At 50.5% G+C, this 230686-nt stretch carries 201 protein-coding genes, 4 tRNA genes and 1 pseudogene (2 of these 206 running past the window's edge); 65 read left to right on the top strand and 141 right to left on the bottom strand.

Going from position 1 to position 230686, the window contains the following annotated elements; genetic code table 11:
* Together ACR64Q_RS06860 and ACR64Q_RS06855 are read left to right on the top strand one after the other, a co-directional pair.
* Positions 1-945, top strand: the 3' portion of a protein-coding gene (locus ACR64Q_RS06860; RefSeq protein WP_483823295.1) for a recombinase family protein. Its footprint begins 624 nt before the window's first position; the window shows 945 of its 1569 coding nt (coding positions 625-1569); the start codon falls outside the window, past its left edge; the stop codon is at positions 943-945.
* Positions 942-1355, top strand: a complete 414-nt coding sequence (locus ACR64Q_RS06855) for a ParB N-terminal domain-containing protein (RefSeq protein WP_313734054.1) — start codon at positions 942-944, stop codon at positions 1353-1355. The genes ACR64Q_RS06860 and ACR64Q_RS06855 overlap by 4 nt, the downstream gene beginning before the upstream one ends.
* Here the strand turns inward: ACR64Q_RS06855 and istB are convergent.
* Positions 1325-2062, bottom strand: coding sequence for an IS21-like element helper ATPase IstB (gene istB, locus ACR64Q_RS06850; protein WP_313732341.1), 738 nt, complete (start codon positions 2060-2062; stop codon positions 1325-1327). The genes ACR64Q_RS06855 and istB overlap by 31 nt on opposite strands.
* Complete coding sequence (istA, locus tag ACR64Q_RS06845; RefSeq protein WP_409521147.1) at positions 2055-3530, bottom strand: IS21 family transposase; 1476 nt, start codon at positions 3528-3530, stop codon at positions 2055-2057. Before istA ends, istB begins: the two co-directional genes overlap by 8 nt.
* Before the next feature lie 131 nt (positions 3531-3661).
* Here istA and ACR64Q_RS06840 point away from each other — a divergent pair, with 131 nt between their 5' ends.
* From ACR64Q_RS06840 to ACR64Q_RS06830, 3 genes are read left to right on the top strand one after another with little or no spacing between them, the layout of a single operon-like run.
* Positions 3662-4270: a plasmid partitioning protein RepB C-terminal domain-containing protein gene (locus ACR64Q_RS06840; protein ID WP_313734053.1), complete on the top strand. Its 609-nt coding sequence runs from the start codon at positions 3662-3664 to the stop codon at positions 4268-4270.
* Complete coding sequence (locus ACR64Q_RS06835; protein ID WP_313734051.1) at positions 4267-4851, top strand: ParB/RepB/Spo0J family partition protein; 585 nt, start codon at positions 4267-4269, stop codon at positions 4849-4851. Before ACR64Q_RS06840 ends, ACR64Q_RS06835 begins: the two co-directional genes overlap by 4 nt.
* Positions 4778-4960 (top strand): hypothetical protein, encoded by a 183-nt coding sequence (locus ACR64Q_RS06830; RefSeq protein ID WP_409521162.1) that lies wholly within the window; start codon positions 4778-4780, stop codon positions 4958-4960. Before ACR64Q_RS06835 ends, ACR64Q_RS06830 begins: the two co-directional genes overlap by 74 nt.
* Here ACR64Q_RS06830 and ACR64Q_RS06825 read toward each other — a convergent pair.
* Positions 4957-5130: a hypothetical protein gene (locus ACR64Q_RS06825; RefSeq protein WP_313734049.1), complete on the bottom strand. Its 174-nt coding sequence runs from the start codon at positions 5128-5130 to the stop codon at positions 4957-4959. The two genes, ACR64Q_RS06830 and ACR64Q_RS06825, sit on opposite strands and share 4 nt — an antisense overlap.
* 1672 nt (positions 5131-6802) lie before the next feature.
* Between ACR64Q_RS06825 and ACR64Q_RS06820 the strand changes: the two genes are divergently transcribed.
* Complete coding sequence (locus ACR64Q_RS06820; RefSeq protein WP_313734048.1) at positions 6803-7918, top strand: Fic family protein; 1116 nt, start codon at positions 6803-6805, stop codon at positions 7916-7918.
* 3 nt (positions 7919-7921) lie between these two features.
* On the opposite strand, the gene ACR64Q_RS06815 is transcribed toward ACR64Q_RS06820, so the two are convergent.
* The 6 genes from ACR64Q_RS06815 to ACR64Q_RS06790 form a co-directional block, all read right to left on the bottom strand.
* Positions 7922-9055 carry a tyrosine-type recombinase/integrase gene (locus ACR64Q_RS06815; protein WP_313734047.1) on the bottom strand — a complete coding sequence of 378 codons (1134 nt, stop codon included), beginning with the start codon at positions 9053-9055 and terminating at the stop codon, positions 7922-7924.
* A gap of 463 nt (positions 9056-9518) precedes the next feature.
* On the bottom strand, positions 9519-10022 hold the full coding sequence (locus tag ACR64Q_RS06810; protein ID WP_081733876.1) for a DUF4410 domain-containing protein: 504 nt from the start codon (positions 10020-10022) through the stop codon (positions 9519-9521).
* A gap of 185 nt (positions 10023-10207) precedes the next feature.
* Positions 10208-10951, bottom strand: coding sequence for a hypothetical protein (locus ACR64Q_RS06805; RefSeq protein ID WP_026604303.1), 744 nt, complete (start codon positions 10949-10951; stop codon positions 10208-10210).
* Positions 10952-11136: 185 nt separating this feature from the next.
* Entirely contained in the window at positions 11137-12090 is a 954-nt protein-coding gene (locus ACR64Q_RS06800; RefSeq protein WP_313734045.1) for a 5'-nucleotidase, read from the bottom strand.
* Between the two features lie 58 nt (positions 12091-12148).
* Entirely contained in the window at positions 12149-12838 is a 690-nt protein-coding gene (locus tag ACR64Q_RS06795; protein WP_020481552.1) for a TSCPD domain-containing protein, read from the bottom strand.
* Between the two features lie 146 nt (positions 12839-12984).
* The gene (locus ACR64Q_RS06790; RefSeq protein ID WP_026604301.1) at positions 12985-15135 is read right to left on the bottom strand and encodes an adenosylcobalamin-dependent ribonucleoside-diphosphate reductase; all 2151 of its coding nucleotides are present in this window, start codon (positions 15133-15135) and stop codon (positions 12985-12987) included.
* A 948-nt stretch (positions 15136-16083) separates the two neighbouring features.
* Between ACR64Q_RS06790 and ACR64Q_RS06785 the strand changes: the two genes are divergently transcribed.
* Positions 16084-16887, top strand: coding sequence for an arylamine N-acetyltransferase family protein (locus ACR64Q_RS06785; RefSeq protein ID WP_026604300.1), 804 nt, complete (start codon positions 16084-16086; stop codon positions 16885-16887).
* Between the two features lie 167 nt (positions 16888-17054).
* A complete protein-coding gene (locus ACR64Q_RS06780; protein ID WP_026604299.1) occupies positions 17055-17645 on the top strand; it encodes a Uma2 family endonuclease in 591 nt (196 codons plus the stop codon).
* Between the two features lie 62 nt (positions 17646-17707).
* Here ACR64Q_RS06780 and ACR64Q_RS06775 read toward each other — a convergent pair.
* Positions 17708-17783, bottom strand: a tRNA-Val gene (locus ACR64Q_RS06775).
* Between the two features lie 469 nt (positions 17784-18252).
* On the opposite strand from ACR64Q_RS06775, the gene ACR64Q_RS06770 reads away from it, so the two are divergent.
* Complete coding sequence (locus ACR64Q_RS06770; RefSeq protein WP_020485739.1) at positions 18253-19290, top strand: GGDEF domain-containing protein; 1038 nt, start codon at positions 18253-18255, stop codon at positions 19288-19290.
* Between the two features lie 27 nt (positions 19291-19317).
* Here the strand turns inward: ACR64Q_RS06770 and ACR64Q_RS06765 are convergent, their stop codons facing one another.
* Positions 19318-20547 carry a dicarboxylate/amino acid:cation symporter gene (locus ACR64Q_RS06765; protein WP_026604298.1) on the bottom strand — a complete coding sequence of 410 codons (1230 nt, stop codon included), beginning with the start codon at positions 20545-20547 and terminating at the stop codon, positions 19318-19320.
* A gap of 168 nt (positions 20548-20715) precedes the next feature.
* Here ACR64Q_RS06765 and ACR64Q_RS06760 point away from each other — a divergent pair, with 168 nt between their 5' ends.
* Positions 20716-21210, top strand: coding sequence for a YchJ family protein (locus ACR64Q_RS06760; RefSeq protein ID WP_483823294.1), 495 nt, complete (start codon positions 20716-20718; stop codon positions 21208-21210).
* A 27-nt stretch (positions 21211-21237) separates the two neighbouring features.
* Here the strand turns inward: ACR64Q_RS06760 and trmL are convergent, their stop codons facing one another.
* The 3 genes from trmL to secA form a co-directional block, all read right to left on the bottom strand.
* On the bottom strand, positions 21238-21705 hold the full coding sequence (trmL, locus tag ACR64Q_RS06755) for a tRNA (uridine(34)/cytosine(34)/5-carboxymethylaminomethyluridine(34)-2'-O)-methyltransferase TrmL (protein ID WP_483823293.1): 468 nt from the start codon (positions 21703-21705) through the stop codon (positions 21238-21240).
* Positions 21706-21709: 4 nt separating this feature from the next.
* On the bottom strand, positions 21710-24214 hold the full coding sequence (locus ACR64Q_RS06750; RefSeq protein ID WP_483823292.1) for a glycogen/starch/alpha-glucan phosphorylase: 2505 nt from the start codon (positions 24212-24214) through the stop codon (positions 21710-21712).
* Between the two features lie 139 nt (positions 24215-24353).
* Positions 24354-27101: a preprotein translocase subunit SecA gene (gene secA / locus ACR64Q_RS06745; protein ID WP_026604295.1), complete on the bottom strand. Its 2748-nt coding sequence runs from the start codon at positions 27099-27101 to the stop codon at positions 24354-24356.
* Positions 27102-27419: 318 nt separating this feature from the next.
* On the opposite strand from secA, the gene trkA reads away from it, so the two are divergent.
* Entirely contained in the window at positions 27420-28775 is a 1356-nt protein-coding gene (gene trkA, locus ACR64Q_RS06740) for a Trk system potassium transporter TrkA (RefSeq protein WP_020485733.1), read from the top strand.
* Here trkA and ACR64Q_RS06735 read toward each other — a convergent pair.
* The 13 genes from ACR64Q_RS06735 to ACR64Q_RS06675 form a co-directional block, all read right to left on the bottom strand.
* The gene (locus tag ACR64Q_RS06735; protein ID WP_020485732.1) at positions 28772-29314 is read right to left on the bottom strand and encodes a hypothetical protein; all 543 of its coding nucleotides are present in this window, start codon (positions 29312-29314) and stop codon (positions 28772-28774) included. The genes trkA and ACR64Q_RS06735 overlap by 4 nt on opposite strands.
* Entirely contained in the window at positions 29301-29834 is a 534-nt protein-coding gene (locus ACR64Q_RS06730; protein ID WP_313734041.1) for a hypothetical protein, read from the bottom strand. Before ACR64Q_RS06730 ends, ACR64Q_RS06735 begins: the two co-directional genes overlap by 14 nt.
* Before the next feature lie 5 nt (positions 29835-29839).
* Positions 29840-30214 carry a VOC family protein gene (locus ACR64Q_RS06725; protein ID WP_020485730.1) on the bottom strand — a complete coding sequence of 125 codons (375 nt, stop codon included), beginning with the start codon at positions 30212-30214 and terminating at the stop codon, positions 29840-29842.
* A gap of 43 nt (positions 30215-30257) precedes the next feature.
* On the bottom strand, positions 30258-31040 hold the full coding sequence (locus ACR64Q_RS06720) for a hydroxypyruvate isomerase family protein (RefSeq protein ID WP_313734039.1): 783 nt from the start codon (positions 31038-31040) through the stop codon (positions 30258-30260).
* Entirely contained in the window at positions 31040-31918 is an 879-nt protein-coding gene (locus ACR64Q_RS06715) for an NAD(P)-dependent oxidoreductase (protein ID WP_313734038.1), read from the bottom strand. The genes ACR64Q_RS06720 and ACR64Q_RS06715 overlap by 1 nt, the downstream gene beginning before the upstream one ends.
* A 14-nt stretch (positions 31919-31932) precedes the next feature.
* Positions 31933-32424: a nucleoside triphosphate pyrophosphohydrolase family protein gene (locus tag ACR64Q_RS06710; protein WP_313734037.1), complete on the bottom strand. Its 492-nt coding sequence runs from the start codon at positions 32422-32424 to the stop codon at positions 31933-31935.
* Positions 32425-32577: 153 nt separating this feature from the next.
* Positions 32578-33066, bottom strand: a complete 489-nt coding sequence (locus ACR64Q_RS06705) for a hypothetical protein (protein ID WP_020485726.1) — start codon at positions 33064-33066, stop codon at positions 32578-32580.
* Entirely contained in the window at positions 33066-33617 is a 552-nt protein-coding gene (locus ACR64Q_RS06700) for an FMN-binding protein (RefSeq protein WP_082880017.1), read from the bottom strand. Before ACR64Q_RS06700 ends, ACR64Q_RS06705 begins: the two co-directional genes overlap by 1 nt.
* A gap of 163 nt (positions 33618-33780) precedes the next feature.
* Positions 33781-35214 (bottom strand): porin family protein, encoded by a 1434-nt coding sequence (locus tag ACR64Q_RS06695; RefSeq protein ID WP_313734036.1) that lies wholly within the window; start codon positions 35212-35214, stop codon positions 33781-33783.
* 124 nt (positions 35215-35338) lie between these two features.
* On the bottom strand, positions 35339-35593 hold the full coding sequence (locus tag ACR64Q_RS06690; RefSeq protein WP_313734035.1) for a GIY-YIG nuclease family protein: 255 nt from the start codon (positions 35591-35593) through the stop codon (positions 35339-35341).
* A gap of 7 nt (positions 35594-35600) precedes the next feature.
* Entirely contained in the window at positions 35601-35882 is a 282-nt protein-coding gene (locus ACR64Q_RS06685; protein ID WP_313734034.1) for a hypothetical protein, read from the bottom strand.
* 23 nt (positions 35883-35905) lie between these two features.
* Complete coding sequence (rnhA, locus tag ACR64Q_RS06680) at positions 35906-36346, bottom strand: ribonuclease HI (RefSeq protein WP_036276424.1); 441 nt, start codon at positions 36344-36346, stop codon at positions 35906-35908.
* A gap of 7 nt (positions 36347-36353) precedes the next feature.
* Positions 36354-37061 (bottom strand): class I SAM-dependent methyltransferase, encoded by a 708-nt coding sequence (locus ACR64Q_RS06675; RefSeq protein ID WP_020485720.1) that lies wholly within the window; start codon positions 37059-37061, stop codon positions 36354-36356.
* 85 nt (positions 37062-37146) lie between these two features.
* Between ACR64Q_RS06675 and ACR64Q_RS06670 the strand changes: the two genes are divergently transcribed.
* Positions 37147-38745 carry a lytic transglycosylase gene (locus tag ACR64Q_RS06670; RefSeq protein WP_026604282.1) on the top strand — a complete coding sequence of 533 codons (1599 nt, stop codon included), beginning with the start codon at positions 37147-37149 and terminating at the stop codon, positions 38743-38745.
* A 272-nt stretch (positions 38746-39017) separates the two neighbouring features.
* On the opposite strand, the gene ACR64Q_RS06665 is transcribed toward ACR64Q_RS06670, so the two are convergent.
* The 5 genes from ACR64Q_RS06665 to ACR64Q_RS06645 all read right to left on the bottom strand — a co-directional run bounded on the left by ACR64Q_RS06665 (position 39018) and on the right by ACR64Q_RS06645 (position 41231).
* Positions 39018-39093: transfer RNA gene (locus ACR64Q_RS06665), tRNA-Glu, on the bottom strand.
* 65 nt (positions 39094-39158) lie between these two features.
* Positions 39159-39234, bottom strand: a tRNA-Glu gene (locus ACR64Q_RS06660).
* A gap of 23 nt (positions 39235-39257) precedes the next feature.
* Positions 39258-39333 (bottom strand) — tRNA-Ala (locus ACR64Q_RS06655).
* Between the two features lie 41 nt (positions 39334-39374).
* Positions 39375-40781: a glutamate--tRNA ligase gene (gltX, locus tag ACR64Q_RS06650; protein WP_313734033.1), complete on the bottom strand. Its 1407-nt coding sequence runs from the start codon at positions 40779-40781 to the stop codon at positions 39375-39377.
* A 6-nt stretch (positions 40782-40787) separates the two neighbouring features.
* A complete protein-coding gene (locus tag ACR64Q_RS06645) occupies positions 40788-41231 on the bottom strand; it encodes a tetratricopeptide repeat protein (protein WP_026604280.1) in 444 nt (147 codons plus the stop codon).
* A 168-nt stretch (positions 41232-41399) separates the two neighbouring features.
* On the opposite strand from ACR64Q_RS06645, the gene ACR64Q_RS06640 reads away from it, so the two are divergent.
* Positions 41400-42584 (top strand): OmpA family protein, encoded by a 1185-nt coding sequence (locus tag ACR64Q_RS06640; protein WP_313734032.1) that lies wholly within the window; start codon positions 41400-41402, stop codon positions 42582-42584.
* A gap of 704 nt (positions 42585-43288) precedes the next feature.
* On the opposite strand, the gene ltrA is transcribed toward ACR64Q_RS06640, so the two are convergent.
* The 53 genes from ltrA to ACR64Q_RS06375 form a co-directional block, all read right to left on the bottom strand.
* The gene (gene ltrA / locus ACR64Q_RS06635) at positions 43289-44578 is read right to left on the bottom strand and encodes a group II intron reverse transcriptase/maturase (protein WP_313734031.1); all 1290 of its coding nucleotides are present in this window, start codon (positions 44576-44578) and stop codon (positions 43289-43291) included.
* Positions 44579-45352: 774 nt separating this feature from the next.
* Complete coding sequence (locus ACR64Q_RS06630) at positions 45353-46951, bottom strand: hypothetical protein (protein WP_483823291.1); 1599 nt, start codon at positions 46949-46951, stop codon at positions 45353-45355.
* Between the two features lie 619 nt (positions 46952-47570).
* Entirely contained in the window at positions 47571-51059 is a 3489-nt protein-coding gene (gene dnaE, locus ACR64Q_RS06625; protein ID WP_313734029.1) for a DNA polymerase III subunit alpha, read from the bottom strand.
* 6 nt (positions 51060-51065) lie between these two features.
* Positions 51066-51656 carry a ribonuclease HII gene (gene rnhB / locus ACR64Q_RS06620; protein WP_026604276.1) on the bottom strand — a complete coding sequence of 197 codons (591 nt, stop codon included), beginning with the start codon at positions 51654-51656 and terminating at the stop codon, positions 51066-51068.
* Entirely contained in the window at positions 51631-52401 is a 771-nt protein-coding gene (lpxA, locus tag ACR64Q_RS06615) for an acyl-ACP--UDP-N-acetylglucosamine O-acyltransferase (protein WP_020485709.1), read from the bottom strand. The genes rnhB and lpxA overlap by 26 nt, the downstream gene beginning before the upstream one ends.
* Positions 52402-52851: a 3-hydroxyacyl-ACP dehydratase FabZ gene (gene fabZ / locus ACR64Q_RS06610; protein WP_026604275.1), complete on the bottom strand. Its 450-nt coding sequence runs from the start codon at positions 52849-52851 to the stop codon at positions 52402-52404.
* Between the two features lie 107 nt (positions 52852-52958).
* Positions 52959-53459, bottom strand: coding sequence for an OmpH/Skp family outer membrane protein (locus ACR64Q_RS06605; RefSeq protein WP_020485707.1), 501 nt, complete (start codon positions 53457-53459; stop codon positions 52959-52961).
* A gap of 82 nt (positions 53460-53541) precedes the next feature.
* A complete protein-coding gene (gene bamA / locus ACR64Q_RS06600; RefSeq protein ID WP_409521161.1) occupies positions 53542-55878 on the bottom strand; it encodes an outer membrane protein assembly factor BamA in 2337 nt (778 codons plus the stop codon).
* A gap of 195 nt (positions 55879-56073) precedes the next feature.
* A complete protein-coding gene (locus tag ACR64Q_RS06595) occupies positions 56074-57372 on the bottom strand; it encodes an FCSD flavin-binding domain-containing protein (RefSeq protein ID WP_483823290.1) in 1299 nt (432 codons plus the stop codon).
* Entirely contained in the window at positions 57372-57668 is a 297-nt protein-coding gene (locus tag ACR64Q_RS06590) for a c-type cytochrome (protein WP_026604272.1), read from the bottom strand. The genes ACR64Q_RS06595 and ACR64Q_RS06590 overlap by 1 nt, the downstream gene beginning before the upstream one ends.
* 5 nt (positions 57669-57673) lie before the next feature.
* Positions 57674-58417 carry a 23S rRNA (guanosine(2251)-2'-O)-methyltransferase RlmB gene (gene rlmB, locus ACR64Q_RS06585; protein ID WP_026604271.1) on the bottom strand — a complete coding sequence of 248 codons (744 nt, stop codon included), beginning with the start codon at positions 58415-58417 and terminating at the stop codon, positions 57674-57676.
* Positions 58414-60738, bottom strand: a complete 2325-nt coding sequence (gene rnr / locus ACR64Q_RS06580; RefSeq protein ID WP_026604270.1) for a ribonuclease R — start codon at positions 60736-60738, stop codon at positions 58414-58416. The genes rlmB and rnr overlap by 4 nt, the downstream gene beginning before the upstream one ends.
* Before the next feature lie 62 nt (positions 60739-60800).
* Positions 60801-62393, bottom strand: a complete 1593-nt coding sequence (locus ACR64Q_RS06575; RefSeq protein WP_026604269.1) for a hypothetical protein — start codon at positions 62391-62393, stop codon at positions 60801-60803.
* A gap of 110 nt (positions 62394-62503) precedes the next feature.
* Positions 62504-62827 (bottom strand): hypothetical protein, encoded by a 324-nt coding sequence (locus ACR64Q_RS06570; RefSeq protein ID WP_026147263.1) that lies wholly within the window; start codon positions 62825-62827, stop codon positions 62504-62506.
* A gap of 72 nt (positions 62828-62899) precedes the next feature.
* Positions 62900-63346 (bottom strand): hypothetical protein, encoded by a 447-nt coding sequence (locus ACR64Q_RS06565; RefSeq protein WP_026604268.1) that lies wholly within the window; start codon positions 63344-63346, stop codon positions 62900-62902.
* A gap of 93 nt (positions 63347-63439) precedes the next feature.
* On the bottom strand, positions 63440-66382 hold the full coding sequence (locus ACR64Q_RS06560) for a DUF748 domain-containing protein (RefSeq protein ID WP_313734024.1): 2943 nt from the start codon (positions 66380-66382) through the stop codon (positions 63440-63442).
* 22 nt (positions 66383-66404) lie between these two features.
* On the bottom strand, positions 66405-68195 hold the full coding sequence (locus ACR64Q_RS06555; RefSeq protein ID WP_313734023.1) for a hypothetical protein: 1791 nt from the start codon (positions 68193-68195) through the stop codon (positions 66405-66407).
* 234 nt (positions 68196-68429) lie between these two features.
* Positions 68430-68828: an RNA-binding S4 domain-containing protein gene (locus ACR64Q_RS06550; protein WP_313734022.1), complete on the bottom strand. Its 399-nt coding sequence runs from the start codon at positions 68826-68828 to the stop codon at positions 68430-68432.
* Complete coding sequence (locus tag ACR64Q_RS06545) at positions 68821-69177, bottom strand: rhodanese-like domain-containing protein (protein WP_313734021.1); 357 nt, start codon at positions 69175-69177, stop codon at positions 68821-68823. The genes ACR64Q_RS06550 and ACR64Q_RS06545 overlap by 8 nt, the downstream gene beginning before the upstream one ends.
* A 25-nt stretch (positions 69178-69202) precedes the next feature.
* Positions 69203-70159 carry a 4-hydroxy-3-methylbut-2-enyl diphosphate reductase gene (gene ispH / locus ACR64Q_RS06540; RefSeq protein ID WP_020485695.1) on the bottom strand — a complete coding sequence of 319 codons (957 nt, stop codon included), beginning with the start codon at positions 70157-70159 and terminating at the stop codon, positions 69203-69205.
* 37 nt (positions 70160-70196) lie between these two features.
* Positions 70197-70682 (bottom strand): ribonuclease E activity regulator RraA, encoded by a 486-nt coding sequence (rraA, locus tag ACR64Q_RS06535; RefSeq protein WP_313734020.1) that lies wholly within the window; start codon positions 70680-70682, stop codon positions 70197-70199.
* 14 nt (positions 70683-70696) lie between these two features.
* Positions 70697-72052: a prephenate-dependent tRNA uridine(34) hydroxylase TrhP gene (trhP, locus tag ACR64Q_RS06530; RefSeq protein WP_313734019.1), complete on the bottom strand. Its 1356-nt coding sequence runs from the start codon at positions 72050-72052 to the stop codon at positions 70697-70699.
* A gap of 113 nt (positions 72053-72165) precedes the next feature.
* On the bottom strand, positions 72166-72936 hold the full coding sequence (locus ACR64Q_RS06525; RefSeq protein WP_026604262.1) for a glycosyltransferase family 2 protein: 771 nt from the start codon (positions 72934-72936) through the stop codon (positions 72166-72168).
* Positions 72937-73075: 139 nt separating this feature from the next.
* A complete protein-coding gene (locus tag ACR64Q_RS06520; RefSeq protein WP_197026993.1) occupies positions 73076-74107 on the bottom strand; it encodes a glycosyltransferase family 2 protein in 1032 nt (343 codons plus the stop codon).
* An 8-nt stretch (positions 74108-74115) separates the two neighbouring features.
* Entirely contained in the window at positions 74116-75417 is a 1302-nt protein-coding gene (locus ACR64Q_RS06515) for a lipopolysaccharide biosynthesis protein (RefSeq protein ID WP_026604260.1), read from the bottom strand.
* 71 nt (positions 75418-75488) lie between these two features.
* Entirely contained in the window at positions 75489-76502 is a 1014-nt protein-coding gene (locus ACR64Q_RS06510; protein WP_026604259.1) for a glycosyltransferase family 2 protein, read from the bottom strand.
* A 51-nt stretch (positions 76503-76553) separates the two neighbouring features.
* Positions 76554-77687 (bottom strand): dTDP-4-amino-4,6-dideoxygalactose transaminase, encoded by a 1134-nt coding sequence (rffA, locus tag ACR64Q_RS06505; protein WP_313734018.1) that lies wholly within the window; start codon positions 77685-77687, stop codon positions 76554-76556.
* Positions 77684-78565: a class I SAM-dependent methyltransferase gene (locus tag ACR64Q_RS06500; RefSeq protein WP_313734017.1), complete on the bottom strand. Its 882-nt coding sequence runs from the start codon at positions 78563-78565 to the stop codon at positions 77684-77686. Before ACR64Q_RS06500 ends, rffA begins: the two co-directional genes overlap by 4 nt.
* The gene (locus tag ACR64Q_RS06495) at positions 78562-78930 is read right to left on the bottom strand and encodes a DMT family transporter (protein ID WP_026604256.1); all 369 of its coding nucleotides are present in this window, start codon (positions 78928-78930) and stop codon (positions 78562-78564) included. The genes ACR64Q_RS06500 and ACR64Q_RS06495 overlap by 4 nt, the downstream gene beginning before the upstream one ends.
* Positions 78927-79595, bottom strand: a complete 669-nt coding sequence (locus ACR64Q_RS06490; RefSeq protein WP_026604255.1) for an acetyltransferase — start codon at positions 79593-79595, stop codon at positions 78927-78929. Before ACR64Q_RS06490 ends, ACR64Q_RS06495 begins: the two co-directional genes overlap by 4 nt.
* On the bottom strand, positions 79595-80449 hold the full coding sequence (locus ACR64Q_RS06485) for a class I SAM-dependent methyltransferase (RefSeq protein ID WP_313734016.1): 855 nt from the start codon (positions 80447-80449) through the stop codon (positions 79595-79597). The genes ACR64Q_RS06490 and ACR64Q_RS06485 overlap by 1 nt, the downstream gene beginning before the upstream one ends.
* A 23-nt stretch (positions 80450-80472) precedes the next feature.
* Positions 80473-81426, bottom strand: a complete 954-nt coding sequence (locus tag ACR64Q_RS06480; protein ID WP_026604253.1) for a glycosyltransferase family 2 protein — start codon at positions 81424-81426, stop codon at positions 80473-80475.
* A 3-nt stretch (positions 81427-81429) separates the two neighbouring features.
* Entirely contained in the window at positions 81430-82248 is an 819-nt protein-coding gene (locus ACR64Q_RS06475; RefSeq protein ID WP_026604252.1) for a phytanoyl-CoA dioxygenase family protein, read from the bottom strand.
* Between the two features lie 39 nt (positions 82249-82287).
* Positions 82288-82977, bottom strand: a complete 690-nt coding sequence (locus ACR64Q_RS06470; RefSeq protein ID WP_036278285.1) for a WbqC family protein — start codon at positions 82975-82977, stop codon at positions 82288-82290.
* A gap of 118 nt (positions 82978-83095) precedes the next feature.
* A complete protein-coding gene (locus ACR64Q_RS06465) occupies positions 83096-84703 on the bottom strand; it encodes a hypothetical protein (protein ID WP_197026992.1) in 1608 nt (535 codons plus the stop codon).
* Positions 84704-84745: 42 nt separating this feature from the next.
* Entirely contained in the window at positions 84746-85399 is a 654-nt protein-coding gene (locus ACR64Q_RS06460) for a hypothetical protein (protein WP_026604249.1), read from the bottom strand.
* Entirely contained in the window at positions 85396-86667 is a 1272-nt protein-coding gene (locus ACR64Q_RS06455; RefSeq protein ID WP_313734015.1) for a glycosyltransferase 87 family protein, read from the bottom strand. Before ACR64Q_RS06455 ends, ACR64Q_RS06460 begins: the two co-directional genes overlap by 4 nt.
* 30 nt (positions 86668-86697) lie before the next feature.
* Positions 86698-87123, bottom strand: a complete 426-nt coding sequence (locus ACR64Q_RS06450) for a GtrA family protein (RefSeq protein WP_026604247.1) — start codon at positions 87121-87123, stop codon at positions 86698-86700.
* Positions 87107-88048, bottom strand: a complete 942-nt coding sequence (locus ACR64Q_RS06445) for a glycosyltransferase family 2 protein (RefSeq protein ID WP_313734014.1) — start codon at positions 88046-88048, stop codon at positions 87107-87109. The genes ACR64Q_RS06450 and ACR64Q_RS06445 overlap by 17 nt, the downstream gene beginning before the upstream one ends.
* A gap of 11 nt (positions 88049-88059) precedes the next feature.
* Complete coding sequence (locus tag ACR64Q_RS06440) at positions 88060-89841, bottom strand: thiamine pyrophosphate-binding protein (RefSeq protein ID WP_313734013.1); 1782 nt, start codon at positions 89839-89841, stop codon at positions 88060-88062.
* 15 nt (positions 89842-89856) lie between these two features.
* Positions 89857-91170 (bottom strand): lipopolysaccharide biosynthesis protein RfbH, encoded by a 1314-nt coding sequence (gene rfbH, locus ACR64Q_RS06435; protein WP_313734012.1) that lies wholly within the window; start codon positions 91168-91170, stop codon positions 89857-89859.
* 25 nt (positions 91171-91195) lie between these two features.
* Positions 91196-92308 carry a CDP-glucose 4,6-dehydratase gene (gene rfbG / locus ACR64Q_RS06430; protein WP_313734011.1) on the bottom strand — a complete coding sequence of 371 codons (1113 nt, stop codon included), beginning with the start codon at positions 92306-92308 and terminating at the stop codon, positions 91196-91198.
* Complete coding sequence (gene rfbF, locus ACR64Q_RS06425) at positions 92272-93039, bottom strand: glucose-1-phosphate cytidylyltransferase (RefSeq protein ID WP_313734010.1); 768 nt, start codon at positions 93037-93039, stop codon at positions 92272-92274. Before rfbF ends, rfbG begins: the two co-directional genes overlap by 37 nt.
* Before the next feature lie 32 nt (positions 93040-93071).
* Positions 93072-94073, bottom strand: a complete 1002-nt coding sequence (locus ACR64Q_RS06420) for an NAD-dependent epimerase/dehydratase family protein (protein ID WP_313734009.1) — start codon at positions 94071-94073, stop codon at positions 93072-93074.
* A 4-nt stretch (positions 94074-94077) separates the two neighbouring features.
* The gene (locus ACR64Q_RS06415) at positions 94078-95148 is read right to left on the bottom strand and encodes a 3-dehydroquinate synthase (RefSeq protein ID WP_313734008.1); all 1071 of its coding nucleotides are present in this window, start codon (positions 95146-95148) and stop codon (positions 94078-94080) included.
* Positions 95132-95824 (bottom strand): SDR family oxidoreductase, encoded by a 693-nt coding sequence (locus tag ACR64Q_RS06410; protein ID WP_026604239.1) that lies wholly within the window; start codon positions 95822-95824, stop codon positions 95132-95134. Before ACR64Q_RS06410 ends, ACR64Q_RS06415 begins: the two co-directional genes overlap by 17 nt.
* Before the next feature lie 13 nt (positions 95825-95837).
* Positions 95838-96641, bottom strand: coding sequence for an aldolase/citrate lyase family protein (locus tag ACR64Q_RS06405; protein ID WP_036276410.1), 804 nt, complete (start codon positions 96639-96641; stop codon positions 95838-95840).
* Positions 96642-96736: 95 nt separating this feature from the next.
* On the bottom strand, positions 96737-97276 hold the full coding sequence (gene rfbC / locus ACR64Q_RS06400) for a dTDP-4-dehydrorhamnose 3,5-epimerase (RefSeq protein ID WP_026604237.1): 540 nt from the start codon (positions 97274-97276) through the stop codon (positions 96737-96739).
* Complete coding sequence (rfbA, locus tag ACR64Q_RS06395) at positions 97276-98160, bottom strand: glucose-1-phosphate thymidylyltransferase RfbA (RefSeq protein WP_026604236.1); 885 nt, start codon at positions 98158-98160, stop codon at positions 97276-97278. The genes rfbC and rfbA overlap by 1 nt, the downstream gene beginning before the upstream one ends.
* Positions 98161-98162: 2 nt before the next feature.
* Positions 98163-99059, bottom strand: a complete 897-nt coding sequence (gene rfbD / locus ACR64Q_RS06390) for a dTDP-4-dehydrorhamnose reductase (RefSeq protein ID WP_026604235.1) — start codon at positions 99057-99059, stop codon at positions 98163-98165.
* A 24-nt stretch (positions 99060-99083) separates the two neighbouring features.
* Positions 99084-100154 carry a dTDP-glucose 4,6-dehydratase gene (gene rfbB, locus ACR64Q_RS06385; protein WP_313734007.1) on the bottom strand — a complete coding sequence of 357 codons (1071 nt, stop codon included), beginning with the start codon at positions 100152-100154 and terminating at the stop codon, positions 99084-99086.
* A gap of 111 nt (positions 100155-100265) precedes the next feature.
* Positions 100266-100949 carry a sensor histidine kinase gene (locus tag ACR64Q_RS06380; protein WP_313734005.1) on the bottom strand — a complete coding sequence of 228 codons (684 nt, stop codon included), beginning with the start codon at positions 100947-100949 and terminating at the stop codon, positions 100266-100268.
* Positions 100950-100953: 4 nt separating this feature from the next.
* Entirely contained in the window at positions 100954-102582 is a 1629-nt protein-coding gene (locus ACR64Q_RS06375) for a tetratricopeptide repeat protein (RefSeq protein WP_313734004.1), read from the bottom strand.
* Positions 102583-102708: 126 nt separating this feature from the next.
* On the opposite strand from ACR64Q_RS06375, the gene htpG reads away from it, so the two are divergent.
* Positions 102709-104643, top strand: coding sequence for a molecular chaperone HtpG (gene htpG, locus ACR64Q_RS06370; protein WP_313735066.1), 1935 nt, complete (start codon positions 102709-102711; stop codon positions 104641-104643).
* Positions 104644-104761: 118 nt separating this feature from the next.
* Here htpG and ACR64Q_RS06365 read toward each other — a convergent pair whose 3' ends face one another.
* Both ACR64Q_RS06365 and ACR64Q_RS06360 read right to left on the bottom strand, forming a co-directional pair.
* On the bottom strand, positions 104762-105415 hold the full coding sequence (locus tag ACR64Q_RS06365; protein ID WP_313734003.1) for a hypothetical protein: 654 nt from the start codon (positions 105413-105415) through the stop codon (positions 104762-104764).
* 259 nt (positions 105416-105674) lie between these two features.
* On the bottom strand, positions 105675-106217 hold the full coding sequence (locus ACR64Q_RS06360; protein ID WP_313734002.1) for a DUF924 family protein: 543 nt from the start codon (positions 106215-106217) through the stop codon (positions 105675-105677).
* A 941-nt stretch (positions 106218-107158) separates the two neighbouring features.
* Here ACR64Q_RS06360 and ACR64Q_RS06355 point away from each other — a divergent pair.
* From ACR64Q_RS06355 to recN, 3 genes are all read left to right on the top strand, one after another.
* A complete protein-coding gene (locus ACR64Q_RS06355) occupies positions 107159-107521 on the top strand; it encodes a hypothetical protein (protein ID WP_313733999.1) in 363 nt (120 codons plus the stop codon).
* Between the two features lie 498 nt (positions 107522-108019).
* Positions 108020-108901, top strand: coding sequence for an NAD(+) kinase (locus tag ACR64Q_RS06350; RefSeq protein WP_026604228.1), 882 nt, complete (start codon positions 108020-108022; stop codon positions 108899-108901).
* Between the two features lie 4 nt (positions 108902-108905).
* A complete protein-coding gene (recN, locus tag ACR64Q_RS06345) occupies positions 108906-110588 on the top strand; it encodes a DNA repair protein RecN (RefSeq protein WP_483823289.1) in 1683 nt (560 codons plus the stop codon).
* Between the two features lie 7 nt (positions 110589-110595).
* On the opposite strand, the gene ACR64Q_RS06340 is transcribed toward recN, so the two are convergent.
* The 3 genes from ACR64Q_RS06340 to ACR64Q_RS06330 form a co-directional block, all read right to left on the bottom strand.
* A complete protein-coding gene (locus ACR64Q_RS06340; RefSeq protein WP_313733997.1) occupies positions 110596-111507 on the bottom strand; it encodes a DMT family transporter in 912 nt (303 codons plus the stop codon).
* A 235-nt stretch (positions 111508-111742) separates the two neighbouring features.
* Positions 111743-113140, bottom strand: coding sequence for an esterase-like activity of phytase family protein (locus ACR64Q_RS06335; RefSeq protein ID WP_313733995.1), 1398 nt, complete (start codon positions 113138-113140; stop codon positions 111743-111745).
* A gap of 178 nt (positions 113141-113318) precedes the next feature.
* Entirely contained in the window at positions 113319-114926 is a 1608-nt protein-coding gene (locus ACR64Q_RS06330) for a methyl-accepting chemotaxis protein (RefSeq protein ID WP_020485657.1), read from the bottom strand.
* A gap of 323 nt (positions 114927-115249) precedes the next feature.
* Here ACR64Q_RS06330 and ACR64Q_RS06325 point away from each other — a divergent pair, with 323 nt between their 5' ends.
* The 4 genes from ACR64Q_RS06325 (at position 115250) to ACR64Q_RS06310 (ending at position 121411) form a co-directional block, all read left to right on the top strand.
* A complete protein-coding gene (locus ACR64Q_RS06325; protein ID WP_313733994.1) occupies positions 115250-117763 on the top strand; it encodes a DUF2339 domain-containing protein in 2514 nt (837 codons plus the stop codon).
* On the top strand, positions 117760-119148 hold the full coding sequence (locus tag ACR64Q_RS06320) for a hypothetical protein (RefSeq protein ID WP_483823288.1): 1389 nt from the start codon (positions 117760-117762) through the stop codon (positions 119146-119148). The genes ACR64Q_RS06325 and ACR64Q_RS06320 overlap by 4 nt, the downstream gene beginning before the upstream one ends.
* A gap of 258 nt (positions 119149-119406) precedes the next feature.
* Positions 119407-120561: a hypothetical protein gene (locus tag ACR64Q_RS06315; protein ID WP_483823287.1), complete on the top strand. Its 1155-nt coding sequence runs from the start codon at positions 119407-119409 to the stop codon at positions 120559-120561.
* Between the two features lie 511 nt (positions 120562-121072).
* On the top strand, positions 121073-121411 hold the full coding sequence (locus ACR64Q_RS06310; protein ID WP_313733991.1) for a DUF2956 domain-containing protein: 339 nt from the start codon (positions 121073-121075) through the stop codon (positions 121409-121411).
* A gap of 195 nt (positions 121412-121606) precedes the next feature.
* Here ACR64Q_RS06310 and ACR64Q_RS06305 read toward each other — a convergent pair whose 3' ends face one another.
* Both ACR64Q_RS06305 and ACR64Q_RS06300 read right to left on the bottom strand, forming a co-directional pair.
* Complete coding sequence (locus ACR64Q_RS06305) at positions 121607-121963, bottom strand: hypothetical protein (protein ID WP_313733990.1); 357 nt, start codon at positions 121961-121963, stop codon at positions 121607-121609.
* 37 nt (positions 121964-122000) lie between these two features.
* Positions 122001-122369, bottom strand: coding sequence for a tellurite resistance TerB family protein (locus ACR64Q_RS06300; RefSeq protein ID WP_313733989.1), 369 nt, complete (start codon positions 122367-122369; stop codon positions 122001-122003).
* A 282-nt stretch (positions 122370-122651) separates the two neighbouring features.
* On the opposite strand from ACR64Q_RS06300, the gene ACR64Q_RS06295 reads away from it, so the two are divergent.
* The gene (locus tag ACR64Q_RS06295; RefSeq protein ID WP_313733988.1) at positions 122652-122837 is read left to right on the top strand and encodes a hypothetical protein; all 186 of its coding nucleotides are present in this window, start codon (positions 122652-122654) and stop codon (positions 122835-122837) included.
* Positions 122838-123095: 258 nt separating this feature from the next.
* Here the strand turns inward: ACR64Q_RS06295 and ACR64Q_RS06290 are convergent, their stop codons facing one another.
* Complete coding sequence (locus tag ACR64Q_RS06290; RefSeq protein WP_313733987.1) at positions 123096-123986, bottom strand: LysR family transcriptional regulator; 891 nt, start codon at positions 123984-123986, stop codon at positions 123096-123098.
* Between the two features lie 165 nt (positions 123987-124151).
* Between ACR64Q_RS06290 and ACR64Q_RS06285 the strand changes: the two genes are divergently transcribed.
* The 7 genes from ACR64Q_RS06285 (at position 124152) to ACR64Q_RS06255 (ending at position 132160) form a co-directional block, all read left to right on the top strand.
* Positions 124152-124871 carry a pirin family protein gene (locus tag ACR64Q_RS06285; RefSeq protein ID WP_313733986.1) on the top strand — a complete coding sequence of 240 codons (720 nt, stop codon included), beginning with the start codon at positions 124152-124154 and terminating at the stop codon, positions 124869-124871.
* Between the two features lie 6 nt (positions 124872-124877).
* The gene (locus tag ACR64Q_RS06280; RefSeq protein ID WP_064024616.1) at positions 124878-125456 is read left to right on the top strand and encodes an antibiotic biosynthesis monooxygenase; all 579 of its coding nucleotides are present in this window, start codon (positions 124878-124880) and stop codon (positions 125454-125456) included.
* A 110-nt stretch (positions 125457-125566) separates the two neighbouring features.
* Positions 125567-126391, top strand: a complete 825-nt coding sequence (locus ACR64Q_RS06275) for a helix-turn-helix transcriptional regulator (RefSeq protein ID WP_313733985.1) — start codon at positions 125567-125569, stop codon at positions 126389-126391.
* Positions 126392-126641: 250 nt separating this feature from the next.
* The gene (locus ACR64Q_RS06270; RefSeq protein WP_313733984.1) at positions 126642-127307 is read left to right on the top strand and encodes a hydrolase; all 666 of its coding nucleotides are present in this window, start codon (positions 126642-126644) and stop codon (positions 127305-127307) included.
* A 57-nt stretch (positions 127308-127364) separates the two neighbouring features.
* Positions 127365-129242, top strand: a complete 1878-nt coding sequence (locus tag ACR64Q_RS06265; RefSeq protein WP_313733983.1) for an amidohydrolase — start codon at positions 127365-127367, stop codon at positions 129240-129242.
* Positions 129243-129286: 44 nt separating this feature from the next.
* On the top strand, positions 129287-130645 hold the full coding sequence (locus ACR64Q_RS06260; protein ID WP_313733982.1) for an alginate export family protein: 1359 nt from the start codon (positions 129287-129289) through the stop codon (positions 130643-130645).
* Between the two features lie 93 nt (positions 130646-130738).
* A complete protein-coding gene (locus ACR64Q_RS06255; protein WP_313733981.1) occupies positions 130739-132160 on the top strand; it encodes a mechanosensitive ion channel domain-containing protein in 1422 nt (473 codons plus the stop codon).
* A gap of 305 nt (positions 132161-132465) precedes the next feature.
* Here the strand turns inward: ACR64Q_RS06255 and ACR64Q_RS06250 are convergent.
* The 3 genes and pseudogenes from ACR64Q_RS06250 to ACR64Q_RS06240 all read right to left on the bottom strand — a co-directional run bounded on the left by ACR64Q_RS06250 (position 132466) and on the right by ACR64Q_RS06240 (position 134829).
* A pseudogene (locus ACR64Q_RS06250) lies at positions 132466-132827 on the bottom strand (oxidoreductase).
* A 160-nt stretch (positions 132828-132987) separates the two neighbouring features.
* Positions 132988-134535 (bottom strand): cation:proton antiporter domain-containing protein, encoded by a 1548-nt coding sequence (locus ACR64Q_RS06245; RefSeq protein WP_313733980.1) that lies wholly within the window; start codon positions 134533-134535, stop codon positions 132988-132990.
* Between the two features lie 27 nt (positions 134536-134562).
* Positions 134563-134829 carry a hypothetical protein gene (locus tag ACR64Q_RS06240; RefSeq protein ID WP_313733979.1) on the bottom strand — a complete coding sequence of 89 codons (267 nt, stop codon included), beginning with the start codon at positions 134827-134829 and terminating at the stop codon, positions 134563-134565.
* Between ACR64Q_RS06240 and ACR64Q_RS06235 the strand changes: the two genes are divergently transcribed.
* The 7 genes from ACR64Q_RS06235 (at position 134828) to ACR64Q_RS06205 (ending at position 139663) form a co-directional block, all read left to right on the top strand.
* A complete protein-coding gene (locus tag ACR64Q_RS06235; RefSeq protein WP_313733978.1) occupies positions 134828-135631 on the top strand; it encodes a phytanoyl-CoA dioxygenase family protein in 804 nt (267 codons plus the stop codon). The two genes, ACR64Q_RS06240 and ACR64Q_RS06235, sit on opposite strands and share 2 nt — an antisense overlap.
* A gap of 7 nt (positions 135632-135638) precedes the next feature.
* Complete coding sequence (locus ACR64Q_RS06230) at positions 135639-136193, top strand: M15 family metallopeptidase (protein WP_313733976.1); 555 nt, start codon at positions 135639-135641, stop codon at positions 136191-136193.
* A 72-nt stretch (positions 136194-136265) separates the two neighbouring features.
* Entirely contained in the window at positions 136266-137393 is a 1128-nt protein-coding gene (locus ACR64Q_RS06225; protein WP_313733974.1) for an aminotransferase class V-fold PLP-dependent enzyme, read from the top strand.
* 533 nt (positions 137394-137926) lie between these two features.
* The gene (locus ACR64Q_RS06220; protein WP_313733973.1) at positions 137927-138106 is read left to right on the top strand and encodes a hypothetical protein; all 180 of its coding nucleotides are present in this window, start codon (positions 137927-137929) and stop codon (positions 138104-138106) included.
* 192 nt (positions 138107-138298) lie between these two features.
* Entirely contained in the window at positions 138299-138955 is a 657-nt protein-coding gene (locus tag ACR64Q_RS06215) for a hypothetical protein (RefSeq protein ID WP_313733972.1), read from the top strand.
* Positions 138956-139220: 265 nt separating this feature from the next.
* A complete protein-coding gene (locus ACR64Q_RS06210) occupies positions 139221-139469 on the top strand; it encodes a response regulator (protein ID WP_409521160.1) in 249 nt (82 codons plus the stop codon).
* Between the two features lie 47 nt (positions 139470-139516).
* The gene (locus ACR64Q_RS06205) at positions 139517-139663 is read left to right on the top strand and encodes a winged helix-turn-helix domain-containing protein (RefSeq protein WP_409521159.1); all 147 of its coding nucleotides are present in this window, start codon (positions 139517-139519) and stop codon (positions 139661-139663) included.
* 29 nt (positions 139664-139692) lie between these two features.
* On the opposite strand, the gene ACR64Q_RS06200 is transcribed toward ACR64Q_RS06205, so the two are convergent.
* The 6 genes from ACR64Q_RS06200 to ACR64Q_RS06175 all read right to left on the bottom strand — a co-directional run bounded on the left by ACR64Q_RS06200 (position 139693) and on the right by ACR64Q_RS06175 (position 144873).
* Positions 139693-140580 carry a GGDEF domain-containing protein gene (locus tag ACR64Q_RS06200; protein ID WP_313733971.1) on the bottom strand — a complete coding sequence of 296 codons (888 nt, stop codon included), beginning with the start codon at positions 140578-140580 and terminating at the stop codon, positions 139693-139695.
* Between the two features lie 167 nt (positions 140581-140747).
* Positions 140748-141296 (bottom strand): putative Fe-S cluster assembly protein SufT, encoded by a 549-nt coding sequence (gene sufT / locus ACR64Q_RS06195; RefSeq protein ID WP_026604183.1) that lies wholly within the window; start codon positions 141294-141296, stop codon positions 140748-140750.
* A 7-nt stretch (positions 141297-141303) separates the two neighbouring features.
* Complete coding sequence (locus ACR64Q_RS06190; protein WP_313733970.1) at positions 141304-142032, bottom strand: SDR family NAD(P)-dependent oxidoreductase; 729 nt, start codon at positions 142030-142032, stop codon at positions 141304-141306.
* A complete protein-coding gene (locus ACR64Q_RS06185) occupies positions 142023-142694 on the bottom strand; it encodes an HAD family hydrolase (RefSeq protein WP_313733969.1) in 672 nt (223 codons plus the stop codon). Before ACR64Q_RS06185 ends, ACR64Q_RS06190 begins: the two co-directional genes overlap by 10 nt.
* 6 nt (positions 142695-142700) lie before the next feature.
* The gene (ubiG, locus tag ACR64Q_RS06180) at positions 142701-143408 is read right to left on the bottom strand and encodes a bifunctional 2-polyprenyl-6-hydroxyphenol methylase/3-demethylubiquinol 3-O-methyltransferase UbiG (RefSeq protein ID WP_313733968.1); all 708 of its coding nucleotides are present in this window, start codon (positions 143406-143408) and stop codon (positions 142701-142703) included.
* Positions 143409-143550: 142 nt separating this feature from the next.
* Positions 143551-144873: a TRZ/ATZ family hydrolase gene (locus ACR64Q_RS06175; RefSeq protein WP_313733967.1), complete on the bottom strand. Its 1323-nt coding sequence runs from the start codon at positions 144871-144873 to the stop codon at positions 143551-143553.
* A 117-nt stretch (positions 144874-144990) separates the two neighbouring features.
* Between ACR64Q_RS06175 and ACR64Q_RS06170 the strand changes: the two genes are divergently transcribed.
* The 4 genes from ACR64Q_RS06170 (at position 144991) to cysZ (ending at position 153637) form a co-directional block, all read left to right on the top strand.
* A complete protein-coding gene (locus ACR64Q_RS06170; protein WP_313733965.1) occupies positions 144991-146112 on the top strand; it encodes an HD-GYP domain-containing protein in 1122 nt (373 codons plus the stop codon).
* A gap of 96 nt (positions 146113-146208) precedes the next feature.
* The gene (locus tag ACR64Q_RS06165; protein WP_313733964.1) at positions 146209-151650 is read left to right on the top strand and encodes a PAS domain S-box protein; all 5442 of its coding nucleotides are present in this window, start codon (positions 146209-146211) and stop codon (positions 151648-151650) included.
* Between the two features lie 212 nt (positions 151651-151862).
* Positions 151863-152900: an S-methyl-5-thioribose-1-phosphate isomerase gene (gene mtnA / locus ACR64Q_RS06160; RefSeq protein WP_313733963.1), complete on the top strand. Its 1038-nt coding sequence runs from the start codon at positions 151863-151865 to the stop codon at positions 152898-152900.
* Entirely contained in the window at positions 152894-153637 is a 744-nt protein-coding gene (gene cysZ, locus ACR64Q_RS06155) for a sulfate transporter CysZ (RefSeq protein ID WP_026604175.1), read from the top strand. Before mtnA ends, cysZ begins: the two co-directional genes overlap by 7 nt.
* A gap of 55 nt (positions 153638-153692) precedes the next feature.
* On the opposite strand, the gene ACR64Q_RS06150 is transcribed toward cysZ, so the two are convergent.
* The gene (locus tag ACR64Q_RS06150) at positions 153693-156089 is read right to left on the bottom strand and encodes a TonB-dependent receptor plug domain-containing protein (RefSeq protein WP_313733962.1); all 2397 of its coding nucleotides are present in this window, start codon (positions 156087-156089) and stop codon (positions 153693-153695) included.
* 418 nt (positions 156090-156507) lie between these two features.
* Between ACR64Q_RS06150 and ACR64Q_RS06145 the strand changes: the two genes are divergently transcribed.
* Complete coding sequence (locus ACR64Q_RS06145) at positions 156508-156714, top strand: DUF1289 domain-containing protein (RefSeq protein ID WP_026604173.1); 207 nt, start codon at positions 156508-156510, stop codon at positions 156712-156714.
* Positions 156715-156817: 103 nt separating this feature from the next.
* On the opposite strand, the gene ACR64Q_RS06140 is transcribed toward ACR64Q_RS06145, so the two are convergent.
* Entirely contained in the window at positions 156818-157378 is a 561-nt protein-coding gene (locus ACR64Q_RS06140; protein WP_313733960.1) for a PEP-CTERM sorting domain-containing protein, read from the bottom strand.
* A gap of 12 nt (positions 157379-157390) precedes the next feature.
* Complete coding sequence (locus ACR64Q_RS06135; protein ID WP_026604171.1) at positions 157391-157849, bottom strand: hypothetical protein; 459 nt, start codon at positions 157847-157849, stop codon at positions 157391-157393.
* Positions 157850-158168: 319 nt separating this feature from the next.
* On the opposite strand from ACR64Q_RS06135, the gene ACR64Q_RS06130 reads away from it, so the two are divergent.
* From ACR64Q_RS06130 to ACR64Q_RS06115, 4 genes are all read left to right on the top strand, one after another.
* A complete protein-coding gene (locus ACR64Q_RS06130; RefSeq protein WP_026604170.1) occupies positions 158169-159131 on the top strand; it encodes a helix-turn-helix transcriptional regulator in 963 nt (320 codons plus the stop codon).
* 209 nt (positions 159132-159340) lie between these two features.
* Entirely contained in the window at positions 159341-160762 is a 1422-nt protein-coding gene (locus ACR64Q_RS06125) for an Nramp family divalent metal transporter (protein ID WP_313733959.1), read from the top strand.
* A 246-nt stretch (positions 160763-161008) separates the two neighbouring features.
* On the top strand, positions 161009-161281 hold the full coding sequence (locus ACR64Q_RS06120) for a type II toxin-antitoxin system ParD family antitoxin (protein WP_026604168.1): 273 nt from the start codon (positions 161009-161011) through the stop codon (positions 161279-161281).
* A 15-nt stretch (positions 161282-161296) separates the two neighbouring features.
* Positions 161297-161452 carry a type II toxin-antitoxin system RelE/ParE family toxin gene (locus ACR64Q_RS06115; RefSeq protein ID WP_081733870.1) on the top strand — a complete coding sequence of 52 codons (156 nt, stop codon included), beginning with the start codon at positions 161297-161299 and terminating at the stop codon, positions 161450-161452.
* Positions 161453-161574: 122 nt separating this feature from the next.
* Here the strand turns inward: ACR64Q_RS06115 and ACR64Q_RS06110 are convergent, their stop codons facing one another.
* The 11 genes from ACR64Q_RS06110 to ACR64Q_RS06060 form a co-directional block, all read right to left on the bottom strand.
* The gene (locus ACR64Q_RS06110; RefSeq protein WP_026600850.1) at positions 161575-162804 is read right to left on the bottom strand and encodes an IS256 family transposase; all 1230 of its coding nucleotides are present in this window, start codon (positions 162802-162804) and stop codon (positions 161575-161577) included.
* A 564-nt stretch (positions 162805-163368) separates the two neighbouring features.
* Positions 163369-165816: a TonB-dependent siderophore receptor gene (locus tag ACR64Q_RS06105; protein WP_313733958.1), complete on the bottom strand. Its 2448-nt coding sequence runs from the start codon at positions 165814-165816 to the stop codon at positions 163369-163371.
* Positions 165817-166058: 242 nt separating this feature from the next.
* Positions 166059-167132 (bottom strand): FecR family protein, encoded by a 1074-nt coding sequence (locus ACR64Q_RS06100; protein WP_026604166.1) that lies wholly within the window; start codon positions 167130-167132, stop codon positions 166059-166061.
* A gap of 65 nt (positions 167133-167197) precedes the next feature.
* Positions 167198-167713, bottom strand: a complete 516-nt coding sequence (locus ACR64Q_RS06095; RefSeq protein ID WP_026604165.1) for an RNA polymerase sigma factor — start codon at positions 167711-167713, stop codon at positions 167198-167200.
* Between the two features lie 238 nt (positions 167714-167951).
* Positions 167952-168905, bottom strand: a complete 954-nt coding sequence (locus ACR64Q_RS06090; RefSeq protein ID WP_313733956.1) for an IS110 family RNA-guided transposase — start codon at positions 168903-168905, stop codon at positions 167952-167954.
* A 356-nt stretch (positions 168906-169261) separates the two neighbouring features.
* Positions 169262-170188 (bottom strand): LysR substrate-binding domain-containing protein, encoded by a 927-nt coding sequence (locus ACR64Q_RS06085; RefSeq protein ID WP_313733955.1) that lies wholly within the window; start codon positions 170186-170188, stop codon positions 169262-169264.
* Between the two features lie 432 nt (positions 170189-170620).
* Positions 170621-174547: a PAS domain S-box protein gene (locus ACR64Q_RS06080; protein WP_313733954.1), complete on the bottom strand. Its 3927-nt coding sequence runs from the start codon at positions 174545-174547 to the stop codon at positions 170621-170623.
* A gap of 49 nt (positions 174548-174596) precedes the next feature.
* On the bottom strand, positions 174597-175739 hold the full coding sequence (locus tag ACR64Q_RS06075) for a response regulator (protein WP_313733953.1): 1143 nt from the start codon (positions 175737-175739) through the stop codon (positions 174597-174599).
* A gap of 235 nt (positions 175740-175974) precedes the next feature.
* Positions 175975-177456, bottom strand: coding sequence for an N-acetylmuramoyl-L-alanine amidase (locus ACR64Q_RS06070; protein WP_313733952.1), 1482 nt, complete (start codon positions 177454-177456; stop codon positions 175975-175977).
* Positions 177457-177465: 9 nt separating this feature from the next.
* Entirely contained in the window at positions 177466-178839 is a 1374-nt protein-coding gene (locus ACR64Q_RS06065; RefSeq protein ID WP_313733951.1) for a hypothetical protein, read from the bottom strand.
* Between the two features lie 105 nt (positions 178840-178944).
* On the bottom strand, positions 178945-179985 hold the full coding sequence (locus ACR64Q_RS06060; RefSeq protein ID WP_313733950.1) for a M14 family metallopeptidase: 1041 nt from the start codon (positions 179983-179985) through the stop codon (positions 178945-178947).
* Between the two features lie 469 nt (positions 179986-180454).
* Here ACR64Q_RS06060 and ACR64Q_RS06055 point away from each other — a divergent pair, with 469 nt between their 5' ends.
* Positions 180455-181060 carry a hypothetical protein gene (locus ACR64Q_RS06055; protein WP_313733949.1) on the top strand — a complete coding sequence of 202 codons (606 nt, stop codon included), beginning with the start codon at positions 180455-180457 and terminating at the stop codon, positions 181058-181060.
* A gap of 85 nt (positions 181061-181145) precedes the next feature.
* Here ACR64Q_RS06055 and ACR64Q_RS06050 read toward each other — a convergent pair whose 3' ends face one another.
* The 9 genes from ACR64Q_RS06050 to ACR64Q_RS06010 form a co-directional block, all read right to left on the bottom strand.
* A complete protein-coding gene (locus ACR64Q_RS06050; protein WP_313733948.1) occupies positions 181146-182576 on the bottom strand; it encodes a glutamate-cysteine ligase family protein in 1431 nt (476 codons plus the stop codon).
* Between the two features lie 116 nt (positions 182577-182692).
* Entirely contained in the window at positions 182693-183052 is a 360-nt protein-coding gene (locus ACR64Q_RS06045) for a DUF4186 domain-containing protein (RefSeq protein WP_313733947.1), read from the bottom strand.
* A 10-nt stretch (positions 183053-183062) separates the two neighbouring features.
* Positions 183063-184076, bottom strand: a complete 1014-nt coding sequence (locus ACR64Q_RS06040) for a dihydroorotate dehydrogenase-like protein (RefSeq protein ID WP_313733946.1) — start codon at positions 184074-184076, stop codon at positions 183063-183065.
* A complete protein-coding gene (gene nifJ / locus ACR64Q_RS06035; protein WP_313733945.1) occupies positions 184069-187701 on the bottom strand; it encodes a pyruvate:ferredoxin (flavodoxin) oxidoreductase in 3633 nt (1210 codons plus the stop codon). Before nifJ ends, ACR64Q_RS06040 begins: the two co-directional genes overlap by 8 nt.
* Positions 187702-188011: 310 nt before the next feature.
* A complete protein-coding gene (locus ACR64Q_RS06030) occupies positions 188012-188554 on the bottom strand; it encodes a hypothetical protein (protein WP_026604152.1) in 543 nt (180 codons plus the stop codon).
* A gap of 92 nt (positions 188555-188646) precedes the next feature.
* Positions 188647-189111: an SRPBCC family protein gene (locus ACR64Q_RS06025; protein WP_313733944.1), complete on the bottom strand. Its 465-nt coding sequence runs from the start codon at positions 189109-189111 to the stop codon at positions 188647-188649.
* Positions 189112-189279: 168 nt separating this feature from the next.
* Positions 189280-189651, bottom strand: a complete 372-nt coding sequence (locus tag ACR64Q_RS06020; RefSeq protein WP_313733942.1) for a hypothetical protein — start codon at positions 189649-189651, stop codon at positions 189280-189282.
* 68 nt (positions 189652-189719) lie between these two features.
* Entirely contained in the window at positions 189720-191480 is a 1761-nt protein-coding gene (locus ACR64Q_RS06015; RefSeq protein WP_483823286.1) for a L,D-transpeptidase family protein, read from the bottom strand.
* A gap of 260 nt (positions 191481-191740) precedes the next feature.
* Positions 191741-192970 carry an IS256 family transposase gene (locus ACR64Q_RS06010; RefSeq protein WP_026600850.1) on the bottom strand — a complete coding sequence of 410 codons (1230 nt, stop codon included), beginning with the start codon at positions 192968-192970 and terminating at the stop codon, positions 191741-191743.
* 221 nt (positions 192971-193191) lie between these two features.
* Here ACR64Q_RS06010 and ACR64Q_RS06005 point away from each other — a divergent pair, with 221 nt between their 5' ends.
* From ACR64Q_RS06005 to ACR64Q_RS05990, 4 genes are read left to right on the top strand one after another with little or no spacing between them, the layout of a single operon-like run.
* Positions 193192-194511 carry a hypothetical protein gene (locus tag ACR64Q_RS06005; RefSeq protein ID WP_483823285.1) on the top strand — a complete coding sequence of 440 codons (1320 nt, stop codon included), beginning with the start codon at positions 193192-193194 and terminating at the stop codon, positions 194509-194511.
* 15 nt (positions 194512-194526) lie between these two features.
* A complete protein-coding gene (locus ACR64Q_RS06000; protein ID WP_020485581.1) occupies positions 194527-194742 on the top strand; it encodes a DUF2905 domain-containing protein in 216 nt (71 codons plus the stop codon).
* A 24-nt stretch (positions 194743-194766) separates the two neighbouring features.
* Entirely contained in the window at positions 194767-195270 is a 504-nt protein-coding gene (locus tag ACR64Q_RS05995) for a YqiA/YcfP family alpha/beta fold hydrolase (RefSeq protein ID WP_313733939.1), read from the top strand.
* A 17-nt stretch (positions 195271-195287) separates the two neighbouring features.
* A complete protein-coding gene (locus ACR64Q_RS05990; RefSeq protein ID WP_313733938.1) occupies positions 195288-195461 on the top strand; it encodes a rubredoxin in 174 nt (57 codons plus the stop codon).
* A 19-nt stretch (positions 195462-195480) separates the two neighbouring features.
* Here ACR64Q_RS05990 and ACR64Q_RS05985 read toward each other — a convergent pair whose 3' ends face one another.
* The 4 genes from ACR64Q_RS05985 to ACR64Q_RS05970 all read right to left on the bottom strand — a co-directional run bounded on the left by ACR64Q_RS05985 (position 195481) and on the right by ACR64Q_RS05970 (position 201432).
* Positions 195481-195837, bottom strand: a complete 357-nt coding sequence (locus ACR64Q_RS05985; RefSeq protein ID WP_313733937.1) for a hypothetical protein — start codon at positions 195835-195837, stop codon at positions 195481-195483.
* Positions 195838-195942: 105 nt separating this feature from the next.
* Positions 195943-196908 (bottom strand): protease modulator HflC, encoded by a 966-nt coding sequence (gene hflC / locus ACR64Q_RS05980; RefSeq protein WP_313733936.1) that lies wholly within the window; start codon positions 196906-196908, stop codon positions 195943-195945.
* Positions 196905-197882, bottom strand: a complete 978-nt coding sequence (hflK, locus tag ACR64Q_RS05975; RefSeq protein WP_313733935.1) for an FtsH protease activity modulator HflK — start codon at positions 197880-197882, stop codon at positions 196905-196907. Before hflK ends, hflC begins: the two co-directional genes overlap by 4 nt.
* Positions 197883-198168: 286 nt before the next feature.
* The gene (locus tag ACR64Q_RS05970; RefSeq protein ID WP_313733934.1) at positions 198169-201432 is read right to left on the bottom strand and encodes a bifunctional diguanylate cyclase/phosphodiesterase; all 3264 of its coding nucleotides are present in this window, start codon (positions 201430-201432) and stop codon (positions 198169-198171) included.
* A 315-nt stretch (positions 201433-201747) separates the two neighbouring features.
* On the opposite strand from ACR64Q_RS05970, the gene ACR64Q_RS05965 reads away from it, so the two are divergent.
* Complete coding sequence (locus ACR64Q_RS05965; protein WP_313733933.1) at positions 201748-202293, top strand: peroxiredoxin; 546 nt, start codon at positions 201748-201750, stop codon at positions 202291-202293.
* A 144-nt stretch (positions 202294-202437) separates the two neighbouring features.
* On the opposite strand, the gene corA is transcribed toward ACR64Q_RS05965, so the two are convergent.
* The 3 genes from corA to ACR64Q_RS05950 form a co-directional block, all read right to left on the bottom strand.
* Positions 202438-203403 (bottom strand): magnesium/cobalt transporter CorA, encoded by a 966-nt coding sequence (gene corA / locus ACR64Q_RS05960; protein ID WP_409521210.1) that lies wholly within the window; start codon positions 203401-203403, stop codon positions 202438-202440.
* A gap of 36 nt (positions 203404-203439) precedes the next feature.
* Positions 203440-204591, bottom strand: a complete 1152-nt coding sequence (locus ACR64Q_RS05955; protein ID WP_313733931.1) for a hypothetical protein — start codon at positions 204589-204591, stop codon at positions 203440-203442.
* Between the two features lie 380 nt (positions 204592-204971).
* On the bottom strand, positions 204972-205169 hold the full coding sequence (locus tag ACR64Q_RS05950; protein ID WP_313733930.1) for a hypothetical protein: 198 nt from the start codon (positions 205167-205169) through the stop codon (positions 204972-204974).
* A gap of 141 nt (positions 205170-205310) precedes the next feature.
* On the opposite strand from ACR64Q_RS05950, the gene ACR64Q_RS05945 reads away from it, so the two are divergent.
* Genes ACR64Q_RS05945 through ACR64Q_RS05935 form a run of 3 tightly spaced genes read left to right on the top strand, consistent with a single transcriptional unit; the run spans position 205311 to position 207613 of the window.
* Complete coding sequence (locus ACR64Q_RS05945) at positions 205311-206036, top strand: proteasome-type protease (RefSeq protein WP_313733929.1); 726 nt, start codon at positions 205311-205313, stop codon at positions 206034-206036.
* Between the two features lie 9 nt (positions 206037-206045).
* Positions 206046-206807, top strand: a complete 762-nt coding sequence (locus tag ACR64Q_RS05940) for an N-formylglutamate amidohydrolase (RefSeq protein ID WP_313733927.1) — start codon at positions 206046-206048, stop codon at positions 206805-206807.
* The gene (locus ACR64Q_RS05935; RefSeq protein ID WP_026604136.1) at positions 206804-207613 is read left to right on the top strand and encodes a transglutaminase-like domain-containing protein; all 810 of its coding nucleotides are present in this window, start codon (positions 206804-206806) and stop codon (positions 207611-207613) included. The genes ACR64Q_RS05940 and ACR64Q_RS05935 overlap by 4 nt, the downstream gene beginning before the upstream one ends.
* 194 nt (positions 207614-207807) lie before the next feature.
* Here the strand turns inward: ACR64Q_RS05935 and ACR64Q_RS05930 are convergent, their stop codons facing one another.
* Positions 207808-208608, bottom strand: coding sequence for a flagellin N-terminal helical domain-containing protein (locus tag ACR64Q_RS05930; protein WP_313733926.1), 801 nt, complete (start codon positions 208606-208608; stop codon positions 207808-207810).
* 190 nt (positions 208609-208798) lie between these two features.
* On the bottom strand, positions 208799-209188 hold the full coding sequence (locus ACR64Q_RS05925; RefSeq protein WP_026604133.1) for a hypothetical protein: 390 nt from the start codon (positions 209186-209188) through the stop codon (positions 208799-208801).
* Positions 209189-209507: 319 nt separating this feature from the next.
* Between ACR64Q_RS05925 and ACR64Q_RS05920 the strand changes: the two genes are divergently transcribed.
* Positions 209508-209798 carry a hypothetical protein gene (locus ACR64Q_RS05920; RefSeq protein ID WP_026604132.1) on the top strand — a complete coding sequence of 97 codons (291 nt, stop codon included), beginning with the start codon at positions 209508-209510 and terminating at the stop codon, positions 209796-209798.
* A gap of 171 nt (positions 209799-209969) precedes the next feature.
* Here the strand turns inward: ACR64Q_RS05920 and ACR64Q_RS05915 are convergent, their stop codons facing one another.
* The gene (locus ACR64Q_RS05915; RefSeq protein WP_313733925.1) at positions 209970-210935 is read right to left on the bottom strand and encodes an MlaA family lipoprotein; all 966 of its coding nucleotides are present in this window, start codon (positions 210933-210935) and stop codon (positions 209970-209972) included.
* A gap of 232 nt (positions 210936-211167) precedes the next feature.
* On the opposite strand from ACR64Q_RS05915, the gene tfpB reads away from it, so the two are divergent.
* Positions 211168-212949 (top strand): type IV pilus assembly ATPase TfpB, encoded by a 1782-nt coding sequence (gene tfpB, locus ACR64Q_RS05910; protein WP_026604130.1) that lies wholly within the window; start codon positions 211168-211170, stop codon positions 212947-212949.
* Between the two features lie 134 nt (positions 212950-213083).
* On the opposite strand, the gene ACR64Q_RS05905 is transcribed toward tfpB, so the two are convergent.
* From ACR64Q_RS05905 to ACR64Q_RS05885, 5 genes are all read right to left on the bottom strand, one after another.
* Positions 213084-213239 carry a hypothetical protein gene (locus tag ACR64Q_RS05905; protein ID WP_020485561.1) on the bottom strand — a complete coding sequence of 52 codons (156 nt, stop codon included), beginning with the start codon at positions 213237-213239 and terminating at the stop codon, positions 213084-213086.
* A 204-nt stretch (positions 213240-213443) separates the two neighbouring features.
* Positions 213444-214160 carry a YebC/PmpR family DNA-binding transcriptional regulator gene (locus ACR64Q_RS05900; RefSeq protein ID WP_483823284.1) on the bottom strand — a complete coding sequence of 239 codons (717 nt, stop codon included), beginning with the start codon at positions 214158-214160 and terminating at the stop codon, positions 213444-213446.
* Between the two features lie 246 nt (positions 214161-214406).
* Positions 214407-217667 (bottom strand): bifunctional diguanylate cyclase/phosphodiesterase, encoded by a 3261-nt coding sequence (locus ACR64Q_RS05895; protein ID WP_313733923.1) that lies wholly within the window; start codon positions 217665-217667, stop codon positions 214407-214409.
* Between the two features lie 24 nt (positions 217668-217691).
* Complete coding sequence (locus ACR64Q_RS05890; RefSeq protein ID WP_313733922.1) at positions 217692-218324, bottom strand: biliverdin-producing heme oxygenase; 633 nt, start codon at positions 218322-218324, stop codon at positions 217692-217694.
* A gap of 117 nt (positions 218325-218441) precedes the next feature.
* Positions 218442-221213 (bottom strand): EAL domain-containing protein, encoded by a 2772-nt coding sequence (locus ACR64Q_RS05885; RefSeq protein WP_313733921.1) that lies wholly within the window; start codon positions 221211-221213, stop codon positions 218442-218444.
* A 317-nt stretch (positions 221214-221530) separates the two neighbouring features.
* Here ACR64Q_RS05885 and ACR64Q_RS05880 point away from each other — a divergent pair, with 317 nt between their 5' ends.
* Positions 221531-222052 (top strand): hypothetical protein, encoded by a 522-nt coding sequence (locus ACR64Q_RS05880; protein ID WP_205450706.1) that lies wholly within the window; start codon positions 221531-221533, stop codon positions 222050-222052.
* Positions 222053-222466: 414 nt separating this feature from the next.
* A complete protein-coding gene (locus ACR64Q_RS05875; protein WP_313733920.1) occupies positions 222467-223120 on the top strand; it encodes a DUF2076 domain-containing protein in 654 nt (217 codons plus the stop codon).
* 197 nt (positions 223121-223317) lie between these two features.
* On the opposite strand, the gene katG is transcribed toward ACR64Q_RS05875, so the two are convergent.
* Positions 223318-225540 carry a catalase/peroxidase HPI gene (gene katG / locus ACR64Q_RS05870; RefSeq protein WP_313733919.1) on the bottom strand — a complete coding sequence of 741 codons (2223 nt, stop codon included), beginning with the start codon at positions 225538-225540 and terminating at the stop codon, positions 223318-223320.
* Positions 225541-225822: 282 nt separating this feature from the next.
* Here katG and ACR64Q_RS05865 point away from each other — a divergent pair, with 282 nt between their 5' ends.
* The 7 genes from ACR64Q_RS05865 to ACR64Q_RS05835 all read left to right on the top strand — a co-directional run.
* A complete protein-coding gene (locus tag ACR64Q_RS05865) occupies positions 225823-226698 on the top strand; it encodes a LysR substrate-binding domain-containing protein (protein WP_313733918.1) in 876 nt (291 codons plus the stop codon).
* Positions 226699-227128: 430 nt separating this feature from the next.
* Positions 227129-227410: a hypothetical protein gene (locus tag ACR64Q_RS05860; protein WP_483823283.1), complete on the top strand. Its 282-nt coding sequence runs from the start codon at positions 227129-227131 to the stop codon at positions 227408-227410.
* Between the two features lie 37 nt (positions 227411-227447).
* Positions 227448-227639: a hemin uptake protein HemP gene (hemP, locus tag ACR64Q_RS05855; protein WP_313733916.1), complete on the top strand. Its 192-nt coding sequence runs from the start codon at positions 227448-227450 to the stop codon at positions 227637-227639.
* An 82-nt stretch (positions 227640-227721) separates the two neighbouring features.
* Positions 227722-228507, top strand: coding sequence for an energy transducer TonB (locus tag ACR64Q_RS05850; RefSeq protein ID WP_313733915.1), 786 nt, complete (start codon positions 227722-227724; stop codon positions 228505-228507).
* Positions 228508-228510: 3 nt separating this feature from the next.
* Positions 228511-229251: a MotA/TolQ/ExbB proton channel family protein gene (locus tag ACR64Q_RS05845; protein ID WP_313733914.1), complete on the top strand. Its 741-nt coding sequence runs from the start codon at positions 228511-228513 to the stop codon at positions 229249-229251.
* Positions 229251-229673 (top strand): ExbD/TolR family protein, encoded by a 423-nt coding sequence (locus tag ACR64Q_RS05840; protein WP_313733913.1) that lies wholly within the window; start codon positions 229251-229253, stop codon positions 229671-229673. Before ACR64Q_RS05845 ends, ACR64Q_RS05840 begins: the two co-directional genes overlap by 1 nt.
* Before the next feature lie 440 nt (positions 229674-230113).
* Positions 230114-230686 carry the 5' end (the start) of a TonB-dependent hemoglobin/transferrin/lactoferrin family receptor gene (locus tag ACR64Q_RS05835; RefSeq protein WP_313733912.1) on the top strand. The gene runs 1782 nt beyond the window's last position, so the window shows 573 of its 2355 coding nt (coding positions 1-573); it begins with the start codon at positions 230114-230116; its stop codon lies off the right edge, out of view.

The raw sequence follows: 230686 nt of genomic DNA, 5'->3' as shown, positions 1-230686 counted from the left end.
ATCCTCATGCCTGGTCCCGAGGCGGAAATCCGCACCGTCAATTTGATGTATCACTGGTTCATCGAGGATGGACTGGTCGAGTCCGAAATTGCCGAACGCTTGAACGGCATGGAAATACATACTGACCTGGACCGGCAGTGGACTCGCGCAACGGTGCAAGAGATCCTGACCAACGAAAAATACATTGGTAACAATGTCTATAACCGCATTTCCTTCAAGTTCAAAAAGCTGCGAGTGGTTAATCCGTCTGATATGTGGATCAAAAAAGAAGGCGCATTCGAACCTATCGTACCGCCTGAACTGTTTTACACCGCGCAAGGAATCATTCGAGCCAGAGTTCACCGATATACCGACAAGGAATTAATCGAGCGTCTGCGAGGGCTTTACCAGCGCAGAGGATTTCTGTCGGGATTGATCATCAACGAATCCGAAGGCATGCCATCCACGTCCGTTTACGCGCATCGTTTCGGCAGCCTGGTGCGAGCCTATCAAATGGTCGGTTTCACACCCGATCGGGACTATCGGTATCTGGAGATCAACCAATTCCTCCGTCGTTTTCACCCAGAAACCGTCAATGAAACTGAACGCCAGATCATGGCATTAGGCGGCACCGTCAAACGCGACGCTGGCACGGATCTGCTGCAAGTCAATGATGAATTCTGTGTTTCCATAGTATTGGCGCGTTGCCAGAGTACCGAGAGTGGTCATCATCATTGGAAAGTCCGGTTTGACACAAGCTTGGCCCCAGACATTACCGTGGCGGTTCGCCTTGATGAGACAAATCATGCCGCGCTCGATTACTACCTATTACCGCGACTGGATTTCGATCAACCGCGGATCCGCCTTGCCGAACACAATCCCATAGAATTCGAAAGCTACCGCTTCGACAGTTTGGACTATCTGTACGGTATGGCAGAACACACACGCTTGAGGAGAGCAGCATGACCGAAACAATCAAGACTGGCCAAATGCAAATGATCCCAATTAACTTGATTGATGTCCTTAATCCAAGAGAAAGAAACAAGCGTGTTTTCGAAGAGATCGTCACCAACATCCAAACTATCGGGCTCAAGAAGCCAATCACTGTGACGCCCCGCTCCACCCCGGACGGGACTGACCGTTACCTTTTAGTGTGTGGTGAAGGCCGAATGAAGGCATTTCATGCTTTGGGTGAAACAACAATTCCTGCCCTGGTTATTGAAGTCAGTGACGAAAATGCATTCATCATGAGTTTGACCGAAAATATCGCTCGCCTGTCCGGCGTCAATTATCTTTTCCGGTTTAACGTCAATTACCCTGGCCGGTTTTTGTTAAAAATAATGGGTTATTTTTTTACACGCTGTTTTTTCCGATAGCTTTCTCCTTCGATTTCAATAATGGTGGCGTGGTGGATAATGCGGTCAATCGCTGCAACCGTCATCATGGTGTCTGGAAAGATGTGATCCCATTGACTGAAGGGCTGGTTTGACGTGATGATCAAGCTGCCACTTTCATACCGATGGGCAATGAATTCAAAGAGCACTTGGGTTTCTGCATCGGTCTTTTTGACATAGCCAATATCATCCACAATCAGCACTTGATATTTATCCAGGCGTGTCATCGCGGTCATTAAGTCCAGGTCCCGCTTGGCTTGCTGCAAGCTTTGCACCAGTGCCACCGCTGAGAACCATTTCACACGGACGTTTTGTTCGATGAGTTGATGGGCAATAGCGGCGGCAATGTGCGATTTACCGACACCCGACGGGCCGATCAATAAGACGTTACCGGCACGATGAGCCCAGTCCGTATGATCTTTCAAGGCGGCAATCTGTTGCTGCACGGCGGTGCTGAGTTCTGCCTGATTCAAGTTAGCGAAGCTTTTCCCCGCCGGTAAACCCGCTTCTCGAGTCCATTTTTGCACGCGTTTTTGATAACGATCAGCCGCTTCCTGTTCACACAACCCCGACAAATAGCGGACATGGCCATAGCCTTTGGCAAGCGCCTGTTCTTGATGACTTTGATAATGGCGGATAAAGGTAGGCAGTCTGAGCTGCTTGAGCAATAACTCGATGGTTTCAGGCATAACCGACCTCCGGTTGATGCCAACTACCCTGTAACAGATGATCATAGCTGCCTAAGTCATGTTGCCGCGCGGGTATCGAAGGCACAGGGTGCTGACCTAAATAACGTTCCTGTAAGGCCTTAAGGCTGGGCAGTGGCTGATGTTGTTCGATAGTCGTCAGCAACTCATGGCCCAAACGTTCTTCGCAATCATGATCCATAGCGATTCTCAGTACGCCCACCATCCATTTACAGGCCTCTCGGGCATCTAATTGTCGGTCACTATGCAGCCATAACTGGCGATAAATGTCGGTGGGTAACAAATCATCACGGAATTGTAAAAACCGGAAGGCCTGTGGTTTGGCAGACAAACTATGGATAAGATGCCGGTAATCAATGCGTCGCGCACGTTCTTGACCGGCTTTCGGATAAATACGCGGGAGTGTTGCGGTTAAGGCTTGGCCGACAAACATGACCAAGCGATCATGGTATACATGCACCCGGACGTGCTCGCCAATCAGCCGTGAAGGCACGGTATACAACACGCGTTTAATTTCTACGGTACTGCTTCTCGTCACCTTCAGGCTGAGCTCGCTATAATCCATAAATCGCCCACCCGGCAAGGGCTGTAAGGCTAATTGCTCTTCTCTAAACCGGGCTTGGCACCGTCTATTTAACCGTTCAGACACGTGATCAAGAAAGGCTTGATAGGCTTTGATGTCAGCAAAATCGCTACTCCCTCTGAGCTTTAAGGCTTGATCCAGGCGATGCTTGAAGGACCCATGAGCACATTCAATAGCGCCATTCTCATGGCTGACGCCGCAGTTATTGCGGGTGGCCCGTAATCGATAATGCGTACAGAGCGCCTCATAAGACTGGGTGAGTGTCTGCTCATCTCGATGGTTATTAAACGCCGCACTTAAACTGTCAGTACGATGCTCAAGTGGACTGCCGCCGGCCAGCATTAATGCTGACTGCAGGCCATCGGCCAAGGCCGAATAACTTTCACCGCCCAACACAATCTGCACATACCGCCAGCCACTGTAGGCAAAGCGGAACTGGTACAACAGATGCGTAAAGACTTTGCCCTGGAGGGTGATGGTCGTGTTCGGATGACTGAAGTCCGATAAGCCTTGCTGACCGGCAGGCACTGACTGGCGAAAGATCACCACTTTCTCAGGGCCTTGGGTGGCTTTCCAGTGTTTGACGCGGCGCTGCAGAGTACGCAAGACACTGAAGGGAAATTGCCCAGCATGCTCATCTTCCAGATATTCCCAAAGCGTCAAGCCGGTGAGCTGCGATTCTTTTTCTAACAGAGGCACCAATTCCTTTTGCCAAATAGATTCCAAAGGATCTTCACGCGTTCGCCAATGGCGTTCACCCGGAATTGATACGCGCTCCCCTTTTTCTATCCTGCGGCCAGACCGTTCAGAAATAGCTGCCTGCGCCGCCGCGGTTTGCTGGCTTTGGCCTCGTTGACGTTTGCTCATATATAAACTCTCTTGATGTCGAGTGATACGTTTTCCAGGCAAGAGTGAGCTCCCTATCAAAGTGAAACTCACCGTTGTCCTTGGTATCAGTCAACCGGTCAAGATAGTTGTCGTCAAACCGGACAGGGTAATTGTCGCCGAACACTCGCCGCCATTATCGACCGTTAGAGTTATTGGCAGGTATTCAGCAGCTTCACGAACAGGGATACGACAAAAAAGTCATAGCCCAAAAAACCGGACTCTGCGTCGAGTATGTCCACGGCATACTCACCTTGCTGATGAAAGGCGAAGAACGTTTGTTGGTTGCCGTGGAAAAAGGAAAAATTCCATTGAATGCTGCCTTATCCATTGTCGGCGCGGGTGATGACGATCAAGCCATCCAGGCCGCCCTACAGGAAGCTTACGAGACTGGAAAACTACGCGGAAAACAATTGATACAGGCGCGACGAGTTATCGAACGCCGACAAACGTTAGGACCATCGGTTGCCAAAGGTACGCCGCGAAAAGCGCAAGATGTCACGACCGCAAGTTTGGTCAGAGTCTACCAAAAGGAAGTCGACCGCCAAAAACTGGTCGTTAAAAAGGCCCAGTTGACTCAACAACGCTTGTTGTTTGTCGTCAGTGCCCTCCGAGAATTATTTGCCGATGAGAATTTCTCGACTCTTCTGCGCGCAGAGGGCTTGGACTCTCTGCCGAAATATCTCGCTGAACGCGTCTTGTCGGGAGGTCGCACGATATGACTAATATACCTCTGGGATTCAGTCTCGAACCAATTTCAGTGCTCGTAGATAAGATTCTGCCCTCACGCAGAACGCCTACTGGCGTTACCACCTCGCGAAAATATTTGCAGATACGCACATCGATCCAGGAAATTGGACTGATTGAGCCTCTATCGGTCGGACCTGCCGATGCTAAAACCGACCAGCTCATTTTACTGGATGGCCACATCCGGCTGATAGCATTGCAGGAGTTGGGATATCTCGAGATTCCATGTCTGATTGCTACTGATGACGAGAGTTACACGTATAACAGTCGCATCAACCGTTTGTCGACGATACAGGAACATCACATGATTCGCCGCGCTATCGAACGGGGTGTCACCCCAGAACGGCTGGCCAAGGCGCTCAGTGTCGATCCCCGCACCATTGAGCGCAAGGCGGCGTTATTGGAAGGCATATGCCCCGAGGCAGCAGAACTGTTTGAAAGATCACCAGTTCCCAACGGATTTGTCACGGGTGTTGCGAAAAATGAAACCGACCCGCCAACTCGAATGTGTCGAGCTCATGATATCAGCCAATACTATCACTATAAATTATGCTGAAGCACTGTTAGTCGCCACTCCGTCATCAATGCTTTGTTCCAGCCATTTGGCAAATACAGACCAGCGCTCGGCGAATGTGCCGCTCGTGGCGAAGGCCTTGCCGGATTAATGGGCGCAGGTTTTGCCGGCACGGGTCAGGTTGCGACTGCCCAGGCCGAGATTGCGTCCTTGTTTTCGAGCCGCCATCAATGGTTTTGGCGCTTGGTTATCAAGAAGACTGACACACGCGTCTGGGTCAGTCTGGTTTACTTGGTATTTGTCAGGTTGATCGATTGACATGGTTAACCTCCAGAAAAAAGTGGGCAACAGACTCCCTTGTCCAAAGCGGACTGGGACTGAACGCACTTACAAATTCATGCGCATCAGCCGTCGGCTTTGAACAAGGGAGCCGGGGTGGCCTTGGTAAAACGGTTTTCTCTTTCGTCATGAGCGGGGGACCCCGGCTCCAACCCCACTTGGGTATACAAGGCCAAACTCATGACGATGAGTGTTGACGCACGGGTTGCCTACCCGGCGAAGGTGTATACCCAGTGTGAGGTGCGCGGCTTATGACTCGCTGCGCGGGCGAGTAATTGGTGTCGGTCGGTGACGAACTCGGGGTGCTGGCCAGACGCATTCAGCGTCCAACTGCGACGCTAAACTCGGCCCCTTACACATTCGAGACAGACTGACCCGGCAAAACCCGCGACTATTGCGCAGGTATCCGGTTGATTTACTTAATGGAAATGCTTGAATCCCGTTCTGTTTCTGTTTTTTAGAAACGGCGAAACAGCGGGATTGGGCTTTTACCTGAGAGCGTTTTTTTGAACGACCGGGTATGACATGGAAGGGAATCCGGATCGAATCCACATGACTGAGCCAACTGCTTCGCCGGCAAAAGCGTCCGCCGGTGGCACAGTCCGATCAGAAAACGGGAGGTCGGGATTCTTTAGAGACATTCAACCGCCTTGCTCTGGTGGTCAGGCAGTCGCCTGACGCCGATCCAGATGGAGACGATTGATTTGAAACCATAGCTGTAACGATTGCCACTACTGAATCGATCAAACGACCTTTCAGTATCCATTTTGCGGAACCGGGGTTCCAGGCAAAATTTCTGCGCACCTGCACACGCGCAACGGCAACACCACCTTTCGAAATTCTACTCGCGCGGTCTAATGGTTAGCGCCATCAAAGGCGCTTTTGATTACTCAGCGATCGGCAGACGATCGTTGATGGATTTTTAAATTGCTTCAGTATCGACAGCGACCGTGCCTTTCATCAAGGCGCATTTTCCCTGCCGACCCAGAAAGAGCATTTTTAACGCCCCATCTGCACCCAAAAATATATTTAATAGTGGACGCGTCACCTAAGGCGCTCGGCCACATGCTGCCAACGGCTTCATGCCATCCCGATACAGGGACAATCAGTTGGTTTTGCTCCCTATTTCAACTGCTGAGCCAACAGATCTATGAAAATTTCGTCCTGAAAAATTCTACGTGCGGGGCTATTTTGGGGTTGAAATTGAGCTGCTGTCAAATTATTTTTTCATTTTATTTCAATCGGTTAAAAGGAAAAAACAGGCTGGACGGCGTTGGATTTTACTGGGCAATTCAGATTCAAAAACATGAATGATTTTTGCACCAACCGCCATTGAAAATTGGGGTGACGCCAAGATCGATTAAATCGATTTCCTCACGAAACAGACCTCGATGATCTGAAAGCTGATTTATAGACATCGTCTGCGAGTAATACCGGTAATATCTTGGTAATCCGTCAATATATCCTCTTCAGCCCAGGACAGATCAGGCGGTAACACTGGTAATACCAGAAATCTCACTTTACTATAACTTCAACAGTTACAGCGCTCGGGTTTGCTCAGAGTGGCACTACAGTCTTTAGTGATGTTTAAGCAGTTCTTTTATAGATCATAAAATGCTATATTTGTGATCTATAAAATCGTTTTGTATTAATCATGCTCTGGAATTGGCAGCTGGCGGATTGGCCACACTTCACCTATAACGCGTCGCAGCTGGACGATTTTGAAAAGCGCTTATTGCTTGGCGCTGGCGTGTCATTCGGCGCGGTTAAGCATTTATCCGAAGACGACAGACGGCAGCTGACTATCGAGCTGATCAGCAATGAAGCCCTAAAAACGTCAGCTATTGAAGGTGAATATCTGAACCGGGACAGCCTGCAGTCATCAATTTGCCGCCAATTCGGTTTAATCACCGATCATCGAAAAGTCCCGCCGGCCGAGCAAGGCATCGCAGAGGTTATGGTCGATCTGTACCTGCACTTCGCAACGCCTATGACTCACGAGCAACTATATCAATGGCATTCCTGGATTACCGCCGGTCGCAATGATCTACAGGATGTCGGATGTTATCGAAGCCACGAAGACCCGATGCAAATTGTCTCCGGTCCCATTTACGCGCCCAAAGTGCATTTCGAAGCGCCGCCGTCCTGCCAGATGACGCGGGAGATGGATCAGTTCATTGACTGGTTCAATCACACAGCACCAGACGGAAACACACCTTTGCCCGCATTACAACGCGGCGGGATTGCCCATCTTTATTTCGTTAGCATCCACCCGTTCGAGGACGGCAACGGTCGCATCGGTCGGGCGATTGCCGAAAAGGCATTGGCTCAATGCCTGGGACAACCAACATTAATCGCGCTGGCATTTACCATCGAACGCCACCGCAATGCGTACTACACTGCCTTGGAAATGGCCAACAAGCAGAGCGACGTGACTGATTGGCTGGTGTATTTCGCCGAATTGGTGATGGCCGCTCAGGAATACACCCATCATTGGATCGATTTTTTAATTCAAAAAACCAAGCTCTACGACCGCGTAAGCGGACAACTGAATCCGCGTCAGGAAAAAGCCTTGGCCAGAATGTTTCGGGAAGGTCCCGATGGCTTTACTGGTGGACTCAGCGCGGACAAATATCGAAGTATTACGGGAGCTCCTTCAGCAACGGCCACTCGCGATCTGCAGGATCTAGTCGCCAAGGGAGCATTGATTCGAACAGGCGAACGGAAACATACGCGCTACTATTTGAATTTAACCGAGCCACTGCCTTAAATTCTAATAAGCCTGCTCGCAATACCTAGCCCAACCTGCCATAAGCTGCGATCGCTTTTCCATCAAATCCCCTCGGCGATACGCTGCCTCCGCCTGATTTTTAATCGTGTGGGCTAACGCCATTTCAACTACTTCATTGGGATAATGGGTTGTTTCAGCGGCCCAATCCCTAAAACTAGATCGAAACCCATGAACCGTCAGTTCCGGGAGGCCCATGCGTTTTAATAGTTGCAGCATGGCCATATTCGACAAACCTCTTTTTAATCCAGGAAACACAAATTCATTAGTTTTGAGTAGACTCATCTCCTGAACGATAGCCATTGCGCGAGGTGGCAAGGGTACTCGATGAGGTTTTTTGGCTTTCATCCGTTCAACGGGAATTGTCCATGTCTGGCTGATCACATCTATTTCATCCCAAGTTGCGCCTATGGATTCATTAGTTCGGGCGGCGGTAAGGATCGTAAATTCAAGACATCGCGCGGCTACACCCTGTTGATTTTTTAGCTTTACAATAAATTCCTTTATATCCGTGTAAGACAATGCAGCGTGATGCTCGACGTTTTGAACTTTGGATGGTTTAGGTAAAATCTTGTCGAGATGACCACGCCATCGAGCTGGATTTTCGCCTTCACGATATTTGCTAACAGTCGCCCAATCCAGCACCGTCTCTATACGACCTCGTAATCTACTGGCCGTTTCATTTTTGGACGTCCAGATTCCTTCAAGACATTTAACAACCAATGCCGTATCGACTTCCGTGACCGGGAGTTTGCCAATGGTTGGATATGCGTACTGTTCTAGGGTATTGGACCATTGCTGAGCATGCTTAGGATTTTTCCAGCCATGGCGATTAATCTCAATGTAAGCGGCGGCACATTCTGCAAATGTCATTGATCTTGCGACGAACAAGTGGAGCTCGCGTTCAATTTTCCGTTTTTCCGCCAAGGGATTCAGACCTTGCTTGAGCAGCTTTCGATATTCAGATGCTTGCTCCCTGGCTGCCTCTAGGGAAATATCGCTAAAACTACCCAAACCTATCTCGGTAGCCTTTTTATTCCTGACAAATTTGAAAATCCAGCTTTTTGAAAGTGTCGGACTAGCTCTCCGCCATATTTCTAAAAAGGCCTTGTTTAACAAGGCCTTTTTTGTTTACAAGACTCAAACAAGCAATATTTGCTACAAAACGATGCTAGGAAGAATAGTATCTGGATTGCGATCCGAACCCTGTATACACTTCCAGCTGACGCGAAGGCAATCCCCATTAAGCCGAAGGGATATAAAAATATCAGGGAGGCACCCACCATGCTTTCGAACATACCCTCGCAAATCTCGAAGGTGCATTCAACAACCTTGACCGCACCTCCAAGACATTTATCTATGCCCTCCCAGCCGGCAGCCACACCTTCCGAATATTTTTATATACATCCGGGAAGTTTTTATACCTATGTCGATGCATTAATTTTCACTGAAAACAACACCAATATCAGGCCTAATATCTTTAAATATTTGTTCATATATTGCACCCCACACTGATTATAAATACACAGTTATCAACGCTTTCCCATTAAGAACACTCAAATATTTTTTAAGTCCATGATGTTTATTTCTGGTTTATTGCCTGTTCAACAATATGCTTTGAAGCTTCTTCCAATAAAATCTGGGTTGACGTTTCTTCGCCGCCAAAATTGCGGAAAGTTTCGTACTTTGTTCCGGGCGCGATTTCCAATCCGGTAAAACGTTCGGCGCCATCGTAATCAACCAACACTTTACCGCTTTTTGTATATTTAGCGTTGTAAACCAACGAGCCTCGGCCGGCGCCAAAGCCCACCGTCAAACGTAATGCCGCATTACCCGGATCAAAGTCTGAAATTGCCACCTCCAAGTGCGTTGCATTGTCTTCGGTGACTAGATTAAACCCTTCGGTTAAAAGGGCGGCCTGAATATACCGGGTAAGTTTATCGACAATATCCGCATTTGCGCCCGTGACTTTTACCGTAATATCTTTCCCATAACTGGACACATTTTCAGAAGAACCCGTATTGAGATGATGCGTTGAACACCCGGTTAAAAGCCATGCCGATAGAATCAAAGAAAATATTTTCACCGTTACCTCTTTTTCTGGTTACCCTGCAAGGCGTGGTAACTCTGCTTTAGCCGCACTGCGGCGATTAGGCCCGCGGCGCGGGCAGTAAAGGCAGTAAATCCAACCTTAAAACAAGCCTCGCATTAGTGAATCACCGTTTGTACAAACAGGCAATTCTGCGGGCACAAAAACCCTGCCCGCCTGATTTATATAGTCTGCCAATAAAGCCCGACGATACCGATTATCTGATCACCGCTATTGAGGTTGGGAAATTGCGCACCGAGTACTAAACGCCAGTTACCGACCAACGGGTAAATCAGCTTGACGGTTTTACTACCGACGGCGTTGTTTCCAGACCAATAATCGCCGTTCAGCCTTAGCCCATCCCACAACGGAATTTCAGCGCTGAGGTGCATACCAACACTGTCGTGGTTGGCTATACCGGCGTTGGCATAGTAAACGCCGGTATCGATATCCACATCCCAATCCGGCAGATGGCGTTGATATTCCAGATAAGACAGGCTCATAAAAACGTTATTGGGTTGGACGATGCCAATACCGCTTTGCGTGCCGACAATGATTTGCAGGTTTTCCGTGGTCCAGTGTTTTTCCACGTTAAACAAAATATCCGGCTGGAACGGCGCCGCCGGCGATGTAGTCGACGCAAACTGCGCGTTCAGAACACTCAAACCCACGTCCCAACCGGCCGCCAAACCAAAGTTCGCCGATAAATTAGCCACCGCCGCGTTGAAAAATATATTAGTCTCTTGTTCCACATCAATGGCTGCCGGCTCGGTGGTATCGATGTCGGGTAAATTACGCGTGGCCCTTTTTCCCGACGCGGCAGACTTTTCCTTCGCTGCCACATCGACAACACCCAACACCGCCCACGCCAGCCACACCAATGCCAAGGCCGTTGATATATTGAAATATCTTGTCGTCTGATTCATTGATTGATTGTAAGCGCTCAGCTGAAATGTGCTGAATGCCAATGTTTTCTTTTGACGACGCGAAAGGCTGCTGGCTCGCGAACCGGCATTAAATCAGGATTCGCAACAGAAAATCATTGTTGATGCAAACCGGCGGTCCCGGGCGGGCACAAGAACCGTGCCCACCCTAACCGGCTACCTCCATGCTATTGGTTAAGTGGAGAATCACTGCTATAAGGAACCTTACCGGCTGGAATATAGTTTGATGCAGGCTCCAAATGAAGGTCCTGATCATCAAAGAAAATGTGCGGTTTAAATGCTCGCAATACTTTGGCTTTCTCAAGACCACCAAGAAAAAATACCTCATCTACATATACCCCCCAATGCCTTAATGTTTTAATTACTCGCATTTCAGCTGGTGCATTTCGAGCTGTAACTATTGCAATCCTAACTGGCGAGTATTCGACGCTAAAAGGAAGTCGCTCTTGCAGTCGAGATAACTTCTTCAATAACGATGTATAGGGGCCTTCTTGCATTGGAATATCTTTTTTTGAGTCTTCATTCTTATGAAATCCTCCAAGACCATCGGCTTTATAAACAATTTCACTACTATCGTCAAAAAGAACGGCATCTCCATCAAATGCAATTCGTACTTGGCCTTCAGGTATTTTTTCAATATCTTTAGGAGGTTCTTTCAAAATAGCCGCTGCACAACTTCTTGCATCAATTACTCTCTGAGCATCTTTCGCATGAGTAGTAAGAAACAAATCAACATCGTATGCGTCAAGATAATCAACGACTGATTCCCCTCCTGTAAATGCATGACGCGAAATTGGCAACTGAAGTCTTCGAATATTGTTAAATACTCTTACCCCTGTTTCTGGGCTATTGCGTGACATAACAACAACTTCAACAAGAGGACTTGTATCACCTTCATTTTTGAATTTGTTTAACTCCAGTAGTGCTTTAACCAATGGCATTGCTGTTCCATCTTCAAGAGGGTCATTCTCTTTCTGAAGCATGTAGTTACGATACTCGGAGATTGCTGTATCTTTATCCTCATCAAACTTTGCTCTAAATACTTTATCAGCGTCACTTAAGTCAAACAACGCTGTTGCAGTTATTCCAACGACCAGAGTATCCGATAAATCCAATGCCATATTCAATAATTCCAAGTTTTACAAAGTAAAATAAATTCTTACGCATAAGAATTAAATATCACCCACACTTACTCTCCCCACAATTCAAACAAGTCATACACCCATCCATCAACACCATCGCCTTGGTGCTGCACTTATTGCACAACACAGCTTTCTCCGGAAACGCCTGCCCCTCCGACGCCCCATGCTGAGCTTCAAACTCCCGGCGCTTTTCATCCAGTAATTGCTGGTGATGATCGCTGAGTTTGTCCGGCTTGATCATGCCGATGTGTTTCATGTGCGATTCGATGGCGTGGCCGATCTCGGCGACCAGAGACGGCATAAAGACACCGCCTTTTTTGAAATAGCCGCCCTGTGGGTCAAATACCGCCTTCATTTCTTCCACCAAAAAGGTGGCGTCGCCGCCTTTACGAAACACTGCCGAAATCAAGCGGGTCAGCGCCAGTACCCATTGAAAATGCTCCATGTTTTTGGAGTTGATGAAGATTTCGTAAGGCCGGCGCTCCTGATGAACCGTGCCCTCATTCAGGATGATGTCGTTGATGGTGATGTACAGGGCGTGCTCAGACTGCGGGGTTTTGATCTTATAGGTGGAACCCAGCAGCATCTCCGGGCGCGCCAGATTTTCGTGCATTTCTTCCAGCGAAGGTTTTGCCACTTCGGCTTCCGCCTGCGCAGCTGCTTCCAGATTTTCTTTGGTCAGCACTTTGTAGCCGACGATTTTTTTGTTGATTTTGTGTAGGGTCATGGGGGTATCTCATATTCTGTGTAGGTTGGGTTCACCCAAAGGGTGTAAAAGGCGCCAGCCGTAACCCAACACTCATCAAGGCCAAATGTTGGGTTACGCTAGGCTTTTATGCCCTGCGGGTAAACCCAACCTACGTATTTTGATTATCAAAACTTGCCGTAATAGCCTTCTTTCAAGGCATCGAACAAGTTGGCGGCGGTATGGATTTCACCGTCGTATTCCACGTCTTCGTTGCCTTTAAATTCCACCACATGGCCGTCTTCCAACGTGAACTGGTAGGTGGTGTTTTCCAAATCGGATTCTTTCACCAACACGCCCTGGAACACTTCCGGGTTGAAGCGGAAGGTGGTACAGCCTTTCAGGCCCTGGTCGTAGGCATATTCGTAGATGGACTTAAAGTCTTCGTACGGATAATCGGTCGGCACGTTGGCGGTTTTGGAAATGGACGAATCAATCCAGCGTTGCGCGGCAGCCTGGATATCCACATGCTGTTTCGGCGTCACATCGTCGGCGGCAATAAAATAAGCCGGTAATTGTTGGTTTGGGTCTTCGCTATACGGCATCGCATCCGGGTTGACCAGATGGCGGTAAGCCAGTAATTCAAAGGAAAATACGTCGATTTTTTCTTTGGATTTTTTGCCTTCGCGGATCACGTTACGTGAATAATGATGCGCAAAGCTGGGCTCGATGCCATTGCTGGCGTTATTCGCCAAAGACAGTGAGATGGTGCCGGTCGGCGCAATCGAGCTGTGATGGGTAAAGCGGCATCCCACTTCCGCCAGTTCCGCGACCAATTCCGGCAGTTCCTGCGCGACTTTTTGCATGTAGCGGCTGTATTTGGCGTGCAATACACGACCTGGGACTTGGTCACCCAGTTTGTAGCCGTCGGCTTGCATTTCCGGGCGTTTGTGCAGCATTTCGCCGGTGACGGTGAATAGCTGGTCCATGATAGGTGCCGGGCCTTTTTCTTTCGCCAGTTCCAGGCCGGCTTTCCAGCCTTCCAAAGCCAACTCTTTGGTGACTTGTTCGGTAAATTCCAGCGATTCTTCATCGCCGTATTTCATACCCAGGATGGTAATAGTAGAACCCAAGCCCAAATAGCCCATGCCGTGGCGGCGTTTGCCGACGATTTCTTCACGTTGTTTTTCCAGCGGCAAGCCGTTGATCTCGACCACGTTATCCAGCATGCGGGTAAAGATGCGGATGGTTTTGCGGTAGCCTTCCCAATCGAAACGGGCCTCTTTGGTGAAGGGTTTGTCGATGAAACGGGTCAGGTTGATCGAGCCCAACAGGCAACTGCCGTAAGGCGGCAGCGGTTGTTCGCCGCAGGGGTTGGTAGCGCGGATGTGCTCGCAAAACCAGTTATTGTTCATTTCGTTGACCTTGTCGATCAAGATAAATCCTGGTTCGGCATAGTCGTAAGTGGAGGACATAATGATGTCCCACAAACGGCGGGCCGGCATGACTTTGGTAATGCGGCACGCCACCAGACCGGCCTCGTTGACCACATAACCTTTTTTATTGGGCAGATCACGCCAGACGATTTTGTCGGTATCGGTCAGATCCAGTTTGTCGACATTGGCTTCGCGCTCGGTAACCGGAAAGGACAGCGGCCATTGACCGTTGTTTTTAACGGCTTCGACGAATTCGCTGGTAATCAGCAGCGACAAGTTGAACTGGCGCAAGCGGCCGTCTTCGCGTTTGGCGCGAATAAAGTCCACCACGTCAGGATGTGCTACGTCGAAGGTGGCCATTTGCGCACCACGACGGCCACCGGCGGACGATACGGTAAAACACATCTTGTCGTAAATATCCATAAACGACAGCGGACCGGAGGTGTACGCACCGGCACCGGACACATATGCATCGCGGGGTCTTAACGTAGAAAATTCATAGCCTATACCGCAGCCGGCTTTCAGGGTCAGACCGGCTTCGTGGACCTTGTGCAGAATGTCGTCCATCGAATCTTCGATGATGCCAGACACGGTGCAATTGATGGTGGAGGTAGCCGGTTTGTGTTCCAGCGCGCCGGCGTTGGAGACGATGCGGCCTGCCGGAATAACGCCTTTACGCAAGGCCCACAGAAATTCTTTATAGTGTTTTTCTTGCAGCGCCTTGGTTTTCTCCACGCTAGACAGGGCTTTGGCGACGCGCTTGTAGGTTTCGTCTATGGTTTCGTCAATCGCTTTGCCGTCCTTGGTTTTTAAGCGATATTTACTGTCCCAAATATCCAGGGAAGCACTTTGTAGCGGGATTTCGGTGGTGTCTTGCGTCACAACATGAAGTTTTGCGGTCATTCGTGGATTCCCTTTTCTAGTTGAATGGTTATTGGCCTATCTCAGCACTCCGGCACGGCTAAGATATTGATGTTTATTGGGTTAAAACCGAAAAACACTACAGCCTGGCGACATACTGCATATAGTGTCTATGTGAAAATTCTAGCACAACATATTGTGTTGTCAGCGGGAAATTTTTACTAAATAACCCCGTTTGCGGCTTTGTTTTTTTAACTCAAGGAGTTAGCGGCGGCATTTAATTTTAATTTCGCTTTAGATAGCCCGGCCATAAGATCACTGTTGTGAAAACAGCAAATCGATTTTTTACGATAGCCAGCTATTGCATAGTATTTTTGGCATGCTGGCACATGCCCGAGATGAGCCAGCATGAATGCGTGAGCCTTGACTCAGCCGGTAATTTTTTAGGGTTCTAGGCAATTTCGCCTAAATATCCAGAAGCGCCCGTTACCCAGGCAAACATCTGGGGCGAACCCATTTTTAAGGGTTTCGACATTGTGAGCGGGCTTGTGATGACCACAGAAGTCCATAGACAACTATGCGCCGGGAAAATAGCTTACTACCCGATCATACAAGCCGGTGGCATCGTCAAATTGGAGGTTTTGGCTTGGGGAATGGCGGACCAGCAACACCGTCGGACAAGTTTCAATCTACCCGCCCCACGATTTGACAGAGCTACCCATTGATCCATTCACAACCAGGATTCACGACATCAATTCCGGTGACTCGCATAAACCATCGATTCAAGAGGGCGGAAACGGGCTATATCTCAACCTCGGCAGTGCCGGTCTAAATTACCGATAGCCGTTGCCAAGCTTGGCATCAAGGATACGGCAGTCGAGCTGGGGGTTTGAAACCGTTTACCAGAATCTGCTATCTTTCTCGCCCCGATATCCTATCGCCGCAAAACTGGCGCTCTTTACCGATAGTTTTAACATCCAAAATTGATCCATGAGTTTTGACTTTAACGCTTACCTAAGCCGCATCGGCATAGCCAAACCGGAGGCCACCCTCGCCGGCCTAAGCCAATTACAGCAAGCGCAACTGAGCGCTATTCCGTTTGAAAACATCAATCCGCTGCTGGGCTTGATACCTGATTTGGAAACAGCGGCGTTGATGAAAAAGATCGTCGCCAATCGACGCGGCGGTTACTGTTTCGAATTGAACGGATTATTTGGACAGGCGCTGTCTGAGTTGGGATTCAGTTATCAGCCGATTATGGCCAGAGTGCGGATGGGGCGTAATGAAGGTGGACCGCGCCTGCATTTAGCGTTTATCGTGGAAGCTGAAGGCGACTCTTGGCTGGTCGATGCCGGCTTCGGCGGGCCTAGCCATTATCGGCCGCTACGCCTGAGTACCGAGCAGGCGCAAAGCCAGGACGGCAATCAGTTTCGGTTGCGCCAGGAAACGGCATCGGGAGAAACCGTGCTAGAGCGACTGCAAAACGGCGATTGGTTCGCGTTATATAGTTTCGACCGCGCTAAGGTACAACGCTGCGACCTGGACGCGGCTAACTTGGTGTGCACAACCTGGGATCAATCACTACTGGCACAAAATCTGTTGATCTGCCGCAATACCGCCGAGGGCTGGGTGCAATTATTTAATACCAATTTTTCGCGATACCAAGCGGGTGAGCAAATCAGTCATACAATCAAAAGCCGGGCGCATCTAAGCGATTTGCTGAGCGAACAGTTTGGTATCGAACTTGATTATCAGCAGTTGCACCCACTCGCTGAACGGCTAGCTTTAAAGTAGCTACGAATAGATTGTGCGGTGCGCTTTGGTTGCATTGGAGTTGGCCTTCAAGCCAGTGCCATCTTTTTGGCTCAAACGTTTTTTATCTGAAATGTCTCGCATCGCTGCCGCATCTGGATAAAATATCGAATGCGTTCTAGCAGCAAGGCAAACCGGGAGTTAAGACAATGGCTTTGGCATTGAAAGATCGGGAATCCCACACTTACGGCGACTATCTAAACTGGCCGGACGATGTGCGTTACGAATTAATAGACGGCGATGCTTATTTGATGTCACCCGCGCCGGATTTACCGCATCAGGACGTGGCGGGGGAGATTTATTTCCAAACTCGGCAAGCGCTGCAGGGCAAATCTTGCCGTGCGTTTATCGCACCGGTCGATGTACGTTTACCCAAAGATCAGGAAGCCGACGAATCTATCGATACGGTCGTACAACCCGATGTGTTGGTGGTATGCGATGGCAATAAACTCGATAAACGCGGCGTGCGCGGTGCGCCGGACTGGGTCGTGGAAGTATTGTCGCCCTCTACCGCCGGTCATGACCAAATCAAAAAACGCCAGCTCTACGAACGCCACGGTGTGCGTGAGTACTGGCTGGTTCATCCCGTTGATCGGGTATTAACGATATACAGCTTGGCAGATGGGGAATTTGGCAAGCCGCAAATGTATCAATTGGAAGGCGAAAACCAGGTTGGCATCTTGCCGGACATTGTCATCCGTTGGGACGAACTGGCGTCGCGCTTGCCTACGGATTATTGAATAGCAAGCTTGGGATTACCGAATAGAATCGTGGGAGATTTTACTTTTTACCTCGGATAGCCTGGTGGGTGCTGAGGGGTTCGAACCCCCGACCCTCGCCTTGTAAGGGCGATGCTCTCCCAGCTGAGCTAAGCACCCGACTAAAGGCCGCGCATTTTATCCAAAACTCGAGCTGCTGCAAAATGTTTTGTTAACTTTGCGATGCAAATACTCTTGCCACGCGTGCAGTTGCCAACAGTTTGCATTCTCCGGACAGCAAGCCAGTACGAGCAAACTATTTCTATACAAAGTTATGCTCACCACCCAAAAAACCATCCCCTGTACGCAAACCGCAAACGCTGTCCGTGTAAGCTTATTTTCCGGATGTATTGAAAAATCCCGGTTTTAAGTTACTTTTATGTAGGCTTATGACTACGAAAGATGAAAGCCTGGATGGTCAATTATGTTTCAAGCCAAATTTGGCGAGGCACATCCAAGTCACCGGAGACACGTTCTACTAAGCGCTAAACCAAGCGCAACGAAACGGAACAATCGAAAGCAGTGACAGGGTTAATAATCCCGGCGCGAGCAATACTTAAACCCTTATACGTTTATCGACAAAAATCTGATGAGTAAAGGCACCACTTACATACCGATTTACGATTTCTCACCGAGCATTAACGCCGGTTATCTAAAACAAATCCTGCCGCTGCTGGTGCGGCATAATGTGGCGGCCAATCCCATCAATTACGCCATTTGGTACGACTATGTAGCCGGTGATAACCCGACCTTAAACAAAGCCGTTGACTTGTTGCTCGCAGAAAACCAAGCCTTCGATTATGACAACAGCGTGGAGCTTTACAAATCACACATTTGTAATGCATCTTTGGAATCTTTTGAGCAAATCAACCGACAACTGCACAAAGTTATCGAACAAGCCACTAGCGCGATCAACGAAACTTATAACAAGGCCGAACAAACCAACGATAGCTTCCAGAAAAAATCTGTCATCTTGGAGAATTTCTCCGCGTCCGACGGATTGAAAATCGTCTTGCAGGAAATCATTCAGGAAACAAAAGCCCTGGCAATCACCAGTCAGGCCATGCAGGCCAAGCTGACCGATGCTAACCGTGAAATGGAACAACTACGTGCAGAGCTTACACAAGCAAGGCAAATCGCCACTACCGACGGCTTAACTGGCCTATTGAATCGGCGCGCGTTCGACATGACCTTGGCGGAAATTATCGAACAATCCGCACCCAATACCGCTTGCCTGTCGATGCTGGATATAGACCATTTCAAACGCATTAACGACACATACGGCCACACCATCGGCGACAATGTCATTAAATATGTGGCCTCTTTAATGAAGAAACACGCTGAAGATCATCATCATGTGGCGCGTTACGGAGGCGAGGAACTGGCGATTATCATGCCCAATACCAGCCACGAAAAGGCGGTAGAAATATCCGAAAATATTCGCAACGCGATGGAGACCAGCCGCTTGCAGCGCAAAAACGATAACCAGTCACTGGGTAAAATCACCTTGTCGATCGGCGTTGCCAGATTGCAACCGGGCGACAATCCGGAAAGCTTTATCGTCCGCGCCGATAACGCCCTGTATAAAGCCAAGCAAAGCGGCCGCAATCAAGTAATACATTCATGAACATTTCAGAATATCCGCCGCAGCCGATTAGCGTTCGCTGAGGCGTTGTACCACCAAACTGCCCACCATATCGCCCTCGACATTTACCATGGTCCGCACGGTATCGAGTAAGCGGTCTATGGGTAACAATATGGCAATGGCTTCGGCCGGCAAACCTACCGACTGCAACACCATTATCATGGTCACCATGCCGGCGCTGGGAATACCCGGCGCGCCGATGGCGGCGATCATCGTGGTAAAAAACACGATCAATTGCTGAGCCAAATCCAACTCAATACCCGCCAAATTAGCCACAAATAGCGCGGCAGCCGCTTCGTAAAGCGCGGTGCCATCCATGTTGACGGTTGCACCCAACGGCACCACAAACCCGGCAATACTGGGTTTGACATGCAGATGCTGTTCAACACAGCGCAAGGTGACCGGCAAGGTCGCCGAGCTGGAACTGGTGGCAAACGCGGTCATCAATGCTTCCCGAGAACCGCGAAAAAACTTTAACGGCGTGATTTTGGTAACTAGAAATAACAATAGCGGCAACACGACGAAGCCATGCAGCAATGTCGAGCCCACCACAACCGCTACAAACTCGGCTAGGCTGCTTAACAAAGCCATGTTCTGCGTCGCTAGCAACTGTGCCAGTAGTGCCATGATGCCGAACGGCGCCAGCCGCATGATCCAGCCGACCAAGCGCAACATCAATTCCAAGCATTCCTGCATTAACAGCAATATGTTTCGATAACGGTCCCCGCCAACTACCAAAGCTATGCCCAGCAACAACGCAAACATCACGATCGCCAGCACGTTGGCTTGCGCCAGCGCCGCGAACGGATTGACAAACAAGCCGTGTAAAAAACTGGCGATGAATTCGGCAAACGTCATCTGCTTGGCGGCAAAACCCTGGCCGGCATTCTGAAACAGGTCCAGATTCAGGCCCTTACCCGGCTCGAACCAATTGGCCGCGCCCAAGCCCAACAAAATGGCCAAGACCATGGACACTGCGAAAAATCCCAGCGTAGACATCCAAACCCGGTGCAGTTGGCTGTGCATGCGCAAATTGGCGACACCGACCGCTATAGAGGTAAATACCAAAGGCACCAATACCATTTTCAGCAAGTCCATGAATAAGTTACTGAAGAGACCGCAAACGTAGATACCCTGTTTTGTAAGGGCTGCTTCCGGTCCAAGCTTGGCGAACCCTAATCCCAGCAGGACGCCAAACACGGCACCGAGAAAAATCTGTGTATTTAATGCGACTTTCAATGCAGCCTCCTGAAAATGCGCTCATCGTAAAGCGTCAAAGTATTGAGATTTATCATAGCAAGCCCGGCAACCTATGATGTATTGGCCCGGTCACTCAGCAGACGTGATCCGTCATGATAGCGGCGAAGATTGGCTTTTGGCTTATCTACTTCGGTAAAATCAGCTGCTATGACGACAATCACCGACAACACCGAAACTTGTTTATGCGGCTCCGGCCTGCATTATCTGGAGTGCTGCGGCCGCTATCACAGCGGCGAACACTTCCCGCCAACGGCAGAAGCCTTGATGCGCTCGCGTTTCAGCGCTTATGCCCAACGCAACGTGGACTATTTATTAAATACTTGGGAAACAAGCAAACGCCCCGCAGCAATCGATTTTTCCAAGGAAACCGCGCAGTGGCAAAAACTCGTTATAGTCGACACTAAGAAAGGCGGTACGCACGACAGCAAAGGCATGGTCGAGTTTAAGGCTTTTTACCGACAGGACGGCGAAGACTATTTCATGCACGAAATCAGTCGTTTCGTGAAGACGGATTCGCGCTGGCTCTATCTGGACGGTGTCATCAAAGCCGCGGGCAAAGTCACGATAAGCACGGAAACCGGCCGGAATGCGCCTTGTGCGTGCGGCAGCGGCAAGAAATTTAAACGTTGCTGCGGGCGCTGAAAACCGACCCGCTGAACCGTCACTAAGTCAACGAGCCGCATCCACAAAATTCAATTGCTTCCAGGCTTCGTAAAGCACTATGGCAACGGTATTGGATAGATTAAGACTGCGACTTTCCTTACGCATCGGCAAATACAGTTGCAGCGCTGCCGGATGTTGATTCAGAAATGCGGCCGGTAAACCGCGGGTTTCCGGACCGAATAACAAGGCATCTCCAGCTTTATATCGTACCTCACTGTAACCGGCTTGGCCTTTGGTGGTTAACGCAAATAAACGCTGGGGCTTGGCTTTTTCGACGTAATCGTGCAAGGAACCGTACTGGCGGATGTTCACCCATTCATGATAATCCAGCCCGGCGCGACGCAAACGTTTGTCGTCCAAATCAAACCCCAAGGGCTGAATTAAATGCAAATGCGCACCGGTGTTAGCGCATAAACGGATTATATTGCCGGTATTGGCCGGTATTTCCGGCTCGAACAAGACAATATCCAGCATTGCTTCAGTATTTTTCCACGTCCACCGGCGACAGTTTCCAAATCTCGCGGTTGTATTCGCTAATCGTTCTATCGGTGGAAAACTTGCCGCTGGCCGCTGTATTGAGAATACTCATTTTGGTCCAGCGCTCTTGATCGCGCCAAGTTTGCTCAACACGCTTCTGCGCTTCCAGATAACTGCGGAAATCGGCGATTGTCATCCAAGGGTCATGCGGGCTTTTGATCGAGGCAATGATGTCGTCGAAAATCCCCGGCTCGAACTGATTGAAATGCCCGCATTCCAACAAGCGCATCACGCCTTGTAAATCGCCGTCCTGATTGATGAACCATTGCGGATCGTAATGCGGCCGGAGCGCCTCGACTTCGGTTTCGGTCAAGCCGAACAGGAAGAAATTGTCGGCACCGACCTCTTCACGAATTTCGATGTTGGCACCATCCAACGTACCGATGGTCAGCGCGCCGTTCATCATAAATTTCATGTTACCGGTGCCGGACGCTTCCTTACCGGCAGTCGAAATTTGTTCCGACAAATCCGCGCCCGGACAGATTTTCTCCATCGCCGATACGCAGTAATTGGGCATAAACACCAATCTCAGCTTGTTGCCTACTTCCGGATCTTCATTAATGACATTGCCGACATTGTTTATCAGCTTGATGATTTTTTTCGCCATGACATAGCCAGGCGCGGCCTTGCCGCCGATCAAGACGCAACGATCCACCCAGTTTTGCGTATCGCCGCGTTTTATCCGATCATAAAGATGAATCACATGCAGCACATTCAAAATTTGCCGTTTGTATTCATGGATGCGTTTAACCTGCACATCGAACAAGGCATCGACATTGATCTCAATGTCGTGTTCTTCTTTTTTGTAATCAACAAGACGCTGTTTGCTGGCCCGATTTAAGTCGTACCATTTTTGCCTGAACGCGGCGTCTTCGGCGTAAGGCGCTAATTTGGACAGCTGAGAAAGGTCGGTAATCCAGCCATCACCAATAGTTGCGGTGATAAACTCGGCCAATTCCGGATTACAACCGGCCAGCCAGCGTCTGGGGGTCACACCGTTAGTTTTGTTATTAAATTTTTGCGGCCAGAGCTCGAAAAAGTCTTTAAACAAGCCCTCCTGCAACAACTTGGAATGCAATTCGGCGACACCGTTGACCGAAAAACTACCGACGATGGCCAAAAATGCCATCCGCACCTGTTTTTGATGACCTTCTTCGATGATGGACATCCGCGCCATACGTGGATTGTCGCCTGGCCAACGCGCGGACACTTCCGCCATGAAATGCGCGTTGATTTCAAAAATAATTTCCATCAAGCGCGGCAGCAAATGCTGCATCAGATTGACCGACCATTTTTCCAAGGCCTCGGGCAACAAGGTATGATTGGTGTAGGCCATCGTGTGCCGAGTGATGTGCCAGGCTTCTTTCCAAGGCAGACCGTGAATATCCATCAGCAAGCGCATTAGCTCGGCCACCGCGATGCTGGGATGGGTATCGTTGAGCTGAAAACAGTTTTTTTCGGCAAATTTACTGAAATTATTACCGTGGCGACCCACCCAGTTAGCGATGACGTCCTGCAAACTGGCGGACGCCAACAGATATTGTTGTTGCAGGCGCAAGGCTTTGCCGTTTTCGTTCGCGTCGTTGGGATACAACACCATCGTAATATTTTCGGCGGTGTTTTTCTCGGCCACCGCTTCGGCATAATCGCCAGCATTGAACTCTTGTAAATTGAACTCTTCCGTGGCGATGGCTTTCCACAAGCGCAAGGTATTGACCGTGCCGTTTTTATACCCTGGCACCGGCGTGTCGTAAGGCATGGCAATCACGTCATGGGTATCCAGCCAGCTGGTGCGCTTGTTGCCTTTTTCGTCGATGTGCGTTTGCGTGTGGCCGCCAAACTTGATGCGGTGCATGTACTCAGGACGCTCGATTTCCCAAACATTGCCCATCCGCAACCAATGATCCGGTTTTTCGACTTGCTCGCCGTTGACGATTTGTTGCGAAAACATACCGTATTCGTAACGCAAACCGTAGCCGGTGACCGGCAATTGCAAGGTGGCGCAACTGTCGATGAAACACGCGGCCAAGCGTCCCAGACCACCGTTACCTAAACCGGCATCCGGTTCGCTTTCGATGAGTTCCTCAGCTTCCAAACCCAAATCGTAAAGTGCTTGCGTCACGATATCGTCAACCCCGAGATTCAACATGGCGTTGCTCAGCGAGCGCCCCATCAAAAACTCCATCGACAGATAGAAGGCTTTTTTACAGTCGGAGTCCCGATAGACGTTGTAGGTTTTTTTCCAGCGTTCGACCAGACGGTCGCTGATCGCCAAGGACAAGGCCTCGTAGGCGTAATGCGGAGAACGGCAGTTTTGATCGCGCCCGAGACGATGACTGTAATAGTGTTTGAAATCGGCGATGAAATGCTTTTTTTCCATGCCCAACTTGGGGAGCTTGGTAATATCGGCGGCGGGATTACTCTTATTAAAGACTCTATGCGGCATAGTGCTTACCCTTGAGGACAGTGAAAATTAAAAGCCGTGGGCCGCTTGATTGTGCAAGGCTGAAAGCGATGCAGAAAGGCCCTCTAAATCGAATTGTCGGGCAGCCGCGACGCCCGGTTTGAAGCGTCGCGGTTAAACATTAGTTCAATTTGCCGTGGCATTGCTTGTACTTTTTACCCGAACCACAAGGGCATGGGTCGTTACGGCCCACTTTGCTGCCGAGTCTGACAAAAGGCTGCTCCGCGCTCTCCGAGTCTGAGTCAGACTGAGCTGCTTGTGCCGCCGGCTCTTCTTCAAAAATGGAGTGAGCTTCCGCGTGTTCGTAATGCATTTCCAGCGGTGCTTGGCGTTGTTCGTCGATAGCTTGAACATCCTCTTCACGCGCCACCTGCACTTTGGCGAGTATGCCTACCACTTCCTGTTTGATATGCGTCAACAGGCCGGTAAACATTTGGAACGACTCGCGCTTGTACTCCTGCTTGGGATCTTTTTGCGCATAGCCTCTGAAATGAATACCTTGGCGCAATTGGTCCATCGCCGCCAAATGTTCTTTCCAGCTATTATCCAGCACTTGCAACATGACCGATTTCTCGAAATGCCGCAGCACTTGCACGCCTACGGCCTCTTCACGGGCACGACTTTCTTGTTCGGCTTTTTCGATGATCAACTGGCGCAATTTCGGTTCGTTCAGTGTACGGTCGCTCTCCAGCATTTCCATTAACGGCATCTGCAGATTAAACTCTTGCTGCAAATGCGTTTCCAAACCACGCACATCCCATTGCTCTTCCATGGTTTTCGGCGGGATGTATTCGGTGATGACGTCGTTCAGTACGTCGGCACGAATCGCGTTGATAATGTCGTTGATGTCTTCGGCAGCCATCAATTCATTGCGCTGCGCGTAAATAACCTTACGTTGATCGTTGGCGACGTCGTCGTAAGCCAGAATTTCTTTGCGAATATCGAAGTTACGATTCTCCACCTTGCGTTGCGCGCTTTCGATGGAACGCGTCACCCAAGGATGCTCGATAGCTTCACCTTCTTCCATACCCAGTTTTTGCATCAAGCTGGCTACCCGTTCGGACGCGAAAATCCTCATCAAGTCGTCTTCGAGAGACAAATAAAACCGTGTGGAGCCGGGGTCGCCCTGCCGACCGGAACGGCCACGCAATTGGTTGTCGATCCGCCGCGATTCGTGGCGTTCCGAACCGATCACATGCAGACCACCGCTAGCCAACACTTTTTCATGTCTTTCCAGCCAAGCAGCGCGTACTCGCTCTTTATCGGCTTCGCTGGCATCCGGACCCAAGGCTGCCAGTTCGGCATTCAGATTACCACCCAGCACGATGTCGGTACCGCGACCGGCCATATTGGTAGCGATGGTGACAGCGCCCGGCATACCGGCATTTTCGATAATGTGCGCTTCGCGCTCGTGCTGTTTGGCATTCAAGACTTCATGGCGGATGTTTTGTTGTTGCAGCATCCGGGAAATCAATTCAGAGTTTTCTATCGACGTCGTACCGACCAAGACCGGCTGGCCGCGCTGCACGCAATCCTTGATATCTTCGATGACGGCGTTGTATTTTTCCCGCGCCGAAAGATAAACCAAATCGCCTTTGTCTTTGCGTATCATCGGTCTGTGGGTAGGAATAACCACCACTTCCAGACCGTAGATTTTGTTCAACTCAAACGCTTCGGTATCCGCAGTACCGGTCATACCCGACAACTTGTTGTAAAGCCGGAAATAATTCTGGAAGGTAATCGAAGCCAGCGTTTGGTTTTCGTTTTGAATGGTCACGTTTTCCTTGGCTTCCATCGCTTGATGCAAACCCTCGGACCAGCGCCGACCGCTCATCATTCGGCCGGTAAACTCGTCGACTATAATAACTTGGCCATCCTTGACCACATAATCCACATCCTTCTGGAACAGCACATGCGCCCGCAAAGACGCATTCAGGTAGTGCATCAAGCGGATATTCGCGGCTTCGTATAAGGTCGAGCCGTCCGCTATCAAGCCGTGCTCCGCCAACAAGCGTTCCACATGTTCGTAACCGGCTTCGGTTAAATGAATCTGCCGGGACTTTTCGTCCACCGCATAATCACCGGGCATTTGATCCTGTTTCTCCGGATCGTCGGCTTTTTCCTGTTTGGTCAGGTAAGGAATGATTTGATTGGTCTTCAGGTAAATATCGGTACTGCCTTCCGCCTGGCCGGAGATGATCAACGGCGTTCTGGCTTCGTCGATCAGAATCGAGTCAACCTCGTCGACGATGGCAAAATTCAGATCTCGCTGGACTTTTTGTTCCAGGCTGAAGGCCATGTTGTCACGCAGATAATCGAAACCAAATTCGTTGTTGGTGCCGTAAGTAATATCCGCCGCATAGGCAACCTGGCGTTGCTCGTGGGTTAAATCGCTGACGATGACTCCGGTGGTCAAGCCCAGGAAACCGTATAGTTTGCCCATCCATTCCGCGTCGCGGCGGGCCAAGTAATCATTGACGGTAACGACATGTACGCCTTTACCCGGCAAGGCATTCAAATAGGCGGCCAGAGTGGCCATCAGGGTTTTACCCTCACCGGTTTTCATCTCGGCTATCTTGCCGCTATGCAAGACCATACCGCCGATCAACTGCACGTCGAAATGCCGCATGCCAAATACGCGGGTCGAGGCTTCCCGCACGGCGGCAAAGGCTTCTGGGAGTAAATTGTCTAAGTCTTCGCCTTGGGCCAGGCGGTCGCGAAATTCCTGCGTCTTGGCTTGTAACGCCGCATCGGATAATTTTTCGTATTCGGCGGCCAGCGCGTTGACTTTCTTGACTAACTTGCGTTTCTTCTTGACCAGCCTGTCGTTGCGGCTGCCAACTACCAATTTAACCAGCTTACCCAGCATGATATTTCCAGAGTGAGAGTGAACCAAAGTTTGCGATTATAAACGGTATGGGGCAGCTGTGACCAGAAAACAAGCCCGGCAAGCTAGGACGATTGACCAGCCGGTTTTTGTAAATCGGCTATTTAAATACCGCTATCGGCCATTTAAAACGCGATTTTTGCTTTGCAGCCGCAGCCTAACTCCACAATTGGGCGATTTCCATCAAAGCAAAGTCTGCGCTCGCTGGAACATGGACAAGCCTATCGATCAGCGTATAATTCGCCGGCTTCGGCCCTTGTGGCGACAAGCATTCGACATCATTACTGGCTTTAAAAACTTATGAAAATAGTGATTCTCGGTGCCGGCGTTACCGGCTCTTCGGTTGCCGGCGCATTGGCCAGTGAAGAAAACGATATTGTCGTTATCGATAAAAATGCCCAATTGCTCACCGCATTGAAGGGCCGCCTGGATATAGCCACCGTCGAAGGTAACGCTGCCCATCCCAGCGTGCTGGAACAAGCCGGTATTCAGGACGCCGACATGGTGATTGCGGTTACCGACCGCGACGAGACCAATATGCTGGCCTGTCAGGTGATTAACACCCTGTACAGCAAACCCAAAACCATCGCCCGGGTGCGCGCCATCGACTTTCTAAACCACCCGGAATTATTTGCGCCGGGCGGTATTGATATTGTCATCAGCCCTGAGCAGGTGGTCACCGAATCCATTCATAATCTGATCAAATACCCCGGCGCGCTGCATGTGTCGGAGTTTGCCGACGGCTTGGTCAGGCTGTTCTCGATTCGCGTGGTGCCGACCGGCTTTCTGACCGGTAAACGCATCCATGCCGTGAAAGAAAAACTGGCCGACAGCATGATCCGGGTCGCCGCGATTTTCCGCGACGGTAAAGCCATCGCGGTAAACGGCGAGGCGGTGATCGCCACCGGCGACGAAGTATTCTTTGTCTGCCCCCGCGATAAGGTCCGTAAAACCTTGGTGGATCTGCATAAACTGGAATCGCCGATCAAAACCATTATGCTGGCCGGCGGCGGCCACGTCGGCAAGCGGCTGGCAATTGCCTTGGAAAAAAACTACCACGTCAAAGTCATCGAGCAAGACATTGAGCGAGCGCGGGAAATCTCCAACGATTTGCGTAACACCTTAATTCTACACGGCGACTGTACCGACGAATCGCTACTGCAAGAAGAAATGATCGAAGACATCGATTTGTTCTGCGCGATTACCAATAATGACGGCATCAACCTGATTGCCGCCGGTCTGGCGAAAAAACTCGGCGCCAAAAAGGCTATATGCCTGATCAACAATAATTCCTACCTAAAATTATTGGACGGCACGGAGATCGATCTGGCGATTCAACCGAAACTGGAAACCTTGGGCGGCATCCTCAAACACGTGCGTAAAGGCGACGTGGTCGGCGTCAGCTCGGTATGCGGCGGGAGTGCGGAAGCAATCGAAGCCATTGCTCACCGCAGCAAGAACTCCAGCTCCGTGGTTGGCTTGCGGGTAGATCAGGTCAACTTACCGGACGGCGTGATATTAGGGGCGCTGATTCGCGAAAAGGAAGTGATTCCGGTGCATCACGACACCGTATTCGCGGAAGGTGATCACGTGGTGATGTTTGCGCTGAACAAGAAAATGGTCAGAGACATCGAAGGCTATTTCCAGCCGATCTAGTCCGCCAAATCGGCATCGATAAAAGCCAGTGCCCGCTGCGGCAAACCGTCTTTGCTCTCGCCTTGCAAAGACCTCTGGCTGTCTTCATGTACCGCTGTCATGAACTGCAATAATTGCATTTCGATTTTCATTTTTTCCTGCGGGTCTTGGGCATCCCACATTCGATTCAATAACTGCTTGGCGTGATGGTGGATAGTGAACGCCACCGCTTCCGGTAGATGGGCGTAACTACTGCGTAAAGACTCCTTCAGCTTATCCAGTGATTGCAGATATTGCTGATAGTCTTTTAAATCCTGCTGACATTGGGTTTTCACCATCGCCAGCTCGTTGCTGTTGCGGGCTTTATTGACGGCCAGCTCATGAGCCAATTGCTGTGACTGTTTTTTCAGTTGCGCCACCAAAGCCTGTTCCGCCAGCGCCTTGGTTTGCCGCAGTTCGGCGACATCTTCGTGCCTGGATAAATGCCATTGCAGATTGTCGTCGCGACTGCGCCGCAAAAACGCCAGTGCGTCACCCAGCCAGCGACTAATCGGCGACATGGAGCTGTTGGCGCAAAGCCAGCATCGCCGCGGAATCGGCTTGTTTACGATACGTGCGCAAGGATTTACGCAGATTTTTATATCGAGCGGCCGGCAGTTGCGCCCGCACCGCTTGCAATTCATGGCTAATTGCCACAGATAAGGCCCAGGCCTGTTTGCGGTTATCGGCTACCAGCAGGCGTTGCCGCTTGAATCTGTGCCAATAACTTAATTGTCGGCATTCGGCAGACTTGCGCCGCGCCAGATCTTGCTGGCGAACCTGTAAAGACAATAGTTGCCGCACCGCCGCCGATTCGCGGCTGAAATACCCGCGCAGTTCGCGGCAAACCGCCTTAAATAACATCATCAGACCAAGCAAAGCCAATAGAGCCAAAGCCAGCAACATGACTTTACTGGCTAACAGATAAAACAAACCCATCAGCAAAGCCAAACCAAACTGCAAACAGACAAACCCTAGCACAAACAGCAGCATCGCCAGGCTGCCTATCAGTAGTCCGCCATAAAAAAGCCGTCCGAACATGGGCATCAAGGCCGCTCAATAAACTCCAGCGCATTTCCGTCACGGTCGCGGCAAAACAGCGCCTTGCGGCCTGAGATACTCACCGTATAAGCCGTACCGGTCCGCTCCAGATCTTCGCGCAAGGCGTCAACCGAATCAATATGCATGGCCACATGCCGATCACGGCCGCCATGCGCCGGCCTGCCGGTGGTAGGATCGGGATTATCCAATTCCAGCAAATGTATTTGCTGCGCGCCGATTTGCAACCAGGCACCCGGAAACGGCAGATTCGGCCGTTCAGTCTGCTCCATTCCCAACACATCGCGGTAAAAAAGCAGCGATTGCTCGGTATCGGAGACGATCAAACTGGCGTGATGTATCGTGAAGTTATGTTTGGACATGGCAATCAACAGGTGAGTAAGGCCAAGCGATTATACCGCCCGATTATTTTATCGAGTAGGTTTTCAACCAAGGCAAACTGGCAACGGTGCCAGCGGTCGGCCGGTACTCGGCCCCAACCCAACCTTGATAGTCCGACGTCGCGATAATGTTGAACAGGCTATCGAAATCCACGGCGCCGGTGCCCGGCTGAGCGCGGCCTGGGCAGTCGGCAAATTGAATATGGCCTATCTTATCCAAATGTTGACGTAAAAAACCGCCACAATCTTCGCCCATTCGGCTCATGTGATAAATGTCATATTGCATGGATAGATTCGGATGATCGACTTTAGCCAGCACATCCAGCATCTGTTGGCCGGTGTCGATGATAAAACCGGGCATGTCATAGCTATTGACCGCTTCGAATACGGTTTTGATACCCAAATCGGCAAAAGCTGAAGCGGCGTAAGCCAGATTTTCCAGCAAAGTCGTTTGATATTCACCCAAGCGTTGTGGATCAAGGCAGCAACCGGGCAGCACATTTATAAGGTTTGGCCTTAATCGCGCGGCATAAGCCAGCGTCTGCTCTACCGCGGTTTTAAATTGATCGCGTTTTTCCGGAACCGCCACCAAACCCTCGCCACCTTGCAGCAAAGTGTCGGCATCGACATTGAACAACACCAACTGCAAATCCAGTTGATCCAATATATCGTGGATTTGTTCGACGGGTAGCGAGTAGGGAAACTGGATTTCCACTGCATCGAAACCGCACTGTTTAGCCGCCTGAAACCGTTCCGGCAACGGCAGTTCAGTAAACAATAAACTCAGATTGGCGGTAAAGCGCAGCATTAGTCTTGGGCGTACAGTTTTATGAGCGTCGAGGGATCTTGGTCCAAAAAGCCGCCACTGCCGTGCAATTGCATTAGTTGCGCAGCCAAGCCCGACATAGGTATCGCACTACCCTGTTTGCCGGCTAAATCGACGGCCATATTTAAATCTTTCAATAAAGTTTTCACGCGCCACTTTACCGGTTCGAAACGCTGATCCGCCATTTCCGGTCCGACGATTTGCAGTGGCTTGGAATCGGCAAAGCCACCGGCCAGCGCTTCGGGAATTTTTGCAGCATCGACGCCGGCAGAGTTGGCCAGCGCCATCATTTCCGCGATAACCAGCACATTGCAACTGACGATCATCTGGTTACAGATTTTAGTGGTCTGACCACTGCCGACCGGCCCCATATGCGTCAAACGGCTATACAGCGGCCGCAATACTTCTCTGGCAATTTCAATATCCGGTTCAGCACCACCAGCCATAATCGCCAAACTACCCTGCTCTGCCCCGGCCGTACCTCCGGATACCGGCGCGTCCACCCAGCGCATGCCGCACGCGGCCTGCAATGTCGCCGCGATACTCCGGGTGGCTTCCGGATGGATGCTGGACAAATCTATTACCAATTTATCGACAGCGCCGTTAACAATAATTTGTTCCGTCACCACCGCTTCAACGGCCATGGTGTCGGCCAGGCACAAAATCACCATATCGGAGGCTTTTACCAATTCACCGACACTGCCGCAGACCTTAGCACCCGCACCAGCCACCACATCCAATTTGGCAGCAGTGCGATTCCAGACATTGAGCTGAAAACCCGCCTCCAGAAGCCGCAGGCTTAGCGGTTGCCCCATCAGACCGATGCCGACGAAACCCAGCGTGTAGCGTTGTTTTGCCATAGTGAAACTCGCAGTTATTCGAATAGCGCCGGACTTAAATCCAAACGCTCGCCGCCGCGCCCACTCATTAACTGTTGATGCACGATTTGAAAAGCTTCATCGAAATCGGCATTCACAAAACGCTGGGATAAATGCGCGCAAATAGCATATAAGCCCGAATAATGCACGGTCTCGCCGGAAGTACATAAATTGATTTTCTCGGACAGCACCCGCATCACTGACAGCACCGTGCCGTCTTGCCGCCAGTTGGCGGACACGCTTACCAGCTCGTCACCCCTGCACGCGATGGCGGCCAGCGCATTAAAGGATAAATCCACCAGCCCACCCAGAATTTTGATCAGGTCACCGCTGGCAATGGCTTTAAATGTCTCGCTACCGCAATCCAGCAATAAGGCTTGACGCATCACAATATCCATGTCGGACAAATGCCCGATTTCGCCATCGTCGGGCTGCTTGATAGCGAATTTCCGGTGAAAATCTCTAACTTGTTGTAAATGTTTGTTCATGATTCTGCTCCGGGGGTTGGATTCAAAGAGTTCGGATGAAGAGTGGCGCGGCGCTAGACAATATATACAGCTACCGGCCTACCCGTTGATAGGACAGTAGCGAACAGGCAGAGTGCGCCGATTAATTAAATAGTGACAACGAGGAAAACGTTTTTAACGCAATTGCCGACGCGATTCAATCAACGACAAACTGACTATGACGATCAATAGGAACAAGGATGTTTCCAGTAATAAAAACGCGGCGATTTTGAAATAGGCAAAAGCCGGATCGACATAACGCACCAACCACCCAGCCGCTTCATCGGCTATCGCCGCACCATAAACTATCGCGCTAATCCAGACTTTCATCAGCGTCGGCAACGAGGTCATCAGCATCAGATGCGTCAGTGTCAATACCAACATCCCCATTGCAAACAAATGAAAATGACTGACTTCCAGCAGACTTTGATAGCTTTTCGGCTCGTTAAACTCTTGCTCGTTGCCCAAATAGTAAGAAACGACCGACTCCGGTGTGAGATTCATTTTATGGAAATACATCAGACCATTGCTGATCCACAACAAGGCGACATAGGCCAAGAACATCAAGATCAAAGTATTGATCAGCAGCTGGCGATTCTGTTCGCCGGTAACAAAAAAACGCATCAGTGTGGCTTGTTTTGGATGAGAACTTGATAAATCGCCAGTACCTTTCGGGCGCTATTAATTGCGGCACGGGTGCTGAGCGTCGCCCCGGCCACCCCTTGTATATCTTGATTCAGGCTCAACTCTTCGATGGAATGATTCGCCAGCAAGGCCATCCAGCGTTCCGGCGGTTGATATTCCGGCGGTTCATGAAACGCCAGCGTATGGACGTTACGTAATTTGCCTTCCGGCGTTAATACCACCAGCAAGGTTTCCGGCTTGGTTCTAACCGTGTGCGCTTCAATGGCGGCATAGCCGATCACGGCGCCTTGCTTCTTGCCCACATAAAAGCTGAACAGATTGGATTCCAGCTTGACCTTCGCTAGCTGTTCGATCTGCGCTACTTCCTCCGGCGTGGGAAACAACGATTGCATTTCCACGGTCGCGTCGTCGCCGAAGGCCAGCTTCATCGCTTCGTCCTTGCTGTAAAACACAGCGGCGGCAAGGTTTACGCTCGTTAAACAAAAAACCAGCAGCGTCAGCATAAGCCGACGAGTTTTTGAAATCAGCATGAGTGGGAAAAATCCAGGGAGTGAACAATACGGCGGCTATGATAGAGACCGGCAAACAATTTGCCAAGCCGATACGCGCATAAGCAATTTAGAGACGGCATTATATACCGATGCACCCCGCCGTATGAACCGGCGGGGCTTAACAAACAACTATCCGCCCACTTTAGAAAATAAAGCCTACGCCCAAATTGAAGTCGTCGGGAGAGGTGCCGGATTTTTGGGTGAAATTACGGTAATCGGCCTTGATCACGACATTGGGAATGGGTTTGTAGTTGAGGCCGACTTGGTAGATTTCGACGTCTCTGGTCAGATCGTCTCGACAAATGGCATTTGCGCATGTCGAAGCGCTGGCAACAGTATCCATACGCTCGTAACGCACGAACGGGGCGAGATACTGGGTCGTATCGTGCGCAAAGTGTGGCAATATGTCGTAACCGACTTCGCTGTACCAACCATAGTTTTCTTCACCGATACTTTTAGCATTGGCGACACTCAGCAAGGCTGCATCGCCGATATGCCCCCAGGAACCCAAAGTCCGAAATTCCAGGCCACGGTATTTCCATTGCAGATGCGCTTCGTAAAGTTGCGTGGCTACTTCAAGTTGCCGCCCGTTATACAGCTGATTCTGCCCGGAATTACCGACATACGCCGAGCCGCCCACCATGACGCCGGGTAACATAGGCGGCGCATAGTCCACGCGACCGACATAAGCCAAATCTTCCGCCAACGCCTGTCCTCCTGATTGCCGGCCGCTACGAATGCCGTCAGCGCCAAAATTCTTAGCGTTCATACCGTTAACCACGTAGGTCGTATACGTCAGGCCCGGCAACAATTCGCCGAATAATCCCACACCGTTTTCACGCCAAGTGCTGGGAATAATGCGTCTTTCGACTTCGGGACGATTGTTACCGAAGAAAAACGGCGGTTCATGTATCTGGTTGATAAAGCCCATCGGCATTAACACCATCCCGGCCCGGACGTTGACCAACGGGTCGATGAAGAAATCCAAGGAGGCCATTTCAACGGAGACGGTGCCCGTGCTACCCGATCCGTTATTGCCAGTTGAGGAATGTTCGAACTCTATTTCGCTGTTGAACAGTATGCTGTCAGTGAACTTATAACCCGCATAAATGACTAGTCGTTCGAAATCTGTATTGTCCGGATTAGTGACGGTACCGGTTGCCGCATTACGCCCGCCCTGATCATCAACCCGCGCCTGATAATTGGCCTCACCATAGCCACCTAAGGACAGACCCTTGCCTACTTGATACACCTTCGAGGCGGCAGGACCTAAACCGTATGCGCTTTTGTATTCGACTTTTTCCGGCACCACCAACTCGGTACGCAGCTTTTCCACTTCCTCCGTCAATACATTGGTTTTACGCTCCAAATTGCTGACTTCACCGGTGGGCGCTTTTTGCGCGACCGCTTCCAGCTTTTTAGTCATGCTGTCAATCTGCTGCTGCTGTGCCTGAATGATCTTCCACATTTCATCCATGGTCTGCGGCTTTTCGGCGGGAATTCCCGCAGCGTTTACCCCTGCACTGACGACAATCGCCGAGATCGCGGCGCTAAGTTTTGAGTTTAATGGCTTCATATCGGTCTCCAAGAATTTGAGACTCGAGTATAAAACCCCTACAACAATTAATGCAAATCATTCTCAAATCTATCCGCATTAACAAAACAACTTTCCCTCCCGTAAAATAGCTGCAATTAATGACTTAACGACTGTAAGTTGCGATAAGCTCCAGCTTTTCGGAACGTTTCATTTGTTTGATCAACGCTTCCTTTCTGGAAGCCGAGACGCGGTCATGCCCCGCTTCGACAAACACCAGCTGCCGAGGTTGCCGACTTCTGAAATATTTGGCCCCTTTTTGCATCAGATGCTGGTGGAAACGTCGCTCAACATCGATACTAATACCGGTATATAAGCTGCCGTCATCACACTGAATGATATAGACCGACCAATTTGACACTGGCGCGCTATTCAGAGTCGACGGATTTATTCAACCAACCATTCAGCAAAACCGCCACCGATACGCCAAAACCGATATAGGCATATCGAACGATAAAAATCAGCGCAGCACTCTGGCTGTGACTTGCAGCATCTTTGACACCGGGCGTAATTGCCAAAGTCCAGAGCAGCGCCGCCAAAAAATACACCACCACACCCGACACCGCCCATGACACAGCCGGACGCCCCGAGCGTGCCGCGGTGTTGAAAAACCAAATGCCGACTAACGCGGCAGCTATCGAACCTAACATGTGTTTTCCTGATTTTAAGTAGTTTAGCGGCGAGACAATCGTTCGATTCCCAGGTTGGCCAACTGATCGGCACGCTCGTTACCAACATCCCCGGCATGTCCTTTCACCCATATCCAATCGATGTTGTGCCGCTGGATCGCAGCATCCAAACGTCGCCATAAATCTTCGTTTTTCACCGGTTTATTTGCCGCAGTTTTCCATGCCCGCTTTTTCCAGTTAGCCATCCATTCGGTAATGCCTTGCAAAACATATTTGGAATCAGTGTGCAATTTGACGCTGCAAGGCTTAGTTAAAGTTTCTAAAGCTTGTATTGCGGCTACCAACTCCATCCGGTTGTTCGTCGTTTCAGGTTCACCACCGCATAGTTCTTTTTCTTTGTCTCGATATTCCAAGCGCACACCCCAGCCTCCGGGCCCAGGATTGCCCTTGCATGCACCATCTGTGTAAACAATCACTTCAGTCATGGTCAACCTATCTATGTAAATTCGATTTCAAACCTAATCCAACCGCAGCCAAATTGCTTCGGCGTTGCTGCGTCGCGGTCAAAGGAATCAATGTATATTGCCTCTTCACCGCTTTAATGCCATAAGCCATAGCAAACAAAGACGCAAAGCTAAATTCGAATTTACCGTGAGCGATGGTATAGCTGTCTAGTCCAAACTCGGCGGTCGTTAACAATTCGAAGTTCATCAATTTCAACCAATCCAAAACCCTCGCTTTGGTAATGAAATGCGCCCGCCAAGATTCCGCAAGCTTCCGGTCCCATAAAAACTGGAAACGTACCGACATGCTGAACGGATTGAAATTCAGCATGACCAATTCGCCGCCCGGCTTTAACACGCGATTGACTTCGCGCAGGGTTTGAAATCGCCGTGCGTCAAACTCTAAAATGTGCGGAAGTATGACTAAGTCCATCGATTCAGTTTGAATAGGCAAGTTAAATGCTTTAGCGGTCACCTTCAACGCGCCAGCATCACCCAAGGCCTTGCCGTCCAGAATTAGATAATTCCTATACAAGGAAAAATCGACGAACTCATTTTCCCAACCTAAACCACCGATCTGGAGTTGTTGTTGCTTACAACTCACCGTTATTGATCTTCGCAGATAGTTGGCTTCCATGGTTTGCAGTAGCTTACCCCGTGGGGTTTGGTACAACGCAAATAGAAATTGTCTCTTCATTTAACCGCCGCTAAGGGTATGTTTTTTTGGCTATTTTAGAAAGCCATGCTAGGATCTAATTTTTTTATTTTAGCGAGTTCAGACAATGCCCCGCTCAATTTCCAAAAAATCAGGCCGTCATCTGTCTTATCTACTGCCTATTCTGCTAGCAACCGGTTGTAGCCAACATGCGCAAAAAGACCATCTAAGCCAATCATCAACTAGCAAGTTTTCCGTATTTACCCGTAATGGCAATGCCGGAAAAATCCACAACAAGCAGGTAGAAGCAAAAGAGCACGCCACCATCTGGGATAGGATGCTGTCTCTTTATGCCTTACCGGAAATCGATAATGCCAGAATCGACCGCGAAGTAAACTGGTATCTTAGAAACCCTGAATATCTGACCAGGGTACAACAACGCGCCGAGCCCTATTTATATTTCATCCTCAACGAAATTGAAGCGAAAAATATCCCCGGAGAACTGGCACTGTTACCTGCGGTTGAGAGCGCTTTCAGACCTGACGCAATGTCGCCAGCTCAAGCATCCGGTCTCTGGCAATTCATTCCGCCTACCGGGCGTCTTTACGGGTTAAAACAGAACAGCTGGTATGACGCACGACGCGATGTAGTGCAATCGACTCAAGCAGCCACCACCTTCCTGAAAGAACTGAGCGAGACTTTCAATAACGACTGGTTACTTGCTCTCGCCTCATACAACGCCGGCAAAGGCAATATAAAAAACGCCGTGGATAGAAACCTCGAGCGCGGACAGCCTACCGACTTCTGGTCCTTGGACTTGAACAACGAGACCTCAGCTTACGTACCCAGGCTGCTGGCAATCGCCAAGATCTTTGCCAACCCGGAAAAATACAACGTCAATCTGCATCAATTCGCCAACCAACCTTATTTTGAATTGGTCGATGTAAAGTCCCAGCTCGACTTGGGTAAAGCCGCCGAAATGGCACAAACCCCGCTAGATGATTTCTTAAAGCTCAATCCTGGCTATAACCGCTGGAGCACCGATCCGAACGGCGCGCAACATCTGCTGATTCCGGTAAGCAAAGCCGATTCTTTTAAAGAAAAACTGGCTGAATTGCCACACCAAGAGAGAATCAAATGGGAACACCATACGGTGGGCAAGAAAGAGACTCTAAAAAGCATAGCCAGCAAACACAGCACCAGCGTCGAAGAGATTATCAATGTCAATCATCTTGACGACGATACGGTTGCCCAAGGCTCAATCCTGTTAATCCCGGTCTCTTTTCATTCACAAAAGGGCGAACCAACCACACCGGCTGTTGCTGCAGTATCGCAACAATCCACACCAACGCCTGCTCAATCAAGCAAACAACAATATACGGTTAAGAAAGGCGATACCCTATGGGATGTCTCGCAACGTTTTTCTGTTGATAAAGACGATATTGTGAGTTGGAATAAATTACCCAAAAAAGCGGCGCTGAAACCCGGCCAAAAACTGACTATCAAGAAAACCAGCAGCAGTATAACCGTGGCATCGACCGCGCCTTCCATCAAGCAAATCAGCTACACGGTGAAAGCCGGCGACACATTGGCACAGATATCAAAGAAATTTAACGTCAACGTCACCGAGCTCCGCAAATGGAATAACGTTCCCAAAAACAAGGCGGACATCAAACCGGGCTCTAAGCTAAAAGTAATGATTGAGGCCGGCCATCCGTCCACCTAAGGCTTCAGATAACCCTGCGTACAGTTCAAATCGATTTGCGAAATTAGATCTTTCTGATTCGCCATAAGGGTAAACTTAAATCAGCAACTTAGGCTTACCCTTACGCTTCGCGAGATCAAACAGCCCTACTAAAGCGATCAGCACAGAAGAAACTAATCGCTACATCCCAGAGAAATAGCGATTCGACTTAAGATATTGAATTAACACAGACGGCATAGCAAACTTGGCACCGCATATTGCTACTGTGCCAGAGCTATAACCTTAAGAATTGATGGCGTCCCCACGGGGGTTCGAACCCCGGTTACCGCCGTGAAAGGGCGGTGTCCTAGGCCACTAGACGATGGGGACTAAGACTATTTTTTAAGAATGACTTCTTTAATACGAATTGCCGGCTTAACCGACTTTAGCCAAATTGGCGTCCCCACGGGGGTTCGAACCCCGGTTACCGCCGTGAAAGGGCGGTGTCCTAGGCCACTAGACGATGGGGACTCAGGACTAAATCAACTATTATTTGGTGGAGCCAAGGAGGATCGAACTCCTGACCTCTTGCATGCCATGCAAGCGCTCTCCCAGCTGAGCTATGGCCCCGTAGTTGAGTCCTCGTATTATACGGATATTCAGAACTTTGTCTAGGACTTTTCTACATTCTTTATGTATCGGATGGCTCGCTCTATTCTGCGCAAGGTTTTCTCTCTGCCTAATAGAGCCAAAGTCAGATCAATAGCCGGCGATACACCACTGCCACAAACCGCTACGCGCAGGGGTTGCGCGACTTTACCCAGATTAAGCTGCAATTGCTCGGCACTATCCAATACCACTTGATGAAGGCCTGACGCTTCCCAATCGCCGATAGCGTTAAATTGCGCCAGTAAATGTTGCAATACATCGTCCACGCCCGCTTTGAAATTCTTCTTGGCGGCTTTTTCTTCGTAAGCGTCGAATTCCTTGTAAAAGTATTCGCTTTCGGCTGCCATATCCACCAGGGTTTTGCAACGTTCGCGTTGCGCTTTAACCACATCCACCAATCCCGGACCGGTGGTCGGATCGATACCGCGCTCCCCCATGTGCCAAGCCAAATGTCTGGCAACATGCGCCGGATCGCTGTTCATGATGTACTGGTGATTCAACCACAACAACTTCTCGGTGTTAAACGTGGACGCGGAAACGTTGACTTTTTCCAACTCGAACAACGCCACCATCTCTTCTAAGGAAAACAATTCCTGATCACCATGCGACCAACCCAATCGCACCAGATAGTTCAACAAAGCCTCGGGTAAATACCCGTCATTGCGATACTGCATCACGCTGACCGCACCGTGACGTTTGGACAGGCGCGCACCGTCCGAACCTAAAATCATCGGCACGTGCGCATACACCGGCAATTGCGCACCCAAGGCTTTCAGAATATTAATCTGTCTGGGCGTATTATTGACATGATCGTCACCACGGATCACATGAGTAACCCCCATATCCATGTCATCGACTACCACCGTCAGGTTATAGGTCGGGGTGCCGTCGGAACGGGCAATAATCAGATCATCCAGCTCCTTGTTAGCGACAACGATACGACCTTTCACCAGATCGTCGATGATAACCTCGCCCTGCTCCGGGTTCTTAAAGCGCACCACCCGCTCACCTTGCGGATTTTCAACACCCTGCCGACACTTACCGTTGTAACGCGGCTTTTCCTTGTTGGCCATTTGCTGCTCGCGTAAAACCTCCAACTCCTCGCGACTGCAATAGCAATAATAGGCATCGCCCTGCGCCAGCAATTGCTGAATCACTTCTTTGTAACGATCAAAACGATGCGTCTGATAGAAAGGGCCCTCGTCATATTCCAAGCCTAACCAAGTCATGCCTTCCAGAATTGCATTCACGGACTCCTGACTGGAACGCTCAAGATCGGTATCCTCGATTCGCAAAATAAATCTGCCGCCGTGTTTGCGCGCATACAACCACGAAAACAAAGCGGTTCTGGCACCGCCAACATGTAAATAACCGGTGGGACTTGGGGCAAAGCGGGTTCTAATACTCATCGTCAATTATTTAGTTGTTAAAAATTTCTTGGCGTATTCGCCGGGAATGGAGCGCGATGCGTTTAATCGCATCGCTTGATAATTAAATTGTACGCTGCCTTTGGCTGCGTCGTTTCTGCCTAATATGGCCAGGGAGGTGGCATGTCCTTGTTTAGCAGCTTTTTCATACCAATCGGTCGCCTTATCTCTGTCGCTGCTGACACCCATGCCTCTATCGTACATCGCCCCCATGACTACCTGGGCATCGAGTAGACCTTGATTCGCGGCTTTTTCCATCCACTCCGCAGCCTTGTGTTCATCCTTCTCAAAGCCCTCTCGGCCGAGTAAATATAGCGACGCCAATTTGGCTTGCGCCTGCGCATTACCGTGCTCAGCCATTTCTTTCACGCTGTCAGCCTTTACCGCACTAGCAAGTAAAAACATCGCACAGAAAATTAAAATCTTGCCCATTACATTCTCCAAGGAAGCCTACGGATTAAAAACAAACCGGCATTATTTCACGGCGCCTGGATAAGATGAACGCACTATTTAAAAATAAGGGATTGATGTTAGACTTAAGACACCAAGGCGGTACGCTAGGCCTTGTAGATGCAGAATAACAACCTGGAGAATTAAAACATGAAAAGAAACCTTTTATTCACGGCCACTCTGGCCGGAGCGCTGCTTTCCGGTTGCGCGACGCAGTCGAGCAATAATTTCCAGGCCTTCCAGCCTGAAGACCTTAACGCACTGGTTAAATCCGGAAAACTGGTACAAAAAACCAACAGCTTTTTCGTGGTTAATGATTCATCTTCGTCAATGAGCCGCACCTATGTAAATTCTACCGATTACAGTGGCACCAAGCTGGATGTCGAAAAAAATCTGCTCAACAAGTTTAACAAATCCATTCCGGTCATGCCGCTGACATCCGGTTTACGCAGCTTCGGTTTTGGTCCATGCCTGTCTTGGGGCTCGACTTATCTCAACCAAGCCGTGCAAAATTACACTCCAGCCGGTTTCGAAAGTGCGATTACTTCTCTCGAATGCTCTAGCGGCGGCACACCACTGGCCACTGCGCTAAGCGATTCCGGCAAAGATATCACCGCTGCTCCCGGCAATATTGCCTTAATCGTTTTTAGTGATGGTATCGAGGAAGTCTCGCCCCTACCAACTGCCGAAGCGCTTAAATCCCAATACGGGGACAAGCTGTGTATTTATACAGTTTGGGTCGGCAATGACCAAGATGCCGCGGGGCAAACGGTGCTGCAAGAACTGGCCAATGCATCGGGTTGTGGATTCTCGACTACTGCCGAAGCGATTACCACCTCTAAAGGCATGAGCGATTTCGTTAAAAACGTCTTCCTGAAAGCGGGCACACCCAAAGTGGCCGATTGTTCAACACAAGACGACGACAAAGACGGCGTAAGCAATTGTGTGGACAAATGTCCTGACACCCCAAAAGGCGCCATAGTCGATAAAGACGGTTGCTGGGCATTTCGCGGCCTGTTATTCGATTTCGACAAATCTGACGTCAAAGCCAAATACGGCCCACTGATCCAAAACGCCGTAGAAGTGATGAAAATGAACCCTGGTTTGACCATTGAGATTCAGGGCCACACCGATAGTTACGGTAAGGATGCTTACAACCAAAAACTGTCGGAGCGTAGAGCTAATGCGGTCAAAGCCGAGCTGATCAAACAAGGCGTGGAAGGCAAGCGCCTGACAGCGGTTGGCTTCGGAGAGTCCAAACCGGTCGATACCAATGAAACCGATGAAGGCCGTGCCTACAACCGCCGTGTCGAATACAAACGTACTGACCGCTAAACGATAAGCTTCCAGCTTAACGACACAAGGGAGGCCTAGCTAGGCCTCCCTTTTTTTATGTCCAGACCAGTCGAATCGACTGCCGCCTAATATTGGTGCCGCGTGGCGTAATCGTCAATTTATCAAAGCATCCGCAGGTATGGAAGCGCAATGGCGACACAACACGTTGGCGTAGTTTCAGCCGCTAAAGACGCACACATTCTTGCCCCGTTGGCGCGTTCACAAACATAGATGTACATTTAAAGCCCTGTTGGGCATATTCCAGGCCAGGGTTCACAGCGCGTTATGTCTGGAACCTACCTTCGATACCTCCGCCCTCACCCACGTATCTGCAAGGTATGCACACGAAACCATGGCATGCCAATAAAATACCTTAAATCGAGCATTCCAAAATTTCGCCAGTGAATTCGAAAGTTTTTGATATGCATGATTTTGGATTTTTGGCGTATAAACCAAAGTGAGCAGCATATCTACAGAGGCTGAAAAAGCGAACGAGCTATTCGGCTTAAAGCTTTGGAATATTTTGTTTTCAGTGGTCGAGTTCGGTAGAGTCGAGATGTGGCGCGGTAGAATTAGGTTTAGCTTGTCTGTTTCCGCCTCTTTCGTTTGACGGTGCCCAAATAGCCTTGCCTTAACCCCGTTTCCACACCCTGCTCATCGAACCGGACTAGCAGATTTCCCGCATCCGGCTCTCGGACAAGATGTCACGCTTTCGCCCACGGATCGTCACGCCCCAAGCGGCTTAAGCGTACCAAACCAAGGGTCTGATAGAGGTACGAAGATGGATAGCCTCCGCCTGCTCGCTTTCTCACCTTATACTTGTTGCGTAACCACCGACGCAACCGCGCTGCCGTGTAATTATCAAGCGCACGATAGGCACGATTGAAGGTTCCTACCCTAAAGTAGTTCGCCCAACCGCGTAGCATGCGGTTCAATTTATAGATCAGCAACGTGGTGTCATGCCACGCCATTGAATAAGCCGTCAACGCCTGAACCTTCTCGACCATGCGCCGAATACTTTTCTTGGATGGCCGGTAGCCCAGATAGGGCTTACCGTTTTGCGGTCTATATAACAGACCGAATGTGTAACCCAGAAAATCGAACACACCTTCCGGCACTTTGCAGATTTGCGTTTTCTCCTCATTGACCGTGAGCTTCAACCGCTCCATGATCTTACGCATCCATAACAAGGCTTCTTCAGCCTTGCCACGTCGACACAAGATAACAAGGTCGTCGGCGTAGGTGACGATTTGACTGCCGAGCCCCCGTTCCAGGCCCAGTTTCTTCCATGCCAATACAAACCGCCGCATGTATAAATTCGACAGTAAGGGTGATATGGGTGAACCCTGCGGGATACCGCGTTGCTTATCTTTGGCCTCGGTAGTGCGTATCGTCCGCCCATGTCGGTCGGTTTCTTCTACCGCACATTCCAACCACATCGTGATGAGATGCAACACACGTCGATCTACAACACGGCGAGCTACCGATTTCATTAGCTCGGCATGTGGAATACTCCCGAAGTAATCCGCCAAGTCGGCATCAACGACGTCCAGATGACCTTTAAACATATGGCGATTGATTTCGCCCACCGCTTGCTGGGCATGACGGCCCGCTCGATAGGCATATTGCTCGTCGGGTAAATCCGCTTCGAAGATCGGCTCCAATATCAGCATCGCTGCCGTCATGCAGACCCGATCTCGTAAGGTCGATATACCCAGTGGCCTCAGTTTGCCATTCGGTTTGGGGATATAAACACGTCTGATAGGATTCGGTCGGTAATTCTCCTCTCTGAGCGCAAGCGCCAGTTCCGCAAGCCATCGCTCCCGGCCATACGTTTCGACATCGGCAAAGTCCTGACGATCCACGCCCGGCGCACCTTTGTTGGCCCGGCAACAGACGTAGGCATGCGCCAAGATGTCTTCCCGGTATATCTTGTCGTACAGCGCATAGAAACGATAGTCAGCTTCAGCCTTCGCTTTTGCGTGTAACGCCATCTGTAGTTTCTGAACGCTTAACGGAGTTGATAGGTTACCCAATCTCCTGTCCTTTTCCACTTATTGCGTTGATCTTGAACTAAGGCCCCTTCCCTCCACCGGCATTACCCGGCTTCCCCGGTACTACAAGCCTCTCCGCCACCCTACAGCGCCCGGCCTGTCCCTCGCGGGCGTCCGGTTGGTCATCGCTGACCACGCCGCAGGGCTTCCCGTGTTGCGTGCGCTTACCTTGTGTACATGCTGTCACCACTACCCCGGCGCAGCGACTGGGAATACTCTTCGCTCGTTTCCCCAACCGTATCAGCCTTCCCCGGAATGGCTGCCGGGTCGGCCTGCGCATCGACCTTTTCGAGGCTTGCTCAGTGTTCACTCGCGTTACGGCCTGCACACTCGCTGAATCGCCTAAAGCGATCTCTTTACATCGAAGGCTTCAGCCACTTCGTTACCTCCATGACTGCTCCGATTGCTTCCGGCCGGAGCGATTTAGCCGGGTGGGTCTCTCACCCACTGATAAAGCGCCGCCTTTGCACGGCGCACACCCAAACCGGCCTGTCCCGTTTCTCCAAAGCGGACTGTCAGTCAACTCCAGATTCATGAACCTGGAGTACTACAAAGCAGTCGTTGGCAACCTCACCCAAGCCATTTCCGACCTTCAAGGTTGATTTCTGAATGGCAAGCTTCTGACATTTCTGAGCAAATGTTAAATTAGTGAGTTTCTTATCTAGCTCTTGATATCACACAGCATCGCACATATAGAAATATTATTCCGATCATTCAACCTGGACTCGTCGGTAATTTTACTTCTGAAGTTTTTGTTTTGTCAGTATTTGTATCGCAAACATATATATCAACACGTCGATCTGATGCTAAATCAAAATCCGTGGCTTTTGATGAGGGGTGTTTTGGAGCAACTGCGAATACTGAAATATCAGGCTTATATTTTTCTACATAACCTTCAGTTAACCCGCTTATGTAATTTGAAACCTGTTCCGCAACCCAATACCCTCGTTTCTTTGCAAGCAATGTATTAGACTCATGAAGAAGCATAACTGCGTTTCTAAGCATCCGTTTGTCCGCGCTACCCATGAGAACAATGCAATTCCTCGAAGGAAAATAAGGATGGTTATTGACAATATTATTTAGTTGCTGTTGAATATCAAACAATGGAATTTTGTCTTCGCCTGTTTTAAATCCTTCGATTTTTCCAACGAACTCGAGTTTAGCAAGATTATTGCTGCTATTTTCGGATATCTGCTTAATTGGAAGAGTTTCATTTATGGTTTTGCTGATGGTTATCCCTTCAAATGTTAAATTAACAGGAGCCTCCATTTTTTCGACAAAACTTAATTTATCAGCCAATCTAAATCCTCCTACATAGATTGCGCCAATTATTAATGAAGAGCTTCCAAAAACTACGCTCCAGGCTCCCTTCCTTAGGGCAAACGCTCCGACGCCAGCGATAAGAAACAATAAAGCAGGCACCCAAAATACCAAGTTATCAGGGTTTTCATTATCTTGAGCACTCCCAGTATTCCCAGTATTCCCAGTATTCCCAGTATTCCCAGTATTCCCAGTATTCCCAGTATTCCCAGTATTCCCAGTATTCCCAGTATTCCCAGTATTCCCAGTATTCCCAGTATTCCCAGTATTCCCAGTATCCCCAACATCCCCAGCATCCCCAGTATCCAAAGCCCCTACAGAGTTACCACTAGAAGAGTCTGATGGCTCTAAAAGTAATTTAGGAACAATAACAATACTTAAGATAAAAAGGATTGTTATTGCAATTATGGAGTAATGATATTTTTTTGATCGGATTGTTTTCTTTTCAAAAAAGAATATTCTTTCCCTTAGTTCATTAATGTCACTAACAATCTTTCGGTATTCATCGTTTAGCACCTCAGACTGTCGGCTAATCTCGTTAATAACGACATCTGAAATGGGGTCGTTATCACGCCATTTATATTCATTTTGTTCTAGTTTTTGATTGTGTGATCTGGCCGAACCAATGAACTGTCTTATTTTTCGCCCGATCGTGAGTATATCATTGCGAAGTTCTTTATCACTGAAATGTGATATATTAATAATATTTGCTTCACGCGAGCCAAAATAGTCTCTGTAGCAAGAAATTTTTGAAAGCCTTATATCTCTATCTAATTTCAAATTTTTAAATGTGACAGCTTGGGATGATATTTTTTCTAAATGACTAAAGTCATCAAGATCATCTAGCACCAATGTGCACATTTGCAGTGCAATGTCCCATTTTTGAGTTTGTCTCAAGTAATAAAGTAAGCCGGGAATTACCACAAACAAAATAAATGCCTCTAGAGTAGTATTGACAAAGTATTTGTTTAAAAAATATAGTAGTTCTGACATTGATGACCTTATAGCAAAATGAGTGGCTTACAAAAAGTTAGCATGTCTTTGGAATAAAGAATTCAAGCGAAGAAGTTCGATCGAAATATTCAATAGAACTGCAGGGTGATAGGTTGGTCTGCCAGTCATCCGATTGCCCCCTAAAAACCGAGTTGATTAAGATCCAATTCATCAATAAAACATCAAATACTCATACAGGATTGATCTCGATGAAATAGTCGCCCAAACTCTCTGGCAGCAAGGCGGTCTAGGTGCAACAACCGCTTTTAATGAATCTATTCATCAACTGGCTCCAATCAATAAATCCTGACGCAAATTATACCAAGACCTGCGTTTTGCACAGTTAGGTCGCAATATTAGCAATTTTTCACCCAATACCGACCATTCGACGAGATAAAACGATGTATTAATCATTGAAATTGGAAAGCCGCTCCAACCGGCAGTCCATTGGCCGTAGTAGTGCAGTGATAATGCCAATTTGCTCGCCGAATACCGGACATTCGGCTGGGTCACAGGATGCCTTAACTAATTAAATTGGATGGTGCCCCTACGGTCGGGTTGTGGCCGAACTCAGCCCATCCCCTCAGCAAACAGAAATGCAGCGCCCTTAGACGCCAGGTCAGTACCTGACCAGCACCGTTACGTTAGACAGCAAGCGCCGCAGGCGGATCAGGAGTTCATCGCTCGGACGTACGCGCCAGTCGTCACCCAATTGCAGGGTGGCTTTGTCGGTGGCAGTGCGATACTCGATTTGGATCGGACATTGGCCGCCGCAGAATGGCGTTAGTGTGGTCTGTAGGCTTGCCAGCCAACCCGGCGGCAGGTCGCCATTGGCCAGGTCTATCGTCAATGTAATTCCGCGGGCATATAACTCGCGCGCTTCTTCCATGCTGTAGAGCTTCTCGGCAGTCATCCTCAGACTGTTGGTAAAGTCGTCCATTGCCAATGAGCCTTCGGCAATCAGGATTGTGTCTTTGCTGAGCAGGTTGCGATATTTGTCGTAAATATTGCTGAAGGCCGCCACTTCCAGCCGGCCGGTACGGTCGTCCAGCGTTGCAAAACCCATCATCTTGCCCTGCTTGGTTTGCCGGGTACGCATTTCCACGATCAAGCCGGCAACACGCGCTTCCATTTTGCCTCTGGAGCGGCCGGCATCGACTTCCAGACTGGCGAGCGAACCGTGGGTAATATGCTTCAATTCCGGCAGATATTCGGCGATAGGATGACCTGTTAGAAACAGACCCAAAGTTTGCTTTTCCGCTTCCAGCTTTTCTTTTTCGGTCCAAGGCTCGACCACGGTGGAATAAGCTTCCGCTTCACCGTCGCTCACTTCCACTTGCACCGCCAGACCGAATAGATCGTTTTGACCGGCCAGCGCCATTTTTCCGTGTTGTTCGGCAACTCGCAGCGCTGTGGTCAATTCGGCGAGATGCGCCGCGCGATTTGGATCGATAGTATCCAGCGCTCCGGCTCTGATCAATGCTTCCAGAACCCGGCGATTGACCTTGCGTAAATCGACACGCTTGCACAGATCGTACAAACCCGCAAACGCTCCGTTGGCGGCCCGCTCTTTTAACAGATCTTCAATTGCATTTTCGCCGACACCCTTGATCGCACCGATACCGTAAACAATCTGCCCCTGGTCGTTTACCGTAAAACGAAAGTCGGAAACATTAATGTCCGGCGGGCAGATCTCCAGCTTCATTTCCCGGCATTCGTCGATCAACACCACCACTTTATCGGTGTTATCCATATCCGAGGACATTACCGCCGCCATGAACGCGGCCGGAAAATGTGCCTTCAACCAGGCGGTTTGATAAGCAACCAAAGCGTAGGCCGCCGAATGCGACTTGTTGAAACCGTAGCCGGCGAATTTCTCCATCAGGTCGAAAACGTATGTCGCGATGGCTGCGTCTATCTGGTTTGCCACCGCGCCCGACATGAATTTTTCCCGCTCTTTTGCCATTTCCTCCGGCTTTTTCTTACCCATCGCCCGCCGCAACATATCGGCGCCGCCCAAGGTGTAACTGGCCAATTCCCGAGCAATCTGCATCACCTGCTCCTGATACAGAATAACGCCATTGGTAGGTTTTAGAATCGGCTCCAGCAAGGGATGAGCGTATTCGGCCTTGGCACCGTGTTTGACATTGATATAGTCGTCGACCATGCCCGATTCCAACGGTCCGGGACGGAATAAAGCCACCAGCGCGATGATGTCGTCAAAGCAATCCGGTTTCAGTTTTTTGATCAGCTCCTTCATACCGCGCGACTCCAGCTGAAACACGGCCGTGGTCTGGGCGTTCTTTAATAATTCGTAACTAGGCAGGTCGTCGCGCGGAATCTGGGAAATATCGACCGGCTCTTCGCCACGTTGCGCGCGCTGGCGATTGATGGTTTGCAGCGCCCAATCGATAATCGTCAGCGTGCGCAAACCCAGGAAGTCGAATTTGACCAAGCCAACCGCTTCGACATCGTCCTTATCGAACTGCGTCACCAGGTTGCCGCCGCCCTGTTCACAATACAAGGGGCTGAAATCGGTTAGCTTGGTCGGCGAAATCACCACGCCACCGGCATGTTTACCGGCGTTACGGGAAATCCCTTCCAGCGAACGCGCCATATCGATCAGCGACTTGACCTCTTCCTCGGTATCGTACAATGCCTTCAATTCGGCACTGTCTTGCAGGGCTTTGTCCAGGGTCATGCCGATTTCAAATGGGATCAGTTTTGCCAACCTATCCACGAAGCCGTAGGCATGCCCCATCACCCGCCCCACGTCGCGAATCACCGCCTTGGCCGCCATCGAGCCGTAGGTGATAATCTGTGACACGTGATCGCGGCCATAGTGACGGGCCACGTAATCGATGACCTCGTCGCGGCGTTCCATGCAAAAGTCGATATCAAAATCAGGCATCGATACCCGTTCCGGATTCAAAAACCGCTCAAACAGCAAATCGAATTCGATCGGATCCAGATCGGTAATCTTCAATGCGTACGCCACCAAGGAACCGGCACCGGAGCCCCGCCCCGGCCCCACCGGTATCGCATTGTTCTTGGCCCACTGAATAAAGTCGGCGACAATCATGAAATAGCCGGGAAAACCCATTTGGGTGATCACGTTCAGCTCGACTTCCAAGCGTTCGTCATAGACTTTTCGGTTTTCCGCGAAGCTTCCCTTGCCTATTGGCGGATACTGGATCAAGCGTTCTTCCATGCCTTGCCGAGAGGCCTGTTTAAAATACTCGTCCAGAGTCATGCCTTCGGGGACCGGAAAATCGGGCAAATAGTTTTCGCCCAGCGTCAGCTCGACATTGCAGCGTTTGGCAATTTCCACGCTATTAGCCAAGGCTTCCGGAATGTCGGCGAACAATTCCGCCATTTCCTCGGCAGTGCGCAAATATTGCTGAGCGGTATAGTTTTTCGGCCGACGGCTATCGTCCAGCACCCGGCCCTGATGAATACAGACGCGCACTTCATGCGCGTCGAAATCGTTTTTACTGATAAAACGCACGTCGTTGGTGGCAACCACCGGCAAATCCAGTTCGGCAGCCAAATCCGCTGCTAGTTTGATGTAACGCTCCTCGTCCGATTTACCGAGCCGCTGCAATTCCAGGTAAAAACTGTCTTCGAACAAATCCCGCCAATATTCGGCACAACGTTTGGCTTGCTCGGAATTTTCCGCCAACAAGGCCTGACCGACATCGCCGTCCATCGCTCCCGATAACACGATCAAACCCTCATGATTCTCGGCAATCCAGTCTTTCTGCAACATCGGAATCCCTTGATGCTGCCCTTCCTGGTAGCCTCGGGAAATTAGCTCGGTCAGCGTGACGTAGCCTTTTTTATTGCGCGCCAACATAGTCAAACGAAACGGCGAGGCCGGTTCGTCGGGGTTGAAAATCAGCACATCGGCGCCGATCAAGGGTTTGATACCGGCACTTTGCGCGGCTTTATAGAATTTAACCAGCGAGAACAAATTGCTCTGTTCGGTAATCGCAGCAGCCGGCATTTGATACTCAGCCAGTTTCTTCACCAACGGCTTAATTCTGACGATACCGTCAACCAGGGAGAACTCGGTATGAATACGAAGATGAACGAAACTCGGCGTCATGGCTGTTTAAACAAGATACTTTTTAACAGGGGCAAACGATTTTCGATGCTGCGGGGTGATCCCAAGCTGCGCTAATGCCGCTAAATGCTGCTGGGTCGGATAGCCTTTGTGGATAGCAAAAGAATAGCCGGGATACAGCCTATCCAGCGTCTGCATTTCCTCATCGCGGGCGACTTTGGCTAATATCGAAGCGGCGGAAATTTCCTCGACCAATAAATCGCCTTGCACGATAGCTTCGCCAGGTATATCCAATATTGGCAAACGATTGCCGTCCACCTTGACCCAATCCGGGCGATAGTTCAATTGCGACACAGCTCTTTGCATCGCTACCATTGTGGCTTGCAGAATGTTGATATCGTCGATTTCACTGGCTTCGGCGCGGGCAACGGCCCAGCATAAGGCGTTGGCCTTGATCTGTTCGGCCAGCAACTTGCGTTTCTTTTCGGTGAGCTTTTTAGAGTCGGTCAATCCGGGAATCGGTTTGGCAGAATCGAGAATCACGGCAGCGGCAACCACCGGGCCGACTATGCAGCCGCGGCCAACTTCGTCGATACCGGCTATGCGTGGGGTGTTATCGGAGGATACCGCGCGTGACATTACGTAGAAAGCTGACCATATTGGAAAGTTCGTTGCTTTCGCCGGCCATATCTTCCATTTCTTCGATGGCGTCTTCCAGACGCAGATTGTTCTTATAGAGGATCTTATAGGCTTTACGAATCTGCCGAATCACTTCCGGCGGCACGCCGTTACGTTCCATACCGACCGAATTGATGCCGTGCGGGCGAGTAGGTCTGCCACCCACCATCACATACGGCGGAATATCCTGAGTAATTGCACTACCCATCGCCGAAAAACTGTATTCGCCGATTTGGGTAAACTGATGCACCAACGTAAAACCACCCAAAATGGCGTGATCGCCGAGATGCACATGACCAGCGATCGAGGCGCCATTCGCCATGATGACATGATCGCCGATTTCACAATCATGCGCGACATGCGTGTAAGCCATGAACAAATTATCGCTTCCGATCAAAGTCAAACCTCGATCCTGCTGCGTACCACGGTGCATCGTGCAAAATTCGCGTATCACATTGCGGTCGCCGATCTCCAAACGGGTGATTTCGTCGGCATATTTTTTATCTTGCGGATCTTCGCCTATCGAGGTGAATTGATAGATCGTATTATCCTTGCCGATGGCGGTAGGGCCTTTAATTACCACGTGCGGCCCGATCTCGGTACCCGAATCAATCTGCACATCCGGGCCAATAACCGAGAATGGCCCCACTTTAACGTCATCGGCCAATTCGGCATTGATATGAACAACCGCTCTGGGATCTATCATTTAGGCCTCTGCGGCAACGGCCGCGCACATAATTTGCGCACTGGCCGCCAGTTCGCCATCTACTTCCGCACGGCAATCAAAAGACCATAGGTGACGTTTGTGTTTGATGTAAGTCACTTCCAGACGCAACTGGTCGCCGGGAACGACTTGTTTTTTGAAACGGGCATTGTCGATGCCCGCCAAGTAATAAATCGTGCCTTTGCCCAATTGGTCGTTACTTTGCGAGGTCAGTAGCGCGGTGGCTTGCGCCAGGGCTTCCATGATCAACACGCCAGGCATGATGGGCTGACTTGGAAAGTGGCCTTGAAAAAACGGCTCGTTAAATGTCACGTTTTTCACAGCCAGCAAACGGACGCCCGGCTCGCACTCAAGCACCCTGTCTACCAGCAAGAAAGGATAGCGATGTGGCAAGAGTTCCTGAATTTGTAAAATATCGAGTGTGCCGGCCATGAGTTATCTGTGCGAAATGAGGAGAAGCGGGAAGTTCGCTTAGACCAGGAACTCCCCCACTTAAGGTGCTGCATGCTTCCGCAATCAGGGAAGCATCGGGGAAAATCTTACTGCGACAAGTTTTCCAGTTTTTGCTGAACGCGACTGGTAACGTCAATTTGATCGTTGGCGTAAATAACACCGTCGGTCAGCAACAAATCAAAAGACTCTTCTTTGGCTAACGCTCTTACTGCTTCTACGATGCGTTTTTGCAGGTTGCCCAACTCTTCGTTTCTACGCATGTTGAAATCTTCGCTGAACTCTTGTTGTGCACGAGCCGCGTCGCGTTTTTTGTCCAGAATGTCTTTTTCGATTCTATGACGCTCTTCTTCGCCCATTACCGCAGTGTCACGACCCAACTTTTCTTCCAGCGATTTAATCTCTTTTTGCTGAGAAACCAGCGCTTTGTCTCTTGGTGAAAATTCAGTTTCCAAGCGAGTTTTTGCTTTGGCGGCTTGTGGCGCTTTTTCCAAAACCTTGGCCACATTGACAAAACCGATTTTCAGCTCTGCGTGACTCACGCCAGCAAAAATCATCAGCATTAGAAACAAAGAAATTCTATTTTTCATGGTCAAAACCATCTCCGGTTAATTTTTTGAGTTTAAGACAGAACGCAAAGGCGATTATAGGGCAAAACAGGCTCAAACTAAACTAAAATCCCGAGCCGAAGGTGAACTGGAAGGCTTGAGTTCTATCGGTACTCTCCGAATTCAGTGGTTGGGCGACGCTCACTGCCAACGCACCAAACGGGGATAACCATTCGCCGGACAAGCCCACCGAATATCGGAAATACTTGCGCAAATCGCCGGTATTGAGTCCAGGTGCCAAAGTACCCGCGTCAACAAAAGAGCCAATCCGCACCGATTTCATATCACTTAAGAACGGCACAGGGAAAAACAGTTCGGCTTTGCCAATCATTTTTGTGGAACCACCGATAGGACGGTTGTAAGTATTGGCGGTGTTGATGTCGTTGGTGTCAATGACACCCAGGGTGTTTTGCATAAAACCGCGAACGTCCCCAGTACCACCGGCAAAGTAGTTTTCAAAAAACGGCAAACCGGAACTACCACCGTAGCTGCCGCCATGCGCCACCTCACCTAACAAACGGAAGGTAAAGTCGTTGGATAAGGGGAAATAATGCTGATGTTTATATCCGACTTTGAAATATTCCAGATCACTACCGGGTACAGTAATCAATCCGGACAGCCTCTGCTGTCCACCGCTGTGGGCAAAAGTCGCTCTATCCAAAGTATCGTGAGTCCAACCGGCAGAAGTTGACAGGGTATCAAAGCTTCTGGATCTGATAGCCGAGATATTATCACCCTTCTGAAACCCTAAGAATTTTAGAATCGTGTCCGACGATAAGTTCGTGTTTTCGATCTCGGTGCGCTTTAAATCAATATCAAAACCAATGCGGTCGAACTCATTCAACGGGATACCGAAGTTGATACCGGCATTCGTGACCGTTGTGTTGTAAGCCGCCAAGTTAGCCGCATAAGCATTTCGAGAGGTGTAACCGAGGTTGTAGCCCATCGCCACGCCATCCAACGTGTAGTAAGGATCGGAAAAACCCAGATTGTAGCGCGTCAAAATACTGCTGTTGTTAAAGGCAAAATCTACCCGCTTACCGGTACCGAAGATATTGTCTTGCGACACGTTGGCGTTAAAAATAATCCCTTGCACCTGCGAGTAACCGACACCGGCCTGCAAGTTACCGGAAGCTTTTTCCTTGATGGTGTAATTGACATCGATCTGATCGGCCGAACCCACTACCGGCGGGGTTTCTACCCCCACTTCCTCAAAATAACCCAATCTATCCAAACGGGTCTTGGTCCGTTCAATCTTGCTGCTGGCCGCCCAACTGGACTCCATTTGCCGAGCTTCCCGCCGAATCACTTCATCACGGGTCTTGGTGTTGCCCTTGACGTTAATTCGTCGCACATACACACGTTTGCCCGGATCGACAAAGAAGGTCATCGCCACGGTTTTTTGCTGCTCGTTAATCTCCGGCACCATATTCACGTTGGCAAAGGTATAGCCCTCGTCGCCCAAGCGGTCAGAAATGGACTTGGACGTTTCGGTAGCGTTTTTCCGGGAAAAAATCTCGCCCGGCCCGACCTTAACCAGCTTGATCAACTCTTCCGGCGGCACGATCAGTTCACCGGACAGTTTGACCTTTTCCAAGGTGTACACATCGCCTTCCTTGACGTTGATGGTGATGTAAATTTCCTTTTTATCAGCCGTAATATCGACCTGAGTAGATTCGATGGAGAAATTGATATAACCACGGTCCAGATAATACGAACGCAGTTTTTCCAGATCGGCGGACAGCTTTTGTTTGGAATATTGGTCGTCTTTGGAATAAAAAGACAGGAAGTTGGTCGTGCTTAATTCGAATTCTTTCCGCAATAGATCGTTGGCAAAGGATTTGCTGCCGACGATATTGATTTGCTTGATTTTTGCAACCCGGCCTTCGGAAATATCGATATGAATGCCGACCCGGTTACGCGTCAATTCCGAGACTTCGGTTTTAATTTTCAGGCCGTATTTACCGTGGCTAAAATATTGCCGGCGCAGTTCTTGCTCAACCTTATCCAGGATTTGTTTGTTGTAAACCTTACCTTCCGCCAAGCCGATTTTCTTCAAGGCTTCGGTCAAGTCTTCTTTTTTGATGTCTTTGTTGCCTTCGATCACCACTTTCGCAACCGAAGGCCGCTCGACCACATTCACCACCAGCGTACCGCCATCGCGTTCCAGCGATATATCCTTGAAAAACCCGGTGTTGAATAAGGCTCTGATGGCCGCGGCTTGCTTGTCTTCGGAAAAGGTTTCGCCGACATTAACCGGCAAATAGTTGTAGACAGTACCGGCGGAAATTCTTTGTAAGCCCTTGACCTGAATATCCTCAACTACAAAGCTGCTTGCATGAGCGGCCTTGCCGGACAGCATACTCAGCAACAGTATTTGTAATAGCGGTTTTTTCTTCACGCAGTCAACCATGGAAAAGGAACAGGCGCGATTGTAACACGCTGTTTTCGGATTCCCGCGCCTTCAATAGTAAATACTCGTAAATTCTGGCCGAAAAATTGCTTTCTTATTCAGTTTCAATTGCAAGGAAAAACAATTCAAAAAAAATTACAAAAAACCAACACAAGCTATTGAAATAAAACATTTATGATCAAATTAACCAAATGTATCGGCAATCAAGCTCCGATAAACGGCACGCGTGTAATCCGCTTCCGTAGCGGCAACTTGGGCATCGGTTCGCGCACTCACTCCGCCGGCTCCTTTCACCGGCGCAATCGCATTGGCCGCATCCAGTTTGTAAACCCCAGCCACGGAAATACCGTGATCGGGCGCGATCAGGCTATAGCAGGTATTCAGCCAATGCGCTTCAGCGATGGCGGTCTGATTGATTAAGCTCGTCACCGCCAACGCACACGCTTTGGCCTCGGAATTCGCGGCAAAAGCGGATTTAGGGATAGGCGCGTAGTGTGCGGCATCGCCGATTACATGAATAAACTCGTCGAATAGCGATTGCCCGGTCAGCGGCCGAACCGAACACCACCCCGTGGCATCTGCCAAACCATGCTGCAATGCTATTTGCGCGGCGGTTTGCGGCGGAATGATATTCAACACATCGCCTCGGAAGCGGTCGCCGAATTCGCTAGTCAGTACCCTATTCTGCTTATCTAGTTGGAGCAAAGGATTATCGGCCAAGCTAAGCCACTCGATCAGGCTATTGGTGGTGCCGTAACCGTAATGTTTCGTCCAACCGGCTTCGAACAGCGCTTGCTTGGAAAAGCTGCGCTTGGCATCGAGAATGAGAATTTTCGAACGCGGTTTATGCTGTTTCAGCCAATAGGCCATCATACTTGCCCGCTCGTAAGGGCCAGGCGGGCATCGATAAGGATCGGCCGGCACCGCGATTAACACCACCCCACCATCGGGCATCGCTTGCAGTTGCCGCGCCAACAGCAAGGTCTGCGGACCGGCCTGCCAGGCATGCGGAAATTGTTCTGCGGCAGCCTGATCGTAACCGGCCATCGCATCCCAGCGAAAATCTATGCCGGGCGACATGATTAACCTGTCATAGGTGACACTTTGTCCCCCGGCCAAGCGCAATTGCCTTTGTGCAGCGTCCAAACTACTAATGCGATCAACTAACAGCTTGACGCCATATCTGTCTTGTAAATCCTGGTAATCGACCGTCAATTGGTCGAGGTTCGCCAAACCGGCAAACAGCCAATTACTGCCGGGACAAGTGATATATTTGGCTTTGGGTTCGATCAGCGTGACTTGAATATTCGCGTCCAGCAAACGCAGATATTTCGCCGCCGTCGCGCCGCCGAAGCCGCCGCCGACCACAACGACATGCGCTTTACCGCCACTACGGAGCGGCACCCCGCCACAACCGCTAAGAACGCCCGCTCCCAAGCCGGCAATGCCTTGCAAAAAACGTCTTCGGGATAAGCCTGCCACTAATTGCGACTCAAGAATTTCGCAACAGCCGCAAGTTCAGCATCGCTATAAGCTTTAGCCAAACGCGGCATCAATGTGGCAGGCTTTTTGTCGTATTTAAAATCCAGCAAGGCCTGCTGGATCTGCTGAGCGGATAAACTTTTTAGCGAAGGGATAGAGCTTTTGGCATCCAAACTTGACTCGGCGTGACAATTCCGACAATTGAAGGCAATTGCTCGTGCATCGATTTCGGCATAAGCCATCGTGTTTAACGCACTAGCAAGCAAAGCCGCCGAGACATAGCAAATGCGCTTCATGCCGTTTAAGCAAGCAGTTTCTGCCGAAACACTTCGTACAACAATACGCCAGCGGCCACCGATACGTTCAGGCTTTCCACCTGCCCGGCCATCGGGATTTTCACCAGAAAATCGCAATGCTGACGGGTCAAATGGCGCATGCCGGTACCTTCCGTACCCATCACCACCGCCAGGGGCATATCCAGCTTCGTCTGAAACACGGTCTGCTCGGCTTCGCCGGCCGCGCCCATGATCCAAATGTTCTGCTCTTTCAACCAGCGCAGTACCCTGGCCAGATTGGTGACCTGATAAACCGGCACCGTTTCCGCCGCGCCACTGGCTACTTTGCAAACCGTCGGCGTAATCCCGGCGGCATTGTCTTTGGTGACGATCACGCCATGCGCACCTACTGCATCGGCGGTGCGTAGACAAGCGCCAAGATTATGCGGATCTTGCACTTGATCCAGCACCAGATAAAACGGCGTAGTGGTTAGCGCTTCGACATCCTGCTTAAGTTGGTCTTCGCTACGCATCGCCGGCAATTCCACAGCCACCACAATGCCTTGGTGATTTTTGCCATCGGCCATCTTTTCGAGTTTTTTGCGCTCGGTTTTTTCCGGATTGATGCCAAGCTTGATTAGATCGTCAATCACTTGCTTCAGACGCACATCCTGCCGTTGACTATCGATCCAGGCACGGCGAATTTTCTGTGGCGAATAATCCAACGCGGCCTGCACCGCATGAATGCCAAACAATTGGGTTAAATTCATGAGCGACGGCGTCTTTTGGCTTTTGGCTTACTTGGGGCTTTTTTATCGTTATCTGATTTAACAGTTTTGCTGTTAGCTGCAACTTTTTTACGGCTGGAAGATGACTTGGTTTTGGCGATTTTCTTACCCGACTGTATCAACTCGAAATCGATTTTCTTGTCGTCCAGATTAACGCGCACCACGCGAATTTTGACCATATCGCCCAAGCGGTAACGCACGCCGGTGCGCTCGCCGTATAACTGGTGTTTGCTGGCGTCGAAGGCAAAATAATCCTGTACCAAGGAGGCGATGTGCACCAAGCCTTCCACGTAAATCGATTGTAATTCAACGAAAAACCCAAAACCGGTCACAGCGGAAATCAAGCCGTCGAACTCTTCGCCGATCTTGTCCATCATGTATTCGCATTTCAGCCAGCTCACCACATCGCGGGTGGCGTCGTCGGCGCGGCGCTCGTTCGCCGAACAATGCTCGCCCAACAACACCATGTCAGGATGCGTGTAATAAAAACTATCCACGGATTTGCCGGCCAGACAATGCCGAATAGCCCTATGCACCAGCAAATCCGGATAACGTCGGATCGGCGAGGTGAAATGCGCATAAGCATCCAGCGCCAAACCGAAATGGCCTTTGGTTTCCGGGCTGTAGACGGCTTGCGACATGGAGCGCAGTAAAATGGTCTGAATCAAATGCGCGTCGGGACGCTCCTTTACCGACTCCAGCAAATGCATGTAATCCAATGGCGTGGGTTGAGCCTTGCCGCCCAGAAATAAACCCAGTTCGCCTAGAAAGGTTTTCAGCGCCAGTAATTTTTCCGGGCCTGGGCCATCATGAATCCGCAGTAGGCGCGGCATTTTTTTCTTGTTCAGAAACTTCGCCGCCGCCGTGTTGGCAGTGATCATAAATTCTTCGATCAGCTTATGGGCATCGTTGCGCTGCAAAGGCACGATTTCCGCGATTTTGCGCTCCGGCCCAAAGACGATCTTGGTCTCCTGAGTGTCGAAATCCATGGCTCCGCGCAACTCGCGCTGATTGCGCATCACTTTATACAAGCCGTATAAGGTCTGGAGATGCGGCAACAAAGCGGCGTGTTTTTTTGCCAGCTTCTGATCGCCATCCACCAGTATTTTTGCTACTTCGGTATAGGTCAAACGCGCATGGGAGCGCATCACAGCTTCAAAAAACCGCGAACGCAGGACATTCCCTTCTTCGTTGATCAGCAGTTCGCAGACCATGCATAAGCGATCCACTTCCGGGTTCAACGAACACAAACCGTTGGAGAGTATCTCCGGCAGCATCGGTATCACTTTTTCCGGGAAATACACCGAGGTACTGCGGTTTTTGGCTTCGGCATCCAGAGCGGTATCGACTTTTACATAGTGTGAGACGTCGGCAATCGCCACCAGCAGTTTCCAGCCTTTCGGGGTTTTCTGCGCGTACACTGCATCGTCAAAATCGCGGGCATCTTCACCGTCTATCGTGACCAAAGGCAACTTGCGAATATCCTCTCGGCCCTGCTTGGCGGACTCCGGCACTTGTGGAGTTAGTGCCTTGATTTCTTCCAGTAACTGGTCCGGCCACTGATTGGGCAAATCGTGCGAGCGAATCGCCATTTCAATTTCCATGCCAGGTGCCATATGCGCGCCCAGCACTTCGGTGATGCGGCCCAAGGGCTGGCAATGCTGGCTAGGTTGCTGAATGATTTCGGCCACCACGATCTGACCTTGCTTGGCATGACCAACATCTTCCTTGGCAATCAACACTTCGTGAGCGATTTTTTTGTTATCCGGCACCACATAAGCCACGCGGCCCTCGGTAAAAAACCGGCCGACCACTTGATGCGTATTGCGTTCGCTGATTTCAATCACTGCCGCTTCACGGCGGCCACGTCTATCAAGGCCGGCCACGCGCGCGATTACGCGGTCATTAGGCATCAGTGGCTTCATTTCCCGCGGCGACAAAAACAAGTCTTCGCTACCGTCATCGGGTTTCAAGAAACCGAAGCCTTCCGGATGGCCGAGCACCCGTCCGGCAATGGTGTTATCCCCGGAGCCCAGGCTATATTTTTGCCGGCTGTTAAAACTTAACTGACCGTCACGCTCCATGGCGCGCAGCCTGCGGCGTAGCGCTTCCAAGGCATCGGGAGTTTCCAGGGCAAATTGTTGGGCGATTTGTTGGCGGCGTAACGGCTTGCCGGCTTCTTGAATAAGCTGGAGGATCAGCTCGCGACTGGGTATGGGGTTCTCGTATTTTTCGGCCTCACGCTGGGCGTGCGGATCGACGAGTGCGTTAAAATCAGCTGTCTGATCGGTATTTGATGTCATTGAATCTGCTTGCTGGGTTCTGCCGCCTATTCCCTGTCGGAACCGGCCGGCAATCGTCTTTGTTATATAAAATCATAGCCTTTCTTCTTGTTCTGCGTGGGAATGACGTCGTCCAGAATACGCCGGCATTCGAACTGCCAGTAGCCCAAGCCGATATTTCTGCGGCCGTTCAAAATGATGGGAAAATTCTCATGTCCCATAAACATTCGCAATAAATCGCCGTCTTTCAAGCGAAAAGAATCCATGATAATAAAGCTTTTTTCGCCTTCGTTATCTCTTATGCCATAGATTAAGGCTTTCTTGCGCTCCGCGTCGGTGTCCGCCTCGAGCGCCTGATAAGCCACCGGGAAAGCTTGGGCGGCGATTACCATCACCTCGAATATCAGCTTGGAATCCTGCTTGGGGAGCAGTATTTTGCACACCACGCCGAGCGAGCGTTGTTGCGGCATCGCGTCTATCTTGCGGAAACTCACCAAGCTGCCGATAGACAGCACGCCTTCCTTTTGGAAATTACAAGACAAGGCGCGCTCGGAGTCAGTCTCGGCCCGTATTTCCAGACCGGTTTCCAAACCCGGCCTACCGGTTTCCAATAGATCATAGGTCGTTTCCAAACCAATAGCCACATATCTATCCAGCCGATCAGCAAAATATACCGTCCCTTGCGGCTCCTTCCCTTGCCAGCGCTGCATCAGATAGTCGAACAGTTCCGCCGATAGCTTTTGATGATTATTTTTATCGATCTCCAGCGAACTAAAGCGCGCTTCGTCCTTGCTGCACAACTTGTCTGCCTGCTTGATCACTTTACCCAACTTGGTCAGATTCAGGTAAAGCATGGCCGAGTCCGACCTGCGATCTGTTTGCGCGCCACTAAGCAAAAACGCCGGCGGCAGGTCTTCGTCCATTAAAATCGCGCATTGCACGGCTTGTTCGGCTACCGGTTTGGTTTCGATTTGCAAAAAATCGCTGATTTTCTCTAGAAACTCATAAACCAGTTGAAACTCTTTCTGCATCAAGCCGGAAGGATAGGCCAAACTTAACAGCAATATTTGTTTATAGCTGTCTTCGACTGACGACAGTTTGCTGAATATACCGCCCTGGTCGGCCACCTTGGAGCCAGCCTTATCCAGCTTCACGGCGAGTTTATACAACGAGTGCAAATCGATCCAGATCCAATCCGGCACCGGATAGCTCATCATGTAGTGACTTATCACTATCCGGCTCAAGCCCCGGATAGTCCGCTGTATCGCCAGCGCGGTAGACTTACCCTGTAACCAACCGATTTCGCGGCGGGTCAAATCCTTCACCACGCTCCAATAGCCGATGGTAAATTGTCTTTCGATTGCGCAGGCCAAGCCGAAGATTTTTTTTTCGCTTTCACCCTTTGGGAAACCGAACTTGATCAGTCGCGAGCGCAAATAATCGTCGATCAAGTAAAAGCTGTCTCTGAGTAACTCCAAGGCATGCAAGCGTTTTGCCGCTGGCATTTCCACCGAAATCAATTCACCCAACAACTCGTAAAACAAACGGGCAGCCAGACCGGGATTGGCAGTGGGCAGTTCCGCAATCCATTGCCGTAACGCATCGTCGGTAAACGACGCCGATAATTGGGGATCATTTTTTTGCTGGGGTATGACCAGAAAAAAAGAGTTTTTCACAAAGAATCCATTATTGATGAAAGTACTGGGTATCCCTCACTATGCAGGATGACATCCCAATAGGCGACAAAACCAACAGCGCGCTGCGTTGCTAAGCCATCAGCCATCGCCTAGAACAACCCTTCGTCGTCTATCATCAAATTTTGCAAGGCATTCACATCCTTTCTGAGTTGTTTCCTTGCCAATAACTTAGTTTGCACGCGTTCAGGAAGCTCGGTAAAAATCAATACCTGATTGGCCACCAGTAAATCCACCAAGTCGTCTATCACTCTGACCATATCGTTATCGGTGGCTGACAAGGCTTCCCTTGCCTTATCACTTGGGACCTTCTGCAAGAATACCGCTACTTCCGGGTGGTCGACATCGAGCCACTCGTCGCCGCTGTCGCGCAGTTGCACAATTGCACCCGCCTGATCTCGGACTATATACGGCACAGCTTACCTATCATTGTCATAATCAGCAAAATCTCTAACCTTACCGGTAAGCACTGGCAACGTAAAAACCGATCATCTAGGCGAGATAGTCAAAGCGCCCAGCGTGACGCCAATGTCTATACCGCGACCCTTGCCGGAGAGTGCCAAAGAGATTTCGCCGCGGGTTAGCAGTTGCCCGTCTATCGACTTGGTGGCGCCGGCGTGCCCTTCAAAAGCGACAAAGCTGCCATAGATTTCATTCAAATTTCTAACTTCGGAAAACACCCCGGTGCCCTCGATTTCCGATTTACCGATGGTAAAACCTATGCTCTTGGAAGCCAGTGCAACTTGTGCCCGCTGTCCGTTACTACAACTGATATTACCAAGGCCATCGTATTGCTTATAAACGAGTGACCAACCACTTAACTTGTAAGTCATCGTGCAGGATGTTAGCGATTGCGCGGCTGCCGGAGACACGAAAAACAGTCCGCCTAGGCTTAGCGCCAACAGCGGAATAAATCGAAAAAACTGGGTTGACATTAGAATCTCCATTTTTAAAAACCTTTAATACAAATCGACGCGCCACTATCGCTGCGTAAACGCCATTATATTACAAACAGTGTAAGCTTCCGTTTACTGTGAAGCGCTCAACGATAGCACTGACTTAATCCCATCGGCTGTTTCGGCCTGATTCAGCTCGGTTGCCAGCAGATATAGCCTGTCTTTACTAATACCGCCGGGATCGGCCAGATACTGCGCGATATGGTTGGCTCTGGCAATCGCCAGATCGTTCAGACGCTGCGGATCCGGTGGAAAAATACCTTCCAGTTTCTGTTGCGCCAACGGGTAAAAATCAGCGTCCGGATTACTCTTGATCCGTGGTTTGCCCAACAACGATCTATCCATCTCCAGCGGGAAAACTTCACCAAAAAACTTGGCCAGCAAGCGCTTGTAGTCATCGTCGGACAATTCAATATACTCGTGCCGAACTTTCTCGCCCTTGTCGCGCAACTCGCCTGAGCGCATTTTTTTCAATACATCCTTTACCGCTTCAAAACGCATCGCCGGCCAATCCATGTTTTCGTAGGCAATACCTTTGATTTCCAGGGTCAATTCGGGTTTGCTGAGCAAGGCTTTGTTAAGCTGATCCAATTTAGCGGATTCTTCAACAGCCAATTCGGCACTACCTGGCGCGAAAGCCACAGCGCTAAAATCCTTATCGTCATCCAATAGCGAACCCAGCGCCTTGAACGGCGACATCGCCACTTTGGAGATCAGATTGACCAACACATTGGCCAGCAATGAGCCGATACTGAATTTCGGATCTTCCAAACTGCCGGTGATTGGAAAATCCAGATTGATTTTGCCGTCGGCATCTTTCAATAAAGCAATCGCTAAATGCAAGGGCAAGGACACCGCATTGGGATTTTCCACATGCTCTCCCAGCGTCAACTGATCAATGAGTAATTTATTCTGCACCGCCAACTGTCCCTGCTTGATGGTGTATCGCAAATCCAGAGCCATTTGGCCTTTTTCAATCCGGTAGCCGGCAAACTCAGCCATATAAGGCGTAATCAGCGGTAGAGGCATGTTGGTAAAATTTAGGGCAATATCCGAATCACCGGTATCGAATTGATATTTGCCTTTGATGCCCACCGAAGCCATCTCGTAAACCTTACCTTTTAAAGCCAACTTGGCCTCGGCGTCTTTATCCGAAGAAAATCCGCTGACTTCGCCATTGAGACTGTTCATGGCCGCCACGAACGGCAATATCAAGGAGTAGTCCGAGAAATCGGATTTACCCTCTTTCAATTCGATTTTACCGATACTGACACGCGGCTCGGCGGGTTTGTCAGCCGCCGGTTTTTCAGGAGGTTTGGCCGCTGGCGCTGGTTTTGCAGGCATTTGCGACACCATCAGGTCGTCGATATTGGTTTGACCGTCCTTTTTAATATTAAACCGCAGGTAAGGACGATCAAACATCACCCTGGCGAATTTGAAGTCCTGTTTCGCCAAATCGATGTCTATCCCCGACACCTCCAAATTCGACCATTTCAAGAAATCCACGTTCTTGACCTGATCGCGAGTCACCAAACCTTCTAAATTGGCGCCGCCTTGAAAGGTGAGTTGCAGCTGATCGGCAACCGCCAATTGCAGATTGCCCTTCCCGCTAAAGTCGCCATCCACCAATTCCAGTTTCAAAAATGGATCCAGATAAGGCTGGAACACCTTAAGATTAACATCCTGAATATCCAGCGCCCAAGACCCCGTAAAGGGCTGCAAACTCATCTCGCCGTCAACTTTCAAACCGCCGGTATTATTAAACTTGCTGCTCAATTGCACAGGCAATTTGCCGCCGTCCTGCGTGCTGAATTTCTGCAACTTGCAACTCAACTCGCTCAGTTGCAGTTCCAGCGGCTTCGGCAGACTGAAATCGGTAAAATGAATGTTGTAGTTGTTAAGCGCTAACTCATCCACTTTAACCAGCCACGGCTTGCTCTCCTCCGCAACCGCCGGTGTTGTCGATGGCTGAGTGGCGGCTGGATCAACGGCATCTCCAGCAAACAACGCCTGGTAATTGACAGTGCCGTCCGCTTGCAACCATGCGTTAATCGCCGCATCGCTGCTGGATACCGCGCTAATCTCAACTTGCTGTTGATTAACATCGATATTAATCCCACTGACCGCCAAGGCCGGCACGCTGACTAAAGGTTTACCGTGATTGTTCTCGGTGATTTCCAGCTGTTTGATGTCGATGTTGCCGTTGCTGATTTTTGTCAGCAAACCATGCGGCGCTTCGGCAAGCGTGTAATCGACTTGCAAGCCAAGCAGACCGTTGACGATTTCCACAGGCAGGATTTGTTGCAAAAATAAGTACCAGCTTCTTGCCAGACCAATGTTTTCCAACTTCAGATGACCCTTTGAAGCCAGTGGCGCAATTGTGAAATCGCCATGCCATTCGATATTTCCGCCCGACTCCAACCCCATGCTCAAATCGCCGACCGCGCTGCTTGCCGCTTGGGTACTGAACTCGTTGAGCGTTAGATTAAGCGGTAACAGGTTTTCCGATAGCACTTGACCGGTAACAGCATCCTGCCAGCTTATGCGCCCTTCTTTGATCGCAATTTGATGGATCAACAGCGCCAAGCTATCGCCGCCATTGTCTTTTGTGTTGGGCTGCTGCTCTGATTGTTTGACTTTTATATCCGCAAAATTGAACGCGCCATCGGCGCGACGTTCGATATTGAATTGCGGATTATTCAACTCAAGGGCATCTAACACCACGCCGCCAAGCTTTGCCGATTCCACTGCGTCCAAATCGACGAATAAACGCTGGAAGCCCACCAGGTCTTTGCCGTCTTTAGGCCCCAAGGCAAAGCCTTCCACCATCAACGTGAACTTGAATGGGTTGAAGCGAATCGCTGATAGCCGGGCTTGTTGTCCGGTTTCTTCCTGCAGCAAGGCCGGCAGTTTTTTTAACGCCAGTGTCGGTACCAGGTAAAACCCCAAAAAGGCATAGAGTGCCAAAAGCGCGATTAGCCCCAGTGCCGCGATCAAGCCCTTTTTCCGCTTCATTGTCACCACCATGCGCTGGAAGTTAGTGCAACTTATTCAATAAATCGGTTTCTATTCGACATCCGCCGAGATCCGGGTAATCGGCCAGATTTTGTTCGAAATCGCGGAAGGACGGATGTTGAAAAGCCAATCGGGCGATCTTGCCTTGGACTAACTCAAACTCCAAAGCCCCACCTTTTTCGCGCGGACTGCCGGGCTTGGTGACAAACAGCATAATGCCAATGTTCGCCAAAGGCTGGCCTTGATCCTGAGCCGGACGCGCACAACTGTAGGTCTCGACGTTCAACCCACTAAACACGGCGGCCAGCTGACCGGCGTTGATTAGCAAGCCTTCGTCGGCTACCGTCGGTACTTGCAAAAGCGCTTCCAAGCCAAAGTTGCCCAGATGGTTTTGCAGTAACAGCGTCCCGTTCCCACCTTTTTCGGTATTTAACAAAGGGTATAACTGCCGGGCGGCCTCGTCCTTGTTGGGATTTTGCAAGGCCGATAAAAATTGTCGCGCCGCCGATTGAATCGGGTTGATGACGCCTTCTTTTTTCTGCCGGGAGTTGGTCAGCGCCTCCCAATCCTGCTCGGTATTAACCGCCAGTTTCATGCTCTTCATTACGGCGTAGTCTTCGCTCGCCAGACAGCCGGCGAAATCCTTAGCCCGATATTGCTCCAGCAACTTCGGCCGAATTTCGTCTGTCATGGCCCGCTGCGCGGAGATATTAAAGTTTTTCCAATCCGGCGAGGTTTTACTCAAGAAATAATACAACACCGCATTGCGATCGAATTTATTGAAGCCCAAATCCTTCATCGCCAACTTCAAGCGCCGGCATTGGCTTTCTACATCCGGATAATTCTGCCAATCCGGTTGCAGATTGGGTTTGGCGGCCGGATCTACCTGATCGATCAACTGCCGCAAACTCACTTCGCCGTTGGCGGTTTGGATCGGTACCCGCCACAATTCATCAAGTGACAAATCATGCGCATCGGGCGGCAGATCGCCGGAGGTTTTCAACAGTAATGATGAGACAATTTCCGGGTACACCCGCAATTCGCCCAGCAGTTTGCTTTCGGAAGACCAGGCACTTAATCCACCTTCAACCACTTCATAAACACCTAGACGGATTTGATTGAAACTACTGCTGTCACCCGCAAGTACCACGCTGGCAGGCAAAGAATGCGTCTCGGAACTGTATTTACCGTTACCGGAAGGGCCGGCAGCCGGGGTTTTGGCCATCACTTGCGGATTGCTCTCCACCCAGTTGCCGGCCAGTTTGCCCATTACTGCCATACCGGCGCCGACGCCGGTGAAGGCGAACAAACTGCTGGCGGCATTAACGTCGCTGATCAACTGGGAAAGATTGGCTTCGTGGCTGTTACTGGTCAAAAAATTGTATTCGATCAGGGTGTCCTTACTGGAGTCGAGCCTTAACCAAGGCGTCAGAGAGGCTTTTTTGGTTTCCAGTTTGAAATTGCATTTGCCGGTGGTGGCTTGATACAAAAAGCCGCTGGCTTCGCGCTTCAGTTTTAGCGGATCGTTATGAACGCTAAATACCAGCGCGGCGGATAGGTCGCCGTTTTCGTAGTGGCCACCTACATCGCTACAACCGCCTTTCAAGGCATTATCCCCCTTGAAATCAAAGTCCGACACTAATTGCACATAGTAATCATCGCCACTCACCGTGGTTTGACCGCGTAGCGGCTTGATCGGTAAAGACTCGGTTTTCGGATAATCGACGGCAATTTGCCGGGTTGTGGCGCAACCGGCCAGCAAACCGCTGGTTAGCAATGCAGTAGTAAGGACTGAAAAACAACGTATCGACATTAAATATCCTATGGTGTCGCGAAACCCAGGCAGGCATGTGCCCGATGCAGTATCGTTTAAATGTAGAATCGAGTTCTTAGGCGCCGCTTAATCGTGGTGCGATAAAATTTATCGTAAGGCATCTTGATGCCGCGGATAGACGCTATTCAAGCACTAATTCCATGCAAGTTAGCCGGGAATGATAAATTGAAGTGTGTTTTGTGGCTATTGTTTTGTTCGACGCTGCAATAGCGCTTAGAGCGCGTCCTGTTTGAAGCGATGGATTTGCCGGCGTTGTTTTTTGTTCGGTTTATGCTCGCGCTCTGACGGATGCTGCAAGGATTGCTGCTGCTTATGTAACTCGATTTGCTTAAGCCGTTTATCGATACTGGCTTGGTCTTCGCTGTAAAGTGCCACTGCCTCTTTAGCCGGACGGCGTTGATTATTCAGATCGGTCACCGTGAGCTCCCAAGTGTATTGGTCCTTGGTGACGCTAATCAAATCGCCGACTTTCACTTCCTTGCCCGGCTTACAGCGCTGGCCGTTGACATGCACTTTGCCGCCGCTGACCGCATCGCCGGCCAGACCGCGCGTCTTGAAAAAACGCGCGGCCCACAGCCATTTATCGATGCGGACTTGACTTAACTCACTCAACGCTTAAACCGCTCTCCGTCCAGGCTTTAAAACCGCCCGCCATACTGACCGCACCGCTATAACCCAGTTGATTCAATACCTGAGTAGCCAGCGCCGAACGCCCGCCAGTCTGGCAATAAACCACTATATCCGCCTGTTGCCGGCCTTGAAAATCCGGATGGCTGTCGATCTTGAACTCCAGCAAGCCGCGCGGAATATTGACGGCCCCCGGCAAATGTCCGGCGGCGTATTCGGCCGGCTCACGCACATCCAGCAATAAACTGCTCAAGCGCGTTTGCGCAGTCGCCACGTCGATTTCAGTAATCTGCTGTTTGGCGGCAGCCACCAGTTCTTGGGCAGTAAGGCTCATAAAAACTCTCCAGTCGGAAACGGAATCAAGCTTCCATATGTTTTTTCAATTCTTTCGGAATCGAGAATACCACTTTTTCTTCTATACCTTTGTTTTCACGAACCTGGGTGGTTTCGCCGCCCCACTCCTTCAGCTGATTAATGACTTCCTGCACCAGCACTTCAGGCGCAGATGCCCCAGCGGTAACGCCCACCACGTTAATGCCATCCAGCCACTCTTGTTTCAAATCTTTATAGGTATCGATCAAAAACGCCTGCTTACCTAGCTGTTCGGCAATTTCCCGCAAGCGGTTGGAGTTGGAACTGTTCGGCGAACCTACCACCAAAATCAGATCCGAAATCTTTGCCAGATCGTGGACAGCATCTTGGCGGTTTTGGGTGGCATAGCAAATATCGTCTTTCTTCTGTTCCTTTATCGACGGAAACTGTTCACGCAATGCGTCGACCATTATTTTGGTGTCAGTCATCGACAACGTGGTTTGCGTAACATAAGCCAGATTATCCGGATTATTGACTCTCAGGTTTTTGACATCATCCGGGGTTTCAACCAGATAAATGTCGCCATGCTCGGTACACTTATCGTATTGACCCATGGTGCCTTCCACTTCGGGATGGCCGGCATGACCGATCAGAATCACTTCCCTATCCTGCTTGGCGTGCTTAGCGACTTGCATATGCACCTTGGTCACCAACGGACAGGTCGCGTCGAATACCGTCAACTTGCGCTCTTCAGCTTCTTTTTGGACCTGTTTGGACACGCCATGAGCGCTAAAAATCAGGTACGAACCCACCGGCACGTCACTCAGTTCTTCGATAAAAATTGCGCCTTTTTCCTTCAAGCCGTCGACTACCGTACGGTTATGCACCACTTCGTGCCGCACATAAATCGGTGCACCGAAGGTATCGATCGCTTGATCGACAATTTCAATAGCCCGGTCAACGCCGGCACAGAATCCACGAGGGTTTGCGAGTACGATTTGCATATTCTTGAGTATTTTACTTGGTTAAGACAAAAGGATTTTAATCCAATTTTGTTTCCGAGACGATAATTCCGTCGCTATCGGCGTACAGATAGTGGTCTTTTTTGAAATTGACACCGGCAAAGGTAATCACCGAGTCTCGGTGCCCATGGCCGTGCTTACTGCTGCATAGCGGATGCGTATTCAAAGCCACCACGCCAATCGGCATCTTGTTAATGGCTTCGGAGCCGCGAATACTGCCGTACACAACGATACCCTGCCAGCCATTTTCGACTGCCAAAGCAGTCAAGGCATCCCCCAACAAGGCGCAACGCTTTGAGCCCCCACCGTCGATCACTAACACCCGATCAGTGACTTTTTCTTCCAGCACGGTCCGTACTAAAGTATTGTCCTCGAACACTTTTAAAGTAGTGATTTGCCCGCTGAACTGGCTTTTACCGCCGAAATACCGAAACAAAGGCTCGGCAATTTGAAAGTTTTCTTGGGCGGAAAAACGGTCACATAAAGCGCCGGTAAGAAATGACATACAGCCTCCAAAGGCTAGTAATAACGCGCCAGCAATCCGTACTGGCAATCGGCATCGGGCAGCGGAATCTTCACTTCATAACCGCCGCCGGACGCTTCCTGCATGGGCTGGCCGTATTTATCGACCATATTTTCGACCGTTATATCCCGATTGCCGTGCGGCAGAATCAATTCCAGCTTGTCGCCCAGCGAAAACTTATTTTTAACGCTAATGTCCGCCCAACCGGTCTCGGCGTTGTAATGGGTAATTTCACCGCAGAATTGCTGCTGGTGACTTTTAGAGTAACCGGACAAGTAATTTTGATGTTCGTGGGTATGGTGACGCTGGTAAAAGCCGTCGGTATAGCCGCGATTGGCCAAATTATCCAAAACACCCAACAACTCGGGCTGAAACGGCCGGCCGGCCAAGGCATCGTCTATCGCCTGCCTATAGGTTTGCGCGGTGCGCGCCACATAAAAATGCGACTTGGTGCGACCTTCGATTTTCAGGCTGTCGATACCGATTTCCACCAAGCGCTGCACATGCTCAATCGCCCGCAAATCCTTGGAGTTCATGATATAGGTACCGTTTTCGTCCTCCATTACCGGCAGCAATTCGCCCGGACGGCCTTCTTCTTCCAGGAAATAGATATTGTCAGCGAGCGGATGCCGATCAGCACCGCCGCAACTGGCGGTGTTTAGTCCCTGATTCAGATCGTTCATGGAAATGACCGCACTATCGGCCAACAAATAATCACCTTCGGCATTTTCCACAGCCGGTTTAGTATCGTATTTCCAGCGGCAGGAATTGGTGCAGGTACCTTGATTCGGATCGCGATGATTAAAGTAACCAGACAGCAAGCAGCGACCAGAATAGGCAATGCACAGCGCGCCGTGCACGAATACTTCCAGTTCCATATCCGGACATTGCTGACGAATCTCGGCAATTTCATCCAGCGACAACTCGCGTGACAGAATCACCCGCTCCACACCCATGCTTTTCCAGAATCTAACGCTGGCGTAGTTGACCGTGTTGGCTTGCACCGACAAATGAATCGGCATATCTGGCCATTGCTCACGGATCATCATAATCAAACCCGGATCAGCCATGATCAAAGCATCCGGCCCCATTGCAATGATCGGCTCAATATCTTTAATAAAGGTTTTGACTTTGGCGTTATGCGGAATCACGTTGGCAGCCAAAAAGAACTTTTTGCCTAATTGATGCGCTTCGGCTATGCCTTTGGCTAGGTTATCGGCCATAAAATCGTTGTTGCGCACACGCAGGCTATAACGCGGCTGCCCAGCATAAACGGCATCAGCGCCGAACGCAAAAGCGTAACGCATATTACGAATGGTGCCGGCGGGAGAGAGAAGTTCGATGTGTTTCATGTCTGTACTTAAAAATGAGCTGACAGGCATTCTAGCAAATTATCACCGGCATCAGGGTATCGCAAGCGTTGGCCAAAGAACCAGTAAAAACCTAAGCCGGAACGACTGCGGAATTACTTCGCGGGGACAGTCGGTCTATTGAAAAACTGCGGCATCCGGGAAAGAACCTTACGCAAAATAAACATCGGCATTCGCACGGACAGATTATTCTTTCGGCAAGCGTAATAAGCTTCTATGTTTCCTTTGATAATGCCGATCAGACTATTGTTGGAAATACCGCCGGTCCGCATTTTTATCCAGATTTTGGGAATATAGACAGCCTTCACCTTATTCACGGCTAGAAATCGCATAGTCAGCTCAAAGTCTGCTTGCCTGGAAAATTGTAAATCGAACCCGCCTAACTGCTCATAGATGCGGCGACGCACGAAAAAAGTTGGATGGGCCGGCATCCAACCTTTTTCGAATAAACCGCTACGATAGTTGCAAGAAGTCCAATATCGAACAATTTTTGAAGCATCATATCTGTCGACATACAACAAATCAGCGTAGCAGACGTCTACGGTGGGGTCGGAAAATATGTCGGCGACTTGGGATAATATCGTGTCATCGGCATACACATCATCGGCATTCAAGGTACCTATCACATCGCCGGACGCCAGAAAAATACCTTTATTCATCGCATCGTAAATACCGTGATCAGGTTCGGAAATAAACTTGGCCAGATGCTGACCATATTTACGGACTATATCGACAGTGCCATCGGTTGAGCAGCCATCGACTACGATGTGCTCTATAATATTAAAATCCTGCCGCGATACTGACAGCAAATTATCGCGAATAAACTCCGCCGCATTATAAGACACGGTGACTATTGATATTTTCATTAACCTGAGATAAATAAATACTTAAGAAGCTTGCAATAATTAATAGTCGTTTCTACCTCTAACAAACAGAACTCGTCCGTACACGAATAAGGCGAGCTTTATCAATCTTTAATAAAGACAATTGCTCATAACCAGAACACTAATGCCGAATAAATTTGCCCAACCGCACCCACACGAAAGCACAACCGCGCCTAAAGTCGCCAGTTAATACTCTCCCGATAAAAACCGATATGGCGCCGTAAGTTATTGCGAATCCTTTCGGCAGCTTAAAAATTGGCGCGACAAAACAATAAAAAGCCCAATGCCGAGAAAATCTGGCATTAAACCGTGAATAGGCAATACTCAAATCTTCGGTTCCGTGCAACCGTAGCCTTAACACATAGTATGGATAGTATCCTATTAACATATCCGATTCGAGTTTATGCTTAGTATCGACAGATAACCCACTATCGATATATTTATCAACAATAGCGCCAAACTTATCAACGAACACGTCCGAAAACGAGTACCCCCCGCTATTATTACGTTTATAAGCCACCAAATAACCGTCTACATATAGATTAACAGGCGCCTTTAAAGCGGCACTATAAATTAAATCAATGTGTACCAGATTGGTTCCGCAATAATCGCTGGCATCGACACCTTGCAAATAATCCTTGGATATTATATTTACGGAAATTAAAGTTGAAAACTTACCTAACTTAACGATAAACTCGTTTGAGTTTACAAATTCATACAACTTCTCACCACCACCGGGATATTCAGCCCTAAAGTCGAAGTCATATCCATATGCTCGAACCGAAACCACGCCATAACTTTTGCGTGCTAGCAAACTTTCCAGATGCTTTAATGAGCCATCTATCAGTAAGTCGTCATCGCCAAAAATTAAAACGTATTGACCCGCCGCCTGATTAAAACATTGTGCAATATTTAGATCAGGACCAATGTTCTCGGAGTTTCTTATATATCGTATTGGAAGGCCTTTGTTTAAGAACTCCTCAACGCAATCTTTAGTATTATCGGTAGAACAGTTGTCGGATATTAAAATCTCTATAGGGTGAGTTAAGTCACCAAGCTGAGATAAAATTTGTTCGATATTCTTAACTAAATAATCAGCCCTGTTCCAAGTTGGAATGGCAACAGTTAGCAACGGCCTAGTATGTTTATTCATATTTTTTATTATATTGTCGCGTGCCATTTTTTACGAAGCATTACCCACATCAACAGCGATGTCGGAAAACCGAAGCCAACATTTACTGCAAGTAAAACCATCACGATACCGGCAGAACCCCAAATTGGCGCCAGCCAAACCGAGCCACCGACGGTCAATAGCGCACCGGACAAGGACAACCAAAGAAAAGGCTCCTTGCGATGCGCCCTGAGATAGATAGCTAATAATCCGGAAATGTGGGCAAACAAAATTGCACCGATTAAAACAACGGTTTCCCAAAACGGTAAAAACCGTACGCCATACGCCGTGTAATCGGCTGCATAGCGAATCAAAACAAAAAACATCGCCCCAATAACAAATACCGCAAGCGAACGCTTAAAACCTTTGCTGAATTCGTTGTCCAGTAAATCCCATTCCTGCTGCCCGGCAGCTTTGGCTAACACGGGAATTCTGCTCGTCATCCAAGCTAGACTTAACAAACCCAACATGTTGCAAACAGTCATCGTCACACCCATTTGCCCTGCAACAACGGCATTCTGAGTCTGAAACAATAGCGGAGTGTGCATCTGAGTTAAAAAATACCCGCAGAGCCAGCTGATTCCCAAACGCCATTGCATCGGCCAAAGCTCTCGCCACCAACCGAAGTCTCCGGAAATTCCAAACAAAGCTGACACCCATAGTTTCGGATAGCGAAATAGTGCCCATACCAAAGCAATCAAGGCAGCCGATGCGGGCATCATAGCGACCGCATAAAGGCCGCCCCCCTCGATAAGCGTAAACCAAATGGCTATAGCTCCAACAATACCTTGCACCAAACGTAGCGAATAGACCTCTACAACCCTCCCGCTGCCTTCCACTATAGCCAAAACCGGCAATAAGGCCAAACCTACAGCCGTACTAACAACCAGAACCAACCAAGGTTGTTGCCAGGCTAAATCCGACTCCTGGGGCAGATGATTAAAGAAATACAAACCACCTGGATAAACCAACAAAAACAGCAGCCCTGAAACACCATACCAATACAACGCTTTTTTAGTCAGAGCCAGATAGCGGCCGACATTTTTACCAACGACCACCCCATGCGGCAACCAAGTCAATTCGGCAAATTCATGCGCCGCCTGCTGCACCAGTATGGTAGATAGGCCCATATCCAATAACGCCTGCAAGCCGGCGAGACTGGCAAAGGTGTAGTAGTAGCCTTGTTCGGCTGGCGATAAATATCGTGCGATGCAAAATAGCGTAACTAGGCCGGCGCCAGCCTGCCAACCCCGTTGCGCTAAAACTGCTAACGTTTTCTTATCGACCTGCATATAGTTTTGCCTCGAGTTCCCTGCATCCAATGAATGGATTGGCTAGTTATAAATTCAATTCGGCAAAAAAATCAAAGCCTGGATCGATCAATAGTTAAAGTTCTCTCGGGTAAGTTAAAAAGCTTACGATAAAATCGGCGCAACCCTCCAGCCAAACGGCCGGGCATTAAGCAATAGACCAGCAATACGATTAGTATACGGCCGCGCCAACCATCACCATATGCCATCATCGACAACAAATAATTGAATTGATTTATACCTTGGGCTTTATAGTTTAAAGCGACTTTAACCAACCATAAGCAGCCGTTCTTGCTATTCCTGTCCCTTGTCATATACCGAGTGATTTCCCCAATAAATTTTATACGGAGCTTTCTATCCTGCAAAAACCGACTAGTCCTGAACCAACCGGCATACCATTCCAAATCGCCGAAATAATATCCTGGGGCTGTATTTGGGGTATGTGTCATTATGTTATTTTTCGTACTGTAAACAACTAGAGGCTGAGCTTGAACAGCAAGGATTGCTGGTACTAATTGAGGGTAGGCATCACCAATATTCATGTAGGAATTTGGTAAATAAGCGGCCAAAATAGAACGCCGAGTTATTGTTGCGGAAATCATGCTAATACTAGCAAAGAATAACGATTCATTTTGAGCCAAATCCAGCGCACTGATAAGCTGACCTCTATGCTTATCCTCTACCAGCCAACCCAAACGAATAATATCGGCATCGCTATTTTCTAGCGCATAAATTAAATCTATAACATATTCTAGGTGCCAGTCATCATCATCGCCAATAATCCAGCAATATTTTGAATCAGTTATTTCCACTGCACGCAAAATATTACCGTTACCGCCAATATTATATTTATTGCGATGATATTGCAGATTAGGCCATTGTTCCTGATATTCAGCCACAACATCACCTGTTTCATCTGTCGATGCATTATCCAAAACATGCAAACGCATCTCGGCCAGACCGGCATCGAGAAAAGTTCGCAAAGTTTCTTTTAAACATGCGGCCCGATTATAGGTAATTATTACAGGCTCTAAGATGCGATTATTCCAATTAACGCTATCAGACATTTATTTTAAATATTCAAGTTATGTATGACATATTATTCTGGAATAACTAGATTAGCAATTCAATAATTTATTCAAACTCTCAATAATATAGGGCAACTCTTCTTCGATACCTAGCCAAAAAGGCAAACGTAGTAAGCGTTCTGACAGTTGATCGGTATTTGATAGCTTACCATTAGCTCTTCCGAAATTGCGTCCAGCCGGCGATGAATGCAACGGTACATAATGAAATACTGCATTTATACCTAGTTTTTGCAGTTCGTTAATTAGGTGTGTTCTAATAACTAAAGAATCTACCAAAATATAATACATATGAGCGTTATGTTGGGAAGGATCTGGCATAACAACAGGCCGCCTTAATTTCCCAATTTCTTCAAGCAATGCCAGAGAATGATGGTAAGACTCCCAAATAGATAGCCTACGCTTAGTTATATTGCCAGCCTCCTCCAGTTGCGCCCACAGGAAGGCGGCGATCACCTCGCCCGGCAGGTAGGACGAGCCTATATCCACCCAGGTGTATTTATCCACCTGCCCGCGGAAGAACTGGCTGCGGTTGGTACCTTTCTCTCGGATGATCTCGGCCCGCTCGACAAACCGCTCGTCGTTGATCAGCAGCGCCCCGCCCTCGCCCGAAATCACGTTCTTGGTCTCATGGAAGGAATACGCGCCCATGTGGCCGATGGCGCCCAGCGTCTTGCCCTTGTAGGTGGAAAACACCCCCTGCGCTGCATCTTCGATCACCAGCAGGTTGTGGCGTCGGGCAATGTCCATGATGGTATCCATCTCGCATGCCACCCCGGCGTAATGCACCGGCACGATGGCCTTGGTCCGGGGGGTGATCGCGGCCTCGATCAGGGTTTCATCGATGTTCAGCGTATCCGGACGAATATCCACGAACACCGGTACCCCGCCGCGCAGCACAAAGGCGTTGGCGGTCGAGACAAAGGTATACGAAGGCATGATCACCTCATCGCCCGGCTGGATGTCAGCCAGCATCGCCGCTATTTCCAGCGCCGCCGTGCACGAGTGCGTCAGCAAGGCTTTTTTCGCGCCTGTTTCTTCTTCCAGCCAGCGATGGCACTTTTTGGTGAACGGGCCATCCCCCGCCAGCATGCTGTTGAAGTGGGCCTCGGCGATGTAGAACAGCTCCTTGCCCGTCATGTAGGGCTTGTTGAAAGGGACTTTCACTGAAAACTCTCCAAGGTTTCTGATCGCACCAATGTGCAATCAATCACAGGCTGAACAATTGGCGGGATCAAAATTGCGATTTTGTGCAGCCCGCTTCCAACCACCATCTTGAGAACTTGGCGCATCCACGGAGTCCGACGTGCGGAAAAAATCGGGTCTGAAGCCAATCGCTCAAGCATCCGATAGAACAATTTCTTTCCAAAGTAAACTTTTAACGCTTTGTTCTTCACTACAACATTTCTTATTTTCGGTACCGTAATCCAGTTCAAGGAATTCCATAAGCCTTCAGGGTCTTGCAAATCTTTTCTGTTCCGAATGGACTTTAGAAACACTTTTTCCGTCAATTTTTTTGAACCCAACGTTGGAACATTGAAATGCGCCTCGTACGGAAACATATAGTTGGGGCATGCGAAGCGATAGGCCCCTCCACAGGCAAGACTCCGGGAGACGCTATTGATTACCGCTTCGACATTAACCACGTGCTCCATCACATTGATGGAAAACGCAAAGTCGAACCTGTTTTTGATTTCGAGCGATTCCGCTGGAATCTCCAATAAAACAGGCATGCATTTATCTTCAATCGCCTGCGCCACGACCAGCGAACGCAATCGATCAAAATGCGAAAAACCCTCGCCTGTCGGCTCAAGGGCGGTGACGCGGTAACCTTCACGCACCAGTTGGGACGACAGGATCAACGCTCCTGCACCCACTTCGAGAATCTGTGCACCGGACGTTAATTGCTGGAGATTGGGCTCAATATAGGTTCTCCCAAAGCGGGCCTCGCCAGCATAGGTGTTGAACAATTCCAAAAGCTCTGGCGCGTCGTGAGCGACCTTTGTGTGAAGCCTGTCGAGCCATTCATCCATTTCGGGGTTCATGACTCCGTAGCCCCAAGCACGATACCCGCAAGAATGAGCGTGGCCGCAGCCATTCTTATGACCGAGACAGGCTCACCCAAAAATAACCAACTCCCCACCATCACCATGAGGAATGTCACCCCGATATAGACAGGGAAGCCGATGGAGAGAGGAATACGAGACACCACGACCAGCCAAAGAAAAGAACCCAGCAGGGCCGTAGCATAGGCAGAGAGAATGTATCCATCGGAAAAGTAACCTACCAACTTATGGATAAAATCCTTATCGAGCGAAACCACCCCGCCTAATTGTGCACGCCACTTGACGACCAACTGGCTGTAAGCAACAAGGAAAGCGACGGGGAGCACGTAAAGTAACAGCCTCATTTCACGCAAACTCCCGTCTGTTCAGAGATACTTTCTACCCGCTTCGCCGGCACGCCCTGGTACCAACCCAGAGGCTCGCCATCGTCAAGCAGGAGTGACTGGGCCGCCAACAGCACGTCGTCACCAACACGACGCTGATGTACAACCGTCGAGGTGAATCCGAAAAAGCAGCGGTCACCGACTGTGACTTCCCCACCCACGGTCACGTTGCTGGCAAAGAAGTTGTGGTGGCCGACGACGGTGTCATGGCAAAGCGTGGTGTTGGACCACACGACGTTGTTGTTCCCCAGTCGCACCCCGGGTTCCACGACCGCGCCGGGCATGATGAAATTGTTTTCTCCCATTTGTACGGTTGCCGCTAAGAATCCCGAGGTGGAGACGATGTTCTGCAAACCATATCCGGCGGCCTTGGCACGGTCGAACAAGCGTTGGCGCTGGCGCATTTCGCGGTAGCCAACGGCAACGTACATCGACGTTGAGGCCGGAGGGTGTTGCGCCGGGCACGCCTCCCAACTGAACACGGGCAAACCGCAACATGTATCGATATTTTTTCTGTCGGCATCCACGACAAACCCCAGCACCCGCAACCCCATTTCGTGGGTGGCGTAGTAATGGGCCAACCGGGCCAGCGACCCCGCGCCGAAAATCACCAGTGGCCTGGTCATTATTTGACGAAAACGAACCGCAGGTATTTGAACAGGTGTGACGACACCGGCAGGACGGCGTTCAGATACTGCTCTACCGTATCGGCATCCGCACGGGACTGCTCGTGCATCACCTTGGCCTGGCCGAGGAACCATTCGAATTCGACGCGGCAATCCGAAAAACCGATGGCTCGCGCGGCCTCCAGCACTTCCACAGCACTGAAGCCCTTGTCATGGGTCTTGATCGGCTCCGCCTTTTCCAGCAACTCGGCGTTCATGCCGTAGTGCTCTTCATAGTGCTCGCCGTTATGCAATGCACCCTGAATCTCGCGATGAACGATCGGGGTGATCGGCAATACCCCGCCGGCGAGCTTTTCGGCCCCGGCAATCGCCATGATGAAGTCGCGATTGGGGTTGAGGTCGGAGTAGAACACCCCGCCTTTTTTCAGCACGCGATATGCCTCCTGAAGAAATGCGCGGTAATCGACCAAATGATCCATGAAGGAGTACGCCGTGGCGAAATCAAACGTATCAGCAGAAAATGGCGTGCTTTCGGCCATACTTTCATGCAAGGTCACATTGCCTGAACTCAGGTCTACCTGCTTCATCATGTCTTGGGTAATATCCACGCCATGCACTTCGCCGAACAGGTCATGCATCAGGTGAATCATGAAGCCGGTGCCGCAACCGAAATCGATCACCTTGTTTTTCTCGCGGCAGGCAGCAGTCAGCCGCAGCAGGATATTGCGCACCTTTTCCTTGTTTTCGGGACGAAAATGCGGGCTCTTGTTGTATTCACCCGCGTTGGCGAGAAACGCATGGACGTAAATGTTGGCATTGATCGCCTCTTCCCTGCTTACCGTGGTCTGACTCATGGTTAAAACCTCTCAGTTAATTCTTAATCCCGTACCCGGGAAACATTGATTCTTTCCTGCACCAGATATCTGGGGCGGTGCAGCACTTCCTGATACACGCGGAACACGTAGCTACCGATCACCCCCAGGGTCATCATGACGCTGCCCAGGGTCAGGCAAAGCACCAGCAGAATCAGCGTGCTGCCGCCGGGCAGCGAGGCCCCGAACAGCAAATACTGCAGCGTGACGACCAGCCCATACAGCAGGCTGCCAAGCAGCAGGATCACGCCGAACATCATGGAGAGCCTGTGTGGCACATCGGTGTAGCTGATGAGGGAGTCAACCGCCAGTTGCAGGCGTTTCCTGAAGGTGTAGGAACTCTTGCCATGCGGCCGATCATGATAGGGGAGCTCCAGAAAACAGGATTTGAACCCCATGAAGAACATGAGCGGTCCGTAGAGAACGTTGACTTCCCTGAACTGCAACACGGCCTCCAGGAACTTGCGGTTGAAGGCCCGGAACGTCCCGATGTTCAGCGGCACGTTGGTTTTTACAATGCGGGCGAAGACGTAGTGGTAGAGCGTCGAAGTCAACCGGCTTGTCATTTTCCTGTCCGTGGACTGCTTGATGGTGTAAGCAATGTCGGCGTCTTCCGCACGCAGCTTTTGCACCAGCTCGACAATGTCTTCCGGCCTGTCCTGCAGGTCGGCATCCATGAGGATGGTGATCTCCCCTGAAGCATGTTCGAAACCAGCACAAATCGCCGGATGCTGGCCGAAGTTTCTCGACAGGTTGACGACCTTGACCGCAGGCGTTTCCGCGGCAAGTTCCTTCAGGATGGCAAGCGAGTTATCGCGGCTACCGTCGTTGATGTAGATAATCTCATAGCCACGGGAGCATTGTCCGAGGGTCGCCAGCAGGCGCTCTGTCAGTTCCCGCAACGCAGCAACGTTGTTGTACACGGGAATCACGACACTGATTTCCACTAAACCCGGCATCGCTTACCCCTGATTCGCCTTGTACAAACGCTGCTCTTCCGGCAGGAAAAACTCTTCCAGGTTGGTCGGCAACCGGGTGTCAAACCCGATCAGCCTTCTCGCCTGAGCGTTTAATTGACAACTAATCTCATTCGGTATGAAACGCACCCAATCCATGCGGGGCTTCATGAAAGACCTACATGCATTGAGTGTCATCGAGTGATTCCAGTGATCGGTGGTGTTTTCAAATGTACGATGATAAATCCTCGCATTGAATAACAACAGCGACCCGGCCTTACAATCCACCTGAATACAGTGCTTCTCAAAGAAATCTAGCCCAGGATTGATGTCCGAATGCTGTGAGCCAGGCAAAATCTTGAGCGCCCCACCGTTATCAAACGTGTAATCATCAAGCACCCAAATCAACCCCATGTTAAAGATATACCCCGGATGAAAACGAGGACAATCAACATGCAATCGGCTTGAGTAATTGCTTCCATGCGGTGGAATCGACGATGACGTCGCCGCGTACATGATCCAATGTTCACCTAAATGAGGGGCGATTAACTGCTGCAGGCGTGGGTCCTCCAAGAGACGGCCATAGTTGATGTCTCGGTTAATCAAGTCATGTATTTGGTAGCGGTCCAGAAAGCTTCTCTCAACTCCTTCAATCGGTTTAAACTCACTGATTGCGCACTCCATGGAAGTCCTAAGAATATTTACCTCTTCCTTACTAAGAAAATCGGGGAGTTCACTATAACCACGTGTTTGAATTTGGTATATATGCTCTGCTACTTCTGCACTAGCAAGTAATTCCTTATTGCTTACATCGATATTTTTCATAATTTAAATATACTCCACGCCATATACTAAAACAGCCTATTACTTTGCTACGAATTTCATATAGCGCGAAGAGTTTTGACCACAGTTAAACAATAAATCAACTATTGAAACTCCATGACAAAACTCCCCCCACAACTGCGGATATTCAGGATAACCATCGTAATTAATCCAACTAACATTGATACCCTCTTTTATGAAAAATTCTTGTTTGATGTAGTCAATTGCAGAGGGCCCAGAGAAATATTCACACGCGTTTGATTGCAAACATAAGCTAACAAGACGCTCAGTTTTTCCATCTCCTATAGTGTAGTCCCAAGAATTTTTGATAACCGTATCGATATTAAGGTAACCACAAATAGCCTCGATGAGAGTTCTATTAAACACTGACAAATTCAGGTGATTTTGCCCTAAATAAATTGGCTCCAACAATGAAGAAATCTCAAAAAAAAACGGCGCCCTTCTGTAATTTGCTGCTAGTGTTTTCCAATGCTTGTGCTGCCATAAACTGTTCGACATTTCCACATCGCGAATTCGTCGACTTATTCCCTGCCCCACTGGAACAGTAAGCCACTCGACACCTTTGGGTGTCTTAATCTTATTGCGATTTCGCCAATCATTCTTAGTAAACTGCATATCATCATAGAGAATAAACTCATCAACAGCCGCGATAATATCGAAGTAACCCTTCCACGGAATATAGTTCGATTGAAGAATAGCTACTTTTTTCACTTTAAAGTCACAGTAGAATAATAAAATATATGTGTGTTTACATTGAGCAATGTCATGCACCGCATACTATTTTACATTATCAAATAATTTTATAAATAGAATTCGGTGTACAGAATCCCTAAATAAGCTTTGCGCAACATAAGCCATTTTGAACATGCGTGTAAGGAATATTAGCATGCTGAACATACCCACAACGAGCAATAATTGCGTTAGGCTTTGCAACGTCAAGCACACTTAAAGTTCCAGTTCCGATCAACTGCCCTTGTAAGTCAAGATATGTAATAGGGAATAATATGGGAAAACGTTTCAAACTATCGTAGACTAAATCATCAACAATGATACGCCCTTTATCCAAATCTATATCGCACAGACTTGCCATGGCAACCACATCGGCATTTATATTATTTAAGTTTTTCAATGCAATTGACGGCCCCTCAAAGCCTTCTATCAATTGCTTTGTAAAAATTTTATAGTTCACCAATAACGATGCAATAACAACAAACATACAGAAAAATGAATAGAACTTAACAAATTTTAAAAAAGACTGATTCACATTATTTGCCAGCACCAACCCAAGTATAACTGATGTGATTACATTCAAGAAAAATGTTCTATAAAAATTATGAGCCGCATCATAAAAGTATAAAAAAACAATAGGGAAAATAGCCAGAATCAGCAGAAAACTACAAAAATAATTAAAACTCAAGGCATTAACTTTTCCATTCCGCAGACTAAAAATAATTTTACATAAAAATATTGATAAGCTATATATTAAAATAACAAAAACAGCCACCAAATTAAAAAACAATATAAATCTTATTAGAAAATTTAGAACCGATATACCAACCGAGCCTTCACTAACAGGAGGCAAATAGCCTATAGTATAACTAGCATTATATAAGAAAGGTTGTGAATATCCTATAAAACCATCAATCAACCATTTAAGCACTCCTTTTGATAAAACCAAATCGAAATCGATTGTCAATGAGGCAAAAAAATTCTCGATATTAGGATAATTTGGACACATCAACCTCTGCTTGGAGTAAAATATAGCCGACAGAGTAATACTACTAAAGTATATACCAACAATTGACCATGTTATTTTCTTGTTAGGAAAATAAGATAACAAATACAAACACAATACGAACGTTAGCGGGACAAACAAAATCCCTTGAATATGTACAAAAATAGAAAGCCAAGCACTAATTATCAACCCCATCAAGGTTATAAGACAAATAGATGACTCTCGATAATTTCGCTCAGAGCACACAATAAAGGCTAACAAGCAAAAGAAAAGATTAAATAAATGTAAAAACTCTGGCCTAGCCATAACTAACCCGGACCCCGCAACACCTATAAATGCTGTTGTAATAATTGTCGCGGAATAATGATTACTTAATTTTGCGACTCTGTATATGGCAGTTAAAACTATCGCCAAAGTGACTAACAAAGGGATAAATCTAAAATACACAGGAGACATGTTAAGCATGACAACCGATAAAACCCATGCCGGAAACTCAAGTAACAATGGAGTTTCTTGTTGCCACGATGGACAAAGCACGTATAACCCGTGCCCCATGCCATGGTCTTGAATATACCTCCCTGAACTAAACTGCAGAGCGATCTCATCAGGATAATAAGGCATATCACGCCAAACAATTAAAGACAGAATACATAAACCACTGACAAAGATTGCTAAATAGTTATTTTTTTGATAAAAACCCATGATTTGAATATATTGTCCAGCTTTAAAATACAATTTATAGACTCACGACCTATAATACTCAATGATTAGCAAGCTTGAAAACATCCACATGAATAGCGCTACTAAATAAACTGTCCCATAATCGATAGATACAATATCAAATGACTTTGATGCGGGAGCCACGATTTCTGTTGGCTTCATACTCAAAATAATCAATTTTAGCTGGGAAATTGATTCAACTGCCTGACTATTGCATTCCTTCTTATCTAAAATTTTCTCCCAATAAAGTATTTCATTTTTGACACTATTGAGTTCTTTGTTCAATTTTTGCTGATGATGATCGACAATTTTCTGAGCTAAAGCGGAAACTAAGCGCTCAGCATCGTCAACAGAATCCCAATGGACTAGTATCTTTATTGCTTTATTATTATCGATAGGATGCGTCCTAATTCTTTTTGAGAGCTTATTAGGAGATACGTTATTAGCAGTCGCCACCGTAATTAAGGTTTCTGAGTTACGTAAATATTCGATGGACTCCGCCGCACCAGCAATGGGCGTATTGTTATCAAATTGACCTAACTTAATTATAATTTGTGCCTCATATTTAACAGGCATTACTTCCAGCAAAATAAAGGCCATTAAAACCCAGAACAGGAGATTTAAACCTATATATTTCTTATTTTTTATCAGCGCATCAACTAGGCTTTTAAATGTCATGAAAATTTCCTTAAAGATATTAAAACCGGGTAACTCATGATTATCAACATGAAAAGCAGACAAAATGGACGAATATATGCACCAAATGTCAACCCGGTTGATACATCCACGTAATGCTGAGAAAGAAAACTAAATTGATTGAACTCAATTATCGGACCAACCACAAAATCTAGAGGAATCAACAGCACAAACATGATTATCCTTCTATATTTATTAGCATATCTTCCAATTAAAATTGCACTTAAATATGGCAGTAACAAAATAACTGCATACCCCCCTGGAGAATCAGTAGCCACCATCATACAAAGCAAAACAACTACGCTTAATTGCTCCCAAGTGAAAAAGTGAGCTTTTCGCGCTGATAAAAATAAAATATACGCCGCAACAAAAAGAACGAACCACCTTAAAAAGTGCGCAGCCAAATAGAGGATTCCCGGAATCCGGTCCTGATAGTAAAAGACAGCTTTCGACCAGGAACTAAGCGAAGTTGTATACCAAACTTTCTGAAAAAAATCCGAATTAACAGCGCCAGAAAAAGAAAACATATTTTCGAAAATTTGCCTATAGTTTCCATCTTCCAACACAAGCATACTTATTTGATTAATCAATAATGATGCAAAAAGACTCATCAAAAAGTATGTATATTCCCTTTTAAAAAACGGCACAAACCATAGCACTATTAAATACTGCTTAATATTTATAGCCAACGCAAGAAATACCGCGCCTTTCCAATTGACGCCAAAAGCCTGAGAAAAAGCCAACAACATAAAAGCAACTATAATATAGTTCCCTCTTTCTAACGCATAAAGCCCGGGGAATTGCATCAGCAACGCGAGAAATATAATTATCTCAACCGAAATATATTTTATCCTCACCCGCTTTACGATTAATTTTGTACATAAAAAAATTGCACAAAAATAAAATAAAAATAGCCAAGCGATAGAATGTGGCGCGCAATCTCGTAACTCTGCAGGTAAAACAACGGAAGCACAATAATCCGGCACTAACATTTGCGCCAATGCAAATACACTTATCGGATAAATTGATTGCCATATATCATAACGCCCATCATTCAGACTCCAATAATTTGTATTATAGAAGTCCATAAATGTATCTAAAGGCGCAAAGAAAAATGGTGGTATTGCAGAACCGCTGGATTCAAAATACTTGACAAAAAAGATCAGAAAAATTAGCTCTGAAAAGATTATCCATACGAACCACCAATGAATATCTTTATTTTTTACACACACACTATCAGCTGAAGTCATTCAATATGCCATCCATACTAGATAGTAAATTTAAGATAACTTACTTTGCGCACTATTCTTTTTAAAAGAAAATCGGCGATGCAAGATATAACTGCTTATCACAGTAATAGATACAATAATTGCCTGGGCAATCAATGTATGTAGATTAAGTCTCTCGACCAAAAGAGGTAATGCTATTAAATTAAAACCAAAAGCACCAAGGTAAACCATGTTAAACCTAAAAAATTCTTTCAACCACCGTCCTTTCACGCGAAACACATAAATCCTATAACCCAAATATGCATTAATCACCGATACAAAATGACTTATGATTAAAAGCCCCACATAATGTAAATCATGGTGTAGGAAAAACCAAATAACTGCAAAAAAACCATACCCAAAAGCGGTATTATACAAACCTACAAATAGATAACGAATTTTTTCGTTACCCCAAAAACGTTTAGTTATTGAACCCAACTTCCTTTCTCACGATAAAATTAGGGCGATTCTTCACTTCCTCGTATATCAAACCAATATATTCTGCAACAATACCCAACATAGTAAATAATATTCCGAACATCAAAAACATAACTGTCATAATGGTTCCATACCCAGCAAACGGCACACCCCAGAATATTGCTTTTACTATTGTCCATACTAACAGGACAAAGGAAGCCGCGGATATGGTTATTCCCAATATAGTAATAAGCTTTAAAGGCACATAAGAGTGAGCCAATATGCCTTTTAACGCCAGTTCGATAACCTTGAATGTATGCGCCCCAGACACCCCCGCAAAGCGTTCCGCACGTTCATGTTCGACGCCAATAGATTTGTAACCAACCCAGGCGAATAGTCCACGGATGAAGCGGTTACGTTCATGTATGGAATTGATGGTTTCGTAAACTTTTTTGTCGATCAGTCTAAAATCGCTAACATTTCTGGGCACCATGCCATTAGTCAAACCATTGGCAACCCAATAAAACAACTGCGAGTTAAAACGACGAATCAGGCCCGTGCCATTACGTTTAGTAACGATACCGTACACATTTTCATAACCCTCTTCCCATTTTTTGATGAATTGGGTTATTAAATGCGGTGGGTCTTGCAAATCGGCAGTCATGATCACAGCTGCATCGCCAGACGCATAATTAAGCCCGGCGGTAATACCGCCATCCATTCTAAAATTACGCGCCAGTTGCACGATTTTAAAACGCGGATCTTTCTGATGTACCGCGCAGAGCTTATCGTAGGTGTTATCTTGGGAGCCGTTCTCTACAATAATAGCTTCGAAATCGTAAGCACTATTTTCCGCAAATACCGCTGTTAACTGTTTGGCTAACTCATCAACATTGTCCTGCTCGTTATAGGCAGGGATTACTATGGAGATTAATTTTTTATTCATGCTGGATATATTTATTGCAAATATTGCGCTACTACAGAATACAAATGTTCGTCCAAATCCGGGGTCATTTGATGTAATGGATTTGATTGCATAGAACCTGTTTCCGTTACCCTACTGGTTATTTTGGGAAGATAGGTTTGTTCCGGATCTATCGGCACAATAAAGCCAGCCGGTTGATCGCTTTCGAATAAAGCTTGGAACTCAGGGTTTTGCTCAAAATTAGTATCTAGTTTGATACAAGGCAGATTAAAGGCTTTGAATAAGGTTAGCCAATCCGGCAAGCCCAAGCCAGAGGACTGGTCGCAACCAATATAGGCACCATCAAAATAATTTCTTTGCGTCATGCGAATGGATGCGTAGCCATTATCGTTAAAAATAAAAATCTTCAGATTTAATTTATTAACCGCAACCGTACCCAACTCTTGTAAATTCTGGGCAAACCCGCCATCGCCTTCTACTAGAATGGTCCTACGCTGCGGATAGGCAAAAGCCGCGCCCATCGCGCCGCTCAACCCGTACCCCATGGATGCCAAGCCCTTGTTAGTAACAATGTGTTGGCCGCGCTGTTGGGCAAAGGTTTGCATCATCACGGTAAAGGCGCCGCCGCTACTGCATGGAATGACGTTATCGGTTTCTCGGCAGTGCACAGATAAACGGCTGACAAAATCGTACGGCGATACATAATTCTCGGCCGTGTTGTTGATCGGCTCGATCAACGGCAATTGGGCTTTCACTTTTTGGCAGTAGCTCACCCAGTCGGAATGATCGCCAAGGCTGGCTGCCGCCAATGCTTTTAGCACTTGATTGGCATCGCCTTGCAAACCGCAATCGACGCGGGGATGGCCTTTATTAAGCTCGGTGGGGTCGCATTCCACTTGCACTACTCTGCCGTTAGGTACGAATTCCTGCCAGTTAAAACCGGTTTGTTGCAAACCTAAACGGGTTCCTAGTGCGATGAGCAAATCGGCCTGCTGCATCAACAGATTGCTGTAGCGTTGACCCCAGGTATTCGGGCGACCAAAATATAAAGGATGATCGGCTGCTATCCGGTCCGCACCATTCCATGTGGTTGCCAATGGAATACCCATGGGTTCCAAGGCGTCGTAAATCTGTTCTACAGTTTGTCTAGCCACTCCCGCACCGATTAACAAGAATGGCCGTTTTGCCGAGCGAACATCATCGATTAGGCGTTGAATTTCGGCTGCACCAATAGCTGGAATAGCCTGCTTGTTAGATGAGTGGAATTGGCATAATGGATCACTCGCATCGACTGGCGCACCTTGGATGTCCAATGGAATTTCAAGAAACACCGGACCTTTGCGGCCTGTAACCCCAGCGTCGATAATCTGGTTAAATTCCTCGCAAGAGATCAAGCGATCCATCAGCACCGATTTTGAGGTAATCGGCTTGACGATATCGACACCATCAATCTCTTGAATGCCGCGCTGACGCACTTGTTGCCGACAAAGATCGGCAGTCTTTACTTGCCCGCCAATCACCAATAATTCCCGGCTCTCCAAATAAGCACCCGCTACGGCGGTGACAATATTGGTTAATCCCGGACCGGCAGTTACCAACGCAAAGGCTTTGCCATCGGCGCTTATTTCATTGAAATACTCCGCGGCGATGCCAGCGGCCACCTCATGCACCACGCTAACGCATTTGAAATGACGATTGACGCTAGCCAGAATGTGCATGATATTGCCTCCCGCCACGTAAAAGCAGTGGGTATATCCTTTTTCTTTTAACCAATCGGCCAATAGATCGCTATATTTTATGGTCTTGTTTTGCATTGATTGTTTGCCAACTTATTGACGGATACCAAAAAAGATTTCTATTTTCTCGGCAACAAATTCCAGCATCTCGGTGGTTAAGGCCGGATAAATACCAATCCAGAAGGTTTGCCGCATAATTCTATCGGTCACATCCAGCGAGCCGGAAATTCTGTATTGTCTGCCTTTCATATAGGGCTGACGGGTTAAATTTCCGGCAAACAGCAAGCGAGAGCCGATTTTGTATTTATCCAGATATTTCAACAATTCCACGCGCTCGTGACCTGAGTCTTCCTTCAGCGTTATGGGAAATCCAAACCATGATGGATCCGATCCGGGCGTCGCTTCCGGCAGAATTAAATATTGCTCGCAAGTGGCTAAGCGTTGTTTCAAGAATTTAAAATTACGTTTTCTGATTTCAATCAACTCCGGCGCGCGCTCTAACTGCGCTAAGCCGCAGGCCGCCTGCATATCGGTAATTTTTAAGTTATAACCCAAGTGCGAATAGGTGTACTTGTGGTCGTAGCCGGCCGGCAAATCGCCTAACTGCCAACCAAATCTCTTTTTACAGGTGTTATCCACGCCGGGAGCGCAGTAACAATCTCTGCCCCAATCCCGAAACGACTCGATGATAGTTTTCAGGCGACGACTACTGGTAAATACTGCACCGCCCTCGCCCATCGTAATGTGGTGGGCCGGATAAAAGCTAAGCGTGCCAATATCGCCGAAGGTACCGACATTACGGCCTTTGTAGGTTGTACCTAAGGCATCGCAACAATCTTCAATCAGCCAAAGATTGTATCTTTTTGCAATATCGACCACTTGATCCAGGTCAAAAGGGTTACCCAGCGTGTGGGCAATCATGATTGCCTTGGTTTTAGACGTGATGGCCGCCTCGATCTTACTGGGGTCGATGTTGTAGGTTGGTATTTCCACATCGACAAATACCGGGACCAGGTCGTAAAGCAGAATGGGATTCACTGTTGTGGGAAAACCAGCCGCTACGGAAATGACTTCGTCGCCTTTTTGCAAGGCGCGGTCGCCCAGCTTTTCGGATGTCAAACACGCAAAAGCCAACAGATTCGCAGAGGAACCGGAATTGACCGTCAACGCGCTGCTAACGCCAATAAACTCGGCTAATTGCTTTTCAAACTGATCGTTGAATCGTCCGGTCGTTAACCAACCGTCCAGCGACGCTTCGACCATATAGCTAAGTTCTTTTGCGCCGAGAATCTTACCCGACGGCGGCACCACGGACTGTTCCGGAACAAAAGCTTTCTCGGCATAACGTTCGGCGGCGTATTGTTCAACCAAATCCAAAATCTGTGCTTTTAATGTATTTTCTGTCACTGTCTTATCTTTATTTTCAATAATATTAATGTTGATCGGCTGTCAAAAACTGTTCTAACTGCTCTGCGCAGACCTGCCGCATATCCTTGCCTTGTTGATAAGCTAGGTTCCATTCGACAATCATCGCCAACGCTTGGGCGAGAGTCCAACGCGGCACCCAACCCAAAAGGGCCTTGGCTTTGGAGCAATCAAGCTTCAAATAGTGAGCTTCATGCGGCTGCTCGCTACCATCGATTTGCCAGCTCGCGCCATTGCCCCATAAGCCCGCCAGTTTTTCCAATATCCACGCTACAGGTTGCGCGTCTGCTTCGCTAGGCCCAAAATTCCAGCCCTCGGCGTATTGGCAACCGTTTTTGTAGAGGTTTTCGGCTAACAGGACATAGCCTGTCACCGGCTCCAGTACATGCTGCCAAGGTCTAATGGCCGTAGGGTTACGAATCGTCACAGCCTCACCGGCCATAAATGCTCTCATGATGTCGGGAATCAAGCGATCTTGAGCCCAATCTCCACCGCCGATCACATTACCGGCACGCACCGACGCCACCGCCACACCGTGTTCAGCGTAGCGTTCACTGGGGAAAAAGGAATTGCGATAGCTGGCAGTCACCAGTTCCGAACAGCCTTTGCTATTGCTGTAAGGATCGAAGCCGCCCATCGGCTCGTTTTCACGGTAGCCCCACAACCATTCCTTGTTCTCGTAGCATTTGTCGCTCGTGACTATCACTACTGCCTTTACCGACGCGGTGTGCCTAACAGCCTCCAGTAAATTAACCGTACCCATCACGTTGGTGGCGTAGGTTTCCACCGGCTGTTGATAGGAATAACGTACAAGCGGTTGCGCGGCCAAATGAAACACAAATTCCGGCTGAAAACTTTGCATTTCCGCCATCACGCTTGTTAAATCGCGAATATCGCCTTCAACGTGCTGCAGTACCGAAGCGACATCGGCTACTTGGAATAAACTTGGCGCAGTTGGCGCCGGTAAGGCATACCCTTTAATCTCCGCACCGAGCCGATGCAGATATAACGCTAACCAACCGCCTTTAAATCCGGTATGCCCTGTTATAAAAACTCGTTTGCCTCGCCAAAAATCGCTATTTTCTACCATATCTTCCACGGTGCTTTTTGCTGTTGCCAAAGCTGTTCCAAATGCTGTTTATCTCTTAATGTATCCATCGGTTGCCAGAAGCCCTTATGGAAATAAGCGTGCAGCTGATTGCTATTAGCCAGACGCTCCATCGGTTCTTTCTCCCATAATGTTTCGTCGCTATCGATAAAATCGAACACTGCTGGCGACAATACAAAAAAACCGCCGTTGATCCAAGCACCATCGCCCTGCGGTTTCTCCTGAAAACTCTTGATGCGGCTACCCTCCAATTCCAAGGCCCCAAACCGGCCCGGCGGTTGCACGGCGGTCACTGTTGCTGCGTTATTGTGGGAACGATGAAAATTGATCAGCGCATTAATATCGACATCGCCAACCCCATCCCCGTAAGTAAAACAGAATGTTTCATCGCCGACATAATCACGGACTCTTTTTAACCGGCCTCCGGTCATCGTTAATTCACCGGTATCTACCAAGGTCACTTTCCATGGCTCCGCATATTTTTGATGCACCTGCATCTCGTTATGCTCCATATCGAACGTCACATCCGACATATGCAGAAAATAGTTGGCAAAATATTCTTTTATAATATAGCCCTTATAACCCAAGCATATTATAAATTCGTTAATCCCATAATGAGAATATAACTTCATTATGTGCCATAAAATAGGCCTGCCGCCTATTTCTATCATCGGCTTAGGCTTTACCGAGGTTTCTTCATTGATACGAGTGCCCAATCCACCCGCAAGAATAACCAATTTCATTAATATTTCCTCTTGGTTATAGACATAATCATCTATCCACTACATTTATTCAAATTACGGATATACTCGGCAGTTTCTAAAATCTGTCGATCTAGGCCGGTTACTGGAAATTCGAATCCTTTTATAATATCTTTAATAGGCTGCTCGTTTCCCAAATAGCTATCCGTTTGGTCTTCTATTATATCTGGGCGTTCAATCTTTAGATCGGTGGCATTCAATAATTTGCAAATTCGTTCAGCTAACTCGCCAACTTCGACCGTCTCATCACCCAAGGTATCGAAACGGACGATTTTTTCAAAACTCTCCGAGAACATCAGTCGAATACAGAGCAGCAGAAAATCCAGAATATAAATATAAGACCGAAAAACGAGCTTATTTGCCCGAATTAACACACTTTCTCCGGCAACAACATTCGCAATAATCGAGGACAAGGCATAAGCACTTAGCTTATTAATATACGGCCCGCTTAAATTAAATATCCTTGGAATAAGCAGTTTTATATCGTATTTATTGCATACCTCGTCAAAGCATAATTCATCTTCATATTTCAATCTGCCATATAGATTTGCAGACTTATCTCTATTGCTATCATTTAAAAAATCGTATATCGCTCCTGACGACGACAGTAGCACAGCCTTTACCCGCGATTGCTTCAAGAGCTGTAACACCACGTTCTGAATATCTTTGTTCAGCCGAATATACTCTTCGTCTGTATATCCGCCAACCTTATCCTTGGTTAAAAACGCAAAGTGAAATAAATAGACATTGTGCTGCGTATGCTGATGGGTGATTTCCGCCAAAGGTCTAACGGATACTGTACGACCATCATCCAGTATTATCTGCTGCTCACGAGATCCGTATGCCGATACTCGCCCGTTAAATTCATCGCCGTACAAAGCCGAAAACAGTTCCAGGGTTGCACGACCTAACCAGCCGCTGGCGCCGGTCACAGCAATATGACCCTGCTCACTAAACAGGCAATCCAATATAAATCGATAATCAGCGCCAAACGCTTTTTCGAAATTAAAAGCCATTATTTTAGCTCTGGCTAATGACTGAGCTAATCGCAGACTTCAAATTGACAATATTTATCTCGGTTTTTTCGATAAATAATCGCTCTAATGCTCCAGAATCATTCACACTGATAATAATGAAATGACTGGCGGAATGCTTTTTATCGGATATAAAACACTCAAAGACTTTTTCCACATCAATTCGCTGGATAATTTCTTTCAGCGTTGGAATTTGATCCAACAAACCAACGACATAATCTTTCAACTGCTGAGTATCCGCTGGAATTTGCTTCAGGCCACCGCTCACTTGGGCATAATTAATGGCAATCAGCATGCCTAATCCAACCGCTATACCATGACTCACTTCAAAATTGGAAGCACCTTCCAAAGCGTGCCCGAAGGTATGACCAAAATTCAACAATAAACGCTCGGCTTTATCAAATTCATCAATTTCGATAAACCATTTTTTTGCTTTTAAACTTAATTCAATTATATCCGCATACCCTTCTACATTCATATCCATTTGCGGATTTAACTGCATATACTCAGAGAAACATAAACTGCCTTTGGCATAGCAAATCTTCACAGCCTCGCACAATCCGGCGATTTTCTGTTCTGCGTTGAGGGTTTTTACTAAATTCGGATCAATTATAATAGTCTCCGGGGGGTGAAAGTTTCCAACCAGATTTTTATAACGTCCAACATTGATAGATGACTTACCCCCAATACAAGAATCCACCATGCCCAATAGAGTGGTGGGAATATAATCCCATTTGATACCGCGCATATAAATCGAAGCACAAAAGGTGGCTATATCCTGCAGACTACCACCACCAACAGCCGTCAACTTAGCTTGCCTTGTTAAGGCTAAGTCTCGCATTTTTATGATTATCTCGGGGACGGATTTTAAACTTTTGGTTTCTTCATTCGCCGGTACGGCAATAACCTTGGCATTCCCGGAAAAAGCCGTTTCAAAAAAGTTATCGCATAACACGACGCTATTCTCATTTTGCCGTTGTACTTCGGCAAAAGCCCCGTTTTCTATTACCACGCGATAATTTGCAATGCTTGATTGAATATCAAACGACACGGACATGACTAAACCCTAAGTCTGCATTAATAAATTGACCTGTTATACCGGTATTTTCCGGAGAACACAGAAAATAAACCATATTGGCCACATCTTCCAACGTAGCCAGTCGGTTAAACTTCGTAGCGCCAATTATTGTTTTTAACTGTTCCGGCGCAAGATTTTGGTGTGTCATTGGTGTATCCAATGCGCCAGGCAAAACAGCGTTAATTAAATAGCCGTCACGAGCAAGATCGGTTGCCGCCGAAAGCACTAATCCATGCAACGCGGATTTAGTCATGCAATACGACAACTTGTCCTGTCTGGCGAGATTTTGCCATATTGAACTAATCACCGCTAAACGCGCGCTTTCAGCCAATAAGCCTTCATTTAATAAAATATTTAATGACTTGACGATAAACAAGCAGTTGGCTCTATACAACTCAATATTTTTATCGATATCGACATTATAAATACTGTCATTGCAATTCATTCCTTGCGCCCAACATACTGCATTAAACTGCCCGGCAGCTTTAAGCGCGGATAGATTCAAATTGGCATCGAATGGATCAAATAAAATGTGATCAGGAAAAGTGCTTTGCTTTCTGGACGCTATAACTACCTTCCATCCCTTAGCATCGAATAGTTGGCAAATACGCGTACCTATTGTACCAGTACCGCCGAAGACCAAAATTTTTTGCATTACGTCAACCGCATTAATTACTATCTCTTAATACGTTCCAACGCCCCTCTAGCATGGCTATTCGAGATAAGTCTTCCTTGGCGATAATGTCGTAATAATCGCGTTTATTCTGCAACCAAAGTAATTCAAAGTGCACAGCATTCAACAAACCTTTTTCGATATCCGGCTTGTCTAGCGAATGCCCGGAAAAAATGACTTTTCTAGTTTCAAACCGGGTAAGGTGAACCTGATTAATTTCTTTCAATGCCGGCAACGCATCAATGGAAACCCCACCACCCACCACAAAGTCCAAGCCTTTTTCTTTACACTCTTTAGCGGTGGCAATACAACACTCAGTCACTTGCGGTTGGTTAATGGCATCTCTCGAATAGCCCCGCGACAAAGAAAAATCGACGCGACCAAACACCATGCCATCGACGCCGTTGTCTTGTCTGGCTTGATCAGCCAAGTTTTGCACAACTTGAAACGCTTGTTCGGTTTCAATATTGAATAAAAAATCAGTATCTTGCTGCTCGTCTTCGGTAAACACCTTGTTCTTGGCATCAATGTACTTGGACAAGGCATAGGTACTCTCAATCATAGGTGCAATAATGTGATCCACACCAATCAACTTACTCTCTAATAAATCGCGCATCGCTTCGCAGCCGCCGATCTTCAAACCCACTTTCAGATCGGCTCTGCGCACGATCTCGATCAGTCTCAACAACTCGTCTGTCCTGGTACCTTCTGCTTCAAACTCGGCTTTAATGCCTTCATATCCATACTCCTGCTTTCCTTTCTTTAAAAGGTCGAGCATTGAGCGTTCTCTTTTATTCATATAACTTCCTCTTTTATTGAAATCAAACCAAGCGGCAGCGATAAACTGTATGCTGCAGTTATAGCCTGGCGGAAATAAACATGTTAAATGTTAGGCTAACAGGCATCCTTGAAAGTTACGCCCAGCAAATCCTTGCTCGAAAGTTGCGGCATGCCCTGGAATGGCCATGCGATTTTCAAATCTGCATCATTCCAGATAATGCAACGCTCATATTCGGGCGCATAATAATCAGTAGTTTTATATAAAAACTCAGCTGTTTCGGACAGAGTTAGAAAGCCATGTGCAAATCCTTCCGGTATCCACATTTGCTGTTTATTTTCCGCAGAAAGTATCTCGCCGACCCACTTTCCAAATGTAGGGGAACCCTTACGAATGTCCACCGCCACATCGAATACTGCGCCTTGGACCACCCTCACTAACTTGCCTTGCGCCTTAGGCGGCAATTGGTAATGTAAGCCGCGCAGCACGCCTTTTTGAGACTTGGAATGGTTGTCCTGGACAAAATTGACGCTTAAACCTGTCAACTCCTGAAAAACTCTTTCGTTGAAGCTTTCGAAGAAAAAACCGCGTTCATCACCAAATACCTTTGGCGTAAATAAAATGACATCGGGTATAGCAAGTCTAGTTGCCTGCATTAAAACACCTGCTTATTCAGTAGTTTCAGCAAATATTGTCCATAACCATTTTTCGCCAACGGTTTGGCCAGTTTTGCGATTTGCTCGTCGCCGATCCAATTACTACGCCAGGCGATTTCCTCCGGGCAGGCGATTTTCAGGCCCTGACGAGTTTCAATGGTTTCGATGAAATTACTTGCCTCTATTAAACTAGCGTGAGTGCCGGTATCCAACCAGGCATAACCACGGCCCATAATTTCCACGCTCAGCTGTTCTCTATCCAGATACACTCTATTTACATCGGTGATTTCTAGCTCGCCGCGCGACGACGGCTTTAAATTGGCGGCGATATCGACGACTTGATTATCGTAAAAATACAAACCGGTCACTGCATAATTACTTTTCGGCTGAGTCGGTTTTTCCTCTAGCGAAGTTGCCCTACCCTGAGCATCAAAACTGACGACTCCGTAACGCTCCGGGTCATTGACATGATAGGCAAAAACAGTCGCACCTGAGGATTGATCAGTCGCGCGTTTCAGTTGAACATGTAAATCGTGCCCGTAAAAAATGTTGTCGCCCAAAACCAGGGCGCTGGGTTGTGAACCAACAAAGTCCTTGCCGATGATAAATGCTTGCGCCAATCCGTCGGGACTGGCTTGCACGGCATATTGTAGATTAACACCCCAATCGCTACCGTCACCCAGCAAATGTTGAAACAAAGGCGTATCTTGCGGTGTGGAAATAATCAGAATGTCGCGAATCCCGGCCAACATTAAAGTGCTGAGCGGGTAATAAATCATGGGCTTATCGTAAATCGGCAGCAATTGTTTGGACACCGCTTTCGTCACCGGATAAAGCCGGGTACCGGAGCCTCCGGCCAGGATTATGCCTTTACGCTGGTTCATATTTATTTTCCGTAGAGTTCAGACAACATACGCTCGACTCCCAACTGCCAAGCCGGCAGCTGTAAACCAAACACGTTTTGCAATTTCTCGGTATTCAATCGTGAGTTTAACGGCCGCTTAGCCGGGGTTTGGTAAGCGCTGGTGGGAATTGCCGCGACCGACTGCTTATCGGTTTTTAGTTCTATACCGGCCCGACGGGCATAGTCGAACACCAGATGCGCATAGTCGTACCAACTGGTTTCGCCACTAGCGGTTAAATGGTAAACGCCAGCCGCTTCCGGTGTTTTCAAGGAATGACGGATGGCATGGGCACTGACATCCGCCAGTAACTCGGCTCCGGTTGGCGTACCGATTTGATCGTCAATCACCGACAGCTGCTGACGCTCTTGCGCCAAGCGCAGCATCGTCTTGGCAAAATTATTACCTCTGGCAGCGTAGACCCAACTGGTCCGAAAAATCAAATGCCGGCAATCGCTGGCTTCAATAGCTCGTTCGCCAGCCAGTTTGGTTTGACCGTAGACATTCAACGGACCCACTTGATCGTCTTCCCGCCAGGGTTTATCCCCGCTGCCGTCGAACACGTAATCGGTGGAATAATGCACCAACCAAGCACCGATGCGTTTGGCTTCTTCGGCTAAAGTACCCGGCGCCACTGCATTGATGGTATTCGCCAATTCGCTTTCCGACTCAGCCTTGTCCACTGCGGTGTAGGCAGCGGCATTGACGATGACATCGGGACGTAGTGCGCGAACAGTTTCGGCAATCCCGTTTGGATTACTTAAATCGCCACAATAATGCTGATCGAATCGGTCAAGCGCAACCAATTCACCCAAAGGTGCCAAGCTCCTTTGCAACTCCCAGCCAAGCTGGCCATTTTTACCTAACAGTAAAACTTTCATTCAATCAACCATGCAAGGCACTGATCACGCATTGCGCCCGGTATAGTTTTTGTCCAGCCAAGACTGGTAGTCGCCGGATAACACATTGGCAACCCAGGCTTGGTTATCCAAATACCATTGTACGGTTTTGCGTATGCCGGTCTCGAAGGTTTCCGCCGGTTTCCAACCCAGCTCTCGCTCCAGCTTGCCGGCATCAATGGCATAACGTCTGTCGTGCCCCGGCCGGTCGGTGACATAGGTAATCTGTTCCGCATAGGATTTGCTATCGGCGCGCGGCTGCAGTTCATCAAGAATACTGCACAGCGTGTTGACCACATCCAGATTGGCTTTCTCGTTCCAGCCGCCGACGTTATAAACTTCACCGAGCCTGCCTGCTTCCAACACACGGCGAATCGCACTGCAATGATCTTTCACATACAACCAATCGCGAATCTGTTGACCGTCACCATAAATCGGCAAAGCTTTGCCGGACAAGGCATTTTGAATGCACAGTGGGATCAGTTTTTCCGGGAAATGATAAGGGCCGTAATTATTGGAGCAATTAGTGGTCAGTACCGGCAACCCGTAAGTGTGGTGATAAGCACGCACCAAATGGTCGCTAGCGGCTTTACTGGCGGAATAAGGACTATTGGGTTGATACTGATTGGTTTCGGCAAACGGCGCATCGGACTTTTCCAAAGAACCGTAAACCTCGTCGGTAGACACGTGCAGTAAACGGAAAACCTGCTTGGCCGGATGTTCCAAGCTGTTCCAGTATTGCCGCACCGCTTCCAACAAACGGAAACTGCCGACGATATTGGTTTGAATAAAATCTTCCGGTCCGTGAATTGAGCGATCAACATGGGATTCGGCAGCAAAATTGACCACGGCCCGAATCTGGTACATTTGCAGCAAACTCAGCACCAAATCGTAATCAGCAATGTCACCTTGCACAAATACATGTCTAGCATCGCCATGTACAGACGCTAAATTCTGTAAGTTACCCGCATAGGTCAATTTATCCAGATTGACGACCAACTCTTCGCTTTGCGCCAGCCAATCCAACACAAAATTGCTGCCGATAAACCCGGCCCCACCGGTTACTAAGATACTCATATTTAAAAATTTTTTTAATTTTTTTAACCGTCTACCCGACGAAAAACGCTAATTTTATCGGGGCCATTGTACCTTAGTACCATCCATCAGTGTCTAATGATTCTGCAAACCTTAGGGCAAAAACAGTTTAAACCTCGCGCCACCCAAACGACTTTCGTTATCGATCCGCACAAATCCGCTTTTCCCGGCATTTTTGTGCAAGCCGGCCATCACCGAAACAAAATACAAACCCAAGCCGGTATTTCCCGACACCCAATCCAATTCGGCCGTATCGTTTAAGTCCGCGGTTAAAAAATGAGGAGGATAACCGACCCCGTCGTCTTCGATGGCGATGGTTAGATAACCATCCTCCTCAGCCACGGCAATCAAAACAGTTTTGTGGGTATAGCGCAAAGCATTATTCAAGACAGCTGCCAGCGCATTGCTGATGATGGCGTTATCGCAATAGCACATTTCATCATCGCTACAATCCACTTGTAGATCGATATTGTGCAATCCAGCCAAGCGAGCCTGTTGATGAATCGCTTCATCGAGAATATCGATCACCGGGCATTCTTCAATATGCAAACTAAATTTTTGCGAATCGACCTTATACATTACCAGCAACTGCATCAGACTATGATTAATCCGAGCCGCTTCGAATTCCAACTGATTTAATTCGGCACACGGGCCGTCTTGTTTGGCCGCAGTTTGCCGAACCAACTCCAGCAAGGTACCCAAGGAATTTTTTATATCGTGAACCGTGGACGCGAGAATAGTCGGAAACAAGCTGTTGTTATTAGGATTGGTTTGCATGATTTTAAGCCTTGACCGATTGAGGCTGTCGCAATTTCGCATACTCCATTTGTAATATCCCCAGCTTATGTTGATCAACGCCAATTTGCTTGGCTTTGTTAATTAAAGCCTTGATGCGTTGATTTTTTTCTTCGCAAAACTCATTAACCTTCAAATCATGAATCATGATCTTCAGCATATTCACAATGATGGTTTTGTTATCCGGCATGGTCTGAATGGCTTGTTCGAACAGGTCCAAGGCCTCCTTGAATTTACCTTGCTTATACAACGCTACACCCTTGTTGTTGGTCGCGATCAAAGCCTGCTTGGTTTTTTGAATCAGAATTTCCGAGTGATTATCCATACCAATGCCGCTTTGCATGCGCCGCAAATCGTTCAAAAACTGTTCGTCGTCGATATGCGCATGAATCAGATCGTAAAGTATTTCTTCGGCTTTATCGTGTTCATCGCTCAGGAAGCAGGTTTTCACCACCTCCAACTGCAAGTCCCTCGGCGCTTTATTACCCAAGCGGCTGCATATATCCACCGCCTTTAGCAAAGCCTTCTGCGACAACTCCTCGTTACCCAGCGTTTTATACACATCTGCTTCCACCGTCGAGGCGCGTAATTCCGCCTCGGGATGATTGGCGTATTCCTTGCGCATTTCCTCCAGCGTTTTCAAGGCATCGTCGGCCGCATTGGTTTTGGCGTACAGCTTAGCCAATCCGGCAAAATCGCTACAGGAGCGATGCACCGAATGCTTACCTAGCTTTACCACCGATTTGTAAGCTTTTTCGGCGGTTTCCAGGTTACCGTTCTTATCCGCCGCTTCAGCCAGCTTTTTCTGCCTAAGTATCGATTGCGGCGACAATTGCAGGGCTTGCTGCAACACGCTTTCAACATCGTTGTACTGATCCAAAGCCTCGTAGGCCCTGCCCAGCCAGTCGTAACACTCCATCAACATCGGATTGTCAGCCACCAGACTCTGAAAACCGGCAATCGCTTGTTCAATGTTATTGTTTTGGAAGTCGATCACTCCCAAGCCTAAACGCGCCCAAGGCAGCTCACGATGCTCCAGGACTTCGTGATATATCTGTCTGGCCTTGTCGAAATCGCCTGCGGAAATCGCCAGCTCGGCGCGCATTTTCAGCAAATGCAAATGCATTTTCTTATCTGCCGACAACAACAATGCGTCGCATAACTGAATTGCCTTAGACAAATCGCCGCCTGCCAGCGCCTTATCGATACTGGCCATAAATTCCTTGCGGGCAAAATTACGCGTCAGGCGACTCATCAATTGCTGAGCATTGAAGGGCTTGGTTAGATATTCATCGGGCTTGCTGTCCATGACACCCAGCACGGCACTGGTAGTTTGTTCGGCACTAATCAAAATAAACACGCAGCGATAATCGATTAAATTCCGATGCCTGGCTTCCTCCAATACCTGTTGCCCGTTCTTACCCACACCCAGGTTGTAATCGCACAACACGATGTCGAAACTGCTTTTGCTCATGGCATTGATCGCGGCAATGCCGTTATCCGCTTCGACGACAGTGACGGCTTGCAAGCTGTATAGCATGTCGCGCATAGCTTTGCGGAACACAGGATTGTCCTCGACAATCAGGATACTTTTGCCGGCTAAACTAAAACTCATGGCAGGAAGGCTAATAAAACGCTCAAGAAATCGGCTCCATAAAATCCACAATGCGGGCGGACTTGAAAAATAAAATTATCATCCCCAACTCGCCCGAGTCCACTTTACAACCAAATGAGTATAGACATGACTGTTGAGGCAAACAAACAAACCCTAGGTTTTCAAACCGAAGTAAAGCATTTACTGCATTTGATGATTCATTCCTTGTACAGCAACAAGGAAATCTTTTTGCGCGAGTTGATCTCCAACAGCTCGGATGCCGCCGACAAGCTGCGTTTCGAAGCCTTGGCCAACGACAGCCTGTACGAAGGCGACAGCGAATTAAAAATCCGCGTCGATTTCGACGAAGCCAAAAAGACCATCACCATTACCGATAACGGCATCGGCATGACTCGCGAAGAAGTGCAGGATCATATCGGCACTATCGCCAAATCCGGCACCAAGCAATTCTTCGAGCGCCTGACCGGCGACCAAGCGAAAGACAGCGAACTGATCGGCCAATTCGGCGTCGGGTTTTACTCAGCGTTTATCGTCGCCGACAAAGTCACGCTGACCACCCGCAAAGCCGGCGCCCCGGTTTCGGAGGCAGTGCGCTGGGAATCGGCAGGCGAAGGCGATTACACCATCGAATCGGTCGATAAAGCCACGCGCGGTACCGAAATCGTACTGCATCTGAAAGACGGCGAAGAGGAATTTTTAAACAGCTGGAAACTGCGTTCCATCATCAAAAAATTCTCCGACCATATCTCCCTGCCCATCGTGATGAGCAAGGAAATTCCGGCCGAGAAAGACGAGGAAGGCAACGAAACCGCACCGGCCCGCGTCGAAGACGAAACGGTGAACAGCGCATCAGCCTTATGGACCCAATCCAAAGACTCGATTTCTGAAGAAGAATATGCCGAGTTTTACAAACACGTCTCGCACGACTTCCAGGACCCGCTAACCCACGTGCATAGCCGTGTCGAAGGCACCAACGAATACAGCTTGCTGTTGTACGTACCCAGCCGCGCTCCGTTCGACATGTGGGACCGCGACACCAAACACGGCGTGAAGCTATACATCAAAAAAGTCTTCATTACCGACGACGCCGAGCAACTGATGCCGCGCTTCCTGCGCTTCGTGCGCGGGGTGATCGATGCCGACAGTTTGCCGCTGAACGTCTCTCGCGAGATTTTGCAGCAAAGCAAGCAAATCAGCGCGATTAAAACCGGCGCGGTGAAAAAAGTACTGGGCATGCTGGAAGATCTGGCCGAAAACGATGCCGAGAAGTACCAAAAATTTTGGGAACAGTTCGGCAACGTCATCAAAGAAGGCCCGATAGAAGATCATAAAAACAAGGATAGAGTCGCCAAGTTGCTGCGTTTCTCGTCCACCCATACCGACGATAAAACCCAGAACGTCTCGCTGGCCGACTACGTCAGCCGGATGAAGGAAGGCCAGGAGAAAATCTACTACGTCACCGCCGACAGCTTCGCCGCCGCGAAAAACAGCCCGCATCTGGAAATCTTCCGCAAGAAAGGTATCGAGGTGTTATTGCTGTCCGACCGCATCGACGAATGGCTGGTATCCAGCCTGACCGACTTCGAAGACAAACACCTGCAGTCCATTGCCAAGGGCGAACTGGATCTGGACAAGTTCGACACCGAAGAGGAGAAACAGCACCTGGAAGAAATCAACAAGGATTTCGAATCGGTGTTGAATCAAATTAAAGAGGTGCTGAAAGACAAAGTCAGCGAAGTGAAAGTCAGCCATCGTCTGACCGATTCGCCAGCCTGCCTAGTGACCGGCGCGTACGACATGAGCTTGAACATGGAACGGATCATGAAAGAAGCCGGCCAATCCATGAACATGATGGGCATGGGCGGCAGCAAGCCGATCTTTGAGATCAACCCTGACCACGCCATCGTCAAGGCCTTGAAAAACGAGCAGGATGATGCCCGTTTCGCGGACATCAGCCATATCTTGTTTGACCAGGCCATTCTGAGCGAAGGTGGTCAGCTCGACGATCCGTCAGCGTTTGTGCATAAGTTGAATGGCTTGTTGCAAGGACTGTTGGGTTAAAAACTCAACACGCTAAACAAAAGGCCGGGTAACCGGCCTTTTTATTGCAATTTACCCAAACGGAGGGGGACGCATAACTCGCCCCAGCCCAGTTAACATTTTTCGACCAAGCAAGCGGCTAGCGATTAAAACGTTTGCAAATACCCAAGCCAGCAATAGCAAAACCGAACAAAAACCCACTCGCGGGTAGCGGCACTGGTGCAAGCTGACGTGTCCAAGTCCCCGGATTACCGGTCACCGACCCCGAAACGCTATAAATTAATTCTGCCGAATCCATTGCAGCTAAGCCATTTGCAACCGAACTTATCGAAACGCCGCCCAGCAAACCGGGCCGGCCATATTCATGTTTATTGAGTACCGCACTCCAATTACCGCTGAAGTGACCGTTGGCGTCGGTATCGAACTCTATTCGAGCACTCCTGTCGTAATAGGTCTGAAAGTGCGGATCGACCCCGGCATTGTTAGGAGTTGTGTAAAACGCCGCTGTGTCCATTCTATAAAACTGCCCTAAACCAAAACTAAAGGTAAACGGGATACGCGCACCGGAATAATCGTCAACGTCGAGAATAGCCCGACCATTTTTGGGTAGCAGCGATTCTTCCACGCTGAAACTGATGTTTACGCCGACATCTCCAAAATCGGATGGATATATGTCGGTAAAGGTATTGCCGGTATACGTGTATTGAACCAATGCAGCATTTGCGGGTGTAGTTAAGCCGGAGGACGCCAGGATTGCAGTGCTTAATGCCAAGTAACGAACGATGGTATTCATGATGTTTACCTATTTGGCCGGTTGTGGTCGAGATTGGTGAGTTTTTGATGATACGCGCGCTAACTCTAGCTTTCAAACTAATCCGCAAAACATCACAAATTTTGCTTATCGCTTTATTTGTGCAACCAATAATCGTCCACCCACATGGAACTCTCGTTAGCCTGTATCACTAATAGAAGCTCTATTGCCTCGTTTCCACGCACCGCGTGGTAATGCAGGGATCCATAGGCTTCCATTTATTTGCCTTGCCTGATTGCCTTCAAAAACTGGAACCCGGTTGTTTAAGAATCTCAAGCTCCTCGGCAGTGGAGTTACGACCGAGAATTTGGTTGCGATGCGGATAACGGCCGAAGCGATCGACAATGGCCTTGTGCTTTAACTCGAATTGGTAGTTCTCCGGCAAGCCATTTTCGCGGTAGAGCTTTTCCGCCCATGCATGGATGGTTTTGGACTCGCTGTGCATGAATGGCAAATATAGGAAACTGCGCTCGATTGGCGATAAGCTCACGTCAGCACCTATTGCTATCGCTTCCTGCGCTAGCACTAGCGCCAGCGGATCGTAAGCAAATGCCAAAGGGGTGTTGCGGTGGATGTTTCTGGAGAACTGATCGATAACGATGACTTCGGCGAGCCGGCCTTTGGGTTCTTGCCGCCAGGAGAACAATTCGCCTGTTATGGCTTGTTGCAGTGTGGCTTCGAATCGGTGGGTGATGGTTTTATCGAAATCTGGGTTGGCGGACCACCAGAATTTGGGGGGTATTTCTTCGAACCAGAATTTTAGGATTTCTTGGTAAGTGATCATTGGCTGTTTTTTGTGTCGCTGGCGCGACGGCTGATTTTAATGTCGGTTCGCGGACCGACGGCCGCGATACTTTCTTTTGTTTGGCCAAAAGAAAGTATCCAAAGAAAAAGCCACCCGGAATGCCGCTTATTCCCTGCGCTCCTCGCTTTTGAACGGGGTTGCCTGAAGGGGCTTCCCAGCCCCTGCATGCAACGCGCCGCATCCCTGCGGCGCCCCTACGGGCTGATCCGTTCAAAAGCTCCGGTGCTCGGCGCGGCATGCGGGAGGCAATCATCCCAAAATTTAAAGCCTGTCAGCACACAAATGAAGTAACCTCAACGGATTGCAAAAACGAGGGAATTAGGCTCCACACATTTCGGATTTCGCTAAGCTTGAATGTACGCTATTTTTCCCTCGGATTTATCTAGATACGGCAAGTTCACTACGAATATGTTTACACCACTAATATCAATTTGTTCGTTAATTCTGGGTTACTTTGTTGGATTACTATTTAAGCCAAAATCTGGAGCCGTGTTAACAATTTTCGGGTTATTGGGAGTATTTAGTTATATCTTTTTCAGTGCTCATGGCGACGAAGGCTCTCCATCACTGGCTGGGGGTTTGGGTTTAGTAGTGGCCTTTTTTTGGCCTATTATGGTTTTAACATATATTTTCGGAATATTGACTGGGGTGTTTACAAGAAAATTTTTAAGCAAAAAATCATATAAAGTTATTATCACACTTGTGATTTTTTGTATTTTATTAATTTATGCGTAACACAAAACGCCGCATAGGCGTAGGGTGGACAATGCTTTTCTGCCCACCGTTTTATTCCGTGTAGGCACAAAAACCGTGCTCACCCTGCTGCATACCAAAAGGATAACGGCACGATCGAAAGATATATAATATTCGTCGCTCATCACCATTGGCACTCAGTTGTATATAACAAGGATTATGACATCATGAAACGCAAAGCATTCGTATTGTTGGTGAATGTTGTAGTTTATGGGTGCGCTTCTCGATCACTAATCCAAGAAGAAAACCCGATTAAAGCAATTTCGAATTTTTATAACAGGAATGCGATTGTTGCTGCTCCAACGTTCGTCGGTAATGTCATCTGCGGAACACCTTTCATTCTGCTTGCTGAAACAACCGATAAGTTGTACACCGGAGATAAAAGCAAGACTTACAAGTCTTTTATTAACAACATTTGGTTGCTACCAAGTTGCAGTTGTGGGGCGGTCACAGGGTTGCCGTTTATTCCCATATCTTATGTTCTTGATGAATCAAACTCCGATCCCTTGGGGCTTGAGATAACACCCTAGGATGGGATAGATACAATGAATCGCAAAACCTAAATTAACGTAGGTTAGCAAACCAGCAGCAATTCCATCTTTTTATGCTCAAGGCGCTAAAGGCCAACGCTTAGCACATTAGCTTTTAATCATTCTGCAAACTTTACGAATATTAGGCGGTTTCAAATCCCGTGGAGGTTTTCTCCCGTATGCCGGGCCGAGCACCGGAGCTTTCGTCGGGATCAGCCCGAAGGGGTGCGGCAGGGATGCCGCACGTTGACGAAGGGGCAGGAAGCCCCTTTCGGCAACCCCCGACGAAAGCTCCGGAGCGCAGGGAACACGCGGCATCCGGGTGGCGTTTCTTTTGGTGACTTTTCTTTGGCCAAACAAAGAAAAGTTACTCGGCTGTCGGGCCGAGACCCGACATCCAAACAACCCGTCGCGCCAGCGACACAACCAACATCAAAGCTACCGAATAAAAACACAATCCCCTATAATCGAACTTACTCAAAAACCACCACCCCAACCATGCCAACCCCCTTCCAGCGTATCGGTATCATCGGCAAGTGCGGCGATCCGGGTATTGCCGCGACGCTGAACGAACTTTTCCGTTACCTAAAAGCCCGTGGTCACGACATCGTCGTAGATAGCCAAAGCGCGGAATTGCTCGACAGCACGGACATAAAGGGCGTACATATCGAGCGACTGCCGGAATTGTGCGACTTGATTATCGCCGTGGGCGGCGACGGCACCTTTCTGGCGGCGGCCCGCGCCGCGGCGGATTTCGAAACGCCGCTGCTGGGCGTAAACCTGGGCAGGCTGGGCTTTTTGGTGGACATTTCGCCGGAGCAGTTGTCCAGCCGCCTGGATAAAATTTTGGCAGGCGAGTTTAAGAGCGAGCAACGCCAACTGCTCAGCACCCATATCATCCGCGACCACGAGATCATTCATCAACAAACTGCCGTCAACGAAGTGGTGGTGCACCGTTGGGTGACGCCGAGCATGATCGAGATTGTCACCAGCATCGACGGCGTGTATCTGAATACTCAACGTTCGGATGGTTTAATCGTCGCCACCCCTACTGGTTCCACCGCTTACTCTTTGTCGGCCGGCGGCCCTATTCTGCATCCAGCGCTCAACGCGCTGGTATTGGTCCCTTTGAATCCGCATACCTTGTCGAATCGCCCTATCGTGATCGACGACAACGTGGTCATCGAAATCCGTTTCAGCCAGACCAAACAGATCAATGCGCTGGTGACTTGCGACCACATGGAGATCCCGGACGTGCGGATCAACGACAAAATCGTCATTAAAAAATCCGCCAAACCGATTAAAATTTTGCACCCCGCTGATCACGATTTTTTCCATACTTTAAGAAGCAAACTCAACTGGAGCGGCTACCCCGCCTAAGGCCATGCTGTTAAACCTGAACATTATCGACCTAGCCGTCGTCGACGCGCTGGACCTTGATTTGGACCCCGGCATGTCGGTGCTGACCGGCGAAACCGGCGCCGGCAAATCGATTTTGCTGACCGCGCTGGGCCTGGCCTTGGGCGACCGCTCCGATTCCGGCTATGTGCGGCCCGGCAGCAAACGCGCCGAAGTGAATATCGAATTCGATTTAGCCAAAGCGCCGCTAGTCAAGCAATGGCTGATCGATAACGAACTGGACGACGACGGCCAGTGCATGATCCGCCGCACCATCAGTGACGACGGCCGTTCCAAGGCTTATATCAACAACCGCCCTGTCAACCTGCAAACCCTGCAAGGTTTAAGCCGGCAACTGGTGGAAATCCACGGCCAACACGCACATTTAACCTTGCTGGACAGCGAGGAACAGCGCCGACTACTTGACGGCTTCGCCGGCAACCAAGCCTTGCTGGATAAGCTGAACAGCTGTTACCAAGACTGGAAACAGGCGCATAAGCAACTGCATCAGCTCTTAAAAGCGGGTAGCGATCAAGCCGAGCGCGAGGAATTGCTGCGTTATCAACTCGACGAGTTGCAGCAGCTAAACTTGGAAAACTTCGATTATCAGGCCTTGGCAGACGAGCATCACAAGTTAGCCAACTTGGGTAAGATTCTCAGAGTCGGCCAGCAGCAACTAGATATTTTGTACGACAACGATCAGCAATCGGTAACCGACATGCTGGGCCATGTGATTCATGCCATCAACGAATTGGCACAATATGCCGGAGAACTCAACGGTGTTTCCGAATTATTGAGCGATGCTGAAATCCAGATCGGCGAAGCCACCCAGCAATTACGCCGCTTCCTGGAATACCAGGAAGCCGATCCGCAACAATTGACCTGGCTGGAAAACCAGATTGGCGTTATTCAATCGCTGAGCCGCAAGCATAAAATCCAGCCGGAAGAATTGCCGGAATTGGCCGTGCGTTTCGCTACCGAACTGGATAACCTCAGCCACAGCAGCGAACGCATCGAAAGCTTGAATGCCGATTGCGAGCGGCTGTTAAGCCAATACCGCAAACAGGCCGGCGAATTGTCCACCAGCCGCCGCCAAGCCGGCGCGGAGTTGCAACAGCGCATTTCCGACGCGATCAAAGAATTGGGCATGCCGCACGGCGAGTTCCTCGTCAATCTCCGCACTCCTGAAGATACCGAACCGCAACGCAACGGTGTAGACAGCATCGAGTTTTTGGTCAGTACCAACCCCGGCCTGCCGGCCAAGCCGCTGGCAAAGGTGGCATCGGGCGGCGAATTGTCGCGGATCAGCTTGGCGATACAAGTCACCACCAGCACCGACAAAACCACGCCCACCATGATCTTCGACGAGGTCGATTCCGGTATCGGCGGCGGCATTGCCGAAATCGTCGGTCAGAAATTAAGGCGTTTGAGCAAGAACCGCCAGGTATTGTGCGTCACCCACTTGCCGCAAGTCGCGTCGCAAGCGCATCAGCATTTATTCGTCGCCAAGAATCAGAAAGCAGCGGTGACATCGTCCACGGTCCGCCGTTTGAGCGACGACGAACGCGTGAATGAAGTCGCGCGCATGCTGGGCGGAGTAACCATTACCGAAAACACTTTGGCGCATGCGCGGGAGATGTTGGTATCGGGTGGCTTGGCGCGCGATTAACAGTCCCTCACCTTAACGACAGACTCAATACTCCGACCATCACCAACACCGCCCCGCCAATCTGAGCGAGCGTCAATTCTTCACCCAATACATAACTGGCCATGAACAAGGTCGCTACCGGCCCCAACGAGCCGATCAGCGAGGTATGACTGGAGCCTATCATCTTGATCGCTGCCGAGAGCATGAACACCGGCAGCACCGTCGAGAAAATAGCCATCAGCAAGCTCAATTGATACACCCGCATCGGCAACAGCAAGGCCGCCGGCGGATGAGTGAGTAAAAATTGCATCAGCGTCGCCGCGCAAGCCACCAGCATCGCATAAGCGGTAAAGCGCGAGGCTCCAATGCGGACCACCGTTTCACCTGTGCCGATTAGATAGGCAGCGTAGGTCAAGGTGCTGGCAAACACAAAACCGGCTCCCAACAACAAATGTTCCGATTGGATATTGATCTCATCCAAAAACACCACACCGATGCCGGCGTAACTGAGCACTAGCGCGACCACTTCCTTCCGGCCAAACGGTTTGCCCAACAGCAATGCCGACAGCACCACGACCATGGTCGGATACAGGAACAGAATCAAGCGCTCCAGCCCTGCGGAGATGTATTGCAAACCGATAAAATCGAACAAGCTGGACAGGTAATAACCCAGCAAGCCCAAGATCAGCAGCGCCAGATAGTCTTTACCCCCTAATGGCGTCAGATCCTTCCGGCCGGCATGCCGCCAGGCAACGATTAGAAAAAACGGCGCGGAAAACAACATGCGCAAAGCCAATAAAGTTACAGCATCCACAGGCTGGTAATACGCCAGTTTTACCAAGATGGCTTTGCCGGAAAAACCGATAGCCGCCAAAGTCGCCAGGCCAAAGCCCAACAAGCGGTTGCGGTTGGATAATGCAGTAGATGTAGTCGTTGCCATTAGGCCTCCTGAGTGATGCGGGCCTTAGGCAAATGTCGAAGCAACTGCGGCAAGACCCGCGGTTGCTTGATTGTTTAGAAAAACGCAAACACCACGGCGATAGACAAAGCCCATTGCCATAGGTGCTTAAAGAAATGATTGCGGTTTGAATAATGCATGATGGCTGGATTATAGCGGCATCGTCGCGGGCAGGCAAAATCCTCCTTGCCAAACCGGCAAGGAGGATGACGGCTACTTAGGCTTTGCGTTTTCTACCCAAACCCAACGCGCCAATCAGACCGGTACCGAACAACCAGGCAGCAGCGGGCACTGGCACCGGGGCTACATAACCGGACAAATCAGTTGCGGAGACTTTATAAGCATGCAATACACCAGGCAGCAGCTGATACTCACTGGTCAACGTTGCCGAACAGCCACTGGTTTGACCAAGCGGACATTGAATCGATGTTGCATATGGATCGGCGTCGCTGAAACGGAAGTACACATCGAACTGCGTGCCGGTACCGTTTTGGGTAACGCTGTAGTCGTTATCGGTGCCGGCCAGCATCAAATAGCTGCCGTCAGCCAATTTCGGTCCGATGGCCAAGCCTTCCCACTTCTCAGGAGATTTGTTGCCAAGAGCTGCCAAGGTGTTGGCATCAAGATCCAGAAATTGCGCGGATTTGCTAACTTTGCTGTAAACAGCACCAACTGCGTCCAAATCGATGCCACTAACATCGGTCGCGCCGTTCAAATCAATTTTATAAACTTCTTTGTCTGCACCGGCAAAAGTAGCACCAACACCGACACCACGGTTATTGCGCTCTAGTACGAAGAACTCATGGTCGTTGATCGCCACTAAGGCCGATGTGCCCTGTCCTTGACCGGAACGCTTCATTTGGTAGGCATATTGAGCCACCGCTTCGCCAGTAGCCGTATCGAATTTTACAATCCGACTCACCGAACCGTTGCCGGCACCTTCGTCCAACATTGCACTTTGCAACATTGCAAACGCAAATTTGCCGTCAGGACTGATCGCCAGGCCTTCGAAACCGCGATTGGTGCGTTTGCCGGCAGTATTCGGTTCTGGATCGCCGCCGGCATAGTTTGAAACATTCGTTGTACCGTTGCGCGGCACCAGATTGGTTGGAGTCGTATAGGTTTTCACTACCGCGCCAGTATTGCGATCGATCTCATACAGCGACGGACCGTATTCGTCGGAAACCAGCAAATTACCGTTTTTGGGGTGGATCACAACGCCTTCAGGGTCAAAGGCATTACCCAAATTACTGGTAGGGTTTGGCGCAATACCGTTCAGCGCGGAACCGCCTTTACTAAATTTCAGAGTTTGGGCGATTTGGAAATTGGAAATTGCGCCGGTGACACTATTGATATCCAAGGTAAAACGTTGCACGCGAGTTTCGTAGTTCAGCGTGCCGCCGCCCGGACCGCGATCCGACAAGCCCCACCACTCGTTGCGGTTGGTGTCATAGTAAATATCGGAAAAGAAGCCGACCCGGCCATCGTTAACATTCGAGCCGAATTGATCGGGCGTATCGCCGGAAATAGCCAGGCCGTTGACGAAAGTTGGAGTAGCCAAGGCAGTATCGGCCAATAGCAAGCCGGCCAGTAAAAATGTTGGTTTTAAACGCATATCGAATACCTGATTTGACGGAGTTTTGTGACAAGAGTCTCAAACTTTATCCGGCATTTATTACATCGACATGACAACGAACGTGCGGCTCTAAACCCCTAAAATAGAATGATCTATTAAAAAGAATGGCGAGTTGGCAGAGAGCTTCCCGGCAACAACCGTAAACTCTGCCATCAACTCAGCGTTTGAATTGCCCAACCAATTGATTCAACTGCGCGGCCAATTTCACCAATTCGTTACTAGCGGCATTGGTTTGTGCGGCATCCTGGGCGGTGCGCTCGGTGAGTTGGCCGATATTGGTAATACTTTGCCCGACATGCTGCGCAACTCGGCTTTGATTGTCGGCTGCTTGCGACATGCGCGAGTTCAATTGCCGAATCTGCGTCACCCGCTCGGCAATCGCGCTTAAACCCTGGTCGGCGCTTTGCACTTGTTCGCGGCGCTGCTCGGCACTGTTTTTGGCGTTGTTCATCACCGTCACCGCATCTTTGGCTTCGCGTTGTAATTGATCGATGATGCTTTGAATTTCTTCGGTGGCCTTATGCGAACGCGTCGCCAAGGTGCGGACTTCGTCTGCCACCACCGCAAACCCGCGCCCCTGCTCGCCGGCCCTGGCAGCTTCGATGGCGGCGTTCAAGGCCAACAGATTGGTTTGCTCGGCCAGGCCTTTAATCACATCCAACACCGCGCCGACACCGTTACTTTTTTGATCCAGACGTTTGATCACTTCGGCGGCGCGGTCGATTTCATTCACCAGTTCGTTGATACCGTTGATGGCATTTTTAGTCGTTGCCGCGCCTTGCGCAGCCTCTTGATCCGCTTCCACGGAAGCTTGCGCCGCACCGGTCGCCCCACCACGCACGTCTTGCACAGAGTTCTCAAGTTCGTGAATCGCTTGAATCACCGTCTCGGTTTCGCTGCGTTGTTGCGTGGCCGCTTGCGAGGTTTGTCGGGCCACACCGGATATTTGGTTGGTTGCAGACGCCAATTGCTGACTGACCGAAGACACCTGCCCCAAACTACCGGCAAAATTTGCCAACATGGTATTAAACGACTCGCTGACCTGGCCGATTTCGTCGCCGGAATCGACTTGCAACCGTTGCCGTAAATCCGACTGTCCGGCGATGGCGTTAACCGTGTCGCGCATAGCCACTAATGGATTAACCACAATCTTGCGCATCAGCATGTTGACCAGCAAGAGGCCGCCGGCAAACATCACCAAGGAGATAGCCGAAGCAATCACCAAATCGCGATTAATCTGCGCATCGAGATTTGCCAGTGAAAAACTCACCCGCACCGCTCCCAACACTGTCCCCTCGCTCACGGCGTGACAAGTCAGACAGTTGGTGCCGCGAAAATTGGCGCTAGCCTTAACCGGCTCCAGCACGGTGATCAGGCGTCCGTTTTTGTCGTTACCCGGTTGAATGATGCTTTCACCGGCCAGCGCGCGATCATCCAAATTATCAACGGGTCTTTGCTCGGATTTACCGGGACCGTAAAAATCGGTAATTTGCTTGCCACGAATTAACCGCACTTCCGTGACATTGGTATGCGAAAGGGCTTTATCGCGCAATACTTCACCCTGCGCCATCGCGCCGGTCAACATCAGCGTGTTCACCCCGTCGAAATAACTATTGGCAATATCCCGGGCTTTATCGGTCGCCAGCGTTTGTATCATGTCTTTTTGCCTTTCCGCCATAAATAGCGTGCTGACAAACATCAGCAACAAAAATACACTGGCTATGCTTAGCAATATTTTGGATTGGATTGTGGAGTTCTTGTTCATGAGATCGGCCAATGTATTGGAATGTGTGGTTATACACCTTGGGTTGTCGGCAGCTCGTGGAAAATCTATATGTAATCCTAAGCTTACCCTTGTAATCCATGCATCAAGCATAGAACAAATCCTTGCCACACGGGCCATATATAGCAATCAGAGTAACAAGCGGTTATCCTGAATAGTGACGCCGCTCACGAATACGTCTACTTTTGCAAATTGGCGCGTAACCCAGCGCATTTGCCGGTTCACGCAGAAGATCTGGCCGTGACCTGAAAAGCTTGCTTGATAACCCAAATAACCCGCCGTTTGCCCAGCCTTGGAGAGTTGCCGTGGACGATTTTTTCGGTTTTATCGCTTTTGTCCTGATTTTGGTGCCCATCGTAATAATCGCGATGTTGACCGTTTTAATGGTCCGCCAAAGACGTAACCAGGATGACATTAATCAGACCCTGCGGAAGATAGAAGCGGCGCTACGCGAAGACCGCAAACTGCTGCGTGAGCTGGCAAAGGCGCAAGTAGTGCCCACTCACGAAACACCGCCGCAGCCCGCTATATTCGAAGTGCAAACGCCGGCAACGGAACAGGTGCTATTCGAAAGCACCGCCAGCCAGCTCCCTGCCGAACCGGTTCTGCAAACGCCCGAAATAACGCCAAGCCCTGTTGCAGAGCCACCCCAGGAAAACCCCTGGAGTCAAAACACCTGGCAACCCACCGAACCCAGCCGTTTCGAACTGGCGGCACAGAAAATCCTGAAAGAAATCTGGAACTGGATCATCGTCGGCGAAGGCCATCGGCCTGAGGGTGTGGCGATGGAATACGCGGTCGCGAGCAATTGGTTATTGCGGATCGGCGTATTGATTTTGGTGACCGGTATCGGCTTTTTCCTGAAATATTCGATAGACAACGGCATGCTCGGCGAACAAGCGCGGGTAGAACTATCGGTGCTGGCGGGCGTCGGCATGATTGTCGGCGGTGTGCGCCTGGTCGGCGGCAACTACCATTTGTTCAGCCAGGGCTTGCTCGGCGGCGGCATCGCAGTGTTGTATTTCAGCGTGTTTGCCGCGCACAGTTTTTACCATCTGCTAGACGTCTACCCGACCTTTGCCTTGATGATACTGGTTACCGCTTGCGCCGCGTTTTTGGCTATCAAGCTGGATTCCATGTTGGTGGCCATCTTTGCGATCATCGGCGGCTATTGCACGCCGATTATGCTGTCCACCGGCCAGGTGAATTTCCCTGGTTTGTTTAGTTACATGTTGCTGCTGGGCACGGGCATCCTGGCGATCAACTGGTACAAACAATGGCATTTATTAAATTTCCTGAGCTTTTTCTTTAATTACCTGTTGTTCTTCGGCTCGATGCAAAACTATCAGGTCGAGTATTTCTGGCAGGTCTTGCCGTTCTTGACCGGCTTTTTTGTGCTGTATTCCACCACGGTGTTTTTGTTCTGCCTGGTCAATCAAACCAAATCGACCCTACTGGATTTAATTGGCCTGATCGTCAATGCCGCCATCTTCTTCGGCACCGCCTACCATCTGATCGACGACGCCTACGGGCAAATCTGGACCGCCTTGCTGACCGTGGCATTGGCGGCGTTTTATGTCGGCCACGTCTATTATTGCCTCGCGCGGAAGGTGGTGGATAAGGAACTATTGATCAGCTTCATTGGCTTGGCGGCATTTTTTGTGACCATTACCCTGCCCTTGCTGCTGTCCAATCAATGGATTACCGTCAGCTGGTCGTTGCAAGCCTTGGTAATGCTGTGGATGGCGGGCAAATTGCGCAGCGCGTTTTTACAACAAGTGGCGTATCTGCTTTACGCACTGGTGCTGGTGCGTTTTTGTTTCATCGACTTGCCCGGCCAATACGGCATGCAAATGGATAGCCAGCAATCGTTCGGCGCCTTCTTGCTGGGCTTGCTGGAACGGGTAATCAGCTTCGGCATACCCATCCTGTCGTTGGCCTTGGCCTACACGCTGATCGAAAAACCGGTACCAGCCTCATCGCTGACTTGCGATGCCGGCAACGATGTGCCGCTGTGGCTGAAAGACAATCTGCTGCTGCAAATCATCCTGCTGGGCGGCGGCAGTTTGTTGTTTGTGGTGCTGCAATTGGAGTTGTTCCGCAGTTTTGCCTATCTGTATCCACCCTTGCAATTGCCGGTATTGACGTTGGTCTGGCTGGCCGTGTGCTGGCTGTTGTTGACCCGTTACGTGGCCGGTACGGGCGATTGGCTGCTACAAGCGCTTCGGCTGTTCCTGATCGGCGTGTTCCTGAAGATGCTGTTGTTCGATCTGCCGTCCTGGGACTTGACGCTGGGGCATATCGGCGTCGGCGACAGCGTCTGGACCTTGCGCTACGGCGGCGGCTATTCCTTCGAACTGGCATTGATGCGTTTGCTGGATTTCGCGGCGACCATAGCCTTTTTGCTGTTCGCCTTACGCCGTCTGGCGGACTACGAAACCGACACCGGCAATATCCGCCAATGGCTGGGTGGCGCGGCGCTGGTCTTGTTATTTACCTTTTTAAGTCTGGAAATTAACTCACTCTTGTATCAATATGTGCCGGGTTTGCGTTCCGGCGGTGTATCAATCTTATGGTCGATATTTGCGTTGACGCTGGTGTTCAACGGCATCAAGCGGCAAATTGCCGGACTGCGCCTGGTCGGTCTGGCGCTGTTTGCCTTGGTGGCCTGGAAGGTATTTTTCATAGACCTGGCCCGGCTGGAACAAATTTATCGGATCGTCGCCTTTATCGTGCTGGGCATGCTGGCGCTGGGCGGCGCGTTTTTTTACATGCGTTATCAACAAACTTTTATCGGCAACGCCGAAAACAAAACATGATCATGATCGCCAAATTTGCAGTGTTATGCTGCCTGTTTTTGACCCAGGCTTGGGCCAACGAAGCGCCGGCCTTCCGGTACAGCCGACCAGTACTGGCCCAAGATAACGGGCAACAAAGCCTGCTGGCCGTTCCGCTGGACAGCGCGGTGTATGCCAACACCGCCGCCGACTTTCGCGACTTGCGCCTGATCGATCAAAACGGCGTCGAAACGCCTTATTTGCTGCAAAAAATCGCCAGCCGGAAGACGGTCAGTAAGCGCGTGGCCAGCACCAGCAAGACCATCGATTTGCAAAAATTCGGTGACGAGGACGAAGGCTTCGTCGTTACCGTACAACTGGACAAAAACGCCGCCAACGCCGACGGTCTAAGCCTAGTCACCAACCAGCATGATTTCGAATACGCCTTGCAGATTCACGGTTCCAACGACGGCCAAAACTGGCAATTGCTGGTCGAGAGAGCGCAGATTTACGATTATTCGCGTTATATGTCTGTTGGTAACCGCGACGTCGAGTTGCCGGCGAATAGCTTCCGGCAATTTAAAATCGTCGTTGCCAAAGCCAGCCAAACCCGGGTAGCCGAGCTCTTGGAACTGACCCGCACCGTGCGCGGCGGCGAAGAATTGCAACGCCAGGAAACCACGCAACAAATCAAAGAACCTCTACATGTCGAGCGCATCGAGCTGTGGCACAACGTGGGCGAAACCGTGGCCGACACCGATCAGCAATTTGATTACCCGGCCAGTTTTAAAATCAAACTCGATGCCGAGCAAAAAGCCACTATCATCGACGTCGACACCCTGCGGCAACCACTGAACGGCTTGAAGCTGCAAATCATGACTCCAAACTTCAGCCGCCAAGCCGAAGTGCAAATCCCGCTGACGCAAGGCTTGGAAACCCAAATGCGCACCATCGGCACCGGCTCTTTGGAAGCCCTGCATTATCAAGACATCAATCGCGAGCAAACCGCCATCAGCTTTCCGGAACAACGGCAATCGCGCTACCGCATTGTGATTCGTGACCAGGACAACCCGGAACTACATATCAACACCGTCGCCGGCACCGGTTCCGGCTACCAATTGCTGTTCTTGCCGCAAACCGGCCTGAGCTATCAAATCCAATACGGCGCCGAAACCGCCGAAGCGCCTCGCTACGACACCGCACCGATCCAGGAGTTGTTGCGGCGAGGTTACCGAAGCAACACTGCCGGATTGGGGCCGGAAACTGAGGCGCAAGCCGCCGAACAAGCTTTCAATGTCGCTAAGCTGTTGAACAGTTCTTGGTTTTTGGGCGTTGTCATCACGTTGATGGTGGTCGTGCTGGCGTGGAGTTTATTTCGCGTCGGCAAGCGGGTTGCCAATCTATCCGATTCTACTGAGCGCCAATAATATCAGCCGTCACAGCCTTTGCCAGTTTTCAGATTTACGATGCCCTAAGCCTGGTTTGGCCGATTGCAGAGGCTTCGATTTACATGGCGATAATTAAGCAAGGGCTCATAACGACCCTTAAGCGACGATCACTTTAGTTTGTTAATGTCTGCAAATTGATAAAAAGCCGATATCGGTTTGCAGGAGTAGTCTAGGTTGAATGATAATGAAACCCTGCTTCGTGGCTGATAGGATTTTCTAATCCAAAGAGTAATTTGAATGCGACCATTTCCGTTATTTCAAACCATCTGCTGGGTTTCGCGTTGCTTTACTCAGCCTATGGCATTCGTTTTGATATTTCTATCAACCTTACAAAACGTTTTTGCCAATGAGTCAATCGGAATATCAAACTATCATCCCTCACAATTCGTTGAAAGAGCCGAAACCCCGTTTTTCTATTCGATTGGAAAACAGCTCAAATATGGGTTAAACATTGATGAGACCGCCCCCTCTTTGTTTGAAGGGTCATGGTTCAACGGTGATCTCGTTATGGTGTATCCATCGCCAGACAATCAAAAGGTAGCCATCGTAAGTAATAGAAAGCTTTACATTGCAAGGCTTGGCAGGCAACCTCTACTAGCACTTGAGAATGTTGACCACTATTCCCCAGATAAAATGATCGCTGGCAAAGTTTACTACAAGTGGCCGACACTCCAATGGCACCCGAACTCCAGGTTTATATACATCGCTCGGGACAAAAAACAATGGTTCATTTCAAACCAATTATTTTCTGAAGACGCGATTTTGGTTCGCATCGATATTGACAACATCGGCAAAGTTGAAGAAGTGATACCTGACTTTCGGTCCAACCGCTACTTTTTTGTCGGGATTGACAACATTTGTTTTAACTATGCGCCCGGCGATGGCTCGGTAATCTGGAAGTGTTCGAGTGAAAACGGCGTTTCTAAAGCACGTTCACTGGATGCTACTGGCATACATTTAGACAACGGTGTCGTTTTGGCCGGGCCACGATTTATTTCCTACGAGCCGAACATCTACGAAAGCGCAATCTGGATGGGACTATATGGGTTTTCAGTAAGACAAATCGATAATCGGCAGGATGCGCTTTTTCACAAAGATGCACCAAACACTTCTTTATTGGTCTTTAATGCAGGTGGAAATATCAAGGGTCATCGTGTAAACGGAATCCTTCAAAGCGGTGGATCTGTCCTTCCTGGCGGTCGTTATATTTTGCTAAATATGGTAGATGATGGTCAGGTCTTACTTGATCGTGCTTCCGGTTACTATCGAAAACTACCCAAAAGCACACGGGTATTCCGCAATCTAAACAACACACATTACGAAGACTTCGTCTTTAGTATTGATAACCGCCCAGGCAATAGTTTTAACCATTATGTGCCTGCACTCCCATGATTCAAGCAGTTGTGAATTCGGACAACGGAGAACAATCTGTGCCTCACTTTTCGTTCCAGGATTCACCAGACAAATAAGCTCTTACAGGCTTTCACTGGTCTTCGGCCTCTTGTCACTTCTGAAAATAAATCGTTAAGCGACAGCTTAGATAGCTTTAGCTGCCATATATGGAAAATCTTTAATGTCCGAAAGTGGCCGTTTTTTGCCTTACGTCTCTCAAATATACCTCCCATACTGGGGCGTTTGCTCAGATTGACTGAGGGTTATGAGTAATCAGGAAAACGTTAGAGGTTGATAACAAACTCTAACTCTTTAATGACTTACCTGCACCTTCGCAGTAAGTTAAATTCACTGATTGCGACAAGGGCAAAGTGGTCGGATGTTAACGTTAAGGTAACAAACCGGGCCACGGCCCAGCCCGGCCGTTTCGTCACCCAGCTGATGACAAGCTCCCAAGATTTCGACATACTGACTCCGAATCAAACAATCCGCAGCACCAAATCGAATCACGATGAGCAAAAACCCCTATCAAAAGCCGTCCCAGCAAACGCAGGAAGAAGCCGGCAAAATCGCCAGGGCCCACCAGCGTCCGGCCCAAACCAAAGAGCAAACCAAGTTAATTGCCCAAGGCATTCAAGAAGGTATCGAGCGCTACAAAAAGCAGCAAAAAGCCAAGGCGCGGGAACTGGACAAAAAACGCAAAAAGTTGGTGCGCGAAAAACAGCAAACGATTGAGCCCGATGGTCAGGAAATAGAGACAATCATTGTCTACCAGCAACATTGGCTGCCTTGGACATTATTAATATTGACGTGGTTAGTGGGCGGCCTTTATCTCTATATGGGAAGATAACCCGGGTAGACCAAGCTAGAAACACTCGGGCGCCGTCATCCCCGCGAATTCGGGCATCCAGAGCGATTAACGGACGTCGCCGGCACGGCGACGACGTTAAATTTAGGCCCCGATTCGATAGGAAGGCATTCCGCTCACGCAAGCAAAGTGGCGCGCTTACACCGATTTAGCCAAGCAGCGGAATCGTAAAGTGGCTTATTCAGCCATCAAGCCCGCGATTGGGGCTTTCGCGTTACATTGACTGATGGCCTCGGCAATTTGCGACGCCGAGAGTTTGTGTTTGACGGCCAACGCGCCGTGCCAATTGAATGCTTGGTATTCTTTTTGCGCAAATGTGGCAATCTGGCATTTTTTAGCGGGCGAGTTTGCAAACGGCATTTGGCTATCGGCCGTTAATGGCTCCATGCCTTCGGAGCTAGGCGCGTAAATTAAAAAATCGTCGTTCATCGCCAATACCGCACGGTATTGCTGGGCGGTGGTGAAGTACAAATCTCCCACCTCAATTTCAGCTTCTTGTAGCCACAGATTTTTGTTTTTCTTGTTCTTTTTCATGAGTGTTTCATTTTGAAAGGTGTTGATACGCCGATATTCAGGGATTGGGATTCGCGCGCAGTTTAGCCAGAATAAAATCGCTATGCGCGACGCCGAGAAGGTCGGCAATCTTCCGCACCATATACTCCTCTTGCGGATTGATGTTGCCGTCGGCATAGGCGATCTGCCAGAGGGATTTAACAAACTTTATCTTCTCCTCAGGGCTTAGGCATCGGTTGATTGTTGATGTAAATTCGTAATAATCAACCGCCTGCCGACGCTTGTGTTCCGCATTGGTCATCAAGGTCTCAGCCTGTTCGGTGGAGAGCGAAAAACACTTTTTCACCAATGACAGTATCTTGGCCCGTTCGATATCCTGACAGACATCGTCCATGCTCATCATTTCTGTCATTAAGGCAGTCAGCACCTCCTGAAGCCTTGCTTCCGCTACAACCTCGGGTGACGGTAAGGAGAGGTGTTTTTCAAAAAACAGTTTAATTTGTTCGAGCGTGTCGGGTTTCAGGTATACGTTGCAGGCAATTCAATAACGCGTTAATCCATTCTAATTTGTCATATTATACGGCGCATATTTTCCAAGATTGTCATTCCGCCAGGGATTGCCGGAATCCGAGTGCCATGAAGTGGTTAAGGCAGCAATAAGAAACCGGCAATAAAGTGAAGTCTCCCAACATTCACCAGCCTGACCGCAATGAACACCAAAACCGCCAAAATCGACAATCAGAGAGTCAAGTTACCGAAAAAGCTCTATATCGCAACCGATGGTTCGTTGAAGTCATGCGTTACCGGGCCACTGCTCGAGCTACCTATCGATTTTCAGGCGTGGCCGCAAATGAACACCAGCAACATCGTTTTGTTTGTCAGCAAAGCCGCTTAGCAGGCTGGTGAAAAACTCACGAATATTTCCCCTTACCCACGGTAACCTTGATTCTTTTGCGCTGAAATTGACCGTGAAGTCGATTTTCAGCGGTTATGCCCCCTGTTTGGAGAGCTTTTTATTCGCCTGAAGCGGTCTTTGAACGGTTTTCAGGCGTACTCCACGCCGGTTTCGGCGTGAACACCAAAATGAGTTTGCCGCGCCTCCGATAACCGGCAAAGCCGGCGCTAAGCTTGGGCGACGGCATGCGCCGATATTTCAAACGTCACTTAACAGCGGCCGGCTTAATGTTTGGTACCACCAATTGGCCGCTTCACCTTTATTTGCAGTGCGCATTGCCAGCCACACCGGTTCCGACGGACGCGCTTCCTCAACCTGCAATTCCATCAGCGATCCGATTTCCAGGTCGTGGGCAACTAATCGTCGCGGTAAAAAGCCAAAGCCCAATCCGGCCCTTTGAAATTGGATTTTGGTGTCGATATTCGGCACCGTAATGCGTTTCTGCCCGGACAATAAACCTACTGTTTTTGCCGGCAGCGACCGGGCGCTATCGGCGACGGCGATAACGGTATGCATATGCAGCATGTCGGTTTTAATTGGCTGATTTGCTGCGGCCAACGGGTGAACGGGCGCGACGCAAAATGCAAAATCCACGGTATCGATCTGCCTGACTTGATAGCCGCTCCAATTCGGACAATCGCCGACGGCTATGACGATATCCGCTCGTTCCTCACGTAATGCCTCCCATACCCCGCTCATCACTTCCGTGGTGAAGCGAATGCGGGTTCCGCATTCCAGAGTATTAAACTCATGCAAATCGTTAATAAACACCTTGCTGGGTATCAGGGAATCAAACACCACGGTCAGCTCGGCTTCATATCCCGACGCGATTTTATATAGCCGAGATTCGAGGTCGCCAAAGGCGTGTAATAACAAACGCCCTTCGTTTAACAAGGCATTTCCGGCCGGAGTTAGCGAAAGCTTGGGGCCATTGCGTTCGAATAACTTCAGATTCAATTGTTCTTCCAATTTGCCGACGGCATAGGAAATGGTGGAGGGTACGCGATGCAGCAGTTCCGCCGCGCCCGACATCGATCCAGTACGGTCGATCGCATCGATAATTTGAATAGCTTCCAGCGATAACTTCATTAGAACTCCAAAACCACTTTCGAAAAAATCGAATATTAAAAGCAAAATAACTCGTTTTAAATAATAAAAACTCAGGAGTATTCTAATTTCACTCGCTTAAAACCCCAATATTCCATACAAAAGATGAGTGAATGTTAATTCGAAATTTTTGAAAGGAGCTCGATCATGCTGGAAATTCGTCCCGCCCACCGCCGAGGTAGCGCTCAGTTCGACTGGCTATTCTCAAGACACACTTTTTCCTTCGGCAATTACTACGATCCGCAGCAAAGCGGATTTTCCGATTTGTTGGTGATCAACGAAGATATTGTGCAGCCGGGTAAAGGCTTTGGTACGCATCCGCATCGGGACATGGAAATTTTTACCTATGTCATCGACGGTGCGTTGGCGCACAAAGACTCGATGGACAACGGCTCGGTGATCGAAGCCGGCGACGTTCAGTTAATGACTGCCGGAACCGGCGTGACTCATAGCGAGTTCAATCATTCGCAGAGCGAGTTAGTGCATTTTCTGCAAATTTGGCTAGTGCCGAATAGCAAAGGCGTCGAGCCGCGCTATCAGCAAAGTCATTTTGGCCCCGCGCAAAAACAAGGCCGGCTGGCGCTGATTATTTCGCCGGACGGTGCGGAAGGATCATTGTCGGTTTACCAGGATGTGCGGGTTTACGCCGGCTGTTTCGATGTCGGCGAACAGGCGCAGTTAACGCTCGCGGATAACCGTTATGCTTACGTGCATCTGGTAAGCGGCACCTTGACCGTGAACGGCACTGTGCTTCACGCAGGCGATGGCGCCCGCATCCGCGGCGAGCGCCTAATCGACATACAACAGGGTCACAATGCCGAAGTGTTGGTGTTTGATTTACGCCCGCATGAGAAACCCAGCCGGTAGTGCGCCATGAACGAAATCAGCCAAACGTCGCCCAACAACGAACAAGTTTTTTTCGCCATCCGCCATCGGCTGAAAAAAGGTAAGCGCAACCTTCAGCAATACGAGCGTTGGTTAAGCAAAATCATGCCGATTGCCGCAAGCTTTCCGGGGCATTTGGGGGTACAAGTCGTGCGTCCGCCGGACGGCCACAACGAGTATCTGATCGTGGTGCGCTTTGCCGGAATCCAGGCCTTGGAATTCTGGCAGCGGTCTCCGGAACGCCAGCAGTTGCTTCAGGAAATTACCGGGATTCTGGACAGCGAAGAAGCGATCGACATCAAAACCGGCATCGATTACTGGTTTACCCCGCCGGCGGTGGGTAAGCATCCGCGGCGTTGGAAACAATGGCTGGTGACGACGTCGGTGATCTGGCCGTTGACGATGTATGTGCCGCCGGCGATGGAACCCCTGTTTGTAAAGTATCCGCAGTTAGGAGAGTTCGGCATTCGCCAGGGTGTATTGGCTTTGGTTATCGTCGGTTTGGTGGTGTATTTGATCATGCCGCTCTATGTCCGGCTAATCGCGAAATGGTTTTTTAAAAGTTAGCCTCCGAATTATGCCTTGGGCGCAAGTCAACGGCAGAGGACTGTGGCAATCGTTACCGCAGTCCTGGCAAAGCCTATTAAAACCACTTTAATAACGGGACAGACTGAATTATGGGACACACTACTTCCAGCAAAATACTGAACTGGCAGATTGAAGGTTGCCATTTTTCGCGCTTCGATATAACGCCCGAGCAGTCGATTTCACTGGAAAAAATCTTTCACGATGAAATTGCCATTATCGGTTTTTCCGGTGCGATTTGGAAAAGCCGGCAAAATGGCCAGAACTATCTTGAAACACCAAATTGTCTGGTGATGCGCGATGCGGGGCAAATATTCTCCCTGAAATCGGCTTTTATAAATAAGGACGGTGCAATTTGTCGCGAAATCAAAATTAGTCCTAGGCAACTGATCGAATATTGCGAAAAACACGAGTTAAGCAAGTTTGTATTGGATTTTAAAAATCCGATCATTGATAACCTGTATTTACGGAATTACTTTGCCGATACGCATAGAGTTTTAGAAGCCAGCCAATGCGCTCTGGAACAATCGACTTGTCTGGCTCTATTCATAAATCGGTTTTTGCAGCAAGTGACAGGCAATCATTACGGTTGCCGGCAACTATTAAAGCCTTCGAAAGTGAAAATATCCGTTGAATATTTGCGGACTTTTTATAATCGAAATATTTCGCTGAACGAGCTTTCGGAAGTCACTAAATCGAATCCGTTTGTGCTATTAAGAAACTTTAAAAAATGCTTGGGAATTACGCCCCACGAATATCTGCAAGCGTATCGAATTATTCAAGCCAAAAAGTTTATTTCTACCGGAATTGCATTAACCGATGTTGCGATATTGTGCGGTTTTGCCGATCAAAGCCATCTAAACCGCGTGTTTAAAAGAAAGGTTGGGGTAACGCCGGGCCAATTTCGAAACGTTTAATCGAGATTGTTTACCTGCGGAATTACTGTCATTTGTACGGTAGAACTGTCATAGGTTTTGTAGCGCTTTCCCTACAGGCACCGCCATTTTTCACTTTGTATTTTGTTTACAGGAGAGATATTAAACCATTTTATTTATACGTTAATTTTTAAGAAAAAAGTCAATATTGTTCAATACCCAAGTCTCAGAGCTTGGTCAAATACAAGTCCGTGAATTCTGACTTAATCAATTTAGTTTAAAGGAGCAATCAATGAGCGCAGCCACCGAAAAACTTATTACCCCCGATAATTGTGCGTTTATATTTATCGACCATCAGCCGCAAATGGCTTTTGGTGTGACCAATATCGACCGCCAATTACTCAAGAACAACACCGTCGCGATGGCCAAAACGGCCAAGTTGTTTAATATTCCTACCGTTGTCACCGCCGTCGAAACCGAATCCTTCAGCGGCTATATTTGGCCCGAGTTGATGGATGTGTTGCAGCAGGACCCAATCGAACGTTCCAGCATGAATAGCTGGGAAGACGAGGCCTTCGTCGCCGCCGTTAAAAAGACCGGACGAAAAAAATTGGTGATGGCCGCGTTATGGACGGAAGCTTGTCTGATCTTCCCAACCATCTGCGCGCTGGCGGAAGGCTTCGAAGTCATCATGAATACCGATGCCTCGGGCGGTACTTCGCTAGAAGCGCACAATGCCGCCATCAGGCGCGCCGAACAACATGGCGCGGAGTCGATCACCTCGCTGCAGGTACTCTTGGAACTGCAACGGGATTGGAGTCGTAAAGAAACCTATGGCGGCACAACGGATATTGCTCGCGAACATTTTGGCGCGTACGGCATGGGTATCGACTATGCGGCCAGCCTGGTGCACGACTATGGGCAACGCGCCAAATATCCGCACAAAGTTAACCAATAAGCAGCGGCGGATTGAATGCGTTTTCCTTATAAATACAGTTGATGAGGTGCGTGGCATATGAAACCTTCTAGCCCGGAGACCATTTTATTTAATGGCAAAATCACGACATTGGATCCTGCTCAGCCGGAGGTCAGCGCGATCGCCATCGCCGCCGGTAAAGTCCTTGCGCTGGCCTCGGATGCACAGATCCAGGCGCTGGCGACCGCCGATACCGTCGCCATCGATTTGCACGGTAAACGGGTCCTGCCGGGCTTGAACGACTCGCACCTGCATTTGATTCGCGGCGGCCTCAATTACAACATGGAGCTGCGCTGGGAAGGCGTCGGCAGCATCGCCGATGCCTTGGCGATGCTGCAGCTGCAAGCGGCCAGAACGCCGGCACCGCAATGGGTGCGGGTGGTTGGCGGCTGGAGCGAGTTTCAATTTAAGGAAAGGCGGATGCCGACCCTGGCGGAAATCAACGCCGTTTCGCCGGATACGCCGGTGTTTATCCTGCATCTCTATGATCGGGCGTTATTGAACGGCGCCGCGTTGCGCGCCGCCGGCATCGGTAAAGACACCCCCGATCCGCCGGGCGGCAAAATTCAGCGCGACGCCAACGGCAATCCGGCCGGGATGTTGATTGCCGAACCCAATGCGATGATTTTGTATTCGACCTTGGCCAAGGGTCCGAAATTGCCGCTGGACGATCAGATCAACTCCACCCGGCATTTCATGCGCGAGTTGAATCGTTTGGGTGTGACCAGTTGCATCGATGCCGGCGGCGGTTTTCAAAATTACCCGGACGACTATCAGGTGATCGAACAACTGCATGCAGACGGACAGATGACCGTGCGCATCGCCTACAACTTGTTTACCCAAAATAAGGGCGGTGAGCTGGCGGATTTTCAGAAATGGGCCGGCGTTGTCAAACCTTACAGCGGCGACAGTTATTTTCGCCAGAATGGCGCGGGCGAGATGCTGGTGTTTTCCGCCGCCGATTTCGAAGATTTTCTGCAACCCCGCCCGGACATGGCGGCTAGTATGGAAAAAGAGCTGGGCGACGTGGTTCGGTTTTTGGTGGAGAATCGCTGGCCGTTCCGGCTGCATGCTACTTACGACGAAACCATAGACCGGGCGCTGGACGTGTTCGAGGCGATTGATCGCGACACCCGTTTCGACGATTTGCGCTGGTTTTTCGACCATGCTGAAACCGTCAGCGAAAAGAATCTGGCGCGGATCAAGCAGTTGGGCGGCGGCATTGCGGTACAGCACCGCATGGCCTTTCAAGGCGAATATTTTGTAGACCGCTACGGTAAAAAGGCAGCTGAGCATACGCCGCCGCTGCGAAAAATGTTGGAAATGGGCATCCCAGTAGGCGGCGGCACCGATGCCACACGGGTTGCCAGTTTTAATCCCTGGGTCTCTTTGTATTGGCTGGTGACAGGCAGAACGGTCGGCGGGTTGCCGCTCTACGGCGAGAGCAATTGCCTGGAACGCGAGGAGGCCTTGCGTCTGTGGACCGCCGGCAGCGCATATAAATCGAACGAAGAGACGGTAAAAGGCGCCTTGTCGCCAGGCATGTATGCCGATCTGGTGGTGACATCGCACGATTTCATGACCGTCGCCGACGAGGCCATCAAGGCTATTACCTCGCTGCTGACCATGGTAGGCGGCAGAATCGTTTACGCAGCGAATGATTTCAGTCGGTTCGATACGCCGTTGCCGCCGGCCAGTCCCGATTGGTCGCCAGTGCGCTATTTCGGCGGCCATCAAACGCCGCAAACGCATTATGCGTTACCGGCCGCTTCATGCGCAGCGCACACCTGTGCGATTCACGGTCATCATTCAGGTCACGACGGCAAGCTGTCGCGCTGGTTGGGGCTGGATAATGCTGGAAAACAAGCACAGTTTGACAATCCGTGGGCACTGGGCTGCGGCTGTTTTGCCTACTAATAGCGGCTAGCCTTCATGCGATAACGCAAAAGAGGACATTGCCAATGAAATCCGGACTCATGCCATTGGCCTTTTCGCTGATTAGCACCGCAGGGATCGCGCAAGAGTCCGAGCCGAGTTTTAACAGCAACCGCTGGCAGGAAAATTACCAATACCTTGCCAAGCAAACTCGGCGGAGCAGCTATGAATCGCTCAAATACCTGCCGCTGACCGCCGACCGCGAGGACGTGTATTTATCCTTGGGCGGAAATTTTCGGGAACGTTTCAATAGCTACAACAACGATTTGTTCGGACTGAAAACACGCGCCGACGGCCAGCAATTTTTGCATCGCTTTTTGCTGCACGCCGATCTGCATGTCACCGAACACTTGAGGGCCTTTGTGCAATTGGACAGCTATCTGTCTAATAACCTAGGTCTGCAGCAAGGGCCTTTGGATAACGATAGCGCTGATTTGCAGCAGGGTTTTATCGACTTGCATTTTCAAGCCTTGACCGCTCGAGTGGGGAGGCAAGAGTTTGCGCTGGGCTCATCCCGGCTGATCAGCGTGCGTGAAGGCCAAAATGCGCGACGGGCATTCGATGGCGTGCGACTCTCGCTAAAAAACGACAGTCTGGACCTGGATGCGTTCGGTTTTGAAGAAGTGGCGATAAAACCGGCGACTTTCGACGACCGGGGAAATACGCAAGAAAAACTCTGGGGGCTGAACAGCAAATGGTCGTTCAAGCCGACCGATGCCGAAATCTATTACATAGGCCTGCAACGCAAAGGAGCCCATTATCAAAACACCGTCGCCGACGAATCCCGCCATTCGTTCGGCAGCCGCGTGTTCGGCAAGCGGTTTGGCTGGGACTGGAATTTTGAAGGTATTTATCAACTCGGCAGTTTTGGACCGTTGACTATCAATGCCTGGACCGCAGCATCCAACACCGGGTATACCTTTGCCACCCCAAGCTGGCGACCGCGCTTGGGCTTAAACGCCAATATTGCCAGTGGTGACGAGAATGCCAATGACGGACAGTTGAATACCTTTAATCCCTTATATCCCAATCTGTCGTATTTTGAGGAAGCGGCAATATTGGCGCCGCAGAATTTTTTTAATGTGATGCCGAATCTCTCCTTGCAGCCGCTGCCCAGCGTCCGGCTATCTGTCGATTGGAATTTTTACTGGCGCTTGTCAAACAACGATGCGGTTTATGCGCGTGGACTTAATCCGTTGGAACAGACGCTAGGAGCCAATGGTCGATTTGTCACTCAAGCCCTTTCTACCAATATAGAGTGGGAAATCGATAAGCATTTTTCGCTTGGCCTGAGTTACAGCCATTTTTTTGCGGAACAGTTGATTACCGAAGCGGGAGGACAGGATACCGACTACGTTCGTACCCAATTCAACGCGGTATTCTAAAAACAGGTTCCGTTGCAGTTGATTGATGCAATTGCCGGCGAGTTTGCCCCATAATCGGGGAAATTTCTCCGGCTTTTACGACTAAGTTAATTTATGGCTATCGATTCATCCGCCTTGCTGTCCCAACCTTTCCTATTCTTTGAAACGCCAATATTTACGCTGGGTACGCAATCGATCAATGTCATTTGGTTGGCTAAATTCACGCTGTGTTTAGGGCTGATGCTGTTGGTCGTCCGCTGGATACGCCATATCCTGAATACGCGCTTATTGGTCGGCCTGGTTGTCAACGAAGGCGATCGCAAACTGATCGCCAATCTCGCCGGCTTTACGCTGTTGGCGGTTGGTATCGTAGTGATCATGCAAGTCATGGGCATCAAATTCGAGACACTGGCGCTCATTTTCGGCGGCCTGGGAGTCGCGGTCGGCTTTGGCTTGCAAGACATCACCAAGAACATCGCCAGCGGCATTACCCTGATGAGCGAACGCAAACTAAAAGTGGGCGATCTTATTTATTTTGCCGGTGGCGAGGGACGCATCCGGGATATTTTTTTGCGCTCGACCGTGATTACGTCGTTTCAAGGGTCGGAACTGATCATTCCCAATGTTCAGCTCACCAACAATATCGTGGAAAAATGGGGGTATCAAGCCAAGCGTGGGCGGGTTGAAATTCCGGTTGTCGTCGAACACCAGAGCAATCTGGTATTGGTGACCGAGTTGTTATTGAAAGCCGCCGGCCAGGAACCCAACGTATTAAGCGATCCGGCACCCAAAGCCTTGCTTCAGGGGTTTGGCGATATCGGGTTGAATTTCGAACTTTGGGTTTGGACCGATCATATCGATCAACGTAGCCTGATCAGAAGCGCGTTAAACTTTCGGATTGAATACTTATTTCGACTGCATGCTATTAAAATTCCCTATCATCCGACGAATAACCGGAACCTTTACCCGGCCACGGAGGCGGCCGCCAATCTGATCAACGGTTCGCCGGAAGTGGCAAGCATGCCGTCCATACACAATGCTCTCATTGAGCTGCCTTATTTTCAGTATTTCGATGAACTGGAAATACGCGAACTGATAGAACAGGGCTCGCCGCGTTATTTCAATCCTGGCGACATTTTGGTTAAACAGGACGAATACTTTCCATTTTTTTGCGTCATGCTCAAAGGCGAGGTCGATGCGATATTCGAGAACGAGAAAGTCAGTCAGCGTTTGTTTAGCCTGCAACATCGCGATTTTTTCGGTGAACTGCCCTTGCTTTTGAAGATTCCCTATCCGACATCAATGCGTGCCGTCGGCGAAGTCGTTTTGTTTACAATACCCGAGGATTGCTTTGCTGACCTGTTAAGCCGTTATCCGCAAATCAAGGCCGCGGTTAGCGAAGAAATGCTGAAGCGCCAGGAATACATTCGACTCTGTCAATCGTCGTTGAAAAAAATGGGTTTGCTCCCCGAAGAATTCGACAATAATCCGGTCACATGGCTAAAAAGCCGGCTTATGAAGTTGTGGGGGAATTGATCTTCTCCATTTTTGCAGACAAGCCGCAATCTCGGTTGTTGCTGGGGCTCGGATCATGCAATAGGCCTAACCCCCGCGCCGGATAGAAGAAGCGTTTTTTCAAGTCCGGGCCGATGCGGTTTTCGCCGAGCGCTTCGCGCGTAAAAATGAAGGCGATACCGTGATTGTCTTATTGCTCCGCCACGTAGCCGAAAGTGTGCAGCGGATCGGAGTCACCCATGGTATGCGCGTCTCCTGGGGACAAAATGCACGCCGACTCGACCCGCACCCCATACCGAAATCACGGCATCGGTCACTTCCAGCAGTCAGCGGGGGCAATTTTCTATTGGGTCACCATAGGCATCGTTTCTTTTATTGGTGCTGTCCGGTAAAAACGGGTCTAACAGATAGCCATTGGCACCGTGAGTTTCCACGCCGTCAAAACCGGCACGTTTGGCGTTTTCCGCGCCCTTGCGGTAAGTCTCGACGATACCTGGAATTTGCCATTGAGATAATCCGGATGCGAAACCCTGCCTAGATGCCAAAGCTGTAGAAAAATTCGGCCGCCGGCGGCGTGAACGGCTCGGGTGACCTTGGTCCAGCCGTCGATTTGTTCTTCCGACCAAATGCCGAGTGTGTCGGGATAGCCCAAGCCTTGCGCAGAGACGCTGGTGGCCTCGCTTATCATCAGTCCGGTTTTCACTAATTATGTCACCCGACACTTGGCAATAATCTTAGCGCCAATCGTCAATGGTTTAAGGAAAACCGCACTGACCCGGGTATCGTTAAAAATAAGACGCCTGTAAATCTGCTCTGGCATCCACCGCCCAACCAGCGCCACCAGCCCTTCACTGCCTTGATTCATCGCGGATGTCCAGCATCAGGTGGGCAAGACGATTGCCGGCTTCAATCAAAGGATGGATCACAAAATTGGCGCCCGCTTTTAATAATTGCTGCTCTTCCACACCGTGATAACAAATACTGCTGATTTGCCCAGTGAAACCGCGTTTTCTAAGCTGAGCCACTGCGGTCAAACGCACATCGAATGCCGGTACCGTCAGGATGATGCCTTTAACTTTATGCAGGGGTAAACCGCTCCATAATTCGGTGTCCTCGGCATCGCCGTAGACCACCCGCCGGCCGGCGGCAAGATGATATTCCAATACCGTGGGATCGGAATCCAAGCCAACTACGCGCTGATCCTGTTTACACAATGTTTTGTAGACAACGCCGCCAGTCCGGCCCATACCGATCACCAGCCATCCGGCAGCACCGAACGAGTCGGGCAAGCGGTCGGGATGCTCGGATTTTCGTTCCAAACGTACCAATACCGGCTCCATCCAAGAAAATAACCGATGAGAATAACGGTTCAACGGCGCGGCAATCGCCAGTGAGCCGGCCACCGCCAAACTGATAATGGCATTCCATTCAGCCGGCAACAGTTGGGCTTTTACAACGGCGCCGGTGGTAATCAGCGCAAACTCGCTATAAGTCATCAAAGCCAAGGACGATACGAAGGCGGTGCGCGCCCTGAGTCCGGCCACCACAAATAAACCAAAGAACAGCGCACCTTGCAGCGGCAACAAAACCAGTAATTGCAAGGCGTCTATGATCTGCTCGCGGTTCGGTAAGTCGCTGACGCCAATCTGCAAGAAAAACGCGACCAAAAACAGCTCTTTCAAGCCCCACAGCCTATCGCTTAACTCCTTAATCATGGGATGATTCGCCAACATGATGCCGGTCAACAAGGCACCGATGTCGGCGGCTATACCCACGCTTTCCGCCGCCACGCCGCCGGCCAAGGCCAACGTCACGCCCAGCAACAGCTTCAGTTCAGAGGAGCGGCTGACCGACAGTACGCGATGCGCAATGGGCCGCAACAGCGGTAACAACAATAAAGCCAGCGCCCAAGGCGTCGGCTGCTTGCCTTCGGCCAGCGCCAGCAGCCCTATCGCCACGATGTCTTGCAAGATCAGGATACTCATCACATCCCGGCCGTGCAGCGACGACAACTCGCCGTTATCTTCCAGCACCTTAAGAGCCAACACGGTGCTGGAGAAGGCCAAACTGATACCCAGCACCAAGCCGCCGGTCATATGCTCGTCCAGCCAAAAAAATACCAGAGCGGAAGTCATCGCCATTAACAACAAATGCGAGCCGCCGACGCTAAGCACCTCGCGGCGAATCAGCGAACTGGGCTTGAGCTTCAAACCGACCGAAAACAACAGTAATTCGATACCGATATCGGCCAGATGATGAAGATCGGGCAACACCGCGATGCCCAAGGCATGCAACACATAACCGGCTACCAAGTAACCGACCAGCGGCGGAAAAGTCAGGCGGCTGGCTACCAAACCAGCCATATATGCCGTGCTAATCCAGATTAATTCCATCATATCCATCAACCAAAATAATAACGCCGTTTAAACTATTGGGATCGTAACCTGTTTTAAAAGCTTTCCGGTCATTTTTTCCGGCTGCGGCGGATAAACGATGCCCTTTGGGTATATTTCCCTAGCCGAATAGCTTAAACCAGCGCCGCGCTCTAAATTGAGATGCCAAATTGCCGAGGCTATAAAATAGCCGGTAAATGCAACTTGCAGCCACAAACCAGCTATCGGAGCATCGGCTTGCGCCAAATATTGGATAGCCTTGGTTAAATCATTCCCAGCAATGAACGGTAAAAACATGGAATCAGCAGCAATCTACCGACAACAAGGGCATCTGATCGTCAAAGCGCTTTTCAGCCCCTCGGAAGTCGATGCCTTGAGCAAAATCGTCGATCGAATTCATGGGCAATGGCTAAACGAAAACCGTAGCAGTTATATCGAACAACGGCTAGTCAACATGCATTCGCTGACCCATCCGCGTTATTTCGAACAACACCCCGCCGAAAGGCTGCGCTTCTTTCAACTCCTTAGTGCCAAACAGCTGACGACACTGTTAGCCGATCTATTTGGAGAGGACCTTTATTTTCACAATACCCAGCTTTTCTTCAATCCTTACCAAAATAGTCGCCTACCCTATTGGCACCGGGATATGCAATACAGTCCGATTGACGATGCCGATTTGCAAGCCGAGCAGCCCAATATGCTGGCTTTGCATATTCGGATACCGCTGTTGCCGGAAACCGGCATCGAACTGATACCCGGCTCCCACCAACGCTGGGATACCGAACTGGAAAGAAATGTCAGACTGGAACTTAATGGCCACACAAACAGCGAGTCACTGCCAAACTCAGTGCTAATCGGCCTGGAACTCGGCGATATTTTGATTTTTGACGCGCAAATGTTGCACCGTGGTAATTACCAGCTAAATCCTTGCAGAAAAGCCCTGGATCTTTGCGTCGGCAGGCCGCATCAACTTACCTTGCCATACCTTGATGGCGACAATCTGCCGACTTCTGCCGAACTGGAAGCAATCGAGAACCGGCAATGGTACAAACTGGCTCGCACTATGCTGATAGAGCCCCGACAAAAACAGGCAGATTGACTCCGATATGAACCTGGCAGCAAACAATTACGATTTTTTTGCCCGAGTGGGTTTGATATTCCAAGAACTGGGCATTCCGGACGACTTGCCCACAACCAGAAACTTGGTCATCTGGCCGGAACCAAGCACCTTGATCACAGCCGAGGTATCGGCCAACGGCCGGGTATTTCAGTTGACGCCCCAGGCAAGCGAAGTCTGGCGGGCGCTGAAAACCGCAGCAGCCAACGATGGTGTCGCGCTACAAATGGTATCGGCATTCCGCAGTGTGGAGTATCAAGCGACCATCATACGCCGCAAACTTGAACGAGGACTGACCTTGCAGCAGATTCTCACCGTCAACGCCCCGCCCGGTTACAGCGAGCATCACAGCGGTTGCGCAATCGACATCGGCAGCCCGGATTGTCCCGATCTCGGCGAAGCATTTGAAAACACCGAAGCCTACCGCTGGTTGTCAAGCAATGCAGAACGGTTCGACCTGTATTTGTCTTTTCCAAGGAATAACGAATACGGCTACGTGTACGAGCCCTGGCATTGGCGTTATCACGATGATGACAAGGCCTAAAAAGGATCTGCCGGGGAACGACCTATAAATTATACTGCTTGCATTGCAAATTTCGGCGCCGCCAATAGACCGATGAAACATCCAGAATTTCCCCTAATCGACGACTTGATCTACCTCAATCACGCAGCAGTGGCCCCCTGGCCGAAACGCACCAGCGCGGCGGTGATTCAATTTGCCGAACAAAACAGCCGGTTCGGCTCGCATTACTATCTGGATTGGTTGAAAAAAGAAAACGAAATTCGCGGCCAATTGCAGGCCCTACTCAATGCGCCCTCAGCCAACGATATTGCGTTGGTGAAAAACACCTCGGAAGCCTTGTCCTTCGTAGCCTTTGGCTTACCCTGGCAGGCCGGCGACAACATCGTCTCCAGCAACCAGGAATTTCCCTCCAACCGCCTGCCTTGGCAAGCCTTGGCCGAACGTGGCGTGGCATTTCGAGAAGCCGATTTGCATAGCGCCCAAACACCGGAAGATGCCTTGTTTGCGCTGGTGGACGGTAATACCCGTTTGCTGACCATCAGCTCCATTCAATTCGCCTCCGGCTTGCGTATGGATTTGGAACGTATCGGCGAGTTTTGCCGGCAACGTGGCATCTTGTTTTGTATCGACGCGATTCAAAGCTTGGGCGCGGTACAATTTGATGTGCAAGCCTATCACGCCGACTTCGTGATGGCCGACGGCCATAAGTGGCTGTTCGGCCCGGAAGGTCTGGGGGTGTTTTATACCCACCCGGCGGCCCGCGACCGGCTCAAGCTCAGCCAATACGGCTGGCATATGATGAAAGACACGCATAACTACGAAAACCTGCCCTGGGAGATCCACCCCAGCGCGCGCCGTTTCGAATGCGGCAGTCCGAATATGTTGGGGATTCACGCCTTGTCCGCCAGCTTATCTTTATTGTTGGAAACCGGCATGCCAACCGTCGAGGCCCTGGTTCTGGAACGCAGTGACTACCTGCGCGAGGCCATTAGCGCCAACGCCGAGCTTATTTTACTCTCGGAACGGCACAGCCGTTTGCAGTCCGGCATCGTCAACTTCAAACACCGGCACATAGACAACGACGTGCTCTATAAACATTTGCAAAAAAATGGCGTAGTTTGCGCCTTACGGGGCGGCGGGATTCGCTTTTCAGCGCATTTTTATAATACGCTGGCGGAATTGGACCGGGCGCTGGAGCTGGCCACAGCCGTTTCCGAATAGGCATTTGCAGCAACGATCTTATTGATAGCCTTTGGGAATAAGACGGGCCGAAAGTCACAGCCAATCGCGTTGCAGAGACTTCCGCAGCATCGGTGCGCGCTACCAGCCACCGCGAGGGCATCCTAAAACGTTCCTGCCGTATATTAAAATCCCTGGAACGCTTATTGCCATATGGCGAGCGCACCTTAGCAAATCGGGAAGGCAAGGCCAGCAGGTTCTGCTGTGCAGCTAAAAGAATCGGCAGTACCGCCAGAGGCGCCGAGAATACCTTCCGGATAGTTTTATACACCAACGGCTTCGGTGACTGCGCGGTCGCGGCCATTGGACCGGTAGTCGGCGTTATTTGATGGGCTAATATTCAGGCGTATAACCGCACAAAGCTATGGCGATACAAACGGCTTTTAGGCGCAAGGCTTTTTCAATTTAGCGGTGTAAGGCCGGGCCAATGGGCGTAGCCGTATTGCCCGCACGTTGGCTATCAAACATTCTACAAAACCGGTGATTGGTAAATTGGGTACAGGAGTGAAAGGCATATGCAAAATCATGTGGTTACACTCATCATCTTGGTGATTGCTTTGGCGTTTTATTTTGCTGGATACTCCGGTGTCGGCAATATCGCGTTCATTGTGGGTGGTCTCTTCGAATTGTGGTTTTGGATTCGCTTGCTCAGTGAAAAAACGCCGAAATCTGCGGAGCCGCCCGACAAGTGCTGAGCCCTCCATTATCGTTGTATCCCACTTGATAATTATTGCGCCCGTTGCTCGTATCGGGCGGCAAGTAATGGGAATATCTAAAAATCAAAAAATCTCCTTCTCCCTACCCCTTTGTGCAGTGTCTACAAAAAATCGGTTTCGTTAGACTGAAGCCTTTATGAAGTCCACACGTCAATTAATTAGGAGAATTGAATGAAAGAAACACGGTTTTGTGCTTTCGCAATGTTATTTGCAGGTTTTGCAAACTCAGGCAATGCCGCTGTCACCACGCTGGATTTCAACAATATTCCTTTGCATCCCAGCAACCACGAGATTTCGGTATCTAAACCTTATTTGGAAGACGGCTTCAAATTGACCACGCTGGCAGGGGTGTCATTCCAGTTGAGTGGTGGAACCATATACGCGATCATGCCTTCCAGCCCTTATTGGACCGGTAGTGTCGGCTTATATTCCGGGGTAGTCACAAATCATGGTAGCGCCTTTTTACTGGAAAAACAGGATGGCGGTACATTTGACTTGCTCAGTATGGACGCCGCTTCGTTTTGGACAATAAGCAGCGGCAGGCAATTCTCTGTCTATGGCTACCCGCAAGCCGGAAGCTTCGTCAGCCAGTCATTCTTGCTTGACGCGACCACAAATACACTGGAAACGCTTTACTTCAACGCTTCCTTCAAAAACCTGAATAAAATTATCTTTAGCTCGACGTATGCTCAGGTTGACAATATCAAACTGGGTGTTGCGTCGTCTATTTCGTCAGTGCCCCTTCCCGGCGCGGCATGGATGCTGATGGGTGGCTTGGGGTTCATTAGTCGGCGTAATATTGCTAAGGCACTACGCAAGCCCCGTTAACCTCCACCGTATTTATCTGATTTTTCAAATTGGACCTATTCCCAGGCCGTAAGGCTAAATCGATACCTATACGCTTTATATTCATTTCGGACTTCTCCTCCATAGCGCTGGGTAGCTCAATTCTACCCTTCTGGCACTTTGGTGCCGTGAGGTGGGAGGAGTCCATACCATTGCCCGGCGCTGGCTATCGGGGACTAAAAATCTTCACTTCGCTGGCGCTCCGTTTCCAAGATTTTCAGAGGACGATCCGCCGATCAGGCGCTTTTTGCGTAGCAGTCTGGCGACGCCCGAATTTGCCGTATTCGAAGCGCAGACCGATAAACAAGGTCTGATCGAAACCCGCGTGCGTAAACCCGATTTTCTAATCGTGGATTTAGGCTTGCCGGATATGGACGGTGTCGATGTGATCAAGAGTGTGCTTAGCTGGTCGGCTGTGCCCATCATCGAGCTGTCGGCGCGCAGTAACGAACTGCAAAAAGTCTATGCAGGAACACCGGCACCACCGATTATTTAACCAAACCGTTCGGCTTTGGCGAACTGCTGGCTAGGATTAGGGTGGCTATGCGACATGCGAGTCGGCCGGCGGAACATACGCAGAACGAGCGGATTTACATGAGTCAATTGCGGCAAAAGCTGGAAAGCGATCCGACTCAGCCCAAATACCTGCTGACCGAGTCGGGCGTGGGGTATCGATTTAAAGTGGGCTGAGCCTGATGATCGAGGTGCGGAGAACCGAATCAATATCCAACTTCTACCCGGTTTCTACCGTGCTGTTTAGCTTGATACATCGCGGCGTCGGCACGTTTGATTAAGGATTCGGGGCTATCGCTACCTTTTAAGGCAGCAATGCCCAAACTTGCCGTCAGATTCAACACGTCCATGCCATAGGCCAAGGTATGCGATTCAATGTCGGCACGGATGCGTTCAGCTATCACCGTGGCGCCGTCGATGTCGGTATCGCTCAGCAAGATCACAAACTCTTCGCCGCCGTAACGAAACACCGCATCGCTACCGCGCACGCTGTCTTTCAACCAGCCGGCCAATGAAGACAGCGCCAAATCGCCGCAACCGTGCCCGTAATCGTCGTTGATATGCTTGAAGTGATCGACATCCACAAAAATCACCGACAAATGCTGCGAATTACGATGCGCACGTTTGATCTCGCGCAGCAAACAGTCGTTAAACGCCGTGCGGTTATTGGTTTTGGTCAACGGATCGGTAAACGCCATTTTCAATGCTTGTTGAAACAAGGTGGCATTTCTCAATGGGTAAATCAGGCAACACAACAGACTTTCCAGCATTTTCAACTCGTCTTTGTTGAAACGATTGCTGCGGGTCAATTTCAACTCGCCCAACTGTTGCTCTTCGACTTTCAAGGCGTAGGAGCAGGAGTGACGGGCCATTACGCCGCGTTTGAATTCCAAATCGAATTCTTCGTTGATATATTCAACGCCGTTGTGCGGAATGGTGTTTTGAATTTTATTGCAGAAAATGCTGATCAGCTCGCTGAATTCCAATGAAGTCTGCAAGGCACTACTGATATCGTAGTGATGCAAATTGACAGCGGTTGAGGCTTCAAAGGTTTTATTACTGACTATCGCTAAATCGGCTGCTTTATCTTTCATGACGGTTCCCCAAGTCTTGAATCAAACTTCAAGGGGAATAAAGCCAATAGCGTGCCAATTAATTTTTAATATTTAAATACAAATACTTAATAACAAACAACCGCAAACTTTTTCAGCAAGCGGCAATTTTCCGCCGCTTAGCTGCCGCCGTCTGGCTTTGCCTACTTTTAAAACAAACCCAACTGCACCTGCGCCACTTCCGACATCATTTCCCGCGACCAGGGCGGATCTAAAACCACCTCGACATCAACCGAACTGACGCCGGGCAAGGCGCGGATGCATTTCTCGACATCGCTTTGAATAACCGGCCCCATGCCGCACCCGGGCGCGGTCAAGGTCATTTGCACGTGCACATCGTTGCCGCCATCGGCATTGGGCTTGGCGCTACAATGGTAAACCAAACCCAAATCGACGATATTAACCGGAATTTCCGGGTCATAGACGGTTTTCATCACTTCCCAGCAATTCTTTTCGACGGCTTTGCTGTCGGTATCCGAGACCAAGGTATGCAAATGCTGGGTTTCCTTACCCAAAGCGTCGGCATCGATACCGGCGATGCGCACCATGTGGCCGTAATCGGTCACCACGGTGTAATTGCTGCCCAAAGCCTGATGTATCGTGACTTCCTGGCCTTTATTCAAGGTGCCGTGGTTGCCGTCCGGAATGGTGACGATGTTGACGTCGCGGGTTAAAAATACAACTTCTCTGTCTGCCATAAGTTTCTTAAGGTTTAAAAGTTTGGGCGTCAATAATTTGACCGGTCTTGCCAATACTGGCATCGCTAAATAGGTAAACATACAGCGGATCCAGGCTGCTCATGCTCGGCAGTCTGGTTTTATCTTCGGCCGGGTAAGCTCTCTTCCGCAACGGCGAATCCACCGGCCCCGGCACCAAAGTATTAACACGGATTTTTTGTCCTGCTTCCAGTTCGGCAGCCAGAATGCCGGCGAAGCCTTCCAGCGCGATTTTCGCTACACCGTATGCACCGGAATAAGCCTGAACTTTGCGCGCGGACGAATCGGAGATGAACACGATGGAAGCGTGCTCGCTACGTTGCAGCAATGGCAACAACACCCTGCATAACAAGAAAGGCGCGCTAAGATTGACGTTTAAGGCATGCCCCCAATCCTTGGTTTTATAATTGGCAATCGGGCTGTAAGCACTAAATTCCACGGCCGCATGCAATACACCATGCAAAGCGCCGTAACGCTGCGCTATTGCCTCTGCCATTTCTTCGTATTGCGCTTCGCTGGCGCCGGCTAAATCGAAGGGATACATCACCGGTTCAGGGCTGCCGGCAGCGACAATTGCATCGTAGACTTTTTCCAGCTTGGGAATGCTTTTATCCAGCAGAATGATTTGCGCGCCCTGCCCGGCTAAAGCCAGGGCAGCCGTGCCGCCCAGACCGCCGCCGGCACCGGTGATGAGTAAAACCTTATTGCTTAATGACATAAATTAGCGTGTATCCATTCCATCAATTGTGGCGGTTGTTCTATTAAGGCGTCGGCCCCCCAGGTATGGGGTTGGTCGTCGCTTTGCAGATAGCCGTACAAGGCCGCCAGGGTTTTCATATTCGCTCGCTTACCGGCCGTGATGTCATGTATGGCATCGCCGATATACACGCAATTTTCCGGCGCCACGCCGGCTTGGCGGCAGGCGGTCAGCATCGGTTCGGGATGCGGCTTGCTGTTGGCTGTGGTGTCGCCGCTAATAATGCAAGCGGCCCGCTCGCTAAGTTGCATCGCATCCATCAAGGGCACGGTAAAACGGGATTTTTTATTGGTGACTACGCCCCACTTCAAGCCCAGCTGTTCTATAGCCGCCAAGCTATCGGTAATGCCCTGAAAGAAGCGGCTGTGTTCGGCAATATTCTGTTCGTAGCTGTCCAGCATAAAAGCCAGCATCCGTTGCGCCAAGCTGTCGTCCACGCTCACGCAGTGCTTGATCATTGGCATAGCACCGTGAGAAATGAAGGGCCGTACCGTTGCCGCGGGCGCTTCCGAAAAGCCATGGGCAAGCAGCGTCTTGTTCAAGCAGGCAATCAAATCCGGCGCGGTATCCACCAGGGTCCCGTCGAGATCGAACAATACGCAATCCAGTTTAAATCCGGCCATGCTGGGTTACTCGGTGCGCTGAAACGCTGCGATGTAATTGACGCCGATGTCTTTACCCAAACTAAAGCGCTTGCTGAATGGGCTGTATTCGATACCGACCATCCCTTGTAACTCAAGCCCCACGCTTCTGGCCATTTGTCCCAGTTCGGAAGGTTTGATAAAGGTTTTATAGTCGTGCGTGCCTTTGGGTACCATTTTCAGCACATGCTCTGCCGCGACGATTGCCAGCAACCAGGCTTTCGGCACCCGGTTCAATGTCGAGAAAAACACCATGCCACCAGGCTTAACCAGCGTTGCACACGCGGCGATGATTGATGCGGGGTCGGGCACGTGCTCCAGCATTTCCATGCAAGTGACATGGTCGAAACCGGCCGGCTGTTCCTCGGCTAGTTGTTCGGCGCTGATTTTCCGGTAACTGGCGTTGACGCCGGTTTCCAGGCCATGCAAATCGGCAATATCCAGCAAGTCTTCGCTTAAATCCACACCCAAGGCATCCGCGCCGGCCTTTGCCAAACCTTCAGTCAGAATCCCGCCGCCACAGCCGACATCCACTACCCGCTTGCCTTGCAAATCGGCGTATTGCTGAATGAACTGCAAGCGCAAAGGATTCACGTCGTGCAAGGTTTTAAACTCGCCGTTCGGGTCCCACCAACGCTCAGCCTGCGAGCCGAACTTATGAATTTCATGGGGATGTACGTTTTCTTTCGCTGTCATAATGCCAACCTGTTCATGAGGCTATAGTTTACTGTATTACTAGGTTATTCGTCATGCGCCAACTTCCGGCCCTGCTTTTGCACTCAGCGCAACGGCTTAAATGGCCTTTCGCACGGCTTCTGGGCGGCTAATAAAATAGCGGTTAATTCGATGGATGTTCGTGCAGGCGTTCTTGCCAAAGCGTGACTTTTTGTCGCAGAGCCCGGACATCAAACGAGGTCAATTCGCGCTTGCGCAGTAATTGTTTACCGTTAACCCAGACATCGGTGACTTGGTGCCGACCGGCGGCATAGACGATCTGCGCCAGCGGATTGAACAAGGGTTGAGTTTCCAGTTCGCTTAAATCTATGGCCACCACGTCGGCAGCTTTACCGATAACGAGTGATCCGATTTCAGCGTCCAAACCCAAGGCCTTGGCGCCGTTAATAGTCGCCATTTCCAACGCAGTCGTCGCCGATACCGCGCTGGCATCGCCTGCTACACCCTTCCCTAGCAAGGCGGCGGTACGCATTTCCGACAGCATATCCAGATCGTTATTGCTGGCGGCGCCGTCGGTGCCCAAGGCCACGTTGATCCCTGCCGCCAGACACTCTGCCACCGGACAAAAACCGCTGGCCAATTTCAAATTCGATTCCGGGCAATGCACAATATGACCGCCGGTCTCCGCGTAAAACCGAATGTCTTCGCTAGACAATTGCGTCATATGCACCGCGATAAAGGATGGCGTCAGCAAACCCAATTCATGCAAACGCTGTAGCGGCGTTTGGCTGTTTTTACTTTTTTGCTCGTCGACTTCATGCGCGGTTTCGTGCAGGTGCATATGCACAGTCAAATTCATTTCATCGGCATAGGTAATCACGTTACGTAAAGGCCCGTCCGACACGGTATACGGCGCGTGCGGTGCGAACGAGGTGCTGATCAAGGTTTCATGCCGGAGTTGCTCGTGCAGCGCCAAGCCCTTGGTCAAGTACGCGTCCGCGTTTTCCGCCCAGACGGTCGGAAAATCAAACACGATCAAACCGATATTGGCGCGTATGCCGTGTTGTAAGGCTTGCTGCGCGACGATTTCCGGAAAAAAATACATGTCATTGAAACAGGTCGTGCCGCAGCGCAGCATTTCGGCAATCGCCAGATCGGTGCCATCTCGAACAAACGCCTCACTGACCCATTTTTGCTCGGCCGGCCAGATATGATTTTGCAGCCAGTCCATCAGATGCAGGTCGTCGGCAATGCCGCGCAGCAAGGACATCGCCGCATGCGTATGACAGTTAATCAATCCCGGAATCAGCGCGTGCCGCTCCAGCACTTCGACATGCCGCGCTTGGTACTTTGCAATTGCCTGCTCGGTCGGTAACAAATCGACAATTCGGCCGTCATCTATCACAAGACTGGCGTACTCATAGATTGCGGACGCCGGCTCAACCGGTATAATCCAACGGGCTTGAATGAGAAGGTCGACCAGCATGGGTTCTCCCGATATGCAAAGCGGCAATTATACCTCGTTAGCGGGCTTGCTCGCCTGTGGAGAAACTTGTTGTGGCCCAGGCTATTTCACCTGCACCCTATGGACGGCCAGATCTTTATGAGCAACAACCAAACTGTCGCAACTACGACTATCCTGATTGTGGACGACACGCCGGAAAACATCGCGACCCTTGGCGATCTCCTTAAGCCCTACTACAACTTGCGTGTCGCTATCAACGGCCCGCGCGCGCTGGCCTCCGCCAACTCCGATCCGCGCCCCGATTTAATTTTGCTGGACGTCATGATGCCGGAAATGGACGGTTATACGGTGCTGAGTCGCCTACGCGAAAACCCGCATACCGCCGAAATACCTGTCATTTTTGTCACCGCATTGGACGCCACGGACGATGAAACTCTGGGCTTGGCACTCGGCGGCGCCGATTACATCACCAAACCCCTGCGACCTGCCATCGTTTTGGCACGCGTGCGCAGCCAACTGGAATTAAAGCAGGCTCGCGACCGGATGCGCGATCAAAACCTCTGGCTGGAAGCCGAAGTAGCCCGGCGGATGAGACAAAATCAACTGATTCAAGATGCCAGCATGCGCGCCCTGGCCAGCCTGGCGGAAACCCGCGACAACGAAACCGGCAATCACATTCTGCGGACGCAAGGCTACGTTGAGGTATTGTGCCAAGAATTAGCGCGCATGCATCACCCGGAAATTCGCGACGCACACAGCATCCAACTGATCACTAAAGCAGCGCCGTTGCACGATATAGGCAAAGTCGGCATCCCCGATCAGATTCTATTAAAGCCTGGTAAATTGACCGAAGACGAATGGACCATCATGCGCACCCACTCGGCTTTGGGTGCCGAAGCGATCAGCCGCGCCATTCAAGATGAGGCGGACCAATCGGTGTTCGATTTTCTGCACGTAGCGATGAAAATCGCCCACTATCATCACGAGAAATGGGATGGCAGCGGTTATCCGGACGGATTGGCCGGCGAGAACATCCCATTACCGGCACGACTGATGGCGCTAGCGGATGTGTTCGACGCCCTGATCAATCGCCGCTGCTACAAGAATGCCATACCGCTGGAGCTAGCGATTTCCGTCATTCAACAAGGCAAAGGCAAGCACTTCGATCCGATGATCGTGGATGCATTCAGCAACTGTTTGGAACAATTCATTTCAATTGCGCTGCGCTACGCCGATACGGAATTTGAGAGTGCATATTGATGAAAGACGCACACTGAAAACCGCCTAAACCGATGACATGTCAAACACCTGCAACGCATCGAGAGCAAACGTTCTTTGCAAATTCAAACGGGTTTTATGCCTAAACTGTCCGCGCTGATCTACCTAAAGCTCATCGCAGTTGCCAGTGTTTACGCGTTCACGGGCCAAATTTCTCTGCTTTACTTCACCCCGGACGGTAGTGCCAGCATTTTTTTCGTTGCCAGCGGCGTAGCGCTGGCCGCTACTTTACTGGGCGGTAAAAACTATCTCTGGGCCGTTTTGCTGGGCGCACTGACGCTCAACCTGTTGCAAGGTAAACCGCTGCCTACGGCAACGATCATGTCCTTGGGAAGCGTTGCCGGCGCCGGGTTTGGCGCTTGGTTAGTCCGGCGACATCAGCGGTTTGATGCCACGCTGCCAACTTTACGCGACTATTTAATACTGATTTGCCTCGGTGGTTTTATTGCCTGTGCGCTACCCGCGCTGGTTGCTTCTCTGGCCTTGGCCAAAGCCGACCTTATCCAGCAAAGCGCTTTCACCAGCAGCCTTATGAACTGGTGGATGGGCGATAGTTTGGGAATCATTTTAATTACGCCGCTAATCCTGGTCTGGTGCGACACACCACACCGACTAAATGCCAAATGCATCGGCGAAGCGCTACTGATGCTGGCCTTGAACGGTTTACTCGGGCAAATCGTGTTTCTCGACTGGTTACATGCCAGTATCGGCGGCTACGCCAAAAGCCATTTACTATTTTTATCGATCAGCTGGATAGCAGTAAAACTTGGCAAGCGCGCCACCACGCTAGCTCTAACCACCGCCGCCGTGCAAGCCATGCTCGGTAGCAGCCAACAGCGTTGGGGATTTTTCGAGCATGATCTGGGCAATCAACACGAATTGAATTACTGGATATTCATATCGGTATTGTCGATAGTCGGTATGGCGTTGGCGAGCTATTTTTCCGAGCGGCAGCAGACCCTGGAAACCCTCAGTGAAAAGGAAGAACTGTTTCGCACCCTGATAAAAGCCATGCCCGACATGGTCTGGCTTAAAGATCCCAACGGGGTTTATTTGCTCTGCAACCCCAGTTTCGAGCCCTTATGCGGCACAACCGAGGAGCAGGTAGTCGGCAAGACCGATTACGACTTCGTCAACCAAGAGTTAGCCGATTTTTTCCGCGAACGCGATTTGGTGGCGGTTGCCGCCGGCAAGCCTTGTGTGAATAAAGAGTGGCTCACCTTTGCCGATGGCAAACGTACGGGCCTTTACGAAACCATCAAAACCCCGGTGACCACTACAGACGGCAAACTGCTCGGCATATTGGGCGTCGCGCGCGAAATCACCGAAACACACCGCATCCAAAGGCAATTGCAGGAGCGAATCAAGGAACGCGAATGCCTTTTTACCATTTTTAAAAAAACCGAAGACAAGGACCAGGGTCCGGTTGCCATGCTCCAGTCGGTAGCCGACATTTTACCAAGCGGCTGGCAATACCCGGAAATCACCGCCGCCCTTATCGAATGGGAAGGTCTCTTAGTCAGCAGCGCCAATTTCCGCGAAACCCCTTACCAACTCAGCGCTCGGCTCAACACTCAAACCGGCGCGCCCGGCCGTATCAGTATTTTTTACCTGGAATCACGGCCAACGGAACAGGAAGGTCCGTTTCTGCGGGAGGAGCGTGCGTTACTCGACACAGTAGCCGAACGGCTGGCCACGGTTCTGGATCAACACTTGGTGCATTTGCAACTTAAGGAACGTGAAGAAATTCATCGCACCATCGTTGCTCAGGCCCTTGATTCCATCGCGCTGATTGCCGCCGGCAGTTTAACTTTTGTCGAATTCAACGACACGGCCTGCAATAGCCTGGGCTATAGCCGCGAAGAGTTTTCGCGGCTAACGGTGCGCGATATTCTGGCCGATGAAAACCGTATCAAAATTCGCCAACAACTACGAGCTTTGATCAAGCAAGGCAGCGCCTGCTTCGATACCTTGCACCGCCACAAAGACGGGAGCTTGCGGGACGTTAACGTCCGTATCAAACGGGTCACATTCCGGGAACGCAATTATTTTGCCGCTATCTGGACCGATACCACGGAGCAAAAACAGCTGCTAAAAGAGTTATCGGAGAAAGCCGAACTGCATCGCGTGCTGGTGAATAACAGCTCGGACGGCATCGTCATCATCGACCAAAACCACCGGGTGATAGAGGCCAACAAACGCTTCTGCGACATGCTGGGTTACAAACTCGAAGAAGTCTTGCAACTTTATACCTGGGACTTCGAAGCTGACTTAACTGAACAACAAATCCGCGAAAACTTTGCCGATCTGTCGCATACCGACAAAGTCATCGAAACCCGCCATCGCCGGAAGGACGGCAATTGCTTCGACGTAGAAGTCAGCATGAGCGGCGTCAATTGGGGCAGTAACAATCTGGTATTTTGCGTGTGCCGCGACATTACCGCCCGCAAACAAATCACCCATCAACTGGCTGACGAACGCCGCAGACTAGCCGATATCATCGAAGCCACCCACGCCGGCACCTGGGAGTGGAATATGCAAACCGGCCAAGCCGTTTTCAACGAACGCTGGGCTGAGATGTTCGGTTACCAACTCAGTGGACTTGAGCCTTTTACCTCGCATAGCTGGGAACAATTCGTTCATCCTGACGACCTGAAACTTGCTAACCGCTTACTGGAACAACACCTGGCCGGACTGAGCGATTACTACCAGTGCGATTTGCGCATGCGGCATAAAGACGGTCACTGGGTATGGATCGCTGATCGCGGCAGGATTACCCAGCGTACCGCAGACGGTAAGCCGCTGATCGTCAGCGGTACGCACATGGACATTACCGAACGCCGCGAGGCAGAGCAACGGATACGCGAGAGCGAAGAGCAATTCCGTAGGCTATTCGAGGACACCAAGGAAGCGGTCAGCATTCTTGAGGACGGCCGCTTCGTTAACGCCAACCGCGCCTGTCTGGACATGCTGGGCCTGGATAACTTCGACGCGCTGAAAAACCTCAGACCCGAACAGCTATCGCCCCAATATCAGCCTGATGGGCAGTTATCCTCGGGCAAAGCAAACGAGATGATGCATATTGCGCTGAAAAACGGCAGCCATCAATTCGAATGGCTGCATGCGCGCGCCAACGGCGAATGCTTCCCTACGGAAGTGTTGCTTACCGCCATCCGTCGCAAAGACAAGGCTTTGTTGCACGCTGTCTGGCGAGACATCACCGAAAAGAAAAAAGCGGAAACAGAATTAGCCAATTATCGCCAGCATCTGGAAGTACTGGTCGCCGAGCGTACCGGCGAGTTGAAAACTGCGAACGAGCAATTGAAAATCAGCGAAGAGCGCTTGGGCTTTGCACTCGCCGCCAGTAACGACGGTATCTGGGACTGGAATCTTCGGGACAACTCCACGTATTGCAATAATGCTTATTTTCAAATGCTCGGTTATGAACTAGGCGAACTCCCACAAGATGCAAACAGCCATTGGATACAACTGCTGCATCCGGAGCATAGGGCACACATTGTTAGACAAGCGCAGCAAGAGTTACAAAATAAAGGATTTTACGAGATGGAGTTTCAAATGCGCGCCAAGGACGGCAGCTACAAATGGATATTAAGCCGCGCCAAAGTAGTTGAGCGAGACGCGAACGGTCAGCCTGTTCGCGCGGTGGGCACCCATACCGACCTAACGACCCGCAAGGAATTGGAACTTGCTCTGCTCGCGGCCAAGGAACAAGCCGAAGCCGCCAACCTATCGAAAAGTACCTTTCTAGCCAATATGAGCCATGAAATACGCACGCCGATGAATGCGATTTTGGGTATGTCTCATCTGTTGCAGCGCGAGCTGAATCAACCCGACCAACTGGATAAACTCGATAAAATCACCTATGCCAGCAAGCATTTATTGAGTCTGATCAACGATATTCTGGATCTGTCGAAAATCGAAGCCGAGCGCTTGCGGATAGAAGAAACGCCTATTAACGTGGCGGCCTTATTGGACCATGCCTACAGCATGATGGCGGAGCGGGCGCGCGGCAAGGGTCTTAGATTTTCAAAAGAAATCGATGATGCGCTAGCTGCTATGCCCTTGCTGGGCGACCCTTTGCGTATCGGCCAGATTTTGATCAATTATCTGGGCAACGCCATCAAATTCACCGATGCCGGCGAAATCTCGCTCAAAGCCTGCTTGCTGACACAATCGGCTGAACACATTGAAGTCCGTTTCGAAGTGCGAGACACCGGCATAGGTCTGGACGACGAACAACAAGCCCGCGTGTTCGAAGCCTTCGAACAAGGCCAAAGTTCGACCACCCGCAAATACGGCGGCACCGGTCTGGGCCTGACGATTAGCCGCCACCTGGCCAACATGATGGGCGGCACGGTGGGAGTCACTAGCATCAAGGGCTCGGGCAGCACCTTTTGGTTTACCGTCAAACTAAAATTCGACCGCAATCCGCGCAGCGTCTTGCTGGCTACCGATACCGCTGACTTTCGCCGCGAAGCAACCATCTTGCTGGTCGAAGACAACGAAATCAATCAAGAGGTCGCAAAAGAACTATTGGAAACCACCGGCTTGACGGTCGAACTCGCCAATCACGGTGCCGAAGCGTTAAATATGGTAAAAAACCGACGCTACGATCTAATCTTGATGGACATGCATATGCCAATAATGGACGGATTGGAAGCCACCCGGCTAGTTCGGCAATTGCCCAATTGTCAGACTTTACCGATTATTGCGATGACCGCCAATGCCTTTCAAGAAGATCGCCAGGAATGCCTCAATGCCGGCATGAACGATTTTCTGGCTAAGCCGGTCGATCCCGACATGTTATTCGCCATGTTGAGCCGCTGGCTGCCGGACAATCGCGACATTCCCAATCCTCCACCCCTAGAAAAAGTAAATCCGGACAAGTCATTGGTTCTGGATACTGCCATCGGGCTGCGCAGCTTTGCCGGCAAGCACCACAGCTATGAAAAGATGTTGCGGCGTTTTGTTGATTCACATCTCGACGATGCGCGGAAAATAGTCGAAGCAGTTGAAGCTGACGACATGGAGACCGCCCAGCGTCTAGCCCACACATTGAAGGGTGTGGCGGCGACGCTGGGACTGGAGCAAGTACGAGCCATGGCGGCGATTTTGGAGCAAAGTATAAAATCGGCCGGGGAGCGTTCGGCTATTGCCGCCAGCTGCGACCCACTACGCTTGGCCTTGGCGGCGGCTGCGACGGAAATTCGCACGTTATTGGTTCATCCAGCTACCAGCGAGGAAATAGCAGCAACGCTCGACACCGACCAGCTCAAGGCCCTTATACCCAAGCTTCTGACCATGCTGGCGAGCGACAATATTGACGCTGTCGATAGTTGGCAGAAGATAGCACCCACATTGACCAGTCTGCTGGAGGACGCGCAACAGGTCGAGATAATTAGCAGACAAATTGAAAATTACGATCTACCGGGCGCACTGGCAAGCTTGCGGCAGTTGCTCGGACAACACACGGAATTCGCGGCATTTACCAAAGCTTAAACACTATTAAGCCGACCAATATCGACAAGCACAGCAGTAAGCATAAAAACACCTTAAAATAACGCTTACATACCTGACTATGGCCGCGTCTAGCTCGCCTTTTCAACGCCAACGGACCGCTCTTTCGCCCTCTGAGAGCATCGGGGAAGTGCCAGTTGCAGGGACTAAAAGCCACCTCAATCATTTATTCTTTGGATTTAAACGGAACTACCATGAGTACAACCCAAAAACTTTCCGTACAAGCCTTGCAATGGAGCGGACACAGCCTGAAAGTGCTGGACCAGCGCTTGCTGCCGGAAACCATCACCTACGACGAATACAACGATGCCGCCGGCGTCACCGAAGCCATCGCCTCGATGCGGGTACGCGGCGCACCGGCGATAGGCATCGCCGCCGCCTACGGGGTGGTGCTATCGGCGATACAACATTATCCGAACGGCGATTGGCAACGCGCTGTAGCACAAGACATTCAACAGTTGGCCGCCTCCCGGCCGACGGCCGTAAACCTGTTCTGGGCGCTGGATAAGATGCGCGGTTTGTTAGAGCAAAATCCGGCGGAACCAATAGCAGCGCTAACCGAGTTAGCCGAGCAAATTCACGCGGAAGACATCGCCGCCAACCACACCATGGGCGAGCGCGGCGCCGATGTGATAGGCAACGCCAAAGCGGTGCTAACGCATTGCAATGCCGGCGCCTTAGCCACCGGCGGATACGGTACCGCGCTGGGCGTAATTCGTAGCTTGCACAAACGAGGTCAATTGCAAAACGTCTACGCCGACGAAACCCGGCCCTGGCTACAAGGCGCGCGCTTGACCGTCTGGGAACTGGCCCAGGACGGCATCCCCGCCACCTTGATCGCCGATTCGGCCGCCGCTTGGCTGATGAAATCCGGCAAGGTAGACTGGATCATCGTCGGCGCCGACCGCATCGCCGCCAACGGCGACGTGGCCAATAAAATCGGCACTTATTCGCTGGCGGTGTTGGCGAAACAACATGGCGTAAAAGTCATGGTCGCCGCGCCCTCTTCCACCTTTGACTTCAGTATGGAAAACGGCGACAGCATTGAAATTGAGGAGCGCAATCCCAAAGAACTGTTGGCGGATTGTTACTTAAACGCAGGCTCACTGGTAAACGCCTGGAACCCGGTGTTCGATGTCACCCCGGCCGCCTTAATTAGCGCCATTGTCACCGAACGCGGCGTGGTTATCGATCCCGGTCTACACGGGGTAAGGAGCTTGGCATCATGTTAAATTTACCGCGCGGCAACAACCCATTGTTCGCACTTGGCTGTTTGTGGCAGGGCGTGAAAATGCTCACCCATCCCGAGTTGCGCAAATATCTGTTAATCCCCTTATTCATCAATATGGTGTTGTATACCGGCGCGTTCGTGCTGGGCTACCATTCGGTGTCGGCTTTGATTCATTCCTTTATCCCGGACTGGCTGTCCTGGTTGAACTGGATTTTATGGCCGCTGTTTTTTATCAGCTTTTTGATAATCGGCTTCTTCACCTTTACCCTGTTCGCCAATTTGATCGCCGCGCCCTATTACAGCCAGTTAGCCGCCAAAACTCTGCAACTAATCAGCGGCGGCAGCGTGGTCAAAGCCGATCTGCCCTGGGATAAGGTATTTTTTGGCGAACTGCGGCGAGTCGGTTATCTGTTGATACGAGTCTTGCCCTTGCTTCTACTGTTTCTAATTCCGGTGGTCAATCTGATCGCACCCTTGCTGTGGGCGGTATTTGCTGCGTGGGGTATCGCGATGGAGTTTTTGGCGTACCCGCTGGAAGAACGCGGAATGCCGTTTCCCGAGCAGAAACAATTCATGAAGCAGACACGTTGGGGGGTGATAAGCTTCGGCGGCCTGACCGGCCTGGGCCTGACCTTGCCGATCGTCAATTTATTGATGGGCCAAGCAGCAGTGATAGGCGCGACGATTTATGTGTACCGTTTAGCCGAAGCTCAATCTGCCGACCAACAGCAGCCCTAATCACCAGCAACAAAAACCCCGGCCTAAACCGGGGTAGTTGATAGGTTTGGTGGAATTAGAATTTGATCGTCAAACCCACAAACGCCGAACGTCCCATGCCGGCGATGTTTCTGCCCCATGGCACCGTGACGTTGGCCGGCGCGGTCGGATTCATCCCATAGCGATCGCCCAAATAAGCACCGGCCAAAGGATGGTAATACTGCTTGTCCAGCACGTTATCCAATCCCACATCAAAACGTACCTTGCCCCACTCGTAGCCCGTTCTGGCGTTTAACAGGATATAAGCCGCAGTCTCGGTTTCGTTGCGGATGGCTTGCACATCATCCTTGCCGTCGACAAACTGCATTTCGATGGCGCTTTGCCAGTCGTGCAAACGGTGGTCCAGGCTCAGTTTCATGTTGAACGGCATGATGTGATACAGATTGCCACCATCCATGCGCTCGCCGCGCACATAACTCATGGTGGTATGCGTCGCAAATTCACCAACGGTTGGGTCTTTATACAACCGTGCCCGACCTGACACATCCATACCCCACAGCCTGGCATCGTGATTGGCGTATTGCAAATAGACGAAGCTGTTAGTGGCGGTTTGCGGCGTCGCTTTGCAACCGCTGGCTGCCGCATTTGAGGCGCTGACGCAGCGGTCGGCATCGATAAAGTTATTCACGTAGGTGAAATACGGCGTGACGTTGAACTCCCACAGATTATTTTTCGGCTCGTGGAATGCGGCGGTTAAACTCACAGTGTGTGCAGTTTCCTCGGTCAAATCCACATTGCCGACGTAGCCGTTGCCGTCACCATGCCAGCCTATCATCGCCATATCCATATTGCGCGCGCCCCAGACATAGCGCTCATATAAATTGGGCGCTCGATTTTTCCGCGCGTAACCCAATTCGTATTGGCTCATGTCGTTGGGAGTAAATTGCACCAACGCCGTCACATCAAAGGTATCGGTGCTGCGCTCGCGGTCGCGGGCGTTGAAGGCATTCGCGGCATTTAACGCGGTAATCGCCCCGGCTCTATCCACCGTACGCGCCGCGCCGGTGTTGATTAAATCGGGATTGTAGGGTTGAACATCACCAGTGTTGGTGGTGGTGTGGTCGTAGCGTAGACCTAACAAACTACGCCATTTCGCATCCCAATTCGCTTCCCATTCGCCAAAAAATCCCACCCGGTCGCGTTCGCCATTGTTGATGTTCAGATACGCTTCCGGCGCCATCATCCAGTAAGCGCTACGGGCGTCGGTATTGTTGGCGGCGATGCTGGTATTGCTGTGTACCGCTGGCCAATAATCGTTGATTTTATTGCTGTGATATTCGTTGCCGACGCGGAAGGTGTCGCGCTTGTTGAACGGAATTTCTGCTTGGATTTTATAACCCAGGTTGCGGCCGCGGGTTTCCATCGGCATGCGATCGTTGGGCGGCGCGAATGTGCCGCCGCTAGCCGTGCCGTCGAGAAACTGACTGTGTTTGTCTTCACCAATATCCATACTGTGCTGCGTACTTTCGAAATAGAATTTGCTCTCCAGCGAACCCCACTCGAAACTACCCTTGTGCATGATATTGCCGAAGATGCTGTCGTTGTTGGTCAAGTCCATCCGTTGATTCGGAAAGCCCTGGAACGGAATATGCTGCTGACCGCCGCGGATCACCACCAAATGCTTATCCGTTTTGAACGACAAAGCCGCCGAGTGGTTTTGATTCTCGTAAGCGGTAGATTTGACGATCTGGCCGTTACCGTCGTTGTAGTTCATACTTTCGGTGTGCGAACCGGTATAGTCCAGCCGCACGTTTTGTGTCGCCACGCCGGCGGCGATACTGCCGCCGAAGGCGTCGCCGTTACTGCGGTAAAACGACGAGACGCTGCCGTCTAGCAAAATATCCTTGCCCGGCTCCGCAAAAACCGGTTCCGGCGTTTGTACCAAAATCGTGCCGCCGATACTGTCGCCGCCCAAGCTCACCGGCGTCACCCCGGTCAAAATGGTGATCTTACCGATATTGCTGCGGTCGATATAGGAAAGCGGCGGATTCATGTGGTTGGCGCAAGCCGAAGTCAACGTCATGCCATTGATGTCGATTTTCACCCGGTCATCGTTCAAGCCGTGGATCACCGGCAAACTGGACACGCCGCCGGCACCGTATAAACTTACCCCCGGCGTATCTTCCAGTAGTTTGGCGGTATCACTAATTGCCGCGCGTTTGCTAGTCAGAATATCCGCTTCCATGTCCGAAGCATTTAGGGCCTTTACCCCCGGAAACTTGTCGGTGACGATGACTTTTTCCAAAACCACGTCGTCACCCAAAGTATCAGGGATCTCTTCATCGGCGTTAACCACCGTCGTAAAGCCGAAAAGCACGCCAGTGCACAACAAGCAAAGCAGTGCAAGTTCTGTTTTTGCTGAAGTGAGAGCATGCCGGTCCGTTTGCTTATGGTCTGCGCAGATTGTTTTCATAATTCGCCTTTCGAAAGTCAAAAATATCTTTAATTTGCTATAGCTCCGAGCAACGATCATTAAGACTTTTCCGCCCTTGAAACGGTCAAAAAAGCTGGAATTCTCGGAAGTCATGAAATAGTTTTAAGATCGACCAGGCCGTAGGCCTCAGCTGGTCAATTGGCTATAACAAATTAAAGCGAACTATATTGTAATATTAGAATTATTTAATTCAAGTTATTGAACTATGTTATTTAACTGAATAGTTGATGAATTTCAATCTGTTACCTTGTAATGACGAAAATTATCAAAGCAGCGTCAGCAGCAATTTGCCAAACGTCAGAATCGAAAGACCCGAAGTAGGTGTTAAGTTTTGCGGTAACTCGCTGCCGCAACTTACAATAATCATCATTTAGCAATTAACCTTCGAGAACACTCTATGAAATATCAACCTTGTATCGACCAATGCACATCCGAAGGCACCCACTGCGAAGGTTGCGGCAGATCGCACCAGGAAATCACGGACACCAAAAAATTGGTGACATCGGTCGTGGAGTTTATCCGGGAGCATGACTACGAAAATCCCGAAGACTTTGTGGAGCGAATCAGCAAAAGCATTTTGAAAAAGCTGCAAAAACCCGCCTGACAGTTGCGAATTAATCGCGACCCACTTCGGCAAGAGCCGGTCAATAACTAAAAAAACGCCCTTAGCGGGCGTTTTTGCTATCCAGGCTTATCGCAACTTACAATCAAGCTTTACGCTTCTTCATACCGACAAACCCCGCCAGCACCGATCCAAACAACCAGACCGCACCAGGTACCGGCACGGCGGCCGGCGTGACCGACACCAATTCGTAGCTGTAAGAGGTCGCATTGGCAGCTTTATCGAATACCGCGCCGCCGAAACCACCAAAGCCCATACCACTGTAATAATCAAAACCGGTGGTACCGAAGTAATTCGTAGCGATCAGTTCCTGTTGAGCACCATAAATCTCGTCGCCGAGATACGGGCTGCCTAGGTTGTAGACCATCGCCGACAAATCGGCCAAGTTGTGAGTAAACGCTGCGACGATAGAGTTACCCGAGAACGACAAAGAAAACGCCGAGATTTCATTGAAATTCATACCGAAATTGGCGCTTCCTACGTTAATCTGCCCGGAGTTATTGACGTCATTAACAGTAAAACTACCGGAAATAGTCGCCCCATCGTCGAAACCGGTTTGCACAAAATTGTAAACCGCCGCGTTAGCGCCGGGCGCCAATAGAGCGGTAGTAGCCGCCAAGGCCAGCTTTAAAGATTTAGTTATCATAATAAGCAGGCCTTATTGCGCTGGTGTGGAGGGAAGGAACGGCGAGAAACGGGTACCGGCGGAAGTGCCCAGTAAGCCGAAATTATTGGTCCATTGCCCGATAAACGATTGTTTGTCCGGGGTAAATTGCAAATCAAAGAATGATTGCACGGTGACATTCGGCGCAGGCGAAAAATCTAATTGCGCCACGGCCGAGCAATCGGTGTTCATGGTGGCGGTGCCGCTGACCGGGCCGGCGAAACCTGGCGTGATCACCCCGCTTTGCGTGGTAGTGAACGCGCAGGAACCGCCAACTACGCCGTTCAGAACAGTAATTTCACAACGTCCGGTATGCAGATTAGCCAGAGCCACGCTGTTTTGATATAGAACATAGCTGCCGTTCAAATTAGCGGCGCTACAACCTGGCGCGGCTTGAACTTGGCTAGACAGCCCCAGCGTGGCGGCGAGCAATAGATATTTAACGTTTTTCATCGTGTCCTCTCGAAGATCTTGATAGTTATTTTGTGATTGGCGAATTACCCCTAACTATTCCTGCTGATTGCGATTCCGCGCAATCTGAGGCTTAAGTAGTTAAGCAACCCAAAAACCAACTATCAATCCTTATGCCACCGATTTAATAAAACCTATAAAACAACAAGATAGGAAAAACACGCATCCAATTCGCCCGGTAAAGCAGACCGTTTCAAACTGATTTATGATAAAAGTTAGTGTTATGTCACAAATTATTGTAAAAGTAAGTCGTATGCCCAACCGAGGCGGGCAAATCCTCTAGGCAAGGAAACTTCAGGACATGACAGACGCAAAAAAGGCGGGATACAAAAGGCTGAACACCGACGAGTTGCCCATGCAGCGTGTTCCGCAACAGCATTGCTGGCATCAGTCCTTGCCCTCTCAGCTTGGCGAAGGTAAATCGCTGATTTTCCAGCTCGATCCCTCACTTAGCTACATAGAAACTACTTATAAACCACTGCACGATCTGGCTATCGCCAGCAAAATCGATTTCGGCGAACCACGCCTGGTAGTAACTCTTGGAATAACCGGCCACACCCGCTTCATCGACAGCAAGAAGCATGAGCTGACATTTAGCGAAGGCAATACCACGATCACCAGTTTCGACAGCAGTAGCGGCGAACGCCAGTACCAAGCGCATAAACCCATAAAGCAACTACGTTTTTCAATCGGCAAGCGCTGGATGGACCGCTATTTGGGCGAAGATGAATCGGCGTTTTTTTTCCAGAAAAATGCGCTGCAGTTGTTGAGCAGCCGGCCAACCTCGCATCAAAGCGTAATTGCTGCCCGGCAATTGCTCGGCTGCGACCTCAGCGCCCCTTTAGCACCGCTAACGTTAAACGGCCAGGTCATGACGATACTGGCTAACGAACTTAGCGGACTCTGCCAACCTGAAAAATACGGCTATTCCAGATTCGATCAAGCCAGCCGGCACATGGCCGAGCAAGCCCGCGAGATCCTCGAACTGCATTACCAAGATCCGCCCTCACTGGAAAACCTGGCAAAAACCCTGGGCATCACCCCATTCAAGTTAAAAAATCTGTTCCAGCATTACTTTAATAACACCCCGCATGGCATCGTGACCGAGATCAGAATGCAGCATGCTTATCGCGCACTGGCGTCAACTCTGCAACCTATCAGCCTAGTAGCGGAGCTGGTGGGTTACCGACATGCCAGCAACTTCAGCCTGGCTTTTAGTAAATATTTCGGCGTCTCACCCAAACAAATTTCCAAGAAACGTTGAAAAAGCACTGCCGTCCCAATTCGATAACCCACCAGTAATAATCGCTAGGTTATCAACTCTGCGTGCTCAAATCTTACTAAGCCGCGTCGTAACCGCCGGAATGACGGCTTTAACGGTAATCTGACAAACTGGAATCAAGCGGATTTGCCAAAACCGAGCAAATTTGCGCAAATGGCGGCTTTTCTATTGCGGCTTACGTTTTTAAAACCATGAACAATACCGACTTGCAATCTCTACCTCGCCACAGTGTCCCCACATTTCCCGGCTGGTGGGCTGCGCTTGGCCCTGGTGTGGTGTGGATGGCATTGGCGCAAGGTAGCGGCGAGTTAATCTGGTGGCCGTACATGATCGCCAAATACGGTCTGACTTTTTTGTGGTTGCTGGTGCCGGCCTGTTTACTGCAATATCCCCTGAACCTGGAAATCGGTCGCTACACGATGTTGACTGGCGAAAGCATCTTCCACGGTTTTATTCGCTTGCATCGCGGCTTCGGCATTTTTCTGTGGTTGCTGATGACGGTGTCGTTTTTATGGTTTGGCGCCTTTGCCTCCGCCGGCGGCACAGCGATGGCGGAACTGACGCATTGGCCGACCGGTTGGACGCAGCGCGGGCAAAGCCTGTTTTGGGGCTACGCCTCGATTGCGGTGTTCGTCACCGCGATCCTGGCCAGCGGCGTGGTTTACACGCTGATAGAACGCTTCATGAAGCTGGTCGCGGTCGTGACAGTGATCGGTTTGTTGTCGGCCTGCCTGCAAAGCGATGTGCTTAAGGCGCTGCCGGCGTTTAGCCTCGGCCTGCTCGGCCCGGTCGGCGAGATGCCGCGTCCCTGGGACAGCGGCGACGCCAGCAAGTTATTGACTGCGATCACTTTCGCCGGTCTGGGCGGTTTCTGGATTTTGTTTTATTCCTACTGGCTACGCGACAAGGGCGCGGGGATGGCCGGCCTAGTCGGCCGCATCACCGGTTTGGGCGGCGCCGAAGAAGCGGTGCTCAGCGACGGTTTTCTACCGCAAGACGAAGCTGAAAGCGCGAAAAACTGGTCAACTTGGCGGCGATTTTTGAGCGCTGACATTCTCGTCGGCATTATCGGCAATCTACTCACCACATTGATGACCTGCTTGCTGGCTTATGCTTTGCTGTTTCCGAAAGGCTTGCTGCCGCAGGAGTACGAACTTGCGGTAGTGCAGAGCCAATTTTTCGCGGTGAGTTGGGGCGAGATCGGCCGTCTGCTGTTTTTAGTGGTGGCGGCGGCGTTTTTGACCGACACCTGGCTGGCCACGGCCGACGCGGTCAGCCGCATCCAGGCCGACATCGTGCTGACGCTGTTTCCGAAAAGCCGCCGCCTGCCGGCCCGCCGCTGGTATTACATCTTCCTGGGTTTGTTGACCGTCATCACTTCGCTGACCATGCAACTCGACGCCCCCGGCCCGCTGATCCTGACCAGCGCCATCATCGGCTTTGGCGGCACTATCATGTTTCCGGTGGCGTTGTATTTGATCAACCACAAAATGCTGCCGCCGCATCTGCCGGCGTGGGCTAGGCCTAAAGGCAAGCCCTGGCTGTTGGGTTTGAGCTTTGTGGTGTATTTGCTGTTGGCTGTGTTGTATTTAAAAGCCAGTCTTAAACTTTGATGGCAATTCGGTTAGGGTCTAACATCCGTAGCAGAGTAAATTCGTAAGAAGCCCAAAGGGAATTTGCTAAAACGCGATCTATTAAGGGCTTGGACTATTCGCACCATCCAAACTTGCGAGGAATCAGCGTATGGATCTAGCCAACAGAGCGTAGGTTGCCGACCGGAACCCAAAATCGGTAGGTGCTCAAGAATGATTTGCGGATAGTGTGAAACATTACTACCAACATCCCTAGAGGTAATAAACATGACCAACCTCGAAAAAACATCTATCGCTCTAACACCCGAAATGGCTGCTATTGTGCGGCAATGTGTTGAAAGTGGTGTATACGCCAGTTCCAGCGAACTCATCCGTGAAGCATTGCGTGACTGGAAAACTAATCGGTCATTGCAGCAAAGTGAACTTCAAGTTCTGAAAAGTCTTTGGCAGGCAGGTATTGATAGTGGCTCTGGAAAATTTACCGATATGGATGCCATTAAAATGGAAGCCAGAAAACGCCTTGCATCATCCGCTAAATAGTACGGCAAACTATCCATGGGTATCGTTCAGCGTACGGCTCAATCAGAAGAGGATTTAATTGAAATATGGCTCTACATTGCCCAAGACAATCCCCCTGCGGCTGATAGAGTATTGGATGACATGGAACATCGTTTCATCATGCTGGCGGACAATCCGCAGAAGGGTCGCTAACGCCCGGATATTGCACCAGAGCTACGGTATTTTATATCGGGCAAATACCTTATCCTTTACAGAACCCTAACCGATGGCGTGCAGAGGGAGTGTCCCAAATTTTGTGTAAACGGTAGTTTGGTTTAATGGCTAGGGAAGCGATCTTCGAACTGAATACTAAACCGATTCAAAGCGGCTTTCCAATCGTAGACGGGCATGGTCCAATTTTGGCTGATATTGCGCAACGCCAAATAGAGCAGTTTGGACAAGGCGTCATCACTGGGGAAGACCGCGCGGTTTTTCATGATTTTTCTCAGACTTCGATTCACCGATTCGATGGTATTGGTGGTGTAGATCACCTTGCGAATCTCGGGCGGATAGTCGAAAAACGGGATGATGTGCCCCCAGTTTCGTCGCCAGATGGGGGCGATCGTGGGATAGGTCTCCAGCCAGTTGGCCTCGAATTCGGTCAGCTTTTGCTCGGCTTCCCTCGCCGTTGCGGCTCGATAAATCTGCTTGAGGTCGTCGGCAACCGACTGGCGCCTTTTGTAGCTGACATAGTTGAGGCTATGACGGACCAAGTGGACAATACACAGTTGAACGGCCGCTTTGGGAAACACGGTTTCGATAGCCTCCGGAAATCCCTTCAGACCATCGACACAGGCGATAAAGATGTCGTTGACGCCACGGTTCTTGAGCTCGGTGACCACTTGCAACCAAAATTTGGCGCCTTCGCTTTGGGCAATCCACAGCCCCAGCACTTCTTTGTGGCCGTCCAGATTGACACCGATGGCCAGATAGACGGCCTTGACCCGCACGCTACCACTATCGCGCACTTTGGTATGCAGACAGTCGAGGTACACAATCGGGTAAATCGGATCCAGCGGGCGGCTTTGCCAGACGCCCACCTCTTCGAGTACCGCGTCAGTCACCGAGGAAATCAAGGTGGGGGATACCTCGGTGCCGTAAAGCTCGAATAAATGGGCTTGGATTTCCCGTACCGTCAGTCCTCGGGCATATAACGAAATGATCTTATCGTCGAAACCGGTCCAGCGCCGTTGATGCTTAGGAATGATCTGCGGTTCGAATTCGCCATGACGGTCGCGGGGAATCTCGATAGGCAAGTCGCCGAAGTCACCTTTCAGCGTTTTCCGGCTTTTGCCGTTTCGGGCATTGCTGCTGGCGTTGGTCACCGCCTCATGCTTACCGTGGCCCAAGTGCGCGGTCATTTCCGCTTCCAGGGCCCGTTCGACTATCGCTTTGGTCAACTGCTTCAGCAGGCCATTGGCACCGATCAGGTCCTCGGGTTTTTGATAGTGCGACATCAAGGCGTCGAGCAGGTCATCCGGTATGGCTTTTGATGATACGGTCATGGTTTCCTCCTTATCAGGATCGGTAGTTTCCTACCTCAGGGCCGTTTACACAAAAATTCTTACACCCTCGCATTTTAGCTTGGGAGCGAACCACCACAGCCTTGCGAATCAGGCTAAAAGCCTTGCAGCCAAGGCATTTTGGTATACACCCAAGCTAACGAAGCTTTCGTGAATCGCAAAACACCATTCACTCCAGGCTACAAGGCATGAAGTCCATGTCTTCCAGCGAAAATCAGGCCCGACACAGCCTAACTTCCCGAAATTGGACGCCATGGATTGCTATAAACAGGGTTGGGCTTGGGTGCATGGACAGACATTTGCTCCTGCAATATCTGCATTCCTCATATCCCTCTGAGTCATGCAGCAGGCAGGGCAATGCAGGGAGCGATTGCCGAGACGACAGGAACCCCCAAAACGACAGCCATAAAACCACCAGCACACCATCGGCAACGAGAAAATAAAGCCATTGGTCATTTGAATGCCATCAATGTTGGGGTTCGTGCCTCACCCCAACCTACGCAAACCCAACTTACCGAGTTGATATTGTTGAATCTATGGTAAATATTAATATTCAATTTTAATAGAACCAACGAATGTTCTTGGCGCGCCGTAAACTGCTGTTCCAAAGGTGTAGAGCCCACCCAGATAGGTTTTATCGAGCAGGTTATCGGCATTTATTTGGGCTGTGACACGAGTATCGCAGACTTTCCAAAGTTTACTAGCCATCAGATTCAGTGTTGCATAGCCAGGTGCTTTGATGGATTCAGTGAAACCAATCTCGCGACGGCTGACAGCTTGCAAGCCAGCTCCTAGTTTTAACCCATGCAGGCTAGCATCTTGAAATTCATAGGTAGTCCATAAATTACCGTTATGTTCAGGAGCATTATGTGGGCGTTTTCCGATTGTGCCGGCTGTCTCGGAGTCCTTCAATGTCTTGGCAAACGGCATATAGGAATAAGCGCCTATCACCCGCCACCCAGGCAGAATTTCTCCGCTAAAATCTAGCTCGATACCGCGACTTTCTGCTTCGCCGACAGCTCGAAAAGAGTTGCCTGCTTGTGTTACCTGCATGGGTAAATTTTGTTTCTTCAAATCATAGTACGCTAGAGTCCCTGTGAAACGGCCATCGAATAATTCAGTTTTTACCCCGGTCTCCCATTGTTGTGCCGTTTGAGGCGATAAGCGTTCTCCATTTTGAGTAACATAAGCGGCGTTAGAGGCGCCAAAGTTTTCGGTATAGCTGCCGTAGAGCGATAGCTCAGGTAATGCTTGCCAAAGTATGCCGCCTCGGGGCGAAACGCGATCATCGGTAATAGTCGGATTAATGATTTTGGTGTTGTCTCCAAAAGCACCGAAAGCCGAATCGCCACCGGTTTCGGCATTGTCATAGCGCAACCCGGCCAATAAATGTAGATGATAGGGCAGTTCAATTTGGTCTTGGCCATATACTCCAAACCAAGGTTGTGTATAACCGAATGTATTAAACTGAGTGATGGCGGGTGCTTCTGTAAAATGAAAAGGGTTATTGATGTTGGTGCCTGAAGGCGAAAAGCCAAACACAGGCCCCATTGTTGCTCTGGAATCCGTACGCATGTAGTCTCCGCCGATTAATAGCGTATGCTTGAAATCTCCAGTAGTAAATTTACCGCTTAACTCCAGCGAGTTATAAAAATTATTAAAATAATCATCACCATTGGCATTTTGCTGAAAGAAAAACCTACTGACATCACCATTTGCGGCGACCGGCCCTGTCGCATTGATCTGGCGCAATGTTTGCTCACTGAAACTGGCGTTAAAACGGTGATGCAACGTCCAGTTTTCGTTAAATCGATGATCGGTATTCATGGCGAACATGATGTATTCCTCTTCACTAAAATCCCATGGGTCGCTGAGATTTTGGCGACGATTGCCTCCTCCAATCTGTGATCCATCCGAATTTAGCAGTAATAGATTTCGTCCGAATGTTTTGATGTTGCTGTATTCCAATTTAAACGTTGAAACAGTTTTATCGGAAATATTCCATCGCAACATTGGCGCGACAAATGTTCTCTCACCACCTGCAAATTCGGTGATGGAGTCATTAGCCTGATAAGCAAAGTTTATCCGATAGGCCAAGTCCTTATTCTCAGTCAATGGCCCTGTAGCATCAATATCTGTCCGATAATGATTATAAGAGCCGAATTGCTGACGAAGGCTGTAGTACGGCGTATCCAATGGCTGTTTGGTAACAAAATTAATTATCCCGCCAGGCTCGGCCCGTCCATAAAGAATTGAGCCAGGCCCTTTTAAAACTTCAACTCGATCAATATTGGCAAGCTCTTCGGTGTGGTGCCAATTATTGATAAAAGGAAAACCGTCTCGGTAGTAATTGAAAGTCTCGAATCCCCGAATGAAGAACTGTTTATTGATTTCCGCACCGTTTGTAACACTGCTAACATTACGTAGTGCCTGGTCGATAGAAACAACCTGTTGATCTTTTAATACCTGTTGGGGTATGACTTTTATTGACATCGGCGTTTCCATAATCGGCGTATCCGTCTTAGTCGCCGTCATTGCGTTGGGCAAACGGTAATCCGGATTATAAGGATCGGTGGCATCATAAACTGCCTTCCCCACCACTTGCACCGCCGGCATAGTCTGCGGCCCCAGATTGTTGTGCAGTTCCGCCGCTCGCGGCTGCAAGGTGACAGCCCCTTCGCCGGTCGTCACGGCTTGTAACGGCGCATCGCCCAATAAAATCCTGATCGCTTCGTCAGCGGTATAGTCGCCTTGCAAGTTACGGCTGCGCAGGTTGTCGGCGATGTCGGTGCCGTACATCAGTTGTTGCTGGCTTTGCCTGCCGAACATCAGCAAGGCCTGATTCAACGACTGGGCAGGGATGTCGAAATGCTGTTTGCCGGCGGTATCGCTGTGGGCGGTTTGGGACATTAGCGCCGCAAGCAACGCAGCTTTGGCGGCATGGTGCCGGCTTTTGTTGCCTGAGACGGTTTTGCAATACTTTGCGTTGAGCATGGATTCTCCTGGTTTCGGTCTGGTTACGCGGCAGCATTCGGGCTGGTGTTAGTTAAGACGGAAACTATTTAAAAACCCACATCAGGCGGTTAGGGAATTTTTTTATCGGGGAAATTGGCAATAGAAATTTGAGATGGCGTTGTTAATTCTGGACGGCATTTGCTTGACTAGTTTTGGATAAATCCCCCTGGCTCCCCTTTATGCTCCCATGGGTAGTTTTTCAATGGGGGAAGTAACAGCGCCTAACGCAGAACGACCAAATACGGCGTGACGCTGACAATCTGCAACTCCGGCACGGCGGCGTTTAAACTGGCGATGGCTTGATCCAGCGCGTCCAACCGAAACAAACCGCTGATCCGCTTGTCGGCCAGGGCCGGATTCAGCAACACCACTCGTCCGGGCCGGTATTGATTGATTTGCGCGACGGCTTGGTGCAGCGGCAAACCATCAAACTCTAGATAGCCGTCGCGCCACAGCGCCATATTCTCGGGCCGTTTTGCGGCTTGTAAGGCGATAGCGTGGCCGCTTATCAAAGCCGATTGTCCGGCTGTCAGCCGTTCGCGGTGCTGTTGGGCATCCTGGATTTCGACGATGCCCTCGACCAGTTCGACCTGGGTTTGCGCAGACTGGCGCTGGACGCTGAAAGCAGTGCCAACCGCCCGGACTTCGCTGCCGGCGCTGCTGACCACAAACGGCCGTTGCGGATTTTTAGCCACTTCGAAAAAAGCTTCGCCCGTCAACAGCTCCACCCGGCGCACGTTATCGTCGAAATGAATCGCCAGCGCCGTGGCCGTGTTGAGCATTACTCGCGAGCCGTCGGCCAAGGTTACGGTGCGTTGCTCGCCCTTGCCGGTAAGATAATCGGCCCGCCAGAATGCCGGTGGATACAGCGCGGTCAGCGTCACCGCCAGCAATGCACAGCAAGCTACCGCCAAAGTGAGAGAACGGCGGCTGCGGGTTCTGGTATTGACGCGACCTTTAAGACTCCTAAGGCCGTCATTCCCGCGCAGGCGGGAATCCAATTTGGCAACCGGGCGGCTTACCCGTACACCCTCATCGTGCGCTTGCCAACCACCCTCCCCCGATAAGGGTTGCGCACCGGGAATGACGCGGCGGCCACGCAGTTGTCCCAAGCCCGCCCACAGTTTTTCGGCGCGTTGCCAGGCTTGTTCGTGCGTGCTATCGGCGGCCCGCCAGGCATTCAGTTCTTGCTGCGCGGAGGTGGAAAACTCACCGGAATGCAGTTGGCTCAGCCAAGCGCAAGCCTGTTCCAGCAAGCGCTCGGCATCGTCCGGCATCGGTTCGGTGGACATCATCAAATCCTGAGTGAGCGAAAGGGGAGATATATCATAGACGAGGCCGGCAGCCTAAACCACAGTGGCTATGTGGATTGGCCCAACGTTTTAGCGCAATGCACCAAGGCTTTTTTGATGTTTTCTTCCACGGTGCGAAGAGAGATGTTCAGCATTTCGGCGATTTCGCGCTGCCTCAAGCCCTCGAAGCGGTTAAGGTAAAAAATCCGCTGACACAGCGGGGACAAGTTGCTCATGCCCTCGATCAGGCGATCTAAATCCTGCTCACCCAGCGCCACGGTTTCCGCGCAGCGCAGGTCTTCGACTTCCGGCGGCGTATCCTCCGGCCATTCCACAATCGCGGCACTGCGCACGGTCTGACTGCGATAGTAATCAATCAACAGGTTTTGCGCGGTACGGAACAGATAGGCTTTCAGATTGCCGACACCACTCAAGTCCTCGCTGCGGCATAAGCGCACGAAGGCTTCTTGGCAAATGTCGGCGGCGGTTTCCCGGCAGCGTAGACGCGAATACAGCACAGTCTCCAACTCGCCGTGGCAACTGACGTATAGCTCTTGAAGGGATTGATGGGCTGGGAAAGACATTTGCCGGCTTAATGGTTTCGGTATCAGGGCGTAAACCGAAAGTTGTCAGCAAATTTAAAGCCGGACCAGGAATATTTTGCTCAATCAAACAGCTAGAAAATTGGCAAGACTCCAAATCCGATAGTTTTTTATTAATCTATGTTAAATAAAACTGGTGAAGTACCCGATTTCACACACATTGCTAACCCGGCCCTTTTATCACTGGTATGCTGTTCGGGCTGAGATTCTATGGTTTTCGTCAAGCTGCATTGTTGAGGCAACCAATTTTCTGAGGGTCAAATCGGGCATCGGCTTGTTGCCAAAGCGAGAATGCGATGCGTAATAATTTTCTGGCGATAATCACTAGCGCCTGAGTTGCCGAGAACTCTCTGGCTCTTAACTCTTGGTAATAGGGTTTCCACACAGCCGTTTTGACGGCTGCCTGGGCGCAGTTGTATAACAGCCGTCTCAGTTCACCCGGTCCCCGTTTGGATACGCGTCGGCGGCCCCGCTTTTGGCCTGAGTCACAGGCTCGGGGATCCAGCCCGACAAAGGCTACTACGGCATCGCTGCGGCTTAACGGGACCCGATCAAACAAGACAGCCAGCTGTGTTGAGGTTTGCCGGCCAATACCCGGTATGCTCTCAAGACGTCGGGCCTCGGCTTTCAGTGCAGGCTGCAAAGTTAATAAGTCATCCAGTTGCTGATCGATATGCTTGAGCAATCCGTCCAAGGCGGCCACGGTATCAATGAGTGGCGCTTCAAGTTCCTTCACGCTTCGCAAGGCTTTTTGCAGAGCTTGACGATGCTTGACGACCGTCGCACGGCGCCGTTGCAGTAAAGTCACTTGGTGCTGCATCGCCGAAGCAGGTTGATAGGGACGTAAATGACCCCGTTCAGCGGTGATAAATCGCCGGATCATTTGGGCGTCCACTCGATCCGTCTTGCCCCGTCTGCCCAAACCCAGGGCATAATGGCGCATATCCCGTGGGTTCAGCACATAGACGACCATGCCCATCAATACCGCTTGCTCTGCCATGAGTTGATGATAATCGCTGGTGGCTTCCAGGCCAATATAACTCCCGGTCGGTAACGTCTTCAGCCAGGCATTGATGGCCTCTGCCGTATTGGCAAGCGTCAACAAACCCTGCTCTGAATCTATCACCAGTTCATCTTTTGCTACATCGATACCGATCAACATTTCGCTTGTCATACATCCTTCCCCTGTTGAAAAATAAGAGAGTCGGGGTGGTGCGTCTGCCGAGTAAGCTTGTGCACAAATCGGCGGTCTAACCGCTAGATTCTTCATCGACTCTGGAAGACGCGATGGGATGATTTCTCAGTGAGGTCTGTCTTAGCAGATGCTTGTCGATGTCCCTCCATCCCGACAACCAAAGTCTCCCCGATTCTCTTAACCTTTACCATACAAGCTCGTCGAAGCCCAGGCCGCTTGCGCCCTTCGATAGACCCAGTACCCTCAAGGGCATTAAGGCGAACGGTATGCAAGGACCGGGTAATAGCAAAACCCACCCGGCAGACACTTACTACCCGAATCCATTGTCCGACAGATTAACATTCGTCAAATCCCTCACCCCTTTCCCGACTCTTCCGCGCGGCTTCCGCCAACAATTCATCGATAAAATAACGACAGTAGTTGGGCACATAAAGTTGTTTCAGATAAGCAATCTTAGTCGTGGAACTGGGTATTAAGCCGGACAGATCTATGGCAACCAAATCGGCATCCTTGCCTGCTTCGTATGCTGTGCCGGCGATAATTCCCACTCCCATTCCCAGGCGCACATAGGTTTTAATCACGTCTGAATCGGCGGCCGCCAAGGTAATATCCAATGGCAAATGAGCGCTATAAAAGGATTTTTCTATGGTGGTACGACCGGTAAAGCCTGGGGTGTAGGTCAAAACCGGCTCGGCTGATAGCCGTTGCAGGCTTATCTCGCCTTCCGCCAGCGGATGACCGAGTGGCACCACGGCGACGTGATGCCATTGATAACAGGGCTTAACCACTAATTTATCGTCTTCATCCAGTTTTTCGGTGCAGATGGCGATGTCGGCTTGATGCCGATGCAACAAATTAATCAGATTATCCGGCGACGATTGCACCATATAGATTTTAATGCCCGGATATTTGCGCCTAAACCGGCCTATCGGTTCCGGCAGTAAATATTTGGCCTGCGTATGAGTAGTCGCTATCCTCAACGTACCGTTACTATTTTCCAGAAAGTCGTCGGCAATCAGTTGGATATTTTTTTTAGCCTGATTGATTAAATCAACTTCTTCCATGATCTTTTCGCCCAAGGGCGTCAAGCCAGTCAGCTTTTTGCCCTGTCTGACGAACAGCGGCGAGCCCACTTCTATTTCAAACAACTGGAGTTGCCGACTGACCGCCGACTGCACCACGTGCATTTTTTCCGCGGCTTTGCTCAAATTGCAATCGGTTTCCTGCAAAACTCGCAGCAATTCCAATTGATTAAGATTCATAGGCTTGCTCCTAAAAAAATTCCGGGATTCAAAGCAAAATTTTATTACTAACCTATACTGTAATTCGACGTTGCGATGAGAATCTATTCTTTCGATATAAAAATCACATTATATCGTTTTATTTTAGAGGTTCCGTTCATTAACATGACAAATCAACCAGGTGATTTCGTCGGCTTTTGTTAGTGAGAGGCAGACCTCCTCCTAGCGACAGGGATGTTTTGATGGCGGGTTGCATAAACCCGCCATTTTTTTCGCCCCCGTCCCGAGCACATGAGTTCAATTAAGCGCTGATTGAGTCATTCCCTAGGCGGCGGACGAACACTTAATCCACGCGGTTTTGACCCGCCCCAATGAATATCGCTGCTGCCGCGAAAACGGCAGCCCAGAGGCTATGACGAATTGGCTGATGGCAAAAACAGTTTCGGAGTTGCCCTAACCAGTGACAGCCCGTTTACTCTGCAACTCCGCCAGAATAGTTTCCAGCGCATGGGCCAAACCCTCCGCCAGTAAAATCGCGTCATCGGCTTGATCCTTAGCAGCCACTTCGGCTTGCTGCGCCAAACCTTGTAATTGCTGAATCTCGAAAATGCCGGCAAAACCTTTCAAGTTATGCGCCACAAATTTAATGGCGGCATAGTCGCGCTGCTGAGCGGCCAGTCTTAGTTTATCGACGTTAGACTGCTGCGCGCCATCCAGCGCGTTGTCTATCAACTTGTCTATAAAGGCCTGACGACCGTCAAAACGCTGCTGTAAGGCCTCCCAATCGATCAGGCTTTCGGTCGCTACTGCCGCCATAGCCTCATTTGCCGTTTCCGGACTGTCGATTACCGCTGCGAGCTCGCCCTTTCCACTGGCTTCACCAGATAGTTTGATGATCGACACATGCTGCCGCAATGCGCCCACCAGGGCGTTGGCATCAATCGGTTTGGTAACGCGATCACGCATCCCCATTTCCAGGCAACGCTGCCGCTCCTCGGGCATGGCGTGAGCGGTCAAACCGATGATAGGTAAATCCGGCGCGATTTCCAGAATACGCCGCGCCGCTTGATAACCGTCCATCACCGGCATCTGAATATCCATCAGCACCGCGTCGAAACCGGCATAGCCGACTTCTTCCAAGCGATCCAGCGCCTGTTGACCGTTTTCCGCAAAAGTTACCTGCGCACCTTCGTGGCTCAGCAAATCCTCCAACACCAATCGATTTAAAGCCACGTCTTCCGCAGCCAATATTCTAAAACCGCGCAAGCGTCCGCCGTCGTCCTGATGATAATCGGCCGAATGCTCGACACCGGCATCCGTCGCCGGTAGCGGCACACTCAAAGTGAATTTGCTGCCCGCCCCCAGCGTACTTTTGACGACAATATCGCCCCCCATCAAGTTGGCAAGATCTCTACTGATCGCCAACCCTAAACCGCTGCCGCCAAATTTACGGGTGGTAGAGTTATCCGCTTGCTCGAAAGCGGTAAATAGACGACCAATCTGCTCGGCGGTCATGCCGATACCGCTGTCCGTCACGCTGATGTCCGTCATATCTTTCTGCCGATAAATTTCCAGGCTGACATAGCCTTGATCGGTAAACTTCACGGCATTTGACAATAAATTGACCAAAATCTGCCTTAGTCGCAACGGGTCGCCGTTTACCCATTCCGGCAAGTCTTGGGGACGATGCACTATTAGATCGAGTTGCTTTTCCTTGGCACGCATATCCACCAGGCTGATGGCATCTTGAATCAACGCATCCAGGCGAAACGGATGCTCGTCTAAGGTCATCTTGCCGGCCTCAATTTTGGAGAAATCCAAAATGTCGTTGACCACACTGAGCAAATGCATGCCGGCATCGTAAATACGAGCGCTGTTTTCCTGCATTTTTTGCCCGGAATTATCGCGCAGGCTCATTTTGGCCAAGCCGATAATCGCATTTAACGGTGTACGAATTTCATGACTCATATTGGCCAGAAACTCGCTTTTCATATGCACCAGATGTTCTGCCTCCAAACGCGCGGCTTCGTGCGCCTGCTCTACCGCCTTGCGATGGCTGATGTCGCGCATCACGCCGATGTATGTACTACCAAAGTCGTCCATCAATTCGTTGACGCTCAACTCTATCGGCACCAGCAACCCATCTTTACGTTTGCCTTCCACCTCGATCCGCCGGCCTATAATCACGCGTTCCTTGGTGTTGTCCAGATGCCGGCTTAAATAACCGTCATGCTCGGAATAGTAAGGCTCCGGCATCAACATCTTCACATTCTGCCCCAATAACTCGTCTTCCTCGTAGCCGAACAAATCGCCGATGGCATCGTTAACCAGCAGCATGATGCCTTTGCTATCAATCAACACAACGGCATCGGACATAGTCCGCAGCACCGCTCTGGTTCTGGCTTCGCTGGTGACTAATGCCGCCTTGGCACGTTTGTTTTCGCTAATATCGCGCACTGTAGCCTGCACTACAATTTCACTGTCGATCTCCACCCTGCTGAGTTGCACTTCGGCGTAAAAAGTTTCGCCGTTTAAACGTTTGTGCAGCCATTCGAAGATAACCGAGCCATTGGCGATAGCCAGCTCAAGCTTTTCACTCGCCAACTCGTTGGATGATCGGCCATCAGGCTGGTATTCCGGCGACAATGAAGCCGGAGTTTGCGCTAAAAACTCTTGTTCATCCCGGCAAGCAAACAGACTGAGTGCCGCCGGGTTAACCGAGATAAAGCCACGGCTGGCACTGAGGGTCATCAGCGCATCCCGCGAAGATTCGAACAGGGCCCGATGGCGCTGTTCGCTGGCTTGCAAAGTGTGTATCGCCTGTTTTTGCGCGGATATGTCTCTGATAAAAGCACTGAATTCGATGGCCTTTCCCAAGTTATTGGGCGTGATAGCCAATTCAATCGGAAACTCATGCCCGTCGCGGTGCAGCGCCACCACTTCAATTCGCTGGTTCAAGACCGTTCCTCGCCCCGTGTCCAAATAGCGCCGCATACCTTGCTGATGGGCTTGCCGATAGCGCTCCGGAATGATCACGTCGTGCAACAGGCGGCCCAAGACTTCGGCGGCCGGCCAACCGAATATCTGTTCGGCCTGGCGATTCCAGCCGTTGATAAAACCATCGGCATCCATCTGCACCAAGGCATCCAAAGCAGTATCGACAATACTACGGATGCGGATCTCGTCCTCGCGCCTCGCGGTTAACAGCGCAGCAAAGCCATCGGCCATTTCGTTAAAACTCTCCGCAACCTGTCCGATTTCATCACGCATGGTTAACGGCATTCTTTGCTGAAAATCGCCGCCGGAAAACGCTTTTGCGGTTTTCGCCAGCCTTTCCACGTATTGGCTAACCGCAAGATGGGCGCCAATCGCAAAATAAATTATCAGCATAAATATAAAACCGGGGATGCCTATGCTCAGCGCTAGCGTCGTTTTCGCCGCACCAATTCTAGCCTCGATCAGTTGTTCGGCTGCCGGAATAAAGCTGTCGTAAATCTCGGAATAAGCGGCATCCAGCGCTATCGTAACGGTCGAATAAAAGTATTCCGGATTGATGGAGAATTTTTCCTGAACAATATCGGCAATTACATGCTGAGTAATCAGACTGGCTGCATTGACAATATTTTCCCTGGTGTTGGCTAGTATCGGGTGCAGTTCCGGTTTATAGCGTTTAAAGTCATGAGTCGTTTCTTCAATGACCCTGATGCCGGATTCGATTCTGTCCTTAATCAGGTAAATTTCGATTTTTTCCTGATCGTTAATCTGCTTTTTGGTCAGTACCCCAATGCCATAAGCGCGCAACTGCGCAACCCCTTCCAAAGCCTTTGGCATTTGTTCGGTTACCAGCATGATCAGATGGTAGGAATCCAGATTGGAGTCGGTGAACAACAAGGATTCCTCGCCAATCAGTTCCTCTAAATCCAATAACTTCTCTACCAAACGGCTGTGTAAGCGGTAGCTTTCTTGAATGCTTAGATTGGCAGCGTTTTGCCGGAGTTGTTCCCAATCGTTTTTTATATCCGCGTATGCAGCAGCGGTCAACGAATCCGCCGCCAGTGTTTGCCCCAAAGCCGATAAGGCCGCAGCGACTTTGGTTTCCGATATGTCACGTTTATCGCGCAAACTTTCTATGCCGCCAAGCACCGCTACGGTAATGCCCCGATGCTGCTGCACAAATTGCATGGTCTGCGTAATATGCTTGATTTGTAACAGTCCTTGCAGCTCGCGCTCTGAATCCAGTATCACCCGGTTCAGACTTTGATACAGGCCGTAAAACACCACGGCAACCGCCAGCAGCGACAGAAAACCTATCACCACAAACTTCTTGCTGAAACTTAATCGATTCATCAGCGCCACGGCGGGCGAAAACAAAGCTTGCATAGGCAATCCTCGGTGCGAATATTAGATCGGTAGCGATTCAGGCGGGTACTTAGCGGCTATCCTCGGCCGATAGCAGCAAGGCTTTTTGCTTTTCGACAATTTTGTTCAAACGTAAGGCCAGCCGGTTATCGTTCTCGAACAGGTTGTCCATCTGCGAAGTGAGTTCGTCCACGTAACCGTGCAGCAAAAACTCCTGGCTATCGGTCAACCCCAAATGAATAAAGGCGCTTTCCATGTTCATTTTGTGCTGTTCCGCTAAATTCACCATCTGCGAGTGATTGCTTTGTTGATTGGCCTCGATCTCGATCAATAAATCGGTCAATTCTTTCACGCCTTCCAGGCGGGCATTCGCTTCCTGTAGACGTTGTTGTTCGCTAATCATGGCTTCGACGCGGGCACCGGCACCTTCGGCAAGTATCGCCAGATGATCGCGCAATCGGCCAATCGCATCCGGATCGTCGGTATCCAAGCCGGTCACCAATAGCGTCACATGCGGAAAATTAAACACCAAGCGATCACCGGCCTGATAAATTCGGCCCAGCTTGGCCACGTAGGTAAGGATGGAGGCTTCGAGCGGAGTACAGATTGTTTCCGGACTAAAGTCGTATTCGCTGGCGGTATCGGTCAATTTCACCAAACCGTTTAGATCGTATTGCTGTAAGGTCTCGATTAACAAACTACCCAATTGCTGAAACGTATTGCATTGAAACGATGAGCGTAAGAACTGCAACACCGTGCCGGTTTCGCCCAAACTGGACATAGCGGTGAATGCGGTTTTTTGCGCATAAGACAGTTGCGATTGCAATTGCCGTTTTTGCTGCTCGGCTTCGATAGCCAAATCGACCTTACGCAGCAATACGTCTTTTTTGGCGTTTTTCGGAATAAAATCGTTACCGCCGGCATCGAACGCGGTCAGCAAAATCTCCAGATCGTCGTGTGCGGAAACAAACATGACCTGCACATCGTCATTCCCGTCGGCGCGAATCTGCCGACAAACCTCGATACCGCTGAGGCCCGGCATTTCGATATCCAGCAAAATCAGATTGGGGGCCAAATCCATCGCCGCCAAACATTCCTCGCCATTGGCAAACTCGTGGAGTTGATAGTCATGCCCCTGCAATTGGTCGGTTATGACCAAACGCAACAGAGCATCGTCATCCACTACAAAAATACAGAATGGTTTTTCGGGCATGATATTTCCTGGGTTCCTGGAATTGCGGGTGAGGCGATAGAGTGTGCCAAATAAGCATAGCGGTCCGGGCCAAAATTGCCCGACCGCTTACTTAAACCATCTTAACAGCCGCAGCGAACATTCATGCCGGCGGCCGGGCAGAACTGTGACGGCCGCATCGGTTGTGAGAATAACCTTGTGATAAGGAGCCACAAATACCTGATCACCAGCCAGGCATTGGCTTATACCACGCGAATCAGGTGCCATGCGCATTGGCAATAGCCAACGCCGCCCAATCGAAGGCTGGGCCTATATCCCATTTATCGCTACGAAAATTCACATGACTGGCGATGCCGGAATAGCTCTGAAAAAAATCCAGATCGCGTTCAAATTGCTTGGCTTTGGGAGGCAAGGTTTTCGGTATGGAAAATCGCCCACATAAATCGTTCAGCAACAAGCGAATCGCTTCTACCTGCTGCGCTGGAAAGGTAGCGAAATACTGCTCGCCCCTATAGCTGGTTTGCATATATTTATCGGCTTGGGTTTTGTCACAGTATTTAGTACCGAATAACTCGGTTTGGCCCCGACGCGGCGGCCACCAATTCAAGACCTCCGGATTATCCGCCGCCGGCCGCAATGGCCCCACATTGGCAATTTCTATCGCTATTGAGCGTTGATCCAGTCGGCCGTTAAATCCCTTCACCCCCAGATGATAAGCCCACTGCGTCGGATCGAACACTTCATAGACCGTGCCGTCGACATCGACCAGATAGGCTGCGGCAATATGTTGCGTATCGCCGATCCAGGTATCGAACGCCGACTTGGCTGACGAACCCGCCGTGAAGTGCAAAACAATCAGATCTTTTTTCGGCCTCTCGGTAAAAAACTGCCCGGCCGGCAAGCGGAACCGGGAGCGATTGATCGCCAAAGTAGCCGCAACGTCGGTGGGTGGGTCACCGAGCACCATAGTATCGGTACTCGCCTCGCTTTCGTTCGGCGTTACCAACACTCGCGGATTAGGTCGATCTGTGGCCCCTGCCCAGAAAAAACAACCATCCTTATCCTGATACCAATAGCCGTTGCCGGATACCATATCCCCTGCCGTAAAGCTGACGACCTCGACTTTACTGCCGGCATCCAAGACGCGCAGCACCGGTGCGCTGACAGACGCGCGACTGCGGAGATTTACTTTACTCAGCAAGCCGATTTGCTTGCCGGCCACCAAATCGGCTGCCGGATCGGGCAACGCAGCTGCAATCAGCTTGGCAATATCGACGCCGGAACCGGGGCAGTTTACCGAGGCACGAATCGCGCTATGCGACAACACATGATCCGCATCGACGGTGATATGCCAGCGGTCGGCAATCTCACGGAGCAATTTCGAGCATGCTGCTAATTGCGTGGCCGTAGGCGGGCCAAGCACCGACACTTCTAAGGCAACACCAATCGAGAAAAAATTGGGATTGGTGTTGTGCCGCTGCTTGATAAATTCGGCGGCCGGATTGACCACCAAACCGGCATGAAATGCCGTGTCGGCTTCCTGGACGTATTGATGAATCTCGCCGTTGTAGCCGATGGCGTAATGCATGGACTGTAAAGCCCCCGGCTTGTTGTAGCGCATACTGGCATCTGCCAGACTGCCATCCGCAGAATGCAGAACAATGACTTCCGGTTTGAAGCCAGCCGGGCGACCAACCCGAAAATTACCCTGTGCGCAGCCTATCCATTGCTTGTCCATAAAGCCTCCTCAACCCTGCGCCTTCAGATCGCCGCGCTCGCCCTGCAATGGATTGGAGGCTGGCGGAGTATCCGGGTTTTGCGGATCGCCACCGCCCACGGCCTGCGTGGTTTGGCGAATAGCTTTCTGCTCGTCATCCTTGCGTGCGAGGCCGGAGCGCAATTGCACCAGCTTACTCAAGGCGTTATACCAAAACGGCCCACCCAAACTGAGCAGAAAGATCGACAAGATCAAACCGGGAATACTCACCAGCTTCCAATGCTTGCACCAGTTTTCCCGGTCAATGGGCAGGCTGATCAAGCCCTGTTCCGCTAAAAAATTAAGATAATACTTTTGCTTTTCCAGATCGATGCGTTCGTTGGCTTTAACAGTGTCTGCCGCCGGCACCTCTGCATCCTGCCCTCCGGTAACTTTGCCATCGGCCGATTGAATCGCATCCTTAATTTGCGGATCTTCCGTCAGTTTGGGCGCCAATTCCACGAAGGCCGTGCGCATTTGTTCGTCCATGGACAAGCGGTTGATCAAATTCACCGTGTCCAACTGCAAGACGATGGCTACCATGGCGGCGCTGATCACGCTAACCACGCGAGTGGTGGCGGTAAACCTGACGCTGACGCGATCGATCAAATGGTCGAAATTCAAACAAATTATCGCCAAAAATTCGCTGGTGGCCTCCTGTAACAGTGCGTTGGCCTCACGCACGTCATGCGCCAGTTCCGGATTGGATTTTTCAAACTCCAGCGCCAGCATCCGGGTGTTTTTCAAGGTAGCGGCCGGATCTTCGATGCCGTTGTCGTGCAGCACCGTTTTCAATTTATCCAGTAGATAGATTTGCTCGGCGACGACTTTCTCCAATTTGTGATACTGCTGCTTTTTCGGTTCGGCCTTGGCTTTCTTGATCTTGGCAAGCAAGCTTTCAATACCCAAGCGCTTAAAAAACAGCGGACATTCCAGGAGTTTGCTTTCCAATGCGTCCGTAGCTTGGCCGACGTTGATGGTTTTATTCGCCAGCCTGGCTTTGATCTGTTCGAATTCGGTTTTGATCGACACGTCATAGCCAGCTGCCAAATCCAGCAAAATCTTGATGAACTCTTCGCGATGGATTACTTCGCCAAACTGAAAAAACTGCAACCACTCCGGCAAACGGCAGCGACAGCGGCCGCCGATGGTTCGTTGCGTAAGCGTTAACGCGGCAATGGCCTCTGCCTCGGTTCGGGAAAAACGGGCATCCAGCAATTCCAGCAAATCGGCTAGGCCGGTACGCAGATTGCGGCCGCGGCTGGCCATTAAATTCAGGATTCCCTGGCTGATTAAGGTCACCGCCATGCTGACGATCAACATCACTACCGACAAACCCAGTAACACATCCAGTGACTTCAACATCGTTATTCTCCTTTGGAAAACCGTTGCGGCTGAATGAATCTAACATCCCTGCAAAGGCAGCGTCCAGGCTTTTGGTTTTTTACCACTTCCCACCGCCGTGGAAACTCAAACGCCAGTCTCCACGGCCAAGCGCTCCATCAAATAACACAAACAATCCTGGCGGATCACCCGCTCGTCCAGCGTTAGCATCGACGGCATCGTCGGCCGAATAATTTGCACTTGGCCATCCGCAACGGTCAGGAATTGCTCGGTAACCGGCTTACCGTCGTTGTCTTTGGCGATCAAGGGCATCAGCGCGGAATCGGTTGTACCCAATACTGTACCGGCGGAAATTTCAGTGAAATTCAGGCTTTCCAGTTCCGGATCAAGACGTAGATCGACCGTAGCGTCGCTAAAACTATAACTGACCTCTTCGGCAACCGTGACTTGCGCCACCGTGTGATAAATATCAACGTCCTGCTTCGCAATCGGCTGAACCGGAAACTCGTGCAAATGCAGGCAACTGTCCAAAAACTGAAAGGCGTGTTCGGTGCCGTGCGGCTGACCGGGCCGGCCGCATTCTAAAGTCACCGCCGGACAAAACTCGGCGAACGCGCTGGACTGTGTACCCTTGGGATGGGTGAAATACACCAACAAGCGGCCGAACAACGCACCGAGATGCAGAAAATCCTTATCCAATTTATTGATGCAGGCGTAATGCGGATTCAGTCCGGTGTTGTTATGCACATCAACACTGGCAAACACGCCGCGCCGGCGCATGATCTCGCAAATCTGCTCCGCCCAAACCGTCTCCGGCGACTCGGGTAACGCAGTACCGGGCCAGATGCGGTTGAAATCCGGCTGGCCGTCAAGCCGTCTAAGGTTAAAACGTGCAGCCTGGGTATTGCCGAAAAACAAGGTCAAGCCGCGCGGCAAGCTTTGGCCGTGATATTTTTGCAACAGCTTTTGCATAGCCAGGAAGCCGGTGGATTCGTTGCCGTGCAGCAGGACCGAGACGAACAGGGTCTCGGGGCGTTTACCGGAGAGGTGGAATAAGGTCGGCCCAGGTATTAACGTATGCAGGGCTCCGACAGCAATGTCTAGCAGGCCGTCGGGGAGGCTTTTGAATTGTTTTAGTGTGTGGGCAGCAGGTAGTAGCGGTTGCATAGGTAATTGTTTGCGCTCAACTTTCAAGTTTGCATTACAGCACCAACATGCCCAAATATTCGGCTACTATCAATTGCCAGGCAAATTTACGACTAATATGTGCTGGGATGAATTTAGCATTTCCACTAATACTCATAATTGCAGGGCAAACGCTATGTTGTCGATTCCGTTCGTGGTGAGTTTATCGAACCATGAGCTTAATCAGCTTGTTCGGAGTTACCCTAGAATCGTTGCAACCGTTACCTGCGATTCACTATTTGCAACCGATTTTCCCGTGTCATTTGCTTCGATCATGACATCGTCTATGTCCACAGCTTGTTCAGCAACCAAACAGACTTTGACATACTCTTCTTTGGACATACAAACGGAATAATTGACACACTTTCGGACCTGGAGTAGTTTCTAGCTTAGTAATACAAAGGTTATTTGCTTAAAGCAAAGCAACATAAATCACGCATAGGGCAAAACCATGATCAGACAATATCTCACCACCTTACTATTTGTAGCAATTTTCGCTTCAAACAGTGTTTTGGCAAGCACGATTTTAAGTGGCACGATGACGGTAGACGACGCTTTTTCTGTTTACGTTAGCACGTCTGAATCCAGTCAAGGCGAGTTTTTGATCTCAGGAGATTACTGGCCAATAACCCGTTCTTTCAATTTCGCATTGGAACCAAGTCAGACTTACTATCTTCATGTTGTAGCACAAGATGTTTACGGCTCCCCAAGTGGTTTTCTAGGGAGCTTTAACTTATCTGACTCGACCCACACGTTCTCGAACGGGACACAATCACTATCGACGAACTCGAATAACTGGTTTGTGAATACAACGGGCTTTGGCGCCCCATACTTTTCACCCACCGCTTTTGACAGCCAGACCGCACTTTCGACCTGGGGGACTTTACCGGGCATCGATCAATCGGCGGATTGGATATGGTCAGGATCATACGGAACAACTGGTATCGCTTACTTTTCGACAGTGATTGCCCCAGTGCCCATCCCTTCCGCATTCTGGTTATTCTTTACTGGAACACTTTGTTTGAACCGCATTTATCGACGCGCTTTCCTTAACTAATTTTCATCACCTCGTTTGGCGGGACACGCTAACGGTTCCGCCAAACGATGATCGACCAATCTGCGGATCGCCTGACGGCAGTCGCCTACAATCGCCAAACCGCTACAGCCTCCTCGCTCCGCTGCCGCTGCAAATAAACCCGCGTCAGCTCCACAAATTCGCCCGGATTATTCTTGATAAACCGCCGCTGCCACTGGCTACCGGTTTGCTGGCTGGCGAGGCGCAGGCGAACCACATCCAAATAATTATCTCGGTCGGCGCTACTGATACCCAAAGCCTGCAATCCCAGAGCGGCACGCGGCAATAGCTCCTGCTCGATCAGCGCCGCCAACCGCAGTTTATGTTCACCAAACCAAACAATATGGCTATCCAAACCGTGCCGCGCGGCTTGATAAAAATTATCCTTAGCTTGGGCAAAGGATAACTCCGCCCTGCCCGCCTGACGTTCGTTGGCCAGATTTTTAACCAACCCGTAATAAAACGCGGCATTGGCGATCATGTCCAACACCGTAGGCCCGGCGGCCGGGGTGCGGTGTTCGATGCGGATATGCGGGGTACCGTCGGCGTCGAAACCGACCAGCGGCCGATTCCAGCGCCAGATCGTACCGTTGTGTAAGCGTAAGTGCTGAAACGCTTCCGGTGCGTCATCAAAATATTCAGGCAGTAGTATCGGAAAATGCTGCTGGTTTTCGACAAAGCATTCCAGTATCGACTGCCGGGCAAAATCGGAACCAAAACTAACCCGGTGCAACGGCCCATCGGCGGCGCCGGCATAGCCGCCGGTGGCAATAGCCTGCTCGAACAAAGGGATGCGGGTTTCGGCCCACAGATCTTTGCCAAATAAAAATGGCGCATTCGCGCCCAAAGCCACCATCGCCGCCGAGGCGATGATAGAAGCGTTGTAAACATGATGGGCTATGCTCAACGGACATTGGATGTGCAATTGAAACGAGGTAGTGGCGGCTTCCAGCATCACGTCGTGATGCTCCACTTTCAAATGCTCGTGGCCGCAAATATCCAGCACGATAGGCCGTCCCCGGCAGCGCAAAATTTGTTGGTTCAAGGCCCGGTAGCGGTTCATATCGGACATATTGCCCAAGTGCAGATCGCTTTGTTGCAGAGTCGGCAGGGTACCTATCGTCAACAGATTCAAATCCATTTGCCGGGCATGCTGTTCGGCTTGGCGCCAGGTGCTTTGCAAATCGCTGTGCATACGACTGAACGCATCGCCGGTCAAAGGCAATGGCGGCGTGTTGAGTTCGATATTGAATTTGGCCAGTTCCGGCCCAGCCATGGGATGGGCAAAAGATTGCAGGTAGGCATGATTGGCTGGCGCCGGTTGCATGTTGTCGTTCAGCAGCCAGGCTTCGATTTCAAAGCCAGCCACCGGCGCGGCTTCCGAGCAGGCTCGGCTTTTAATCAGTCTAGCGAGTAACTCGGTTTCTGTGGATAGGCGTTCCCGAAAGCGCTGAAAATCGGCATCCTGATAGACTGCGGCATGAATTTCTTGACCCATGACATGTGCGCTCGTAATCCGGCGGAACAGGTTGAAATAGTAAGATCGTTAAAGGTAAAGCATGAATTTAGTCCAGCCAAGCGGATTGTTGAGCTGCCGATGTTAGGAAACTAAATTTAAATATCGGCAACTGCCATCCTCAACCACCGCTCCAACACCTTACAAACATAGGTTTGTTCGGCATCATTCAACTCCCTGCCCTGCGGAATTTTATGCCATTTTTCCAGACATCCCCGGCAGCAGCAGGCGGTGGCGTGTTGCGCGACAAACACCGGATGGCCGCGAAACGGGGTTTGTTTACCGTCGTTGTGCGGCTCGGCGGCGGCCAGACGTTTGGCGACAAAGTCACGGGCATGGCTTAATACTGTTTCCAAGCCTTTGTTGCGCAAGTAATCCAAGTCCTTGCCGTTCAGACGAAACTGGCTGCGAAACTTGGACTTAGCCAAGCCGGCAAACAGTTCGTCCAAATCCCGCACGGCTTTAAGGCTATCTCAACACGCCGGCGGACGGAGTGTAACTGTCCAACACATGAATGTAATTAGCGCGCTCATATGCACTGGGGTCGATGGCATGTTGCTGGCTGACGCTACCTTTTAACTGACTGACGGAGTCGTATTCGTGTTCGATCAGCCATTGCTCCAGTTCCGCGCGAATCTCGCCGAGTTTGCCTACGCCCTGCGCCAGCAATACGCTGCACAAATGCACGACGTCGGCACCCGCCAACAAGGCTTTGATCACATCCGCACTGTGATGAAAACCACCGGTCACCGCCAGCGACATTTTTACCCGCCCATACAGCAAAGCGGTCCAGCGGATGCGCAACAACGCTTCGGCTTGGGTGGACAACTGCAATTTCGGCACGACTTCCAAGGTTTCCAGATCGATATCCGGCTGATAAAACCGGTTGAATATCGCAATGCCGTCAGCACCAGCAGCTTCCAGGCGTTGGGCGAAATGAATCGGCGAACTGAATTGCGGACCGAGTTTTAAGGTCAATGGCAAACTGACCCGGCTTTTCAACTCGCGCAAAATATCCAGATAGCGGTTTTCCACCGTTTCGCTGCTTTCATCGGCATTGGCCGCCAGATGGTAGATATTCAGTTCTAGCGCATCGGCCCCGGCTTGTTGCAAGGCTTGGCCGTATTCGATCCAGCCGCCCTGGGAAATGCCGTTCAGGCTGGCGATCACCGGAATACTCAAGCTGCTTTTCAGGCGTTGCAGATGTTCCAGATATTGCTCTTGATAAGTCAGAATCTGGTCCGGTACCGGATGAAAGGATTCGGCTTCACCGTAACCAATGCCCTGCCCGTAAAAAAATCGCTCCATCTGCTGTTGCTCTGCTTCGATTTTTTCTTCAAACAAGGAAGACATGACGATGGCCGCCGCGCCGGCATCTTCCAGGCGCCGGGCACTATCCAAGTCCTTGCTCAGCGGTGACGCCGACGGTACCAGGGGATGCGCCAGTTTCAGGCCCAAATAATTTGTCGTTAAATCAACCATGTTGGCTCTCCTGGGCAAGATCGGCTTTCAGTGCGGCTTTGGCGGCCGCGACACTGGTGGCATCGCTCCATTCCAGCGCGGCCAGTTGTTGATAATAGCGGTAGCGGTTTTTCACATCCTGCTGCGCCTGTTTCAAAAATGCTTCAGCGTGATCGGGATGACTTTGCCAGAGCATGCTGAAGCGGGTTTCGCTCATCACGAACTCGCGTAGCGGCACCGACGGTTCCGCGGAATCCAGTTGCATCGGATTCTTGCCTTGCTGAATGCGGCCGGGATTGAATCTAAACAAAGGCCAATGCCCGCTTTTTACCGCCAGATTTTGCTGTCTATGATTATTGGACAAATCCACACCATGGGCAATACAAGGCGCGTAAGCGATGATGATGGACGGACCATTGTGGGCTTCGGCTTCCAGGAAGGCATTCAGGGTTTGCGTGTCCTTGCCGGCGTAGGCCACATGGGCGACATACACATTACCGTAATCCATGGCCAGCAAAGCCAGATCTTTTTTCGCGGTAGCCTTACCACCGGCCGCAAATTTAGCCACCGCACCCAGCGGTGTAGATTTGGAGGTCTGACCGCCGGTGTTGGAATACACTTCCGTATCCAACACCAGGATATTGACGTTACGGCCGCTAGCCAATACATGATCCAGACCGCCATAACCAATATCGTAAGCCCAACCGTCGCCGCCGATGATCCAAACGCTTTTCTTGCACAGATAATCGGCTAACGGTAACAAGGCCTGCGCAGCCGGTTGCTTCAGCGAGGGTAAATGCTGCTTCAACTCGGCCACACGTTGGCGTTGCTCGTAAAGGCCGGCTTCATCGGCTTGGTCGGCTTGTAAAATCGCATCGACCAATTCGCCGCCCAAGGTTTCCCGTAGCGATACCAGTAATTCGGCCGCATGCTCGGCTTGTTTATCGATTGCCACCCGCATGCCCAAACCGAACTCAGCGTTGTCCTCGAACAAGGAATTATTCCAGGCCGGCCCCCGGCCTTCCGGGTTTTTGGTCCAGGGCGTGGTCGGCAAGTTGCCGCCGTATATCGACGAGCAACCGGTGGCATTGGCTACCACCATGCGATCTCCGAACAGCTGCGATGCCAATTTCACATACGGGGTTTCACCGCAACCGACACAGGCGCCGGAGAATTCGAACAAAGGCTGTAACACCATCGAGCCTTTGATGGTGTTGGTTTTTAGCAAGCGGCGGTCATATTCCGGCAAGGACAAGAAGTAATCCCAGTTTTGGCTTTCCGGTTCGCGCAGCGGCGCTTGCGGTTGCATATTCAAAGCCTTGCGACTAGCGTTGGATTTATCGCGGATCGGACAAATATCCACGCACAAACCGCAGCCGGTGCAGTCTTCCGGCGCCACCTGATAACTGATCGACAGGCCGGCAGGAAAATCTTTACCCAGCATCGCCGCGTGCTTGAAGGTTTCGGGCGCATTGCTCAAGGCTTCGTTGGGCACGATTTTGCTGCGGATCGCCGCGTGCGGACAAACCATCGGGCATTTGCCACACTGGGTGCACAAATCGGTTTCCCAGACCGGAATCTCCAGCGCCAGATTGCGTTTTTCGTAGGCAGCGGTGCCGGTCGGGAAGGTGCCATCTACAGGCATTGCACTGACCGGCAAGGCATCGCCACGGCCAGCGATGATTTCACCGGTGACGCGACGAATAAATTCGGGTGCGCTATCGGCAATCAACGCGGCAATATCGAAACCGCTGTCGGCTTGCTTGGGTAAGGGCACATGGCGTAAGCCAGCCAAAGTTTCGTCGATGGCTTTGAAGTTTAAATCGACAATGCGCTGGCCTTTTTTGCCATAGGTTTTTTCGACGGCATGTTTAATCGCGGCAATGGCTTGCTCCTGCGGCAACACCCCGGAAATCGCAAAAAAACAAGTCTGCATGATGGTGTTGATGCGTTTGCCCATACCGGATTTTTCCGCTACCGCGTTGCCATCGATCAGATAAAACCTAATTTTCTTATCCAGCATTTGCTGCTGCATCTTGCGCGGCAAGGTTTCCCAAACTTCATCAGGCGACGCCGGACTATTCAATAGAAACACCGCTTTGTCGGCGGCGTTGGCCAGCATGTCATAGCGTTCCAGAAACACGGTTTGATGACAGCCGATGAATTGCGCGTCGTTCTCACCGATCAAATACGTGGAGCGAATCGGCTTCGGCCCAAAGCGCAGATGCGACACGGTAATTGCCCCGGACTTTTTCGAGTCGTACACAAAATAACCCTGGGCGTATAAATCGGTTTCTTCGCCGATGATTTTGATGGTGTTTTTGTTCGCACCCACCGTACCGTCGCTACCCAACCCGTAAAACATGGCTTGAAAGGTTTGATCGTGGGTATCGGTGCGATAAGCCGCATCCCAATTTAAACTGGTGTGGCTGACGTCATCGTGAATGCCAACCGTGAAGTGATTCTTCGGTTTATCGTTTTTCAGTTCGTCGTAAACCGCTTTAATCATGCCCGGCGTGAACTCCTTGGACGACAAACCGTAACGGCCGCCCACCACTTTGGGCAGGGTGGTAAATTTTTCGCCGTCGCTGAAGGCTTGCGCGACCGCGCCCAACACGTCTTTATATAAAGGCTCCCCGTCAGAACCCGGTTCCTTGGTGCGATCCAATACCGCGATTTTTTGGCAGCTGGCCGGCAAGGCTTCGATTAAACGCTCCGGCGCGAACGGCCGGAATAAGCGCACTTTCAACAATCCAACCGCTTCGCCCTGGCGATTCAGGTAGTCCAGGGTTTCTTCCACCGCCTCAGCGCCGGAGCCCATAATTACTATAACCCGCTCGGCTTGCGGTGAGCCAACGTATTCGAACAGCCGGTATTGACGGCCAGTCAAACCGGCCAGCCGGTCCATGGTTTGTTGCGCAATCTCCGGCAACGCAGCGTAGTAAGGGTTGACCGATTCCCGGCCCTGGAAATACACATCCGGATTTTGCGCAGTACCGCGCAGCACCGGATTATCCGGAGTCAAAGCTCGGCCGCGATGCTCGCTAACCCAGTTGTCGTCTATCATCGCCCGGATGACGCCGTCGTCAATCTCGACAATTTTAGCGACCTCGTGCGAGGTGCGGAAACCATCGAAAAAATGCATGAACGGTATGCGGCTTTGTAAGGCTACTGCATGAGCCACCAGCGCCAAATCCTGCACCTCTTGCGGCGAGTTGGAGCACAACATGGCGTAGCCGGTCATTCGCGCCGACATCACATCGCTGTGATCGCCGAAGATAGACAAGCCCTGGCAAGCCAGCGAGCGGGCGGCAATATGAAACACGGTAGGGCTAAGTTCGCCGGCGATTTTATACATATTCGGCAGCATCAACAGCAAGCCTTGCGAGGCGGTGAAGGTGGTAGCCAAAGTGCCGGCTTGCAGCGCGCCATGAATGGTGCCAGCCGCGCCGGCCTCGCTTTGCAGTTCGACCACGCGGGGCACAGTACCCCAAAGATTGGGTTGATCGCGAGACGCCCATTCGTCAGCCCATTCACCCATCGCCGAGGACGGGGTGATGGGGTAAATCGCAATCACTTCATTGAGTTTATAGGCAATACCGGCCGCAGCCTGATTGCCGTCGATGGTGAGGGTTTGCTTTTGCATGGAATAACCTTTTCAGGAAATAAAACGGGGGAGCCGCCGGGCAAGTGCCGGCGGCTGTTTTTCTAAGATGCTCTAAGCATAGTCAAAAATGCCTGACTAATTTTTAGTCAATTTAAAGATGTCCCAAACAGGACGGGCGATTGGCTGGTTTGCTCACGATTTGATCACAAGTTTATCCACAACTTCTGTGTATAACTGTACTTTTGGACAATGGCTGCCTGCGAAAACAATAGCCCCTAACCCATAAATTCAAGCTTGTTAATCCTCCCCCGGCAGCTTATCGGCCACCTAAAACTCGCAGTTCCTTAGTTTATTCAGACCAGTCGTCGCGCAGTACGATAGGCATCACTTTATCTTCAACTTCAATCACTGCCTTATTTAACACCACCAATTGTTTGTCCTCGACGAACTGCACACCCAACATATAAAAAATCGGCCCCCAAAACGGGTTGATCATCAAGCCACCAAGTATGCTTTTCCCGGTGCGTTGCAAATTTTTTAATGGGTTAAAAGCGACAGCCAGCGTTTGCTGGGGATGCTCGGCAAATACGTCCGTTATCGGCTTAAACGTGTGTTTATCCCGGCTTTCCAGCTCCGCCAAGGAAACCGAAAGCTTACGAGCCATTTTGTAAAAATGCAGACGCGCCGCGGTGGCCGATACCGCAAAGGCAATCGCCATCAGCGGTAACAGAATACTGGGCGGCAACAAGGGGGCGAAAGCCGGCGCCAGCAACACCAAACCATAACCCAACATCACCGTATCTTCACCGCGTTCGACATCGCGGTCCAGATTTTTAACGATAGCAACCACTTGATTGCCGGACTGATCCAAATAACCTTTGTCTTGAGCCATATTCGTCTCCTTCAGGTTGAATGTGCAGGGTCTTGATTAGATGCCTGCGGATAAAAAAAGTCAACTGCCAAACCGATGCCGTACTTAATACACTACGGCTCGCCAACACCCCACTTTGCTTGCAGATAATCGCGGCGCGTATCGAAAATACGCTGCAACTTATCGCCGATAAACCCTTGCAGCAATTGCCCCAGCCAGCCCCAGGGCATCGTATAAAACACGATGTCTTCCAATACGACGCCCTCTTCGCAATTGCTTAGGCAAACCTCATGGCTCCAGAATCCGAAAGGACCGACCGCTTGTTGATAGACAAACCGATTAGGCTCATCGCAGTGACTGACTTCCGATAACCAGGACATGGGCACGCCAAACACAGCCTTCATCCGATATCGGATCAGCAAGCCCGGGTAAATATCCTCAGGCACCGGCGAAGTAATATCGACATGAAAAAACTCAGGCGTAATTTGATTTAGATAGTGCGGAGAGGAGAAGAAATCCCACGCCTGCTGCTGACTGAGCGCCAAGCGCTGCTGCCGGTGGATGTGATAAATTTTCATAATATTTGCGGATGACGATGCCGAACTACTGCGATAGTCAGCAATCTACCGTAAATTTTTTTTTGCGGTAGTGCTGCTTATGCAGCGCAGTCACGCGGATGCACAAGCCGGAAATCAACTCGCCCGCAGGTGAAACCAGATGTCGGATAAACCCAAACAAATCCAAGATTATCGAATCTTGCCGCTTTCTTCCTTGATTTCCGCGATTAGATCGCCGAGGTTTTCGCGCTGTCTCAGCACGAAATTCCGGCTTTCCTCGGCGGTGCGACCACCCAGCACGATGATGTCTTTGCGATGTTTATGCGCCAGATACCCCGCCAGCAAACCACCTGAGAATAAAGCGAGCGGGTGGCGGATCAGCGCTCGCGTGATGCTTTTGCTGGCGTGCGTCAACCCGGAAATAACGATGCCCATCACCACACCTTTGACCAGAATCTCGCCATTGGTTGGCGGCGCCATTCTGCCTTTCTTGCCTTTGCGCGTCGGCGACTTCTTAACTTTCTCGGCCACAGCTTGGTTTACTATTTTCGCTTGCGTCATATCCCTGTCTCCTGAAAATCAACACGCCAACTAACAGCATAATCCAAAACTGGCAAAACTGAATCCTGTTAACCGCCGCCGGCACTATTCACAGTTTTACTGACTAACTGCTGTTTAGCGCCCGGATCGGCTGCTTTGCTCAAAGCAGTCTGCAACAATTCATCTTGACCATAAATGTCCGGGTAAAAGCGCGGTTTATCATCAAGACCCACAAAAACAGTGGTATAAAAAAATAACACCGGTATCGATTTTTTCAGAGTGACTCGCTGGGTTTTAGGCCCGGCCATGGCCTGCTGTATGGTTTGCTGATCCCACTCGCTTTGGTCGCCGAGCACAAATTCCGCCAGCTTTCCAGCTTCCGCCACTCTAACGCAGCCGTGGCTGAGATCGCGGCGATCCCGGTTAAACGCCGCTTTGCCCGGCGTATCATGCAAATACACATCGGCCTTGTTCGGGAAAATAAATTTCACCCGCCCCAAGGGATTGTTACTGCCGGGGCGTTGTCTGGCGCGCACCCGACCACTCTTGATTTCGTCGACAATGCTGTCTTGATTTTCGTCGTCGTCTTCGTCGTCGGCATAGCGTCCTACCAATTCAATATCCTGACTGGTCAGAAACTCTTCATCGCTCAATAGTTTCGGCAGCATTTCCTTATCCATGATGCTTTTCGGAATGTTCCAATACGGCATGAACTCCAGATATTTCATGTCTTCCCAGAGCACCGGGGTCTGGTTCTTTTCAGCCTTGCCGACTATCACTTTCATGGTCAAGGGCTGTTGATCGTCGCGAGAATTGAAGGCCCATAACTGAAACGCCGGGATGTTTACAAAAATCCTCGGCCCTTCCGGCAACTCCGGCATCCAACGCCAACGCTCCATGGCTAATTCGAGCATGGCAATTTTATCGGCCGGCGTTTGATTCAATAAGGCCAGGGTTTGTTTGCCAATCACCCCGTCGGCTTTTAAGCCTTGCTGTTGCTGCAAGCGTTTCACCGCTTCCGTCGCCACTGCGTCGTAGAGCGTCTCCGTGTTGCCGGCACCTACGACGTCTTCCGCTTTCAGTTCACCCAAATCCAGCAAACGCCGGCGCAACTCGGGCAATTGCGCGTCTTGCTCGCCGGGGCGCAGCGATTTTGCCAAAAGCAGTTTTGGCTTCTGCGCGGCGGTATTTTGTTGACGATAAGCAGCCAACAAAGTCTTTAATTGCTGATATTGCTTGAATTTGGGTGCCAGCGCCGCCGGCAGTTCGGCAAGCGTTTGTTGTTGAATATGTTGATTCAGCAATACAGCGACATCGCTTGCCGATTTGGCGGCAAACTGTGCGGGATAATCGAAGTCGCGCGGATCGACCCGGCCGACATGCAGATCACGCGCGAAATGAACCAGCGCTATCGACAAGGCCATGTCGTAAGAGACCAACTCCGTCGTCGCATTTTTCGGTAGTGTAACGGCCTGTTGTAAGTAGCCGCGCAAACGCTCGACTTCGTATGTATCCGGATTCAAACCATCGGCCTTGGCATTGCTTAGCAGACTCAAAGCGTCTTCGCGATTTTTCGCAGTACGACCTTCACCCAGCCAAATCAGCTGATTGGCATTCATCTGATACAACTGTTTCAACGCGTCGCTATACTGCGAAAAATCCGCTTGCGACAATAAAGGCTGCTGTTTGCTGGCCAGTAATGACTGTATGGCTTGTCCAACAGCAAGCTCTGGGCTTTGGCTGCTGGCGGATTGCGAGAAAAAATACAACAGCATCAGTACCGTCAGCAGGTACGGTGGAGAGTTGCGCCATGTTGTTTGATTACTGCTTGATACGGCTTGCTGCGTCATGATTTTTGCAAGTTCAAATTCGGACAAAGGTTGCCATATTGACAAAATACGCGCTCAAGTTCTAGCAGCGCCGGATAAAAAGGGCTTAATTCCATTGAATTCACCAATCATTGCTGCGCTCTATAAAAATTCGCAGCGATTTCGGTAAACGTGATGCCACGATCATAAAAATACCGTGCGGTGCCTGGTTTCACAAGTTTGGATCCAGCTGTTCAGAAAACTCGGGAGTGTCCCAAATTTTGTGTAAACGGTAGTTTGGTTTAATGGCTAGGGAAGCGATCTTCGAACTGAATACTAAACCGATTCAAAGCGGCTTTCCAATCGTAGACGGGCATGGTCCAATTTTGGCTGATATTGCGCAACGCCAAATAGAGCAGTTTGGACAAGGCGTCATCACTGGGGAAGACCGCGCGGTTTTTCATGATTTTTCTCAGACTTCGATTCACCGATTCGATGGTATTGGTGGTGTAGATCACCTTGCGAATCTCGGGCGGATAGTCAAAAAAAGGGATGATGTGCCCCCAGTTTCGTCGCCAGATAGGGGCGATCGTGGGATAGGTCTCCAGCCAGTTGGCCTCGAATTCGGTCAGCTTTTGCTCGGCTTCCCTCGCCGTTGCGGCTCGATAAATCTGCTTGAGGTCGTCGGCAACCGACTGGCGCCTTTTGTAGCTGACATAGTTGAGGCTATGACGGACCAAGTGGACAATACACAGTTGAACGGCCGCTTTGGGAAACACGGTTTCGATAGCCTCCGGAAATCCCTTCAGACCATCGACACAGGCGATAAAGATGTCGTTGACGCCACGGTTCTTGAGCTCGGTGACCACTTGCAACCAAAATTTGGCGCCTTCGCTTTGGGCAATCCACAGCCCCAGCACTTCTTTGTGGCCGTCCAGATTGACACCGATGGCCAGATAGACGGCCTTGACCCGCACGCTGCCACTATCGCGCACTTTGGTATGCAGACAGTCGAGGTACACAATCGGGTAAATCGGATCCAGCGGGCGGCTTTGCCAGACGCCCACCTCTTCGAGTACCGCGTCGGTCACCGAGGAAATCAAGGTGGGGGATACCTCGGTGCCGTAAAGCTCGAATAAATGGGCTTGGATTTCCCGTACCGTCAGTCCTCGGGCATATAACGAAATGATCTTATCGTCGAAACCGGTCCAGCGCCGTTGATGCTTAGGAATGATCTGCGGTTCGAATTCGCCATGACGGTCGCGGGGAATCTCGATAGGCAAGTCGCCGAAGTCACCTTTCAGCGTTTTCCGGCTTTTGCCGTTTCGGGCATTGCTGCTGGCGTTGGTCACCGCCTCATGCTTACCGTGGCCCAAGTGCGCGGTCATTTCCGCTTCCAGGGCCCGTTCGACTATCGCTTTGGTCAACTGCTTCAGCAGACCATTGGCACCGATCAGGTCCTCGGGTTTTTGATAGTGCGACATCAAGGCGTCGAGTAGGTCATCCGGTATGGCTTTTGATGATACGGTCATGGTTTCCTCCTTGTCAGGATCGGTAGTTTCCTACCTCAGGGCCGTTTACACAAAAATTCTTACACCCTCGAAAACTCCCATCAGCATATCGACTAGCTGACAACTCACAATCTTAAACGCCTGTTTGTAAATTTTTTTTGCCACTTCTGTAGGCATCCGTATAAGAATTTACAGATTTGTGGGCGAGCGTATCGCGCTAGAATAGCGGGCGTAAATCCTGTTTGACCATTAATCCACGCCTATCGTTTTTCATGCATCCCCATCCAGAATCCGAGCAAACACCCAACGCCAAACAGCTAAATAGCGATTGTCGCTGCTCGTCGCTAAATCGCAAAGCGCTGCGCAGCAAACTGAATAGGCTGGACGGAAACGAGGATTTGTATCGGCTGATCGCCGAGGAGCGGCCGAATTTGTTCGCGGAGTCGGCGGTGTTCATTGATCAAGCTTGCCTGCACCAACAATTGGCAATCATCGCCGCACTGGAACGGGTGATTGCGCTGCCGGCGTATCAACAACAGGTACTTCAATACGCACCGGATGCCGCACAGTTTTTAGCAAAAGCTCACGGTGTATTTCTAGGCTACGACTTTCATCTGAGCTCTGACGGCCCGAAACTGATCGAAATCAATTCTAATGCCGGCGGTGCGATGATTAACGCGCTATTGATTCGCGCACAAAACAGCTGTTGCGAAATCGTCGGCAACCAACAGCCCGGCAAACTCAACTTGCCCAGGCAAGATACTCAGCAAGCCGAAACCCTGTTCATGAACATGTTTTACCGGGAATGGCGAGCGGAGCGCGATGTGGCGCCGCTGCGCAGTATTGCCATCGTCGACGATGACCCGCAAAACCAATACATGTGGCCGGAGTTTCTGTTGTTTAAACACTTGTTCGAACAACATAAAATCCAAACTGTAATCTGCGATCCTGGGGCCTTAAGTTATCGAGACGACCGACTCTGGCACGATGATCTGCCAATCGATCTGGTTTATAACCGCTTGACCGACTTTGGCTTGGAATCGTTGGAAACCCAGACTTTGCGGGAAGCCTATCTTGCCGGTGCGGTAGTACTGACGCCGCACCCCAGAAATCATGCGCTATATGCCGATAAAAGGAATCTGGTCTGGCTGGGCAACACTGATTTTCTAAAAGCAATCGGCGTCGATGAGCATACTCGAACACTATTGCGAGAGGGCATCGCTCACACCGTGCTGGTCGATGCGCAAAATGCCGAGCGGTTCTGGTCCGAACGTAAGCAGCTGTTTTTCAAGCCAGCCAGAGGCTACGGCAGCAAAGCGGCGTATCGGGGCGATAAACTGACCCGGCGCGTTTTCGAGGATATTCTGCAACACGATTATGTGGCGCAGACCCTGGTAAAACCCAGCGAACGCCATCTTGATGCCGGCGAATTAAAACTGGATTTGCGCCACTATGTCTATCAAGGCCAAACCCAATTGGTCTGCGCCCGCCTCTACCAAGGCCAAACCACTAACTTTCGGACACCCGGCGGCGGTTTCGCGCAAGTGGTGGTGATCCCGTAACTTACAGGAAAAGAGATGGAACCCGGCAAAGCATTAATTCTTATCGGCTCGGCCATCCTGGTGCTCGGCTTGGTTTTGAACTACGCCCCGTGGTTGGTGAATTGGTTCGGCAAACTGCCGGGGGATATTCGGATTCAGGGTAGAAATAGCTTCGTGTTTATTCCGATTACGTCGATGATTGTGATCAGCGCGCTGATCACGTTACTGGCCAATTTATTTTTCAGAAAATAAGCTTTCGAACAGCGAGAAAAGATCATGAGCAAACTGGTCATTTACAACCACGGTAAGGATAGTATTCCCTGGGGCGAAAAACCCCTGGCATTGGCAGAAGTCGCCAAACGCCAAGGGTTTGAATTTATCAGCCCGGATTATCAAGCCAGCAACGACCCGGACTGGCGGGTACAGCAGCTATTGGCGCTGGATGTGTCGGGATATGAAACGATAGTGCTGGTGGGCTCCAGCATGGGTGCTTATGTTTCGACCGTCGCGGCGGAAATCATCAAGCCGAAGGGCTTGTTTTTGATCGCGCCGGCATTCTATTTGCCAGGCTATGCGCGTACCGAGTTTAAGCCAGGCACTGCCAACATCGAAGTGTTTCATGGCTGGCAAGACGATGTAGTAGCCCCGGAAAACGCCTGGCGCTTCTGCCGCGAACATCACGCGCGCCTGCATATGTTGGATGCCGACCACCGCTTATTAAGCATATTGCCAGTAATGGCGACGGCTTTCGAAAGATTTCTCGGCGATTGTGCCGCTTAACACCCAGAGTGAATCCGATGAGCGATTACCAGAAATACCACTGCATGGAATGCGAACACATTTACGACGAAGCCAAGGGCGACCCGGATAGCGGCATCGCACCCGGCACCCGCTGGGAGGAGATCCCCGACGACTGGGACTGTCCGATTTGCGGCGCGCCGAAAAGTTTTTTCAAATTACTGGCATATTGACCGCTCCGACCAGGCAGCCTCAGTACATACCGTTACCGAGCAAAGCCCCGGCGGCGGCACCGATACCGGCGGCTATCGGATCGCCGCCCCCCAGATGATAACCCATCGCACTACCCACCATACCGCCCAGTAAACCTTGCGGCGACCGTTGGTCGTAGCCGTAATAAGCTGGCGGCGGAGGTGGAGCGTAATACTGAGGAGCCGGCACATACTCGACGACCGGCGCGGGTTGATAATAAATCACTTCTTCCCGATACATCGGCCGATAGTGCCCGTGGTGGTGATGGCCATGATGATGCTCCCAATGCTCATGGTCGGCCAACGCAGCCGACGACACCAATAAACCCAAAAAGATGACTGTTGTTGTTTTTAACATCGCAAACCTCCTGTTAGTCAATTATTTGCTTGCGATAAAGTTTGCCGTCACCAGCTTAATTTTTGCTTATTGGCGTTATAAACGGCATCGCCGCTTTGTTGGGTATTAACGATTCTTTTGCTCCACCCGCTTCAACAAACCAAATAAATCGCTGTTGGTGGACAATACAATGGTAGCGTCGCCGTTTATCACCTTGCGATAGGTTTCCATGCTCTTCAAAAACTTGTAAAACTCGGCGGACTCGGGTTTTTGCCCATAGGCCTTGGCGTAAATTTCGGTGGCTTTGGCATCCGCTTCGCCTTGAATTTCCTGCACGCGCTTGTAAGCGGTAGATTCGATTTCGTTGAGATCGCGATCCCGATTACCGTTAATCCTGGCCGCCTCGCCCTCGCCTTCCGAGCGGAAACGCTGGGCAATTTGCAAGCGTTCGCTGATCATCCGCTGATGGATTCGTTCAAGTACCTGATGGTTGTAATTGATGCGTTTGAAGCGCACATCCAGCAATTCGACACCAAATTCGGCCAATTTCGGCGCTGCGGCATCGAACACGTCTTTTTCGATTGCCGCCCGGCCCACCCGGATTGGCCGCAATACGCCTATCGTGCCCTCGCCGGTTAACGGCCCCAAGCTTTCGTCTTGTAGGGGTTTACGATCCTTGTCCGAACGCACCACTTCGATCAATTCGTGGCGAGCGATTGCTGTGCGGGTTTCGCTACCCAAAATATCTTCCAACCGCGATTGGGCGCTACGTTCGTCACGCAAGCGTAAGTAATATTGCATGGGCTGGGTGATGCGCCAGCGGGCGAAGGTATCGACCTGTACATAGGTCTTATCCTTGGTAGACATCTCCACCATCGGCCCATCCCAGGCCAGGTAACGCTTATCGAAGCTATTGATCTGCTGGGTAAACGGGATCTTGAAATGCAAACCAGGGCTGGTAATCGGCTCACCGACCGGTTTACCGAATTGGGTGATGATAACCTGCTGGGTTTGGTCGACGGTAAACACCGATTGCCATAGCAAAAACCCCGAAACAACGATTAACAGCCAGTTTCTTATCGATAAATTCATTTCACTACTCCCGCTGCCTGACCGGGAAACGGCAACATCGGCAATATTTGCTGCACCGAGTCATCGACAATAATTTGCTGGCTGGCTTGCGGTAACACCTCGCCCATCGTTTCCAGATAAATCCGGGTGCGCGTCACTTCCGGGGCTTTTAGATATTGTTCCAACACTTGATTGAAAGCGGTGACATCCCCTTCCGCTTCGTTAATTCGTTTAAAACGATAACCTTCTGCGGCGCGAATTTTCTGATCCGCTTCACCACGCGCGCGCGGCACTGCTTTGTTATATTCGCCATTCGCCAGATTGATGACGTTCTCTCGGTCTTGCTGAGCACGATTCACTTCATTGAACGAGGGCTGTACCGGTTCGGGCGGATTGACGTTTTTCAGTTGCACTTGATTGATCGACACTCCTAACTGGTAGCGTTCCGCGAGTAAGCGGGCACGCGCCAAAACGGTGTCCTCAATCTCCTGCCGACCGATGGTAATAATTTCATCGACGGTGCGATCACCCACCACCTCTCGCATCACCGCTTCGGAAATGTCCCGCAAAGTCAGACCAGGATCGCGGACATCAAACAGATATTTTTCCGGGTCAGTGATCCGGTATTGCACGATCCACTCGACCAGCGCCGAATTCAGATCGCCGGTTACCATAGACTTTTCCAAAGCCGGTTCATCGCCAATTTGATCCGGGTTGGTGAAGCCTGGCGTAGCAAAGCCAAACTCCAGCTTCTGCTGACGCTGAGTGGGCACGGTAATGACGCTATCCACGCCAAACGGCAGTTTGGCATGCAAGCCGGAGGGGACTTTTTCGATGAATTCGCCGAAGCGCAACACAATGCCTTCAGATTCGGCGGGGATGGTGTAAAACGACATGCTCGCGCCGACCAGCACCGTGACGATAATCAGGATCGCCAACGGCGAAATCGGCAGCGAATCGGGCAGATTTTTAAAAATGGGATTGACGTCGTTCAAGAACTGGCTCCGTTAAGTCGGCGAAAAATCAAATTGCGTAGCGTTATCAAACCGGCCCTGCAACTCCCTGGAGTCGTCATTCCGGCGAAGGCGGGAGCCGTAAGACCACACAGAAAATCCAAACTAGCCGCTGGGCTAAAGCCTTCGCGGGAGCGACGATATTTATGGGCCAGGTAATAGAGAAGTCACCAGCACCGCCGAACTCAGTAAACAAGCATGGACCCGCTCCACCCTTTCGTCAATTTGTACGCTGCGCAAGCTTGACCGCACGCCACCGAAATATCCTTCAAGACGTTCTAGTCGAATCGATGAAGCTTTGCCGCAAAAACAGGTCAAATTGGTCGCTGGGCATCGGCTTGCTGAATAAATAGCCTTGAATCTCCTGACAGCCCTGTTCGCGCAAGAACTCCCGCTGTTCGACCGTTTCCACACCTTCGGCTATGGTCCGCAAGCCCAGGCTGCCGGCCAAACTGATCACCGCGCTGACGATGGCTTTATCTTCCGAATCGGTACTGATGTCACGGACAAAAGATTGGTCGATCTTCAACTTGTATACTTTAAATTTCTTCAGATAACTCAATGACGAATAACCGGTGCCGAAGTCGTCGATAGACATGCGTACGCCACGCTCATGCAGATTATTCATCACCGCCACCGCAGCTTCGGGGTTTTGCATCGACACCCCTTCGGTCAATTCCAGCTCCAAATACTCGGGCGGCAAGCCTTCCTCTTCCAAAATACGCGAAACCATCTCCGGCAAGGCCGGATGGCTAAATTGAGCAGCCGATAGATTGACCGCCATGATCAAAGGCCCCAGCCCCTGATCAAGGCAGGTTTTCGCTTGCCGCACCGCCGTTTGCAACACCCACTCACCGATAGGCAGAATCAGTCCGCTGTCTTCTGCCACCGGAATGAATTCGGCCGGCGAAACCATGCCAAACTCGGGATGCCGCCAGCGCAACAAGGCTTCCGCACCGATCACGCGCCCACTATGAATATCCGCCTGCGGTTGATAATAAACATGCAGTTGTTGGCGATCCAAGGCATGGCATAAGGCATTAACCAGTTGCAGATTGCGCTGGGCACGGGCTTGCATTTCCGGCGTAAAAAAGCGGTAACCGTGTCGACCATCGGTTTTGACCCGGTACATCGCAACATCGGCACTTTTGGACAGGCTTTCCAGGTCCTCGCCATCGTCCGGATACAAGGCTATGCCGATCGATGCGCTCATCGTCAAATCCAATTCCTCAATTCGGTACGGCTCCGCTATCGCATCCAGTAATTTTTGCGCGACATTCGCCGCCCCACCGGCATCGGTGCCCGGTAACAGGAAAATAAATTCGTCGCCGCCCAAACGCGTCACGGTATCTTCTTCGCGCAGCACGGCACAAAGCCGATCGGCTAATTCCACCAACAGCGCATCGCCGACGCTATGCCCCAGGGTATCGTTAACATTTTTGAAATGATCGAGATCAAGAAACATTAGCGCTAAGTGGCCGTTACTCCGTTTAGCCAAACTCAATGCATATTTCAAATGATCGTCCAATTGACTGCGATTCGGTAAGCCGGTGAGCGAGTCGTAATTGGCCAAATAATAAATGTGCTCTTCTGCCTGCTTGCGTTCGATAGCCAGGGCGATAAAATGCGCGACCATTTCCAGCAAGCGCAATTCATGTTTGTTAGGAACGGCAGGGTGACGATGATAAATCGCAAAGGTGCCCAGCACTTTTTTCCCGGCAGAAAGCACCGGTTCCGACCAGCATGCCGCCAAGCCTGCCCGTTCCGCCAACGCCAGAAAAGGCTGCCAATACGGATGCTCGGCAAGATTTTCAGCGATAGTCCTTTCCCCGGTGTATGCGGTATTGCCGCACGATCCAAGCCCGGCACCTATCTTTAGGCCGTCAATCGCCTGATTGTAAAAATCCGGGAGACTTGGCGCCGCGCCTATTCGTAAACGCTGATCCTCATCCACCAGCAAAATCGAACACAGACTATCTGTCAGGAATATTTCAAGTTCGGTGACAACATCCCGCAAAACATCCATCAGCTGTAAGTTACCGTTGAGTCGCTCCAGCATAAACACCCGCAAACTTTCCATCTGCTGCGCTTGCTGACGTTCGGTCTCGCGCTCGAAGCCGCCGATGGCATGATCGATGTCCATGGCCATTTCCAACAACAAACTGCGCGCGGCATCGTCAAACACATTTATTTCATCGCCGTACAACATAAATGCGCCAGCCGGCTTGCCATTGCGATGCAAGGGTAAGGCAGCGGAAGCCTGCCAATCGAATTTTGCCCCACGCGCATGCCAGGCTATGGTAGCAGGGTCATGTTGAAAATCCTGACACCAGTATGGCCTGTCCTCTCTAACCGCGATACCGGTTGGTCCACGCCCGGTCGGCAGGTTCTCGTCTATCGATATTGCAATGTCATCCAGGTATTCGATGCCGATGCCGTAACAAGCAACCGGTTTGATCGATTGGCTGGCTTGGTCAAGCATTCCGATCCAGGCCATTTTCATGCCGCCAAAGACCACCGCATCGCGGCAGATTTGCGGGAATAATTCGGCCTCGCTGGTACAGCGAACGATGGCTTGATTACATTGACTTAACGCGGCATACAATTGGGTCAAGCGCAGATTTTTCGCTTCGGCACTCCGACGCGCGGCTTCGACAGTTGCCAAACTTGACTGCGTTTCCGCCAGCCAGCCCAACACGCTGTTGCGCATGCCCTCGCCAACCGAAATAGTTTCGGAAAAATCGCCGCTACCCAAACGAACGATCTGATCGTGCAATTCATCGACCGACGCGCCCAATATCGCGTGTAAAGTCCGATACGCCCGCCAAAGCGTCAAAATCAACATTACCCCAAACAGCACAAATACCATCCGCAACCAGAAGGCAATACGCGCTCTGGCAATCACGCTCTGTTGCGTGCGCAGGTCCATCAATTCGAAGGCTGCGATGATCGACTGCATGACTTTCGCTTTTGCTTGGTGGTAGGCCGCATCGTGTAGCATCAGATTGGCCTGACGCCAGGTAGCGTTGGGCATTTCCTGATTCGAATCAACCATGTCCATCGCCGTGCGCTCTATTTGAATGAGAGCCGCGGAATCGGCCGTGGCTTCGGCCATTTTCGCCATTTCCTGCTCGGAAAACCCGGCTTGCCGCATCAACTCCAGCAAGGCAAGCGCTTGACCGCCGGATTGCGGTGCGGGATGACCATTGGCAATCGCCAAATCCCAATACATGTCGTGATAGTTTTCGGGCCGGGGCAGTTTGCCGTCGCGAATGTCGATAATGTCTTGATAATATCGTTTGAAGATTGAATCGCCGGTGGCTACATAGCTGCGCGCCACATGGGAGAGATCGTTGGAAGATTGCCGAAACTCGTCGGCCAGTAAATGTGACTCTAAGCGGATTTCGTTGGCGCGATCAATTTGCTTCTCTGCGCGCACGTAAATCGCGAATGCGATGGCGAAAATCACAAACATGGCCAGATTCAGCCACAAAATTCGAGAAAACCGGGAAAAGTAATACGGACGCGTCATTTTGCTTATTCCGTTATTCGACTCCAAAATAGACACTGGCCTGTAAAAAAACTTAGATGCAACCGGCCAAAAACCACGAACAATATAAGTGAAATTTTAGGTGAACCATACCACTATAGTTTTCCGGCTTTCGGCCCGGACATCCAGACCATTGGGATTATCTGTTCAAAATGGGGATCGGGCAAATCCAACCGAATGACTGCGAGTGCCTGTATCACCATTGTGTAACCGGCTTTTTGCGGAATACTGGCCATGCTAATAAACTCAAAAACATTCGGCACTTCATCATCGCATACCGCTTAAGGGAGATTATGTATGCAAAAATTCACTCTTACGTACAGACTCTTGGTCTTCATGCTGTTCGCCTTGCTAACGTTTTCGCAGACGGCAAACGCGGCCCCTTTACAAGTCGGTCAATCGGCACCGTTATTTCAATTGCAAGCGCACGATGGCGATCCGATAAGTTTAGCCGGTCGGCGCGGGAAAGGTTGGACAGTATTATATTTTTATCCCAAAGCCGGTACACCCGGCTGTACCACGCAAGCCTGCGCCTTTCGCGATGCGATCAAACTGATCCGCGAGCAAAATGCCGAGGTTTACGGAATTAGCACCGATGACGTCAAGGATCTGTTGGCGTTTCATCAGCAACATAAACTGACCTTCACCTTGTTATCCGACGCGGATGCCAAAGTCAGCGAAGCCTACGGCGTGAAAATGCCGATATTGAATATGGCCAAACGCTGGACATTTATAGTCGATCCCAATTTAACCATACGCCGTATCGATGACGATGTAGACCCGGCATTGGATGCCAAACGCGTCGCGGAAATGCTGAAGCAATTACAGGCGAGCGGCAACTGATGCAATGTTAAGCGTATTGTCAACCCAGCCGTTAACTACGTCGCTCCTGCGCAGGTGGGATGAGCCCAGTAACTATTCTAGATTCCCGCTTTTGCGGGAATGACGGCCACAGGTAGTTTAAGGACTGGGTTAACAAGAGAGCGCTCACAACCACCCGGCCCGCTTCAAACGCAAATACAAGGCCAAGCTGCACAGCGCCACGCTGCCAACGACTAAGGGGTAACTGTACACCCAATCCAACTCCGGCATGTGCCGGAAGTTCATACCGTACAAACTGAATACCATGGTCGGTATCGCCAAAATCGCCCCCCAACCGGCCAGACGTTTGACTACTTCGTTTTGCCGCACCGTTTCAAAAGTAAGGTGAACCTGCATCGCCGCCAGCAACATCTCGCGCATGCCGTGGATAGCCTGATCGACGCGTTTGATGTGATCGGCGATGTCACGGAAATATACTCTGACATCCTTGTGTATCAGGCTGCCATGAAAGCGCATCAACTCGTTGCAAATATCGATGACCGGATTAATCGCACCTTCCAGCAGCAATAATTCGCGCTTTAACTCATATAAATCTTCCATGGTTTGCCGACTGGGCCGATATTGAAATATCGCCGACTCCAATACATCAAAGCGGTCTTGCAATCCGGCAATCGCTACCATGTAATTATCGACGATAAAATCCATAATCGAGTACAAGGCAAAGCCCGGTCCCTTGCTGAGTTGGTGCGGCATGGCCTGACAGCGCTCACGCACCTTGCTCAAACTCTGCGACGCGCCATGCCGTACGGTGACCACGAAACGCGGCCCCATAAAAATGTGCGTCTCGCCGAATTCCACTTTTTTCTCAATCAATTCCGCCGTATGCAGCACGATAAACAGCGAATCGCCATATTCCTCGATCTTCGGCCGCTGGTGCGCGGCGCAAGCATCTTCAATCGCCAGCTCGTGTAAACCAAATTCCTGCTGAATTTTTCTCAATATCTCGGCATTCGCTTCGCGCAAACCCAACCAGATAAAGGTATCGTCTTTCAGCAATACTTCGCTGATGTCTTCAATGGTGACGTCGCCGATGCCCACGCCTTTTTGATAGGCCACGCAGCGCATCACCATGTTTTTGTCGATAGTTTCGCTCAAAATATCTCCCGCTTATTTGGAAATAGTAATTTCCGGCGCACCCTTCCGCGCCAGGTCGGTCATGGTCATTTGAAAAATCTGGCATAACAATCTAAAACCTTCCCGATTCCATTGATAGCCGGTTTCCGGCTGCAAGGCATAATAATTGTCGCCGAAACGCACGCTAATGTCGGTTGAAGAAGGTTCGTCTTCGCTAACCAGCAAAGCCATGGTTTGCACCGGGTTCTCGCTCACCGAAGGCGTCCTAGGGTGCTTATCGACAGGGTATTCGGGATCATCATTGATCGTTTGACCGATAAAATTCAACACATTGTGAAAGCTGCGCAAGCGAAACACACCGTGCAACGGCCATTCGCCGCCCAGATAGCCGGCGCGAATATCGACGCTGACATCGTTTTCGGCACCTTGATCGGCTTCGTCATGCAAACGCAAACGCTCTTCGTTGCTCAATGTTGCGGGATCGTAATTGGTCAACAAGATTCGTCCTGTCACCCGCTTAGTTAAGGTCAGTTGCTTTTGGTCGGCGCTGAACTCAACTTTATAGTCTTTTTGCAAGGCCGCCAATTGCTCGACGTTTAGCGCCTCGGCAGGCAGACTCCAGCTGCGATTGAATATCAACGGTTCCACAAACAGCTTATGGTTGTCCTGGATGGCGGACAAATGCAACACAGCTTGCCGGAACAATCGATAACCGTCGCCATCCGCCGGTTGATTCAAATACACGCCGGCCTGCTCGCCGCCGTTTAGCCGTAGCTCGCCGGCGAGTAGACGCAACACCAAATCCACGTCCACACCTTGCCGCAACAACATGGTCAGTTTGTTTTCCTGAAACGGTGTCAACAAGCGCCGGGTAAATTCCTCCCCTTCGATGGGCACAATGCTGATTGTCGGATTTTCAGACATCGTCCCGCCAAATACAGGCGTCATCACCGAACCGACTTCACCGGTAAAGGCCGGTGTGGCACCGGCATTGAATTGAAAATTAAACGTAGCGGCGATGTTCGAGACACCGGTGAAATGCATGGGTTGGTGCTGATGGGCACGGCCGATGTTCAGCAACAACTGTTTCGACAAAATATCGGTGGTGACCTTATCGTATTCGATCACCGCTCTATCCAGCGCCAGCGGCGAAAAGCAGCCCTGCAAACCGCATAAAATCAGCATAGCCAAACACCTGGTGGCGAAAGATACGAGAGAATATGGGCTATTAAGACTCATCTGCTTACTGTGTACACATAAAAAATGGGTGAAGTTTGCCTGCTATGCCTACCAAAACACAAGCACGATGAAGAATAGCCCGTCGTGCATATCGGAAATGATTCGATTCGTTCTAAACTGCCCGACTTAACTTGCTTATTGGATTACGCTCATGAAAATCCATCATCTCACGCCCGCAGAAGCACTGGACAGTTTAGGCTCCAGTAGAAGGCCTGGCCGCCGCTATTGAAGGTCGCCTGCATGCATTCGGTTTTAACCGTATCGAAGAAAGCCGGAAAAAATCGGTTTTCTTGGCAGTCGCATAAGCATTCCTGCACTTTTTTGCCTTAATTTTGTGGCTGGCGGCCGGATTGGCGTTTTTCGCCGAAACTCGGCAACCCGGCGGAGTTATGGCGACCTTGGGTTATGCCGTGCTCGGTGTAATAGCAATCAATGGCTGTTTCTCGTTCTTGCGGCGGCATCAAGCCGAACAAGCGATTGCGGCCTTGCAAAAGCTGCTGCCGCTGAGGAATCTCAACCGGCAAGCTAAAAGGCTAGACTCCGCGCGATGTTAGGTGCGACAGCGTACAGATAAAGCCGAAGAAGCCGGCTAAGATCCCATCTAAAACGGCAGGCCGACCTGCAAATACTCCTTATCACCGAATCAAAAAAAAGAAGACATATTCATGACTTACTGCATAGGCGTCATGCTCGACACCGGGATGGTGTTTGCATCGGACTCGCGCACCAATGCCGGGGTCGACAACATCGCCAGCTTCTGCAAGATGACGGTATTTGAAAAGGCCGGTGACCGGGTTATCGTGCTGTTAAGTTCCGGCAATTTAGCCGGCACGCAAGCTGTGATCAGCATTTTGAAACAAAGGAGCGCCAAGCCGGGTTCGCCGAATCTGTGGAATGCAGAATCGATGTTCGATGCCGCGCTGCTGGTTTCGGACGCGATGCGTGAGGTCGATCAGCGCGACAGCCCGCATTTGGCTGCCAGCAAAATCAGTTTCAACGCCTCCTTTATTTTGGGCGGTCAAATCGCCGGTGAAGCGCCGCGTCTGTTTCGGATTTACGCCGAGGGCACGTTTATCGAGGCCAGCATCGAGACACCGTATTTTCAGACCGGCGAAACCAAATACGGCAAGCCCATCATTGATCGAGTGATTACCCGCTCAACCTCGCTAAACAATGCCGCCAAATGCGTGCTGGTCTCGTTCGACTCGACCATGTGCAGCAACTTATCGGTGGGCATGCCTATCGATCTGCTCTGCTATCAACGTGACAGTCTGGTTGTCAAGATGCGGCGGCGCTTTGGCGAAGGCGATGCGTATTTCGTCGAATTGGGTAAGCAGTGGACCGAGGGCACGCGGCTGGTATTCGATCAATTGTCCAATCTGGATTGGTGAGGCACGCGGATGCGCCCCGAACCGACGATTGCCGATGAACCCGGCGAATATGGCCTGGTGATCACTTGCGAACACGGCGGCAACCGAATCCCCGAACCGTATCAAGCATATTTTCAAGGCTATCAGGCTTTGCTGGACTCGCATCGCGGCTTTGATCCCGGCGCTTTACTCATGGCCAAAGCCTTGGCTAAGGCATTTTCCGCACCGCTTGTGACGTCAACCGTCAGCCGTTTGCTGGTGGATCTGAATCGATCCCCAGGCCATCCAAATCTGCACTTTATCAGCATACAAAATGCCCCGGCCAAGGTGCGAGAACAAATCGTGCGGCACTATTACCGGCCCTATCGGACGCAGGTGGATAGCCTGATCCGGCAATCGCTTGTCGAGCATAGCCAAGTGATTCACCTTGCCTCTCACAGCTTCACGCCCGAACTGGACGGTAAGCTGCGAAACGCCGATATAGGCTTGCTTTATAATCCGGCGCGAGCTGGCGAGGCTGCCTTCTGCAAGTGCTGGAAAGCAAGTCTAAGAGCCTGTGCGCCGGAACTGCGAGTCCGCCGAAATTATCCCTATGCCGGCAAAGCCGATGGGCAAACCCGCTGGTTTCGTCAACGGCTGGCCGCCGATGCCTATCTGGGTATCGAACTGGAAATAAACCAAAAGCATATCTTGGCGGCGGGCCGGCATTGGTCTGACCTGCGCCAGAAGATCGTCGTATCACTTCAACAAACCCTAGCACGTTATTTCGCCCACCCAGGAGTAATCCAATGAAAATCCGCATAGGCTACGAAATTATTTACGACTGCCCGCAGCCGACCCCGATGCTGCTGACCTTAGGCGTGCACTACACTCGCGTCTCCGACGTCATCATTCCGGACTACCTGATGACAGAGCCGAGCATTCCTATCAACGCTTATCGCGACACCTTCGGCAATTGGTGTAGCCGCATCGTCGCGCCTAAGGGTAGGCTCAGACTTTTTGCAGACGGCTTAGTCAGGGATAGCGGCGTGCCGGACCGGCTCATTTCTCAGGCAAAGCAAACGCCGGTGGAATATCTGCCCGACGAAACGCTGCTGTTTCTGTTAGGCAGTCGATATTGCGAAACCGATCATATGACTGAGATAGCCTGGCAGCTGTTTGAGAACGCGCCGACCGGCTGGGCGCGAGTACAGGCGATTTGCGACTATGTTAACCGGCATATCGAGTTTGGCTATCAACATGCTCGCCGTACCAAAACCGCCTGGGAAGCTTATCAAGATCGAACCGGCGTGTGCCGCGACTTTGCCCATCTCGCCATCACCTTTTGTCGTTGCATGAACATCCCGGCACGCTATTGCACCGGCTATCTGGGCGACATGGGCATGCCGCCACCCTATGGTCCAATGGATTTTGCCGGCTGGTTTGAGGCGTATCTTGACGGCCAGTGGTATACCTTCGACGCGCGGAACAATATCCCGCGCATTGGCCGGGTGCTGATCGCTCGCGGGCGCGATGCGGCCGACGTACCGATTAGCTGTAGCTTCGGTCCGAATACGCTACTGAGCTTTATGGTCCGGACCGAAGAGGTGACTGAATAGCGGTGGCGCGATTCATAGCAAATCAAAACCTTTTTAACCCGGCCCTTAAATATCGTCTCTCCCGCGAAGGCGGGAGCCCAGCGGCTTAAATAGATCCGCTACGCGTTGTAACGGCTGCCGCCTGCACGGGAATGACGAATAAAGGGAGTGTAAGAGTCAGGTTAATAAACAGTCTGATGAGCATTAGGCTTTATTTAGAGACCCGTTAACAGCGCCGATGCCGCTTTTTGATTGTCTTGATATAGCTTGAGCGCATAGTTTGCCACTTGGTTTTGCACTTTACCCTTGTTCAAGTCGGCAGCCGTTTGCGCATAGTCGGTATCTTGAATACGACTGCGCGTTTCGGCTAGATTCTGATAGCTGCTGTTCAAATTGGCTAGGTTAGAACTCAAGCCCGCAGCAGTGCTGGCCAAGTTACTCTGCTCATTCCCGACATTGTTAATCGCGCTGTCTATCGTATCCAGCGCATTGGCCGCATTCGTAGCGCTGGATACATCCAATCCCGAAACACCCAAGGCGGCGCTGGATACATTCCCCAAGCTTAAGCCTAGCGTATCGCCGGGATTGGGGCCGATTTGCAATTGGCCGGAGAAACTGCCGTCCAATAGTTTTTGATCGTTGAACTGGGTGTTGCCGGCAATCCCATCGATGCTTTTGCCCAATCCGTTGATCTCGTCCTGAATACTTTGCCGATCAGAAGCCGACAAAGAGCTGTTACCGGCTTGCACCGTCAATTCGCGGATGCGTTGCAGATTGTCGGTTACCTGGGTTAACGCGCTACCGGCGGTTTCCGCGAGCGAAAGACCCTTGCCGATATTGCCGATTGCTTGGTTTTGTCCTCCAAAGCGACTGCTTATCGCATCGGCAATTGCCAACCCAGCCGGGTTATCGGCCGCCGAATTGATCCGCTTTGCGGAACTAAGGCGCTGGACGCTGGTTTGGATCAGACTTTGGGATTTATCCAGGTTGGTGGTGGTGTTGATTGACGACAACATGATGTCACCTCGCTTACTATTTTTTGACTATTGACTCGGCTCTTAGATACCGTTTGCCTTAATGCCCCTGAAGCTACTGGGCCTGGGCTCACCAGACTGGGCTTCGACGAGCTCAGCCCGAACGGCATACCGGTCATCAATAGGGCCGGGTTAATAACTCTACTGCTTATCTGCCTAAACGATAATCAGGCTAAGCAACAATGTCTATAGTGCTCCCCACGGCCTTGTTGTCATCGGTCGCGGACGATGTGCTTATACCCGTCACTACTTGCGAATAGGTAGACGGTCTTACCTCAGCGTTCTGAATGGTGTTAGTTAACTGGGTGCCCGCTTCTTGAAAAGCGTTGGACAGATTCAATCTCAAGTGTGCAGCGTCGGAGTTCGACTTAGCCTTACTGGCTTGAGAATCGAGATCCTGAGCTTTGGCTGCGTATTGGTCGGCTTGGGCTTGGACGGCATCCGCCTGCTTTCTCAAGGCTTGCGCCATTTGCTCGGCCTGATCCGCATTTCTCTTGGCCGTCAGCGCGCTCAACTGTTGAAAGCCGGATTGATTAACACTGGAAACAGTTAGGGAAGACATAGCGATCTAAACTCCCTCAATACACCGCAGGCCAGCGGCAGGTTTCGGAATGAACATGCGGGTTTCACTCCCATGGAATACTGTATTACTCCAGATTTAAAAGAATGTCAAACACCAATTTCGAATCTTGAAAGCACTCAGCACAGCAAGGAAACCTCAGTCCGATAACGCCAACGATTGCAGATAATCTACACCAGCATTCGCTACCCACACCCACTGACAAGCACCTCGAAACTGACTAAAATACAGGCGATTTTTCTGCTTAGCTGCCGGGAAAACCCGGTTGCGACTAGTCCACGATAATACGCCCGCAATCCACATGAATCACGAAGTCATTGCCGCTAGGGTGGAACATATCGCCATGGCGACCGGTATCATCGCCGGCCTATCCGCTGTCGCGGCGACGATAGCCACGCCGACCGGACTAACCGCTTTTGGCGTGTGGTTGGGGCTGGTCGATGAGCCTTTGATAGTAACCGTCGCGCCTATTCTGGATAAATTAGCCACGGTATGCGGCACCATTTCCGGCATGACCTACTTCTATGCCGTCAGGAAAAAGCGGCAAACCGCAAAGCAATCTGTATCCGATAATTCCGCACCATCGGATTAAACCGAGGTATAAAAAGTCAAATTCGCGGAAACAACAAACTGCTGATTAAACCGGTGCGGCTTTGTTGCATACATCGTTGAGGAAAAAATGCCCTCCCTAATACGTTAAGAAACAGTCAAAAGGGGTTTACCTGGAGAGGGCCGCATAGAGGGCCTCAACCAGGGCTTTACCTCATTTTCTACGTCTGTGTTTACTTAGTTGATCCAGCTTGTTTGAGGCTTCCTCAAACGATTGCAGCATATTGTTAAAGGCATCGGTATCAGCATTAGCGCCGACTGCAGGCTGAGCGGATGGTGACACACTCTGTTCAATCTTGTTGGCGGTGTCTAGCGATGGCTTGAGAGCTTCAGAGCTCTTGGGCTTAGATTCAGCCGCAACGTCAGCGGTGGGATCAATATCCAGATCATAGTTCGCACTTTCGTTTTTACCGTCATTCACCAAATTACGCCGGTATTGCAGGAAGGATTCCCGGGTGAACACATAGGGATCTAACGCGGCCTCGTTGATAAAGTTCAATGCCCCTTCGGCATTTGCACGATCATTAATCCCCTCGAGAATACCGGTGCCCGGCACGTAGGTACCTGGGTTGGCAGCTCTATCGAGGATGCCCGCGCCGCCATCGCGAATAGTGGTGGGCCCAAAAACCGGCAACACCAAATACGCACCCTGCCCGACTCCCCACACAGCCAAAGTTTGCCCAAAATCTTCAACGTTGTTTTTTAAACCGACTTCGCTGGCGACGTCTATTAAGCCACCCACGCCAATGGTGGTATTGGTTAAAAAGCGTCCGGCGTCCGAAGCGCTCTGTTGGAATTTACCCTGAAGGACATCGTTCAACACTACGTTAATACCCTTCAAGTTGGTGAAGAAATTATTAACACCGGTTTCCATGAAATCGGGCGTAATAAATTTATAACCATCGGAAACAGGCTTAAAAAAATATTTGTCCAGTGTCATGTTAAACCCGTACATAGACCGGTTAAATCCCTCGTACGGATCGGCGTGGCCTGCCTCATAAACCGAAAGCTCGTCACGCTTTTCGGTACTCGCGCATCCGGGCAGCAGCAGTGCACTGGTCAATAAACACACTTCGATCAAAAGTGCACGGTTCTTGCCTGGATGCAATTGGGTAAACATCGCTTAAAAATCCTGAAAGTATATTGTTTCTGGAAGCTTTAATTATAGGGTTAAGGCTTAAACCCCGAAATTAAAGAATCGATTCGCTATTATAGCCCTTGTCGTCGTCTCACTATGCTTTTTTCGCAGTGTTCCATGCTCTGCATAAAAATTCCACCACCAAGCTTTAAATCTCCACAGCGTCCGGCATATTTGGCTAGACTAAACCTATATATCATAGCAAACCAGGCGCATGCGGGAAGAACACAAATCCGAAGACAGAAAGCTGGACATCAACCAGATCGTGAAGTGGCTGGAAGAGGACGGCATGTTGTCCACCAAGGATGTCGAAAAATGCCGGCAGTACGCGGTCGCCAAAATCAATGTAAACAAGCATCCGTTAAAGGTGTTGGCCGAGTGCGAACTCGCCGACCAAAGCCAGCTCGGCACCCTGTTGACTCAGGAAGACTTGACCCAATGGCTGGCGAAAAAACTGGCTATGCCTTACTACTATTTCGACCCGCTGAAAATAGACGTACCTACGGTCACTGCCTTGTTCAGTAAAGCTTACGCCGGCAATTACAATATTCTGCCAATCAAGATCGACGCCGATGAAATCGTGGTAGCCACCGCCGAACCCTTCATCCGTGCCTGGCAACTCGACTTGGCGAAGATGCACCACGGCAAAATTCGCTGCGTGTTTGCCAATCCGGACGAAATCAAGCGCTATCTGGACGAGTTTTATAACTTTTCCAAATCGCTGAAAGGCGCGCAAACCCATAACGATGGCCGCGCCGCAGAAGGCCAAAACTTCGAACAATTGGTCGAGCTGAGTAAAAGCGCCGATCTGGACGCGAACAATCAGCATGTGGTCAATCTGGTCAACTGGTTGCTGCAATATGCCTTCGACCAGCGTGCCAGCGATATTCATATCGAGCCACGCCGTCAACAAGGCAATGTGCGGTTCAGGATAGACGGTATTCTGCACAAGGTTTATCAACTCCCGATGCCGATTATGAATGCGGTACTTAGCCGCTTGAAGATACTGGGCAGGATGAATATTGCCGAAAAGCGCCTACCGCAGGACGGCCGGATCAAAACTCAGAATAGCAACGGCAAGGAGATCGAATTGCGGCTCTCGACCATGCCAACGGCCTTTGGCGAAAAATTGGTGATGCGGATTTTCGACCCGGAAGTTCTGCTGCGCGATTACGAGCAGTTGGGCTTCAATAAACAGGAGCTGGCGATTTGGAACCGGATGACCGAACAGACCCACGGCATTATTCTCGTGACCGGCCCGACCGGTTCCGGTAAAACCACCACCTTGTATTCCACGCTAAAACGCCTGGCCACATCGGAAATCAACCTGTGCACCGTGGAAGACCCAATCGAGCAAATCGAACCGGCTTTCAATCAAATGCAGACTCAAGCCAATATTGGTTTGGACTTCGCCAGCGGTATTCGCACCCTACTGCGGCAAGATCCGGACATTATTATGGTGGGCGAGATTCGCGACCTGGAGACGGCGGAAATGGCGGTGCAAGCCTCGCTGACCGGGCATTTGGTGATTTCCACCCTCCACACCAATAGCGCGCCGGCTGCGGTGACGCGTTTGTTAAATCTTGGCCTGCCAGGCTATCTGATTCAACAAACCATTTTGGGGGTAATGGCGCAACGCTTGATAAGGGTGTTGTGCGGGCAATGCAAAACCGCGACAACCTTAGACCAAGCGCAGTGGCAGGCATTGGTCGCGCCTTTTAAAGTCGCTACCCCTAAGCACATTTATAAAGCTGTTGGTTGCAAGAGCTGCCGCAATACCGGCTTTGCCGGCCGTATCGGCATCTACGAAATTTTCGAAAACCATCCGACTCTGCAAAAATTGATCGTGGAAGGCTGCGACACACTTTTGTTGCAACGCCAGGCCATCAGAGAAGGCATGCGCCCTTTAAGGCTAAGTGGCGCAGAAAAAGTTGCCGCCGGCATTACCACCATCGAGGAAGTTTTACGGGTGGCACCGGAGCGGATAGATTTTTAAATCCGTCGATCAAATGCAAAGTTGTTATTGATCGCTTAGATAGGACAAAACCGAATAAGGGTACAGCGGATTCGGGAAAACACCCGGCCTCAGCCGATGCGTTGTTTCCCTGTAAAACCCTATTGCAAGCTCGCTTAATCGCGGTTTTTCTTCCGATTTACGCTGATATTGCTGGCGACAGTCGTTGAAGCAAATAATGCCGATGAAAGAATAAATTCGCCTGACATAAAACCGATCACGCCGGTGATAAAGGCCAAACCGTTCAAAATATCTTTTTGTAAGTCATTCATTTTTTCTACTCCGTAATAAACACGCTTACACTATAAGATAGATCTAATTTATTAACAATACCATTGAATATGCATTATTTGTTTTACAAAAGGAAACAATAGCCGCGTTATTACGCTAAAACAAGCAATGGCAACGCGTTTTAATAGCTCAGGAACGCTAAGGTTCCTGAATTTAATATCCCAAGTTACTGAGCGGTTTTGCCCCTAATACTCGGCATCATGGAAAACGTTTTGCACGTCATCCAGATCGTTCAACATATCCAAAAACTTTTCGAACATCGCCACATCGTCGCCGCCGATAGGGGTAACGCTTCTGGGCATAAATTGAATTTCATCCACTTCAAAATCGATCTCGCCCAACAAATCCGTCAAGGCTTGCTTCGCTTTGGCGTAGTCGGCGTGGGGTGTAAACACGGTCAACTTGCCGTCTTCGTTTTCGATGTCGGACACATCCACATCCGCACTGAGCAAGGCTTCCAGCACTGCATCCTCGTCGTTGTGTTTAAACGCCAGGATTGCCGAATGATCGAACATATGGCTGACAGCACCCTGGGTGCCGATCTTGCATTTGGTTTTGGTAAAACACAGGCGCACATCGCCAAAGGTACGATTCGGATTGTCGGTCAAGCAATCGACTATCACCATGCAACCGCCAGGTCCAAAGCCTTCGTAGCGGGCGGGCGCGAAATCTTCCCCGCCGCCGCCCTTGGCTTTATCGATGGCTTTTTCAATAACATGGGTAGGCACCTGGTCTTTTTTGGCTCTATCGATCAAGCCACGCAAAGTCAAATTGCCGGATGGATCGATACCACCGGATTTGGCGGCCATGTAGATTTCCCGGCCATATTTGCTGTATACCTTGGCCTTGGCATCAGCCGTTTTGGCCATGGACACTTTACGGTTTTGATACGCTCTACCCATTCGACTTTTGCTCCCCGGATCGCTTGGCAAAAAACCGCGATTCTACAGCTAAGTATTTGCCGTGGGAATTTTTTGACCGGTATATACCAGGTCAGATGCCGCCCATGATGATTGGAATCAACTCAGAATAAAACAAGCGCAGCCCGCTTTAGGAAGCTCGAATCAGACTCTTCGGCGAACATATGGGGCCGGTAGTCGGTAATTCCGTTCGGCGAGTTTGTAGCGCTGTGAGCGGAATCAGCTCGTTCAATGCTCCCTTAAGGCTAATAAGCGTTCAAAACCATCTAACGGCAAAGGTTTACTGTAGAGATAGCCTTGAAATGTATGGCAGCCATGGTTTTCCAGAAACCGACGTTGTTCTTCGGTTTCCACCCCTTCGGCTATGACGTCCAGACCCAGATTATTCGCCATGGCGATAATCGTTTGCACAATCACCGTATCGTCCGGATCGACAGAAATATCCCGCACAAAGCTTTGATCAATCTTCAATTGATCGATAGGCAGTTTTCTGAGATTGGATAGCGAGGAATTCCCGGTACCGAAATCGTCCATTGAAAAACCTACGCCAATTTCCCGTAGCGCATGCATTTTGCGGATGGTCTCATCAATGTCGTCCAGCACCAGACTTTCAGTTAACTCCAACTTCAACCGATTGGGATTGATATCGCTCTCTCGAATGATTTGCCGCACCACGTCGACGAAATCAGATTGCCTAAACTGCCGGGCACTGACATTCGCAGCCAGTTGCAAATGCTGGGTATGCGCGCGGCTTTCCCAACTCTTAAGCTGGCGGCAAACGGTTTCCAGTACCCAACGCCCTATCGGCACTATCAAACCGATATCCTCGGCCAAGGGTATAAACTCCGCCGGTGAAACCAAGCCGCGTTCGGGGTGTTGAAAACGGATTAAGACTTCAGCACCGATAATATCCAAACCCTGTGAGACTTGCGGCTGATAATACAGTTGGAATTGCTTATTCGCTAAAGCGCAGTGCAAATCCGCCTCCAGTTTGACCCGCGCATTGATACTGGCCTGCATTGCCGGGTCGAAGAAACGTATGGTATTCCGCCCGGCTTTTTTTGCCTGGTACATGGCAATATCGGCTTGTTTCAGCAAGCTTTCCATGTCCGATTCGTGGTCGTTGAATAACACCGCGCCGATACTGGGCGAATTGCGATATTCGTGGTCGGCAAGCCGGTAGGTTTGCGTCAAGGCACTGAGGATTTTATTGGCTATAATTTCGGTCTGTGCACCGGCATCAAGCACTTCGTCGCTAAGATCGGTCAACATCACGACAAACTCGTCCCCACCCAATCGAGACACAGTATCGCCTTCGCGTACGCAAGCCACCAAACGTTGCGCCACCAATTGCAACAACAAATCTCCCATGTCATGCCCAAGGGTGTCATTCAGAGTTTTGAAATTATCCAGATCGATAAACAGTATGGCGCCCTCCCGTCCGCTACGTGCACTGGCAATCAGGGCTCGTTTCAAGCGATCTTGCAGTAGGCGGCGATTGGGCAAACCGGTCAGCGGATCGTAAAACGCCAAGCGCTCGATTTCCTCGGCAGCCGCTTTAATGGAGGTAATATCAACAAACGTGGCCACATAATTTTTGACACAACCCTCCTGATCCTTCACCGTGCTGATGGCCAAATGAATGGGAAACACCTTACCGTCCTTGCGTTTACTACAAATCTCGCCTTCCCAGACCCCTGAATTATCGACCCTTTCCCACATTTCCGCGTAATAGCCTACGCCCTGCAAATCCAATTCCAGTACCCGCGGATTCTTACCTACTACTTCCTCGCTGAGGTAACCGGTAATGCGGGTAAACGCCTGGTTTACCCGTAATATCAAGCGATTCTCATCCAACACTACGATGCCTTCCTGCGACTCAAAAGCGGTAGCGGCAATCCGCAGCTCCGCGTCCAATAACTGTTGTTTCCTCAGCGCCTGCTCCAACCGACTTTTTTGCGCCAAGCCCTCGGGCAAGGTCATCGCCAACATCCTGGCGATGTCGATTTGTACATGCGACCAAGGTTCGCTGCGACCGCGCCACAATTCCGTCCACATTTCGAATGACTGGCGCGGGGTAAGTTGATAGTTTCCGTTCTGATCCATCACCAAGCCTTTCTCAGCCTTGCCCGCCCAATTGACAGTGCGCGGCTTTTCCTGCCTGAACCACACGATGACATTGCGCATATCGGCGGGAAGCGGAGTGGTTAATATCCCCGAGGCGATATGCTGGTATTTTTCGGCAGGGACAAAATCATTGGCAAGATGATCAGAACTAAATATCTGGCCACTGGCTTGTTTGCCCAGCCAGAGTAATAACGCCCTTAGGTCCCCAGGCTTCAGCATCTCCCCGTAAACATGCCGCTTACCTTCCACCACAGCTACTATACCGTTAGCATCCAGCAACGACATCAATTGCGGTAGTAATCTTTTGAGGACCATTTGTTCGTGATCGGTAAAAATATAATTCAGCAACTCACCAATCACATGATTGGCGCTGGCAACGCAGTTGTACTGCTCTAGTGCCTCAATCGACGACAATTTCGACGACACCATCCGGCTTATAAACGTCACGGCTTCACGTTGGGCAATCGACACGCGTTTTACCGTGAAGTGATGACAAGCTATCAACCCCCACAATCGGCCGTTTTGCAGCAAGGAAATCACCATCGAACCCTGCACACCGATATTGCGCAAATACTGGATATGTATCGGCGACAGACAGCGCAACGCCGAGTAACTCATATCCAAGGACCTTTCGGTAACGGGATTGACGCCAGGTAAAATCGGCACAGGCTCGGCATCAATATCGGCAACCAAGCGCACCAGATTACACGTATAAAGCCGCCGTGCTTGGGCCGGAATATCGCTGGCCGGAAAGTGCAACCCCAGATAGGACGGTGCATGATCCACGCTATTTTGGCTGATCACTTGACCGTTCCAATGGGAGTCAAACCGATAGATCATCACGCTATCGTAGCCGCTCATCCGCCGCACCAACAGCGCGACATCATCGAAATAGCGTGAGAAATCGCTATTCGCGTCGTATCGCAGCAATGATTCCTGCATCTGCATCAGCAATTCGGACAGTCTGCCTTCTTGGTCGGCATCGAGATCAGGCACGAGTTCCAGCACATATAGCCCGTCACTGACATAAGCGTGGGCCTGTAGATCAAGAGAGCCGTGGCGTTGAGGAATGCTGAGTTTCCCGGCGGCAGTATTCTTACTCTGCGCCGATTGAAACATTTGCTCGATTTGCCCGGCAACTTTTTCGCCGACCAGTTCTTGAAGCGGTTTGCCGCAGACATCGCCGGTCAATTCGCTGAAAAATTCGCTAAAGTTGGCGCTGGCCTGTAATACCGGGTAAGGGTGATCCGCACTCAGCACCAGTAAGACACCATGCGGCTGAATCTGCCCGATCTGGTGAATGGGCTCTGCCGCGCACTTTTCCAGGGCCTGTTGCAACGCCTGCTGATCAATATCACCCATTAGACAAGGCGCAGAACATGTGACTTACGAATAGGCATAGTCATCCAACACCTGAATAAAAAATTGAAACGTTTGGCAGGCCGCGTGCTCGGCAGCCAAACGCTGGTGATCGTCACCGGCAAGGTTTTCCGCAAACCGCAGAAAATCTTGCCACATAAGCCCGGTGTCCTGACCATAGCCGCTGTAAAAGCAAGCACCGGTTTCGCCGCTCAACCCATGGTATGCCTCTAGGCTACGCGAAATAAGCTGTCCGCCCAACATCGACCCCTCGATCACGTATAAAACCCCGGTATATTCACCCATGCTGGCTACCTGCGGCGCCAGTGCGTTTTGCGCTATGCCATATCCCGCTGCAAGCGGGTCTACTCCCAAAAAATCCAGGTCGCGGCAAATCCAGGGCAGCTTGACACGTTGAGAATAGTCGAATTGACAGTGTTGAGAAGACTGAAAGGCAATTAACCGATCTTCCAAAGCCTGATAGAGATGGTAGTAAGCGGATAAAAGTTTTCGGTATTTATCCAGCGAATAGCCTGTCCGGGTTATTCCAACCAGCAAACTGTGTTGATTTAAGCGGTTATGATAGTCATTGCTTGCGCCTTTCAACGCCTCGCGGACTGCCTGCCGGGAATTGTACGGATGTGTATCAGACGATTTCATTCGGAGCCCCGGCAAACCCAATTTAGTAAAAACAGCAGTAAACGGGAATATACCAACAATTCCGCTGAAGGCCAGGTGCATACCTGATAGCCGGAGCGGCTACATTGACAGGCTGGGTTAACACTTGGGCAAACGCCGGCTCCAGGCCATAAACTCGTCTATCGGCACCGGCTTGCTGAACAAAAATCCCTGACAGGCGTGGCAGCCGTGCTGTTCCAGAAACAAACGTTGCGCATCGGTTTCGACCCCTTCGGCAATCACCTCTATCCCCAAGTTATGGGCCATGCCGATGATGGTTTGCACGATCACCGCATCGCTGGTCTTGACACCGATGTTATGCACAAAGGAGCGGTCAATTTTTAACTGGTCGAACGGCAACTGAGTCAGATAGGAAAACGACGAGTATCCGGTACCGAAGTCGTCCAACGAAAAGCGCACCCCTATCTCTCTGAGTGCATGCATTTTCAAGATCGTGTCGTTGATATTCTCCAGTACCAGACTTTCAGTCAGTTCTAGTTCCAGCAAGTCCGGGTTAACGCCATTGTTATCCAGCGCCCGCCGCACCTGTTCGACAAAATCCGCCGATCGAAACTGGCGCGCACTGACATTGACGGCTAACCGAAACTGCTGCGAATAGGCATGTTCCTCCCACTGCTTCAGTTGCATGCAGGCGGCTTCCAGCACGCACTGGCCAATCGGCAGAATCAAACTGGTTTTTTCTGCCAAGGAAATAAACTCCAACGGCGATACCAATCCGCGTTCCGGATGCTGCCAACGCAACAGCGCCTCGGCGCCCACCACTTGATGGTTTCGATACATCTGCGGTTGAAAATACAGCTTGAACTGATTATGAGCCAGAGCAAGGCGCAAATCTTTTTCCAAATCGGCGCGAGCCGTGGCCAACGCCTGCATGCTCGGATCGAAGAAGCGCACGGTATTGCGCCCGGCAATTTTGGCTTGATACATGGCAAGATCGGCGTGCCGGAGTAATTCTTCCGCACCCTCATGATCGCGGTACAAGCGAATGCCGATACTGGCCGAACAATGGAACTCATAGCCATTTAAATCGTAAGGATGAGCCAACGCGTCCAACAATTTTTCGCCGACTTGCTTGGTTTGCATCGCGGCAAGCTCGACATCGGCGCTCAAATCCGCCAGCAACACCAAAAACTCATCGCCACCCAGGCGTCCGACGATGTCACATTCGCGCACGCTAGTGCGTAAACGCCGCGCCACTTCGACCAATAACTGGTCACCGGCATCGTGCCCGCGCGTGTCGTTAAGCGTCTTGAAATTATCCAGATCCAAGAACAGAATCGCACCATATAAGCCGTTGCGGGCGCCGGCAACCAACTCCTGGCCCAAACGATCTTGCAGTAAACGCCGGTTAGGCAAATGGGTTAAAGGATCGTAATAAGCCAAACGGTGGATTTCCGCCACCGCCTCCTTGTTCTCGGTAATATCCGAAAATGTACCGACATAATGGGTAATGCGGCCATCGGGTGCGACTACGGCTGCTATCGTCAGCCATTCGGCGACGATCAAGCCGTTTTTGCGGCGATTCCAGATTTCGCCTTGCCAATGGCCGGTCTCCTGCAATACAGTCCACATAGCCGCAAAGAAGCCCTTGTCGTGGCGCCCGGAGTTGAGCATTTGCGGCGTTTGGCCCAGCACTTCTTCCGAGCTGTAGCCGGTCAACGCGATAAAGGCCCGATTCACCCGCAGGATCACTCCGTCCGGGGAGGTGACGATCATCGCCGCCTGCGATTCGAAGGCGATGGCGCTGATACGCAGCATTTCTTCCGCCTGCTTACGCTCGCTGATGTCCCGAATAATCGCAATACCGCCAACAATTTTGCCGGCACCGTCGCGCGACGGCGCGCAGATCATGTCTATCACTATGCCGGCGGCATCCAGCGCCGGCCGGAATTCGCCTTCATAACTCACCTTTTCACCGTTCAATGCCTGATGCAAGGCGGCGAGTATTGAACCGTCTTTAAACCCCTTAATATCCAATCCGACAATGTTATCGACGGTATTCTGCAAAATAGCAGCGAACGGTTCGTTACAGTAAGTAACGATCAGATCGGTGTCGTAATGAAAAATACCGATGGGCGAGTGTTTCAGCAACAAGCGATAGCGCTGCTCACTGATACGCATGGCCTCCTCTCTTTCCGCGGCATCCAGATGCAGCACAATATTCTCGGTGATACTTAGATTGATACGACGCAAGCTGATCACCATGAAGCACAGGTATAAAGACCCTGCCACGCTCATCGCCACAAACAATCCATTGCCTGACATGAACAAGCGAACAATGATGGGCAGCAGTGAGCTCAAAGAAAATAGCACCGCGCTGAGCAGATCGGCGGAAAATGCCACCACGCCGCCGGCCGACAAACCCGCCAGCATAAAAACCAGAAATAGTTGATGTTGCGAGTTGTTGGCCGGAAACATCAGAAAACCGGCCGCTCCCCACACCAAGCCCACGGCCAGCACCCCAATCCGAAATCTGTTCATCCAGAACCGAGTGCTTTCCCCGACTTCCGGCGCGGCGGATCGATAAGCCTTGACCAGCAAAGTGCGGGAAACCGCCACCAACACAATCAGCGTCAACCAACTGAGCACCACGGGGGCCGCAATCATGTCGCGCTGCATATAGGCCAGAATCGCCGCCAGTAGCGTACTGCTGATCAATGACACATTGCTTGCCGCAAACAGTTGCCGCAGCTGTGCCGCTTGAATTGCTGCTTGTTTGTTCGGGTTACTGCTCACGTATGATTTAGCGGCCGGCTGCTGACTAACGATTGAAGTGGGTTTGAAACGACTATCGATAAGCACTCTGGATTGTACGCTAACCGGATTAACAGGCAATGCTGTTTTTCGCATACGTTTTTCCGAGAACGTAAGCGGATTGCTTCTTAACCTAATCCGGCCAGATATAAGAATTTTTTTATTTCGACCGCCGCGCGCCGGGATATGCGATACCGATCTTTTAGCCAATAGCCAAGGCTATAAAGCGCCAAATCAATGAAACTTTTCGCATCCTCCGAGTTTACTAGCTCACTGATTCTGCTAACCGACCCTCCTACAGTAGGAACGTGACAATGCTTGAAACATGGCTTAGTCGCCCGGGCCTTGAAAATCGTTATATCCAGTTAGGAACGGGTGAAATAAATCCCTTAAACATTAATCGGGAGTCGATCATGACCACAACAACTAAATCTAAGATTTTGCAACACTGTGCGAAATTGGGCTTTTTAGCTTGTCTCGTTAGCCCGCTCAGTCAGGCTGGCCCTTTGGGGCTGGGTTCCAAAGTGCCGCCACGCTCGCAAGTGATTGCGTGCGGCATACACTTTTCATCTGGAGAGCATCCCGTCTCAGTGCGCTGCCCACTGACGACGGCTTGCAAAGGCACCCCTGAACCGGACGTATCCTTAGCGGTTAGCTGGGATGTATTGCGTTGGGATAACAATCAAGTAGTAGCAGGCCCGGACCAAGGCTGTGCGGTTAATCTGAATCTTCCTGCGATTCCGATGCAACCCGACGCTTGCGCGGCGGAAGTCGCCGCGACATTTACAGATAACCCGGATTGTGAAAACGCTGGGCTGAGAGCTATTGTAAAGCCGGCAATTACCGGACCTTACGTTGACATTTATTACGACCCGCAAAACCCGGGCGAGATGTCTATTCCCGGACCGGCGAGCACCGGCACCCTGGTAAAATAATCGATCCGGCCATACGGTAGCCTGTTGGCTTGGTTATTTTCCCCCTAAGCCAAGCCAATCGGCGACCATTACAGCGGGAAACCCTCGGGTAATTTTGACTAACAATTGCGAGTAACCCCAAGAATACCGAAAGAGCAGTAAACCCAATAAATTACCTGATTAGCAAGCTGCTTCTACTGAGTACCTCGTATATCCTCAAAATCGTCAGGTCGGCATACCTTCTTCGGCACATGAGGAATGCCGAAATCCACACCGCATAGACAACTCGAAGCTGAATCACGGGTAATTATTTCGATCCGGCTATTGAAACTTCTGTAGCTTCACCCAACTGTTAACGAAACTTTGCAGCCATTTTAAAGTCTTTGCCCATGCCGGCAGTTAGCCGGGTTATATCTTCACGATAGGAGTTATTGAATGAATTCACAGGAACGCAACCAGCTCAGCCAGTTTCTGAATCAACTGAACGAAGTAAAGCTCACGCAAAAAGATGCCGAGGCCGAAGCGTTGATTAGAGATGCGGTTGCCAAACAACCCGATGCCGCGTATCTGCTGGTCCAACGCGCCTTGTTGCAGGATCAAGCTTTGACTGCGGCTAAAGCACAAATCACCGAGTTGCAAAATCAATTGCAAGCCGGTGCAAGCTCACAACGTAGCGGGTTTCTGGGCAACGATCCTTGGGCTCAACCCACTAACAATAGCGGTGCGGTGCCCGGTGTCGGCAATTATCAAGTGCCGAGAGGGGCTGCTCCCGCGCAATCGCCAAGCTTTTTCGGTGGTGGTGGCGCTGGCGGCAGTTTTCTGGGCAATGTCGCGACCACAGCAGCCGGTGTCGTAGCCGGTTCGTTTTTATTCCAGGGCATCGAAAGTCTGATGGGGCATCACGGTTCCAACGCCTTGGGCCAGCAAGCACTGGGCGAGCACAGCGGCGTTCAGGAACAAACCGTGGTCAATAACTATTACGGCGACGATGCCATCCAGCAAGCCAACTTGGATAATAGTGACGATTTTTCGCTTAGCGACGCAGACTACAGCGTGCCGGACGAAAGCGACGACTCCGACTGGATTTGATTCACCTTGAGTTCTCCCTCACAGGGCAATCTTTGGATTGCCCTTTTTTACTTTTGCTCTATGACGGACGATGGTGACACTTGGCACAAGCGACAGGGGTTGACGCTAGTCTGTTAAGTTGACGATGAAAGGTCTTTTTGCGCAAGGCACCCGACTTGACCCAATCTCGGCCAAATTTGGTGCCTTGCATACCAAGCTCAGCGTTTATCAAATCGATCCAATTCCATCACTTTAGCCCAGGCATTCGCAAAATCCTGCACGAATTTTTCCTTGCCATCTGCCGAGGCATAGACTTCCGCCACCGCCCGTAACTCAGAGTGGGAGCCGAAAATCAAATCCACGGGTGTGGCGGTCCATTTAACTTGATCACTGGTCCGGTCCCGTCCTTCATAAATGCCTTCGGTAGCTGACTTGCTCCATTTCGTGGACATATCGAGCAAATTAACGAAGAAGTCGTTGCTGAGTGTACCCGGACGACTGGTGAACACCCCGTGTTTAACATGGCCGGCATTAGCATCCAAGGCCCGCATGCCGCCCACCAGCACCGTCATCTCCGGCACGCTCAAGGTCAGAAAATTAGCGCGTTCGACCAGCATTTCGGCAGGCGAATGCGCATTGTCTTTGCCAAAGTAATTTCGAAAACCGTCGGCTTTAGGCTCCAGCACCGCGACGGAATTGACATCGGTTTGCTCTTGCGCCGCATCCATCCGCCCCGGTTTGAACGGCACTTGCACTTTGTATCCGGCTTTTTTGGCCGCCTCTTCCACCGCTGCCGAACCACCCAAGACAATCACATCGGCCAACGACACTTTTTTTCCGCCTTTCAAGGAGCGGTTGAATTCGGTTTGGACGGCTTCCAGTTTTGCCAGCACTTTGGCCAGTTCGGCGGGATCATTGACCTCCCAATCTTTCTGGGGTGCTAACCGAATCCGCGCGCCGTTGGCCCCGCCGCGCATGTCGGTACCGCGGAAGGTCACTGCGGACGCCCAGGCCGTTTTCACCAACTCGGGAATCGTCAAATCCGAGGCCAGGATAGTAGACTTCAATTTGGCAACATCCTTGCTGTCGATCAGCTTATGATCAGCTTTGGGAATCGGATCCTGCCAAATGAAATCCTCGGCCGGCACTTCGGCACCAACATAGCGAGCTTTGGGCCCCATGTCGCGGTGGGTCAGCTTGAACCAGGCCTTGGCGAAGGCCGCCTCGAATTCTTTGGGATTATCCAAAAAGCGCTTGGAAATTTTTTGGTAATCCGGGTCCATTTTCAAAGCAATATCGGTGGTAAACATGATCGGCGGGTGGCGTTTGGTCTGGTCATGCGCATCCGGTACAAAGTTGTCGCCTTTGCCGTCTTTAGGTATCCATTGCGTCGCACCGGCCGGACTTTTGGTTTGTTGCCAATCAAAGGTGTATAGCCAGGTCAGATAGTCGTGGGTCCAGCGAGTGGGGTTGGTCGACCAAGCACCTTCCAGACCGCTACTGACGGTATCGACGCCGTTGCCGGCACCGCATTTATTCGCCCAGCCTAAGCCTTGCTCTTCAACGCCGGCAGCGGCCGGCTCTTTGCCGACGCAATCGTCAGGTTTATGGGCACCGTGCGCCTTGCCGAAGGTATGGCCGCCGGCGATCAGCGCCACGGTTTCCTCGTCGTTCATCGCCATCCGGCCGAACGCTTCGCGGATATGCTTGGCAGCGGCCAAGGGATCGGGATTACCTCCCGGCCCTTCCGGGTTGACGTAAATCAAGCCCATTTGCACAGCAGCCAGCGGTTTAGCCAACTCGCCTTTGCCGTCGTGGCGTTCGTCGGCCAGAAATTTCTTTTCCGTGCCCCAATTGACCACTTCGGCCTCCCAATCATCGGCGCGGCCACCGGCAAAACCCAGGGTTTTGAAGCCCATATCTTCCAGGGCAACATTACCCGCCAGCACCATCAAGTCAGCCCAGGATAGTTTGGCGCCGTACTTTTGTTTGACCGGCCACAACAGGCGGCGGGCTTTGTCCAAATTGACGTTGTCCGGCCAGCTGTTTAGCGGCTCAAAACGTTGCTGACCGCCGGACGCACCGCCGCGACCGTCGAAGATGCGATAGACCCCGGCACTGTGCCAAGCCATGCGAATGAAAAACGGCCCGTAGTTACCGTAATCAGCCGGCCACCACGGTTGGGAGGTATGCAGCACGCTGGCGATGTCTGCTTTCACGGCTTTCAAGTCCAGGGTTTTGAATTGCTCGGCATAATTGAAGGCTTTGCCCAAGGGGTTGGATTCAGCGGCGTTCTGGCGTAACGGTTGCAGATTCAGTTGCTCCGGCCACCAGAAGCTGTTCATGGTCGGTTCCGGCACGGCCGGCACCGGTGTAGCGGCCAACGCCGTAGATATGGCTACCGCCAATGTGGAAGCCAGGAAAATTTGTTTGGTTGTCATGGTGCACCTCTGTTCCTTGTTGTGATTTAAGATAAAAATCCGCCGTTGTTTTTCTGTTTAAACACCGCTTGGGATTAACTGTAGCGGCATTTAGTTGCATCGGCACCATATCCCTCCAATAAAAGGGTTCGGTGGACATATTCAACGGGAGATTACCCGCAAACTGAAATTGATTTCTTCGATAGACCGATAGGCCAAGTCAATAATAAGCGCTTCCGAGCTGATATGATTCCAGCCGGATGCGCTTTCGGAACACTTAACTCAACAGCGGATATATAGTCGATGAACTTGCGAGATTTAAGCTATCTAGTGGCAGTAGCGGAGTTGAAAAATTTCAGTCAAGCGGCTGAGCATTGTTCGATTAGTCAGCCTACGTTGAGCACGCAGATTAAGAAACTCGAGGATTATTTGGGCGTGGATTTGTTCCTGCGCGAAAAAAATGCGGTGGAAACCACCGAAATTTGCCGGGAAATTTTACCGATCGCCCGCCGCATACTTGACGATGCTCGCTCCATTCGCCAAATCGCCGCACACGCCAGTGCTCGGCATCGCAACATGCTGTCCTTGGGCGCGTTTCCATCGCTGGCAAGTTACGTGTTGCCGGAATACGTTTTTCGCATCAAGCAGCATTACCCTGATCTAAAAATCCAACTGGTCGAGGAAAAAACCAACGCTCTCGTCGCTTTACTGCTCGACAAAAAGCTGGATGCGGCCTTGCTGGCTTTACCCGTCGAACAGGCGAATTTGGAATCTCGAACCCTATTCGAAGACCCTTTCACCCTGGCGGTGTGCGCCGACCATCCACTTGCCGAGCAGGAAGAAATTGACCTGAACACAGTAGCCAAAGAAAATCTGCTATTGCTGGATGAAGGCCATTGTTTACGCGATCAGGCGCTAAAATTGTGTCATCCGTCCCGCTTCGTGGAACACGACTTTCGGGCATCCAGCCTGGAAACCTTGCGTTTCATGGTCAAAAACGGCGTCGGCGTGACGCTGATGCCTTCGGTCGCCGTGCAGCCTGATGATCCGGACATTCGTTATATCAACATCCGCCAACGGCCCAGCCGGCAAATCGCGCTGGTCTGGATCAAGAATCATCCCCGTGGCGAACTACTGGAAACGCTGGCCGGACTGCTGGCTTATAAACCACTACCCTAAAGCTAAATATTAACCCGGCCCTTAAATACCGTTCGCCTTGTCGAAGGGCACACCAGCTTGGACTTCGAGGAGCATAGCCCGAACGGCATACCCGTGATAAATAGGGCCGGGTTAATAAAAGCGGAATCCACGCTATCAGCCGGACGTACGGTGGCGACTTGCGCTGCTATGGGCATAGCCCTATTTTCAGCTGGTTTACCGCACACAAAGCACTTCTATCGCATTCCGAATAGCATCGGCCCTGCCAACCGCTTCCTAAAAATCCCCAAACCACTAACAGCAAAATACTTTTGCTTGACAAGAAGATGATAATCATTATCATTTGTATCCGACAGTCATTTCTCGTGCTGTCATTGCCGCACCTGCACAGCCTCCTAAGTTATCCAGTGTGCGGCAGTTTATTTTCTAACTTATGCAACCCGAGGTCATCATGTTCGAAGACAACTCTATCGGTGCGCCGAAAAGCCGCGATGTGGCGCAAATTCATGCCGCGACCTGTGTGTTAATGACCCAATTCATCAACGGCCATCACAACCCGAAGCTTGCACATCTGATCGTGCAGCAACTGGGGCGCCTGCTAAGCCACCCGGAACTGGCACATAGTGCTTCCAGCCGCGATATGTACCTGCAACTTCTGGAACACTGGCAAACAGTCACCAATCTGCTGTTAGAGCGCAAATCGGCTCACCTGCAGCCGGTAGCAGCGCATTGAGCGGGTTTGGCATTTATTCGTCACCATTTTTAGTCCTATGAAAAACCCGTCTAACCCAGTGCGACTTGGCCCATCAACCGCCGAAACGCCGCCGGCAATACTGCAAGGCAGGCAGCGGCTGAATAGCCGTTTATTGTTCGGCACCCAAAACGAAATTGTGATCGAACATCAAGGCGACGAATATCGCCTGCGCATTACCAGCAACGGTAAATTAATTTTGACCAAATAAACCGCTAGACCCGACAACCCCAGCCAGCCAACCCTAGGGTAGCCAGCCAATTGTTTTCAGATCAGTTAATCGAGAGGCCTGTATGTTACCGACTGCCAGTTTTCGCCAGCTTGCCTGCCTGGCCCCCATGCGCTTCGTAGCCAACGAAGGGCCTTCTAAATCGATAACCGTTACTCCAAAAGCCGAATATAACGAACGCGGCCTGGGATTTCTCATCGCCCTCGGCTTACATTTGGCCTGGTTCGGCCTGATGCCGAACAGCGAAAAGCAAGAGTCTGTCACGCCACCGCAACCGATCATGGTGCAATGGATCGGCGATATGCAAACTCAGCAAGCGCCCGCCAAACCCGCAGTGCAGCAGCCTCAGCAGCCGGTTGAAAAAGCCGTCAGCAAACCCAAAACACCACCCAAACCGGTTAAAAAACCAAACCTGCTGTCAACCGCCAGCAATGCGCCGGCTGCCATCGCGGCACCCGAACCGACACCAGAGCCGCCGCGTGCCGAACCCGCACCTGCGGCCACTGCTGCTACCTCTGCCTCGGCACCCAGTTCAGCCAGCACCAGCGAGGCCGCATCGGCGCCGATGACCTTGCCCAACCTGAACGCCGACTATTTGAACAACCCGGCCCCGGCCTACCCTAGCACCTCCCGACAACTCGGCGAGCAAGGCAAGGTATTGCTGCGCGTATTGGTCAATAGCGACGGTCAGGTCGAACAAGTCATGCTACGTAAATCCAGCGGCCACGAACGCCTCGACCAAGCCGCCCAAGAAACCGTTCAAAAATGGCGTTTCGTCCCTGCCCGCCGCGGCGAACAGGTGGTTTCCGCCTGGGTCGTGGTTCCCGTTTCATTCTCTCTCGAAGGATAAATCATGGCACTCAATCAAAGTCTCGACCATTTCCTGGCGCAAACCGACAGTGTCGGCGCCTTCCTATTCAGCTTGCTGCTGATCATGTCGGTCGCCAGCTGGTATTTCATCGTGGTCAAAGCCTGGAATGGCATCCAAGTCCGCCGCCGCGCCGAACTGTTTTTACAGAAATTCTGGGCCAGCGACACGCTCGCCGATGTCGCCGGACATCTGGCGGGCGGCGCCCAGGCAGACCCATTTTCGAACCTGACCCGCCACGCGCTGGCCGCCTCTCAACATCATGCCCGCCATGGCAGCCACGGCTTACAACAGGCCGGTTCGACCGCCGAATTCCTGACCCGCTCGATGCGCCGCGTCATCGACGAGGAAACCGCGCAGCTGGAATGGGGTTTGACTGCGCTGGCCTCCATCGCCAGCACCGCGCCTTTTATTGGTTTGTTCGGCACGGTCTGGGGTGTCTATCACGCTTTGGTCAACATCGGCCAAGGTGGCTTAGGTGGACTCGATCAAATCGCCGGCCCGGTCGGCGAAGCGCTGATCATGACCGGCTTAGGTCTGGCGGTCGCGATTCCGGCGGTACTGGCTTATAACGATTGCGTGCGCAGCAATCGCTTGTTGTTAGCCCGTTTGGACGGCTTTGCCCACGACCTGTTTGCCTTTTTAACCACCGGCGCCACCATCGCCAGCGCGCCAGCCGCCGCCGTTGCCGGCGTCGAACTGGCCTTTGCGAACGGAGAAAACTAATGGCATTCGGCGGCTTCGATCAAAACAAGGGCGGCGGCCACACCGTCGCCGAAATCAATATGATCCCGTTAATCGACGTGATGCTGGTGCTGCTGGTGATTTTTATGATCACCGCGCCGCTAATGACGCATGCGGTGAAAATCGATCTGCCCAAAGCCAGCAGCGTGCCGCAGCAACCCAGCGAAGATCCGGTTGCGTTATCGGTGGACGGCGAAGGCCAATTATTCTGGAATCAGGAAGCAATCGACCGCACCGTTTTGAATCAACGCCTGGCTGAAGTCGCGCAATCGCCGCAGCAACCGGAATTGCATATCCGTGCCGATCAAAACGTGCCGTACCACTTCGTCGCCGAAACGTTGGCGGATGCGGCCAAAGCCGGGGTCAGTAAAATCGGTTTCGTTTCCGAACCGGACAAAAAGTAAAGCAAGCCCTGGCTTCCCCCCTGATAAACGGAAGCCAAGGTCACACAAAGAAAAATTACGGCTGGTTTCGGGATGTCTGACCTAGACAAGGCAAGGACTGCCGACTTGCAATGGCAAACAAGCCAGGATGTCTAAGCGTCAGACATCCCGAAACCGGCCGCACATAGCCCGTTAAACTCAAGGGCCAAAACCGTAAGCGCGACGTCAGCCGCGATTACAAAACCAAACACATCAGCCACCTAGCCATTCGCGCCAGGCAGCCAGCATTTGAGACTGCACTGCCTGTTGGAATCGCTATGCTTTTATCTTTAAGCGCTCGACCTTGCTTGACCATGCCCCGCGCAGACTACTGTCTTCGCCCGCGGCGTGACCAGACTGGTCGACGTCCCTTTGTTAACGCTTCGAAATTCAGCCGTTTCTGTCCGCTTGCCGGCCAGACAATGTGCGCCCTATTGCTGCTAAGCGCGATAACCGCCAAGGCTGCCGAGGATGCTGCAATAGACAATGTCGATGAATCCGCGGATGTGGAACTAGCCCCCGTCACGGTAAAAGCCAAAATCGACCATCCGCCCGCAAAAACCGCCCCCGGCACCGAATCGACCATAGACGCCGCAACCATGGAACAGCGCATGGTGCGTAATATCAAGGACCTGATTCGCTACGAACCCGGCGTCAATGTCGGCAACGACCCGCAGCGCTTCGGGGCCAGCGGCTTTACCATTCGCGGACTGGGCGGCAACCGGGTGTTAATGCAGATCGACGGCGTGCGCCTGCCGGAAGCCTTCCGCATCGGCTCGTTTGCCAGCGCCAATCGCAACGCGGTGGACATGGATGCCTTAAAAGCCGTGGAAATCGTGCGCGGCTCCGGCTCGGCGTATTACGGCGGCGACGCCATGGGCGGCACCGTCAATTTCGTTACCAAAGACCCGCGCGATTATTTAAGCGTATTTGGTAAAGATTATTACACCGGCGTGAAATTGAATTACAACACCTCGGACAATGGTTTCGTGCAA

The sequence above is a fragment of the Methylomonas sp. 2F7 genome (genome assembly GCF_057126975.1).
Note: the sequence above shows the minus strand (reverse complement) of the source record. Positions and strands in the feature narration are given on the sequence as shown.

Excerpts from the sequence above, each read along its gene's own strand:
- ACR64Q_RS06855 (WP_313734054.1), top strand. The coding sequence starts at position 942 with ATGACCGAAACAATCAAGACTGGCCAAATGCAAATGATCCCAATTAAC.
- istB (WP_313732341.1), bottom strand. The coding sequence starts at position 2,062 with ATGCCTGAAACCATCGAGTTATTGCTCAAGCAGCTCAGACTGCCTACC.
- istA (WP_409521147.1), bottom strand. The coding sequence starts at position 3,530 with ATGAGCAAACGTCAACGAGGCCAAAGCCAGCAAACCGCGGCGGCGCAG.
- ACR64Q_RS06835 (WP_313734051.1), top strand. The coding sequence starts at position 4,267 with ATGACTAATATACCTCTGGGATTCAGTCTCGAACCAATTTCAGTGCTC.
- ACR64Q_RS06830 (WP_409521162.1), top strand. The coding sequence starts at position 4,778 with ATGAAACCGACCCGCCAACTCGAATGTGTCGAGCTCATGATATCAGCC.
- ACR64Q_RS06825 (WP_313734049.1), bottom strand. The coding sequence starts at position 5,130 with ATGTCAATCGATCAACCTGACAAATACCAAGTAAACCAGACTGACCCA.
- ACR64Q_RS06820 (WP_313734048.1), top strand. The coding sequence starts at position 6,803 with ATGCTCTGGAATTGGCAGCTGGCGGATTGGCCACACTTCACCTATAAC.
- ACR64Q_RS06805 (WP_026604303.1), bottom strand. The coding sequence starts at position 10,951 with ATGAATCAGACGACAAGATATTTCAATATATCAACGGCCTTGGCATTG.
- ACR64Q_RS06800 (WP_313734045.1), bottom strand. The coding sequence starts at position 12,090 with ATGGCATTGGATTTATCGGATACTCTGGTCGTTGGAATAACTGCAACA.
- ACR64Q_RS06795 (WP_020481552.1), bottom strand. The coding sequence starts at position 12,838 with ATGACCCTACACAAAATCAACAAAAAAATCGTCGGCTACAAAGTGCTG.
- ACR64Q_RS06790 (WP_026604301.1), bottom strand. The coding sequence starts at position 15,135 with ATGACCGCAAAACTTCATGTTGTGACGCAAGACACCACCGAAATCCCG.
- ACR64Q_RS06785 (WP_026604300.1), top strand. The coding sequence starts at position 16,084 with ATGAGTTTTGACTTTAACGCTTACCTAAGCCGCATCGGCATAGCCAAA.
- ACR64Q_RS06780 (WP_026604299.1), top strand. The coding sequence starts at position 17,055 with ATGGCTTTGGCATTGAAAGATCGGGAATCCCACACTTACGGCGACTAT.
- ACR64Q_RS06770 (WP_020485739.1), top strand. The coding sequence starts at position 18,253 with ATGAGTAAAGGCACCACTTACATACCGATTTACGATTTCTCACCGAGC.
- ACR64Q_RS06760 (WP_483823294.1), top strand. The coding sequence starts at position 20,716 with ATGACGACAATCACCGACAACACCGAAACTTGTTTATGCGGCTCCGGC.
- trmL (WP_483823293.1), bottom strand. The coding sequence starts at position 21,705 with ATGCTGGATATTGTCTTGTTCGAGCCGGAAATACCGGCCAATACCGGC.
- ACR64Q_RS06750 (WP_483823292.1), bottom strand. The coding sequence starts at position 24,214 with ATGCCGCATAGAGTCTTTAATAAGAGTAATCCCGCCGCCGATATTACC.
- secA (WP_026604295.1), bottom strand. The coding sequence starts at position 27,101 with ATGCTGGGTAAGCTGGTTAAATTGGTAGTTGGCAGCCGCAACGACAGG.
- trkA (WP_020485733.1), top strand. The coding sequence starts at position 27,420 with ATGAAAATAGTGATTCTCGGTGCCGGCGTTACCGGCTCTTCGGTTGCC.
- ACR64Q_RS06735 (WP_020485732.1), bottom strand. The coding sequence starts at position 29,314 with ATGTCGCCGATTAGTCGCTGGCTGGGTGACGCACTGGCGTTTTTGCGG.
- ACR64Q_RS06730 (WP_313734041.1), bottom strand. The coding sequence starts at position 29,834 with ATGTTCGGACGGCTTTTTTATGGCGGACTACTGATAGGCAGCCTGGCG.
- ACR64Q_RS06725 (WP_020485730.1), bottom strand. The coding sequence starts at position 30,214 with ATGTCCAAACATAACTTCACGATACATCACGCCAGTTTGATCGTCTCC.
- ACR64Q_RS06720 (WP_313734039.1), bottom strand. The coding sequence starts at position 31,040 with ATGCTGCGCTTTACCGCCAATCTGAGTTTATTGTTTACTGAACTGCCG.
- ACR64Q_RS06715 (WP_313734038.1), bottom strand. The coding sequence starts at position 31,918 with ATGGCAAAACAACGCTACACGCTGGGTTTCGTCGGCATCGGTCTGATG.
- ACR64Q_RS06710 (WP_313734037.1), bottom strand. The coding sequence starts at position 32,424 with ATGAACAAACATTTACAACAAGTTAGAGATTTTCACCGGAAATTCGCT.
- ACR64Q_RS06705 (WP_020485726.1), bottom strand. The coding sequence starts at position 33,066 with ATGCGTTTTTTTGTTACCGGCGAACAGAATCGCCAGCTGCTGATCAAT.
- ACR64Q_RS06700 (WP_082880017.1), bottom strand. The coding sequence starts at position 33,617 with ATGCTGATTTCAAAAACTCGTCGGCTTATGCTGACGCTGCTGGTTTTT.
- ACR64Q_RS06695 (WP_313734036.1), bottom strand. The coding sequence starts at position 35,214 with ATGAAGCCATTAAACTCAAAACTTAGCGCCGCGATCTCGGCGATTGTC.
- ACR64Q_RS06685 (WP_313734034.1), bottom strand. The coding sequence starts at position 35,882 with ATGTTAGGTTCGATAGCTGCCGCGTTAGTCGGCATTTGGTTTTTCAAC.
- rnhA (WP_036276424.1), bottom strand. The coding sequence starts at position 36,346 with ATGACTGAAGTGATTGTTTACACAGATGGTGCATGCAAGGGCAATCCT.
- ACR64Q_RS06675 (WP_020485720.1), bottom strand. The coding sequence starts at position 37,061 with ATGAAGAGACAATTTCTATTTGCGTTGTACCAAACCCCACGGGGTAAG.
- ACR64Q_RS06670 (WP_026604282.1), top strand. The coding sequence starts at position 37,147 with ATGCCCCGCTCAATTTCCAAAAAATCAGGCCGTCATCTGTCTTATCTA.
- gltX (WP_313734033.1), bottom strand. The coding sequence starts at position 40,781 with ATGAGTATTAGAACCCGCTTTGCCCCAAGTCCCACCGGTTATTTACAT.
- ACR64Q_RS06645 (WP_026604280.1), bottom strand. The coding sequence starts at position 41,231 with ATGGGCAAGATTTTAATTTTCTGTGCGATGTTTTTACTTGCTAGTGCG.
- ACR64Q_RS06640 (WP_313734032.1), top strand. The coding sequence starts at position 41,400 with ATGAAAAGAAACCTTTTATTCACGGCCACTCTGGCCGGAGCGCTGCTT.
- ltrA (WP_313734031.1), bottom strand. The coding sequence starts at position 44,578 with ATGGCGTTACACGCAAAAGCGAAGGCTGAAGCTGACTATCGTTTCTAT.
- ACR64Q_RS06630 (WP_483823291.1), bottom strand. The coding sequence starts at position 46,951 with ATGTCAGAACTACTATATTTTTTAAACAAATACTTTGTCAATACTACT.
- dnaE (WP_313734029.1), bottom strand. The coding sequence starts at position 51,059 with ATGACGCCGAGTTTCGTTCATCTTCGTATTCATACCGAGTTCTCCCTG.
- rnhB (WP_026604276.1), bottom strand. The coding sequence starts at position 51,656 with ATGTCACGCGCGGTATCCTCCGATAACACCCCACGCATAGCCGGTATC.
- lpxA (WP_020485709.1), bottom strand. The coding sequence starts at position 52,401 with ATGATAGATCCCAGAGCGGTTGTTCATATCAATGCCGAATTGGCCGAT.
- fabZ (WP_026604275.1), bottom strand. The coding sequence starts at position 52,851 with ATGGCCGGCACACTCGATATTTTACAAATTCAGGAACTCTTGCCACAT.
- ACR64Q_RS06605 (WP_020485707.1), bottom strand. The coding sequence starts at position 53,459 with ATGAAAAATAGAATTTCTTTGTTTCTAATGCTGATGATTTTTGCTGGC.
- ACR64Q_RS06590 (WP_026604272.1), bottom strand. The coding sequence starts at position 57,668 with ATGAAGCGCATTTGCTATGTCTCGGCGGCTTTGCTTGCTAGTGCGTTA.
- rlmB (WP_026604271.1), bottom strand. The coding sequence starts at position 58,417 with ATGAATTTAACCCAATTGTTTGGCATTCATGCGGTGCAGGCCGCGTTG.
- rnr (WP_026604270.1), bottom strand. The coding sequence starts at position 60,738 with ATGACATCAAATACCGATCAGACAGCTGATTTTAACGCACTCGTCGAT.
- ACR64Q_RS06565 (WP_026604268.1), bottom strand. The coding sequence starts at position 63,346 with ATGTCAACCCAGTTTTTTCGATTTATTCCGCTGTTGGCGCTAAGCCTA.
- ACR64Q_RS06560 (WP_313734024.1), bottom strand. The coding sequence starts at position 66,382 with ATGAAGCGGAAAAAGGGCTTGATCGCGGCACTGGGGCTAATCGCGCTT.
- ACR64Q_RS06555 (WP_313734023.1), bottom strand. The coding sequence starts at position 68,195 with ATGTCGATACGTTGTTTTTCAGTCCTTACTACTGCATTGCTAACCAGC.
- ACR64Q_RS06545 (WP_313734021.1), bottom strand. The coding sequence starts at position 69,177 with ATGAGCCTTACTGCCCAAGAACTGGTGGCTGCCGCCAAACAGCAGATT.
- ispH (WP_020485695.1), bottom strand. The coding sequence starts at position 70,159 with ATGCAAATCGTACTCGCAAACCCTCGTGGATTCTGTGCCGGCGTTGAC.
- rraA (WP_313734020.1), bottom strand. The coding sequence starts at position 70,682 with ATGTCATTTCTTACCGGCGCTTTATGTGACCGTTTTTCCGCCCAAGAA.
- trhP (WP_313734019.1), bottom strand. The coding sequence starts at position 72,052 with ATGAAACACATCGAACTTCTCTCTCCCGCCGGCACCATTCGTAATATG.
- ACR64Q_RS06525 (WP_026604262.1), bottom strand. The coding sequence starts at position 72,936 with ATGAAAATATCAATAGTCACCGTGTCTTATAATGCGGCGGAGTTTATT.
- ACR64Q_RS06520 (WP_197026993.1), bottom strand. The coding sequence starts at position 74,107 with ATGAATAAACATACTAGGCCGTTGCTAACTGTTGCCATTCCAACTTGG.
- ACR64Q_RS06515 (WP_026604260.1), bottom strand. The coding sequence starts at position 75,417 with ATGCAGGTCGATAAGAAAACGTTAGCAGTTTTAGCGCAACGGGGTTGG.
- ACR64Q_RS06510 (WP_026604259.1), bottom strand. The coding sequence starts at position 76,502 with ATGTCTGATAGCGTTAATTGGAATAATCGCATCTTAGAGCCTGTAATA.
- ACR64Q_RS06500 (WP_313734017.1), bottom strand. The coding sequence starts at position 78,565 with ATGAACCCCGAAATGGATGAATGGCTCGACAGGCTTCACACAAAGGTC.
- ACR64Q_RS06495 (WP_026604256.1), bottom strand. The coding sequence starts at position 78,930 with ATGAGGCTGTTACTTTACGTGCTCCCCGTCGCTTTCCTTGTTGCTTAC.
- ACR64Q_RS06490 (WP_026604255.1), bottom strand. The coding sequence starts at position 79,595 with ATGACCAGGCCACTGGTGATTTTCGGCGCGGGGTCGCTGGCCCGGTTG.
- ACR64Q_RS06485 (WP_313734016.1), bottom strand. The coding sequence starts at position 80,449 with ATGAGTCAGACCACGGTAAGCAGGGAAGAGGCGATCAATGCCAACATT.
- ACR64Q_RS06480 (WP_026604253.1), bottom strand. The coding sequence starts at position 81,426 with ATGCCGGGTTTAGTGGAAATCAGTGTCGTGATTCCCGTGTACAACAAC.
- ACR64Q_RS06475 (WP_026604252.1), bottom strand. The coding sequence starts at position 82,248 with ATGAAAAATATCGATGTAAGCAATAAGGAATTACTTGCTAGTGCAGAA.
- ACR64Q_RS06465 (WP_197026992.1), bottom strand. The coding sequence starts at position 84,703 with ATGGGTTTTTATCAAAAAAATAACTATTTAGCAATCTTTGTCAGTGGT.
- ACR64Q_RS06460 (WP_026604249.1), bottom strand. The coding sequence starts at position 85,399 with ATGACATTTAAAAGCCTAGTTGATGCGCTGATAAAAAATAAGAAATAT.
- ACR64Q_RS06455 (WP_313734015.1), bottom strand. The coding sequence starts at position 86,667 with ATGACTTCAGCTGATAGTGTGTGTGTAAAAAATAAAGATATTCATTGG.
- ACR64Q_RS06445 (WP_313734014.1), bottom strand. The coding sequence starts at position 88,048 with ATGAATAAAAAATTAATCTCCATAGTAATCCCTGCCTATAACGAGCAG.
- ACR64Q_RS06440 (WP_313734013.1), bottom strand. The coding sequence starts at position 89,841 with ATGCAAAACAAGACCATAAAATATAGCGATCTATTGGCCGATTGGTTA.
- rfbF (WP_313734010.1), bottom strand. The coding sequence starts at position 93,039 with ATGAAATTGGTTATTCTTGCGGGTGGATTGGGCACTCGTATCAATGAA.
- ACR64Q_RS06420 (WP_313734009.1), bottom strand. The coding sequence starts at position 94,073 with ATGGCTTTTAATTTCGAAAAAGCGTTTGGCGCTGATTATCGATTTATA.
- ACR64Q_RS06415 (WP_313734008.1), bottom strand. The coding sequence starts at position 95,148 with ATGTCCGTGTCGTTTGATATTCAATCAAGCATTGCAAATTATCGCGTG.
- ACR64Q_RS06410 (WP_026604239.1), bottom strand. The coding sequence starts at position 95,824 with ATGCAAAAAATTTTGGTCTTCGGCGGTACTGGTACAATAGGTACGCGT.
- ACR64Q_RS06405 (WP_036276410.1), bottom strand. The coding sequence starts at position 96,641 with ATGAATAAAAGAGAACGCTCAATGCTCGACCTTTTAAAGAAAGGAAAG.
- rfbC (WP_026604237.1), bottom strand. The coding sequence starts at position 97,276 with ATGCAGGCAACTAGACTTGCTATACCCGATGTCATTTTATTTACGCCA.
- rfbA (WP_026604236.1), bottom strand. The coding sequence starts at position 98,160 with ATGAACCAGCGTAAAGGCATAATCCTGGCCGGAGGCTCCGGTACCCGG.
- rfbD (WP_026604235.1), bottom strand. The coding sequence starts at position 99,059 with ATGAAAGTTTTACTGTTAGGTAAAAATGGCCAGCTTGGCTGGGAGTTG.
- rfbB (WP_313734007.1), bottom strand. The coding sequence starts at position 100,154 with ATGAGTATCTTAGTAACCGGTGGGGCCGGGTTTATCGGCAGCAATTTT.
- ACR64Q_RS06380 (WP_313734005.1), bottom strand. The coding sequence starts at position 100,949 with ATGCAAACCAATCCTAATAACAACAGCTTGTTTCCGACTATTCTCGCG.
- ACR64Q_RS06375 (WP_313734004.1), bottom strand. The coding sequence starts at position 102,582 with ATGAGTTTTAGTTTAGCCGGCAAAAGTATCCTGATTGTCGAGGACAAT.
- htpG (WP_313735066.1), top strand. The coding sequence starts at position 102,709 with ATGACTGTTGAGGCAAACAAACAAACCCTAGGTTTTCAAACCGAAGTA.
- ACR64Q_RS06365 (WP_313734003.1), bottom strand. The coding sequence starts at position 105,415 with ATGAATACCATCGTTCGTTACTTGGCATTAAGCACTGCAATCCTGGCG.
- ACR64Q_RS06360 (WP_313734002.1), bottom strand. The coding sequence starts at position 106,217 with ATGATCACTTACCAAGAAATCCTAAAATTCTGGTTCGAAGAAATACCC.
- ACR64Q_RS06355 (WP_313733999.1), top strand. The coding sequence starts at position 107,159 with ATGAAACGCAAAGCATTCGTATTGTTGGTGAATGTTGTAGTTTATGGG.
- ACR64Q_RS06350 (WP_026604228.1), top strand. The coding sequence starts at position 108,020 with ATGCCAACCCCCTTCCAGCGTATCGGTATCATCGGCAAGTGCGGCGAT.
- recN (WP_483823289.1), top strand. The coding sequence starts at position 108,906 with ATGCTGTTAAACCTGAACATTATCGACCTAGCCGTCGTCGACGCGCTG.
- ACR64Q_RS06340 (WP_313733997.1), bottom strand. The coding sequence starts at position 111,507 with ATGGCAACGACTACATCTACTGCATTATCCAACCGCAACCGCTTGTTG.
- ACR64Q_RS06335 (WP_313733995.1), bottom strand. The coding sequence starts at position 113,140 with ATGCGTTTAAAACCAACATTTTTACTGGCCGGCTTGCTATTGGCCGAT.
- ACR64Q_RS06330 (WP_020485657.1), bottom strand. The coding sequence starts at position 114,926 with ATGAACAAGAACTCCACAATCCAATCCAAAATATTGCTAAGCATAGCC.
- ACR64Q_RS06320 (WP_483823288.1), top strand. The coding sequence starts at position 117,760 with ATGATCATGATCGCCAAATTTGCAGTGTTATGCTGCCTGTTTTTGACC.
- ACR64Q_RS06315 (WP_483823287.1), top strand. The coding sequence starts at position 119,407 with ATGCGACCATTTCCGTTATTTCAAACCATCTGCTGGGTTTCGCGTTGC.
- ACR64Q_RS06310 (WP_313733991.1), top strand. The coding sequence starts at position 121,073 with ATGAGCAAAAACCCCTATCAAAAGCCGTCCCAGCAAACGCAGGAAGAA.
- ACR64Q_RS06305 (WP_313733990.1), bottom strand. The coding sequence starts at position 121,963 with ATGAAAAAGAACAAGAAAAACAAAAATCTGTGGCTACAAGAAGCTGAA.
- ACR64Q_RS06295 (WP_313733988.1), top strand. The coding sequence starts at position 122,652 with ATGAACACCAAAACCGCCAAAATCGACAATCAGAGAGTCAAGTTACCG.
- ACR64Q_RS06290 (WP_313733987.1), bottom strand. The coding sequence starts at position 123,986 with ATGAAGTTATCGCTGGAAGCTATTCAAATTATCGATGCGATCGACCGT.
- ACR64Q_RS06285 (WP_313733986.1), top strand. The coding sequence starts at position 124,152 with ATGCTGGAAATTCGTCCCGCCCACCGCCGAGGTAGCGCTCAGTTCGAC.
- ACR64Q_RS06280 (WP_064024616.1), top strand. The coding sequence starts at position 124,878 with ATGAACGAAATCAGCCAAACGTCGCCCAACAACGAACAAGTTTTTTTC.
- ACR64Q_RS06275 (WP_313733985.1), top strand. The coding sequence starts at position 125,567 with ATGGGACACACTACTTCCAGCAAAATACTGAACTGGCAGATTGAAGGT.
- ACR64Q_RS06270 (WP_313733984.1), top strand. The coding sequence starts at position 126,642 with ATGAGCGCAGCCACCGAAAAACTTATTACCCCCGATAATTGTGCGTTT.
- ACR64Q_RS06265 (WP_313733983.1), top strand. The coding sequence starts at position 127,365 with ATGAAACCTTCTAGCCCGGAGACCATTTTATTTAATGGCAAAATCACG.
- ACR64Q_RS06260 (WP_313733982.1), top strand. The coding sequence starts at position 129,287 with ATGAAATCCGGACTCATGCCATTGGCCTTTTCGCTGATTAGCACCGCA.
- ACR64Q_RS06255 (WP_313733981.1), top strand. The coding sequence starts at position 130,739 with ATGGCTATCGATTCATCCGCCTTGCTGTCCCAACCTTTCCTATTCTTT.
- ACR64Q_RS06245 (WP_313733980.1), bottom strand. The coding sequence starts at position 134,535 with ATGATGGAATTAATCTGGATTAGCACGGCATATATGGCTGGTTTGGTA.
- ACR64Q_RS06235 (WP_313733978.1), top strand. The coding sequence starts at position 134,828 with ATGGAATCAGCAGCAATCTACCGACAACAAGGGCATCTGATCGTCAAA.
- ACR64Q_RS06240 (WP_313733979.1), bottom strand. The coding sequence starts at position 134,829 with ATGTTTTTACCGTTCATTGCTGGGAATGATTTAACCAAGGCTATCCAA.
- ACR64Q_RS06230 (WP_313733976.1), top strand. The coding sequence starts at position 135,639 with ATGAACCTGGCAGCAAACAATTACGATTTTTTTGCCCGAGTGGGTTTG.
- ACR64Q_RS06225 (WP_313733974.1), top strand. The coding sequence starts at position 136,266 with ATGAAACATCCAGAATTTCCCCTAATCGACGACTTGATCTACCTCAAT.
- ACR64Q_RS06220 (WP_313733973.1), top strand. The coding sequence starts at position 137,927 with ATGCAAAATCATGTGGTTACACTCATCATCTTGGTGATTGCTTTGGCG.
- ACR64Q_RS06215 (WP_313733972.1), top strand. The coding sequence starts at position 138,299 with ATGAAAGAAACACGGTTTTGTGCTTTCGCAATGTTATTTGCAGGTTTT.
- ACR64Q_RS06205 (WP_409521159.1), top strand. The coding sequence starts at position 139,517 with ATGCGACATGCGAGTCGGCCGGCGGAACATACGCAGAACGAGCGGATT.
- ACR64Q_RS06200 (WP_313733971.1), bottom strand. The coding sequence starts at position 140,580 with ATGAAAGATAAAGCAGCCGATTTAGCGATAGTCAGTAATAAAACCTTT.
- sufT (WP_026604183.1), bottom strand. The coding sequence starts at position 141,296 with ATGGCAGACAGAGAAGTTGTATTTTTAACCCGCGACGTCAACATCGTC.
- ACR64Q_RS06190 (WP_313733970.1), bottom strand. The coding sequence starts at position 142,032 with ATGTCATTAAGCAATAAGGTTTTACTCATCACCGGTGCCGGCGGCGGT.
- ACR64Q_RS06185 (WP_313733969.1), bottom strand. The coding sequence starts at position 142,694 with ATGGCCGGATTTAAACTGGATTGCGTATTGTTCGATCTCGACGGGACC.
- ubiG (WP_313733968.1), bottom strand. The coding sequence starts at position 143,408 with ATGACAGCGAAAGAAAACGTACATCCCCATGAAATTCATAAGTTCGGC.
- ACR64Q_RS06175 (WP_313733967.1), bottom strand. The coding sequence starts at position 144,873 with ATGCTGGTCGACCTTCTCATTCAAGCCCGTTGGATTATACCGGTTGAG.
- ACR64Q_RS06170 (WP_313733965.1), top strand. The coding sequence starts at position 144,991 with ATGAGCAACAACCAAACTGTCGCAACTACGACTATCCTGATTGTGGAC.
- ACR64Q_RS06165 (WP_313733964.1), top strand. The coding sequence starts at position 146,209 with ATGCCTAAACTGTCCGCGCTGATCTACCTAAAGCTCATCGCAGTTGCC.
- mtnA (WP_313733963.1), top strand. The coding sequence starts at position 151,863 with ATGAGTACAACCCAAAAACTTTCCGTACAAGCCTTGCAATGGAGCGGA.
- cysZ (WP_026604175.1), top strand. The coding sequence starts at position 152,894 with ATGTTAAATTTACCGCGCGGCAACAACCCATTGTTCGCACTTGGCTGT.
- ACR64Q_RS06150 (WP_313733962.1), bottom strand. The coding sequence starts at position 156,089 with ATGAAAACAATCTGCGCAGACCATAAGCAAACGGACCGGCATGCTCTC.
- ACR64Q_RS06145 (WP_026604173.1), top strand. The coding sequence starts at position 156,508 with ATGAAATATCAACCTTGTATCGACCAATGCACATCCGAAGGCACCCAC.
- ACR64Q_RS06140 (WP_313733960.1), bottom strand. The coding sequence starts at position 157,378 with ATGATAACTAAATCTTTAAAGCTGGCCTTGGCGGCTACTACCGCTCTA.
- ACR64Q_RS06135 (WP_026604171.1), bottom strand. The coding sequence starts at position 157,849 with ATGAAAAACGTTAAATATCTATTGCTCGCCGCCACGCTGGGGCTGTCT.
- ACR64Q_RS06130 (WP_026604170.1), top strand. The coding sequence starts at position 158,169 with ATGACAGACGCAAAAAAGGCGGGATACAAAAGGCTGAACACCGACGAG.
- ACR64Q_RS06125 (WP_313733959.1), top strand. The coding sequence starts at position 159,341 with ATGAACAATACCGACTTGCAATCTCTACCTCGCCACAGTGTCCCCACA.
- ACR64Q_RS06120 (WP_026604168.1), top strand. The coding sequence starts at position 161,009 with ATGACCAACCTCGAAAAAACATCTATCGCTCTAACACCCGAAATGGCT.
- ACR64Q_RS06115 (WP_081733870.1), top strand. The coding sequence starts at position 161,297 with ATGGGTATCGTTCAGCGTACGGCTCAATCAGAAGAGGATTTAATTGAA.
- ACR64Q_RS06110 (WP_026600850.1), bottom strand. The coding sequence starts at position 162,804 with ATGACCGTATCATCAAAAGCCATACCGGATGACCTGCTCGACGCCTTG.
- ACR64Q_RS06105 (WP_313733958.1), bottom strand. The coding sequence starts at position 165,816 with ATGCTCAACGCAAAGTATTGCAAAACCGTCTCAGGCAACAAAAGCCGG.
- ACR64Q_RS06100 (WP_026604166.1), bottom strand. The coding sequence starts at position 167,132 with ATGATGTCCACCGAACCGATGCCGGACGATGCCGAGCGCTTGCTGGAA.
- ACR64Q_RS06095 (WP_026604165.1), bottom strand. The coding sequence starts at position 167,713 with ATGTCTTTCCCAGCCCATCAATCCCTTCAAGAGCTATACGTCAGTTGC.
- ACR64Q_RS06090 (WP_313733956.1), bottom strand. The coding sequence starts at position 168,905 with ATGACAAGCGAAATGTTGATCGGTATCGATGTAGCAAAAGATGAACTG.
- ACR64Q_RS06085 (WP_313733955.1), bottom strand. The coding sequence starts at position 170,188 with ATGAATCTTAATCAATTGGAATTGCTGCGAGTTTTGCAGGAAACCGAT.
- ACR64Q_RS06080 (WP_313733954.1), bottom strand. The coding sequence starts at position 174,547 with ATGCAAGCTTTGTTTTCGCCCGCCGTGGCGCTGATGAATCGATTAAGT.
- ACR64Q_RS06075 (WP_313733953.1), bottom strand. The coding sequence starts at position 175,739 with ATGCCCGAAAAACCATTCTGTATTTTTGTAGTGGATGACGATGCTCTG.
- ACR64Q_RS06070 (WP_313733952.1), bottom strand. The coding sequence starts at position 177,456 with ATGGACAAGCAATGGATAGGCTGCGCACAGGGTAATTTTCGGGTTGGT.
- ACR64Q_RS06065 (WP_313733951.1), bottom strand. The coding sequence starts at position 178,839 with ATGTTGAAGTCACTGGATGTGTTACTGGGTTTGTCGGTAGTGATGTTG.
- ACR64Q_RS06060 (WP_313733950.1), bottom strand. The coding sequence starts at position 179,985 with ATGCAACCGCTACTACCTGCTGCCCACACACTAAAACAATTCAAAAGC.
- ACR64Q_RS06055 (WP_313733949.1), top strand. The coding sequence starts at position 180,455 with ATGATCAGACAATATCTCACCACCTTACTATTTGTAGCAATTTTCGCT.
- ACR64Q_RS06050 (WP_313733948.1), bottom strand. The coding sequence starts at position 182,576 with ATGGGTCAAGAAATTCATGCCGCAGTCTATCAGGATGCCGATTTTCAG.
- ACR64Q_RS06040 (WP_313733946.1), bottom strand. The coding sequence starts at position 184,076 with ATGGTTGATTTAACGACAAATTATTTGGGCCTGAAACTGGCGCATCCC.
- nifJ (WP_313733945.1), bottom strand. The coding sequence starts at position 187,701 with ATGCAAAAGCAAACCCTCACCATCGACGGCAATCAGGCTGCGGCCGGT.
- ACR64Q_RS06030 (WP_026604152.1), bottom strand. The coding sequence starts at position 188,554 with ATGGCTCAAGACAAAGGTTATTTGGATCAGTCCGGCAATCAAGTGGTT.
- ACR64Q_RS06025 (WP_313733944.1), bottom strand. The coding sequence starts at position 189,111 with ATGAAAATTTATCACATCCACCGGCAGCAGCGCTTGGCGCTCAGTCAG.
- ACR64Q_RS06020 (WP_313733942.1), bottom strand. The coding sequence starts at position 189,651 with ATGACGCAAGCGAAAATAGTAAACCAAGCTGTGGCCGAGAAAGTTAAG.
- ACR64Q_RS06015 (WP_483823286.1), bottom strand. The coding sequence starts at position 191,480 with ATGACGCAGCAAGCCGTATCAAGCAGTAATCAAACAACATGGCGCAAC.
- ACR64Q_RS06010 (WP_026600850.1), bottom strand. The coding sequence starts at position 192,970 with ATGACCGTATCATCAAAAGCCATACCGGATGACCTACTCGACGCCTTG.
- ACR64Q_RS06000 (WP_020485581.1), top strand. The coding sequence starts at position 194,527 with ATGGAACCCGGCAAAGCATTAATTCTTATCGGCTCGGCCATCCTGGTG.
- ACR64Q_RS05995 (WP_313733939.1), top strand. The coding sequence starts at position 194,767 with ATGAGCAAACTGGTCATTTACAACCACGGTAAGGATAGTATTCCCTGG.
- ACR64Q_RS05990 (WP_313733938.1), top strand. The coding sequence starts at position 195,288 with ATGAGCGATTACCAGAAATACCACTGCATGGAATGCGAACACATTTAC.
- ACR64Q_RS05985 (WP_313733937.1), bottom strand. The coding sequence starts at position 195,837 with ATGTTAAAAACAACAACAGTCATCTTTTTGGGTTTATTGGTGTCGTCG.
- hflC (WP_313733936.1), bottom strand. The coding sequence starts at position 196,908 with ATGAATTTATCGATAAGAAACTGGCTGTTAATCGTTGTTTCGGGGTTT.
- ACR64Q_RS05970 (WP_313733934.1), bottom strand. The coding sequence starts at position 201,432 with ATGACGCGTCCGTATTACTTTTCCCGGTTTTCTCGAATTTTGTGGCTG.
- ACR64Q_RS05965 (WP_313733933.1), top strand. The coding sequence starts at position 201,748 with ATGCAAAAATTCACTCTTACGTACAGACTCTTGGTCTTCATGCTGTTC.
- corA (WP_409521210.1), bottom strand. The coding sequence starts at position 203,403 with ATGGTGATGCGCTGCGTGGCCTATCAAAAAGGCGTGGGCATCGGCGAC.
- ACR64Q_RS05955 (WP_313733931.1), bottom strand. The coding sequence starts at position 204,591 with ATGCTGATTTTATGCGGTTTGCAGGGCTGCTTTTCGCCGCTGGCGCTG.
- ACR64Q_RS05945 (WP_313733929.1), top strand. The coding sequence starts at position 205,311 with ATGACTTACTGCATAGGCGTCATGCTCGACACCGGGATGGTGTTTGCA.
- ACR64Q_RS05940 (WP_313733927.1), top strand. The coding sequence starts at position 206,046 with ATGCGCCCCGAACCGACGATTGCCGATGAACCCGGCGAATATGGCCTG.
- ACR64Q_RS05935 (WP_026604136.1), top strand. The coding sequence starts at position 206,804 with ATGAAAATCCGCATAGGCTACGAAATTATTTACGACTGCCCGCAGCCG.
- ACR64Q_RS05930 (WP_313733926.1), bottom strand. The coding sequence starts at position 208,608 with ATGTTGTCGTCAATCAACACCACCACCAACCTGGATAAATCCCAAAGT.
- ACR64Q_RS05925 (WP_026604133.1), bottom strand. The coding sequence starts at position 209,188 with ATGTCTTCCCTAACTGTTTCCAGTGTTAATCAATCCGGCTTTCAACAG.
- ACR64Q_RS05920 (WP_026604132.1), top strand. The coding sequence starts at position 209,508 with ATGAATCACGAAGTCATTGCCGCTAGGGTGGAACATATCGCCATGGCG.
- ACR64Q_RS05915 (WP_313733925.1), bottom strand. The coding sequence starts at position 210,935 with ATGTTTACCCAATTGCATCCAGGCAAGAACCGTGCACTTTTGATCGAA.
- tfpB (WP_026604130.1), top strand. The coding sequence starts at position 211,168 with ATGCGGGAAGAACACAAATCCGAAGACAGAAAGCTGGACATCAACCAG.
- ACR64Q_RS05905 (WP_020485561.1), bottom strand. The coding sequence starts at position 213,239 with ATGAATGACTTACAAAAAGATATTTTGAACGGTTTGGCCTTTATCACC.
- ACR64Q_RS05900 (WP_483823284.1), bottom strand. The coding sequence starts at position 214,160 with ATGGGTAGAGCGTATCAAAACCGTAAAGTGTCCATGGCCAAAACGGCT.
- ACR64Q_RS05895 (WP_313733923.1), bottom strand. The coding sequence starts at position 217,667 with ATGGGTGATATTGATCAGCAGGCGTTGCAACAGGCCCTGGAAAAGTGC.
- ACR64Q_RS05890 (WP_313733922.1), bottom strand. The coding sequence starts at position 218,324 with ATGAAATCGTCTGATACACATCCGTACAATTCCCGGCAGGCAGTCCGC.
- ACR64Q_RS05885 (WP_313733921.1), bottom strand. The coding sequence starts at position 221,213 with ATGCGAAAAACAGCATTGCCTGTTAATCCGGTTAGCGTACAATCCAGA.
- ACR64Q_RS05880 (WP_205450706.1), top strand. The coding sequence starts at position 221,531 with ATGACCACAACAACTAAATCTAAGATTTTGCAACACTGTGCGAAATTG.
- ACR64Q_RS05875 (WP_313733920.1), top strand. The coding sequence starts at position 222,467 with ATGAATTCACAGGAACGCAACCAGCTCAGCCAGTTTCTGAATCAACTG.
- katG (WP_313733919.1), bottom strand. The coding sequence starts at position 225,540 with ATGACAACCAAACAAATTTTCCTGGCTTCCACATTGGCGGTAGCCATA.
- ACR64Q_RS05865 (WP_313733918.1), top strand. The coding sequence starts at position 225,823 with ATGAACTTGCGAGATTTAAGCTATCTAGTGGCAGTAGCGGAGTTGAAA.
- ACR64Q_RS05860 (WP_483823283.1), top strand. The coding sequence starts at position 227,129 with ATGTTCGAAGACAACTCTATCGGTGCGCCGAAAAGCCGCGATGTGGCG.
- hemP (WP_313733916.1), top strand. The coding sequence starts at position 227,448 with ATGAAAAACCCGTCTAACCCAGTGCGACTTGGCCCATCAACCGCCGAA.
- ACR64Q_RS05850 (WP_313733915.1), top strand. The coding sequence starts at position 227,722 with ATGTTACCGACTGCCAGTTTTCGCCAGCTTGCCTGCCTGGCCCCCATG.
- ACR64Q_RS05845 (WP_313733914.1), top strand. The coding sequence starts at position 228,511 with ATGGCACTCAATCAAAGTCTCGACCATTTCCTGGCGCAAACCGACAGT.
- ACR64Q_RS05840 (WP_313733913.1), top strand. The coding sequence starts at position 229,251 with ATGGCATTCGGCGGCTTCGATCAAAACAAGGGCGGCGGCCACACCGTC.